The sequence below is a fragment of the Bradyrhizobium sp. BR13661 genome (genome assembly GCF_029892425.1).
Taxonomy (GTDB): domain Bacteria; phylum Pseudomonadota; class Alphaproteobacteria; order Rhizobiales; family Xanthobacteraceae; genus Bradyrhizobium.
Window position 1 is genome coordinate 54690 of the sequence record NZ_JARXWB010000015.1, and the last position, 164928, is coordinate 219617.

A 164928-nucleotide genomic window follows, 5' to 3' on the forward strand; every position below is an offset into this window, starting at 1 on the left:
TGAACTCCTTTGCCATCATGGCATAGGAGCGGCGCCAGAAGCCGAAGCGGTCGCGGATCTCCCGTACGAGGACGGTTGTCCTGACGGTGCTCATTGGAAATTGTCCTTGGAGCGGCCCATCAGCTCGATGAAGACGTCTTCCAGCGACGGCGCCGATTTCTGCCAGTGCATGTCACCCTTCTCGCGCCACGGCGCGATGCTGGCTTCGAGGGCCGCGACCTCGCGGCCCGAGACGTGCAGCGAGGTGCCGAACGGCGCCACCATGTCGATCCCGGGCTTGCCGGCGAGCTGGGCCGCGAGGCCATTCAACTCGCCGGTGACGGTGTAAGTCGTCAGCGCCGATTTCGCGATCACCTCATCGACGCTGCCGCGCGCCAGGAGATGGCCGTAGGCGATGTAGGCGATCTCGTGACAGCGCTCCGCCTCGTCCATGTAATGGGTCGAGACCAGCACGGTGAGACCATCGGCGGCGAGGGCGTGGATCTCGTTCCAGAAATCGCGCCGCGCCTTGGGATCGACGCCGGCGGTCGGCTCGTCCAAGAGCAGCAATTCCGGATTGGGCAACGTGCAGGCCCCCAATGCAAGGCGCTGCTTCCAGCCGCCGGAGAGCTCGCCCGCGAGCTGCTGCTCGCGGCCCGAGAGGCCGAGCCGCTCGATCATGTCGCGCGCAGCCCCGCGCGCGTCGGCAAGGCCATAGAGCCGCGCAACGAATTCGAGGTTCTCGCGCACGGAGAGATCCTGGTAGAGGCTGAAGCGCTGTGTCATGTAGCCGACCTTGCGCTTGATCTTTTCAGCGTCCTTCAGGATGTCGTAGCCGAGGCAAGTGCCCTCGCCACTGTCGGGCGTCAGCAGGCCGCAGAGGATGCGGATGGTTGTGGTCTTGCCCGAGCCGTTCGGCCCGAGGAAGCCGTAGATCGAGCCGCGCTTCACCTGCATCGACAGATCGTGCACGACCTCGCGGCCGCCGAACGATTTGGTCAGGCCCTTGACGTCGATCGCGATGTCGTTCGCACCGTTCATCGCTTGTCCGCCACCGGAGTCTTTGGGTTGAGATAGACGTTGATCGGCTGGCCCACCCGCAAGGCATCGGGCCGCGACGGCCGCGCCTGGATCAGATAGACGAGCTTGTTGCGCTCTTCGAGGCTGTAGATCACAGGCGGGGTGTATTCGGCCGAGGTCGCGATGAAATAGATCTTCGCGGTGAGGTCGGCCGCGCAATTGTCGCAGGCGACCCGCACCTCGTCACCAACAGACAGCTTCGGCAACTCGGTCTCCGGCACGAAGAAGCGAAGCTTCATGTTGCCGGGCGGCATGATCGAGAGCACCGGCCGCTGCGCCGCCACCATTTCGCCTTCGCGGAAATAGATCTGCTGGATGGTTCCGGCGACAGGCGCAGAGCCCTTGCGCCGCGCGAGCCGCGTCTCCGAGGTCACCACCCGCGCCTGCGCGACCCGCAGGTCAGAGACAGCGGAGTCCAGTGTGGCTTGCGTGCCGGAACCGGTCTTGCGCAGGGATTCCGCGCGATCGAACACCTGCTGCGCATTCGCCAGTGTCGCCTTGGTCTGGTTGAGATCGGCAAGCTGGAGATCGTCGTCGACCGAATACAGGGCATCGCCGACCTTCACCACATCGCCTTCGCGGATATCGAGCCTGGTCACCCGGCCCGCCTCGTCCGGACTGACATAAATCATGTCGGCCTCGACCCAGCCCTGGAAGCCGGGATCGCGCTTCTCCTTGCAGCCGGCAAGCACGGTTGCGAGCAGGCCGGCCAATGCGATTGCTAGAACCCTTTGCGACGACCTCATGTCGTCCTCCGTTCGCCAAAAATCAAATCAAGATGGACACGCAGCATGTCCTGCGCATCGAGCGGCGCGTGCCGCGCAAACAGGCTCTGCCAGATCACCGCGATCATCGCGGGCGCGACCAGGATCTGCGGATAGCGCGCGAGATTCTTCTGATGGATCTCGCCGCGGGCAATGCCGAGCTCGATCAGCGCGCGCATGCCGGCGATCCCGCGCGAGACGACTTCGCGATAGTAGAAATCCGCGACAGACGGAAAGCGCGGGCCCTCTGCCACGATCAGGCGGACGAGATCGCCGCGCCTTGTTCCCATCACCTCTTTGAGAAAGTTGCCGGCAAAGGTCTCGATCAGATCGCGCACCGAGCCCGCTGGCGGCGGCAATGCGTTGAGCCGCGCCACCACTGGCACGATCACGGTGCGCACCAGTTCCTCGAACATCGATTCCTTGTCCTTGAAGTGCAGGTAGATCGTGCCTTTCGCGACACCTGCGCGCTTGGCGATGTCGTCGAGCCGCGTCGCGGCAAAGCCCCGGGCGATAAACTCATCCATGGCCGCTTCGACGATTGCTGCGCGTCGCTCTGCAGCGCGCATGGCACGGCTCGAAGCCGGAGCGGCTTCCCCGCCGGCTTCGGGCCTGTGACTCGCAGCCTTGGATTTTTCCTTGGCCGCAGCCGCTTTGGCAGGCTTCCTTGTCATTTCTTATTTATGACTGACTGGTCAGTCAATGTCAATTGGCCCTCGTCACCGCCAGCGCGCGAATGAATTAGTATTGACTAATGCATTAGCTATCGCTAATTGATCGGCATGATTGAAGCCGGCCCAAACCCCGTTACCGCCGTGATGCGCGCCCTCGCCGATCCGACCCGTCGCGCGGTGTTCGAGCGCGTGTTCGACAGCAAGGAGATCAGCGTCGCCGAACTGACGCGCGGCAGCGGCGTGACCCAGGGCGCGATCTCGCAGCATTTGAAATCGTTGAAGCAGGCGGGCCTCGTCGCCGAGCGCGCCGAGGGCCGCAACGTCTATTACCGTGCCGCCCCCCAAGGACTCGAACCGTTGGTGACCTGGATGGATCATTACGGCGTCTTCTGGCGCGAGCGCTTCGAGAACCTGCGTGACCTCTTGAAGGAGATTGACCCGTGAATGCAGCCGCGTTGAAAAACGAAACCAGAGGCATCGTCCTCGACGAGATGCTCCCTCATGCGCCCGAGACGGTCTGGAAGGTGCTGACCAGTGCAGAGCTGATCGCACGCTGGCTGATGCCGACGACGGATTTCGAAGCCGTTGAGGGCAAAAATTTCACCCACCAGACCAAACCGGGTGGCCACTGGGATGGCGTCATCCATTGCTGCGTGCTCGAGGTCGTTCCGTTCAGGCGCCTCGCCTACGCCTGGAAGGGCGGCGATGAGCGCAACGTCGGCTACGGCGCGCCGCTCGACACTGTCGTGACGTGGTCCCTCACCCCGGTGGAAGCCGGCACACGAATCCAGCTGGTTCATGCCGGATTCGTCCTGCCTAGGAACGAGAGCGCCTTCACCGTCATGAGCGGCGGCTGGAAGAAGGTCGTTCGTCAGCTCGACGAAATCAGCGGCGAAGACAAGTAACGAGACAGGTGAGGAGTGATCACGATGGACAAGCCCTATACCGGCGGCTGCGCCTGCGGCGCGATCCGCTATTCGATCACCGGCGAGCCTTTGTTCGCCAATCACTGCCAGTGCCGGGATTGCCAGCGTGAAAGCGGCACCGGCCATGGCTCTTACGCCACCTTCCCGCGCGCCGGCGTCACGGTGACGGGCCATGCGAAGACATGGGACATGACCGGCGACAGCGGCAACGTGAAGACGCGCGCGTTCTGCCCCGAATGCGGCGTGGCCGTTTACATGACCTTCAAGGCCATGCCCGACATTTTCACCATCCGCGCCGCGAGCCTCGACGAGCCGGCCCGCTACAAGCCGCAGGCGGTCACCTACGCGGTGCGCGCCTACGACTGGGATCCTCTTGATTCCAGCCTGATGAAATTCCAGACGATGCCGTCCGGCTGAGGCGGAGGATTCTTGTTTTGACGCGTCTTCTTGACGCAAACCGGCATCCACTTCGCTCGAAAACGCTTTAGCCAAAATCGAGTACCACGCGGCCGTCGATCTTGCCGGCCTTCATCCGCTCGAACACGTCGTTGATTTGCGCGAGCGGCACCTTCGTCACCTCGGCCTTCACCTTGCCGTCCGCGGCGAACGCGATGGCCTCGTCGAGATCCCTGCGGGTCCCGACGATGGAGCCGCGCACGGTGATGCGCTTGAGCACCACATCGAAGATCGGCGTCGGGAATTCGCCCGGCGGCAGGCCGACGAGGCTGACGGTGCCCTTCCGGCGCACCATCTTCAGCGCCTGGGCAAACGCGGCGGTCGAAACCGCCGTCACCAGCACGCCGTGAGCCCCGCCGCCGGTCGCTGCCAGAACCTTGTCGACGGCATCGTTTGCGAGTGCGTTGACCGCAAGATCAGCACCGGTCTGGCGCGCGAGCTTGAGCTTGTCCTCGGCAATATCGATCGCCGCGACCTTGAATCCCATCGCCTTGGCGTACTGGATCGCAACATGACCAAGGCCGCCAACGCCTGAGATGGCAACCCACTCGCCGGGCCGCGCGTCGGTCTCCTTCAATCCCTTGTATGTGGTGACGCCAGCGCACAGGATCGGTGCCACCGCGGCGAAGTCGATCGTCGGCGGCAGCTTCGCCGCGAAGGTCGCCGAGGCGATGACATATTCGGCAAAGCCACCGTTCACGCTGTAACCGGTGTTATGCTGGTGCTCGCACAACGTCTCCCAGCCGGTCTCGCAATATTCGCACGACATGCAGGCATCGTGCAGCCAAGCCACGCCAACGGCGTCTCCGACTTTCAGATTTTTCACGCCAGCTCCGAGCGCAGCGACGATGCCGGCGGCTTCATGGCCAGGAATGAAGGGCGGCACCGGCTTCACGGGCCAGTCACCGGAGGCGGCATGCAGATCGGTGTGACAGACGCCGCAGGCCTTCACCTTGACCAAAACTTCACCAGGACCGGGCTGCGGCACCGGCACGTCCTCAATCACCAGCGGCTTGCCGAATTGCTTGACGACAGCGGCTTTCATGGTCGGCATCAGTCTACTCCGTTGCATTACACAAGCAGACTAGCGATGCCCCGCGGCTCTCCCTTGATCGGAGTCAAACAACGCAAGCTTATTGATCGCAAATGCGACAATGTCAGCTATGGAACTTCAATCCGTCGACGATCTTGTCGATCACCTTGCGCTCGGCGCGCATCGCGATGCCGACAAGATTGAGATCTGCGCGCGCAACCGCCCTCACCGCCTCGCGATTGGCGGCATCATGCGTCGTCGTGAACATGTCCTCGGTATAGATCGCCGGCGTGACGTTGCGCGCGAGTGCGCGATCGAGTGCGCGCGACAGCGCCGGACCATCGGCACCGTAGATCAGGATCGGTTGGCCGATCAGCGCAAGATATTTCGTGCTTGAGGCGTCCTCATAGGCATCGCCGATGCACTCCGGAAAGGCAGCAGCGACGCCGCTCGTCAGGAATGACGCAACATTGAGCTTCTGCCAGGCTTGGAGGTCGTTGCGAATGACAACGGCAATCTTGGTATCGAACTGCATGAACTCTCCCGCACACATCCAAGCGTCTGGAAAGAAAAGAAAATTCCGAGCGCTGCGACTGTGTAGGCAAATGTAGTGCGGATTGTCCCGGCGATCACAGCGCGAAAATTTCAACCCGCGATGCGATCGGCCACGCTTCTCTCCGCAGACCAAGTCGGATATACATCGTTGCCTTGTCATTGAACTGTCACAAAGCTACGAATGTCCGAAATCGACGCCATCAAGCAAGCTCTCGAACCGGGGCGTCTCGCCAGGTCAAACAATCAACACGCCGCTATCAAGAATGCCGCTGCGCCCGGCACGGAACCTGGTTCCAAAGTCTCCGACACTGAACCTCCGCGCAGCGAGTGTTCTTCCGCCGACGACATCCGCGCCGAGGCGACGGCGCCGGAGACCGCTTCGTCCCGCGATGTCGCGCCTCACGCCACGGAAATCGAACTCAAGCTGCTCGTGGCTTCCGATCGTCTGACCGATTTCAACGACGCACCGATCATCGCGGCGAATGCGCGGAACAAGGGCACGCGCAAGCATCTCAAGGCCGTCTATTACGATACGCCCAAGCGTGCGCTGCGGCGTAGCGGATTGAGCTTTCGGGTTCGTCAGAGCGGCGCGCGGTTCACGCAAACAGTGAAAACTGAATCCGCCAGCGATCCGCTTCGGCGCGGCGAATGGGAGGCCAGCGTGGCTTCCATGACGCCCGATGTCGCGCTGGCACTCCCCTTCCTCCCGGAGAAGCTGCGCGACGGTCTCGCGCATCATCCGCTCGAAGCCGTCTTCACCACCGACATCCATCGACATCAACGCATGGTGGACTTGCCGTCGGGCACGATCGAGATCGCCTTCGATCAGGGCCATCTGATCTCCGGCGATCGCTCGCTGCCGGTCAGAGAGATCGAGCTGGAGCTCAAGAGCGGCAGCCCGTCCGCAATCTGGGAACTTGCGCTGCGGCTCGCCGAACATGGTTCGGTGAAGCCGTCGATCCGGACCAAATCGGCACGTGGATTTGACCTGGCGGCCGATACCCCGCCGTCGGCACCGAAGCCGCCAAAGCTTCGTCTCGATCCATCGACCTCGCTCGACGAGGCGTTTTCCGAGATCCTGCGGTCGTGCCTTCTGCATCTGTTGCAGTCGTTGCCCGCGGCCGAGGACGGTCGCGATCCCGAAGGGATGCATCAGCTTCGCGTCGCGCTGCGGCGTCTGCGCTCCGCGCTCGACCTGATGCGGTCGGTGGTACCGCTGAACAAGCTCGACCTGATGCGCACTGAAGCGAAATGGCTCGCGGGATGTCTCTCTGGTGCCCGTGACTGGGACGTGTTCCGGCAAGAGACGCTGCGCACCGTCGCGGATGGCTGTCCGTCGGTCGCCGGTTTCGACACATTGGGTGAACTCGCCGACGAACGTCGCGCGACCTGCTATGACAAGGCCCGCCTCGCCCTCGCTGACCGGCGCTGCCAGTATTTCGTGATCGGGCTCGGTGCCTGGATCGAAGCGCGCGGCTGGCGCAGCGAGGTTGCTCCCGAAGGCCTGGCGCAGCTCGCGGAGCCCGCGATCAATTTCGCCCGCAACATCCTGTCGGCACAGCATGCGAAGGTGCTGAAGCGCGGCCGCAAGTTCAAATCGCTGCCGACGGAGGAGCGGCACCGTGTACGTCTCGCCGCGAAGAAGTTGCGCTACGTCGCCGACTTCCTGCTCCCGCTCTGCGGGCAGAGCAAATCGGCGCGGCGCTTCTCGCGCAAGCTCGCGAATCTCCAGCAGGAGCTCGGGATCTACAACGACATGGCGGTGACGACGTCACTGCTTGCCGATGTCGGCGCTGGTTCGATCGGCAGCGGCATGGCGGCGGCGGCGATCGCCGGCTGGCAGGCCCACGCCACGGTCGGCGTCGAAGCGCGCCTGCTCGAGACCTGGTCGGAATTCACCGAGGTCAAGGTGCCCTGGGCGATCGACGCGCCGGAGCAACCGACAAGACTGGTGTCAACCAACGCCGGATGGCTGCGCTAGCTTTCGGCCAGCCTTGGTCAGCCCTTGATCAACCCTTGGCGTCGCAGGCCCAGGCGCGGATCACGCATTCCTTGCCGCCATATTTGTAGCATTCGCGCGTGGCGGCATTGAGCGTGGCCGAGATCCTGGGCTTCACGGCGTAGCCATAGGCGCCGCAGGGGTTGGTCATGTCGACCGACATCGCCGCGCAGGCGCGCTTCATCGTCACAGTCGTGCAGTCGCCCTTGCACTGCTTTTGGGCCGCGGCACGCGCCTCGTGCTCGGCACCATAATCATAAGCCTGGCCGTAGGCACCGCACTTGCCCACGGCAAACGCGCCGGCCGCATGGGCTTCGGTCATATGTCGGGCGCCGGCGACGCAAACCGACAGCGCGAAGAAAAACATCGCGCAACGGCGCGCGACGACGTTCGAAATCATGGAAAAGCCCCTCACCCCCAAGGCAGGTGGAGGGAACTCTAAGCGCCGGTCGTTTCCACTTGGTGAATGAGTGGTTGAAAGCCATGACGGAATAGTGATGCCGCTTAACACACTTTATAGTTGTAATTTTCAATCTCATTATTTAAGGTCGTATAACGTCAAGCAGAGCCGGAGGAGACGTTCATGCGTCCCATCAATTCAATGCTGTTCGGAGTCGTTGCGGCGGCCTGTCTGATCGGGCCCCTGCCTGCGCGTGCGCAGTCGGTGAACTGGACCTGGACCAACCAATATGGCTCGACCCTGGCCATCACCAGCTTCAACCAGAACACGGGCGCGATCGCGGGGACCTACACCAACAATGCGGCAAGCAGTTGCGATGAAGGCAAGCCGCAGGGCGTGACGGGCTGGCTGGCCTACGGCAATACGGGCACAGCGATCAGCTTCTCGGTGAATTTCCTCGGCTGCGGGTCGACCACCGTCTGGACCGGACAGCTCAATAACTCGTCTGGATTCCAGGGATTGTGGTATCTGTCGCTCGGCGAGGCCGTGGCATGGAACGGCATCAGCGCGGGCGCCGACACCTTCACGTTCTCGAACGGCGACAAGGCCCTACTGACGAAGAGCGGCGTAAGTCTGAAGGCCGCCAGCGAGAAGCTGTCGAACACCAAGAAATAGATGAGCAGCTTGTAGGGTGGCAGGCAAAGCGAAGCGTGCCCACCATCAGTCAGAGATCACGATGTGACGAGAGGGTGGGCACGGCGCTACGCGCCTTTGCCCACCCCTGTCTCAGCGCACTACCCTCGTCTCGCCGCTTCCAACGCCTGCGGCGTGTCGATGTCGAGGAACGCGCCCTCACCGTCGACGGGCACTTCCGCGACGGCTTCGGTGTGCTTGGCGATTAAATGCCGCGCGCCGACGTCGCCGTCGAGCGTCATCAACTCCTTGAAGAAGCGGCGCGACCACAGCACGGGATTGCCGCGGCGGCCTTCGCTGACGGGCACGACAATGAGATTGCCACGGTCCGGCGCAAAGCTGTCGATGAGCCGGCCGATCAGGCCGGCATCGATCAGCGGCATGTCACCGAGGCAAACCACGGCGCCGTCGCAACTCTCGGGGACAGCTGCAATGCCTGATTTCACCGAGCTCGCGATGCCACCCGCGAAATCCGGGTTCTTGACGAAGCGCACCTTCAGGCCTTGCAACGCCTGCTCGACCAGCTCGCTCTGATGGCCGGTGACGACGATCACCTCGGATGCTTTCGACGCCAGCGCCTGCTCGGTCGCGATCCGCACCAGCTTTTTGCCGTCGAGCTCGGCGAGCAGCTTGTTCGGCCCGCCCATGCGGGTCGAGCGGCCCGCCGCGAGCACGATGGCGGCGACCTGGCTGTTGCCCTCGATCTCCGGCTTGGCGCGCGGTTGCGGCCGCGTCACGATTTCCATCAAGAGGCCGCCGACGCCCATGCCCATCAGCTCGGACCGTGTCACCTTGATGCCGGCCAAGAGCCGCATCAGGACCCAGTCAAAGCCATTCTCGACCGGCGAGCGCGCACACCCGGGCGCACCCAGCACCGGCACGCTGCCGGCGCGCGCGATCAGCAGCAGATTGCCGGGATCGACCGGCATGCCGAAATGCTCGATCTCGCCGCCGATTCCCGTGACCGCGGCCGGGATCACGTCGCGCCGGTCGGCAATGGCCGATGCGCCGAACACGATCACGAGCTCGGCGCCGAGCGCGAGCAAATCCTTGATCGCGGCCGACAGCGCATGCTCGTCATGCTGCACGCGACGCTCCGCGATGATGGCAGCGCCGGCCGGCGCGAGGCGTTCGGCGGTGACCCGCAGCGTCTTGTCGACCACCTTGGCGGACAGGCCCGGCAGCAGCGTCGAGACAACGCCGACACGCTTGATGACGTAAGGCGCGATCTTCAGCACGTCCTTGCCGGCGGCCTTCACCGCGGCATCGCGCAAGACGCCTTCAACGCCGAACGGGATGATCTTGACCGTGCCGACCATCTCACCTTCGACCACCGGCTTGTAAGCGGCGAGCGTGGCGAATGTGATGGCCTCGTCGACATTGTTGATCCGGTCGACCGCGGCGCGGTCGATCACCAGCAGGCCCGGGCGCGCAGCGAACAGATTGGCGCGGCCAGTGAAGGCGCGCTCGACATGAATGCCCTCACCGCCGATCGCAAGCGCAATGCTGGCGGCCGCGACGTCCTCGGAGACGTCGCCCTCCTCCATCCGCACCACGACGATGTCCTTGATGCCGGCGCGCTCGAGCTGCTCGACCTCGGCAGGCCCGATCGTCGTGCCTTTCTTCAGCACCAGCGGTCCCTGGCGCAGGGTGTGGACGGTCACCCCGCCGATCGCATCCCTGGGGCTCGCCGGGCCGAACTTCATGCCGCTTCTTCTTTTTCTTTGGGCGGCAGGCGCAGCACGGCCGTGATCTCGGCCATGATCGCCACCGCGATCTCGGACGGTGAGACCGCGCCGATCGCAAGCCCAATGGGCGCGTGGATGCGCGCGATGTCGCTCTCCCTCGCGCCCTGCGCCCGTAGCCGGTCGCCGCGCTTGGCATGCGTCTTCCGCGAACCGAGTGCACCGATATAGAAGCAGTTGCGCGCGAAGGCGTGCAGCAGCGCGGGGTCGTCGATCTTGGGATCATGCGTTACCGCGACGAAGGCCGTGTAGGCGTCGACATTGAGCGGCGGCAGCGCGGTATCCGGCCATTCGGCAATCAGCGGAATATCCGGGAAGCGCTCCGGGCTCGCAAAGGCCGTGCGGGGATCGACCACGGTGACGTCATAGCCGAGCGAGCGCGCCAGCGGCGCCAGCGCCTGGCTGATATGGACCGCGCCGATGATGACGAGCTTTGCGGTCGGCGCGTAGACGTTGAGGAAGAGCTTTTTGCCGCCGACTTCGACATTGGCGCTCTTGCCCATACGAAGCTGTTTTTCCAGTTCGGCCCGCAGGGGATCCTTGGCAAAATCGCCGGCCTTCACAAGGCGCTGTTCGCCGCTCTCGGTGTCGGTGACGAGAATGACCGGGCGGCGCGCGGCGCGCTCGGCATTGAGTTTGTGCAGGAGCTCCAGCTTCACGGCTAGCCAACCTTCTCGACGAAGACGCGGATGGTGCCGCCGCAGGAGAGGCCGACATTCCAGGCGGTCTCGTCGGCGACGCCGAACTCCAGCATCTTGGGCTTGCCGCTCTCGATCACGTCCATGGCCTCGGTGACCACGGCACCCTCGACGCAGCCGCCGGAGACCGAGCCCAGGAACGTACCCTGGTCGTTGATGACGAGGCTCGAGCCCGCAGGGCGCGGGGCCGAGCCCCAGGTCTCCACGACGGTTGCCAGCGCGACGCCACGGCCGGCCTTCTGCCAGTCCTCCGCCGCCTTCAGAATGTCCTCGTCGCGATCGAGCATGGCTTTGCCTCTCAGGCTGCGGAACGGATCAGGCTGCGGTGATGCGGCGGCAGCGGCCGGGAGAGCGTCGTGATCAGCTCCTGGATCGAACTCAAATTATGCACCGGGCGAAATTCGTCAACGTGGGGGAGCATCATTTTGATGCCCTGGGCCTTGGCCTCGAAGCCGCCGAACCGGAGCAGCGGGTTGAGCCAGATCAGCCGCCGGCAGGACCGGTGCAGCCGGTCCATCTCGAAGGCGAGCCTGGAATCGGCCTCCCGCTCCAGCCCGTCGGAGATCAGCAGCACGATGGCGCCCTGGCTCAGCACCCGCCGCGCCCACAATTTGTTGAAGTTGTGCAGCGAGGCCGAGATCCTTGTGCCGCCGGCCCAGTCCTCGACCGCCGCCGAGCAGCTCGCCAGCGCCTCGTCCGGATCGCGCTGGCGTAACGCGCGTGTCACATTGGTCAGCCGGGTGCCGAACAGAAACACCGAGACGCGCTTGCGCGCATCGCCGATGGCATGGAGGAAATGCAGGAACAGGCGGGTGTACTCGCTCATCGACCCCGAGATATCGAGCAGCGCCACGATCGGGGCCGGCTTCTCGATCCGCCCGAGACGATGGATGTCGATGATGTCGCCGCCGGTGCGCAGGGACGCCCGCAGCGTGCGGCGCATGTCGAGCCGCAGGCCGCGCGGATCGGGCAGGTAGCGGCGCGTCAGCAGCTCTGCCTGTGGCAGCCGCATCATCTCGATGGCACGGAGCGCTTCAGTGATCTCGGCGGCGCTCATCTGCGCAAAATCCTTTTTCTGAAGGATCTCCTTGTCGGAGACCGACAGGCGCAGGTCCTGCTCCTGGTGCTGCGGCGTCTCCGTCATCCGCGGCTGCGACATCGCTTCCTGAACGCGGCGTGCGGCGGCCGGCGGCTTCTTCTTGGCGCTATCGGGCAGCGGCACCGAATCCAGCATGTGCTTCCACTCTTCCGAGGCCCGGAAGAACAGGTTGAAGGCCTGCTTGAAGATCAGCGCATGCTCGTGGCGCTTGACGAAGATCGCCTCGAGCGTCGTGAAGACGTCGGCGCGGCTGCCGATGTCGATCACCTGCAGCGCGTTCATGGCATCGATCACCGCGCCCGGACCGACCGGCATGCCGGTCGCACGCAGCGCGCGCGCAAAGCCGACGATATTGTCGGCGAACTGCTCGGTCTTTTCAGGCGCGAGGTGGTTGATGGCCATGGTCTACTGTCTCTGCCGTCATTCCGGGGCACGCGAAGCGTGAACCCGAAATCCATTTGTCCGCAACACCTGCCGCCTGATGGATTCCGGGCTCGCGACTTCCTCGCGCCCCGGAATGACGAACTAGTCGCTCGTCGCTTCCTTCAGCACCTTCTGCAGAGTGTCGCCCTGCATCCGGGTGATGTCGTCCTGGTATTTGAGCAGCGCGCCCAGCGTATCGCCGACCACTTGGGGGGTCAGCGCGCGGGCATCGAGCTCGGACAGAGCGGTGGCCCAGTCGATGGTCTCGGCAACACCAGGCGACTTATAGAAGTCCTGGTTGCGCAGCGCCTGCACGAAGCGCACGACCTGCTGCGACAGTTTTGCGGAGATCCCCGGCACGCGCGTCTTGACGATCGCGAGCTCGCGCTCGGCCGCGGGATAGTCGACCCAGTGATAGAGGCAGCGCCGCTTCAGCGCGTCGTGGATCTCGCGGGTGCGGTTGGAGGTGATGATCACGATCGGCGGATGCGGCGCCTTCACGGTGCCGAACTCGGGGATCGTCACCTGGAAGTCGCTGAGGATTTCCAGGAGATACGCCTCGAACGCCTCATCGGCGCGGTCGAGCTCGTCGATCAGCAGCACCGGCGGTCCTGCGACGTCAGGCTCCAGCGCCTGTAGCAACGGCCGCTTGATCATGTAGCGGTCAGCGAAAATGTCGCTCGAAAGCTGGTCGCGATCGGTGTCGCCGGCAGCTTCCGCCATCCGGATCGCGATCATCTGCGCGGCGCTGTTCCACTCATAGACGGCGGAGGAGACATCGAGGCCTTCGTAGCACTGCAGGCGGATCAGCTTCCGGCCGAGCGCCGCCGACAGCACCTTCGCGATCTCGGTCTTGCCGACGCCGGCCTCGCCTTCCAGGAACAACGGCCGGCCCATGCGCAGCGACAGATACGTCACCGTCGCCAGCGACCGCTCGGCCAGATAGCCGCGCGAGGTCAAGAGTTCGAGCATCGCATCGACCGATGCCGGCAGTGTCGCTGTAGTCATGAAACAGCCAGTCTTGCTACGCCCTCACCGGGACAGGTTTGGCCGAGGCGTGAGGTTCACTCACCCCTTGGCATTGGCGGCATCGAGGGCGCGCCGCGTCAGCACGCCGATGAGATGCGCGCGATATTCGGCGCTGCCGTGGATGTCGCTGTTGAGCCCCTCCGCCGGCACCTCGATGCCTTCGATGGCCTTCGAGGCGAAACGCTTCTTCAGTGCTTCCTCGAACGCCTCCACGCGGAACACGCCGTCCGAGCCCGCGCCGGTGACCGCGACCCGCACATCCGAAGGACGCCGCGCCACGAACACGCCGACCAGCGCATAGCGCGAGGCCTGGTTGCGGAACTTGATATAGGCGGCCTTCTTCGGCAGCGGGAACATCACCTTGGTGATGATCTCGTCGGCTTCCAGCGCCGTCGAGAACAGACCCTGGAAATACTCTTCAGCCTTGAGGCGGCGCTTGTTGGTGACGATGGTCGCCCCTAACGCGAGCACCGCGGCCGGATAATCGGCCGTCGGGTCATTGTTGGCGAGTGAGCCGCCGATGGTGCCCTTGTGGCGTACGGCGGGATCACCGATCTGGCTGGCGAGACTGGCCAGTGCCGGAATGGCTTCACCGACGATGGCGGAGCTCGCGACCTCGGCATGCTTGGCGGTGGCGCCGATCACCAGCGAACGGCCCTTCATCTCGATCGTGTTGAGCCCCTCGATATGGGAGAGGTCGACCAGATGCGGCGGGCTGGCGAGCCGCTGCTTCATGACGGGAATCAGCGTGTGGCCGCCGGCGATCACCTTGGCGTCTTCGTTCTTCACCAGGAGGTTGGCCGCCTGGCGCACGGTCCCAGGGCGATGGTATTTGAATTCGTACATTGGGGGTGTCCTGAGGGCGCGCGGTTACGCGAGATCGGATTTGGCCATCGCCTTCGCGCCGGCGGCGATCGAGGCGACGATGTTCTGGTAGCCGGTGCAGCGGCAGAGATTGCCTTCCAGCTCTTCCCGGATGGTATGGTCGTCGAGCTCGTGGCCCTTGCGATGGACGATGTCGATCGCGGTCATGATCATGCCGGGCGTGCAGAAGCCGCACTGCAGACCGTGGTGCTCACGGAAGGCCTCCTGCATCGGATGCAGCGGCGCGCCGTCGGCGGCCAGCCCCTCGATGGTCCTGACCTCGTGGCCATCGGCCATCACGGCAAGCGTGGTGCAGGACTTCACGGCCTTGCCGTCGAGATGCACGACGCAGGCGCCGCACTGCGAGGTGTCGCAGCCGACATGGGTGCCGGTGAGCCGCAGATTCTCGCGCAGGAACTGCACCAGAAGCGTGCGTGGGTCGACATTGCCGGTAACAGGATTGCCGTTCACGATGAGGGAGATTTTTGCCATAAGCACTCTCTATCAGCGCCCCGACGGGTCCCGTCGAAGCGGTTCTTTCTTATAATTATTCCAACCCATCATATGGGCCATTATGGCCGGGGGCAACATCGCCCCGGGCGCAAGGTGCCATGACGAAAAGCGAGGGTGTTCAGCCCTGTACCGCCTTGGCGAAATTCGCGAAAAACTCATCGGCCAACTTCTTGGCGGTGCCGTTGATCAGGCGCTGGCCGAGCTGCGCCAACTTGCCGCCGATCTGCGCCTCGACATCATACGAAAGCAGTGTGCCGCCGTCCTTCTCGGCGAGCTTCACCGCGGCGCCGCCCTTGGCGAAGCCGGCCACCCCGCCCTCGCCTTCGCCTGAGATCTTGTAGCCGTTCGGCGGATCGAGATCGGACAGAGTCACCTTGCCCTTGAAGCGCGCCGAGACCGGGCCGACCTTCATTTTCGCGGTAGCGCGAAAGCCGCCATCGTCGGTCTTCTCCAGCTCCTCGCAGCCAGGGATGCAGGCCTTCAGAACCGCGGGGTCGTTGAGCTTCTCCCACACGGCCTCGCGCGGCGCCGCAAGCTGGACTTCGCCGTTCATCGTCATGGCCATGGGGACCTCCGGGGATCGCAAAAGGTAGGGATGCTCAAGTAACGCACGGAGGCCGCAAAGAAAAGGGTGCCCCCCGGTCACGAGCAATGCATATTCGCAAGCGCAAAAAGTCTTGTACGGTCAGTCAGGGATTGGCAGAGCCCGATCATGGTGATTAGGTCCCGCGCAACATGAGCACAGCCCTCTCTCCCCTGCTTGCGCCAATGCTGTCGAGCGCGGCCATGCGTGCCGTCTGCGACGACCGGACCACGCTCCAGAACATGCTCGATTTCGAAGCAGCCCTGGCCCGTGCCGAGGCCGCTACGGCCGTAATTCCAGCCAGCGCGGTGGCCCCGATCGAAGCTGCCTGCAAGGCCGACACTTTCGACTTGGCCGCGCTGGCCGAGGCCGCGACCCGGTCAGGCAATCTCGCGATCCCCCTGGTCAAGATGCTGACCGCCAATGTTGGCAAGGCCGATGCCGCGGCCGCGCGCTACGTGCATTGGGGCGCGACCAGCCAGGACGTCATCGACACCGCGACCATACTGGGCTTGCGCGCTGCAATCGACGCGCTGGACGTCGATCTCAGCCGTGCCATCAAGGGCTTTGCCGCGCTCGCGCGCAGCCATCGCAACACCGCGATGGTGGCGCGGACCTGGCTCCAGCACGCGTTGCCGATGCCGTTCGGGTTGAAGGCTGCCGAATATGCCGCGAGCCTCGCCCGCGCCCGTTGCCGCCTGCGTCGACTCCGCCGCGAAGGCCTCGCCCTGCAATTCGGGGGCGCCGCCGGCACGCTCGCCGCCCTCGGGGACAAGGGGCTGGCGGTCTCCGAGCGCCTCGCACAGGAGCTGAACCTACCGCTGCCGGAAGCGCCCTGGCACACCCATCGCGACCGCATCGCCGAGGCGGCTTCGAGTTTTGCGATTCTCGCCGGAAGCTGCGGCAAGATCGCGCGCGACGTCTCGCTGATGATGCAGACCGATGTCGGCGAAGCTTTCGAGCCCGCCGGAGAAGGCCGCGGCGGCTCCTCGACCATGCCGCACAAGCGCAATCCTGTCGCGGCCGCAAGCGCGCTCGGCTGTGCGACCATGGCGCCCCAGCTCGCCGCCACGATTCTCGCCGCCCAGGTGCAGGACCACGAGCGCAGCGCCGGGCCCTGGCATGCGGAATGGCCGACACTGCCGCAATTGATGCTGGTCACCTCGGGCGCACTTGCTGCCGTCGTCGACATCGCCGAAGGCCTCGACGTCGATGCGGCGCGGATGCGCAGCAATCTCGATGCCACGCATGGGCTGATCATGGCGGAAGCCGTCACCTTTGCGCTCGCCGACAAGATCGGCAAGAGCGACGCGCATCACCTGATCGAGGCCGCGAGCAAGCGCGCGGTTGCCGAGAAGAAGCATCTGCGCGAAATTCTCGCCGCCGATTCGCAGGTCACTGCGCATCTGACGCCGGAGAAAATAGCGGCATTGTTCGAGCCGATGGCCTATCAAGGGGCCTCTCAAGTACTGATCGACCGGCTGCTCGACAGCCTCGACCGCGAATAGAGCAGCCCTGAGCGAGAATAAACGGAGACGCCGCATGCCCATGATCGATGCCGACGGTTGCCTGATCAACGTCTCCGTCGAGGGCCGTGACGGCGGGCCGACCTTGATGCTCTCCAATTCGCTCGGCTGCACACTGCAGATGTGGGAGCCGCAGATGAAAGCGCTGACGCAGGTATTCCGCGTCATCCGCTACGACCGTCGCGGCCATGGCAAGTCCAGCGTTCCGCCCGCGCCCTACACGATGGAGCGTTTTGGGCGCGACGTGCTCGCGATCCTCGATGATCTCAACATCGAGAAGGTGCATTGGTGCGGCCTGTCGATGGGCGGCATGGTCGGGCAATGGCTCGGCGCCAACGCACCCGAGCGCTTCGGCAAGCTGATCCTCGCCAACACCTCCTGCTACTACGCCGAGCCGACCAAATGGCTGGAGCGCATCGACGCCGTGAAGAAGGGCGGCATCGCCGCGGTCGCGGATGGCGTCATCGCGGGATGGCTGACGCAGGACTTCCGCGAACGCGAGCCCGATATCACCGCCAGGATGAAGGCGATGCTGCTCGCCACGCCGGTCGAAGGCTATCTCGCCTGCTGCGAAGCGCTGTCGACGCTCGACCAGCGCGCGCTGCTGTCGAAGATCAAAAGCCCGACGCTGGTGATCGCCGGCCGCCATGACGTGGCAACGCCGATCTCGGCGGGTGAATTGATCCGCTCGAACATTCCCGGCGCCAGCATGACCATCATCGACGCCGCCCACATTTCCAATGTCGAACAGCCGCACGCTTTCACAGATGCGGTGGTGGGATTCTTGACGCAGCGCTAGCCGCTATCCGGAGAAACAAGATGGACGACCAGAAGCGCCGCGATGCCGGTATGACCGTTCGCCGAAAAGTGCTGGGCAATGCCTGGGTCGACAAGTCGATCGCCAACCGCAATGCGTTCAACACCGACTTCCAGGACATGATCACACGCTATGCCTGGGGCGAGATCTGGACGCGGCCGCATTTCGACGAGCGCACGCGCCGCGTGCTCGTGATCGGCACCATGGTCGCGCTCGGGCAATGGGATGAATTCCGCCTGCATGTGCGCGCAGCGCTCGCCGAGGGCGGCTTCTCCCCCGACGACATCAAGGAAATCCTGTTGCAGCAGGCGATCTATTGCGGCGTTCCGGCGGCGAACCACGCCGTCAAGGAAGCCTCAGCGATTGTGCAGGAGCTCGGCCTGCTCAAGTCCTAGCGGCGCGGTATCCGCGAGGTCGACGGTCTTCGGCGCGGTCGCAGGCCGCTCGATCACCAGCACGATCGCCGCGCCGAGCAGGAGCAGAAGCTCGGTTGCATGCAGCCGAAGCGCGGCCAGCTCGCCGACCTTCGAGGCCATCACCATGCTGGCGAACGAGATCAGGCTGCCGATCGCGAGCGCGACACCGAGGGCCTCGTCGCTCGCCCCGCTCCTACGGGTCCGCGGAATGGCGAGCAACGCCAGGTAGATCGCGAAGAACGTCACCACGGTCAGGCGTCCGAGCGCCAGCAGCCAGGCGGCGCGCACCGTGCTCATGCCGGACATCTGAAGCTGATCGCTGAGGAACAGCGCCACGGCGACGCTCGGCCGCTCATAGAGGCCGTGCACCGGCGCCACGAAGATGTTGAAGGCGACCATCGCCCAGGCCGGAATGAAATAGGCCGCCAGCAACGCGCCGTTGATCGAGCCGATCCGCCAGTTCCTGAACATGCCGCTTTCCGCTTCGTCTGCTACCCGGGCCTTCGATGGAAGGCCGTGCCGGGAGCTAACTCGCATCGGACTGTGGCGGCAATTTAAACCCTTTGTTTACCTTAACTGGCGGCCAGCCAGTCCGCCCGACAAAAAGAGCCCCGCCCTTCGGCGGGGCCCTCCTCACGACCTCAGGTTTTCGGGCTCCTAACGCTCTTTGGCTCCGAAATTACCTGCGCTCCTGACCGTGCTGGCCGCCCTGCTGCTGGCCGGGCTTGTCGCCCTGGCGCTGCGGGTCCTGCTGCTGCTGGCCAGGCTTGTGACCACCACCCTGCTGTTGCCCGGGGTTCTGCTGCCCAGGGCTCTGGTTCTGCTGGCCCGGATTCTGGTTCTGCTGCTTCGTCATTGGGGGAACTCCCTGGTTGGACGTCAGTCAGGAGACAACTGCCAGCGGGGGTTTTGGTTGCTTTGCGGAACCCCGGTTCCTCGCAAGTGCGGAGCCGGAAGTTGACGTCCGAAACCAAAATCACCTGTACAAGCCTTTATGCCGAGGCATCCCCAGTTGCAGCCGCCAGTTCCCTCCTGTTACAAAACGAAGAACCCAAGGGCTGCCGGGCCCGAGAAGAAACGTAAGCTCTCTCTCGCACAAATCCCTTGAACCCGCGTCAGGTTTGGTAACGGCAGCCTATGGATTATTTCGCCCAGCAGCTCATCAACGGCCTCGTGCTCGGCTCCATCTACGGTCTGATCGCGATCGGCTACACGATGGTCTACGGCATCGTCGGCATGATCAATTTCGCCCATGGCGACGTCTTCATGATCGGCGGCTTCATAGCCCTCATCACCTTCCTGATCCTGATCTCGCTGGGCCTCACCGCGATTCCGGTGATCCTGCTGGTGGTGCTGCTGGTTGCGATGGCGATCACCGCGCTCTACGGCTGGACCATCGAACGCATCGCGTACCGTCCGCTGCGCCATTCCTTTCGCCTCGCGCCGATGCTGTCGGCAATCGGCATGTCCTTCGTGCTGACCAATTACTCGCAGGTGGCGCAAGGCGCGCGCGTCAAGCCGATCCCGCCCTTCATCACCGGCGGCTACACGCTGCATGAGAGCGCGGACGGCTTCGTGATCCAGCTCTCCAACATCCAGATCATGGTGGTTCTCACCACCATCGTGCTGCTTGCGATCTTCACCTGGCTGGTCTCGCGCACGCGGCTCGGGCGCGACATGCGCGCCTGCGAGCAGGACCAGACCATGGCGGCGCTTCTCGGCGTCGACGTCGACCGCACCATTTCCATGACCTTCGTGATCGGGGCTGCGCTCGCTGCCGTCGCCGGCCTGATGTACCTGCTCTATTACGGCCTGGTCGATTTCTTCATGGGCTTCGTCGCCGGCATCAAGGCCTTTACCGCGGCCGTGCTCGGCGGCATCGGCTCGCTGCCCGGCGCCATGCTGGGGGGCCTTGCGATTGGCCTGATCGAGACGTTCTGGTCGGCCTATTTCTCGGTCGAGTACAAGGACGTTGCCGCATTCTCGATCCTGATCGTCGTGCTGATCTTCATGCCGACCGGCCTGCTCGGCCGTCCCGAAGTCGAAAAAGTCTGACGGACCGCCCCGCGTGACAGCCACTCCGCACAACACCACCAACGCAAGTCGCACCGCCGGCATCCCCTTCCTTCTGAAGACAGCTTTCATCAACGCCGTGATCGCGCTGGTGCTGTTCTCGCTGATGGTCGGCATCCGCACCGAGGCCGGCTCAGACGGCCAGCTCACCTATTGGACGCGCTTCGGCGACCTCGCCTGGATCGTCGCCGCCGTGTTCGGCGGCTCGATCGTGATCGAGCTGCTCAGGCAATGGATCGGCCCGACCGGCGCCGAGAAGCTGGTGCCGGCTTCGGTCCAGAGCGGGGTGTCGTTCATCGGCCGCTACCTTGCGCCCGCGCTCCTGATTTTCGCGCTGCTGGTGCCCGTCATCTTCTATAACCAGCGCTACATCCTCGACCTCGCGATCCTCGTGCTCACCTATGTGATGCTGGGATGGGGCCTCAACGTGGTGGTCGGCCTCGCCGGCCTGCTCGATCTCGGCTATGTCGCCTTCTATGCGGTGGGCGCCTATTCCTACGCGCTGCTCGCCACCAATTTCGGCTGGTCGTTTTGGGTCTGCCTCCCGCTCGCCGGCATCCTCGCCGCCTTCTGGGGAATGCTGCTGGGCTTCCCGGTGCTGCGGCTACGCGGCGATTACCTCGCCATCGTGACGCTTGCCTTTGGCGAGATCATCCGACTCGTCATCCTCAACTGGCAGAGCCTGACAGGCGGGCCGAACGGCGTTTCCAGCATTCCGCGTCCCACCCTGTTCGGAATCCCGCTCGACAACAGCGACGACGGGCTCGCCGCAAAGCTCGGCATCGAGTATTCGCCGACCCACCGCATCGTCTTCCTGTTCTATCTGATCCTGGCGCTGGCGCTGCTGACCAACTGGGTGACAATCCGCCTGCGCCGCCTGCCGATCGGACGCGCCTGGGAAGCGCTGCGCGAGGACGAGGTCGCCTGCCGTGCGCTCGGCATCAACACCACGACCACCAAGCTCACGGCGTTTGCCACCGGCGCCATGTTCGGCGGCTTTGCCGGTGCGTTCTTCGCGACCCGCCAGGGCTTCATCAGCCCGGAATCCTTTACCTTCCAGGAATCTGCATTGGTGCTCGCCATCGTCGTGCTCGGCGGCATGGGCTCGCAGCTCGGCGTCGCGCTTGCCGCACTCACCATGATCGGCGGGTTCGAGCTGTTCCGCGGCCTCGAGACCTACCGCATGCTAGTGTTCGGCTGGGCCATGGTGCTGATCATGATCTGGCGGCCGCGCGGCATTATCGGCCATCGCGCACCGACCGTCTATCTGAAGAAGGCGCAGGCCATCTCCTCCGACCTCGTCAAGGAAGGCCACGGATGAGCGACGAACGTATCCTCAGCGTCGATCAGCTCAGCATGCGTTTCGGCGGCATCATTGCCGTGCAGGGCCTGTCGTTCGCGGCGGACCGGCGCAAGATCACGGCACTGATCGGACCGAACGGTGCCGGCAAGACCACCGTCTTCAACTGTATCACCGGCTTCTACAAGCCGACCGGCGGCGCCATCCGCCTCACCCATGACGACGGCAGGGAAATCGCGCTCGAGCGGCTCAACGACTTCCGCATCGCCAAGCAGGCCAAGGTCGCGCGCACCTTCCAGAATATCCGCCTGTTTCCGGGGATGACCGTGCTGGAAAACCTGATGGTGGCGCAGCACAACATGTTGATGCTCGCCTCCGGCTTCACCTTCCTCGGCCTGATAGGGGCACCGAACTACCGCAGTGCGGAAGCGCAGGCGATCGATCGCGCCACCGATTGGCTGAAGCGGGTCAGCCTGCTCGATCGTGCCGACGATGCGGCCGGCAATCTCGCCTATGGCGACCAGCGAAGGCTCGAGATCGCCCGCGCGATGTGCACCGAGCCCGCGCTGCTCTGCCTGGACGAGCCCGCCGCCGGCTTGAATGCGCGCGAGAGCGCCGCGCTCAGCGAGCTCTTGCTGTCGATCCGCAACGAGCTCGGAACATCGATCCTCCTGATCGAGCATGACATGTCCGTCGTGATGGAGATCTCGGACCACATCGTGGTGATGGACCACGGCGTGAAGATCGCGCAAGGCACGCCGCAGGAGGTGCGCGACGATCCCAAGGTGATCGCCGCCTATCTTGGTACCGACGAGGACGAAGCTGCGGCGGTGATGGAGAGCGGGTCGTGACATCTGCCACTCCTCTGCTCGCGATCCGCGGCTTGCGCGCGGCCTACGGCAAGATCGAGGCCTTGAAGGGCGTCGACATCGAGATCAATGCCGGCGAGATCGTTGCGATGATCGGAGCGAACGGCGCCGGCAAGTCGACGCTGATGATGACGATCTTCGGCAAGCCGCGGGCCCGTGCCGGACAGATCCTGTACGAGGGCAAGGACATCACTGAGGTCCCGACCCACGAGATCGCCCATTTGCGCATCGCGCAGTCGCCGGAAGGCCGCCGCATCTTCCCGCGGATGAGCGTCGCCGAGAACCTCCAGATGGGGGCCGACGTCACCGAGAGCACGCCGGCGGAGCGAGAGAGCACGCTGGAGCGCGTGTTCGCCCTGTTTCCCCGCCTGAAGGAACGTTTCAGCCAGCGCGGCGGAACCCTGTCCGGCGGCGAGCAGCAGATGCTGGCGATCGGCCGTGCCTTGATGAGCCGACCTCGCCTGCTCCTGCTCGATGAACCCTCGCTCGGGCTCGCCCCGCTGATCGCGCGGCAGATTTTCGACGCGATCCGCACGCTGAACAGGCAGGACGGCTTGACCGTGCTGATCGTCGAGCAGAACGCCAACCACGCCCTGAAGCTCGCCCATCGCGGCTATGTCATGGTCAATGGCCTGATCACGCTCGCAGGCAGCGGCACCGAATTGCTGCAGCGCCCGGAAATCCGCGCCGCTTATCTGGAAGGTGGCCGGCACGCCTGACCGGGCCCACCCCTGCGCGAGAATGCGGCTACATATCTTTGCCTATGCCCGTATTTTGCCGGTGACTTCTCCGTAAATTCATTCAAGAATGGGGCCGGTTTGAACCGGGCCTACGCCTGGCAACTCCCAGCAGACGATCACCCGCGAGGTATCTCATGAAATCACTGAAGCTCATCGGTCTGGCATTTGGCGCGTCCGTCGCACTGTCGACGGCAGCGTTTGCGCAGGATATCACCATCGCAGTTGCGGGCCCGATGACCGGCACCGAGTCCGCCTTCGGCCGCCAGATGAAGAACGGCGCCGACCTGGCGGTGGCGGATATCAACGCCGCCGGCGGCGTCAACGGCAAGAAGCTCGCGCTCAATGCCGAAGACGACGCCTGCGATCCGAAGCAGGCGCGCTCGGTGGCGGAAAAGATCGCCGGCGCCAAGATCCCGTTCGTCGCCGGCCATTTCTGCTCGTCGTCCTCGATCCCGGCCTCAGAAGCCTATGCGGATGGCAACGTCCTGCAGATCACCCCGGCTTCGACCAACCCGCTCTTCACCGAGCGCAAGCTGTGGAACGTGGCCCGGGTTTGCGGCCGCGACGACCAGCAGGGCCTGATCGCCGCGCAGTACATCGCCAAGAACTACAAGGGCAAGAACATCGCGATCCTCAACGACAAGACCACCTACGGCAAGGGTCTTGCCGACGAGACCAAGAAGGCGCTCAACAAGGCCGGCATCACCGAGAAGCTCTACGAGAGCTACAACAAGGGCGACAAGGACTTCAACGCGATCGTCTCGCGTCTGAAGAAGGAGAATATCGACCTCGTCTATGTCGGCGGCTACCATCAGGAAGCCGGCCTCATCCTGCGCCAGATGCGCGACCAGGGCCTCAAGACGGTGCTGATGTCGGGCGATGCGCTCGCCGACAAGGAGTATGCCTCCATCACCGGCCCCGCCGGCGAAGGCACGCTGTTCACTTTCGGTCCCGATCCGCGCAACAAGCCGACCGCCAAGAAGATCGTCGATGCCTTCAAGGCCAAGGGCATCGATCCGGAAGGCTATACGCTCTATACCTACGCTGCGCTGCAGGTCTGGACGCAGGCGGTCAAGAAGGCCGGCACCACCGACGCCAAGAAGGTCATGGAAACCATCAAGGCCGGCAAGTGGGATACGGTGCTCGGGCCGATCGAAATTGACGCCAAGGGCGACCTCAAGCAGATCGACTATGTCGTCTACAAGTGGGACGCCAAGGGCAATTACGCCGAACTCGGCGCCAAGGGCTCTTAGTCAAGCGGGGCTCCCTCGTCAGGGATCGATCAGACGATCCGAACGCCCTGCCATCGCGATCACGCCCCGGTTCGCCGGGGCGTTTTCTTTTGCCACGCCGTCAGACGGCCGCGGACAGTTCGCCGCCCGCGGCCTGCGCCCTGCGGAGCGCCTGCAGCAGGTCGTTCGGCCGAAACGGCTTTTGCAGGCCGACCACGCCATCGAGGCCGGGTGCCTCGCCCATGAAATCCAGTGTCGTCATGCCGGAGACGGCAACGATCGGAAAACCGGGAATTCGCTCGCGGATGGCGGCCATGACCTCAACGCCGCTGGTATCGGCCAGGAAAATGTCGACAATCGCTGCATCGAAAACACTCTCGCTGAAGGCCTTCAGCCCGGCAGAGCCGCTCTCCGCTTCAACCACGTCAATATGGTTGACCCGAAGGACAATCGAGACCATCGCGCGTACGTCCTTTTGGTCATCGATAACGAGGACACGGGGCATGGGAACAACTCCCGGATTCTTATCATTAACAACTTCAATTCAACGAGGCATGCGCAGGCAGTATGGGATCGTCCAGTAAAGCCAACCTTACCGATTCCCTATTCCGATACCCTGTCCGAGTTAAGTAAGCTGTAACCCTCGGTTGAGTCGCGGACGGATCCCCTCAAGACACGCGCCCGGAGCCGGCTACCATAGACGCCAAGGCCGAAATGCCATGCCGCCGGCCAACGAAATCACGTGGACTACCCCATGACGACCCAGCGAGAGGTCAACGTGCACGCAAAGAACGACCGAAGCACTTTCCTCTCGACCTTGCCAGCCATGCAGAGCGACCGCACGGCAGCATTAGCAATTGTCGGCGTCTCCGCGGTCCTGTTCACGCTAGCCGTCCCTTTCGCGGGGACGCCGCTGATCCAAGTCCCGGCCTTCGTGTCGAGTTATCAATCGGCACTCGCCGTCTGCGACATCATCACCGCGGTTCTGCTGTTATCACAATTCGCCGTCCTGCGCAGCCGCGCGCTGCTGTTGCTGTCGACCGGGTATCTGTTCACCGCCGCGGCGGCAGTGACCCATTCCCTCACCTTCCCCGGGCTGTTCGCCCCCAACGGGCTGCTGGGCGCGGGCACGCAGACCACGGCCTGGCTCTACATGGTCTGGCACGGCGGGTTTCCTTTGTTCGTGCTGGCTTATGGCTGGCTGAAGGACGGCAACGGCGGCAACAGGATCGATGGGCCGACCGGGCGTACGATCATGCTCGCTGTCCTAGGTGTGATCGTGGCGATGATCGCGATCGGCTGGGTCGTCACCGCGCAGCACGATCTGCTGCCAGTACTCCTGAAGGACGGCCGCTACACCACCACGATGATCGGCGTGGTGTCGTTCGTCTGGTCCTTGAGCTTCGCGGCGTTGATCACGCTATGGTTCCGCAGGCCGCATACCGTGATCGACATCTGGTTGATGGTCACGATGTGCGCCTGGCTGTTCGACATCGCGCTGTCGGCGATCGTCAATGTCGCCCGCTACGATCTCGGCTTCTACGCCGGCCGCCTCTACGGCCTCTGCGCCGCGGGCTTCGTGCTCGCCGTGCTCCTGGTCGAGAATGTCCGCCTCCAGGCGAGCACGATGGGGCTCGTGGGCCGCTTGCGCGAACAATCGGCGTCCGATCGCGACTATTACGCCAAGCGCCTCGCGCTCTACGGCGCGGTGGTCGAGTCCTCCAATGATGCCATCATCACCGAATCGCTCGACGGCCTCATCACGGGTTGGAACCGGGCCGCCGAACGCCTGTTCGGCTATTCGGCCACGGAGGCCGTCGGCCAGTCGATCGACCTCGTGGTGCCGGAAGACCGGAGGGCCGAAGCCAGGGGCATTATCAACCGCATCAGCAGCAACGAGTCGATCGCCCAGCACGAGACGGTCCGCATCGGCAAGGACGGACGCCGGATCGACGTCGTTCTGAACGTCTCGCCGCTGCGAGCGGACAATGGCGAGATCATCGGCGCATCCAAGATCGCCCACGACATCACCGAGGAGAAGCAATCGCGAGAGAAGCTGCGCCGCGAGATCGAAGAACGCGAGCGCATCTTCGAGACCTCACAGGATCTGATCCTGGTCACCGACGGATATGGCAATTTCGTCCAGGTCAGCCCCAGCGTGAAGAGCATTCTCGGCTTCAGCCCGGAGGATTTCATCGGCCACAGCGCGACGGAGTTCATCCACCCCGACGACCTCGAAAGGACGCGGAGCGAAATGCGCACGGCACGGCGCGGTCAAACCAAGCGTAGCTTCGAAGCGCGCTATTACCACTATGACGGCCACGAGGTTTCGCTGAACTGGGTCGGAAACTGGTCAGAACCGGTCAAGCGCCATTTCTTCATCGGCCGCGACCTGACCGAGAAGCAGGCCGCGGAAGCCCAGTTCCGGCAAGCGCAGAAGATGGATTCGATCGGGCAATTGACCGGCGGCGTCGCCCACGATTTCAACAACGTGCTCACGGTCATCACCGGCACGATCGGCATCCTGGCGGATGCGGTCGCCGACCGGCCCGAGCTTGCCGCCATCACCAAGCTGATCGACGATGCCGCCGAGCGCGGCGCGCAGCTCACGAAGCACCTCCTCGCCTTCGCCCGCAAGCAGCCGCTGCAGCCTCGGGAAATCGACGTCAACGCGCTGACGCTCGAGGCTGCCAAGCTGTTGCACCCGACACTCGGCGAGCAGATCAACATCCTGCCGCAGCTCACCGAGGACGCCTGGCCTGCTCTGGTCGATCCGGGCCAGCTCTCCACCGCGATCCTCAATCTCGCGCTGAATGCGCGAGATGCCATGCCCGACGGCGGCACGTTGGTGCTCGAGACCCGCAACATCTTCCTCGACGACGGCTACGCGAGCATGAACCCGGACGTCGTCGCCGGTAATTACGTGATGATCGCGGTCAGCGACACCGGCACTGGAATTCCGGCGGCCCTGATCGAGCGCGTGTTCGATCCCTTCTTCACCACCAAGGAAGTCGGCAAAGGCACGGGCCTTGGGCTGAGCATGGTGTTCGGCTTCGTCAAGCAGTCCGGCGGACACATCAAGATCTACAGCGAGGAAAGCCACGGCACGAGCGTGAAGATCTACCTGCCCCGATCCACGGGCGTGCAGGAGACCGAATACGAGGCACTGCAGAACGTACCCATCACCGGCGGCGACGAGAAGATCCTGATCGTCGAGGACGACGCGCTGGTGCGGCAGTATGTCGTGACCCAGGTCAAAAGCCTCGGCTACGCGGCGCTCGAAGCGGCCAATGCCGCCGAAGCGCTCGTCATCATCGATGCCGACAAGGACATCGACCTGCTCTTCACCGACATCATCATGCCCGGCGACATGAACGGCCGCCAGCTCGCCGACGAGGCGGCGCGGCGACGGCCGGAGCTGAAGACGCTATTCACCTCGGGCTACACGGAAAACGCCATCGTCCATCACGGCCGGCTCGATTCCGGCGTGCTATTGCTGGCCAAGCCCTACCGCAAGTCCGAACTCGCCAGGATGCTCAGGACGGCGCTGGCGAGTTGAGCCTGCCGCTCGCGTACGCTATCGCTGAGCGATGCTAGCCGCATGGAGTGCCGTCCTTGAAAAACCTCCTCACCGATATCGCCGGCGTTCGCGTCGGCCATGCCCATGACGCCAAGCTCGCCTCTGGCGCGACGGCGATCGTGTTCGACCAGCCGGCGGTAGCGGCGATCGACATCCGCGGCGGCGGCCCGGGCACGCGCGAGGACGCGTTGCTCGGCCTTGCCAACACGGTCGAGCGCGTTGACGCGATCGCGCTGTCGGGAGGCTCGGCGTTCGGGATCGAGACCGGCGGCGGCGTGCAGGCCTGGCTCGCCGAGCAGGGCCGCGGCTTCCGCGTCCGCGAGGCTCTGATCCCGATCGTGCCGGGTGCGATCCTGTTCGATCTGCTCAACGGCGGCGACAAGGCGTGGGGCCGCTTTCCGCCCTATCGCGAGCTCGGCTACGCCGCAGCGGCCGCCGCAGGGGCGGAGTTTGCACTCGGCAGCGTCGGCGCAGGGCTCGGTGCCACCACCGCAACATTCAAAGGCGGACTCGGCTCGGCATCCGCCGTCACCAGCAGCGGCGTCAAGGTCGCGGCGATCATCGCCGTGAATGCGGTGGGCAGCACCACCGTCGGCGACGGACCGTGGTTTTGGGCGGCGCCGTTCGAGATCGACGGCGAATTCGGCGGCCGCGGACTGCCCGACAAATTCACCGAGGACATGCTCAGGATGCGCATCAAGGGTGGCCCTGCTGCGACCGAGCGCGAGAACACCACGATCGGCGTCGTCGTCACCGATGCGGTGCTGACCAAGCCCCAGGCCAAGCGGCTGGCGATGATCGCACACACTGGCTTTGCGCGCGCGATCTATCCAGTGCACGCCCCGACCGACGGCGACGTGCTGTTCGCCGCAGCGACATGCGAAAAGCCGATCGATCCGATCGTCGGCCTCACCGAGCTCGGCATGGTCGCCGCCAACGTGGTCGCACGCGCGATCGCCCGCGGCATCTACGGCGCAACCGCGCTGCCGTTTGCCGGCGCGCAGCCGGCGTGGAAGGATCGGTTCGGCGCGTAAGGAATGCGCGCCTCTCTCCCGCGCACGCGTCATCGCCCGGCGAAGGCCGGACGACGGTTGCAGGACATCACTTCTTCGGCCGCGGCGCAGATGGAGCTGGCGGCGAGGCCTGCGGTCCACAGTCCTTGTTTGATGACTGGTCGACCAGCACTTGAACCGTCCCGGTGTCGGACTCGACCCGTGAGACGCCCGTGGTCATGTCGACTAGCAGGCGCGAACCGCGGATCACGCTCTTGCATTGACTGAGCACCACGCCGCCGGCCAGGGTGATCAGATTGGTCCTGGTGTCGAAAATGGCGCTCTCGCCCGTTGCGATCTGATCCTTTTGGACCACCACGACGTTGCCCCTCGCCTCCAGCCGGCGGATCGACGAACTTCCATCAGGTCCCGGCGTTGCTGATTGTAGCGGCGCAGCGCTGGCCTTTCCGTTTGTCGGGGTCGAGCTCGAATCGTAGAACACGACAAGCCTCCTGGACGTCATCGTGGTGTCGCCCTGCACCACCTTCACCTTGCCTGAAAAGGTTGCTTCGCCCTTTTTATGGCGCAGCTCAAGCGATGCCGCCTCGATGCTGATGCGCTGGTCCCGGTTCTGCGCAAATCCCTGCATGGCATTGGGGACATTCGTGGCCGGCCCCTGCGTAGCAGCCTCGCAATAGACGATGGAAGCGATGAGCGCGAAAAGCGTCAACATCGAGAGATGCGCGAAGCGGCGGCGAAAATTGGTGGGCAGATCGGCCAAATTCCCGGACATGCTCCATCATTACGAAGAATTCGTTCAGATGGGAATGGAATTGGTTGCTTTCGCCCTTGTAGACCACTTCTGGCTGGTGTCGGCGTGCGTGATCGCATGCCGACAGATTGAGTCCACGACGCCCCGGTAAGACTGCTTACACGCTCATCGACATCGTGGAAGCCGCGGATCCCGACGATCCTTGCGTCTGGTTCTGCATCATCTGTGCGAACCAGTCATAGGGCGTGTTGCCAGCGCCGGAACCATTCGAAGAGCTGGAAGCGCCCGGCACGGTCGTCGACATCTTGAAGCCGTCGGCATAGGTGACGGTGGTGGTAGTCGACCCGTCGGCGCCGGTCGTGGTGGTCGAGGTCGATCCGCCGCTCGACGATGACGACGAGGAATCCGAGCCGCTGCCGGATGCATCACCGGAGCCGCTCGCGGCCTCGGCGTGGTGGTGGCCGCCATGATGACCGCCGGCACCCTTCAGCGCCTTCGACATCTCATCGAGACTGACGCTGCCGTCCGAATTGGTATCGAGCTTGGAGAACACGTCGTCGGCCTTCGCCAGATTGGTGCCGCCGGCGCCCAGTGCGTTCTCGAATTCCGACTTGGTGACCTTGCCGTCGCCATTCGCGTCGATCTGTGAGAACAGATCTTTCAGAGCAGCGTCGCGGCTCGTCGAAGTCGTGGAACTGGTCGCGCTGCCGCTCGAGTCCGACGACTTGCTCTGCGCCGCGAACAGCGCATTCATCGTCTCCGGCGAGATCTGCGGATAATAGCCCGCATTCGCCCACGCGGTCGCACTGCTGTTCGTGCTGCTGTTGCTGGTGTTGCTGCTGTCGATCGCAAATGGATTGGTCGTCGCGCTTTGCGACGATCCTGTCTGCTGCGTCGAGGACGATTTCGAGCTCGTCAGCGATTGAATGGCATCAAGCGCACTCGAGACGGCGCCAAGCGCAAACAACATTGCACAACTCCAACCCTTGCGGCATGCCGCGGCCAATGTTCTGGCTGTTAAGGTCAGCAAGCGTCGTGCCAGCGCGAAAAGCTCAATGAAATCCGCATCTGCCGTGCTTTGCAGGGTGCGGGAACAGCGGCAATTCATGCCGCCGGCGGCAGAAATTTCCGCCCACAGGAAGCTGCTCCTCCCTGCATTGCCCGGCCGGAAGGCCCATGTTAGGCGAGGCCATTCGCCCCTCGGCCGCCACGGGAAACCGCGTCATGACCCAAACCTTCGCCCCCCGCCCCCTGGCAATCGCGCCCTCGATCCTGGCCTCGGATTTCTCCAAGCTCGGCGAGGAGGTTCGCGCGGTGGATGCGGCTGGTGCCGACTGGATCCATCTCGACGTGATGGACGGGCATTTCGTTCCGAACATCTCCTACGGCCCCGATGTCATCAAGGCCATGCGTCCGCACACCAGGAAAGTGTTCGACGCGCATCTGATGATCTCGCCCTGCGATCCCTACCTCGAGGCCTTCGCCAAGGCCGGCTGCGACCACATCACCGTGCATGCCGAGGCCGGCCCGCATTTGCACCGCTCACTGCAGGCGATCCGCGCGCTCGGCAAGAAAGCCGGCGTCTCGCTCAATCCGGGCACGCCGATCAGCGTGCTCGAATATGTGCTCGACCTGGTCGATCTCGTGCTGGTGATGTCGGTCAATCCCGGCTTCGGCGGCCAGGCCTTCATCCCGTCCGCGATCGGCAAGATCCGCGACATCCGCGCGATGACGGCGGGACGGCCAATCGACATCGAGGTTGACGGCGGCGTCGGTCCCGACGTTGCTGGCGCGCTTGCGGCAGCCGGCGCCAATGCTTTCGTCGCCGGCACCTCCGTGTTCAAGGGCGGCACGCAGGACGCCTACAAGAACAATATAGCAGCGATCCGCAACGCGGCGCTCGGGGCGCGCGGCGAAGCGATCTGAAGCGCAAATTCGCCCGCAAATCTGCGGTTCTTACGGGGATTGCGGCGCGCAATGCCTAAAATTGCAACCACGATCCGTACTCCTCCGGGCTTCCCTGATTCGCGCAAATCACCGCTAGTGATTCCTGCCTGATTTGACAGGAGCACATCATGACGACGACCCTGGTTTGGACTGGCGTGGCGTTGTGGATTGGTTTTTGTGCGTTCGTTGTGTTCGGCCCTTCGGCCGGACCGGTAAAGGTCCCGGCGCGTTCGACCCGCATGATCGGTCGCAACCGCTATCAGGGCTGACACCATGCAGATTGCCCTCGTGAAACGTCAGCCGAAACGCAGGTGTCGCATCCCGCGCCGTCCGCATCCGAACCTCGACTATTTCTTCGGTCGGCTCGAGCTCGCCGAAGGTGAGATGCGCGACGATCCCGGCGCCGACACGGCCGACAAGGATCATCCGTTCCGGTCACCACGCCGGCATTGAAATCATTTTCCGGACTCATCAGATGAAACCGCACTGCCCGACCTGCCTGAAGGAAATGACCAAGGCGTCCGCATCGCGTAATCTCTTCAACTGCGAGCCCTGCCGCGAGATCATCCAGTACTTCGGCGGCAGTGCGGATCACGGCGAGCCCGGCCCCCAGTTCTCCTGGCCGATCCGCCGCAAGCGTGCCTTCCACACCGCCCACGCGGCCTGACCTTTCCTAACCCCACACGACGCCGGCGCCAGGTTTCGCCGCAGCCATCCGCTGCGGCCGAACCACGGTGACGGTACAGGTCGCTTCCGCCGCCACCTTGGCCGAGACACTGCCGAGCAGCGTGCGCCTGAACGAACTCTGCCGCGCGCCGATGATGAGATGGTCGACCTGGTTGACCTCGGCAAATTCGAGCACCGCCGCAGCGGGATCTACCGCTTCCAGCACGTGAACCGACAACCGGCTCTCGTCGAGCTTCAGCGGCGTGGCCCAATGCCGCAATGCGACCAGGCGGTCGATATGCTTGTTGGAGCCCTGCTCGTCCAGCGTCTTGTCGATAGCGATGCGGTTGAGCTTCAGCACGTTGACGCAGGCGAGCCGCGCTGACGGCAGGGTCGCGAGAATGCGCTCGGTGGTCACACGCAACGCCTCGTTCAGCTCCGGCTCACCTTCGACCGTGTCGAGCGCCACTGCGAGGATCGGGCTCGTTGCGATCTGCTCGGCAACATCCGACTTCGCCCGCGACGGCTTGACGTCCTGGTTGAAACGGCGCCGCCACGCGACGCTGAGGGGATCGCGCTTCATTCGTTCCGAACGCGCGGTCAGCTTGACCTGGTTCGGATGAGCGAGATCGAAGGCGAGCTGAGTCGCGGTCGGATAGCGCCAGACCGGTTCGATCTCCAGGCACCGCAGCACCACTTCCTGGAGCCAGGGCGGGTAGTCGGCGCGCAAGCTTCGTGGCGGGTACGGGTCACGCCACAGCCTCCGCCGCATCGCGCGCAGCGTCTCGCCCTCGCCGAAGGGACGTTCGCCGGTCGTGAAGAAATAGAGCAGCACGCCGAGCGAAAACAAATCGCTGCGCGGATCGTCGCGCACGCCGAGCAGCCGCTCCGGCGCCATATAGGGCGCGGTGCCGTAAGGCAGGCGGAACTCCTCCTGCAACAGATCGGGCAGATGGTCGTGATGCGAGAGGCCGTAATCGATCAGCACGGCATCACCGTTGTCGCGGAACATGATGCTGCTGGGCTTGATGTCGTGATGGATGACGTTCTGGCGGTGCAGATCGGCGAGCGCGGCCGCGATCCTCGCAACCAGCAGCCGCGCCTCCTCGTAAGGCAGCGGCAGATCGGGCAACCGCTTGTACAGCGTGGTGCCGGGAATGCACTCGATCACGGCATAGGCCTGGTGCGCGAAATCGCCGGTGCCATAGCAGTGCGGGACGTGCGGACCGGTGAGCCGCGGCAGGATCATCATCTCCATCTCGAAGGAGACGATCGCGGCGGGGTCCTCGCCTTCCGAGGCGCGCGGGACCTTCATCAGCAGCGGCACGTCGATGCCGGGATGAGTGGCAGTCCACAGCGTCGCCATGCCGCCGGCATGGACGCATTCGCCGATGGTGTAGCCGTCGATCTCCGCGCCTGATTTGACCAGGGATTTGGGCATCTAGCGCCCCTGCGAGAGGCGGTCGGCGAGCCAGGGTGGCAGGCCGTTCTCGCGGATCTTGTTCGCCGCGCTCGCGATGTCATAGGGCACGCGGCAATAGGTGATCTGGCACGAGACGGTGTCGAACAGCACAAAGGATGCCGCGGGATCGCCGTCGCGCGGCTGGCCGACCGAGCCGAGCACCGCGAGCCATTGCCGGCCGCGAAGCAGCTGCACCGGCACATCGGTCTTGGGCACGAAGCTCGTCATCTTCGCCGTCACGGACATCGAGTAGAGCGCGGGCCGATGGACGTGGCCGCAGAAAGTGACGTGGGACGGCGTCGAGATCAAGCTCTTGGCGGCATCCGCCGTCGAGCGGACGTAATGCCAGCGCTTCGGGCTCGAAGCCTCCGAATGCACGTATAGACGATCGCTGTCCTCAACGAGCATCGGCAGCTCCGCCAGGAACCGCCGCTGTGCCGCGTCGAGCCGCCCGCGGGTCCACTCAATCGCGATCTGGGCCTCGTTATTCATGCTTTCCGTCGTGGAGCTGACAGCTTCGTCATGGTTGCCGCGCACCGCCACAGCGCCATGGGCAACCAGATCCATGGCCGTCTCCACGACCCATTCCGGGTCGGCGCCATAGCCGACGAAATCGCCGAGCAGAATGAACCGCTCCGCGCCCTTCGCGCGGGCCACCTTCAGGCACGCTTCGAACGCCTGCCGGTTGCCGTGGATATCCGAGAAGACAGCGAGAAGCACACACCCTCCACCCTCACATTCTTAATTGACGCCGATAAAGCCAATTTGAGGGACGTCAACAAGATGCGCCAGCGCGGGGCAGTTGACCAGCGCCCCACGGGTGCGATGGTGAAGAGGCTATTGCTCGTCCTTATTGCTCGTCCTTGGGCGGCATCCGGGGCGGCGGCAGCGGCGTAAAGACAGCGCCTTGGGCGCCGGCCGGCGGGGCATTGAACTCTCCGGTCGAGGAATCGCCGCCGCTGGTCTCAAGAATGGCCTTGGGCGTCACATATTCCCGGACCATGTCGATCAGGCTGCCCTCGCCGCCGCCAAAGTCGGCCGCGCGCCCGCCTTGCGGATGCCCGGCCGCGATCTCGTTCTCGGCGGCATGGGTCTTGTCGGCGAGAGCGTCGTTGTAGGGGACGCGGAAGGCCCGCGGGATGCCGCTCGGACGATGGTCCTCGTCGAGTTCCTCGACCCACAGATAGATCGCGCCGGGATCGCCCTCCAGCGAATGCGGCTCGACGATACGCGCCTTCAGCAGCTTGAAGGCGACCGGCAGCCGGTCGCTGCTGGCCCAGCCGAGCAGTCCGCGCATTTCGCCGAAGCTGACGACGTAGAAGGCGCTGGTCACGACCACCGCGACCGCCTTCAGCGACCAGTGCAGCCGCGCATAGACCAGCACGACCAGCAGCAGCGCGCCGATCACGGCATAGGCCACCGACAGTGAAAGGATGACCGTTTGCAGATTAGTCACGGCGCACCCTCGCGGTGTTCCTGCTCACACCGGTGCTCGGGTCGAGATCAGCCCCGTTGCGCCAGGTGCTGCGGAACGTCTCCATCAGCGATTTCGGCCGCTGACTCACATCGATGACCTTGCCTTCGGCATCGAGCCGGAACCGCACCGCGGTCTTCTCGTCGCCGGTATGGTCCAGGGTGAACTTGTTGTCGAAGATGACCTGCGCGGTCGGGTTGAGCTTCTGCACTTTCACATTGGCCGTCACGGGCTCGCCGGTCGTCGCGACGAAATGCGAGACGTTGACGGTGTATTCGCCGGGGACGATGCCGCGCAGCGTGACGATCTCCTCGCGGATCGGCGAGGCGATCTTCTTGCCGTTGACCATGATGAAGTCGTTGGCGCCGCCCCGGTCGTCGCGATCGAGCGTGAGGAAGCCGGCCTCGCGGTGGCGATACCAGGCGATGTTGCCGGCGGGATCCTGCACGAACAGGTCGAGATCATCCGGGTGGTTGTCCGGCCAGTCCAGCGTGATCATGAACTCGGCCTTGGAGTCGATCTTGCCGTCCTTGGCATCGGGCGAGACCGCGAGGAGCGCGAGGAAGAACAGGAAGGCGACCACCTGCAGTGCCTTGAACAGCATCACGCCCAGCGGATCGAACGGCTCCTCGCGCGGATAGAGACCGAAATCATCCATCATGACGGCGTTCCAGCGCCTTTACGCTCGAGTACCGGCGTCACATAGGTCTCGGTCAGCACCACCGCATCCGAGAACACCCGCTGGGTCGCGGCATCGAGCATGTAATACTGGATGCGGACCAGGATGGACCCGACGAGGCCCGCCAGCGTGGTGTACATCGCGACCGCCATGCCATCGCTCATCAGCCCCATCGAGGAGCGCATCGCGACCTTATCGGCGGCGTCCAGTCCCGCGATCGGTGCCAGCATGATGATGAAGCCGATGATGGTGCCGAGCAGGCCGAGCTTCATCAGCGTATCCGAGACGAAAGCACCAAAGCCATTGGAGCCGCGCAGACGGTCGGCAAGCGTCCGCAGCAACAGCGTCTGGTCGACCGGCCGGTAGTCCTGCGCGGCGGCCTTCGTGACGAGGCTCTCGATATGATCCCGCACCAGCCCGCGCGGCAGCGCGGTCGCGCGCGCATCGAGCACCTTGCTGCCATCGGGCGCCGCCAGCACCGCGCGGCAGCGCCGTGCGGCCGCACCCTCACGTGCAATCGCCCGCGTTCGCAGGAAGCAATGGCCGCAGGTGACGAGATAGAGCGCCGCGATGACGCTCGAAATGTAGGTCCGGTCCGAGGTCAGCATCAGATGGATCAGGCCGAACCGCCACAGCAGCACGACGGCAAAGATCGATAGCCCCGTAAAAATCATCCAGAACAGCAGCGCGCTGCGCTCGGACGGGTCGGCAGACGAGCCCGCGATCGGTCCAATCGTCATCGAACTCATGCTGCACCGCTCCTCACCTGCAGGGATTGGCCTGCAACGATTCCACCCGATTAGATCAAAGCTGCCGTCCGGGGTCCAAAGAGACATGCCCAATCCGGCTTGGGAAATTTTCCCGAACTGCTCTCCGCACTGTTCCCTGCAATTGGCAAGGCGCGGCGGCGTTGTTAGGCTGAGCTTATCAAACTTTGGGGTGATCGCATGCGCCTCGTGCTTCAGCTTGTCGCCCGCCTGCTTCTCATCGTTGCGCTGTGCCTTGGTGCCGCGACATTGTGGGCTACCTTCGATGCCTATCGCAGTGTCGACCGGGCAACGGCCGCATCCGCGCAGCGGGTGGCGCAGGCGCTTCAGGGCCTGTATTGGCACGAGCTCTTGTTGCGCAGCAGCAGAATGCGCGAGCATCTGGTGCCGGTTCCGGAGTGGCGGACGCTGGAAACGATGAAGCTGATCTCGCCCGGCGTCTGCGTCGAGTTCCAGCCGGCCACCGCATTCGAGAGGCCGCTGTGCGGCCAGAGCCAGGGAATCGGCCGAACGCCGCCACACTGGTTCGCCGCCATCATTCCGACCTTCCTCGGCAGCCACGCCGAGGTGGTGAGGCCCGTCAGCCCGCGCGCCGCCGCGGCGGGAACGGTGGTCGCAACGCCGGATGAAGCAGCCTCGATCTCGCTCGCCTGGGACTACATCCTCAACGTGATCGACGTCGCGCTGCTGATGGCGGCGGCGATCGCGCTGCTGGCTTCGCTTGCGATCGCGCACACGCTGGCGCCGGCGCGCGCCATCGTGACTGCCCTGCAACGCATGGCACGCGGCCAGTATCGCACAAGACTGCCGCGCTTCCGCTCCATGGAGCTGGCCATGATCGGCGGGGCCGTCGATGCGCTCGGCAGCCGGCTGGAAGAGGCCACGCAACAGCGCGCGACGCTGACGCAGCGCCTGATCGAGATCCGCGACGACGAACGGCGCGCGCTCGCCCGCGAGCTGCATGACGAATTCGGGCAAAATCTCTCCGCCATCCTCGCCTTCGCCAACACGATCGAGACGGCGAGCGCGCAACAGAAGGACGGCGGCATCGCGCAGGATGCGCGCATGATCTCGCAGGCCACGCACCACCTGATGGCTTCGCTGCGCGATGCGCTGAAGCGCCTGCGTAATCCCCTGCCCGAGGAGTTCGGCCTCGAGGCCAGCCTGGTCAACCTCGTCGACAGCTGGCGTTCGCAGAGCGCGACGCAGCCGACGATCCAGCTCGACCTCAAGGGCGACCTGACCGACATCAGCGGCCCCGCCGCCACCACCGCCTATCGGGTCGCGCAGGAATGCCTGACCAATGCGCTGCGCCACGGCGCTGCGCGCGAGATCTCGCTGCACGTCGAACGTCGCGTGGGCGAGGACGATGCGCTGCTGATCCGCGTCGAGGACGATGGCGGCGGCGATGCGGCGCGCGTCGAGCGGTCGGCCGGCTTCGGACTCACCGGCATTCGCGAGCGGGTCACCGCCGCCGGCGGCTCGCTGTCGATCCTGCCCGCAAGGCGCGGGCTGAGCGTCGCCGCAACGATTCCGCTCGCCGCGTGACGCCGCCATGAACGAGGTCATAGCAACAGGTATCTCGGTGCTGCTGGTCGACGACCACCCGATCGTCCGCCAGGGTTACCGGCGCGTGCTGGAGAGCCAGGGCGATCTCCATGTCGTTGCCGAAGCCGACAACGCCGCAGATGCCTACTCCGCCTTCAAGACGCATGACCCCGACGTGATCGTGATGGACATCTCGATGCCGGGCGCCTCAGGGTTGGAGGCGATCCGCAACATCCGCGCGCGCAATCCGCGAGCACGCATTCTCGTCTTCACCATGCATAACGAAGCCGTGCTGGCGAAAGCCGCATTCAATGCCGGTGCTTCCGGCTTCGTCACCAAGAGCAGCGCGCCCTCAGTTGTCGTGCATGCGATCCGCAGCGTCGCGCGCGGCGAGCGCGCCATGAGCGACGACATCGCGCATGTCCTGGCCGAGGCCAGTCTGTCGACAGGTTCAGTGCTGGATCAACTGGGCGAGCGCGAAATCGAGATCTTGCGCCAGTTCGCGAGCGGTGCCACCACCGAGCAGATCGCGACGCAGCTCAATCTCAGCGTCAAGACCGTCCAGAACTATCACTATCTGATCAAGACCAAGACCGGCGCACGCACGGATGCACAGTTGGTGCGGCTGGCAGCGGCTTGCGGGCTGACGAAGATCTAGATTGGAGTCCTACGCCCTCAACCCGCGCAACAGCAGCGCAAGCGTCGCATCGAGGCGCGCGGGCAGTTCGGCATCCTTCCATTCGTCGGCATGGGCCGGATGATGGAAGCGGCAGGTCGCATCGAACAGCGCGCGTGCCGTCGTCTTGGCGTCGGTCGGCGCGAACTCGCCCTGCTTCACCCCGTCCGAGATGATCGCCGCCATCTGGTCGATCATCGTATCCTTGTGGCACTTCACCGCCGCGCAGGCCTCGCGCGCCAGCGTCAGATAGGTCTCGAACATTTCGGGGTCGTCGAGCACGCGCGAACGCTTGGCCGCGAACAGCGTGCGCAGCCAGCGATCGAGCCTGTCAGGTGCAGGGCCCTGTTCCCTGGCGATTGCGAGGAGCGGCGCGTCGATACGATCGAGCCAGCGTTTGGCGACGGCCTCGCGCAGCGAGGCCTTGCTCGGGAAATGGCGATAGACGCTGCCGTGGCTCACATCGAGCGCACGGGCAACATCGACCACGGTGGCCTTGGCAAGTCCGTAGCGCCGCAAGACGTCCTCGGTGACTTCGAGGATCCGCTCCGGCGTCAAAACAACGGCTTCGTTCATGCCAGCACCATGTTCCCGTTCAGGGTCCAGTTTTCGGGCGGCGGGGCTGCTTCCGAAGCGCCCCTGCCGGTCGTTCGGAAAGCTCAGCTCTTAATGAGGCAGTTTTGCAGCCTGCGCAGCAATCTGGCGCGCCACAAAGAGGTTGAGCCAGTGCCCGATCGTTCCGGTGAGATTGATGATTTCGGTCGTCATTGTCTTAAGTCTCCATTCGTCCGCGATCCCCCTAAGAAGGCGATCACCACGGGACACCCAATCGGAGCGTCCGGGAACGGATATACACGTCTCGCTGACAGATTTCAATATCTGTCAGTCAATGATCCGTGACTGACAGTTAATTTTTGCTCGTACCGCCGCTGACCCATGGCCCGGGGATTGGCGACCCCACGCTCGCCGCGCCAGCGGACAATAATACCGGTTCAGCCCGGTCGTCCCCCGCCGCCTTGCCACGCCGTCTGTTTCGCCCTCCCCCTCCGCCGAATGACGGCGTAATAAGCATTTCGGCTGGCGCGTCCCACTGGTCCGCCTTCCCATCCCCCGGGCGGCGCGGCCGGTTACGCTACGCTCACCCGGCTCACGAAGAAAAAACGGATCATCCCTATGCCCATCGTCAACCGCATCGCCGCCCTCTCCGATGAAATGGCCGCCTGGCGCCATGACTTCCACGAGAACCCGGAGCTGCTTTACGAAGTCCATCGCACTGCCGGCATCGTCGCCGACAAGCTGCGGGAGTTCGGCTGTGACGAGGTGGTGACGGGCATCGGTCGCACCGGCGTGGTCGGCGTGATCCGCGGCCGCAAATCCGGCTCCGGCAAGGCGATCGGCCTGCGCGCCGACATGGACGCGCTGCCGATCGTGGAAACCTCAGGCGTGCCCTACGCCTCGAAGGTCCCGGGCAAGATGCACGCCTGCGGCCATGACGGCCACACCGCGATGCTGCTGGGTGCCGCAAAGTACCTCGCCGAGACGCGCAATTTCGACGGCACCGCGGTCCTGATCTTCCAACCCGCCGAGGAAGGTGGTGGCGGCGGCAAGGCCATGGTCGAGGACGGGTTGATGACCCGCTGGAACATCGAGCAGGTCTACGGCATGCACAATATGCCCGGTCTGCCCGAAGGCCATTTCGCCACGACGCCCGGCCCGATGCTCGCCTCCTCCGACAACATCCAGATCACCGTTCGCGGCAAGGGCGGCCATGCCGGCGCAACCCCGCACCAGGCAATTGACAGCGTGCTGATCGGCTCGCAGATCGTCAACGCACTGCAATCGATCGTTGCGCGCAACGTCGATCCGCTGAAGTCGGCGGTGATCTCGGTCACCCAGTTCCACGCCGGTACCGCCTTCAACATCATCCCCGAGACCGCCGAGCTCAGCGGCACCGTGCGCACGCTCGATCCTGAGGTGCGCGATCTCGTCGAGCGCCGCATCGGCGAAGTCGCCGAGAGCGTTGCCCGCGCCTATGGCGGCTCTGCCGAGACGAAATACTCGCGCATGTATCCGGTGACGATGAACCATGCGCGCGAAGCCGGCGTGGCCGCCGACGTCGCCCGCGACATCGTCGGCTCCGAGCGCGTCAACGACCGCATCATCCCGATGATGGGCGCGGAAGATTTCTCGTTCATGCTGGAGGCGCGCCCCGGTGCCATGGTGCTGGTCGGCATGGGCGACAGCCCGGCGTGCCACCACCCGGCCTACGTCTTCAACGACAACATCCTCGGCCACGGCGCCTCGTTCTGGGTGCGCCTGATCGAAACGGCGATGCCGGCGGGCTAGGAGCCACACAGGGCGGGCGCGGCGATTTGCGCCTTTGCCCATCCTATGAGTGGTCTTCGACTACGCCTGCACCACCTCGTGCCGCATGACGAACGGCGCGAGCAACGTGTGCACCTCGCCGGCGACGACCTCTCGCTGGTCAGGCGGCAGGCCCGCAAGCGTCACGGTGGCAATCGAACCGTGGCTGCCGTGGGCGCCGACCTTCACCTTGCAATCGATGCCGCGCTCGACGAGTGGCGTCAGCACCTTGGTGAACACGCGTTGCGCCGCGTCCCAGCGCAGCTGCGGCTTGAACACCTTGCCGACGCCCGTTACCGGCATCGGATCGATCGGAATCACCTGCACCGGCACCGCCGCACGCTCCGGAGTGCGCTCGCGCACCCACGTCTCGAGCTCGCCCGGCTCGACCTTTGCGCCCGGCTTCAGCTGCACATATCCGACCGGCAACTCGCCCGCGTAAGCATCGGGCTGGCCAACCACCGCGGCAAAGCCGACGGCGGGATGGCGGAACATGATCTCCTCGATCGGCGCCGGATCGATGTTGTGTCCGCCGCGGATCACGAGGTCCTTGGCGCGGCCGGTGATCCAGAGATAGCCATCGGCGTCCAACCGGCCGAGATCGCCGGAATTGACCCAGACCTTGTCGACGAAAGCGCCCTTGTTGTGGGCGTCGTTGAGATAGCCACCGAACACGCCGGGCCCGGCCATGATGACGACGCCGATCTCGTCCGGCTTGCAGTCGCGGATCAAATTGCCGTCAGCGTCCAACTGCACGATGCGCACGCGTGCGTAAGGCATGGGAAGGCCGACCGAGCCAAGCCGGATCGGCCGTGACGGATAAGCCAGCGTATGCACGCTCGAGGTCTCGGTCATGCCGTAGACTTCGACGACCGGCAGCTTGAGCTTCTCCTGGATCGCTGAGCCCACTGCAACGGGAATCGCCGAACCGCCACCGGCGGCGTATTTCAGGCTGGAGATGTCGGCATTGCCCGGCGGCACCGCGAGCGTCGCGGCAAGCACCGTCGGCACGCTCGACAGCGCCTCGACCTTGAAGCGCTCGACCAGGCCCCAGATGTTCTTCACGGCGTTCGGATTGCGCCAGCCGCTCGGCGACAGCACGACGAGCGAACCGCCGGCCGACAGTGTCGCCAGGACCTGCGTCAGTGATCCGCCGACATGAAACAGCGGCATGCCGAACAGCATGTTCCCGCCGGGCTTCGCCTTCAGCAACAAGTTGAGTGCCCAGGCCTGATAGACTTGGTTGGTGTGGGTGTGCCGCACCAGCTTCGGCGTGCCTGTCGTGCCGCCGGTGTGGAAATAGGCGGCGATGTCGCTGCCGTGAATCTTGCGCCCACTGATAAGCCGGTCCGCCGGCTGCTGCTTGATCAGATCGTTGAACGCATAGACGCCGTTGGCGGGATCGCCGCCGCCACCGACCTGCACGATCGCCTTGAGGTGCTTGAGCTGCGGGCGGATCTGCTCGACCTTCTGCCAGATATCGGTGCCCGGCATCGGCCCGAGCGCCACCAGGATTTTCGTGTTCGCCGCTTCCAGGATTTCCGCGATCTGGTGCGGCTCGAGCAGCGGGTTGACGGGATTGGCGATGCCGGCGGCCTCGGCGCCGAACAGCGTCACGAAGGCATCGGGCAGCAGCGGCAGCATGAAGGAGATGACATCGCCCTTCTCCGCACCGAGCGCGTGAAACATGTTGGCGGCCTGCGTCACGCGCGCGATGAGGTCGCGGTAGGTAACCACCAGCGGCGTGTCGGCGGGATCGGCATTTTGCAAGAACTGGATCGCCGCGCCGTCAGGATTTCGCGCAGCACCGAGCCTGATGGCATCATAGGTGCTCTCGGCCGCAACCCTATCGGCGTACGGGATCTGCTCGAAGGCGCGGACCTCCTCGTCCGTCAAGAGCTCCGGATAATCGTTGCCAATAAAGCGATCGAGCGCGTGGATGCCCGCCATGGAATTCCGTCCTCCCTCAGGTGTCGTCCCCTCGCCGCCTGTCTTTTTGACATTTGGTGCGGCGGGGCCTCGGCCGATGAGCCGACCGAGCAGGACCACAATGATGCATGATTTGGCGTTCGTCCATTGCCCGATGCAATTGGCCGCACGCAACGAACCGCCGAGAAGCTACGGGCGATCTGGCGTCCAGCCCACCGCGTTGAAATCGGCCGGCGCGGGCATCACTTCCGGCTCTGCGGTCGGCCTTCGCAGCATCGCATCCGCACGATTTGAATCGGAAACCTCCATCGGGACACCCGCCTTGCCGACGGCAAGGATCCCGATCAGCTCCGGCGGCGCCGACATCACATAACGGTCTGCCGCTTCGATCAAGCGGAGCAGCTCGTCGCGAATGAAGGCGGCTGACCATTCGGCCGGCAGGCCCTTCACTGCGGCGAACTCGTCCGCCGGAATCGACAATGCATGCCGGCGGATTTCGTCGATGGTTCGGCGCGGAGAGAAATTGGGCGGCTTGCCGGCTGCAGCAAGCACGAGTGGTCCAAGCGGACAATAATCGCGGCCGATTGCAACGAGATCGGCGATATCGCGCGCCTTCGAGCGACCTGCCGCGGCGAGGATCTTATTGATGGCAAGGTCTGCCTGATGCAGGCGGGCGCCCCATTCTTCGTCCCTCACGAGAGGAAAGAAGCGAAGCTTCGTCTCGGCGAACCACTGGATGATGGTGGATTCGTCCGCGCGCGAAACGGTAGCATCAACGCAGCCATAGATGATGAAATCGCGGTGCGTCTCGAAGCGGGCGGCCTCTAGCAGTGCCAGGTCGGACTTGGCAGTTTCGGTGACCTCTTCGTCGGTGTCGTGGAAGATGTCGATGTCGTCCGATCGCCTCTGCCAATCCTTGTTGAGCATCAGGCCCCCGGCGAGATAGCTGGTCTCGGACCGGTTCTTGGCAAGGAGGCGGAGGATGTCGCTCTGCAATTTGGTGAGAGCCATATCAATCCTCGCGCTCGCTGACGCGATCCAGCATCTTCCTGCCCATCGCAAACGCCCGGGCGTCGCCGCGATCGATCATCGCGCGCGCGGCAACTGCCGCACGCGATCGGAGATCGGGGAGCCGGCCGAGATCGACATTGTCGAGTATCCGCGACCCATAAAGGTGCAGCGCGTTGTCGAGGAGCAACTGGAGCTCCTTGTTCTGGCGATGTTCGGCCCGCATGCGCGAGGCCATTGCCAGCACTTCGTTTCGGGCGTTCGGCGGAACGAGGACCTCGACGCGCACCAGATCTGCCGCGCCGCCCTCTTTTCGGTACTTTCGAATCCGCTTCTTCGCTGGGGTCACGGCTGTTTGCTCCAATAGCAAAACCTAACACGCATATCCCGGTTACGCTAGTCTGTATCCCGGTTACGGACCTAAACTATTATCATTGCTATATTTTGTGGAAATAATGGTGAGAGCAATGAACCTGATTGCGCGATCGGCGGACCAACGGGGCAGCAGCCATGCCGCGAGACGCGAGGACACCATGACGACGCCCCTGCGAAACCGCATCACACCGCGGGTTGTACTCGCTCTGACGTCGGCGATCATGGCGATCGCTTTGCCGCGTGCCGCGCTCGCCGATAGCCAGCTTGACAAGATGCGGGCCAGGATCACGGCCTTCGTCGGTGACAAGATGCAGACGCAGGGCGGCTCACGCATCATCTACAAGGTGGACAGCGACGGGTTGCGCGATAGCGTCGTCACGGATCTGCGCGACGACGTCTACAAGATCTTGCACGACGGCCACATCGCCTACTCCGGCCTCGCGATCCGCGACGGCGGTGTCGATGTCAAGATCGCGGACCCCAAAGGTCGCGACCAGCTCGCGCGCAAGCTCGCTGCCGCCGCGGAGGGATTGCCGTCGCATGCGACGTCCTTGACCGACGGCAGTGACGGAGCGGCCAGGCTCGCGCCGACGGACGCGGCAGCCGCGGCGCGGCTGCACGACCTCGTCGAAAATTCCATCGCCATGATCGAGCAACGCCTCAAGGACGCCGACGTCAAGCTTGTCAGCGTCGGCCCTGACGGGACGGACCGGATTCGCATCTTCCTGCCCGGCGTGACCGATCCCGAGCGCATCACCGCAATCTTCGCCCGGAGGGTCAAGGTCAGCCTCCGCCAGGTCGATGACTCGATGCCGCCGGAGCAGGCGCTATCAGGCACACCGCCTGAAGGCTCCGAGGTCCTGCTCGGCTTCAAGGACAAGAAGCCCTATCTGGTCGCCAAGGAGAGCGCGCTGGACGGCGAGGACATCAGCGACGCCGCGCCCAGCTTTGCCCCCGGCACCAAGGATCCGGTTGTCTCCTTCCACTTCAACGGACGCGGCACGCGGCGTTTCGCCCACCTCACCGAAGCGAATATCGGCAAGCCCATCGCCATCGCACTCGACGACACCGTGATCTCAGACCCCGTGATCCGCGAACCCATCACCGGCGGATCGGTTCAGATCTCGGGCAATTTCACCCTGGAGGAGGCCAACAGCGTGGCCATGCAGCTGCGCGCCGGTTCGCTGCCCGGGCATCTGGCCCTCGTCGAGCAGCAGGTCGTCCAGCCCGGCGCCAAGCCGTAAGGCGCAACCGGCCTTTTTTGACGCCCGGCGCCTCTTCGGACGCCGAAATCCACCTGCAGCGCCAGCCCGAATCACGGGGCCGCCCGGATCACGCGCGCAACGAACGGGCAATTGCCGAAACCGCAGTTCGGGCTAAAATTTGCCTATTGCGGAGGGGCGACCGAAAGTTTCATTCAAGCGGTCGTCATTCGAATTCGGCTATACGTGTCGAGCATACAGACCAGGACTGAAGGCCTTACGCAGGGATAGTACCATGCCGTCCGGCAGCGCAGACGTTTCCTCGATCCTCGACCGCATTCTCGATGCGGCCACGGACAATCTCAGGATCGCGAAGATCCTGGTCCAGATGGGGCTCGACCCCAACAACGTCACTTACGACGCGATCTTCAACCGGCTGCTCGAGATCTTCGTCCACAACATCACGCTGGCCAATCTGTTCGCGACCATCGGCGCCGGCTTCTTCGTCGCCACCCTCCTGATGCGGACGATGGTGCCCTTGCGCGTTGCCAACATGATCGGCTGCGCGTTCTTCGCCATTTTCGGCGCGCTCTCCGCCAACGTCTCGACGTTCCTGCTGTATCTGCTGATGGTTCCGATCAACGCAGTTCGGCTGCGGCAGATGCTCAAGCTGGTCAAGAAGGCGCGGCACGCGGCCGAAGGCGACATGTCCATCGAATGGCTGAAGCCGTTCATGACCGAACGCAAATATCGCCGCGGCGACACGCTGTTCAAGCTGGGCGATCCGGCCAATGACATGCTGCTTACCGTGACCGGCAAATTCCTGGTCAAGGAGATCGGCGTCGAGATCGGGCCCGGCGCGCTGATGGGCGAGCTCGGCTTTCTCACCCCGGACAACCGGCGCACCGGAACGATCGAATGCATTGAAGACGGGCAGGTGCTGACGATCACCTATGACCGCCTGCTCGAGATCTACTTCCAGGACCCGCAGTTCGGCTATTACTTCCTGGTGCTGACCAGCCAGCGCCTGCTGCAGAATATCGACCGCCTGCAGAAGCAGCTGACCGCGGCGCGGTCGGCGACCACGAACAAGATCGCGTGACGACGGCTCAACTGAGCAGCAGCGCCATGCCGGGATCGCCCTTCTCCATCGCGCGACGGTAGGCCGGACGCGCACTGACGCGGCCGAGATATTTGACCACGTTCGGACAGCGCGTGAGATCATAGGGCTGGAAATAGCGCATCGTGGTGAGCGTGAAGCCCGTCATGATATCGGCCGTGGTGAAGCTGCTGCCTGCCAGATATTCGGCATCGCGCACGCGCTCATCGACAAGGTCGAAGGCACGGTCGACACGCGCTTTGATCGCGACCAGCATCGGATTGTCGTCAGCGAGCTTGAGCCGGTTGAGCAGCATCAGCCGGCCCATGCCGGCCTGCAAAGTGCCGTTGGCGAAGTGAAACCAGTAGAGGAATTGCGGGAAATCGGGATCGTCGGCGCGGAGCACGAGACGGCCGTTGCCATGTTTGGCGATGACGTAGTCGACAACGGCGCCGGACTCGGCCAGCACCAGATCGCCGTCGGTGATGACGGGCGCGGCACCGATCGGATGCAGCGCCTTGTAGTCGGGCGGCGCCAGCATGGTGACGGAATCGCGCGCATAGCGCTTCAGCTCATAGGGAATCCCGAGCTCCTCGCACAGCCAGACGATGCGTTCGGATTGCGATTTGCCGAGATGATGGACGGTGAGCATTGAGTCTCCTTGCGACTGTGGGAGTGGATGAGCCGGGATGCCACATCCTACTCATTGCCCGCACCGCGTGTCACTCTCGTGCCCTACCCCACCTCGTCCGTCACCATGCGCGCCACGACGCGGTCGCGGCGAATGAACTGGTGCCAGAGGGCCGCGACGAAGTGGACCGCGATCAAGGCCAGCAGCACATAGGCAAAGAAGATATGCCGATCCTCATAGGCGTCCGCCGCGGCTTTGTCCGGGGACGTGAACTGCGGCACGTGAAACAGGCCGAAGAAATCCGAATAGTTGGTCGCGCGCGCACCGGAATGCGCCCAGCCCAGCATCGCGACCAGGATGACCACGAGATAGAGCGCGCCATGGCTGAGACGGGCCGCGATCTTCTGCCAGCGCAACGACTCGGCCGGCAGCGCCGGTGTCGGGTTGATGGCGCGCCAGGCCAGGCGCAGCACCGTGAGCAGCAGGATCACATAGCCGATATCGGCATGGATCGAACGGTAGAAGAACTTGTCGGCACGCGCCGGGATATGATTCATCCACCAGCCGAACCCGATCATGCCGATGATCGCCAGCGCCAGGCCCCAGTGAAACCACCGGGCAACGCTGCCCCAGCCTGTCGTCGTGTTTCTGATCATGTCAGCCCCCGAAAATTTGCGGATATCCCGACCGCAGCGCAACACGGCTGATAGCGGCAACAGGCGGCAGACGTGAAATTGAATCGTTCCAAACTGGGCTTTGGCGGCCCCCGCCGCAAAATCGCCCAAAAAACCGAATGGTAACCATGGCGGGCTAGGGTAGCGACGTGACCAATTCCCCGACGATTCTGGTATTCGATTCCGGTCTTGGCGGCCTCACCGTGCTGCGTGAAGTCGTGGCCGCGCGCCCGGATGCTCATTATACCTACGTCGCCGACGACGCCTTCTTCCCCTATGGGCATCACAGCGAGGACGAGATCATCGCCCGCGTCGTGCCGCTGATGGGGGAGTTGATCGGCACCCATGATCCTGACCTCGTCGTCATCGCCTGCAACACGGCGTCCACCCTGGTCCTATCGCATCTGCGGGCCGCTTATTCCGTGCCCTTCGTCGGCACGGTGCCGGCGATCAAGCCGGCCTGCGCCCGCTCGAAGACCCGCCGCGTCTCGGTGCTCGGCACCAAGGGCACCGTGAAGCGCGAATACACCAGGGCGCTGATCCGCGATTTCGCGCTGGGATGCGAGGTGACGCTGGTCGGCTCGCCGGAGCTGGCCTCACTTGCAGAGCGCGAGCTCGGTGGCCAGGCGATCAGCGATAACGACATTCTCGCGGAGCTGACCCCCTGCTTCGTCGGCGACGCGGAAGACGCAAGCGCGCGCACCGATATTGTGGTGCTCGCCTGCACGCATTATCCGCTGCTGCTCGGCCGGATGGAAAAGCTCGCGCCCTGGCCGGTCGAATGGATCGACCCGGCACCGGCTATTGCTCGCCGCGTCTCCGATCTGCTCGTCCCTTACAGTGGCAGCATCGCGCAGACCGGCGCCGAGATGATCTTCACCTCGAACCGCGTGCATGGCCTCGGCGCCACGCTGACGCCGTTCTTCGGCGGCCGCGCGGTCGCCTGACTTTTCGCAGACACGGAGCGCTGCTAGGCTTGGCGCATCGTCATCACGCGAAAGTCGTCCCATGCCGGTCCCCGCAACGCCGCTCAACCGCCTCCGCCAAATGTGGAGCGAGGGCCGCCCCGCCTTCGGCGCGATCGCGACCATTCCGAGCGTGCAGATGGTGCAGATCATGGCCCGCTCACTCGACTGGATCATCGTCGATCTCGAGCACGGGCCGATCGGGCTCACCGAAGCGCATGCGATGATCGCGGCGACAACAGGCACGCCCTGCACGCCCCTGGTGCGGATCGCGGCGAATGAGCCGTGGCTTGCGAAGGCGCCGATGGATATCGGCGCATTCGGCATCAACTTCCCGATGATCACCAACTCTGCGGAAGCGCAAAAAGCGGTGCGCAGCGTGCGCTACCCGCCGCGCGGCGACCGGCTCTGGGGTCCCTTCCACGCGCCCTTCCGCTGGGGCCAGTCAATGCCTGATTACATGGCTTCAGCCGACGACGAGATGATCTGCATGATCACCATCGAACATGTCGATGCCGTCAACCGCATCGACGAAATCATGGCCACATCAGGCATCGACGTCGCCGTCATCGGCCCCGGAGATCTCGCGACCTCCATCAACAAGCGCGGCCAGATGGACGATCCGGAATTGCTCGCACTAATCGCGCGGGCCGAGGCCGGCATCCTCAAAAGCGGCGTGCCGATCGGCGGCGTGGCGCGCACCGCCGACCAGGCCAACCAGCTGATCGACCGTGGTTACCGCGCGATCGCGCTCGGCTTCGACTGGTCGCTGTTCCAGCGCGGCATCATGGCTGCGTTCGACGGGATCAAGCGCTGAACACAGGCCTCAGCTCTTGAGACTTGCCGGGACCGGCAGTGCTGCTAGGGTCGGCGACCTTTTGCCGTCCCTCATGTCAGCCTGCTGGAACCGAAAGAACGATGCGCGGTCAACCCAAGAACATTTCGCTGCCGCGCCGCCTGATCATTGACCTCATGCACGCCTCGATGGGTGTGCCGTTCGTCTCGCTATCTCGCTCGCTCAACATCCGCCCCCTGCTGGAGGCCCGGGCTGGCGCCCTGACACCGGCAGGCTGGGCGGCGATGTTCGTCAAGGCGTTCGCCCTGGTGGCGAGGGACGAGCCAGTCCTGCGCACAGTCTATGCCAAATGGCCCTGGCCATCGCTCTACGAGCTGCCCTGCAGCGTGGCGTCAGTGGCGATCGCCCGGGTCGAGAATGGCGAGGAATGCGTCCTGCCGCAGCGGATCGCCGCCCCGGAGGCCATGGCACTGGGAGCGGTCGATGCCGAGATCCGGCGCGCCAAGACGGCCCCGATCGATGATATCCCGATGTTCCGCAAGATCATGCGGGTCACCCGGCTGCCGCTGCCGCTGCGGCGCCTGTCCTGGGCGGTGGGGTTGAATTTCGGCCGGCAGCGCGGCAATTGGTTCGGCAGCTTCGCGGTGAGCTCGGTTGCCGCCTATGGCGGCGGCGAGCTCCACCCGATCACGCCAGGCCCGTTCATCGTCAGCTATGGCCTGGTCGAGCCGGACCAGACCATCCATGTCGTGATCCGCTGGGACCACCGGGTGACGGACGCGGCCCCGATCGCGCGGGTCCTGACCCGGCTGGAACAGGCCCTGAACACTGAAATTGCTGCCGAATTACGCTCAGCCGGCCCCAAGCCGATTCGGGCTGTCGGGACCTGACCGCGTAGCGGTCATCTCGGGGCGGTGCAGAGCACCAAACCCGGGATCTCGAGATTCCGGGTTCGCTCTTCGAGCGCCCCGGAATGACGGCTAAAGAATTGACAGCGGACCCCAAACTCCCCTAAAAGCCGCCTGCTCGCGGGCCGTTTTCGGCCCGCGAAGCGTTTCGCGACCCGTGGTCGGCTCCCTCTAGCTTTGGGGATCGGACCTGTCGGTGCCGGGATCATCCCGTCACACAGGAGGGCGCGTTTCCTCAAACCATGCAACCGAAGAGGACGCGATGACTAAGCGCAGTGAGGCGAAGTACAAGATCGATCGCCGTATGGGCCAGAACATCTGGGGCCGCCCGAAGAGCCCCGTGAACCGCAGGGAATACGGCCCCGGCCAGCACGGCCAGCGCCGCAAGGGCAAGCTCTCGGACTTCGGCGTGCAGCTACGCGCCAAGCAGAAGCTGAAGGGCTATTACGCCAACATCAGCGAGCGCCAGTTCCACGGCATCTATGTCGAGGCCAGCCGCCTCAAGGGTGATACCGGCGAGAACCTGATCGGCCTGCTCGAGCGTCGTCTCGACGCGGTCGTGTACCGCGCCAAGTTCGTCTCGACGATCTTCGCCGCGCGCCAGTTCATCAACCACGGCCACGTCAAGGTGAACGGCCGCAAGGTCAACATCTCGAGCTACCAGGTCAAGGTCGGCGACGTCGTCGAGGTCAAGGAAGCCTCCAAGCAACTCGCCCACGTTCTCGAAGCCAGCCAGCTCCCCGAGCGCGACACTCCCGACTATCTCGAAGTCGACCACGGCAAGATGACCGCGAAATACGTGCGCATCCCCGGCCTCTCCGACGTGCCGTTCCCGGTGCAGATGGAGCCCCATCTGGTCGTCGAATTCTATTCGCGCTAAGATTTGAACATCGAAAGGCCCCGGTTCGCCGGGGCCTTTTTGCTTAAGAGCCACATTTCAGTGGCCGCACTGCTTTAGGAGCCGTCGCATGCTCTACACCCCTCCTCCTGTTGATCCCAAGGCGCCACCGGTGCGCATCAATCTGCTGTCGGACACGCAGACCAAGCCGACGGCTGCGATGCGCGAGGCGATGGCGCGGGCCGAAGTCGGCGACGAGCAGGTCGGCGACGATCCGACCGTGAATGCGCTATGCGAGCGCGTCGCCGCGCTGATGGGCAAGGAGGCTGCCGTCTACATGCCCTCGGGGACGATGTGCAACGTCACCGCGACACTGGTGCATTGCCGCCCTGGCGACGAAATCCTCGCGCATGAGACCGCGCACATCATCGCCCGCGAAGGCGGCGCGCATGCTGCGATCGGCGGCTTCCAGGTGACGCAGCTCAAGGGCGGCGACGGCCAGTTCACGCCGGAGACGTTCCGGAAAGCGCTGCATCCGCGCACCCGCTACCAGCCGACACAGAGGGTCGTCAGCGTCGAGCAGACCGCCAATATCGGCGGCGGCACGATCTGGAAGAAAGCCGCGCTCGACGAGATCGTCGCGATCGCGAAACAACATGGCCTCGTCACGCACATGGACGGCGCGCGCCTGCTCAATGCGACCGTTGCGACCGGCATCTCGGCGCGCGACATGACTGCGGGCTGGGATTCGGCCTGGATCGACTTCTCCAAGGGCCTGGGTGCACCGATCGGCGGCGTACTCGCGGGCACGCGCGACTTCATCGACGCGGTCTGGCAGTGGAAGCAGCGCCTCGGCGGCTCGATGCGGCAGGCCGGAATCTGTGCGGCCGCCTGCATCTACGCGCTCGACCATCACGTCGACCGCCTCGCCGACGATCACGCCAATGCGCGCGCGCTCGCCCGCGGGCTGTCGCAGATCGCAGGCATCGAGGTGCAGGAGCCCGAGACCAATCTCGTGTTCTTCAAGCCCGACGGCGCCGGCATTCCCGGCGACAAGATGGTCGCGGCACTGCGTCAGCGCGGCGTGACGCTCGCGATGATGGACGGCCGCATCCGCGCCTGCACCCATCTCGACGTCAATGCCAGCCAGGTCGAGGAAACGATCGGCTATGTCAGAGAGATCGTGCGCGGGGCGTAGCCAAGGCGTTTTCAAGCGAAATGGATGCCGGTTCGCGTAAGGAAAACGCGTCGAGACGAGAGACTACCGCCCCATCGCCTGATAGATCAGCGTCTTCAGCTCGAGCTGAATCCGGCCGCGCTGCGACGGTGTCTGCACCATGAAGACCCCGAACAAATCGTCTTCGGGATCGATGAAGAAAGAGGTCCCGCCGACGCCGTCCCAGCGATACTCGCCAAGCGGCCAGAGCGCCGCGAGGAGCGCGCGGCGCCCGAACATGTCAGTTCTCCATGGCTTCATAGACCAGTTGCTTCAATGTCCGCTGGACGCGCTGGCGCTCGGTCGGGGTCTGCTCCAGCAGCACGAAGAACATGTCCTGCTTACGATCGATCACCAAATAGCAACCGCTGGCGCCGTCCCACTTCAATTCCCCGAGATCACCGGGCGGCGGCGGTTTGGCATTACCGGGATCGGTGCGCACGGCAAACCCAAGTCCCATGCCAAAACCGTCACCGGGAAAATAGAAGTAGTCCCGCTCAACGCCGGAGTCCTTGCCGGCATGGTCCGATGCCATCAGCTCGAACGTCTTCGGGCTGAGATAGGTCTTGCCCTCGAACGTTCCTCCATCGACCAGCATCTGCGCAAAGCGCGAAAAGTCCGCCATGGTCGAAACCATGCCGCCGCTGGCGGATTCCCACTTCTGGCGAACCTCAGTCCTGTACTCGCGGCCGACCCGGAAATTGCTGTCGTTCGGCAGCGGCTGGGCGAGCCGTTGCAGCCTCTCCGGTTCGGTGACGAAGAAGCCTGTATCGGTCATACCGAGCGGATCGAGCAGCTTTTCCTTCTCGAGTTCGAACAATGTCTTTCCGGACACGATCTCCATGATCCGCGCCAGAATGTCGGTGGAATGGCCGTACTGCCAGAGCGCGCCGGGCTGATTATGCAGCGGCAGCTTGGCGATCCGCTCGGCGAACTCGGCGAGATCGAATTCGCCCGCGTAGATGTTGGCGTCGCGATAGGCCTTGCGAACCAGACTGTCGCCGTAGAAGCCGTAGGTGATCCCGGAGGTATGGCGCATCAGGTCGAGAATGGTCATGGGCCGGGCCGGTGGTACCAGCTCGAGCGTCTTGGTGCCGTCCTCGGCCTTCTTCTCCTCACCGACCTTCACATTTGCAAAGGAGGGAATGTATTTCGAGACGGGATCGTCGAGCTTGATCTTTCCGTCCTGGATCAGTTGCATCGCCACAACGGAGGTGATCACCTTGGTTAACGACGACAGGCGGAAGATCGTCTTGTCGGTGATCGGCGCCTTGCTGACCACGTCCTGCACGCCGAAGGCTTCGTGATAAACAGGCTTGCCGTGCTGCCTGATCAGCACGGTCGCGCCGGCGATCTTGCCAGTCGCAACCTCGTTCTTGAAGAACTCGCTGATCTTGCCGAGCTTGTCCGGATTGAAATGCGCACCGGCTGGAATCTCGTAGGTGCCTTCCGCGCGCGCGAGCGACATCGTCCCGAACGAGACGAGCGCGGCGCAGGCCAAGGCAAATCGTCCAAAACGTGAAATCATATCCCCTCCACGGAACATGGCGGGGCGGAGTGTACCGATGACACTGTCAGGCACAAGGGCTGCCGAACCGTGCCAAAACGTCCGTGTGCAGGGCGGCGCTTGCCTCCGAGAAGCAGCAGAATATGACGTGACCGACCGACGGCGCGGCCGGCAGGGCGTCAATGGTCGTATCAATCGCGATCTTCGCGGCCCGGTCGGCAGGAAAGCGGAAAATACCGGTTGAAATCGCGGGGAATGCCACCGAGGACAGCTCGTGCTTGCCGCAGAGCTCCATCGAACGGCGATAGCAGGAGGCGAGCAGGTCGTCCTCGCCGAGAGTGCCTGCATTCCAGACCGGCCCGACGGTGTGGATCACGTGCGCGGCCTTGAGCCGGTAGCCTTTGGTGATCTTGGCGTCGCCCGTCTTGCAGCCGTGAAGCATGCGGCACTCGGCAACCAGGTCGGGCCCGGCCGCCCGATGGATCGCGCCATCGACGCCGCCTCCCCCAAGAAGCGACGAATTTGCGGCGTTGACGATGGCGTCAACGCCGAGGGTCGTGATGTCGGCAACGATGACGTCAAGCTGGACGCCACCGATCCGGCGCGTCAGCAGCGTCACGGATCAGGCCGCGACGACGACGCCCTTCTCGGAGAAGAGCTGCTGCAATTCGCCGGCCTGGAACATCTCGCGCACGATGTCGCAACCGCCGACGAATTCGCCCTTCACATAGAGCTGGGGAATGGTCGGCCAGTTCGAATATTCCTTGATGCCGTTGCGCAGTTCGGCGGATTCGAGCACGTTGAGGCCCTTATAGCCGACGCCGACGTGGTCGAGGATCTGCACGACCTGGCCGGAGAAGCCGCACTGCGGAAATTGCGGCGTACCCTTCATGAACAGAACCACGTCGTTCGACTTCACTTCGTTGTCGATGAATTCCGCGATGCTCATATCCGTGTCCTTCTGGGGCTTGAGCCCTCACCTATCAATCCGGGCCGGCTCAGCCGGTCTAACCCGATACCTGCCTATATATGTAGCCCAAACCGTTGTGCATCCAAAGTAAAATGGCGGCGAACGGTCCCTGGATGGTCGGCGGGGCTGCCCCTGCGCCATTGCATGATGACACGAATATCATCGCCGGGGAGGACTTTCATACCGTAACGGAGCGCCTATCTAGGACGAACCTTGGTTTTGGAACCGGGTCGCGCCAACAACGTTCTCTTGTCCTGTCTGGAGAAAAACGTGACGAAACAAGCATCCGCAACGGCCAGTCCGCCGCTTTCGTCACCGTCGGCCGCCCCTGATGGACTCGCTCAGGGGCTGGAGACTGCCTTTCTCGCCGTCCGCAGCGAGACCGAACGCCGGGCTGCGCCGCTGTCTCCCGAGGACCAGCAGATCCAATCCATGCCGGATGCGAGTCCGGCGAAGTGGCACCGGGCCCATACCACCTGGTTCTGGGAGCAGTTTCTGCTCGGTGAGCACGCGCCGGGCTATCGGCCGTTCCACCCCGACTTCGCCTTCCTGTTCAATTCCTATTACGTCAGCGCCGGCCCGCGTCACGCCCGCAATCATCGCGGCGACATCACGCGCCCCAGCGCCAGCGAGGTCGGCGCCTACCGTCGCCATGTCGATGCGGCCGTCGTCAAATTCTTCCGCGAGGCCGGCGAGGACAAGCTTCGCGAGATCGCGCCGCTGGTTGAGGTTGGGCTCAACCATGAGCAGCAGCATCAGGAACTGATGTTCACCGATATCCTGCATGCCTTCGCGCAGAACCCGGTCTATCCGGCTTACGACACGGACTGGCGCTTTCCGTCCGCAACGCGCGCCGGCGACGATTGGATGACCCTCAACGAGGGCATCCACACCGTCGGCCATGTCGACGACAGCTTCCATTTCGACAACGAGAAGCCCGCGCATCGCGCGCTCGTCGGCCCCGTCAAGATCGCGCGCCATCTCGTCACCAATGGCGAATGGCTCGCCTTCATGCGCGACGGAGGCTACCGGCGTGCGACGCTGTGGCTGATGGATGGCTTCGCCGCGGCCAGCAAGGAAGACTGGCAGGCCCCGGGCCATTGGCGCGAGGCCGATGGTGGGTGGCAGGTGATGACACTCGCCGGTCTCAAGCCGGTCGAGCCCGACGCCCCGGTCTGTCACATCAGCTATTACGAGGCCGATGCGTTCGCGCGCTGGGCCGGCAAGCACCTGCCGACCGAGATGGAGTGGGAGGTTGCAGCCCGCGCAGGCCAGCTCAACGACGCCTTCGGCATCGTCTGGCAGTGGACGCGCTCGTCGTATTCGCCGTACCCCGGCTACCGCGCCATCGACGGCGCGCTCGGCGAGTACAACGGCAAGTTCATGGTCAACCAGCTGGTGTTGCGCGGTTCCTCGCTGGCGACGCCTGACGGTCATAGCCGTGTCACATATCGCAACTTCTTCTATCCGCACCACCGTTGGCAGTTCACGGGGTTGCGGCTCGCTGACTATTTCTAGTTCTCATCCGACGATAAATGCGCGCCGGACAGCGCGTTCAGGAGAGTATCATGAATGTGCACGCCAGCGCTTTGGCCGAAGCCCATCTTCCCGACGAACAGACCACCGCCTTTGCCCGCGAGGCCATCGAGGACCTCTCGCAGCAGCCAAAAAAACTGTCGCCGAAATATTTCTACGACGCGACCGGGTCGGAGCTGTTCGAGGCGATCACGCGCCTGCCGGAATATTATCCGACGCGCACCGAGCTTGCGATCCTGAGGGAACGTGGCAGCGAGATCGCAAAGATCATTCCCGAGAATGCCGCGCTGGTGGAATTCGGCGCCGGCGCGACCACGAAGGTCCGTCTGCTGCTGAACCAGTCGAGGTTCGCGGCCTATGTCCCGGTCGATATCTCCGGCGATTTCCTGCAGGCGCAGGCCAATGGCCTGAAGCGCGACTTCCCTTCGCTCGGCATCTATCCGGTGGCCGCCGACTTCACGACGCCGTTCGAGCTGCCCAAGGCGGTCGCATCAATGCCGAAGGTCGGCTTCTTCCCGGGCTCGACCATCGGCAATTTCGAGCCTGAAGAGGCGCAGGCTTTCCTGAAGAGTGCCCGCCAAATCCTCGGCAAGGGCGCGCAGATGATCATCGGCGCCGACCTCGAGAAGGAAGAGCGCCTGCTCCATGCCGCCTATAACGATGCGGCCGGCGTCACCGCGCGGTTCAATCTCAATGTGCTGGTGCGGATCAACCGCGAGCTCGGCGGCAATTTCGACCTCTCCGCCTTCACTCATGGTGCGATCTACAATCACGAGCGACACCGGATCGAGATGCATCTGATCAGCCGGAAGAGCCAGACCGTACGCATGCTCGGCACCAGCTTCTCGTTCCGGCCGGGCGAAAGCATCCACACCGAGAACAGCTACAAATACAGTATCGAGCGTTTTGCAGCGCTGGCGCAGAGCGCCGGCTGGCGCGTGCGCGAGAGCTGGACGGACGCTGCGAAGATGTTCTCGGTGCATGCGCTGGAGGCGGCGGAGTAAGACTCCGGCGCCTCAGCGCTCTTCGGCCTCCTCCACCTTCGAGCCCAGCGACACCGACTCCCACACCGCGACGACGATCATGATCACGCTTGTCGCGACCGAGAGCCAGAGCGGCGAGAGATCAGCGGCGAACCACCACAGCGCCGCGAGCGCGATGATGCCGATGCCGTGGGAGAGCTGGAGGAAACCGCGGATCGAGTGCTTGAACAGGATGGTGCCGACCAGGAACACCAGCGGACCACCGATCGTGCTGACGATGGTGCGGACGTCGGAATGTCCGGTCGGGTGCTTCAGCACCAGCTCGTCCGAGACCGCGGTGAGAATGATGCCGGCGACGATCGGCATGTGCAGATAGGTGTAGGCCAGCCGCGCCACCCGGCCGGATTCGGCCGCTTTCGAGATCACCTCGGAGCCGGCTTCAGCGCCCTTGTGGAAATAGACCCACCACATCGCGATGCTCCCGACAAGGCACGCGAGGAACGCCAGAATGTTGTCCGCGGTCCAGTTCAGCTCGGCGAAGGTCGCGCCGTTGACCACGACGGCCTCGCCGAGTGCGATGATGATGAAACCGGCGCAGCGCTCGGCCATGTGGCCGCCTTCAACCGCCCAGGCCTCGACCGATGAGAAACCCAGCTTGGGCACCCAGAAGCGCACGGCGGGCGAGACATATTCGATCGCAAGCGCAGCGATCCAGAACCACAGCCGCTCCTCGCCGTGCGCGAGGCCGCCTGATATCCACAACACCGCGGAGCAGGACAGCCAGACCAGGATGCGGATCGCATTGTGCCGCACGGCGGTGCGATGGCGCGGGGTCGCAAGCAGCCAGAACGCGGTGCGTCCGACCTGCATGGCCGCGTAGGCGATGGCGAACCAGAGGCCGCGGCCATCGAAGGCCGTCGGGATTGTCGTCGACAGCACGAGGCCGCCCAGCATCATCAGGAAGATCAGGATGCGGACCGGCGTCAGGTCGGGGTTGAGCCAGTTGGTGACCCAGGCGGTGTAGACCCACACCCACCACACCGCCAGGAACAGCAGCGTGACCTCGATCGCACCTGGGGGCGTGAAGTGGTTGAGCAGCGTGTGCGAGATCTGGGTGACGGCGAAGACGAAGACAAGGTCGAAGAACAGCTCGGCATTGGTGACGCGGCTGGGCTGGTTCGGCACGATGACGCGAAACATCGCGCCGCGTGGATTGTCCGCGGCCATTATCGTCCCCGTCGCGCGATCAGGTCACGTGCAATCGATCAAGTACCGGGCACGCCGGTTTGCAGCGCCAGCGCATGCAGGACGCCGCCCATCTGGCCCTGCAGGGACCGATAGACGATCTGATGCTGCTGGACGCGGGACTTGCCGCGGAAGGATTCCGAGATCACGGTCGCGGCATAGTGGTCGCCATCGCCGGCGAGGTCACGGATGGTCACCTCGGCATCGGGGATTGCTGCCTTGATCATCGCCTCGATATCGTGGGCGTCCATGGGCATTCGGGTCTTGCTCCTTGTGTCGGCTTAAAGCGTGTCGGTTTGCAGCCTCGGCGTCGAATCGCTTGCCGGGGTCCGGATCCGTAAGGCCAAACGCGCCGGCAGGGCCAAACTTAGCGTGAACGGCCTTCTACGTCACGTCTTCAGGCACTATATCCCTGATCCCATCAGGATAAAGGCACGACAAAGTGCCGCGCGCGGCAGGCTGATCGAAAAGGCGTGAAATCATGAAGCTTCCAGGCCCCGACCACCCCATCACCATCACCCAAAATCCCCGTCGCGTCCGCGTCACGGCGGGCGATATCGTGATCGCCGAGAGCACCAAGGCGCTGACGCTGAAAGAGGCCAGGTATCCGGCGGTGCAATATCTGCCGCGGGAAGACGCCAACATGGCGCTGCTGGAGCGCACCGGGCGCACCACCCACTGCCCCTACAAGGGCGACGCCAGCTATTTCAGCGTCAAGGCCGACGGCAAGACGCTCGATAACGCCATCTGGACCTACGAGACGCCCTTCCCCGCGATGACGGAAATATCAGGCCATCTCGCCTTCTATCCGGACAAGGTCAAGATCGAGGAAGTGGGCTGAGCTCGCTGGCGCTGTGACGCCGGGGCGATCATGAGGTCGCCTTCCTCCAATCGACACAAGGCACAAGATGCCGCGCAAGGCCGCAAGACTGATTGGGGTCTCGTTGCTGGGATTGGTCGGCGTCCTCCTCTTGGTGGCCGCAGCCGGACTGGGCTTTCGTGCCTATCGCCAACATCTTGCTGCCGAAATTCTTGCAATCCGTTCACCGAAGGCGATTCAGGAGGGCGCGTTCGTCGAAATCGGCGGCATCAGGCAATGGATTCAAATCCGCGGCGAGGATCGAGATAACCCGGTCCTGCTGTTTGTCCATGGCGGGCCTGGAGGATCCACTTTGGCGATCTCTTCGGGCTGGCGTCCCTGGGAAAAGCATTTCACCGTCGTGCAGTGGGACCAGCGCGGCGCCGGCCGTACTTATGGCGCGGCTGGAGAGACGCTCGCTCCAACCATGACGCTCGAGCGCATGACGCAGGATGGCGTCGAGCTGGCCGAATACCTGCGAAGCCATCTGCACAAGGACAAGATTGTCCTGGTCGGGCATTCCTGGGGATCGTTCCTGGGCATTCACATCGTCAAGCAGCGCCCCGATCTGTTTTATGCCTATGTCGGCACGGGACAGGTGGTCGGCAGGCTGACGTTCGAGAAGCAATTCGAGATCACGATCGCGCATCTGCAAGCGTTGGCGCAGTCGGCTGGCAACAGCGAGGCCCATGCGGAATTGGCGCCAATCGTCGCGCGGCCTCTGATCAGTCCGCAAAATCGACTGGTAGCGGACAAGTGGAGCAAAGCGCTGGGGCTACCCTCCATCGAGAGCGTCCAGTTGACGGGTCCCATCCCGCCCCCGTTCATGCCGGATTTCTCGCTGCTGGACTGGTACAACTGGCGCAAAGGCATGGCCTTCTCCGCAAAATATCTGCGCGGACGAGAGGGCCCCATGTTCAAGCGCGACGTCGCCTCACTGGGACTCGCGTTTTCGATTCCGGTGATTTTCATCGAGGGAGATACGGACTACAACACACCGGCCGGGCCGGCCGAAGAACTGTTCAATCAGATCACGGCTCCTCATAAGGAATTTGTCTGGGTGCGCGGCGGGAGCCATTTCATTCCGTTCGAGCGTCCGGACGAGTTTCTGGCGGAACTGGTCACCCATGTGAGACCGCTCGCGGGGAATTGAGGCCGGCGCGGTGTCCGGCTACGCCCTGAAGATCGTGAGCCCGAGGATAAGTAACACCAGGAAGATCACGACGAAGACATAGAACAGGAAGCGGGCGATGTCGGCGGAAGCGGCCGAAATGCCGGTGAAGCCGAGCACACCGGCCACGATCGAGATCAGCAGGAATATCAGGGCCCATTTCAAGATCGTCATTGCCAGCTCCGCAACATTGGCCATTGCAAGCGATGGCCTCTCAGCCGTATCGGAAACCCTAACCGCGTTGTGCGGAACTGGTTCCTAAAGGCACGACGGAAGCTTGTTGCGGCACAAACTGCGCTTGCTGAATCGGGTTCCCGGCGGCAAGGTCCGCGAGGAGAGAAAGGCGACTGGGGCTGCCATGACGACGATGTCACATTCTGCGACGATGGGCGCAGAGACGCATGCCGAGCCAAAGGTCAAGACGCGCAATTTATCGCTCGACCGCGCCCGCACCTTCCTGACACTGGTGGTGCTGCTGCATCACGCTGTCATTCCCTATACCTATTTCGGCCACACCGACCCGAAGTTCTTCTTCGGCTTCGACATGATCGTGCTGGCAACCGACAGCTTCTTCATGGCGATGTTCTTCTTCCTGTCGGGGCTGTTCGCGTGGTCGGGAATCGCTCGCAAGGGGCCGGCGAGCTATTTGGCAGACCGCGTCCGTCGGCTCGGCATCCCGTTCGTGATCTGCGCATTCACAGTCATTCCCCTCGCGTACTACGCCATCTCGTTGCGGAATAATCCCGAGATCGGCTTTTCAGAGTTCTGGTGGACCACGATCATTAAAGGGCCGTGGCCATCAGGGCCGATCTGGTTCTTGTGGGTTTTGTTCGCGTTCGACCTGGTCGCATGCCTGCTGTACCGGCTGTCGCCCAACCTGCTCGACCCGATTAACCGCCTCTCGGTGCGCGGACGGCGCCGGCCCGCCGAATTCTTCGCGGTCATGCTGGCCGTCAGCGCCGCGTTCTATGTCCCCGGGCTGATGTATTTCGGACCAAGCAACTGGTTCGAGTTCGGGCCGTTTTCGGTCCAGCATGGGCGCGTCATGCTGTATGCGACCTACTTCTTTTTCGGCGCCGGCATCGGCGTTGCCAGTATGGATCGCGGCCTGCTCTCGGCTGAGGGCAGAATGGCGAAGGTCAGCTGGGAGTGGTTGATCCTGGCCATCGTGCCGTATTGCATGCTGTGGGTGCTGATTTTCATCAAGCGGGAGATCTTGGGGAATCCGTCGCCGCTGCCGAACTGGTATGAAGGAACTTACGCTGTCTTCGTGACCATCTTCAGCGTGGCCATCATGTTTCTGATCCTGGCCTTCTTTCAGCGGTTCAGGCAGTCAGGTTCGGCCAGGCTGCTCGATCCGATGCAGTCTGCCGCCTTCGGCATGTTTTTGGTGCACTATCCGATCACGCTGTGGCTGCAATACTGGCTGTTCGACTACGATTTGCCTGCAATCGTGAAGGCTCTCACAGTGTTCGTGCTGACGGTGATTTTCAGCTGGGCCGTGACCGCAGCGTTGCGGACAATTCCCGGCGCGAAGCAGGTATTGTAGGGCATGCCCTCTTTACTCGTCATTGCGGGCCAGCGGGCTGGCTTGCAATGACGGAGAACTCGGGAGCGGCTCAGGCGGCCTTGCCGCCCATATACTCCGGCAGAAAACGTTCGTGCGACGTGCGCAAGCTCTCGATCGACACAAGCGCCTCGCCAACGATCGCGATGGCATCGCCGCCGGTGGTGCCGATCCGCACACAGGGCACCTCGCAGCCGCGCATCTTGGCGAGGACGCGGCCAGCTTCGGTTTCCGGCACGGTGACGAGATAGCGCGCCTGGTCCTCGCCGAACCAATAGGCCTGTGACACGAGCGAAGTCGGTGCAGCCAGAAGCTTCGCACCAATGCCGCTCGCCATCGCCATCTCGGCGAGCGCGATCAAGAGGCCGCCATCGGAGAGATCGTGCACAGCGGTTGCCGTACCCGCATGGATCATGCCGCGCACGCAGTCGCCGTTGCGCTTCTCGGCCGCGAGATCGACCGGTGGCGGTGCGCCCTCCTCGCGACCGCAGATGTCGCGCAGGTACACCGACTGGCCGAGCCATCCATGGGTCTCGCCGATCAGGAGGATCGCCTCACCCTCGGCCTTGAAGGCGAGCGAGGCAGACTTGGTGAAGTCGTCGAGCAGTCCGACGCCGCCGATCGACGGTGTCGGCAGGATCGCGCGGCCGTTGGTCTCGTTGTAGAGCGAGACGTTGCCCGATACGACCGGGAAGTCCAGCGTGCGGCAGGCTTCCGAGATGCCCTGCAGGCAGCCGACGAACTGGCCCATGATCTCGGGCCGCTCAGGGTTGCCGAAATTGAGATTGTCGGTAATCGCGAGCGGTTTGCCGCCGACCGCGGTGATATTGCGCCAGGCCTCCGCCACCGCCTGCTTGCCGCCCTCGAACGGATCAGCCTCGCAATAGCGCGGCGTGACGTCGACGGTCAGCGCCAGGCCCTTCGGCCCATCCTGCACGCGCACGACAGCGGCATCGCCGCCGGGGCGCTGCAGGGTGTTGCCGAGAATGACGTGGTCGTACTGCTCCCAGACCCAGCGCTTGCTGCACATGTCGGGCGTGCCGATCAGCTTCTCCAGCGCGGCCCCGAGCGCCATCGGCGCAGGCACCTCGCGCGCATGCACGACCGGCAGCGCGGCGGACGGGACATGCGGACGGTCATAGAGCGGCGCCTCGTCGCCGAGCTCCTTGATCGGCAGATCGGCCATGACATCGCCGCCATGCTTGACCACGAAGCGCTTGCTCGGCGTGGTGTAGCCGACCACCGCAAAGTCGAGGCCCCATTTCTTGAAGATCGCCTCGGCTTCCTTTTCCTTCTCCGGCTTGAGCACCATGAGCATGCGCTCCTGGCTCTCCGACAGCATCATCTCGTAGGCGCTCATGCCGATCTCGCGGGTCGGCACCGCATCGAGATCGAGGTCGACGCCGAGGTCGCCCTTGGCGCCCATCTCGACCGCCGAGCAGGTCAGGCCCGCCGCGCCCATGTCCTGGATCGCGATCACGCAGCCGTTCTCCATGATCTCGAGGCAGGCCTCGAGCAACAGTTTCTCGGCGAAGGGATCGCCGACCTGCACGGTCGGGCGCTTCTCCTCGGACTTGTCGTCGAACTCGGCCGACGCCATCGAGGCGCCGTGAATGCCGTCACGGCCTGTCTTGGAGCCCAAATAGACGATCGGCATGTTCACGCCGGAGGCCGCCGCATAGAAAATCTTGTCGGCATCGGCGAGGCCCACGGCCATCGCGTTGACGAGGATGTTGCCGTCATAGCGGGTGTGGAAACGCACCTGGCCGCCGACCGTCGGCACGCCGAAGGAATTGCCGTAACCGCCGACACCGGCGACCACGCCGGAGACGAGATGCCGGGTCTTGGCATGCTCGGGCGCACCGAAGCTCAGCGCGTTCAGGCAGGCGATCGGGCGCGCGCCCATGGTGAAGACGTCGCGCAAGATGCCGCCGACGCCGGTGGTCGCGCCCTGATACGGCTCGATGTAGCTCGGGTGGTTGTGGCTCTCCATCTTGAAGACCACCGCCTGGCCGTCGCCGATATCGATCACGCCGGCATTCTCACCGGGACCCTGGATCACCCAGGGCGCCTTGGTCGGCAGGCCCTTCAGATGGATGCGCGAGGATTTGTACGAGCAGTGCTCGTTCCACATCGCCGAGAAGATGCCGAGCTCGGTGAAGGTCGGCTCCCGCCCGATCAGCTTCAGGATGCGCTCGTATTCGTCGGGCTTGAGCCCGTGGGCGGCAACCAGTTCGGGGGTGATCTTGGGTTCGTTCTTCATGGCTTCAGGGGCTTTCGGCGGGCGTTTGGCCGTTCTTAGGAAGATCGGGGGCTCACGAAAAGCCCTTTATGGCGCATTTTCCCGCTGTCCCACGTTTTGCAAGGTGGGTCGGCGGGAACGGGAATTGCAAGGCGCTGACGGATCGGATTTAAGGGCTAAAGACCCGTAATTGAAGGCCCATTTCCTTGCACGAATTGACCAAAGTCCCCGCAACCCGCCGCCCCGACCTGCATGTCGCCACCGAGGGCGAGTTCACGGGCTGGCGGACCTGGATTCGCGACAGTTTTGAGAGCCATATCGGCCCGTTCTGGCACAAGATCGAGGACGACGGCAGCGTCCACTGCGCCTTCCGGGTCGAGAAAAAGCACCTCAATGGCTCCGCCAACGTCCATGGCGGCTGCTTCATGGCCTTCGCGGATTATTGCCTGTTTGCGATTGCCACCCACGAGCTGGACGGCCCGGCCGTGACCACCAATTTCGCCTGCGATTTCCTCGACGCGGCCCGCGAGGGCGAGCTGGTCGAATGCACCGGCGAAGTCTCCCGCGCCGGCGGCTCGCTGATCTTCCTGCGCGGCAGGCTGACCTCGGCCGGCCGGCCGCTATTCACCTTCTCCGGCACGATCAAGCGGGTGAAGCGGAAGCCGGCCCTGAAGGCAAACGCATAGCGCTTCCCTTTTCGCGCCCCCTCGCCCAGACTTGTCGACAGCGCGGGGAGCAGTAACAAGGTGCCGCAGAGCACGTCGCCAGGCCGCACGGCGGCCATAACGCCATCATCGCCGTCCATGCCCTCCACCGGCGCGCGCAACTGGCGCGATTACGCGCTGCTATTCGCGCTCGCCTGCTGCTGGAGCTCGACCTACCCCCTGGCGAAGCTCGCGCTTCCCACGATCCCGCCCATCACCTTCATCTCGGTGCGCTCGCTGATTGCGGCCGCCTTCCTGTTCGCCATCCTGTGGATGCGCGGCGTCAAGGTTCCGACCGACCTCAAGGCCTGGAAGCTGTTCGCGACCCAGCAGCTGATCAACTCCACGGTCCCGTTCCTGGTCATCACCTGGTCGCAGCAATATGTGCCGGCGTCCAACACGGTGGTGCTGGCCTCGACGACGCCGATCTTCGCCTTCCTGATCACCTCGTTGATCACCCGGCACGAGCCGGCGACGCTGCTCAAGCTCGTGGGCGCGATCCTCGGCTTCGCCGGCACCACCGCCATCATCGGGCTCGACGCGCTGCACGGCTTCGGCAGCGACATCATCGCGGAGATCGCGATCCTGCTCGCCACCATCTCCTTTGCCTGCGCGACGATCTTCGGTCTCAGGCTCTCCGACTACGATCCGATGGTGGTCGCGGCCGGCTCGCTGCTGTTCGGCGGCCTCGTGCTGCTGCCGCCGTCCTTGATCATCGACCAGCCCTGGACGCTGCATCCGACACCTCAGGCGATTATCTCCACCATCGTCATGGGCATCGTCTCCAGCGCGCTCGGCTTGATGCTGTTCTACATGTGCCTCGGCCGGCTCGGCACGCTGACGACCAATGCGCAGGGATATTTGCGCATTCCGATCGGCGTCGCGCTGTCGGTGCTGCTGCTCGGCGAAAGCGTGCCGTCGAACCTGGTGCTGGGCTTGCTGCTGGTGATGGCCGGCGTCGCGGCGATGACGGTGCCGGCGGAACGGCTGAAGCTGCGCTAGCCTGCGCTGAGCTGCTTCTCCGCGATCGAGAGCCATTCAGCCTGCGCCTCGCGCAGATATTTTGGCGCGCGGCGCATCTGGATCAGCAGCTCGTTGAAGACCAAGCGCGCCTCGGCGGTGCGGCCGACCATCTGCAGCAGCATGCCGTAGCGCACCCGCGCTTCGGCACCGGGGAAGTAGCCGGCGACGGCGTGAAATTCCTCCAGCGCCTCATCGAGGCGGCCGACCTCGGCGAGCGCGCGGGCATAGAGCAGATGCGCGTCGGCGGAATCGAAGTCCGGCCATTGCTTCTGGAGATCGTCGAGCGTCGCAAGCGCATCGGCCGGGCGTTTGGCGGCAAACACGGCCTGCGCCTTTCGAAGCGCGTAGACGGGATCGTGCCCCATCGGCAGCTTCAGGATGTGATCGTAATGCTGCTCGGCTTCAGCGAACCGGCCAATATTCGCGCACTCTTCGGCAAGCGCCGCGCGGTTGGTGATGGTGTCCGTGCCCGCCAACCGGTCGGACAGCTCGCGATAGCGCTTCTCCGGATCGAGCCTGTTGGCGACGCGCCGGCGCGCCTGACGTGCGCCCGGGCTGGAGAACCATTCCGGGACAAGTTCGACCGCGATATAGGCCAGCGCGCCGACCATCGGGACCATCAGGATGATGAAGGCCCAGGGCTGCAGCCGCCCGGTGCGCGAAGCGTGATAGATCAGCGTGATATCGAGCAGCAGAACGACCAAAGCGACGGGCATGTGACATCCACGAGCACAACGACAGCGCAGGCTTCCTGATATCGCAACTGATGCGATGAGACAACTTTGAGTTGCTCATATCCGCAGGATGCAGCGACGCAGAAGGCGCGCCTTGATGGCGACGAGGAGTCAGTCGTCTCAAACGCGATGGAGGTTCACTAGGCCCAACGCCTCTAAGGCTTGGGCCGCTATGGCTTGGCGTCGTCCGCCAGCAATTTCCGGTACTTCTCGACGTCGCGCGTCACCAGCTGCTGGAGCAGCTCCGGCGTATGCTCATTGTCGTTGGGGGCAACCGTCGACAGGTCAGCAAAACGCTTCTTCACCGCGTCGGTTTCCACGGCCGTGCGCGCGGCCGCATTCAGCTTGGCGATGATATCAGGCGGTGTGCCCTTGGGCGCGAACAGGCCGTTCCAGCCCTGTGCCTCGAATTCGGGCAATCCGGCCTCCGTGGACGTCGGCAGGTCAGGCAGTGTCGCAAGCCGCACCGTCGAACCGACCACGAGCCCCTTCACCAGCTTCTCGTTGATCGACTGCGACACCGACGCTGCCGCGTCACAGACGCCGTCAATCTGGCTGCCGATCGCATCCGTCAACGCAGGCGATGCGCCACGATAACCGACCAAGGTCGCGTCGATCCCGGCGGCCGTCACAAAACTCTTGCAGATGAGGTAGTTCGAGGAACCGACGCCGGCATGGCCGAGATTGATCTTGCCCGGATTGGCCTTGGCATAGGCGATGAACTCTTTGAGATCCTTCGCCGGGAAATCCTTGCGCAGCGCGATGATGCCGAACGTCTTCGCAACCATCGCGATCGGCGCGAAGGAATCGGGCGTGAACGGCAGCTTCGGATAGATCGTGTAGGTCGCGGCGTTGGTGCCGGCATTGCCGATCGCAATGGTGTAGCCGTCAGGCTCGGACCGGGAGGCGCGCGCCAGCGCGGTCGAGCCGCCGGCACCCGCGACATTCTCGATCACGATGGATTGGCCGAGCGCGATGCCCATCTGCTCGGCGACCGTGCGCGCGATCACGTCCGACGTGCCGCCGGCCGCGAACGGCACGATCATGGTGATCGGACGCTTGGGGAAGTCCTGCGCGAACGCAGCCGTCGCAAACGACATCGCCGCGAGCGCGACGAGCGCACGCTTCACCACGGCAGAAATCACGCGGCCTTTTCCAGATGCGCGGTCAGGCCCGCGAACAGGCCGCGGCCGTCGGTGCAGCCCATGATGTCTTCGACGTGGTTTTCCGGATGCGGCATCATGCCGAGCACGTTGCCCTTGTCGTTGACGAGGCCCGCGATCGAATGCGCCGCGCCATTGATGTTGCTGATATCGTCGACCATGCCATCGGCCGAACAGTAGCGATAGAGCACGCGCCCCTCGCCTTCGATGCGCTTGATGGTCTCTTCATCCGCCTCGTAATTGCCCTCGCCATGGGCGACGGGCACGCGGATCACCTGGCCAGCATTGTAGCCGCGGGTGAACGGCGTGTCGGAGCGCTCGACGCGCAGATGCACGTCCTTGCAGATGAATTTCAGCCGCGCATTGCGCATCAGCACGCCGGGCAGCAGGCCGGATTCGCAGAGGATCTGGAAACCGTTGCAGACGCCGAGGACGAGGCCACCCTTGGCCGCATAGTCGCGCACCGCATCCATCACCGGCGCCCGCGCCGCAATCGCACCACAGCGCAGATAATCGCCGTAGGAGAAGCCGCCGGGCACGACGACGAGGTCGGTGCCAGCAGGCAGCGACGTCTCGGCGTGCCACACCATCGCAGGCTCGTGGCCGGAGATCAGCTTCAGCGCGCGCGCCATGTCGCGCTCGCGATTGATACCGGGGAAGACGAGGATGGCGGCTTTCATCAGAGCAGCTCGACCCGATAATTCTCGATCACGGTGTTGGCGAGCAGCTTGTCGGCGGCGTCCTTCAGCGCGGCTTCGGCCTTGGCCTTGTCGGCGCCGGCGAGCTCGATGTCGAACACCTTGCCCTGGCGCACGCTGGCGACGCCGTCGACGCCGAGCGACTTCAGCGCGCCTTCGATGGCCTTGCCTTGCGGATCGAGGATACCCGTCTTCAGGGTAACGGTCACACGTGCCTTCACGTCGATAATCCTCTTAGCTCTTCACCAGCACGGGACCGGTGCCCTGCGGGCGCTCGTTCTCCATGAGGATGCCGAGGCGCTTGGCGACTTCGGTATAGGCCTCGAGCAGGCCACCGAGGTCACGGCGGAAACGATCCTTGTCGAGCTTCTCGTTCGACTTGATGTCCCACAGACGGCAAGAGTCCGGCGAGATCTCGTCGGCAACGATGATGCGCATCATCTCGTTCTCGAACAGACGCCCGCACTCCATCTTGAAGTCGACGAGGCGGATGCCGATGCCGAGGAACAGGCCGGTGAGGAAGTCGTTGACGCGGATGGCGAGCGCCATGATGTCGTCGATCTCCTGGGGCGTGGCCCAGCCGAACGCGGTGATGTGCTCTTCCGACACCATGGGGTCGTTGAGCTGGTCGTTCTTGTAGTAGAATTCGATGATCGACCGGGGCAGCTGGGTGCCCTCCTCGATGCCGAGGCGCTGCGACAGCGAGCCGGCGGCAACGTTCCGCACCACCACCTCGAGCGGCACGATCTCGACCTCGCGAATCAACTGCTCGCGCATGTTGAGGCGGCGGATGAAATGGGTCGGCACCCCGATGTCGTTGAGGTGCTGAAACAGGTACTCCGAGATCCGGTTGTTGAGGACACCCTTGCCCTCGATCACCTGATGCTTTTTGGCATTGAACGCGGTGGCATCGTCCTTGAAGTGCTGGATCAGGGTACCGGGCTCCGGACCTTCATACAGAACCTTTGCCTTGCCTTCATAAATGCGACGCCGACGGCTCATTGGGATGTACCGTGTTTTGTTGAAATCCATGTATTTGGTGTGCTCCGGTTACCAGGTTACGACCCACAGCGGAGCTGCCGTGAACGACCTGGAACCCCACCTGAATCCAAGGAAACCCCCAAGGAAACAGAACGGGAACCAAGCCTCCAGGCAACCTATCCGATTGGCTGTCCAAGCACAATCGATCCGGCCCATCCGACGCTGACTTATACCGCCTTGCCTGCGGCTTTACGGCTCGTTGTTTCGCCGATCGTGCTGTTTATGTAGGCATGCGCAGGGGCCCTCGCAACGAGGGCCGCCAGGTCCAGCGACCTCAAGGGATCGGAAGACGCATGAGTGAATTCGACAAGCGCGAAGAAGGCTTTGAGAAGAAGTTTGCCCTCGACGAGGAGCAGAAATTCAGGGCGGAGGCCCGCCGCAACCGGCTGCTCGGACTGTGGGCGGCCGATAAGCTCGGGATTACCGGCGAAGACGCCGCGGCCTATGCCAAGGAGGTCGTCGCGGCCGAATTCGAGGAGGCCGGCGATGGCGTCCTGCACAAGGTCATGGCCGATTTCGCCGCCAGGAACGTGGCAGTCACGGAACAGGCGATTCGGGCCAAGATGAGCGAGCTGATCGCGGTCGCAGCCGCCGAGCTGAAGGCCGGCAAATAGCCTAACCAAAGTAGGCTTCACCAAAGTAGGCTTCAGCGGGTGACGGATGGCCATCCGCCGCCCTCTCTCCCGGGCTTGCGGCCGGCTCCGGGCAATGCCAAATGGGCGGCATGTCACAGGATCACATTTCGAACGTCCTCGCCCAACGCTATGCCTCGCCCGCGATGCGCGCCATCTGGAGTGGCGAGGGCAAGGTCCGCCTCGAACGCGACTACTGGATCGCCGTGCTGAAGGGCCAGCGCGATCTCGGTATCCCCGTGCCCGATGGCGTGATCGAGGCTTATGAGCGCGTGAAGGACCAGGTCGACCTCGCCTCCATCATGCGGCGCGAGCGCATCACCCGCCACGACGTCAAAGCTCGAATCGAGGAGTTCTGCGATCTCGCCGGTCACGAGCACCTGCACAAGGGCATGACCAGCCGCGACCTTACCGAGAACGTCGAGCAGCTGCAGGTCTATCGCGGGCTCCAGCTGATCGAGACCAAGAGCATCGCCGCGCTCATTCGCTTTGCGAAGCACGCCAGGCAATTCCGCGACATGCCGTTCACGGCGCGCACGCACAATGTCGCCGCGCAAGTGACGACGCTCGGCAAGCGCATCGCCATGTTCGGCGAGGAGATGCTGGTGTCGCATCAGAGCCTGGTCAGCGTGCTCGACAGCTATCCCGCGCGCGGCCTGAAGGGCGCGGTCGGCACGCGGCTCGACCAGATCACTCTGTTCAATGGCGATGCCGGCAAGGCCCGCGCGCTCGAGCAGCAAATTCTCAAGCACCTCGGCCTGCCCAGGAGCTTCGATGCCGTCGGCCAGGTCTATCCGCGCAGCCTCGACTTCCGCGCGGTCAGCGTGCTGACCGAGCTCGCCAGCGGTCCCGGCAATTTCGCCAAGACGCTGCGCCTGATGGCCGGCCATGAACTTGCCAGCGAAGGTTTTGCCAAGGGCCAGGTCGGCTCGTCCGCGATGCCGCACAAGATGAACAGCCGCTCCTGCGAGCGCATCAACGGCCTGCATGTCGTCTTGAAGGGTTATCTCGCAATGGCCGCGGGCCTTGCCGGCGATCAGTGGAACGAAGGCGACGTCTCCTGCTCCGTCGTTCGCCGCGTCATGCTGCCCGATGCCTTCCTCGCCATGGACGGCCTGCTCGAGACCCTGCTCTCGGTGCTCGACCAGATGGAAATCTTCGACGCCGTCGTCGCGACCGAGCTGAATCGGTACCTGCCCTTCCTGCTCACCACCACGGTGATGATGGAAGCGGTGAAGAAGGGCGCGGGCCGCGAAGGCGCCCATGAGGCGATCAAGGAGCATGCGGTCGCTGCCATCAGAGACCTGCGCACCGGCAAGATCGTGCAGAACGATTTGCTCAAGCGTCTCGCCGCTGACCAGCGTCTCGGCCTCAGCGAAGCCGAGCTGAGCCAGGTGCTCGAGCACGGCCGCGCCAATTCCGGCGACGCCGGCGCCCAGGTCGATTACTTCGCCGAGCAGGTCGATGCGCTGGCGAAGGCGAAGCCCGAAGCGGCGAAGTACACGCCGGGCGCAATTCTCTAGCTAGCCAACAGCGATGCTCTCTCTGTTCCCTCCCCCCTTGCGGGGGAGGGTCAGGGAGGGGGGTGCCACACCGGAATTCTTTCCGCTGCGCGCCCGCGATGCGTCGTTAGTAACAGGCAGTCTTTGCTGGGCTACCCCTCTCCCTAGCCCTCCCCCATAAGGAGGGAGGGAACGCACCTTTTCTGGGGCGCCAGGCGAATGTCACTCCGTCCGGCCTCATTCTTCCTTAAACCCATACTCCGGCACGTTGCCGCTGGCGCCGTAATATTTGTACGGCAGGAATTTGCCTGACATGGTGATCTTGACGCGGTCTCCCTTCGGGTTGGCGACGCGCTCTATTCCCATGTCGAAATCGATCGCCGACATGATGCCGTCGCCGAATTCCTCCTCGATCAGCGCCTTCCAGGCCGGACCGTTCACCATCACCATCTCGTAGAAGCGGTAGATCAAGGGATCGGTCGGCGGCATCGGCGTGCCGGTGCCGCGCATTGGCACCTCGTTGAGCATTGCGGTCTCGGCCTTGGTCAGACCGAACAGCTCGGCCGCGTTGGCGGCTTGCGGCTTGGTCAGCTTCATCTGGCCCATGATCGCGCCGACGATCAGCACCTCGGAATAGCCGCCGATTTTTTCGCAGATGTGTTTCCAGCTCCAGCCCTTCTCGCGCTTGATGTCGAGCAGCTTCTCGGTGAGGTCTTCGCGTTTCATGTCGGTCTCCTTTGGCGAGGCATGGGCCTGCCGCTTTCGGAGGCACGAAACGTGCCAATAAATGAGGCTTATGGCTTCAGAGTTTTGATAAACCGCCCGATCGCCGCCAGCACCGGCTGCTGATCACCGGCAAAGAACCAGTGATCTTGGCCCTCGACCTCGACGAATTGCGCACCGGGAATCCGGCTTGCCACGTCGCGGCCGGCGGCGATGCGCACAGCCTTGTCGCGTTGCCGGTGCATGACCAATGTCGGCACCGCGATTTGCGGCAGCAGGTGCCGCACATCGGCATCGCGAAACGCGTCCAGCACGGCCGAGATGCCGCCCGGGCTGGACGCCGCGCGCAATAGCCCTGCCCACCAGGCGCGCGCCTGCGGATCGTCGGCAAGGCTCGGCGCGAAAGCCTCGATCCCGGCCGGGCCGCCCCATTGCGCAACAAGGTGCTGGCGCCAGGCATCATACTGGCTGGCGCGCAGCGCGTGCGGATAGTCCTCCGCCCAACAGCCCTTTGCGAGTGCGCCGAACAGGATGAGCCCGGCGACGCGGCTGTCATCATCGACCGCAAATTTGACGCAGGCCGGGCCGCATTCGGATGCGCCGAACAGCACGACGCGGCGCGACTCCGCTGCCCGCAGCACCGTGCCGATATCCTCCGCAGTGACATCGATATTCGGGGCTGAGCCGACCCGGTCGGACAACCCGATGCCGCGGCGATCGAACACGATCAGGCGGCCGAGCTTCATCAGTGACGCCAGAAATGACCGGCTCGCAGGATGCTCCCAGGCTCGCTCCACATGCGAGACGAAGCCCGGCATCACCAGGATATCCAGCGGGCCGCTGCCATGGGTCTGATACGCCAGATGCACGCCTGAGCCCTTGACGTAGCGTGTCGTCGGTACAGCCTGGGGCGCCGAAGCGGGACTCATCAGCGCCTCGGTCTCGGCTTCCGGCGCGACACCGAGCTCGTCGCGCAGCCGCTGCGTCAGCGCGGCGTGATGCCGTTCGGCCGCACCGCGATCGCCCGATAGCAGCAGGCTGCGGATCAGATGCCGGCCATAGACTTCACTGAGCGGATCGAGCTCGACCAGCCGGCCCGCATGCGCGCTTGCGGCAGAATGATCGCCGGCGGCGTTCTTGTCCTGCACCAGCCGTTCCAGCGCGTGCACGAGCCGTCCCCGCAGCGCCTCGCGGCGAAAGAAGGCCCAATCGTCGAAATCAGGCGTGTCCTCCGGAGAGAAGCCGGCGAGGAAGTCGCCGCGATAGATCTGGCAGGCCTCTTCAAACGCGCCGCGGTCGCAGGCGCTCTCGAACAGATGCGTATCGACCTCCAGTGCGACGGCCGCAGACCAGCGCACGCTGGTGCGGTCGGTCTCGAAAACCGGCTCGCCGAGCGCGAGCTCGATGCGATGAAGCAGGCGCCGCAAACGCGCGAGCCCGGTCTCGCGGTCAGCCTCGGGCCACAACTGCGTTGCCATCACATCCCGTGCGATCGCCCCCCTGGCCTCAGCGAGATAGACCAGCAGCGCAAGCCCTTTGCGCAAGGCCAGCTTGATCGGACGGTCGTCGGCGTGGACCTCGGGGAACCCGAACGTCCCGAGCGAGAAAGTCGTCATGGAATGCTTGCTCCGCTCGGGGGACGCACAGGGGACGGTCGAGCGGTAGTCATCGGCCCGGATCGAGTCCCCTCGCCTGCGAGCGATTCAGGCTCCGGCATGCGGCACCGCCATATCAGTCACATTGGAAAAAAACATGGTTTTGCGCCTTCTGATCCTGCTCTACGCCCTCGTGAGCTACGCCATTTTCACGGTCTCGTTTCTCTATGCGCCCGGTTTCGTCGGCAATTATGTCGTGCCCAAGTCAATCGACAAGTCGATCGACATCAGCAACCTCTCGAATTTGAACGAAGCCATCGGCGTCAATCTGCTGCTGATGGGCCTGTTCGCCATCCAGCACAGCGTCATGGCGCGCCCGGCGTTCAAGCGATGGTCGGCCGAATTCCTTCCCGCAGCCTGCCAGCGCAGCACCTATGTACTGCTCTCCAGCCTGATCCTCCTGTTGCTGTTCTGTCAGTGGCGTCCGATTCCGACCGTGATCTGGCAGACGGACGGACCGGCGGCCTGGGTACTGATATCGGTGCATTGGCTCGGCTGGCTGATCGCGTTCGCCTCGACCCACATGATCGATCATTTCGACCTGTTCGGCCTGCGCCAGGCTTTCTCCGCGTGGCGCGGAGCCAGGATATCAGGTCAATCGTTCCGAACACCCCTGCTCTACAAGATCATACGGCATCCGATTATGCTCGGCTTCCTGCTCGCGTTCTGGGCCACGCCCGAGATGACTGCTGGCCATCTGCTGTTCGCACTCGCCAACACCGCCTACATCCTGATCGCGCTCCAGTTCGAGGAACGGGATCTCATCGCCGAGTTCGGTGAGACCTATCAGGACTATCGCCGGCGCGTGCCTATGCTGCTGCCGCGCCTGTTCGGGCGCCGCCAGACGGAAGGAGCACCGCAATGAGAGCCATGCTGTGCAATTCGTTCACCGGACCGCAGGATTTGCGGCTTGGTGAGATCGCCGAGCCTAAGCCGGCCGCCGACGAGATCCTCATCGACGTCCATGCAGCCTCGGTCAGCTTCATGGACCAGTTGCTGGTCTCGGGCCTCTATCAGATGCGCCCACCCCTGCCCTTCGTGCCGGGCACGGAGGCTTCTGGTGTCGTCGCCGCAATCGGCGATAACGTCACACAATTCGTTCCCGGTGATCGCGTGGCGTGCAGCAGCTGGACCGGCGGCTACGCCGAACGGATGATCGCCAAGGAATCCAAGGGTGTGCACCTGCCTGATGGCGTCCCGTTCGAAGCGGCCGCAACGGTGCTGCATGTCTACGGCACGGCCTATTATGCGCTGGTCGAGCGCGCGCAGGCGCAAGCCGGTGAGACCGTTTTCATCACCGGCGCGGCCGGCGGGGTCGGGCTCGCCGCTGTCGATCTCGGCCGGCATCTGGACTTGCGCGTCATCGCCGGTGTCGGCTCCGACGACAAGGCCGCCCTGGTGCGCCGCTACGGCGCCAGCGAGGTCATCAACTATCGCAGCGAGGATTTGCGCGACCGGATCAAGTCAATCACCTCAGGCCAAGGCATCGATATCGGCTTCGACAATGTCGGAGGTACGATCCTCGAGCAGATGGCACGGCTGATGAACTGGGGCGGTCGGCTGATGCCGATCGGCTTCACCAGCGGCGCCATTCCATCCATCCCGATGAACCTGCCGCTTCTGAAGAACTATGCCATCATCGGCGTCTTCGTCGGTGCCTGGGCGGAAAGATTTTCCGCCGAGGCCGCGCGCATGAACGACACGCTGATGCAATTGCTCGCTGACGGAAAGATTCGCCCGCACATCGACCGCGTCGTCCCTTTGGAGGACGCCGGCGAAGCCATGCGCGCCGTGGCCAACCGGACAGTTCAGGGAAGAATTGTGCTCAAGATCCGATAGAGTGCGCGTGCACCGGCAAGACGAGAAGGCAAGCTTTGACCCAGATCATCATCGACAAGCGCTATTGCGGTCCGCCGAACTCCGGCAACGGCGGCTATGTCTGCGGCCGGCTGGCTCAGCACATTCCACGCGGAGCCGAAGTGACGCTGCGCGCGCCGCCTCCCCTGGACACGCCGCTCGGTGCAATCGCGACCGACGACGGTACCTGGGAGCTTCGCGACGGCGCCAAACTCATCGCGACAGGACGCGCGACAAGCGTCGAGCTTGCGCGGCTGGAGACAGCCAGCTTCGAGGAGGCCTGCGCCGCCGAATTGCTGACGCTAGTCAAACCGCACGAGCACCCGCTGCCGACCTGCTTCGTCTGCGGACCCGCAAGAGCTCAGGGCGACGGCCTGCGCATTTTCGCCGGACCGCTCGGGCGTCATGCGCAGGCTCCCGTTCTCGCAGCGAGCTGGACGCCGGATCGGAACCTGGCTGCCGAGGATGGCCTGGTCGCTCCCGAATTTCTCTGGTCCGCGCTCGATTGCCCGACCGGCTTTGCCTGCAATTGCGATCCGCAGGGAAATGCGTTCGACCGCACACCGCTTCTGCTGGGACGCATGTCCGCACGGATCGAGGCCCGTCCGCGCCCCGGCGACCGCTGCGTCATCACCGCCTGGCCGACCGGCCGCGACGGCCGCAAGCGCACCGCCGAGGCCGCGCTGCATGATGAAATCGGCAGGTTGCTGGCTGTCGCCCGCACGACATGGATTGCCGTCGAACGCGAGGTCCAGCTGGGGCGATAAGCGACGATCTCGTAAGGTGGGCAAAGGCGCGCTGCGCCGCGCCCACCACTTCGGCGAACCTTCAACGAATTTACCTTCCGTCAAGCACGGCTCGCGATCAGGCGAGATCTGTAAAGACGGCCTTAGCATCCTCTCGTCATTGGTCATCCGCAAGAGAAGGGATGCTCTGGAATGCTGTCCGACGGCGGACGATACAGCTTGCCGCGCTGGCGCGCGATGCGATGGTTGACCGACGTCGGCCCCGACGTGCCGGCCGACATTCGCGCAGCCCTCATCGCCCAACTCTTCGGTGCGTTTCCGATCTTTGCGGGCGGCGCCATCAATTCCGTCGCGATCGCGGCCATCATCGCCTATCGTCTGCAGACGGGGCCGCTTGTCGCCTGGTTCGTGCTCGAACTCGCGATTTGCCTTACGCGCCTTGCGATCCTGGTCGCGGCGCATCGTGCGACCCGGCTGCACCGGCCCACCCCGACCGACCTTCATCTCCTGTTCTCGATGGCCTGGAGCCTGAGCCTCGGACTGGGCGCGGTGGCCAGCATCGCGAGCGGCGACTGGCTCGTCGCGATGCTTGCCTCGATGTCCACCGCAGCCATGATCGGCGGCATCTGTTTCCGCAATTTCGGCGCGCCGCGATTTGCCGGAGTCATGATGCTGATCTGCCTCGGCCCCATCGTCATTTACATCGCCTTTCTCAGCGAGCCGATGCTCTACATCATGATCTATCAGATCCCGATGTATCTCGCGGCGATGGCGGGCGCGGGCTTCCGGCTCAACAGGATGCTGATCACGACCATGCGGGCCGAGCGCGAAAACAACCGCCGTGCGCACCATGACGCACTCACAGGGCTGCTCAACCGCGCCGGATTGATCGATGCGCTGGAAACGAGGCTCGCGCAATCCCGTCGTGGGGGCCGCCCTATCGCCCTGTTCTTCGCAGATCTCGACGAGTTCAAGCCGATCAACGACACGTTCGGGCATGCTGCCGGCGACAAGGTGCTCGAGGGCGTCGCGGAGCGATTGCGCAGCGTGGTGCCCGAAGGCGCGGCCATCGCGCGGATGGGCGGTGACGAATTCGTCGCCTTGGTGGATGGCGTCACGGCCGAGCAGGCGCTGGCCATGGGACAACGCTTCGTCGGAGAGATCGCGGCGCCCTATCAGGTCGATGGCGAGACCCGCGTCGTGATCGGTGCCAGCGTTGGCATCGCGCTGTCACCTGACCATGGGTCCCGAGTGGACGAGTTGCTTGCGGTCGCAGATGCGGCACTCTACGAGGCCAAATCGAGCGGCAAGTCCCGTTGCTGCCTGGCTGCGATTGATGTGAACCTGGCTGCGCTGCGCCGGCTTCAGCGCGGCAGCATGTGCGCCACGCCTGGGAGCAGCGTAGCAGCCTGAGGGCGATCGTTCCTCGCTAGACCTGGCGTGCCGGGCTATCGGAACGCGCGATCCAGATACGAATCCAGTCTTGCTTGCGACACGGCATCGAGCGCGCTCTGTTCCGTTGGAGAGCGAACGCCTCCCCTCTGCAAAGCCGATCTCCCCAGCCCCCCGGGGACAACAGCCGCAACTGCTCGCCCGGAGGTTCCTTTTGGCGTATCCAGAGACAGACCGATAATCAGTGCGTGTTTGTCGAGGCGCGATCCGCCAGCTGTGATACTTGCCGGACTGAGGAGACCCCATCCGTTCCCGGCGGGCGCGACAATGACATGAGGGGATACCGACCCGGACAGGGTCGTTGTGAACGTCAGCTGATCGGCGAACACCGTTGAATTGGACTTGTCGATTGAGAGATTTCTGATCTCGTTCAGGTCAAAGAACGTCGAGATCAGCTCATCAATTCCGATCTTGCCCGCAATCGGATAGGCATAGTTCGGAGATCTGTAGTCCGAGCCGCAACCGCGTCGACCGTCTTCCATCGGATAACCGATATCCCAGTTTTCCAGCAAATCCTTAGCCGTCTCGCTGACGATGAAGTGTCGGATATTCTGGCGTTTGAAGTCCCCGCCCGCCGACAAACCGATGCCGGCCGATCCATTCGTCATGAATTTGACAGGGTCGGCGACGCCGGACGCGCCGTTGTCCTCCGTGATATCGAATGAAAAATCGTAGGCGATGCCAGTCTGGATATATTTGTCGTAGATGGCACGCTCGTGAGCGTTCATTCGCGTCCTCATTCGCGGATCCCAAGGCATCCCGCGCAGTCGCGTAAGGTACTCGATGATAGCAGGGTTGGGAGGATCTTCCTTATTCAGAAGCTCGATCGCCTTGTCCTGAATGGCAAGCCGCGTTTCGCAACGAATGTACTGCACGAGGATCGGTGTCGGAACGCCCGTGGCCTCTTGCTGAACCGGATGGATTGAACATCCGGCAAGTGCAACGGCGACAAGCAACGCGAGATATCGCGCTGCCCTCCCGGGCAAAACGCTTTTGCTGCCGCCTAGAATACGACCCCGAATTCCCTCCAAGGCTGGATGCATGCTGTCCCCCCAACAAATTGGGCAGGGCAACACACGCGCAAGCAAAGGGGTCTCATGCCCCGGTCAGAAAATTCAAAAAAATGCGACCCCAAAAGACAGCGCGCGAGCTGCCTCAACTCAAGATAAGTATGCGGGGGATGCTATACCTTGAGTAAGCCGAGTCAAAAGGAAAATTGACGGCTGCCCGTTGATCCATCCGAACTGATGCGGACCGATCACTCAACGCAGCCGCAAGGCGACCCCACCCCACACCGGAGCGATCAGCGCCCCGCTCGCAGCGAGCCAATTTCAACGTCAGCAGCTTGCTTCTCGATAAATGTCTTCGGGCAGTCGGCAGCGGCTTGGTCGAACCGCCTCAACGCCTCTTCCTTCGTGCCGCTTTGCAGCGCGCGCTCCGCAATATAGAAATTCGCCTCGCAGACCTGCGCCTTCTTCTTCGCCGGGTTGGAATCATCCGCCGCGCCGAGCACTTGCTCCGGCGCCATCGTGCCGAGAAAGAGATTGACGATAGGCGCGGGCCATTTCGTCGCGTCCAACTGCCTTGCTGCCTCGCTCAGCTGGCTCGGTTGGCCACTGCGCCTTGCAACAATTTCGCGCCATACGACCGGATAGACATCCTTTGGATTGAGCTGGATCGACTGATCGAGATCGGCCAACGATTTTTCGAGTGAGCCAATCTGCCAATAGAACCTTGCACGATGAAAGTAGGCGCGCGCATTCTTCGCATCGAGTTGCAGGAGTTGATCGTAGTCCGCTATCGCGCGTTCGAAATCCCCCTTGGTTCTGTACGCGTTGCCACGATCCGATATGGCCTCCTTATCCTTGGGATTAAGGCGGATCGCGTTATCAAAGTCTGCGATCGCCCGGTCAAGGTCCCCTTTCGCGACGTAGGCCACTCCCCGAGCGCGGAGCAAAGGACCATCTCCCAAAGCGAGTACAATTGATTCACCAGCAACGAACGCGGAAATGGGCTCAGCGTCCTGACCTTGAGCCTGAGTTTGCCGATCACCGGGGTTTGGTTGGTCCTGATGGGCCAGCAGGATCGCCTGATTGAAATCGGCAATGGCGCGATCGTAGTCGCCTTTTCGAGCATAGGCGACCCCGCGGCAGCCGTAGACAGATCGGCTTCTCGGGTTCAGCTCGATGATCCGGTCATAGTCGGCGATAGCGCGGTCGAATTCGCCCAGCTGAGAAAAGGATTCGGCTCGGAAGTAGTAGAAATATTCGTGTCTTGGCTTGATCGACATTGTTTGATCGAGCTCGGCCAATGCGCGCTCTCGGTTACCCTTGGCGAAGTAAACCCGGCCACGGCACAATTGGCCGCCGCCGGTTTGCGGGCTGATCTCGACCGCCCGATCACAGTCGACCATGGCCCGATCCACGTCGCCGGTGCGGATGTATGCGAGGCCTCGATCGACATGCACTATGACATTGTCAGGATGGACCAGAAGGGCTTGATCATAATCAGCGATGGCGTGGATAAAGTCGCGCCTCGTCCCGTGGATTCGGGCGCGTCCTAGATATGCATATGTATTCTTGGGATCGAGCTCGATCACCTTGGCGTAGTCAGACAGCGCGGCATCGGGCTCTTGCTTTTGGAGATGCGCAGACGCCCTCGCAAGTCGAGCGCTCAGATTGTCTGGATAGCGCTCGATGATCTGGTCATAGTCTGCGATCGCACCGTCGATGTCGCCCTTTTGGCGGTAGAACATGGCGCGGCGGATATGCGCCATGACCGTACCTTGCAGCATAGGCGCCGCCTCGATCAGAGCGGTGCAGCCTGCGATCCGGTCATCGACACTGAAATTTCCGACCGCGTTGCACTTGGCGGACAAGGACATTTCGGCGCGGCCGCTTGATATTTCGAGCAGGGTCGCCAGCACCAACGCACTCACGCATGCTGCCACGCAAATCAGGGCGCGGCCTGTCATTCCCAACATGCAGTCCCCAGTTCAATTCCCAGGAACTGTCATAGCAACCCATCGAGCGTCTGCACAGCCCTTGGTTGCGGCCCTCGTAAGCGCGACGGCCTATCCTACGCGCGCTGCTCCATCATCCCCTGCAGCCGCACCAGTTCCACCTCGAGATCCCGCTCCACATCCGCCGCGCGGATCTCCAGCACGCGATAGTCCCGCGCCTCGAGCCAAGCCCGCCTTGACGCGCGATCGGCGGCAATCGTCTCGCCCTCGCCCGGGTTCACCAGCTCGATCGCGATCCGATGCGGGAAGGAGACGAAGTCCGGGATGTGGCGGCCGACCGGGGTCTGGCGCTTGAACTGACCTGCGAACCGGCGGTCGCGCGTCAGTGCCTGCCAGAGCAGGCGCTCGGCATCGGTCGGATTGCGGCGGAGCAGGCGGGCAAGGCCGCGCACGGTCGAGCCGCTGTCGGACACGCCGCCGCCCTGCCCGTGCTCGGCCAAGAGCGCGCGCAGGCGCGTCGCCTGCTCGCCGTCGAGCACGCCGCCCTTGGCCGGGCCCTTGCGCCCCTCCGCAATCGCCATGACGACCCCATGCAGCGTGTGCATGTCCTGCTTGGTCGGCTCCATCCGGCTGAAGATGTTGCGCAGGTTCACCAGCATGGTGTCGCGTTTCTCGGCCGGGCGCAGGAATTCGACGCGGTCGAGCTCGCGGATGAGATTGTCGAAGAAGGCCTGCATCTGGTGCTGCGAGGCGCGCTCGGACCGCTCCGGCATGGCGTGCGGGAGCTCGCCGGAGGTGGCCCGCTTGAACCATTCATAGCCGACCAGCAGCACGGCCTGGGCAAGGTTCAGCGAGGCAAAGCCCGGATTGACCGGGAAGGTGATGATGCGGTTGGAGAGCCCGACCTCCTCATTGGTCAGCCCCCAGCGCTCCCGGCCGAACAGAATGCCGGCTTTGCCGCCGGCCGCAACGTGCCCGGAAATCTCCGCCGCAGCCGCCTCCGGCCCGACCACCGGTTTGGCCTGGTCGTGGGGACGGGCCGTGGTGGCGAACAGCAGGTCGAGGTCAGCGACGGCCTCACCGACCGTGTCGAACAATTCGACCTTTTCCAGAATGTGGTCGGCGCCGGCGGCGGCGCGCTGGGCGGCGATATTCGGCCAGCCGTCGCGGGGGTTGACGATGCGCAAGGCACTGAGGGCAAAGTTGCCCATGGCGCGCGCGGCCATGCCGATGTTTTCCCCGAGCTGCGGCTCGACCAGGATCACGATGGGACCGTCGAGGGCGAGGCCCGCCTTGCTCTTGTCAGTCCCCGACATCTCGTTTCGCTTTCATACTGTCTCTCCAAGGCCTTGGAGAGGCGCTCTTAGGAATTGATTCAAAGCCGGCCGCCGGCCGGCCCGCATGTCTGCCTGTCGTTTGCCTGTCCTGACAGAATTCTCAAGGGAAATAACGACTTGGAATCGGCTTTTGAATCTCGCCTGAAACTTCACCCCGGCCCGGCCGCGGCGGCAGGCTCCGTCCCCCATCTGTGGAAGCTGGATGAGCTAAAAGTGCATAATCCCTCGGCTTTCGCCCGCTGCTATCAGGTGCTAAGAGGCGACGGATATTCCCGTGGCGCGCCAAGAGCGCCGTTCCGAAGAGGCTTCCCCGATCATGGCAAAAATCAAGGTATCCAATCCCGTCGTCGAGCTCGATGGCGACGAGATGACCCGGATCATCTGGCAGTACATCAAGGACAAGCTGATCACCCCGTTCCTTGACGTCGAGCTGCTCTACTTCGACCTGGGCATGGAGTACCGCGACGAAACCAACGATCAGGTGACCATCGACGCCGCCGAGGCGATCAAGAAGGTCGGCGTCGGCGTCAAGTGCGCCACCATCACCCCGGACGAGGCCCGGGTGAAGGAGTTCAACCTCAAGCAGATGTGGAAGTCGCCGAACGGCACCATCCGCAACATCCTCGGCGGCGTGATCTTCCGCGAGCCGATCATCTGCAAGAACGTACCGCGCCTGGTTCCCGGCTGGACCAAGCCAATCATCATCGGCCGCCACGCCTATGGCGACCAGTACCGCGCCACCGACATCAAGTTCCCGGGCAAGGGCACCCTGTCGATGAAGTTCGTCGGCGAGGACGGCACCGTGATCGAGAAGGAAGTGTTCAAGGCTCCGGGCGCCGGCGTCGCCATGGAGATGTACAATCTCGACGACAGCATCATCGACTTCGCCCGCGCCTCGCTCAACTACGGCCTGCTGCGCAACTACCCGGTCTATCTCTCGACCAAGAACACGATTCTCAAGGTCTATGACGGCCGCTTCAAGGACATCTTCCAGGACATCTACGACCGCGAGTTCAAGAAAGAATTCGAGGCCAAGGGCCTGACCTACGAGCACCGCCTGATCGACGACATGGTGGCCTCGGCGCTGAAATGGTCCGGCGGCTATGTCTGGGCCTGCAAGAACTACGACGGCGACGTGCAGTCCGACACGGTCGCGCAGGGCTACGGCTCGCTCGGCCTGATGACCTCGGTGCTGCTCACCCCGGACGGCAAGACTGTCGAAGCCGAAGCCGCCCACGGCACCGTGACCCGCCATTACCGCGAGCACCAGAAGGGCAAGGAGACCTCGACCAACTCGATCGCGTCGATCTTCGCCTGGACCCGTGGCCTCGCCCACCGCGCCAAGCTCGACAACAATGCCGAGCTCGCCAAGTTCGCGAACACGCTGGAGAAGGTCTGCGTCGACACCGTCGAGGAAGGCTACATGACCAAGGACCTCGCGCTCCTGGTCGGCGCCGACCAGCGCTGGCTCTCGACCACCGGCTTCCTCGACAAGGTCGCTGACAACCTGGTGAAGGCGCTGGCGGCGTAATTCGCCCGCGCATTATTTTCGCCCGATCGGGGTTAAACATCATGATGGGCCGCGCTCAGGTGCGGCCCATTCGTTTTATGAGAGCCCTTCGCGGAGACCCACCATGTTCGTCAAGTTCGCTGCCCCCTGCCTGTTGTCACTTGCAGCCATGATTGGACCTGCAGCGGCTGCGGAGCTTCCGGACGCCATCGCCGCATCAGGCGAGAGCGTCGTGCTCAGCGTCCACGCCGAGGGCGCGCAGGTCTATGAATGCAAGGCTGGCGCCGACGGCAAGCTCACCTGGGCTTTCCTCGAGCCGATTGCGACGCTGCTCTCCGAGGGCAAGACCATCGGCCGCCACTATGCGGGGCCGAACTGGGAGCACGCCGACGGCAGCGCGGTGGTCGGCAAGGCCATCGGCAACGCGCCGGGCGCCACGTCTGCCGATATCCCCTGGCTGAAGCTGGAGGTCGCCTCCCGCCGCGGCAGCGGCGTGCTGACGCCTGTGACCACCGTCCAGCGCATCAACACCCATGGCGGCAAGCTCGACGGCGCCTGCGACAAGGCCGGCGACTTCAAGAGCGCGCCCTACTCGGCCGACTACATTTTCCTCCGGAAAGGCTGACGCTCAGCGGTCGGTGCCCTCAGGCTCCGCCTGCGCAAGCTCTGCCGCCGCGAGATCGCCGGTGTCGGCGAGCCGCGCCTTGGCGGTGGTATGGACGTGCTCGGCGAGCGTCGGCATGCGCGCGATCAGGGCGTGAAAATCCTGGACGTCGAGAACGAGCAGCCGGGTCTTGCGCATCGCCGTCACCGTGCCGCTGCGCTTCGTCTTATGTAGCAGCGCGATCTCGCCGAAGAAGGTGCCGTCGCCGAGCCGCACATGCTGGCTCGGCAGCATGATCTCGACCTCGCCCGCGGTGATGAAATACATCGATGACGCCGCATCGCCTCGCCGTACCAGCACTTCGCCCTGCTCGATGGTGCGCGCCCGCAGGAGCCGCATGATGTCGGCGATCTCACCTGCCGACAGATGCGCGAACAGCGGCACGCGGGCCAGCATGCCCCAGGTCACGACGAAGTCGCGCCGCTTCACTTCTTCCGCGAACGCCGAGGAGATGATCGCGACCGGCAGCGCGATCATGGCGAAGCCGCTGATGATGGCAAACACCGAAATGAATTTTCCAAGCGGCGTCACCGGCACGACGTCGCCATAGCCGACGGTGCCGAGCGTCACGATCGCCCACCACATCGCATCCGGAATGGTGCCGAGCTTGTCCGGCTGCACGTCGCGCTCGATCGCGTAGAGCAGCGAGGCGAAGGTCAGCACCGCGCCGGTGAGGATGACGAGGCAGCCGATCAGCGCGCGCCGCTCGGCATGGACGGCGGCCAGCAGCGAGCGCATCGCCGGCGAATATCGTATCAGCTTGAAGAACGGCAGCACGCCGAGCGCGGCGAGCGTCGCATGCCGCCCCGTGACCAGCACGATCGCCGCCGGCAGGAACGCCATCAGGTCGATGATGCCGAGCGCCGAGAAGACGTAGCCGAGCCGGTCTGACAGCGCCGAGCCCTTGCGCGGCGTGTGGCCCGCCACCGTCCAGAGCCGCGCGGCATATTCCAGCGCGAACACGATGACGGCCAGGATCTTGATCGCCGAGAACAACGTGCCGAACTGCGCGTCCAGCTCCGGCACCGAGGCGAGCGTCATCGCGACCACGTCGAGCACGATGACGCTGACGACCAGCTGGATGAACCGCGACCCGATCGAGTAGGCCAGCGGATCGTGCTCCAGCAATTCGTAGAGCCGATCCCTCAGATTGGGATCGGATGAGCCACGTCCTTGCGGAACGGGGCGCATGGCGACTTACGCGCCCGCCGCTTTTTGTTCGAGGATGGCTTGTTCGATCGCCGCCAGCGCTTCGGACGCCTTGGCGCCGTCGGGGCCGCCGGCCTGCGCCATGTCGGGCCGGCCGCCGCCGCCCTTGCCGCCGAGGGCTTCGGAGGCGACGCGCACCAAATTCACCGCATTGAAGCGCGCGGTGAGATCGGCGGTGACGCCGACCACGACACCGGCCTTGCCGTCCTCGGTGACGCCGATGATGGCGACGACGCCGGAGCCGATCTGCTTCTTGGCCTCGTCGGCGAGGCTCTTGAGATCCTTCATCTCGATGCCTTCGACCGCGCGCGCCATCAGCTTGACGCCGCCGACCTCGCGCACGCCGCTCGCTGAGCCATCGCCGGCAGCAGAGCCGCCGCCCATCGCGAGCTTCTTGCGGGCGTCGGAGAGCTCGCGCTCGAGCTTCTTGCGCTCCTCCATCAGCGCGGTGATGCGCGCCGGGACGTCGTCGATGGAGGTGCGCAATTCGGCGGCCGCAGTCTTCGCCAGCGCCATGGTCTCGTTGGCATGCCGGCGCGCGTAGTTGCCGGTGAGCGCCTCGATGCGGCGCACGCCGGAAGCGACCGCGCTCTCGCCGGTCAGCGTGATCAGGCCGATATCGCCGGTGCGCCGCACATGCGTGCCGCCGCAGAGCTCGACCGACCAGCCGAGCGCGTTGGCGCCGCGCTCGCGCGCGGTCTTGCCCATCGAGACGACGCGAACCTCGTCGCCATATTTCTCGCCGAACAGCGCGCGCGCACCGGCCTCACGGGCCTCGTCAACGCCCATCACGCGGGTGGTGACCTCGTCGTTTTCCAGCACCACGTCGTTGGCGATGTCCTCGACGCGGGCGAGCTCCTCCGCCGTGATCGGCTTCGGATGCACGAAGTCGAAGCGCAGCCGGTCCGGCGCCACCATCGAGCCGCGCTGGGCGATGTGATCGCCGAGCACCTGGCGCAACGCCTCGTGAATGAGATGCGTCGCCGAGTGATGCGCGCGGATCGACGAGCGCCTGGAATGATCGACCTCGAGCTGCAGCGCGGTGCCGACCTTCAATTCGCCGCTCTCGACGGTGCCGACATGCACGAAGAAATCGCCGAGCTTCTTCTGCGTATCGGTGACACGGAATTTTATCCCGCCCTCGCCCGTCAACACGCCGGTGTCGCCGACCTGGCCGCCTGACTCCGCGTAGAACGGCGTCTGGTTCAGCAGGATCGCGCCGGTGTCGCCGGCCTTGAGGTGAGCTACTTCCGCGCCGTCCTTCACCAGCGCGGAGACCACGCCTTCCGCGCTCTCGGTCTCGTAGCCCAAAAATTCCGTCGCCCCGAGCTTCTCGCGCAGCGGGAACCAGATCGCCTCAGAGGCCGCCTCGCCAGATCCCTTCCAGGACTCGCGCGCCTTGGCCTTCTGCCGCTCCATCGCGTCGGTGAACGAGGCCTGGTCGACGCCGATGCCGCGCGACTTCAGCGCGTCCTGCGTCAGGTCCAGCGGGAAACCGTAAGTGTCGTACAGCGTGAAGGCGACGTCGCCGTCGAACATGTCGCCCTTCTTCAAGGACGCCGACTTCTCGTCGAGAATGGCGAGGCCACGCACCAGAGTCTTGCGGAAGCGGGTCTCTTCCAGCCGCAGCGTTTCCTCGATCAGGTTTTCCGCGCGCATCAAATCAGGATAGGCTTGGCCCATCTCGCGGACCAGCGCCCAGACCAGGCGATGCATCAGCGGCTCTTTCGCGCCCAAGAGCTGCGCATGGCGCATCGCGCGGCGCATGATCCGGCGCAGCACATAGCCGCGGCCCTCGTTCGAGGGCAGCACGCCGTCGGCGACCAGGAAGGCGGACGAACGCAAATGGTCGGCGATGACGCGGAACGAGGCGACGGTCTGCTCGGTCGGCCCGTGGCCTAGCGCGGACGACGTCGCGTCGATCAGGTGACGGAACAGGTCGGTCTCGAACACGCTGTCGACGCCCTGCATGATGCAGGCCATGCGCTCGAGGCCCATGCCGGTGTCGATCGAGGGACGCGGCAGATCCACGCGCTCCTCCTTCGTCACCTGCTCATATTGCATGAACACGAGATTCCAGAATTCGAGGAAGCGGTCGCCGTCCTCTTCCGGCGAGCCCGGAGGGCCGCCCCAGATGTGATCGCCGCGGTCGATGAAGATTTCCGAGCACGGGCCGCACGGACCGGTATCGCCCATCGCCCAGAAATTGTCCGATGTCGGGATGCGGATGATGCGGTCTTCGGAGAAGCCGGCGATCTTCTTCCAGAGCCCGGCCGCCTCGTCGTCGGTGTGGTAGACGGTGACGAGCAGCTTGTCCTTCTTCAGCCCGAAATCCTTGGTGATGAGCTTCCAGGCAAGCTCGATCGCGCGCTCCTTGAAATAGTCGCCGAACGAGAAGTTGCCGAGCATCTCGAAGAAGGTGAGATGGCGCGCGGTGTAGCCGACATTGTCGAGGTCGTTGTGCTTGCCGCCGGCGCGCACGCATTTCTGCGACGTGGTGGCGCGCTGATAGGTCCGCTTCTCGACGCCGGTGAAGACGTTCTTGAACTGCACCATGCCGGCATTGGTGAACATCAACGTCGGGTCGTTGCGCGGCACCAATGGAGAGGACGACACGATCTCGTGGCCGTTCTCGGCAAAGAAGTTCAGAAAGGTCGACCTGATCTCGTTGACGCCGCTCATGTTCATCCAATCGGGTGTGCTAGAGCATGATCCGGAAAAGTGTGAAGCGGTTTTCCGGAAAGATCATGCTCAAACAAAGAGCTAAAGCGCGATGACTTATCGCGCTTTAGGACCCGCTAATTTGCCAGCCAAACCGGTGATTTGGGCTGATATCTGCGGGCCAAAGCGCTTTTAGACAAGGCCAGTCTCGCTGTCCAGAAACTGTGCAAGAAGATCAAAGCGTTGCCGCAGCCGCGCAATCCCTTTGGAAAGCCGAAAAGGGCGCGTTGACAGGCTTGGCCGGCCTGTGGTCTTTACCCATCTGTATCGTACGGCCACGTCGGGAGAGACCGGCTTCATTGCCGGCGCCGAAGGAGCAACCGCCCCGGAAACTCTCAGGCAAAAGGACCGCGTGGCTTTGACGACATCTGGAAAGAGGCGCCGACGGGCTTAAGGCCCGGACTGCGTCCGCCGACGGGATAATACTCTCAGGCACAGCGACAGATGGGGCTTCGATGGGTTACTTCCGGGGAATCATCCCCGGGAACCGCCGAGGGCCCCTGTAATGTCCGTGCGTGACGATAAAGATTCCCTGAAACGTACCCCTCTCTACGACCTGCACGTGTCGCTTGGCGGCAAGATGGTGCCGTTCGCGGGCTACGACATGCCCGTGCAGTACCCTGCGGGCGTGCTGAAAGAGCATCTTCATACTCGCATCCAAGCCGGCCTGTTCGACGTCTCCCATATGGGCCAGCTCGCGCTCCGGCCGAAGTCGGGGAGGATCGAGGACGCCGCCCGCGCGCTGGAGCGGCTGGTGCCGCAGGATATCGTGGCGATCGCGCCGGGACGGCAGCGCTACGCCCAGTTCACCAATGAAGATGGCGGGATCCTCGATGATCTCATGGTCGCCAATTTCGGCGATCACCTGTTTCTCGTGGTCAATGCCGCCTGCAAGGCTGAGGACGAAGCGCATCTGCGCGCACATCTCTCCGACACCTGCGTCATCGATTCGCTCGCTGATCGCGCGCTGATCGCATTACAGGGCCCGAAGGCCGAGGCAGCACTGGCGAAATTATGTGCAGAAGCGCCGTCCATGAAGTTCATGGATGCCGGCCCGCACAGGGTTGCCGGCCTCGCCTGCTTCGTCTCGCGCTCGGGCTACACCGGCGAGGACGGTTTTGAAATCTCTGTTCCCGCTGCGGACACCGAGCGTCTTTCGAAGACGCTGCTCGAAAACCCCGACGTCATGCCGATCGGTCTTGGCGCCCGCGACAGTTTGCGGCTGGAAGCGGGCCTCTGTCTCTACGGCCACGACATCGACACCGGGACCACGCCGGTCGAGGCCGCGCTGGAATGGTCGGTGCAGAAGAGCCGCCGCACCGGCGGCGCCCGCGCCGGCGGTTTTCCCGGTGCCGAAAAAATTCTCGCTCACTTCGATCACGGCGCATCCCGCCGCCGCGTCGGCCTGCGCGCTGAAGGCCGCGCACCGGTGCGCGAGGGCGCGCTGCTGTTTGCGGACGCGACGGCTGGCGAGCCGATCGGAAAGGTCACCTCGGGCGGCTTCGGCCCGAGCCTGAATGCGCCTGTCGCGATGGGCTACGTGCCCACTGCCTTGAGCGCGCTCGACACAAAACTGTTTGCGGAAGTGCGCGGGCAACGCCTGCCCCTCACCGTCGCCGCCATGCCCTTCGTGAAGAACACCTACAAACGCTGAGGACTGAGACAATGACCACGACGCTGTACACCTCCGACCATGAATGGCTCGCGATCGACGGCGATGTCGCCACGGTCGGCATCACCGATTACGCGCAGTCGCAGCTCGGCGACGTCGTGTTCGTCGAACTGCCGAAGGTCGGCCGCACCCTGAAGAAGGCGGAAGCTGCCGCCGTCGTGGAATCGGTGAAGGCCGCCTCCGACGTCTACGCGCCGATCTCCGGCGAAGTGCTCGAGACCAACGATGCGCTTGCCGCCGAGCCTGCACTGGTGAACTCGGACGCGCAAGCCGCGGCCTGGTTCTTCAAGATGAAAATTGCCGACAAGAGCGAGCTTGGCGGCCTCATGGATGAAGCCGCCTACAAGGCACATACGGCGTGAAGACGATGGAGCAAGCGATGACTGCGCACCGTAAATCCAGCGGCGAGGCCGCCGCCAGTTTCGTTCGCCGCCACATCGGCCCCTCGGCGCGCGATGTCACCGCAATGCTCGAGACCGTCGGCGCCAAGAGCGTCGACGCCCTGATGGCGGAAACGCTGCCCGCCTCGATCCGGCAGGCAGCCCCGCTCGATCTCGGCAAGCCCCTGAGCGAGACCGAGGCCATCGCGCACATGGCCGAGCTCGCGCGTCAAAACCAGGTCTTCACCTCGCTGATCGGCCAAGGCTATTCCGGCACGATTTTGCCGGCGGTGATCCAGCGCAACATCCTGGAGAACCCGGCCTGGTACACGGCGTATACGCCGTATCAGCCCGAGATCAGCCAAGGGCGTCTGGAAGCGCTGTTCAACTTCCAGACCATGATCTGCGATCTCACCGGGCTCGACGTCGCCAACGCCTCGCTGCTCGATGAGGCCACCGCTGCGGCCGAAGCCATGGCGCTCGCCGAGCGGCATTCGAAGGTCGAGGCCAAGGCCTTCTTCGTCGACAAGGACGTGCATCCGCAGACGCTGGCCGTGATGCGCACCCGCGCCGAGCCGCTCGGCTGGAATCTGGTCGTCGGCGATCCCCTCACCGATCTCGACAAGGCGGACGTGCTCGGCGCGCTGCTGCAATATCCGGGCACTTCCGGTGCGGTGCGTGACCTCAGGCCTGCGATCGCGTCGCTGAAGGCCAAGGGTGCGCTCGCGATCGTTGCCGCGGACCTGCTGGCCCTGACGCTGCTCGCCTCGCCTGGCGAGCTCGGCGCCGACATCGCTGTTGGATCCGCGCAGCGCTTCGGCGTGCCGATGGGCTATGGCGGGCCGCATGCTGCCTACATGGCGGTGCGCGATGCGCTGAAGCGCTCGCTGCCCGGCCGCATCGTTGGCCTCAGCGTCGACTCCCGCGGCGCGCCTGCCTATCGCCTCGCGCTGCAGACCCGCGAGCAGCACATCCGCCGCGAGAAGGCGACCTCCAACATCTGCACCGCGCAGGTGCTGCTCGCCGTGATCGCGGCGATGTATGCAGTCTATCACGGCCCCGAGGGCCTCGCGCAGATCGCGCGCAATGTGCATCGCCGCGCCGCCGTGCTTGCCGCGGGCCTGCGCAAGCTCGGCTTCGCGCCGCAATCTGAAGCCTTCTTCGACACGATCAGCGTCGATGCCGGCACTGAGCGAGCCGAGATCATCGCCCGCGCGACTGCCGAGAGGATCAATCTCGGTGTCGGCGAAACGAGCTTGCGCATCGCGCTCGACGAAGCCACGACGTCAGCGACGGTCGAAGCCGTCTGGCGCGCCTTCGGCGGCCAGCTTTCCTACGCCGAGATCGACGCCACCACGCGCGAGGCGCTGCCGGAGGCGCTGAAACGCACGACCGCGTACCTGACTCACCCGGTGTTCCACGCGCATCGCTCGGAGACCGAGATGCTGCGCTACATGCGCAAGCTCTCAGACCGCGACCTCGCGCTCGATCGCGCGATGATTCCGCTCGGCTCCTGCACCATGAAGCTGAACGCGACCACGGAGATGATGCCGCTGACCTGGCCGGAGTTCGGCAGTCTGCATCCGTTCGCCCCGCGCGAGCAGGCCGCCGGCTATCACGCGCTGTTCGCGCGGCTGGAAAAATGGCTGTGCGACATCACCGGCTATGACGCGATCTCGCTGCAGCCGAATTCGGGTGCGCAGGGCGAATATGCCGGGCTTCTTGCCATTCGTGGCTACCATGCGGCGCGCGGCGAGACCCACCGAAAAATCTGCCTGATCCCCTCCTCCGCCCACGGCACCAACCCGGCCTCGGCCGCGATGGTCGGCATGGACGTGGTGGTGGTCGCCTGCGAAGCCAACGGCGACGTCGACGTCAATGATCTCCGCGACAAGGCGGAAAAGCATTCGAACGACCTTGCCGCGGTCATGATCACCTATCCCTCGACCCATGGCGTGTTCGAGGAGCATATCCGCGAGATCTGCGACATCGTGCATGGCCATCGCGGCCAGGTCTATCTCGACGGCGCCAACCTCAACGCGCAGGTCGGCCTCAGCAGGCCCGGCGATTACGGCGCCGATGTCAGCCATCTCAATCTGCACAAGACCTTCTGCATTCCGCATGGCGGCGGCGGCCCCGGCATGGGCCCGATCGGCGTCAAGGCGCATCTCGCGCCGTTCCTGCCCGGACATCCCGCAACGAAGGCGGATGCTCCGGTTGGCCCGGTCTCGGCCGCGCCGTTCGGCTCGGCATCGATCCTCACCATCTCCTACATCTACATCCTGATGATGGGCGGCGAAGGCTTGAAGCGCGCCACCGAGATCGCGATCCTCAATGCCAATTACATCGCAGCAAAGCTCGACGCGCACTTCCCGGTGCTCTACAGGAACGAGAAGGGCCGCGTCGCGCATGAGTGCATCGTCGATCCCCGTCCGCTGAAGGCGACGTCGGGTGTGACGGTGGACGACATCGCAAAACGCCTGATCGATTACGGCTTCCACGCCCCGACCATGAGTTTTCCGGTGCCGGGCACGCTGATGATCGAGCCGACCGAGTCGGAATCCAAGGCGGAGCTGGATCGTTTTTGTGATGCCATGATCGCGATCCGGAAGGAGATCGCCGAGGTCGAGGCCGGCCGCTTCAAGATCGAGGCATCGCCGCTGCGTCACGCCCCGCACACCGTGCACGACATCGCCGACGACGACTGGAAACGCGCCTACGCCCGCAGCGAAGGCTGCTTCCCATCAGGCGTCTCGCGCACCGACAAATATTGGTGCCCGGTCGGCCGCGTCGACAACGTCTATGGCGATCGCAATTTGGTGTGCTCGTGCCCGCCGGTGAGCGATTACGCGCAAGCCGCGGAGTAAGACGCGGCGGGGGCTTCGTAGGGTGGGTTAGCGGGCAGCCGCGCGAAGCGCAGTCCGCTCGCGTAACCCACCACTTCTGCTTCGACGGAGACGAACAGAGGTGGGTTACGCCCGGGCGAACTGCGCTTTGAGCGGTCGCAGGGCTAACCCACCCTACGGTCTTGTTCGCGGCATGTGAGGACTACCATGGGTATCCCCTCCCTCGAACACACGCCGCGATGTAGAAATCAAAAATCAAGCCGGCCATAGAGCTCGTCGAAAGGTACGCACACGTGCTCACGGTAGGCGGACCTCGATTGCAGCCGCTCATACCAGCGCTCGACATTCGGCAAGTTGGGGCGCGGAAGGTCGAGATTGAGGTAGCGGTAGAGATGGGTCCCGATCGGAATATCGGCGAGTGACAGGCGGTCTCCCAGCATGAAAGACCTGCCTTTCAACTGATGGTCGACGTGCTTCAGATAACGACTGGTTTGTTCCAGAGCTTTGTCGACCGCAGCCAGATTGCGCTGCGCTTCGGGCGTCCTGTACCAGCCCCAAAATACGCCAACGAGGAATGCTGGCTGCAACGCGGTTTGCGACCAGTCCATCCATTGATCCGCCTTCGCGCGCTCAGCCTGATTCGTCGGCCAGAACGACGTTTCGGAAGAATATTTGGCCGCAAGATACCTCAAGATGGCGTACGACTCCCAGACGACGACGCCAGAGTCATCAATCACGGGAACGCGGCCATGCGGGTTCATGGCCAGGAATTCGGCCGTATCGAGACCCCCGAACGAGCCGCCCAGTTCGACATGCTTGTGCGCGATGCCGAGTTCACCGACCAGCCACATAACCTTCTGCAAGTTGAATGACGATTTACGTCCGTAAACGGTGAGCATTTGGCGTAGACATCAGTGGAGACATCGCCCTAGAGAGCGGAAGTAAGCAGAAATGAATTGACGCCACAAGTTGCAACAGCTCCGTGGTCTCCTTTGCCCGATGGCCGCCTCGACAACGTCCATGGCGATCGCAATCTCGTGTGCTCCTGCCCGCCGGTGAGCGATTACACGCAAGCCGCGGAGTAAGCCGCGGGCGGCGGTCGCGTAGGGGTTAGCAGGCGGCCGCGCAAAGCGCAGTCCGCTCGCGTAACCCACCGCTTCTATTTCCGCGGTGACGAACAGAGGTGGGTTACGCCGAGCGGTTTTGCGCTTCGCGCCAGAGCAAAAGCAAATGCGCATTTGGCTCTTGCTTGATCCACAATTCGATCGAGTCGTATTCCACGGAAAATTCGATCAAGCCGCGGTCCTTCACATCAGATTTTTCGAGTCGCCAGGGCGGCGTATCGTCGAGCCAGTGAAGGCCTCGAGGCTGCGTCGTACGCGGCGCGAAGAACGCGTCGAGCTCCGCATCCGATGGCAATTGTCCCCAAACGAGCCGGCGCTCGATCGCAATCACGAGGTCGGCGATGCCCGCTCGTTGAATGGCGCCGGCGATGGACGAGTCTGTCGTGACAATGAGCCGTGTCATGCCCGAGGTCTCAAGGTTTCGTCAAAGCAGCGCCGTAGCACCACAGCCGGTCGTTGGTCAGATGCGTGCCGCCCCACCAGCGATCGATCGGATTGTGGCGACTGAAATCTTCCTGATGAGCCAGGACAGCCTTGCCGAACTCCGTCAACGACAGCCGGCTGCGGAGATAGACCTCGTGCCGGGCTCCCAGATTCTTGGGGTCGATTGTGCGTAGTTCCTCGCCCAAACCCGCCACTGCTGGCCTGGGGCCGAGTGCGAGCCCCTCCAGCAGCGAACCCAAATCGAATTCGCCAAACACAAACGTGCACCGCAGCGAGCGCAGATGAAACAGAGAGTTCGTATTTGCGAATCCTCTGGAAAGTAGCTCGAGGAGTCGCATCTCGGTCGCACCAAGACCCGTCGAGGGTGACGGTAGCTCTGCCAGCAGCTCTTGCCATGCCGGTCGCAGCATCAACAAGGCGCTCAGATCGCTGTGAAGTAGATTGACGCAGGCCTCTGGCGTGGGCGCGCGATACGCCCGCCACGCCATTCTGGCGGTCTCGAGTTCACCGGCCTGAACATCCACCATACGAATATGCGACGTCGAGCCTTTGGAGACTTTGTCTCTCACATCAAATAAATCGAATGCGAGCAAGCGCAGCCTGAGTTTTTTCAGCAGCTGGGGGCATGAGGCGAGATAGTCGCGTAGCCAGATCAGCTGCAGTTGATCGCCTGGGCTCGGGTCGAACCAAAGCTCGATCTCGTCATAGCGCTCGCAAAAATCGGCGAAGGGCAGTTTCCTGAGTTCCTTGAACTTGGGGGGCCAGATCGTACCCCAGTCCGACCAGTGATCGCCCGGCCTGAGCATCCCCTGCGCCCCGAAATAGGCTGCGAGATAGTCGGGCGAAGGCAACGGCCCGGACGTGAAACGAAAAAAGAAGAGAACGACAATCTCGGCAAGCTTCGATTTGGCGAGATCGGCGCCGGCCGCACTGGTCAAGATCAGACGCTTCATCACGCCACCCGATCACCACAACGCGCAAAAAGAAACGGGCACTGACGACGTCGGCAACTCAACGTCATCAGCGCCCGCTCCTCGCGAAAATCTTTACTCGAGGCCTACTCGTCCGCGGGCTCTTCGCCGTCGGCGTCGCGCTCGGGGGCGCCGGCCAAAATCTGCTCGGCGATCAGGCCGGAGTTCTGGCGAATCGAGGTCTCGATCTTGGCGGTGATGTCGGGGTTGGCCTTCAGGAACGCCTTCGAGTTCTCGCGGCCCTGGCCGAGACGCTGGCTGTCATAGGAGAACCAGGCGCCGGATTTTTCCACGATGCCGGCCTTGACGCCGAGATCGAGGATCTCGCCCATCTTGGAGACGCCCTCGCCGTACATGATGTCGAACTCGACCTGCTTGAAGGGCGGCGCCAGCTTGTTCTTCACCACCTTCACACGCGTGGTGTTGCCGACCACTTCGTCGCGCTCCTTGATCGCGCCGATGCGGCGGATGTCGAGGCGGACGGAGGCGTAGAATTTCAGAGCGTTACCGCCGGTCGTGGTTTCCGGCGAGCCATACATCACACCGATCTTCATGCGGATCTGGTTGATGAAGATCACCATGGTGTTGGACTTGTTGATGGAGGCCGTCAGCTTGCGCAGCGCCTGGCTCATCAGACGGGCCTGGAGACCCGGCAGCGCATCGCCCATCTCGCCCTCGAGCTCGGCCTTCGGCACCAGCGCCGCAACCGAATCGACCACCAGAACGTCGACCGCACCCGAGCGCACCAGCGTGTCGCAGATTTCCAGCGCCTGCTCGCCGGTGTCCGGCTGAGAGATCAGGAGCTCGTCGATATTCACGCCGAGCTTGCGGGCATAGACCGGGTCGAGCGCGTGTTCGGCGTCGATGAAGGCGCAGATGCCGCCCTTCTTCTGCCCTTCCGCGACCGTGTGCAGCGCCAGCGTGGTCTTGCCCGAGGATTCCGGCCCGTAGATTTCGACGACACGTCCCTTCGGCAGACCGCCGATGCCGAGCGCGATATCGAGCCCGAGCGAACCGGAGGAGACCGCCTCGACATCCATCGAACGGTCGTTCTTGCCGAGCCTCATCACCGAGCCCTTGCCGAACTGGCGCTCGATCTGGGAGAGCGCGGCGGCGAGAGCTTTACTCTTGTCCATGGAAGATCCTTCGACGATACGCAGGGCAGTAGTGGACATTGGGTCGTGCTCCTTATGGCGAGGATTCGGGTGCGGGACAAACGATTGCGCGGCGGGTCGTCGATAAAAACAATGTACACTATTTGTTCTCAGTTCGCAATATGTTCTTTTGTGGAATTTGGCGCTGTCGGGCAATCCCTTCCCTGAAATTGGCTCTGCCCTTGGCGACCAGAGCGTGTATCTTTGAGAGATGATTATTATTCAGACAGGGCGCGCCAGGCGGTTCCGCGAGTACACGATCACACTGGCGATTCTCGACGCCCTGTCAGGGGCGATCGGAGTCCTTCTGACACTGCATTGGTACGTGACGCCACCCAAGAAGTGAGACGCCTCAATTGGCGGAGGCCGGCCTCTTCGCATCCCCGAGAATCAGCAGCGCCACAGGCGCCAGCGGACCGACCGCGGCGGCGATCCACAACCACCTCCCCGGCGACCTGTTGCGCTCGCGCGCCATCGCGCCTGCGAGCGGGATCGATCCAATCGAGACGATGACGAACAGCCAGAAACCCATGGCCATCTCCCGTGCGACACAGGACGATAGCATGGGACGCAGCCGCCTCGCCTTCCCTCCGCACATCGTGAGGCGCGCTTTTTCCGCTGCAGCCGATGCGCATCAAGGACGCGCGACCATCGTTCGCCGATGCATGGTTCCCCGATGCTTGCCGGACGAGATCCGGGCGCCTCAGGCGGCCCCAGGGAAAATAAAATGCAAAACAAGCACTTGCCTACTGTGCATGGGGTTGTTTTCGCGTTTGGGCGTGCCGCTACATCAGCGCCAGCAGCACGACCCCGATCACCAACACCACGAAGCCAGCCGCCGTCGCGGCGGCAAATGACCGCTCTACCTTGTCCATGATGCCACCCCGCGATCGGCGCGCCTTGTATCCCCCAAGGCTTCTATCCCGAAGGCTTCTGTCCCCAAGGCTTCGCCGTGCCCGCAAAGTGTCGCCAAGTGTTGTGTCTGAAGTTGTGCGGGGGGATGTCTGAATTGGGACGGCAGCGCGGTTCTCGATGTTGCCGCAAGCCTCGCACAAGTTCGCGTAAGGCGCCTGTAAGCCGGATGCTCTAGCGTCGCGCCTGCCTGGTGGACCAACACCGGGCCTCCATACCCAGTCAACCCCGCTCTGCCCGAGCGGGGTTTTCTGTTTTCGGCCGCGGCCCGGGCCGGATCTCCACACGATCCGATCCCGACCGATCCGTCGTGTCAGGTTGTCGTAAGCCGAGGGGGCTACGGTCATCCCGCTATGGTGTTGCAGCCCAGCACCTCAGCCTCCAATAACCTCTTGCCCCGCCCGGCTCTCCCCTGGCGGGGTTTTTCTTTCCGCGACGCGGATGCGCACATCGTCAGTGCCGCAAGTTCGCCAGCCGTGCCGCAGTGTTCGCAGGCTCCGTGGTTCTCCCGTCATGAACGGAGTTCCTGGCCAGGGCAGCCACCCGGCACGCACATCCACTTTCGGAATCGGATTTCGCTTGTTTCGAACTGCGCGCGATTGCTGAATTCCGATGAACTATCCTCGACTTAACAGCAATTTTTGCTTGTCGATGGAATAATACGACGCCCAACATGTTTCCGGACATGGCAAGGTGAATCGTGGAGGTCACCATGAATCACAGGGGCGTTGAGTTCACGGTTGCAAAGACGTCGATCCCCGGCATCTGGCAGTGGCAGTTCCGGATCGGCGACGAAACCAAGACCGGCAAGACCGAGACGAAGATCGACCTTCTGGCGATCCGTCGCGTGCAATTGCGCATCGATCGGGAATTGAAGGCCATCGGGCGCAAGACGGCCTGACACAACGGCCTAACAAGGCCGCCTGACTCGGGCCCGCTCGAGACGCCGGACCGAGAGCTAGTCGGCGGTGGGCAACCGCCGCATGGTGAATTCGATGTCGCCATCCGGCAATTCGCGCCAGGTCTCGACTTCGCTCATGTAGCCGGCCTTCGGATAGCGCGCGAAAAAGGCTTGGGCCCTTGCCCGGGCCGCGGCCCGCGGCAGGGTGAAGCTCTCGCGCAGATAGCCGTCGGCGGCCCTGGCGCCGGATCCAGCGGCCGGCTTGCGCCGGCGCGCCATCCGCTCGGCGAGGTCCCGCGGGCGATCCGCCATATCCTGCCTCCTCAACGCAACACTGCGAGGGAATGTAGGATCCATATCCGGCGAAGGGGAGTCCTGTCGGAGGCATCACGCACCTCCGGACCAGGCGTCAATTGGCGGCGGTACCGGCCGTGCCAGCCGTGCCAGCCCTGGGCTTCTTGGGCGCGCCGGAGGCGGCCGCGGCTTTCGGCGCGGGCTGCTTGGGCGGGTCGGCGCGCAATCCGCCCCAGGGATCGTTGGCCGCCTTGGCGTCCGGAATCTTCTTCAACGTATCCTTGTAGGCCTTTTCGCGCGCGGCATCGGCGGCCTTCTCGTCTTCGGTCTTGGAAGGCCCATCCGCCATCAGATTGATATGGGGCGATTCCTGCGCGAAGGCCGGTCCGGCCAGCACCGTCAGCACCGCGGCCATACGAAAAAGCTTCATCACTCACTCCTCGATTTCATCGATAGCCGCGCCGGGCGCAGCTTCGGCCCGCTAGAGCCGATCCGATCTGCACGATTTCGGCCCTTGCAACCAGTCGTCCCAGATCGGGCCGCACCTGGTGCAACCGCCCAGCGCCAGACCGAGCGCGGCCAGGCAAAAGACCAGGACACATCGACGCAACATCATCCACCCGTTCCCAAGCGTGGCATCATATCGGGCCAAGTCAGGCATTTTCAAGCCGACGGCCCAGTGACTTTGCCGCCCCCAAGCCGGCAGAATGGGTGACACATCCGGCAACACGGGAGGGAACGACAGCAATGCCATCGCAGCCAGACGCCGAGTTCGGCATCGCAGACGCCAGACGCATCCTCGGCGAGGTCTTCGCGCCCTGGGTCCAGGATCTCAGCCTGTCCGTCGAGCGCATCGAGCACATGCCGCCTGCGGATGCGCCGGACTGGCAGCCGGGCGCGCTGCTTCGCATGCCGTTCTCGGAGCGGCTGTGCCGCAATGGCGGCGTTGTCTGCGGCCAGGCCCTGATGGCACTGGCCGACACCGCAATGGTGATCGCGAACCTTGCCGCCAACAGGGGCTATCGCCCGATGACGACGGTCGACCAGACCACGCATTTCATGCGCGCGGTGTCCTCGTCGGACGTGCTGGCGGATGCGCGCGTGGTGCGGCTTGGACGCACCATGAGCTTTGGCCGTGTCACCCTGCTCTCCGCCAGCGACAACAAGCAGGTCGCGATGGTGTCGAGCGCTTTCGCGATGCTGCCCGGCTGAGCATCATCCGAAACGAAGAGAGCCGCGTGCGCGCAAAGCGCACCGCGGCTCCCGACGATGATCATGCCGGAGTGAAAGCCCGAGGCGGGATCGCGATCGCGCCTCGATCAGCCTGCTTTTCGAATTTACTCGTTCCGAATTTACTTGTTCCGAATTTACTTGCCGAGGACTTCGTCGGCCGCGGTGACGATGCTGACGTTCGGGTTGGTGCCGCAATAGGTGCCGAACTTCTTGGCGTTCTCGACGAACACCTCGGTGTCGATGATCGCGTTGTCCTCGTCGCCCTTGTACCAGCCGTCCATCCAGGTCAGCACCATCTTGATGGTGTCGTCGCCGCTCTCGAGGAACTGCTTGCAGCTCATGGTCGCGAGATCGAGCTTGGTGGCATGGGCGGGCACGGACGACAGCGAAAGCGCTGCGGCGAACAGAAGCGAAAGCTTGGTCTTCATCGGAATCTCCATCGGCGCGGAACGCCATAAAGGAAGGGCTTGCGGGCTAAACTTTAGTGACTCGCCGCATCAACGTCGTAAACGAAGTCTGAAGCGCAGTGCAAGTAGCGCCAGTATTGAGTTTAGATCAATGCAATTTCTATGCGCTATTTTCACAATCATCAGATGGATTAACGCGGATGATCGAAAAGCGTGCAGCGCAGCGTCACCGGGTTTTCAAAGGCGGCACGATCACCTTTGAAAACAGGGGAATCGCGTGCACCGTGCGAAACATGTCGGATGGCGGCGCGGCCGTCGATCTCGACACATCAGTCACACTGCCGCAATCGTTCAAGCTTTCGATCACGCGTGACAATTTTGTACGCAATTGTCGCGCGGTCTGGCGCAGCGACAAGCGCATCGGCCTTGCATTCGTGCAGTAATGCGCGCGATGTGAACGATCATTCGTATCGCATCCACAACACGATTATAATTGTGTGATACGACGCCGTCGACGCCATCGAAGCGCCGCGACCACCAGCGCGACGATGACAAGCGCGATCGCCGACGCTGTTGCAAAAAATCGTCCGCCGGGGCGATCGATCGTGCGCGACCACAATGACGGCGCCTCGCCCGGACGCGCCAGACGAAACGCCACGAGACTGTCGCCGATCGAGGTGCCGGCTTCGGAATGCCCGCCGGCGCCGATCGCGACATATTGCTCGCCCTTCCAGACATAGGTCATGGGATTGGCGACGCCGGGCACCGGCAATCGTCCCTGCCACAGCTCTTGTCCGCTGCGCGCATCGAAGGCGCGCAGATAAGCGTCCAGCGCACCGGTGAAGACGACACCGCCCGCGGTCACGGCGAGCCCGTTGACCAGCGGCGCGCCAAAGGGAAACGGCACGCCGAGCGGCGCCACATCCTCGGTCGTGCCGACGATCGAACGCCAGAGCACCTTGCCGGCCTTGAGATCGACCGCGACCATTTCGCCCCAGGGCGGCTTGTTGCAGAGCAGCCCGAGTGGCGACTTCATCACCGAACGCGACATCGCAAACGGCGCACCTTTCTGCTGGCCGAAATCATGACCCGGCGGCGGATTGAATCGGGCGGCATCGGCGCGCGGGATCAGCTTGATGAGATGAACGGCGCGGCTGGTGTTGGCGTAGAGGATCTGGTGGACCGGATCGAATGCCGCACTGCCCCAGTTGACGCCACCGCCAGTGAACGGAAACTCGAGCGTGCCTTGCGTCGATGGCGGCGTGAACAGCCCTTCGTTGCGAGCTTCCGCGAATTGCCGTTCACAGGACGAGTGGCGCAAGAAAGGCAGCAGCGAGAACGCATCGTCGGTCGATATCGTCTGCGATGTCAGCGCCGGCACATGAGTCGGGAATGGCTGCGTCGGCGAAAGTCGTTCGCCCTCGGCGCCACCTTGCGGAACGCTACGCTCCTCGACCGGCCAAACCGGCTTGCCGGTGTCGCGATCGAGCACGAAGACAAAACCGTGTTTGGTCGGCTGGATCACGACGTCGCGCTGGCCCTCACCGGTGTCGATACGCGCGAGCGTCGGCTGCGCCGGCAGATCGTAATCCCAGACGTCGTGATGCACGGTCTGGAAAGCCCAGACGAGCTCGCCGGTCTCGATCCGCAGCGCGACGACGGAATTGGCGTGCTCGTTGTTGCCGGGCCGCTTGCCACCCCAGAAATCCGGCGATGGCGATGATGTCGGCAGAAACACCAGACCTCGCGCCTCGTCCACCGACATCGCTGCCCAGACATTGCCGTGTCCGGCTTCGATGCCCTCGTGCTTGAGCGGCTCGAAGGTCCAGCGCGGCGCACCACTGCGCGCGTCGAACGCGCGCACGACGCCGCTTGGCGCGTCGACACGACGGTTGTCGCCGATCGACGAACCGACAACGATGACACCGCGGCCAACCACCGGTGGCGAGGTGATCTGGAATTCGCCCGGCCATTCCAGCGGCATCCCGATATCGAGCTTGATTTCGCCGCCTTTGCCGAAGTCCGCGCAGGGAAGGCCTGTCTTCGCATCAAGCGCGATCAGGCGGACATCGTTGGTCCCCATGAAGATCCGCGAGCGGCAAGCGGCTCCCTGTGGCGCAGAATTGTCGACCCAGTGCGTGACACCACGGCAGACATAGCGATTTGCCGGACGCTGGTTGGTCGCGATCTTCGGATCGTAGCGCCACTTTTGCGCGCCCGTGCCGGGGTCGAGTGCGATCACTTCGTTGAAGGGCGAGCAAAAGATCAGGCTGTCCTCGACAAACAACGGCGTCGCCTCGAACTTGGTTCGCCGCATCACGTCCGGCGGCCGCGCCGTGAGATCGCCGGTGTGGAATTCGAACGCACGAATGAGCTGACTGACAGTGTCGGGCGTGATAGCGTGCAAAGGCGAAAAGCGCGAACCGCCGGGATCGCCGCCCCAGCTCTCCCAGGCGAGGCATGGCCGCGCCGCGAGCAGCAGGACGAGACCGAGCAGACATCGCAGCCGCGCCGCCATCCGCCTTGCTCTATTTCTGCTTCTTGGCCGGCTCGCTCGGACGCGCCCCACTCCACGGATCATACTTTTCCTTGGACTCGGGAATGCGCTCAAGCGCGGCCTTGTAGGCCTTCTCGTCGACCTTTGGCTTGCTGTCCGGCTTCTGGCCGCTTTCGTTGGGCTGGCGCCGGCCGCCTCCACCCATCTGCGCTTGCGCTGAAGTGACCGTCAGCACCAGCACCGCAGCTGCTATGACAAAAATCCGCATCGGTGCGATCCCCCCTCGTCCCGGGGCACAAATTAGCCTGCCGTCCGATAATAGCAAAGGTGGCGACCTCCAGCCCTTCAGCAAAGTTTGATCGGGCAGGACTTCGTGCCGCCGAATTCGCGCCTATCTGTTGGCCCGCAAGGGGACCTTCACGAATGTTGCGGATTGTTGCTCATGTGGCACTGGTTGCCTGCGCCCTCGCGCTTGGCGCGTGCGGCTTTGCCGACAGCCGCGCGCCGGTGCCCGAGTTCATGCGCATCAAGGAGGTCGAACAGCCACCGCCCGAACCGCCGCCGGATGTGAGGCGCGTGGTCCGCGAGCAGATCGATGTGGTCTTCCTCAACACATCCTATCCGCGCGAAGTGGTGGTCGCCCTGCCTCATCACGAGGCCCGCGGACCGGGCTGGACGGCTTGCGTCCGCGCGCAACTCACCTCCGCCACGGGCTCGGCGCTGGGCACCCAGACCTACATCGTGACGATCAACGACGGAAAGGTCATCGACCGACGGCGCGCGGAAGCCGATGACATCTGCGGCTCGGAAGCTTACGAGCCGATCTGAAGATGGATCGCGCCATACGATGATCCGGTTCCGGGAAAAACCTGTCATTTTTCCGGAACGATCGTCGCCTCCCATTCTTGTTACCGCCGAGGGCAGTTTCGGAGGAGGAGAGGATGAGGACACTCACGATTGCACTGCTGGCCGGTGTCGGAACTCTCGCTGCGGCGAGCAGCGCGAAGGCCGCGGATCTCTACACAACCAGCGAATACACCAGCCCCGATCTCGTTCAGCAGGTCCGGCTCGTCTGCGATGACGCCGGCAATTGCTATCGCACCCATGGCGGCGCGCGCGTGATCGTGCGCGACTCCTATGCAGCCTGGCCGCGCGATCGCTATTACGAACGCCGCACCTATCGCGACTGGGACGATGGTCCACGCGCCGGCGTCGGCATTCGGGCGCCCGGCGTCAGCGTGGGCGTCGGTGTGGGCGACCGCTGGTAAGCGGCACAATTGAAGCATGGGACCGGACGAGACTACTCGCCGGTCCCGTTCGCCCGCGTCAGGCAGCAACCGCCTGCTGCTGGAACTGCTCGTAGGCCGCGATCGCGTCCGCGGCGTACATCAGCGATGGGCCGCCACCCATGTAGACAGCCATACCAAGCGCTTCCTCGACCTCTTCACGCGTCGCAGAGAGCTTGACGAGTGCCTCGGTGTGAAAGCCGATGCAACCGTCGCAATGCGCGGCAACGCCGAGCGCGAGCGCAATCAGCTCCTTGGTCTTCTTGTCCAGCGCACCGTCGCGCGTGGCAGCTTGGGCAAGCGCGGTAAATCCCTTCATCGTATCGGGGATGTCATTGCGCAGCTTCATCAGGTTGGCTGAGATATTCCTGGTGATATCGACGTAGTCTTTGTCCATCGGACCCTCGCTAGCTGGGTTTGGCTGTGGTCGGAGTCGCCTCGCGCGGCGCGCGCAAGGCCATATAAATTGCGGGAATCACCAGAACGGTGAGCAGCGTTGACGAGGCGAGCCCGAACAGGAGCGAGATCGCCAATCCCTGAAAGATCGGATCGAGCAGGATCGTCGCGGCGCCGATCATGGCCGCAAGGGCCGTGAGCAGGATTGGCTTGAAACGAACTGCGCCGGCCTCCAGCACCACCTCGCGGATCGACTTGCCGTCTCCGGCGCTGTGCCTGATGAAGTCGACCAGCAGGATCGAGTTGCGCACAATGATTCCCGCCAGCGCGATGAATCCGATCATCGAAGTCGCGGTGAACGGCGCACCCAACAACCAATGTCCGATCAGGATGCCGATCAGCGTCAACGGGATCGGTGTCAGGATCACGAGCGGCAGTCGAAAACTCCTGAACTGGGCAACAACCAGCACGTAGATGCCCAGGATCGCCGCGCCGAACGCTGCCCCCATGTCGCGGAAGGTCACCCAGGTGATTTCCCATTCGCCGTCCCAGAGCAGCGTCGGCCGCGACTCGTCGGACGGCTGACCGTGCAGGGCGATCGCCGGTTTCGGCAGCGAGCCCCAGTCATGGGCATCCACGCGATCGGCGACCGCGAGCATGCCGTAGAGCGGGGCCTCGAAGCGCCCGGCAAGCTCGGCCATCACCATGTCGGCGAAGCGGCCATCGCGGCGGAAGATCGTCGGTGAGCCCTCTTCCATGGTCGCCTTCACGACCTGGCCGAGTTCGACCACTGTCTTGCTGCCGGGCAGTGTATTGGCCGGCACGGGCGTTGAGGCCAACGCCTCGTCCCAGACCAGGTTGCTCTTGCCGAGACGCACCGCAATCTCGATCGGGTTGCGGTCCTCGCCGCGATGCGAATAGCCTATCGAAATGCCGCCGAACAGCGCCTGGATGGTGTCGTAGACGTCACGCTGCTCGACGCCGAAGAATTCGAGCCGGTCCTGGTCGATCGAGAGTCGCAGCCGCGGCCGCCTCTCACCGATGGAATCGTCGACATCGACGATGAACGGAACTTCCGCGAAGACCTTCCTGAGCTCGGCATTAACCGCGCGGCGCGTGGCCGCATCGGGACCGTAGACCTCAGCAAGCAGGGTCGAAAGCACTGGCGGCCCGGGCGGCACTTCGACCACCTTGATACTGGTGCCCCTGGGCGGATCGAGTGCCTTCAGTTTCTCGCGCAACTCGAGCGCAATCTCGTGGCTCGCGCGCTTACGCTCGCCGCGCGCTGTCAGGTTGACCTGCACTTCCCCGAGTTCGGGTCTTTCCCTCAGGTAATAGTGCCGTACCAAACCGTTGAAATTGAAGGGAGCCGGTGTGCCGGCGTAGGATTGCAGCGAGGTGACCTCCGGCAGTTGTCGCGCGATCTCGGCTGCACCGAACAACGTGCGCTCCGTCGCCTCCAGGCTCGCTCCTTCCGGCAGGTCGACGACCACCGCGATTTCGGATTTGTTGTCGAACGGCAGAAGCTTGACCGTCACGGACTTGGTCGCAAACAGCGTCATCGACAATAGCGTCGCAATGCCGACGCCGAGCAGGAATATCCAGGCGGATCGCTTGCTCCTCACGATTGGCGTTGCGAAGCGTCGGTAGATCCGACCGACCCGGCCCTCATCGTGCGCCGCATGGGCCGGCGCAACCTCGCCATTTGGCGCGAGCTTGAGCATCAGCCAAGGAGCCACCACCATCGCGACAAAGAACGAGAACAGCATAGCTGCCGACGCATTGGCCGGAATCGGCGCCATATAAGGACCCATCAGGCCCGACACGAACAGCATCGGCAACAGTGCGGCGACGACCGTCAACGTGGCGACGATGGTTGGATTGCCGACTTCCGCCACCGCCTCGATGGTCGCCTGCAAACGCGGCCGGCCATCGCGCATTCCCCAATGCCGCGCGATATTCTCGACCACGACGATAGCGTCATCGACGAGAATGCCGATCGAGAAGATCAGCGCGAACAGGCTGACGCGGTTGATGGTGTAACCCATCAGGTTGGCGGCGAACATCGTCAGCAGGATCGTCGTCGGGATCACGACGAGGGTTACCAGAGCCTCGCGCCAGCCGATCGCGATCGCGATCAGGACGACGATCGAGACCGTCGCCAGCCCCAGATGAAACAACAACTCGTTGGCTTTCTCGTTCGCCGTCTCGCCATAGTCGCGCGTCACCGTCACCTGGACATCTTCGGGGATCAGGCGCGACTTCAATCCGTCGAGGCGCTTGGCGATATTCTCGGACACGACAACCGCATTGGCACCGGCGCGCTTGGCCAGCGCCAGGCTGACCGCAGGCGTACGCGCCCACTGCCCGCCGGCGTCCCGCGAGTCCGTCCACACGCGATGCTCAATGGTGCTCGGACCGACGACAACAGAGGCAACGTCCTTGACGTAGACCGGCCGACCGTCACGAGTCGTGATGAGCAGCAATCCGATGTCGGGCACGCCGGACAGCGTCTGGCCGGCCGCGACGCTCCGCACCGTGCCGGCATCTCTCACCTGCCCGGCCAGGAAAGAGCGGTTGGCATCCTTCACCTTGGCAACGAGCTGCTGCAGCGTGACCCCAAACAGCGATAGCTTCTCGGGATCGGGCTCGACCCGGATCTGTTGCGCCGCGCCGCCGGAGATGTAAGTCAAGCCGATATCGTCGACCTTCATCAGCTCCGCGCGCAGCTTGTCGGCGAGCTCGTAAAGATCCTTCTCGGTCCAGCGACTGGCCGCTTCCGGCTTGGGCGATAGCGTCAGTACAGTCACTGCAACGTCGTTGATGCCCCTGCCAACGATCAGTGGTTCGGAAATGCCGACCGGAATCCGATCGAGATTGGCGCGGATCTTCTCATGCACCCGCAGGATAGCGTCCTCGAACTTGGTGCCGACCAGGAAGCGCGCGGTGACCATCACGCGGTCGTCCTCGGTCTGGCTATAGACGTGCTCGACGCCGTCGATGCCCTTGACAATCGATTCCAGCGGCTTTGTCACCAACTCCACTGCATCCGGTCCGCGTAAGCCGTCCGCGTTGATCCGGATATCCACCATGGGAACGCTGATCTGAGGTTCCTCCTCGCGCGGGATCACCACGACGGCGATCAGCCCCACGATGAGCGAAGCGAGCAGGAACAAGGGCGTCAGCGGCGATGCGATCGTCGACCTGGTCAACCGTCCCGAAAGTCCGAGATTCACGGCTGCACCAACTGGTCGCCGGCCCGAATGCCGGACAGGATCTCTAACCCATCGGGAAGCGCCGGCGTCGGCACGTCGCGGCCGCGTTGCACCGGCACGTCGATCGTGTCGTTACCTTTCCGAAGCCGAACGTAGTCGATACCAAAACGGGTCGTGACATAGCTCGATGGGACGACGAAAGCCGGCCGCGTGCCGCCAGAAATCCATACCCGCAGGCGGTCGCCGACGAAATACTCGCCCAAGCCCTCGACGGTCGCGTCCGCGATGACGCGCCCCTCCTCGATCTGCGGATAGACGAGGTCGATCACGCCCCATTTCGAAGCCTCGCCAGCGAGCTCGGCACCGTCGACGCGCACCTTGTCGCCAGCCTTCAGCAAGCGCGCGTGTCGCTCCGGCACACGCAGCCGCAGCTTGAAGTTCTGCTGGGCCACGGTCACGATCGGATCGCCGGCGAGCACGACCGACCCCACGGTGATCAGCCGCTTCAACACCCGCCCATCCGCCGGCGCGAGCACCTGGCCCTGATTGAGCTGCTCGTTGATGACGGCACGCTCCGCGGTCTTGGCGCGCAAGCCGTTGTCGGCGACGTTGAGCGCCGTGCGCTGCTCGTCGAGCTTGACGCGCGGCAGGATGCCACGTTCGACCAACCCTTCCGTCCGGGTGAAGTCGAGCTGTGCCTGGTTCGCCTGCGCTTGGACCGCCTCGATCTGTGCATCGAGCGATTTCATCTGCAGGACGAGCTTTTCGTCGCCGATGGTGGCAATGGCCTGGCCGGCGGTGACGCGATCACCTTCGCGCACTGCGAGCTGGACGACGGTTCCGCCGATGCGACCGCGTGCGGGGACCACGCTGATGCTTTCGACGGTGGCGAAGACAGCCTTCTCGTCGGTAACTGGCTGCTGTGCCACGGTGAGCGTTCCCGCGGCCGTGGCGTATCCCGGCGCAACGTCAATCACCACCAGCGCAACCAGGAACCCAAGAAATCGCGCTGCATGTTGCACGGGACGTATCTCTATCGTCATCGGCTTGCTCACAACCGCATCGCGGTGTTTTTTCATTTCATCAACATCGAAAGCAGGCGCGTTGATCTTGCGCAAGGCGCGCCCGCACGCCGTTTCCTAGACTTCATTTTGTCCTTGCGGACTTGGGTGCGCAGAACACCTGATAAAGCGTCTTCAGAATTTCGCGCGCCGGCTCGCTGGCTATCGAATAGAAGATTGTCTGCGCATCCCGCCTCGATGACACCAAGCCATCCTTGCGAAGGAGCGCAAGATGCTGCGAGACCGTGGAGTCCCGCAGACTCAGGAACTCTGCCAACTCGCCGACCGATCGCTCGCCGTCGATCAGCTGGCAGATGATCAGAAGACGGTGACGGTTGGAGAGCGCCTTCAGCAATTCGCTCGCCTGATCGGCAGCGCGCTCCATGACTTCGCTGTCTATTTTCATACTTGCGTATATACGATATTATGAATATATAGTCAAGCGGCACACGACGGCCGGAGTTCAACCGGCGGAGCTGCCTGAACCAACGGAGGAACCCATGGCGGAAGTTGTCGTAGTCGGAGCCGGCCTGAGCGGAACACTGATGGCCTATGAATTGCTGCCGCAGTTGAGAAGCGGTGATCGCCTGACCTTGGTCGCACAAGGCACGACCTATCATTTCGTGCCCTCCAATCCGTGGGTGGCGGTCGGCTGGCGCAAGCGCGACGAGATCGAGATCGATCTCGGGGAGATCATGTCGCGCAAAGGCGTCCGCCTGCTGACGCAAGGCGCCAAGCGCGTCCATCCCGCCGAAAACCGGATCGAGCTCGGCGATGGAACGTCCATCGACTACGACTATCTCGTCGTCGCAACCGGCCCCGAACTCGCCTTCGACGAAATCCCGGGGCTTGGACCTCAGGGCTACACGCAGTCCATCTGCCATGTCGATCATGCGGCGCTTGCAAAGGAAGCGTTCGAGATCCTTGCTGCAAACCCCGGCCCCGTCGTGATCGGCGCGGTCCAGGGCGCCTCTTGTTTCGGGCCCGCCTACGAATTCCTATTCATCCTCGAGACCGAATTGCGCCGGCGAAAGCTGCGCGACCGGGTGCCGATGACGTTCGTCACCTCGGAGCCCTATATCGGCCATCTCGGTCTCGATGGCGTCGGCGACACCAAGGGTCTTCTCGAAAGCGAGATGCGCGAGAAGCACATCAAATGGATAACGAACGCCCGTATCGACAGCGTTAGTCCCGGCTTGATGTCGGTGGAGGAACTTGCAGATAACGGCACGGCGCACAAGGCGCACGACCTGCCTTTTGCCTATTCGATGATGCTGCCGGCCTTTCGCGGCGTCGAGGCGGTCCGCGGCATCGAGAAGCTGACCAACCCGCGCGGCTTCGTCATCGTCGACAAACATCAGCAGAACCCGACCTTTCCCAATGTTTTCGCGGTCGGCGTCTGCGTCGCAATTGCGCCCGTCGGCGCGACACCGGTGCCGGTCGGCGTCCCCAAGACCGGCTTCATGATCGAATCCATGGTGACGGCGACAGCGATGAACATCGGCGCTCTGCTCCGCGGCAAGACGCCGACCGCGCAACCGACCTGGAACGCGATCTGCCTCGCTGATTTCGGCGATTCCGGCGTCGCCTTCCTCGCGCAGCCGCAAATTCCGCCGCGCAACGTCAATTGGTCGTCCAAGGGCGAGTGGGTTCATTACGCCAAGGTCGCCTTCGAGAAGTACTTCCTCCGCAAGATGCGGCGCGGCGAGAGCGAGCCGTTCTACGAGCGCTTCCTGCTCGACAGGCTGAACATCGCCAAGATCAAGGAGGTTCGAACGGGTACATGAGCGCGACACGCCAGATCGTCTGCGGACATTGCGGGCGCATCAACCGCCTGCCCGCTGAGCGCGCGCCGGAAGCAGCTTGCTGCGGCGCTTGTCATCAGCCGATCTTCACCGGCCACCCGATCGAAGTGAATGAAGAGGCCTTTGGCCGCCACGTCACCAGCAGCGACATTCCTGTGCTGGTCGACGTCTGGGCGCCATGGTGCGGACCGTGCCGCGCCATGGCCCCGATGTTCGAGCGCGCGGCGCAAACGCTCGAGCCCGGCGTCCGTCTGTTGAAGCTGAATTCAGACAGCGCGCCGGCGTTGTCGTCGCGGCTCAACATCAGCAGCATTCCAACGCTGCTGCTGATGCATGGCGGCCGCGAGATCGCCCGTCATTCCGGAGCCATGGATACACGCGGCATCGTCGCGTGGACCGAAGCTTATCTGACCCGTTCATAAAGAGGAGCATGCCATGAATGTCGATAAAGCCGTTCTTGCCTTCGCGGGATGTGTCGTCCTGCTCGGACTCGCACTGGGGACCTATGTGAATGCGTACTGGTACCTGCTGACGGCCTTCGCCGGTCTCAACATGATCCAAGCCTCATTCACCGGCTTCTGCCCGGCCGCGATCGTCTTCAAGAAGCTCGGACTAAGGGGCGGCTGCGCGTTCTCGTAGTACGCACCGATGCAGCCTGTGATGCGGGGGAATATGCCATGACCGACGACACCTTCATCGAGGGACCGCTCTATGAAAAGCGCAGGAAGGTGTATCCGCAGTCGGTGCACGGCCCTTTCCGCCGCATCAAATGGGCGATCCTCTGCATCACGCTGGGAACCTATTATCTTTTGCCATTCGTGCGCTGGAATCGTGGACCCGGTTTGCCCGATCAGGCCGTCCTGATCGATCTTCCGCATCGCCGCTTCTATTTCTTCTTCATCGAGCTGTGGCCGCAGGAGGTCTATTATTTTACGGGCCTCCTCATTATCGCGGCGATGACGCTGTTCCTGATGAACGCGGTCGCCGGCCGGCTGTGGTGCGGCTACATGTGCCCGCAGACGGTGTGGACCGACCTGTTCTACGCCGTTGAACGTTGGGTCGAGGGCGACCGGCGTGAGCGCATGCAGGGCGACAAGCGCTACTGGACGTTCGATCACGTCCGCAAGGTCGCGCTGAAGCACTTTCTCTGGATCATGATCGCCTGGTGGACTGGCGGCGCATGGGTATTGTATTTTGCCGATGCACCGACGCTGGTGAAGGAACTCGCTACTTTTCAAGCGCCGTTCATCGCTTACCTGTGGATCGGCATCCTGACCGGCACGACTTATCTCTTCGCCGGGCACGCCCGCGAGCAGACCTGCATCTACATGTGCCCCTGGCCGCGCATCCAGGCGGCGCTGACCGACGAGTGGGCGCTCAACGTCACATATCGTCGCGACCGCGGCGAGCCGCGCATGTCAGTGAAGAAGGCGGACGCCGCCCGCGCCCATGGCGATCTCGCCGGTGATTGCGTCGACTGCCACCAATGCATCAATGTCTGCCCGACCGGTGTCGACATCCGCCACGGAATCCAGCTCGGCTGCATCCAGTGCGGTCTCTGCATCGACGCTTGCGACAACATCATGCGCGAGATCGGCCGGCCCCCCGGTCTGATCGGTTACGACACCGACATCAACATGCAGCGCCGCCGTGACGGCAAGGCACCGGTCTATCGCCTGGTCCGCGCACGAACGCTGATCTATGCCGCGTCCATCGCCGTCGTTGGCAGCATCATGCTCTATGCTCTCGCCACGCGCGCGACGATGGACGTCAACGTGCTGCATGAACGCAATCCGCTGTTCGTCCAGCTTTCCGATGGCGGCGTGCGCAACGACTACACCGTGCGCATCCTCAACAAGGGCGTCGGGCGATCGTTCGCGCTCGAAGTCTCCGGCCTGCCAGGCGCGACCGCTCGCGTCGCCGGCATCGCAGCCGGCCCCGACGACAAGCCGGTCGTCGAGGTCGGGCAGGATCAGACCCGCGAGATCCGCCTCTCGGTGCAGGTCGGCGCGGCCCATGTGCCACAGACATCTCGGGACATCGAGATCGCTATCACCGACACCGCCGGTGGCGGACACGCAAGCGCCCGCGATCACTTCATACCGGGCGACCAGTGACGTTCAACATCCGGCGGCGTACCGGCCTGATGCTCAATGAGACGTTAACAATACCACTCGAATTGAAGCGGCGTCCCAACGGTATTTTCCAATCTTTGCGCTAATCATGACCTGATAACGCCGGCTCTTGCCCAGCGGGAACGGGGACGACGGGACGTGGTCGACATCGCGCACCAGGCTGCGATCAATCCGGCATCGAAGAAGGATGCAACGCCCGCGCTCGTCCCGCTCACGGCAATCGAGCCCGGTCAATGGCGCGCACTGGCGCAGCGCGCGGTCGAGCCGAACGGCTATTATTTGCCTGCCTGGGAACTCGCCGTCAGCGCAACCGCTCGCGGCCGTATTGGGGCCTCGGCCCTGTCTGTAGGCGCCGGCTCCTCGACCCGGCTGATCGGCTTGATGCCGGTCGTATCGCTCTGGCAGGCCTGGAAGATACCCCTGCCCGCGCTGGTGAGCGCACATCCCTATGGCACGCTGTGCAGCCCCTTGATCGACCGCGACACATCAGTCGAGGCGGCGACGCGCCTGCTGCAGCGGGCACGCGAGGCCGGCGCGCACGCGCTGATCCTGCGCGACGTTGCGCTGGATGGCGCCGCGATGGGATCGTTCAGCGACGCGCTGGGCCGGGCCGGCCTGAAACCGCGCATGCTCGGCTCCCATGTCCGCGCCAGCCTCGATGCGACGCAGGATGGCGACAGGCTGCTGCACGACGCCCTCGGCGCCAAGAAGCTCAAGGAGCTGCGTCGCCAACGTCATCGCCTGGAGGCACACGGCGCGATCAGCTTCGACGTCGCGCGCAAGCCGGAGGAAATCAAGTCCGCGCTCGAAACGTTCCTGCAACTCGAAGCCAGCGGCTGGAAAGGCAGGCGCGGCACCGCGCTGGTTCAGGATGCAGGCGATGCGACCTTTATTCGCCGCGCCGTGCCGGCCCTCGCCGAGACCGCGCAGTGCGAGATCGTCAGCTTGCACGCCGGCGCGACGCCGGTGGCCGCGGGTATCGTGCTGCGCCACCAGGATCGTGCCTTCTTCTTCAAGCTCGGCATCGACGAGCGCTTCGCAAAATATTCACCGGGCGTGCAGCTCACACTCGATCTGACGCGCCATCTCTGCGCCGACCCCACTATTGCGAGCGCGGATTCCACCGCGAGCGCCGACCATCCCATGATCAACCCGATCTGGCGCGGCCGCCTCGCGATTGGGGACGTGCTGATTCCGCTGCGGCGACACGATCCGGTGGTGGCTCTGATTCACGGGGCGCTGATCGCGCGTGCCCATGCACGCGAGGTCGCGCGCCGCGCGATCCACCGGTTCCGCAAACAGCGCGACGCTACTCCGCCGCTTGCGCGTTGATCTCCGCCGACACCTGGCGGATGGCGCGGGCGAGCAGGTTCGGATCCTGCGCGCCTGATACCGCATATTTCTGGGCGAAGACATAGGTCGGCACGCCGGAGATACCCTTCTCGGCGGCCTCCTGCGCATCGGCCGACACGCGCGCGACGTCCTCGTCGGTGACGAGGCGCTTGCGCACGTCGTCGGCATCGAGGCCGACATCGGCGGCCGCCTGGACCAGCACATTCACATCGGTGAGATCGCCGCCGTCGCGGAAGTAGAGCTCCATCAGGCGCTGCTTCATCTCGGGCGCCTTGCCGATCGCTTCGGCCCACAGGATCAGACGATGGCAGTCGGTGGTGTTGGGTTGGCGCGCGACCAGCTCAGGCTTGTAGACGAGGCCCTCTTCGCTTGCCGCCGCGACCACGCGGCCTGCGATGCCCTTGTAGGCCTCCACAGAGCCGAACTTGGTGGTGAGGTAGTCCTCGCGGCTGATGCCCTCGCGCGGCACCCAGGGATTGAGGAAGAACGGACGGAAGTTCAGCTTGACCGGAACGTCGGGCACGAGCGCGAGCGCACTCTCGATCCGGTGCTTGCCGATGTAGCACCAGGGGCACACCACGTCGGAGACGACATCGATCTGGAGCGGTTTGAGGGTGCTCATGGGGCGCCTCCTTCGGGCGAAGCGGGTTTGGCCCAAGATAAGCCGAACCAGCACCGAGGCAAGGGTACTAGTTCATGGCTGCGGCCATCTGCCTGAGCCGCTCGGCGGTGCGTTCGTCGGCGGGAAAGAACGTCTCCAGCGCCAGTTCGGACAGCGTAATGTCGACCGGCGTACCGAACACCATGGTGGTGGAGAAGAAACTGAGTATCTCCCCGTCCTGGCGCAGCTTGAAGGGGATCGCGACATTGTCGCCCGACAGCGGCCCCGAGCGCGCCGGAATGGGATAGCTCTTGAGGTCGTGATAGAGCTTGATCAGCTCCGGATCGGCCGTCGCCTCGCATTGCCGGTGCAAGCGCTCGAGCAGATGCGCGCACCACTCCCCCAGATTGACCGTGCGCGGCGCCAGTCCCTCCGGATGAAAGGCGAGCCGCAGAATGTTGAAGGGCTGTCCGAGCAGCCGTTCGGGAACGCCGGCGAGTAGTGGCGCCACCATGCGGTTGGCGGAGACCAGGTTCCAGTGCCGGTCATAGGCCAGCGCCGGATTGGGCTCGTGGGCTCTGAGGACGAGGTCGATCGCCTGACGAGCTGACTTCAAGGCGGGATCCTCCAGCGGACGCTGCGGAAACGCGGGCGCAAAGCCAGCGGCGACCAGCAGCACGTTGCGTTCACGCAAGGGCACATCAAGGCGCTCGGCGAGCCGCAGCACCATGTCGCGCGACGGCGCGGCGCGGCCGGTCTCGACGAAGCTCAGGTGCCGCGCGGAAATCTCCGCCTCGCCCGCGAGATCGAGCTGGCTCTTGCGGCGGCGCTGCCGCCATTCGCGCAAATGATCGCCGATATGGACCGGCTGACTGCGTTCGGCCTGGGCCGTGGATGCATGTGCGTTCATGGCCAAAACCTACCACGCACGTTTCAGCCCATCCATTACCCCCGAGGTAATCGAATTGGGCCCTGCAGCAGCGCATCTTCGGTCACGACAGGAGATGACCATGATCGCGTTGCTGCTCTACCGGACCGTCGCCGACCACATCCTGCCCTGGGCCGTGACCTTCGCGACCCGGATGCTGGCGCGCGGGCTCAACATGCCCGAGCCGCTGGTGCATTCGAGCGGCGACTATGTCGTCGCGCAGGTGACGGCCTTCGAGCACAGCGTCGGCAGAAGCCTCGGCCTGTTCCGCCTCGCCCGCCTGCTCCGCGCCTGGAGGCGTGGACTGCATTGAGTTTACCCGCGTCCAACCAACCATGGAGAATGACGATGATCGACGCATCCACCTTCCTGCGCCGCGCCCTGCTCGCGGACGCCGTCTTCAGCGGTGTTGCCGCACTCGGCTTCACCTTCGGCGCCGGCGCGTTCGCGACAATGTTCAACCTGCCCGAGGCGCTGTTGCGCGAAACCGGTCTGTTCCTGATCGCCTACACCGCACTGGTCGGCTGGCTCGCCTCGCGCACGGTCATGCCGAAGCCGCTCGTGCTGCTGGTCGTGGTCGGTAACGCCGCCTGGACGGTGGGCAGCATCGCGCTGCTGTTCTCGGGCGCGGTATCGCCGAACCTTGCCGGCGAGCTCATGGTCGTGGCGCAGGCGATCGCGACCGGCGTGTTCGCCGAGCTGCAATATGTGGGCTTGCGGAAGAGCGGGAGCGTGGTGGCTGCGTGACCGCCCCACGCCTGCATGCACCGCGTTCAGGGCACGATTACGGAGCCAAAGGCGCGCGGGTTACGCCCGCGCGCGACTTTTCTTGCCAACGGCATGGCCGTTGAATTTCTTTTTGGCGGCCTTTGTGCCCTTGGTGCCCGCCTTCTCGGCCTTACGCTCTGCGCGTGCTTTCACCTTGGCACGTTCGGCACGGGCCTCGGCGCGCTGCTTCTTACGCTTGGCTTCGCAGGAGGGGCACTTGCAGCCGATCGGCTTCAGATAGGCTTTGAAATAGTCGGTGCCGTAATCGTAGTTGATCTCGTCGCCCGGCTCGATGTTCTTGATCGCGCGGATGAACACCTTGCGCTCGCGCGGGCGCACGTCGGATTCGGCGTTCGGCCGGCAGGAGTGGTTGATGTAGCGGGCGAGGTTCTTGCGCACCGAGCCGTCAATGGTCCAGCGGTTGTTGAGCTCAAACAGATATTTGTTCTCGATCTCGTCGTGCGCGGGGATCCGCGAATCCAGGATCGGTCCGAAATAACGGATGATCCTTGTGCCCTTCTTGATCGGCATGGTGGCGAAAAGGCCAAGTCCGGTCTTGGACTTGCCGACGCGATAGGCTTTGCGGGGAGCTATATCTGGCATGATCGAGAGAAATGAGGACGCGAACTGGGCCTTATGCCCAAGCGAAGCCGCTCTTCTAGAACGATTCCGCGCCGCTGTCAGGCCTATCCGAACTGCGTTTTGTGCTTGCCCACAGTGAAGATGGCGATTGATCGAGTTCCGCAGGTTGCAGGCGACGTCATGGTGCCTGTCACATTAGGTTGGAAACTTCGCCGCCACCGTCGACTTCAGGATCGCTTCCAGAAGCTGCTCGGCCGTTGTACCTGCCGGCAACCGCTCCAGAATATCCTCGAGCCGCCCGTCGAGCAGCAGCATGGTGAAGCCGTGCACCATCGACCAGGCCCGTGCGATCGCGGCGCCCTGCTCGATTGTCAGCGCGTCGCCGCTGATCGGCTCCTGCCGCAGCGCGCCGATGGCATTGGCAAGCCCGGCAAAGGAGGATTCTGCGGCCTCGTGCAGCGAGGGCCTGGAATAGTCGAGCCGCTCGGTGCGGAACATCAGGCCGTACATGCCGGGATGCGCCTGGGCATAGGCGACATAGGCCTTGGGCCGGGCCAAGGCGCGCTCCAGCGGCGAGGTAGCCTCATCGCAGGCCGAGGCCATTGCGGCGTTGAATTGGCGGAAGCCGATCGCCGCCAGTTCGCTGACGAGGCCGGTGAGATCACCGAAATGATGGGTCGGCGCGGCATGCGAGACGCCCGCCTCGCGCGCCACCGCGCGCAGCGTCAAGCCGGCGAGCCCGTCGCGCTCCAGCACCCGCTCGGCCGCCTGAAGCAGCGCCTCGCGCAAGGCGCCGTGGTGATAGGGCGTCTCGGTCTTCGCAGCTGCCGGGCGGCGCGCGGGACGAGATGCCTGTGATGTCTTTTTGGGGCTGCGCGGGCTACGCGCCGTTTCGCCCTTGGTGTTGATCTTGGCCATTTACAAGCTATATGACGCAATATTGACAGTGTAAAGATTTCACTTGACGGAAGTCGCGCTTGGCCCTATGGCATCTTTACGATGTAAAGATAAGGAGGGATACGCCGTGCAGCAGGACGCCATCGCCGAGCGCCGCAACAATATCGCGCCGATTCCGTTCGAGGCGGACGCGCCTTTCCTCAAGATCATCGGCGAATTGCCGCGCGAGTTGAACGGCACGCTCTACCGCAACGGTCCCAATCCGCAGTTCGATTCGCCCGGCGCGCACTGGTTCGTCGGCGACGGCATGTTGCACGCCTTCCACCTGGAGAACGGCCGCGCCTCCTACCGCAACCGCTGGGTCCGCACGCCGAAATGGCTCGCCGAGCACGATGCCGGCCGCGCACTGTTCGGCGGCTTCGGCCGCAAGCTGCCGGATGCGCCGCAAAACCTCACCGACGGCGGCGTCGCCAACACCAACATCGTCTTCCATGCCGGCAAGCTGCTAGCGCTCGAAGAGGGGCATCTGCCAACCGAGATCGAGCCCGGCACGCTGGCAACACGCGGATATTGCAATTATCAGAGCCGCATCGCCGGCGCCTTCACCGCGCACCCGAAGGTCGATCCTGTGACAGGCGAGCTGGTGTTCTTCGGCTACAATGCGGCGGGCCCGCTGACACCTGCCCTCTCCTACGGATCGATTGACGCGGGCGGAAAGGTGACGCGCTTCGAACGTTTCGAGACGCCCTATGCCAGCATGGTGCACGACTTCATCGTCACCGAAAACTATGTGCTGTTTCCGATCCTGCCGATCACCGGCAGCATGGAGCGCGCGATGAGCGGCAAGCCGCCCTATGCCTGGGAGCCCGAGAAAGGCGCCTATGTCGGCGTGATGGAGCGCAACGGCACAACGAAGGAGATCGTCTGGTTTCGTGCTGAAGCCTGCTACGTCTTCCATGTCATGAACGCCTGGGAGGACGAGGGCCGCATCATCGCCGACGTCATGCAATTCGAGGAAGCGCCGCTGTTTCCGCATCCGGACGGCCGGCCCTCGGATCCGGAGAAATCGCGCGCCCGGCACTGTCGCTGGACTTTCGATCTCTCCGGCAATACCGACCGCTTCCAGCAGACTTATCTCGACGATCTCACCGGAGAGTTCCCGCGCATCGACGATCGCCGCGCCGGCTTGAAGAGCCGTCACGGCTGGTACGCCTGCGCCAATCCGAAGGCACCGATGTTCGGCGCGCTGTCCGGCATCGTCCATGTCGACGGCACCGGCAAGCGGCTCGGCCAATATCTGCTGCCGACGGGCGACACCATCTCCGAGCCTGTGTTCGTCGAGCGATCGAAGGGCGCGGCGGAAGGCGACGGCTGGCTGCTGGCGGTGGTCTGGCGCGCGCGGGAGAACCGCAGCGACCTTGCCGTGTTCAACGCCACCGACATCGAAGCCGGCCCTGCGGCGCTGGTGCAGCTCGGCCATCGCGTGCCCGACGGCTTTCACGGCAATTGGGTGGGAGCAGCCTAGCTCCCACCTCCGCAGTCCGTGGTGCGTTGCAAGGGAGATCTCGCATGCACATGCCTTCGATCACCGCGAATTATCTCGCCGTCCTGGCGCTGATCTACGCCGCGCTCGCGCTCGAGGTCATCCGGCTGCGACGGAGCAGCAACGCGCCGTTCAGCGATGGCGGCAACGAAAACCTGCGCCGCGCGATCCGCGCCCATGGCAACTTCATGGAATACGTCCCCATCATCGCGCTCATGGTCGCGCTGCTCGAAATGTCCGGCGCGTCCAGCTCACGCGTTCATGTGCTGATGGGAGCGCTCGTGTTGTCGCGGCTGCTGCATCCGATCGGGATGTACGCAACACCGGGCTCGCTGCGGTTCGTCATCGGCCGCGGCGGCAGCATCTTCCTCACCATCGGCCTCCTGATCACCTGTGCGCTGACCATCCTGTCGCGCCTGCCCTGGGCCACATTCGCCGATGAAATCGCCGACCAAGCCATTGCAACCATTCAATTTTTAGAAGTCATTCACGTCATTTTGACACTGTAAAGATTTTGCTTGACCCTGTCGCCGCCCCGACCTATTGATCTTTACATCGTAAAGATTGAATGCGACCGAGGCGACCATGACGATCTTCCTGATCCTTGCCCCCTACGGCGTCTACACCTTCCTGATGTTCATGACCTCGGCCATGGTCGCCGTGTTCGCGGGATCCGTAATCTGTCTCGCCACGATCGCGATCGATGTTGCGCGTGGCCGCTCGGTGAAGGTCCTGGCCGCGGGCTCCGCGATCCTGTTCGCAGGCATCGGCCTCTATCTCGCATTCTTCGACCCGACACTCAGCCCGCTCGCCGTCAAGCTCTCGGTCGATATCGGCATCTTCGTGATTTCGCTCGGCTCGATGCTGGCGCGCCGCCCCTTCACGCTGCAATATGGGATCGAGAACGTTCCGGCCGAGACCGCGGCGATGCCCGGTTTCCTCACCGCCAATTACATGATCACCGCTGCATGGACCGTAGCCGCCCTGCTGATGATGGCCGCCAACATCGTGCTGCTCTATTTCCCGGGCCTGCCGGTCTGGTCGGGCCTTGCGGTCGCCTTCGCCGCCCGCAACAGCGCGATCTATTTCACCAAATGGTATCCCGAATATCGCCAGATCAAGTATGGTGCGCCCGCCGGCGCGCTGCCCGAAGCCAAGTGAGACAGGACCGATCATGAAGGACGTATTCGCCCGCCTCGCCTCCGACTTCCTGTCGGCCATCGTCTTCCTGGCGATCTATCTGATCACCGACAACGTCATCCTGGCGACGTCGGTGGCCATTGCCGGAGCGATCGCGCAGGTGATCTACGCCCGCGTCAAGGGGCGCGAGCTCGGCTACATGGCCTATGCGAGCCTGGCGCTTGTCATCGTGCTCGGGTCGGTCACCCTGCTGACCAACGATCCGCGCTTCATGCTGGCAAAGCCTGCGGTCGCGCATTTCGCGATCGGCGCGATCATGCTCAAGCGCGGCTGGATGCTGCGCTACATGCCGCCGATGGTGGTCGAGACCGCGCCGGAATATGTCACCGCTGCGGGCTACGCCTGGGCCGTGCTGATGTTCGCGCTCGGCGCCGGCACGATCGCGGTCGCTGCCACCGGCGATCTGAAGCTGTGGGCGTTCTACATCTCGGCGGTCGCGGGCGGCGCCAAGGTTTTGGCCTTTGCCGTTCAATACGTGGTGTTTCGGCTGGTCGTGACCAGCCGCCGGCGCGCCGCTGCCCGCGCTTGATGGCCGCTCACGTCGGGTTAGGCAGCGGCTTCGAGTTGCGCTATAGGCTCGGCCCAGGATGGGTTGCGGATCGTCGCAATCCGCCGGGACAGTGTTCGGGAGACGCGAATGGCCGTGGACGGCAATTGGAATCTGACCATGACGACGCCGATGGGCGAACGCCAGGCGACGCTGAGCCTGAAGGCCGAAGGTGGCACGCTTACGGGCACGCAGGGCGCGGAAGGCAACAGCGCCGAGATCTTTGACGGCACCGTCAACGGCGACAGCGTGGCCTGGAAAGTCTCGATCACCAACCCGATGCCGCTGACGCTCGAGTTCACCGGCACCGTCTCCGGCAACAACATCAACGGCGAAATGGGCATCGGCCCCATGGGCAGCTTCCCGTTCACCGGGGCGCGGGCGTAAGGCTACTCCACCTCAATGTCATTCCGGGATGCATGCGCAGCATGCAGGCCCGGAATCCATTCTTCCACCACGTTGAAGCCCGATGGATTCCGGGCTCGCGCTACGCGCGCCCCGGAATGACTACATCGGAACAGCCTCAGCCCAGATTGAGCTCCTTGAAGAAGTCGTTGCCCTTGTCATCGATGATGATGAACGCCGGGAAGTCGACGACTTCGATGCGCCAGATCGCTTCCATGCCAAGCTCGGGATATTCGAGCACCTCGACCTTCTTGATGCAGTGCTCGGCGAGGTTCGCCGCCGCACCACCGATCGAGCCGAGATAGAAGCCGCCATATTTCTTGCAGGCTTCGCGTACGGCCGGCGCGCGGTTACCCTTCGCCACCATCACCATCGAGCCGCCGGCGGCCTGGAACTGGTCGACGAAGGAATCCATGCGGCCCGCGGTGGTCGGGCCGAACGCGCCGGAGGCGTAGCCTTCGGGCGTCTTGGCCGGACCGGCGTAGTAGACCGGATGGTTCTTGAAATAATCGGGCAGCGGCTCGCCCTTCTCCAGCCGCTCGCGCAGCTTGGCATGCGCGCTGTCGCGCGCGACGATCATGGTACCGGTCATCGAGACGCGGGTCTTGATCGGGTGCTTCGAGAACGTCGCCAGAATGTCTTTCATCGGCTGGTTGAGGTCGATCTTGACGACCTCGCCGCCGAGCGACTGCTCGACCTGCGGCAGATATTGCGCGGGATTGTGCTCGAGCTCCTCGAGATAGACGCCATCCTTGGTGATCTTGCCGAGCACCTGGCGGTCGGCCGAGCAGGACACGCCAAGCCCGATCGGCAGCGAAGCACCGTGACGCGGCATGCGGATGACGCGGACGTCGTGGCAAAAATATTTGCCTCCGAACTGCGCGCCTACTCCCAAGCTTTGCGTCATCTTGTGGATTTCCTTCTCCATCTCGACGTCGCGGAAGGCGTTGCCGTCAGGCGAGCCGTGGGTCGGCAGCGCATCGAGATAGCGGGCCGAGGCCAGCTTCACGGTCTTCATGCAGAGCTCGGCCGAGGTGCCGCCGATGACGATGGCGAGGTGATAGGGCGGGCACGCGGCGGTGCCGAGGGTGAGGATCTTCTCCTTCAGGAACGCGAGCAGCCGGTCCTTGGTCAGGACGGAAGGCGTCGCCTGGAACAAGAAGCTCTTGTTGGCGCTGCCGCCGCCCTTGGCCATGAACATGAACTTGTAGGCGTCATCGCCCTCGGCGTAGATCTCGCACTGCGCCGGCATGTTGTTGGCGGTGTTCTTCTCCTCGTACATCGAGAGCGGCGCCACTTGCGAGTAGCGGAGATTGCGGCGGAGATAAGCGTCGCGGGCGCCTTCCGACAGCGCCGCCTCGTCGTCACCATCGGTGATGACGTTGCAGCCCTTCTTGCCCATGATGATCGCGGTGCCGGTGTCCTGGCACATCGGCAGCACGCCGCCCGCGGCGATGTTGGCGTTCTTCAAAAAATCCAGCGCCACGAATTTGTCGTTCGGGCTCGCCTCGTCGTCTTCCAGGATCGCGCGGAGCTGCTTCAGATGGCCTGGGCGCAGATAGTGATTGATGTCGCCGAAAGCCGCTTCGGACAGCGCGCGAAGTGCCTCGCGCGACACCACCAACATGTCCTTGCCCAGAACCTTCTCGACCCGCACGCCCTCGGACGTGATCTTCTTGTAGGGCGTCTCGTCCTTGCCCAGCGGGAACAGCGGGGTGTGCTTGTAGGGCGGAACGGGCTTGGACTGGTCGGGGAATGCGGTGGGAGCGTTCATGGGGCGATCTCGGGTTTTGCAGCCCTCGCGGGCCTCTAAGCATAGAAGCGTTCTAAGCTTTTTTGCCGCAAAGGGAAGGCGTTCCGGCGGGGCCGGGGCATCCCGATTTGGCTGCCCGGCGGCCATTTTGCGGTCCCCTCCTTCGATCAGCCGGTGGTCGCGGCTGTACCCAATGAAGCAAGGTTGCACCCCTTGCGCTTCGCGCGCGGCGACGGTTGAATGCACGCCCTCAAGGGGCTTTCATCATGATTTCTAGACTGCACCTCCGCGGCGCGATTGTTGTCGCCGCCGCAATCATCGGCCTTGTGACGCTGCCTGCGCCTGCGCGCGCGGATCAGTGCGACGACATCGCCAAGCAGCTCGCCGGCGGCATCGACGGGCTGAAGGTCAACTTCAAGGCCGCCAACATCATCTACCTCACCCACCCGGCGGCGAAAGAGCTGTCGCTCGGCTGCCGCGCGCAAGGCGCGGCCTATTCGAACGAGCTCTACGCCAAGGGCGACCGCAAGCCGGCGCCGCAGTTCTATGATCTCGTGGCCTCCGCAGCTGCGATCATCTTCACGGTGACGAAGGACGACACCACGACCGGGGCCTCGCGCTGCCTGAAGCGCATGGGCCTGTTGCGCGGCGACAAGATCACGATGCGCTACAAACGCCTCAACATGGAATGCACGCGAACCAAGACCGAAGCCGCGATTACGGTCACGCGGCCGAAGGACGAGTAGGCCGGGCTGCCCGCCACACATTCCGTCCTTGCGTCGCTGCGCTCGCAGTGACGAGGAAACGACCATATCCCTCGCATTTTAACGATTGGCTTGACGGACCTTTCGTCCCCTCCGGGGCAAGGTCAATTGTTTCAATCTGTGAGGATTTGTGGATGAGCGTTTCAAGTGTTGCGCCGCCGCCTGTGACGGTCGTGGTTCCGAGCTACGACACGAGCAAGCAGGACGACCGGACCAAGACCAAAGACACCGACCCGACCTATAAGCCGACGCCGCCCGCGCCACTGCCGCCGGGCCAGGGCACGCGGATCGATCAGCTCGCCTGACCGCGCTTGCCTGCGATGGATCGCCCGGTCTTGACGACCGGGCCTTTCGCGCGTCCGGCCGCATCTTTGCCGGATAGCCCGGCCAGACTCGTGCGAGACCGGCCTTAGGCGTCCAGCTCGCGATAGTGTCGAAAAATGCCCTGCTCGTTGAACGGAATGCGACGTTCGCTTGCGAGATAGGCCTTGATGTTCGGCCGTGCGGCAACGCGATCGTGCAGACCGGCGAGACCTGGTATTTTCCTCTCGAACGCCTTCATGCGCTTCGGGAAGGCGTAGCGCAGGCCGTCGACGATCTGGAATAGCGAGAGATCGACGTAAGTCAGACGCCGACCTGTGACATAGGCACCACTGACGTCGTCGAGAAGCTGCTCGAAATAGCCGAGATATTTCGGCACGCGCTCATCCCAGAATTCAGCCGTACGCTTCTTCGCCGGCGCCTTCTGGTCTTCGTAGTACAGCGAAGGCCCGAGCGGATGGTGGGTGTCGTGAATCTCGAGCACGAAATCGGCGATGGTGAGCTGCAGCTGGTGCACCCAGAGCTGTCCTGCTTCCGTCTTGGGCGCCAGTCCATGACGGGCGCCGAGATAGAGCAGGATGTTGGCGGTCTGGCCGATCACAAGCTTGCCCGCCTTCAGGAACGGCGGCGCAAAGGGCGGCGTGCCTTTGTGGGCCTCCATCATCTTCATCATGGCGCCGCTGCCGCGCGGGCCGCGTGCAACGTCGACATAGGCCGCCCCCGCCTCCTCCAGCGCCAACCGCACATATTCGCCGCGGCCCTGGATCTCGGGCCAGTAGTAGAGCTCGTATGTCATGGGATAGTCCTTTGAGACGCGCGCATGACAAATCTAGCACGCGCCGCAAGTTCCGTCGTCGTGCAGCGGAGCAAATAGAAAAAGGGCGCCGTGCCGAAGCACGACGCCCTCGTCTTTTGCGGTGACCGGCGATCAGTTGGTCTGCTGGATCGCCGACAATTCCCAAGGGCTGCCCGAGCGGCGCGCGAAGGTCCAGACTTCGGTGACCTCGCTCGGCTGCTCGCCGCCGGCGACGATCGCACCGGTGTTGCGATCGACCGTCTTGTCGGTGAGCGCGAAGCGCATCGCCACCGTCGCATAGTCGGTCCCGCCTTCGCGCCAGGCTTCGGCGAGGTCGCCCTGCAACAGCTTGACGTTGGTCACCTTGTTGACCGCATTGCGCGCGCGGTTCTGGGCAAGGTCCTGCTCGAAATAAGAGACCATTTCCGGCGTCGCGAGCGTGTGCAATTTTGCAACGTCCTCGTTCGACCAGGCGGCCTGGATGTCGCCGAGCAGACGCTCGAACGCCTCGTAGTCAGCAGGCTTGATCTCGAGCGGCGCGTTGTTGGCGCCGAAGCCGAAGCCGCCGCCAAGACCCGAACCGAGACCACTGCGATAGCTCGTCTGCTGACCGCCACCGGCATCCGCACCGGCATAGGCCGCCTGCGGCGAATTGCGGCGCTGCCACCAGGACATCGCCAGCCGCACCACGAACACGACGAGCACGATCTGGATGATCAGGCCCAGGATCGACGACAGACCGCCGAGGCCGCCGAACAGGCCGCCACCGAACAGCATGCCCAGCAGGCCTGCGCCAAGGAAGCCGGCCGCAAGACCACCGAGGAAGCCACCACCGCGACCGAACAGACCGCCGCGCGCGGGCGCAGCCGTGTTCATGCCGGCGCCAGGCTGGCTAAAGGTACGGTTGAATTGCGAGGTCGAGCCCGGCGCGGTCGTGGTTGACGGCGGGGCCGAGAAGGTCCGTGAACCGCGCGAACCCGACGAGAACCCACCGCCGACGCGGGCGTCAGCGGACGAGATCGCCAGCGCCGTCGGCACCGCGAGCGCCAGAACGACGGCAATCGTCTTCACGAGAGTGCGGGACCATTGCGAGAAATTCATGTGCGTTTCCCAAAATCCCCGGCATGGGGATGCGCTGCTAAGATGGGCAGACTTCACCAAAAAGGAAGCCGGTTTCGGCCCCCCCTGCTGCGGCCCTCGGTCGCGGGGATATGGCAAAAGCCCGTATTTGTCGGGGGTTAGGCGGGGATGCGGGGGAACTGCGGTCGCCGGTTACCGGCGGCGCTCTCTCCTCGTCATTGCAATGACGGAGGGGCCAGCGCGCCATCCCTTACCTCACCCCTGCTTCGTCATCGTCTCCTTCACAGCCGCCACGAGCTGGCTGAGGGTGAACGGCTTTGGCAGGAAGTCGAACTGCTGGCCCTCGGGCAGGCTCTTCTCGAAGGCGTCTTCGGCATAGCCGGAGACGAAGATGAAGCGGATGTCGGGGTTCTTCTCCCGCATCGCCTTGAGCAGCGTCGGTCCGTCCATCTCCGGCATCACGACGTCGGAGACGACGAGATCGATCGCGCCGCTCTGCTCTTCCAGCACCTCCATCGCGTCGACGCCGTTTTCGGCCTCGACGACGGTGTAGCCGCGCGAGCGCAGGCCGCGGGCGTTGAGCGCACGCAGGCCTTCTTCGTCCTCGACCAGCAGGATGGTGCCCTGACCGGTGAGATCGGTGCGCGGCTTCGCTTCCACGGCGGCAGCCGCGGCTTCCTTCGTGGCGCCGTCCGTCGCAGGGGCCGCAGCCGCGGGCTGCTCGACCTGCACCTCCGGCTCGGCGTGATGGCGCGGCAGGAAGATGTGGAACGAAGTGCCCTGCCCCGGCTCGGAATCGACGTAGATGAAGCCGCCGGTCTGCTTGACGATGCCGTAGACGGTCGAGAGGCCGAGGCCAGTGCCCTTGCCGACCTCCTTGGTCGAGAAGAACGGCTCGAAAATCTTGTCGCGGATGTCCGCGGGAATGCCGGTGCCGGTGTCGGCGACCTCGATCCGCACATAATCCGCCGCCGGCATGCCCTTATAGGCGAGCTTGCCCGCCTCTTCGCTTCCGACATTGGCGGTGCGGATGATCAGCTTGCCGCCATCAGGCATGGCGTCACGCGCGTTCACCGCGAGATTGACGATCACCTGCTCGAACTGGGAGACGTCGACCTTGACCGGCCAGAGGTCGCGGCCGTGGACCAGGTCGAGCTTGACCTTCTCGCCGATCAACCGGCGCAACAGCATGGTGAGATCGGAGAGCGCATCGCCGAGATCGAGCACCTGCGGCCGCAACGTCTGCCGCCGCGAGAACGCCAGCAGTTGCCGCACCAGCGTCGCAGCCCGCGTCGCGTTCTGCTTGATCTGCATGATGTCCTGGAACGACGGATCGGTCGGCTTGTGCGCGTTCAGCAGGAAGTCGTTCGCCATCATGATGGCGGAAAGAACGTTATTGAAGTCGTGGGCGATGCCGCCGGCGAGCTGGCCGACCGTCTCCATCTTCTGCGACTGGTTGATCTGATTCTCCAGCGCGCGCCGTTCGGTGGTCTCGAGCATGTGCACGATGGCGGCTTCAGCGTCGTTCTCGGCCGCATCGACGGGCGTGACGAAGAACTGGCCCCAGCGTTCCCTGGTGCCTTCCAGGGCCACTTCGACCGGGGCGATATCGGCCTGGTTTTCCGCGGCCTGGTTGATGGCGGCGATCAGCAGATTCCGGTCGCGCGCATTGACCGCGCGGAAGATCGACTTGCTGGCGCTGTCGAGCCCGAGACCCTGCGCGAGCTTGGCGTACCGCGCGTTCGCCCGCACCACGTTGCCGCCGCGATCGACGGTCGCGATCGCCATCGGCGTGTGATCGAAGAAGCGCATGAAGCGCACTTCGGCGGCGCGATCGGGATCGCTGCGTTCGTCGCGGGCGCGGCTGATGACCAGCGTGCGCGAGGGCCCTGGCGCGCCGTCGGCGCCGAAGGCGAGCTTGTGATAGAGCCGGACCGGCATGGTCTTGCCGTTGCGCATGCGCAGATCGATGTCGAAGACTTCGGTCTTCACCTCGCCCGGCACCGCCACGATCGAGCTCAGCAGCGAGGCGCCGTCGCCGGAGACGATGTCGGCGAGCTTCAGCCCGCCCGAGCCGATCTCGGCGAGGTCGTAGTCGAGCCAGTTCGCCAGCGTCGCGTTGACGTAAGCGAGCTCGCCGGCAGGATTGACCGAGAAGAAACCGCACGGCGCGTGATCGAGATATTCGATCGCGTGCTGAAGCTCCTGGAACACGTCCTCCTGGCGCTCGCGGTCGCGGGTGATGTCGGCGATCGACCACACCGCATATTTGGCCTCGCGCTTGCCGGTGCCGAGCGGGCGCACCCGCATGCGCAGCCATCGCCCGTGGCTGCCGTCCTGACCGGAAATGCGGACCTCTTCCTGCTGCCGCTTGCCCTCGCGCGCCGCCTTGAGCAGGCGGAACACCGCTTCGGAAACATCCGGGTTGCCGATGAAGACGCGCTCCACGGGGCGCACGTCCTGGGGGCCGGCAGCGCCGGTCAGCGTCAGATAGGCCGCGTTGGAATAGACGACATGGCCGCGCGGATCGGTGACCGCCAGGCCGTCGAAGGCGTGATCGGCGATCCGCCCCATCACGGGATCATCGAGATTGCGGTCGACGAAGCGGATGATGCCGGCGGCGAAGGCGAACAGGTTGAACAGGCCGATCATCGCCAGCACGGCGAGGATTCCGAGGATATATGGTTGCGCCTGCGCGCGCCCGAGCGTCATCAGCCCGATGGCCACCGCGACCAGGCCGGTCGCCACCAGCAGCACCAGCGCAATGCTGCCCGAGCGCGGCGACGGCTCATGCGCCGCAACGGGCTCGCGTGACAGGTCGTGGTCGGTCTCGGCGGTCATTTCACGCTAGGGCAGCCTGTCAGCAGAGAATCAACGCGCCATGGGGCACGTGGGGTCCTCCCTGCCTGAATCGGACCCGCAGACGCAAGGGCGGCAGGAGCGAAAGGTACGCTGATTCCCAGCTTACGGCCATTTCCGGTACTTTTCGGGGGTTTTATTGCCGCGCGGCACTGAAACCGCGCTTCAGCCGGATGACGTAGCCGATGACTTCGGCGACCGCATGGTAGTGCTCGACAGGGATTTCCTTGTCGATGTCCGCGGTCGCATAGAGCGCGCGGGCCAGCGGTACGTTCTCGACGATCGGAATGTCGTGCTCGCGCGCGATCTCCCGGATCTTGAAAGCGAGGTTGTCGACACCCTTGGCGACGCAGATCGGCGCCGACATGCCGCGCTCGTAGGACAGGGCCACCGAATAGTGGGTCGGGTTGGTGATGATCACCGAGGCCTTGGGAACCGCTGCCATCATGCGCTTCTTGGAGCGCTGCTGGCGCAATTGCCTGATCTTGCCCTTGATGTGCGGGTCACCTTCGGACTGCTTGAACTCTTCCTTGATCTCCTGGAGCGACATCTTCTGCCGCTGGAACCAGCTGCGATATTGGAAGAAATAGTCGCCGATCGCGATGATCGCGAGCGCTGCGACCACAGCGCCGAGCAGATGGACGGTCATGCCGGTGCTGGCGCTCAGCATCGCCATCGGATCGAGCTTGACCATCGCCTCCATGCGGTGCCGCTCCGGCCACAGGACCGTGGTCATGACCACGCCGAGCACGACGAGCTTGCCGATTCCCTTGAGAAAATTCGCGCCCGCCTGCTTGCCGAAGATGCGCTTGAAGCCGGCCGCCGGCGACAGCTTGCTGAATTTGGGCGTGAGGGATTCGGCTGACCAGACCAGCCGATGCTGGAGCATGTTGCCGGCGATCGCCGCGATCACCAGCATCAGGAGCGGCACGCCGACCGCAGCCAACACCGCGACCTCGATCTTCTGCATCAACGCGAGCAGATTCCCGGGATCGGTTTTGATCATCCAGGAATTGGCGAGCAGATTGCGCATCGGTGTCAGCAGCCCGCTGCCGACCGAGCCGGAGAAGGTCGAAATCACGAGCGTGCCGCCAGCAATCATGAACCAGGTGTTGATCTCCTGGCTTTTGGCAACGTCACCGCGTTCGAGCGCCTGTTCCAGGCGCTTTTGTGTCGGGTCTTCTGTTTGACTCTCTGGATCGTTGTCTTCCGCCATCGATCTCTCTTATTTGAGCGGCAGCATCTGGTGCATGACACCGATGAAGTAGTCGAGATAAGTGCCCATCATCGCGGTAAGCACCACGGCCAGCACCATGAAGCCCACGAAGATGGACAGCGGCACGCCGACGAAATAGACCTGCATCTGCGGCATCAGCCGGGCCAGCACACCGAGCCCGATGTTGAAGACGAGCCCGAACACCAGGAACGGCCCCGACAGCTGCAGGCCGAGCAGGAATGCCGCGGAAAACGCTCGCGTGGCCAGCGAGGCGACGTCGCCGCTCGAGACGGTCTCGCCCGGCGAGAAGATCGCGTAGCTGTCGTTCAGCGCCGCGATCACCAAATGGTGGCTGTCGGTGGCGAACAGCAACGTCACACCCAGCATGGTCAGGAAGTTGCCGACCAGCACGCCCTGCTGCCCCTGTGTCGGATCGACCGAAGTAACGAAGCCGAGCCCCATCTGCTGCGCGATCACGGCGCCTGCGACCTGGAGGGCTGCGAGCGTCACGCGCGCGGTGGCGCCAAGCACGATGCCGATCACGATCTCGTGCAGCATCAACACCAGCATCGGCGCGAGCGAGCCCATGTCGACGTGATAGGCGTTGCGATGCAGCGGCAGGATGATCAGCGTCAGAAGCAGCGCGATCGACAGCTTCACCCGCGTCGGGATGTTGGTCTCGCCGAGGCCCGGCAGCAGCATCACCATCGCGCCGACCCGGGCGAAGGCGAGCATGAAGGCTGCGGCAAGCGCCGGCAGCAGCGAGACGTCGATGCGCATGGTGGGCGCATAGTGCCTCAGCCGCCGATGATTCGCGACGAGATCCGCAGCATGTGGGAATGGAGCGCGTCGGCCATGAACGGTAGCGCCAGCAGCATTGTGGCAAAAATGGCCAGGATCTTCGGCACATAGACCAGCGTCTGCTCCTGGATCTGCGTCAGCGCCTGGAACAGCGACACGATCACGCCGACCACGAGCCCGACCACCATCAGCGGTGAGGACACGATCACGATCGTCCAGATCGCATCGCGGGCGACGTCGAGGGTCTCGGGTCCGGTCATGTTGATTCTCGCTTTCAGTTACTTCGTCTTTCCGGGGCTCGCGACGTCGTCGCGCCCCGGAATGACAATCAGATCGGCATCTTCATGATGTCTTCATACGCCGCGATCACGCGGTCGCGGACCGAGACCAGCGTGGACACCGCGACGTCGGTGTCGGCCACGGCCGTCACCACGTCCATCACGTTGGCCTTGCCGTTGGCCATCGCCACGGTCTGCGCGTCCGATTTGCGGCCGGATTCCATGACGCTGCCGACAGCGTCTTTCAGCAGCGAAGCAAAGGACTGGCCGTTCGCTTCGCTGCCCTTGCCGGCGCCGCTGTTCTCCAGCACGCGGGCAAGGTTGGCGTAGGCATTGGCCGCGATTGTCGGTGTTGCCATGGCTTAAGGGTTCCTGTTCAGGCCTTGAGGATGTCGAGCGTGCGCTGGATCATCCGGCGCGTTGCACTGATGATGTTGACATTGGCCTCGTAGGACCGCTGCGCATCGCGCATGTCGGTCATCTCGACCACCGAGTTCACATTGGGATATTTGACGTTGCCGGAGGCATCCGCCGCCGGATTGCTCGGCTCGTATTTGACGCGAAAATTGGACTGGTCGGGCTTGATCTTGCCGAGCGTGACGACCTGCGCGTCGAGCGTGCGGTCGAGTGCCGAGGAGAACGTCGGCACCTTGCGGCGGTAGGGATCGCCGCCTGCGCTCGCCGAGGTCGAGTCCGCGTTCGCGATGTTTTCGGAGATCACCCGCATGCGCCCGGCCTGCGCCCGCAGGCCGGAGGTTGCGATCGCCATCGAGCGGGCAAAGTCACTGCTGTCATTCGCCATTGTCTGCGTCCTCTAGCCCTAGCCCTTGCCGATCGCGGTCTTGAGAAGATGCAGGCTCTTCGAATAGAGCGAAGTCACCGCCGCATAATCCATCTGGTTGTTGGCGGACTTCATCATCTCTTCTTCGAGATTGACGGCATTGCCCGCGGGACGCGTCTCGAAACCTGCGTTCTTGTTCTGGTCGAAGCTCGAGGCCCCCCCCGGCGGCGTCATGTGGGAAGCGCTGGTCACGGTCATGGCCAGGGTCCCCATCGAGCCGGTGGTCGCACCGGTCTTGTCGAACTTCGGCTCGACCAGCTCGCGCGGCCGGAAATTGGGGGTGTCGGAATTGGAGACGTTCTCGGACAGGACGCGCTGGCGTTCCTGGTGCCACTGCATCTTGGTGCGAAGCGCCGACAGCACCGGAAGATCGTTGATGGACATCGTTGCGGCTCCTTCCGCCCCTTGCGGACCCTCAAGGCCCGAAGCTAGGCAGAATTTGCCGCGTGTATGGTTAACAGGTGGTTAAGGTGGGGCGGATGCATGTTTCCGATTGAGACATGCGATCCTCCGCCCGTGATTCTACGCATCCCAAAAGCCGCATTAACCCAACCGCTTGGCGGTGCGTGCACAAGCCAAGAAGTCGTTTTGGATCGGGCGATTCATAGGTTATTAGGAGTTGGGGACGGCAAAACTTGCCGCGGGACGTTAAGAGATCGCAGTTTTGGGGCATCGCAAGCCGGTGGTCGACGTCTGACCGCAGGCACGGAAGAAGCGCCATTTACCGGGGACAGGTATGAACGGTAGCCCTATCACCTTCATCGTCGCGTTCATCGTCGTTCTGGCGTTGATCGGCGCCGTCTTCTGGCTGCTCCGCCGATTCGCCAACACCCGGCTCGGTGCCAACACCCAGCGCGGCAGGATGCCCCGGCTGGCGGTGATCGACGCGGCTGCGGTCGATGGCCGCCGACGCCTGGTGCTGGTCCGCCGTGACAATGTCGAACATCTCCTGATGATCGGCGGCCCGACCGACATCGTCGTCGAACCGAACATCGTCCGCGCCGCCGCCGGCCGTGACCAGATTCCGCAACGTTCCAGCGCCGCCGAGCCGCCGCGCCTCGCCCCGATGCCCGATGCCGGCAGCTGGGCCGACGAAGCGCCGCGTCCCGAAGTGCTCGACCATCCCGAGCAGATGCCCGAGCCGCCGCCACGGCCGACGCGTCCGTCTTTCGCCGACGAGGTCCGCAGGCCGGCCCCTGCTCTCGCCGAGCGCCGCAGCGAGCCGCAGCTTGGCGGCTTCTCGCCCGAACCGATGCCGCCGCGCCCCGAGCGTGAGCCCCGTCCCGAGCCGATGCCGCGCGTTGCGCGCAGCGAGCCGCCGCTGATGCCGCGGCCGCCGCGCCAGAGCGAGCCGGCGAAGGTGCCGCCGGTGCGTGCCGAGCGTTCGCCCGCGCCGCCGCCTCCGCCCGTACCACAGGCTCCGCCTGTTCCGCCGCCCGCCGCCGCGCCGTCGAGCGCCGAACAGAATCTTGCCGAAATGGCCCAGCGCCTCGAGGCGGCCCTGCGCCGTCCCGCCGGCGAGACCCTCGCGCCCCCGGTTGCGCCGGATCCGCCTGCACCTCCGCCGCGCGCCGCGCGCGTCGAGCCTCCGGCGCCGCCGGCCAGGCCGGCTGCGGAGAAGACCAGCTTTGAAAATCTCGAAGACGAGATGGCCTCGCTGCTCGGCCGTCCAAAGCCGTCTTCGTGAGGCTGCCGTCCTTCCCGCGTAGAGTTCTTGTCCCCTCTGTTCTGATCACCGCGGCCTTGCTCGCCACGGTGTTGCTCGTCACGGCTTTGCTCGTCACCCCTGCGCAAGCGCAGGACATCAGCATCAATCTCGGCGGCCAGGGCGGTGGCGGTGTCACCGAGCGCGCGATCCAGCTGATCGCATTGCTCACGGTGCTGTCGATCGCGCCGTCGATCCTGATCATGATGACGTCTTTCACGCGCATCGTGGTCGTGCTGTCGCTGCTGCGCACCGCGATGGGCACGGCGACCGCGCCGCCGAACTCGGTGATCCTGGCGCTGGCGATGTTCCTCACCTTCTTCGTGATGGGACCGGTGCTGCAGAAATCCTACGACGATGGCATCCGTCCGCTGGTCGCCAACCAGATCGGCGTTGAGGACGCGCTGCAGCGCGCATCCGTCCCGTTGCGCGGCTTCATGCAGAAGAACGTGCGCGAGAAGGATCTGAAGCTGTTTCTCGATCTCTCCGGCGAACCGCCGCCGGCGACGCCTGACGAGCTCGCGCTGCGCATCCTCGTCCCGGCCTTCATGATCTCCGAGCTGAAGCGCGCCTTCGAGATCGGCTTCCTGCTGTTCCTGCCCTTCCTGATCATCGACCTCGTCGTCGCCTCGGTGCTGATGTCGATGGGCATGATGATGCTGCCGCCCGCGACGATCTCGCTGCCGTTCAAGCTGATCTTCTTCGTGCTGGTCGACGGCTGGTCGCTGGTGGCGGGTAGCCTGGTGCAGAGTTACGGGGGGTAGTTGGCCTCCGGCCCTACCCCTTCACGTCATACTGCTTGCTGAGGTGATCGCCGATCTGCACCAGCATGGCGACGCTTTCGGGGAAGCCGGGCTTGTCCCGCGTCGCCTGGTCGGCGTCGGCGCGGAACTCCCAGCTGTCGCCGTCGCGAACAATCGATATGACGAGGCTGTCAGGCCCATCGGTATGGACCTTCAACTCGGCCCGCGCCATCGCGATGAGTTCGGCTTCGGTCTTGGCAGGCTTGCTCATATCGTCGCTCTCCCGGCATGAAGGGCGACAGGTTGCCGTCTCATCCGGCACCTGTCGAGAGGCCAGAAGTAGCAGGGTTGTTACCGCGTCATCTTGATCTGCCGCACGACGGGGATCGTCGGCAGTGAGCCGGTGTGATCGGTCTCGTCCTTGGCCTGCGGCGAGGCCGGGGCGCGTGCGGTGGCGTCGGGGAAGCGCTGCTTCATCTCGCGAAGGAATCCATCGAGCGTGTCGACGCTGGCGGCCAGCTTGGCGATCTCAGCGAATTCGGCGCTGGAGGCGCCGGCCGGCTTGCTGGCGATGTCGAAGGCGAGCCTGTCAGCGCTCTCGCTCATCAGGGGGGCGTATTTCTCGCGGAAGCGCGACAGACCGATGGAGTCGTCGGCGAGCGCATAGCCGACTGCGGCGCGGATGATGTCGCTCTTCTCGACCGCATTGAGCGGCTTGAAGTCGCGGAAGCGTTCGCCGTAGTACAGCTCGACCTGCTCGGCGGACTCGCGCCAGCGTCGCGCCGCCCAGAAGATGTCGGACCGCAGCCGCAGCACCTCCCGTCCCGAGACGTTGGAAACGATATCGAGCGCGAGATCATGACGGCCGACATCGCTCTGTGCGCGCGCTTCCAGCAGCAGGCGCTGCTGGCGCAACTCGCCGGAGAGGTCGCTGATGCGGCTCGCGCGCAACGCCGTGATCGCCATGTCGGGCTTGCGATTGGCAAGATAGATCATGGCGAGGCGCGCGGCGACCTGCGCACGCGCAGCGCCTTCGAGGCGGTGGTCGACCTGGTATTGCAGCAGCTCGGCGGCCTGGTCGAGCAGGTCGATCGAGGCGAGACGATCGGCGAGGCGCCGGATCAGCTCGTCGCCGCGGCGGCCGATCGGCGTCAGCTCGCGAAACTCGTAGAACATCCCGAGCGCCTCGACCGGCGGCAGCTCGTCGCCCTTGGGGCCCAGGAAGATCTGCGTGAAGAGATCGGACGCCAGATCCTGCGCCTGACGTGAGGCTTCCGCGTTCGGCTGCAGCCTGGTCGCGGTGCGAGCGGCGGTCAACGCGTCGCGATAGCGGCCGGCCTCGGCATACATCTGCGACAGCATCTGCAGCGTCTTGACCTCGATCGAATCGCCGCGCCAGGTCATCGACAGCGTCTCGAGCTCGCGCAGGGCATCTTCCTTGCTGATCTCGTCACGCTTCTGCCGCAGCGCGACCTCGAGCTGCTTGGCTTCGGCGGCGGCCTGCCGGTCGTTCGAGGCGACCGCTAATTTGTAGTCGTCGAGCGCATCCTTGTCGTGGCCGAGTGCTTCGGCGAGACGGCCGCGCAGCACCGCAAAGCCCGGCGCCGCCTCCGGCGACACCCCGACCACCTCGATCTCGCCGCGGCGCTTGGAGGCACCGGCATAGTCCTTCACCTCGAGCGAGGCGCGCATCGCGTCCATCGTCACGATGCGCTGGATGTCGAGCGGCAGCGAGGCGATGGCGAATTCGACGTTCTTGAATTTTTCGCGGGCGTCGGCCCATTTGCCCTGCCGCGCATAGGCGAGCGCCTTCCAGAGCTGGGAATCGTGGCTGTTGCCGATCACGGGATTGGCGAGATCCTTCAGGCCCTGTGCCGGCCGGCCGATCAGGATGCTGGCGATCGCATGGATGATCAGCGCGTTGCTCTCCTCCTTGTTGAGAGGATCGGCCAGCATCACCTCGGTCACGGATTTGGCCTCGTGATACATCGCGCGCGACATGTAGAACTGGGCGAGGTCGAGCCGCGGCAGCGAGCGCTGACCCGGCTCGACCGCCGAGATCGCCGTGATCAGATCGCTCTGGCGCGTCCAGAAATCTTCCGACTGGCCCTTGCGCCAGTTCTCGGGGCTGAAGATCGGCCGCACCGCAGTCGGCGCCCGCTCGGCCGAGACGTCGACCGGTGACAGCGTCAGGCCGCCCTTCTTGCCGAGAATGACCTTGTCGGCTCCAACCTCGACACCGACCTCGTCGGAGTTCGGTCGGATCGCGATGCCGTGCGCGGATTCCAGCAGCGAGAGATCGACGAGATCCTGCCGCTTGATGAAGCCGCGGACCGGTCGCTGTGCGGTGACGACATACAGCATGTCGCCGGCGTCGGGATCGGTGAGCTTGTGCAGCTGGCCGGGATTGGCGAAGGGGATGGCGATGTTGGCAAGCGCAGGATCGGTGATGTTGCGCGACATCATCAGCGGCAGCGGCGTCGCCTGGATCTTGTCGGCGAGCGTGAGCAGCCAATTGGTCTCCTTGCCGATCTCCTCGCTGGTCAGCGAATAGACCAGCGGACGGGTGAGACGGATCCGCACCGCCTGCCCTTTCTCGAGCGGCATGCGGCTGACATCGCCGATCATCGCACCGCCCCTGGTGCGGATCGCCTCGACGTCGATTGGCTTCGGTGAGTCGAACACCAGCCACACGGTGTCGCCACGGCGGAACGCGGCGGCCGGCGTTGCGACAGCAAGCGGGAACGTCACGCGCAGGCCGTCGCTATCGCGCCGCGCATCGACGCTGGCGACGGGAGACGGCGGCGCTGCCTGAGCTTCGACCGGCGCAGGCTTGGGCGCTTCTTTCGGCGCGTCCTTGACCGCTTCCTTGATCGTCTCCTTGGGCTCTTCCTTGACCGGCTCCTTCGCGGCCTCTTTGGGCGCTTCGGCAACCGTCGACTTGGCGGGCGCGGCGGCCTCCATTGCCGGCAGCGCAGGCTTGGGCGCTTCCGTGACGTGTGGAGCTTCGGTCGAAGTCATCGCCGGCTTTGGCGCTTCGGCGGCCGGCATCGGGGCGGGTGCTTCCGGCTTCGCTTCGGACTTCGCTTCCGACTTGGCTTCCGACTTGGCTTCCGGCTTCACCTCGATCTTGGCTTCGCGCGCGATCGCCTCCGAAGTCGGCGGCTTGATCTCACCATGGGCGTCGTTCGGCTTCGCCGCTGCCGGCTTTTCAGCGGCGGGCGCTCCGTGACCACCGGCTTCGGCCTTCGCGATCGCGGCTTCAGGCGTCGCGGCCATCTTGCCCTTGTCGGGCTGGAAGGCGATGTCGACGACGTAGTTCTTGTCGTCGCGGAAAGAGTGCACATCGGAATCGCCGATCAGCGCGATCTCGACGCTGGTCGTATCGATGTCGGCCTTCTGCTTGATCGAAGCGACGTTCGGAGGCGCCGCAACGACGGCGTCCGCAAGGTCGAAATTGAGATTGGCGTTGAAGGCGAGCGTCAGCTTCTGCTCGTTGAGCACGGAGGAGACGCCGACGCCGTCGGGCATCTCGAACACGAAGCGTACGAAGGTCGGCTGCACCGAGGCGCGCACGCGGATCGGCGGACGTTTCTTGGTCTCGGCCGCGGCACGCTGGGCGCGCAGCGCACGTTCGGCGGCGCGCGCACGCTCGGCGAGCTCCTTCACCACGTCCATCGGCAGGCTCGGCGGCGGGCCCTTCCAGCCTTCCGGCAGCAAATCGATGAAGGTGCGCTCGCCGGCATTCATGGTGTTGACCGTGACGCGCCGCGCCAGCGACAGCCTGATCGCGACGCCGTCGGGATCGCGACGCGCGGAATTGACGTAGTCGGGCGCCCCCTCCGGTACGCGATCGACGGGGACGTCGACGGGACGATCGAACCGGATGATGAGAATGGAGCCGGCCGTCGTCACCTCGGAGGGAACGTCCTCGCCGAGCTTGATCACGAGACGGGCAAAGCCGCCCGCGGCCGAGAAGCTCGCCTCCCCCCGGATCGGATCAGCCGCATGAGCAACGGTATTAAGGCCGACCAGCGCGCAGGCACCGAGCAGGACGGCCTTGCGGACATGGCGCGACAGCTCCAGCGCCAAAGCGCGGGCTCGCGACACAAATCCAGCGGCAGCCTCTCGCGCCATTGGCGGCATTTCTTCCGGTCCGACAAGGTCCACGCCGGCACTGGTGCCGGCCCATGCCCTCGAATGTAGGTTTTCGCAATTAAGGACTTCTTAAGTATGAGCCCTCAATTCGGCTTTTGCGTCGGCTTGCCGTCGATCTTGGGGAGATCCCCGGCGGAAGCAGCCTGATCGCCGCCCCCATTGGCACGGCGTGCCATCTCGACGGTGAGCCGCTCGGCAGCTTCCGACGACATCAGCCCGAGGATGTCGGACATCTTCCGGGGGGCGATCGCCGAGGCGATCTCGATCAGCACGCCCATCTCGAGCCGGTCGAACACCCGCGCGGCGTCCTTGGGCTTCATGCCCTCATACATGGTCACGAGGCCCTTCAAGCGCTGAGCCTCCGCGGCCTTCTGCTCGGCCTGGGTCGCGCTGATGCGGGATTCCACCGCCTTCATCTCCTCGACCTTGCCTTCGATACGCTTCTCCGCCGACTTCAACAGGCTCTCGCGGATGTCGATCTCGCGCTGGCGGGCCTCGATCTCCTGGCGGCGCGATTGCAGCCGTTCCAGAATCGCACGCTCCGAGGCCGAGACCTGCGGCTGGGACTCGTCCATCTTGACCGGCGTGCCCTCGGGCTTGCTCTCGGGAGCAGCCGGCTTCGGCGCTTCCTTCGGCTCGCCATGGGTCGAGCCGGTGATGTCGGGGTCCTCTCGCCCGGTCGGGAAATTCAGATTCTCCTGTGCCCAGGACTTCTTCGCGCTGTTCGGCTGGTAGTCGAACACATAGCCGCCATTGATCACGAGCCCCGCCACTTTCAGCGTGGCGAGACCTGCGACCGCAACCAGAACGACCGGAATGACGCGGATGTTACGAAAGGACTTCATACCCTGACTTTATGCGGCGAGACCGTTGGACCGTCGGCGTTCGGAGAAGGCTTCGGCGGCGGCGGCCACCGCCTTCGCAGGCGACGGCTTGGCGACCGGGGCAGCGGCAGCTTCCGGATTCGTCACCGGACGCGCCGCAATCGCGATCTTGGAGAGCCGACGCACCACGTTGTCGGCTTCGCCGAGCTGCTTGTAGAGCTGATCGGACATCTGCGTGGCGGCCGCGAGCTGGCTGCCGAGGTTCTCGTTGACGTCGCGGACCGCGAGCTTGAGCCCGCCGATCGCGCGCTCGGCGATCTCGGTTGCGGTGATCAGCTCGCCGATCACGGCCTTCAGCGAATGCTCGTCCGCCTTGAGCCGCGTCAGCCGCTTGTTGAGCAGGATGCAGTAGCCGATCGTGAGCATCAGCAGAATGGCCACCAGCGTCTCGATCGCCATTCCTAGGGAGTGGTTCATGGGGCCTCCATCAGCTTGTTCTGTTCGTCCACCTTCTCGAACATCGCAAGTGTCGTACTTGGCTTGCGCAAGGGTTTCGTCACGCGGATCGCGACGCGGTCGCCGACCCGGCCCATCCGGCCTTCGCTTATCGTGACGTCGCCGCAACGCACGGTGACGTTGGCATCCGCGCGCATATCGAGCGGCAGGGTGTCGCCGACCTTGAGCCGCATCAGCTGCTTGAGCGGAATGTCGGCCTCGTAGAGCACGGCATCGACGGAAATCTCGGCCTGCACGATCTCGGTGGCGAAATGGCCTTCCCAGATCGGATCACGGCCGAACTTTTCGCCCATGAACATCTGGAGCAGAACGGGCCGGATCGGCTCGATCGTCGCGTAGGGAAGCAGCAGCTCGATATTGCCGCCGCGGTCTTCCATGTCGATGCGCAGGCGCACCAGGATCGCGGCGTTGGCGGGACGGCTGATCGCGGCGAAGCGCGGATTGGTTTCGAGCCGGTCGATCGTGAAGGTCACCGGCGACAGCGGCCGGAATGCCTGCTCGGCATCGGCCATGACCACTTCGACCAGGCGCTTGACCAGCTCGGTCTCGATCGTGGTATAGGGCCGGCCCTCGATGCGCAGCTGGCTGGAGCCGCGGCGGCCGCCGAGCAGCACGTCGATCATCGAGTAGATCAGGCTGGAATCCACCACCGCCATGCCGAAATTGTCCCACTCTTCGGCCTTGAAGACGGTGAGGACGGCGGGCAGCGGGATCGAGTTCATGTAATCGCCGAAGCGCACCGAGGTGATGCGATCGAGCGAGACTTCGACGTTGTCGGACGTGAAATTGCGCAAGGAGGTCGTCAACAACCGCACCAGGCGGTCGAAGACGATTTCGAGCATCGGCAGGCGCTCGTAGGAGACCATCGCCGAATCGATGATCGCGCGGATGCCGCTGTGGTCGTCGAGCGTGACGTCGCCGACGGTAAAGCCGAGGAGATTGTCGATCTCCTCTTGCGACAGCACCCGCTCGCCGGAGTTCTTGCCGGTGCCGAGATCGCGGCTCCCGTCCTCGACCATGGCCGCCCATTGCAGGGCCATGGTCTCCGAGAGTTCGTTTTCGGCAGCGGCCTTCGCGGCCTCCGCGGGATCCTCGGAATCGAGCGACGCCTCCCATTGGGCGGCAATCGCATCCTGGTCCATTTGCTCGTTGCCGGCCATGACGCTAGCCCGTTGCCTTCCGCAGCATCCTCACTGGAGCACGACTTCCTTGAACAGCACCGCGCTGACCTGGATCGGCGCGACCGCGGCGTTGACGCGCTTGGTCAGCTCTTCCTTGAGGCGGAAGATGCCGGCGGAGCCGTTGAGGTCCGAGGAGCGGAGCTCGCGCACATAGGTCTGGAAGATGTCGGTGACGCGCGGCATCGACGGCTTGATCGCCTCGATCTGCTTCTCTTCCTTCAGCTCGAGCACGATCTTGAGCTTGAGATATTGCACGCGCTCGCCGGGTGCACCGGCGAGGTTGACCATCATGTCGGGCACGTCGACGAAGGCCGGCGGCTTCGGCGGGGGCGCCGCTTCGGCATGATGCTCTTCGTCGCCATGACGGAAGAACAGGAACCAGGTCGCGGCACCGCCGCCGAGCAGGACCAGCGCGCCGACGACGATCAGGATCAGCTTGAACTTGCTCTTGGGGGCAGCGGCTTCCGCGCCTGCGCCGCCTTCCGCTTCATTCTCTGCCATGATCGTCCGGGCTCGCTCGTCTCATAAAGGGTCGAAAGAGCGCAGCCTTCTGGCAGACAGTGACGCGATACAAATGCCCCAGCGCAAAGCGCTCCTCTTCACTGCAAACGCTACGGTAATAATGGTTAACGGAACCTTTCGATTGGGCTTCCACTAGGAAAAATCTGCCGGGCAAACATGGCTAACAGAACCTTTCTGCCCCCAGCTTTTGCCTCCGCAAAATCCATAACCGACTGTAATCACAAATCTTTCCGAGTTGGCACGGCTTTCGCTAAGAGAGGGTCGAGACCGAACGGTTTGGGAGAACCTGACGGCCTCTTTCACGGGATCGGCCAAGGCGCTTGGGAGAGCGAAATGGCTGAGCTCACTCGAGGGGAGATTGACCGATGCAGAATGCGCTTCTGATCGGATTGTCACGGCAGATGACGTTGGAGCGGCAGATGGATGTCATCGCCAACAACGTCGCCAATGCCAACACCAACGGCTTCAAGGCCGACCATTCGCTGTTCGAGGAATATCTGAACTCGAACGCGCATGAGGACAATTTCGTCGGCTCCGATCGCCGGGTCTCCTATGTGCAGGACCGCGGCACCTACCGCGACGTCGGCCAGGGGCCGATGGAGGCGACCAACAACCCGCTCGACATGGCGATCAGCGGCAACGCGTTCTTCGCCGTGCAGGCCAACGGCGCCGAGCGTTACACCCGCGACGGTAAGTTCGCCCTCAGCAGCACCGGACAGCTGATGACCTCCGACGGCAATCTCGTGCTCGGCACCGGCGGCCCGATCGTGTTCCAGCCGACCGACCATGACGTCAATGTCGCTCCCGACGGCACCGTGACCGTGCTCGAGGGCACGGCCAAGACCGACTCGATCCGCGGCAAGATCAAGATGGTGACGTTCGACGATCCGGCCAAGCTGACCAAGCTCGGCGCCAATCTCTACGCCGCCGGCTCCGCCAACCAGCAGACCGACAGCAAGTCCACGCTGCAGCAGGGCTACGTCGAGAAGTCGAACGTGAACTCGGTCGGCGAGATGAGCCGCATGGTCGAGGTGATGCGCAGCTACACCGCGATCGCCAACCTGCTGCAGCAGCAGAGCGACATGCACAAATCGGCGATCGAAAAGCTCGCCGACGTTCCGGCCTGATTGAGGGAGAACTGACATGCAGGCGCTTCACACCGCAGCGACCGGAATGGCGGCACAGGAACTGAACGTTCAGGTGATCTCCAACAACATCGCCAACCTGCGCACCACCGGCTTCAAGAAGCAGACGGCGGCGTTCCAGGACCTGATCTACGAGCACATCCGCCGCGTCGGCGCGCAAGCCTCGGACCAGGGCACCATCCTGCCGGTCGGCGTCGACATCGGCGGCGGCGTCAAGACCGTCGGCACGCCGCGCAGCATGACGCAGGGCACGCTGTCGCAGACCGGCAACGACCTCGACCTCGCGATCTCGGGTGAAGGCTTCTTCAAGATCCTGATGCCCGACGGCACCTACCAGTACACCCGTGACGGCACCTTCCAGATGGACAATCAGGGCCGCGTCGTCACCGCGGGCGGCAACCCGGTGCAGCCGACCATCACGATCCCGAACAACGCCTCGGGCATCACCGTCAACGAGCAGGGCCAGGTGACCGTGACGCTGCCGGGCTCGTCGAGCAACACCGTTCTCGGCCAGATCGGCGTGACCCGTTTCATCAACAAGGCGGGCCTGCAGCCGGTCGGCAGCAACCAGTTCGTCGAGACGACGTCGTCGGGCACGCCGCAGGACGGCACCGCGAACTCCGAAGGCTACGGCAAGATCACGCAAGGCAGCCTCGAACAGGCCAATGTCGACGTCGTGTCGGAAATGAGCGACCTGATCGCGGCGCAGCGCGCCTACGAGATGAACGCCAAGGTCATCAGCGCCGCCGACCAGATGATGCAATCGACCACGGCGCTGTTCCGCTGAGATAATGATCATGATCCGCACCGCGCTGCTCGCCCTCTCCGCCCTGCTCGCGCTGGCCCTGCCGGCGCAGGCCGCCGACGACGGCATCGCTGCGCCGACGCTGCGCGCGAACGTCACCGTCACGTCGGACGTGGTTCGGGTCGGCGACCTCATCGACAATGCCGGCTCCGCCGCGCTGATCCCGGTCTATCGTTCACCCGATCTCGGCACGACAGGCACTCTGACCGTCGCCCAGGTCCTGGGCGTGCTCCGCGCGAAGCAGGTGATCGGCGTGATGACCGGCGACATCAAGGAAGTCCAGGTCTCCCGCCTTGCCCGCACGCTCGCCAACAAGGATCTCGAAAACGCGGTCGCCTCCGCGCTCGAGCGCCGCTTTGGACTTGGCGATGCCGCCAACATCATGGTCACCTTCGACCGCGGCATCGCCGACATGCGGCTGGATGCCTCCAACACCGGCGCGCTGCAGGCGGTTGCCACCCGCTACGACGCCCGCGGCGGCCGCTTCGACATCGCTTTCGAGATCAACAACGACAGCAACCCCGCGCCGACCAAGCTGCGCCTGACCGGCACGGCGATCGAGACCGTCGAGGTCGCGGTCCTGACCCGCGACATCGACCGCAGCGACATGCTGAAATCCTCCGACGTGGCCCAGGAGCGCCGGCCGAAGGCGGAAGTGGCGGGCGAGCCCGCGCCGCGCGAGCGCGCGGTCGGCATGCAGCTGCGCCGGCCCATGCGCGCCGGCACGCCGATCCGCGTCGCCGACATCGCCAGGCCAGAATTCGTATCGCGCGACCAGAGCGTCACCGTCATCTACCAGGTCCCCGGGATCTACCTCACCACCCGCGGCAAGGCGATCGAGGGCGGTGCCGAGGGCGACACCGTGAGTGTCATCAATCTGCAGACCAAGCGCACGCTGACCGGTGTCGTCACCGGCCGCGGCCAGGTCACCGTGCAGGGCTCCAGCCAGTCGGCGCCGATGCCGGCGGCGGTCGAGCAGACCTCCTCGCTCAAGCGCGACGAAGCGCCCGCCCCTGTCGACACCGACGCCCTCGTCCGGAACCTGGTCCAGGCTCCCGCGTCGCCGGCCCAGGCCACTCAAGGTCAAGTCGCTCAAGGTCTGGCCACTCAAAGTCAAGCTCAAGTCGCACAAGCCCAGATCCCGCAAGCTCGCGTCTCGCAAGCCCAGGCAAAGTAAGAGTTAGTCATGTCCGCTTTCAGTTCGGCCTCTCGTTTTCGTCGCAGCGCGATTTCTGCCCTGCTGCTGTCAGCCAGCGCGCTGGGCGGTTGCTCCTCGATCGACCGCCTGTCGCAGATCGGCGAGCAACCGAAACTGTCGGCGATCGACAACCCGACGACGCAGCCCGGCTACAAGCCGGTGCAGATGCCGATGCCGAAGCCGGAAGTCGCCTCCTACAGTCCGAACTCGCTGTGGCGCAGCGGCAGCCGCGCCTTCTTCAAGGACCAGCGCGCCACCCATGTCGGCGACCTGCTCACCGTGACCGTGAACATCACCGACAAGGCCAATATCGAGAACGAGACCCAGCGCAGCCGCACCAACAAGGAAGACTCTGGGATCACCGACTTCATCGGCAGCAAGACGATCACCCAGGCCAACAAGATTCTGCCCGGCCGCATCCTCACCGCCGACTCCACCGCCTCCAGCGACGGCAAGGGCTCGGTCAACCGCACGGAAGCCTTGCAGACCAACGTCGCCGCCGTCGTCACCCAGGTGCTGCCGAACGGCAACCTCGTGGTCGAAGGCAAGCAGGAGATCCGCGTCAACTACGAGATCCGCGAGCTCGTGGTTGCCGGCATCGTCCGCCCCGAGGACATCCAGAGCGACAACACCATCGATTCCAGCAAGATCGCGCAGGCCCGCATCGCCTATGGCGGCCGTGGCCAGATCACGGACGTGCAGCAGCCGCGCTACGGCCAGCAAGTCATGGACGTGCTGCTGCCCTTCTAAGCTTCTCAACGAGCTCCCACATCGTGCTCGCGAACCTAGGCGCGAACGACGATGTACTACGCGGCCCTTGCTAGCTCCCCTGGCAAGGGCCGCATGTATTTTTGGGCGGTGGTGTTGCCTTCCACTCCGTCATTGCGAGCGCAGCGAAGCAATGCAGAGTCCATCCGCGGATAGATTCTGGATTGCTTCGCTCCGTTCGCAATGACGGCGGAGGGAGTTCAGCTAAACTCCGCCTCCACCACGCCCAGCCCGTCCAGCTCCATCCGCACCTTGTCGCCGGCTTTCAGCCACAGCGTCTTCACGAGACTCCCCGTCAGCACGAGCTGTCCCGCATGCAGGCCCTTGCCTTCGGCGGCGAGGTGGTTGGCGAGCCAGGCGAGTGCGTTGTGGGGATGGCCGAGCACGTCGGCGCCGGTGCCGTGGCTGACCTCCTCGCCGTTGACGATGGCGCGGCCTTTGACGGCTTTCAGGTCCGGAACCGACGAGCGCGGAACGGAGGCGCCCAGCACGCAGCCGGCGGCGAAGAAATCGTCCGCGATCAGCGTGGGCGCCCCCATCGTCTCCCACTTCACGTAGCGGTCGTCGACGATCTCGATCGCGGGATGATAGGCCTCGACGGCCTCACCGACCCATTCGGCGGTGAATGGCGCTTCGCCGGCGGCAAGATTGCGCTTGAGCCGCACCGCGATCTCGCATTCGACGCCGACACGGACATAGTCGGAGGCCGCGAGCTTGACGCCGCTGTCGTGCACGCCCTTCTGGAACACGCCGCCGCCGCAGGGATGCGGGATGCCGATGTAGTCCTGCATCACCTGGCTGGTGCAGCCGATCTTGTAGCCGACCAGCGGACCGACATGCGGCAGCAGCAGATCATGCAGCGCGCGCTGGACCTGATAGCCTTCGGCCTCGTCGCCAGGCGGAACCTCGAGCGCGGCGAGCGGCGCGTGGTTGCGTCGCGCCAGCGCGACCGCCTTTGCGGCTTCGAGAATCTTGTCCATCGGCGCCGCCTCCCACGCTACGCAATCAAGGGGGTGGCACTTGAGCATCCCCGCCCGGGCCTGACAAGCACGGGCGGCGGGTCGTCAGCTCTTGACGAGGCCGAGCCTGATCAGGCTCTCGGCGGTGGCGAGGATCGCCTCATCGTTGGAGCGCGGCTGCCAGCCCAGCACCGACCTCGCCTTGGCGCTGGTGGAGCGCCTGACACGTCCGAGCATCGGCAGGACCGCCTGCAGCAAGGGAATCCGGCGCGCGGCGAGACGCACCAGCCAATCGGGCGCCTGGAGCCGCGGAACCCGGCGCGCCTGCGGCCCGAGTTCCCGCCGCAACACCTTGCCGATGTCGAGGATCGACAGCGTCTCGCCGGAGACCGCGATGAAGCGCTCGCCTTTGGCTTCCGGCGCAGTCATCGCCCGCAGATGCAAATCGGCAACATCGCGCACGTCGACCACGCCGAAATAGACCCTGGGCACCGCCGGCATGGCGCCGTCGAGCAGCGATTTGATGATCTCGATCGAGCCGGAGAAATCCGGTCCCAGAACGGGGCCGAAAACGCCGGCGGGGTTGATCACCGACATCTCGAGCCCGCCGCCCTCGCGCGCGATGAAATCCCAGGCTGCCCGCTCGGCCAGTGTCTTGGACTTGATATAGGGCTGCACGTCCGCGCCGCCGAGATTGGTCCACTCGGTCTCGTCGAACGGCTTCTCCCGCGGCGGATGGCCGTAGCCGATCGCGCCCAGCGACGAAGTGACCACGACCCGTCTGACGCCGGCATCCCGCGCGGCGCGCAGCACCCGCAGCGTGCCGTCGCGGGCCGGGATGATCATCTCGTTCTCGTCCGCAGGCACACTGGTCGACAGGGGCGAAGCGACATGGAGCACGTAGTCGCAGCCCGCGACTGCCTCGCGCCAGCCCTCATCCGCCGTGAGGTCGGCGGTAAAAAAGGACAGGCTTTCAGGCGAGGCCGCTCCGCCCTCGCGCAGCATCGCCAGCACGTCGGCCTGCCGGTCCGGCCGGCGCACCGTCGTTCGTACGGCATGGCCTGCGGCCAGAAGCTGCAGAATGACATGAATGCCGATGAAGCCCGACCCGCCGGTGACCAGAACGATGCTCATTGCCCAATGTCCCTTGTTGCGCCGGCCAACCAATTGGTTCCGCGACCCTGCTCAAGGCCGCATCTGGTCACTATCTCCAAGGGGAACAAGTAGAATGGATTTCGAGACCGGTATGGAAAACCTGACCAGCCTTTGCGACGGCGACTGCGATTGCAGCCCGGACCCCGCCCTGCTTACCGACTTCAAGCGCGCCATCCATGCGCTCGGCGGCAAATGGAAGCTGGAGATCCTGTTCGCGCTGATGAACGGGGCTATCAGGTTCGGCGCATTGCGCCGGTCCATCGACGGCATCACCCAGCACATGCTGACCACGCAACTGCGCGAGCTCGAGCAGGATGGGCTGGTGTCACGCACCGCCTTCGCGGAAAAGCCGCTTCGCGTGGAATACGAGCTGACGGACGCGGCTTACGGCCTGCTGCCGGCGTTTAAGGAAATATTGAGCTGGTCCAGGCTTTATGGAGATGCGCGCCTTGCGGCGTCGCATGAAGCCTGATTGCAGCGAAACATGATGCTGCTTGATCAGACTGTCAGCATCCGGGCAGATCTCGTTGATGCGACTCGCAAAACCTCCCGCACCTGAAGTGAAGGCTGTTTCTGATGTGAACTCACGTGAGCTCGCAGCAATGGACTCTAGCCCATTGATCGCGATTCACTTTTCGCGATTGCGCGCATGCGTCGAAGCGCACGGGCGGCAAGCGACAGACAAAATGCCGATCGCGGCGCGAAACCGCGCCTTGAGCCCAAAAACAAAGAGCCGCATCTCTGCGGCTCGGACTCTATTCGTCGCGATAGACCTTCTCGCGTTTCTCGTGGCGCTCCTGCGCTTCCACCGAGAGCGTCGCGATGGGCCGGGCTTCGAGCCGCTTCAACGAGATCGGCTCGCCGGTATCCTCGCAATAGCCGTAGGTGTTGTCCTCGATGCGCTGGAGCGCGGCGTCGATCTTGGCGATCAACTTGCGCTGGCGGTCGCGGGCGCGGAGTTCGATGGCGCGGTCAGTTTCGGACGATGCCCGATCGGCAAGATCGGGGTGGTTCACGTTCTCCTCCTGCAGAGCCTGCAGGGTGAGCTTGGACTCTTTGAGGATCTCATCCTTCCAGGCGAGGAGCTTCATACGGAAGTACTCCTTCTGCCGGTCGTTCATGAAAGGCTCTTTTTCGGTCGGTCGGTAGTTTTTCAACTTTTCCAAGGGCGGCCTATCTTCTTAAGCAACGACTCGCGAACGGAACGGGGTCCGTTGAGCCGGGGCTTATATAGCTACCCCTTGTGACAGACAATATTTCCTTAATGGCGCAGTTACCGCCCCCAAACCCTTGCACAGGAAGGTTTATCCGGCAGAAGCCCGGGGGCGGCCAACGGCCTAGTAGCCGACCGTGAAACGCTGCCTTAAGTGGGCCGGTTTCTCGATCTCATCGGCCAGCGCGATGGCGTAGTCGGCGAAGCTGATCCAGCTCTTGCCGTTCGCATCTGCGAGAAGCTGGTCGGTCCCGAGCCGGAACTTGCCCGTCCGCGCCTCCTCGACGAACAGCGCCGAGGGCGAGATGAAGGTCCAGTTCAGGTCCTTCTCCTGCTGCAGCAGGTCCAGGAACACCCCACCGGCCTCCGCCTCGGCCTTGTATTGGGCCGGGAAACCGGGGGTCGTGACCAGTTTGACGCCGGGAGCGACCTCCAGGCTGCCGGCGCCGCCGACGACCAGGTAGCGCCCGACCTTCGAATCCTTGGCCGCGCCGATCAGCTTGTGCGGATCGCTCGCCAGGAAGTGGACGGAGCTGATGGCCACGTCATGCCCGGTCCAGAGCTTGGTGAGACCGGCCTGGTCGAGCACGTCTCCCTTGGTCGGCGTGACGTTCGGCAGGCCTGCGATCTTCTCGGGGTTCCGGGCGATGGCGGTAACCGCGTGTCCACGGCGGGACAGCTCCTTGGTGATCTCCGACCCGGCCCGGCCCGAGGCGCCGGCAACTGCGATTTTCATGGAAGGCTCCTTCGCTTCTGTGGTAACCAATAGTTACTAGATAACGCAATGAACGCTGGTGTTAAGAGCGCACTTTGTGCTTACCTGATTACGCAGGAGTAACCGGAACGAAGCTAGACGAACCCAGCAAGCGCGAGGAACTGAGATGAAGCCCAATGTCTACGCCGCCGAGTGCCCGACACGCCAGATCCTCGATCGCGTCGGCGACAAATGGGCCGTGCTGATCCTGTTGCTGCTGCGCGAGGAGCCGATGCGCTTCAATCAGTTGCGCCGCACGATTGAAGGGATCTCGCAGAAGATGCTGAGCCAGGTTCTCAAGTCGCTCGAACGCGACGGCCTGCTCAAGCGCCGCGCCATCGCAACCGTGCCGGTGACGGTGGAGTATTCGATCACGCAGCTTGGCGTAACGCTCGCAGCCGCAGTCGATCCGCTGCGCGATTGGGCCGAGGAAAATCTGAAAGACGTGCTCGCTGCCCAACGCCGCTACGATTCGCAGCAGAAAGAGGAAGCGGCGTAAGGCAGTTCCACACGAGCTTCACGTTGCCGGATGATCGTTAGCCCTGCCCGGCTTTCGCCAGCTCGACCTCGACGCGCAGCTCGATCTCGGAGAGCACGGAGTCCAGACCGGGATCGCCGGAAGACGATTTCAGGTTTGCCGCCGCATCGCGCAGCCGCAACACCGTCGACTTGTCGAGGTTGCCGGACAAGAGCCCCATCTTGAGATCGTCAAGCACATCGAGCGCGGTCTTGCCGCGGGCAACCGAGCGCTTGCGGCGCTCGGCCGGATCTTCCTCGATGCCTTGCAGCGCGAGCAGCCCGTCGATGTTGGTGGTGGCCTTCGGTGCGGAGGCGCTGCGCGTCTCCTGCGTCGACGAGGTGTCGGGCAGCACGAAGGTGCCAGAACTCGTTCGCCTGGCCTGGCTGGCCGGCGTTCCAAGCGTGGTGCCATTCGGTCCGTAGATGCGCATCGAGGCAATCCGGGTGATCGATGCGCCACATTCGCCGCTTTATGGTTAACGGGACGTAAACGGCCCGGCAAAATCTGCCGACACACGGCAGTTTCGCTCCCTAGCGGCAACACCCGCTGACACCAGAGAAAACAAATTTACTCAACCTATTCAATCGCCTAACCCCTCTGCCCCGCGTTGGCACAGCGCTCGCAAGGAAAGCGTCGGACCAGCTCGTCATGGGAGTGTCGCAGTCGGTCCGAGATGTGAGGAGGCTTTTCGGGAGCCTTGGGGAGCAGAGGATGCCAGGCGTTCGTTGGGTGAAGAATCTGAGTGGGGTGCTTGCAGTGGCCTGTGCCGCGCTGTCTGCGCTGGCGCTCTCGGCCGCCTCTGCAAACGCAACCTCGCGCATCAAGGATCTCGCCAATATCGAGGGCGTGCGGCAGAACCAGCTCATCGGCTACGGCCTCGTCGTCGGCCTCAACGGAACCGGCGACACCCTCAACAACATTCCGTTCACCAAGCAGTCGCTGCAAGCGATGCTCGAGCGCATGGGCGTCAACATTCGCGGCGCCACAATCCGTACCGGCAACGTCGCTGCCGTAATGGTGACCGGCAATCTGCCCGCCTTCGCCACGCAAGGCACGCGCATGGACGTCACGGTCTCTGCACTTGGCGATGCCAAGGATTTGCGCGGCGGCACCCTGCTCGTCACCCCGCTGCTCGGCGCCGACGGCAACGTCTACTCTGTCGCCCAGGGCTCGCTCGCGATCTCGGGCTTCCAGGCGGAGGGCGAAGCGGCCAAGATCGTGCGCGGCGTTCCGACCGTGGGCCGCATTGCCAACGGCGCCATCATCGAGCGCGAGATTGAGTTCGCGCTCAATCGCCTGCCGAACGTGCGGCTCGCGCTGCGCAACGCCGACTTCACCACCGCCAAGCGCATTGCGGCTGCGATCAACGACTATCTCGGTGTCAAGAGCGCCGAGCCGATCGATCCCTCGACGGTGCAGCTGACGATCCCGCCGGAGTTCAAGGGCAACGTCGTCGCTTTCCTGACCGAGATCGAACAGCTTCAGGTCGATCCGGATCTCGCCGCCAAGATCATCATCGACGAACGAAGCGGCATCATCGTGATGGGCCGCGACGTGCGCGTCGCCACCGTCGCGGTCGCGCAGGGCAATCTCACGGTCACGATTTCCGAGAGCCCGCAGGTGAGCCAACCCAATCCGCTGTCGCGGGGCCGCACCGTGGTTACGCCGCGCTCCAGCGTCGGCGTCACCGAGGACGGCAAGAAGTTCGCCGTCGTCAAGGACGGCGTCTCGCTCCAGCAACTCGTCGACGGCCTCAACGGCCTCGGCATCGGCCCGCGCGACCTCATCAGCATCCTCCAGGCGATCAAGGCCGCCGGCGCGATCGAAGCCGACATCGAGGTGATGTGATGCAGACCGGCATGCTCAACACCGCGCGCGTCACCGCCGCCGCTCTCTCCTCGAACCCCGCATTCTCCGTGGAAAGCCGCAACGGCCGGCCCGACTTCGAGCTCGCCGCCGCGCTTCAGAAGGTCTCGCCGCAGCAGCAAGCCAAGGCGCAGAAGACCTCTACCGACTTCGAAGCCATGTTCCTCAACAGCATGTTCGCACAGATGACCTCGGGCCTGAAGGGCGAAGGCCCGTTCGGCGACACGCCGGGTACCGGCGTGTGGCGTTCGATGCTGACCGAGCAATATTCCAAGAACTTCGCCAGCGCCGGCGGCGTCGGCGTCGCCCGTGACGTCTACCGTACCCTGATCATGCAGCAGGCGAAAACCACTCTTCGTACGGCATAAGGTCAAACGAGATGAACCACTTCAACGCGTCACGTCAGCCAATGCCCGCGCAGCGAGCGAACAACACGCCTGGCAGCGCCGAGGCGCGCAAGCTTGCCGAGGACCTGATGGACGCGATGAGCGCCCTTCTCAGCCTGATCGAGCGCGAGACCGAACTGGTCCGCGCCGGCAAGGTCCGTGAGGCGATGACGATGGAAGGCAAGAAGCAGGAGCTGTCGAAGCGCTACGTTGCCGCCGTCAGCCAGTTGAAGGCGAACCAGGACAAGCTGGCGAAATCCGCGCCCGAGCTGCTCTCGACGCTGCACCGGCACCATGACGCCTTCCGCGCCATGCTTCAGGTCAACCTCACCGTGCTCGCGACCGCGCATGCGGTTTCCGAAAGTGTCGTGCGTGGCGTCAACGCCGAGATCCAGAAGCGCAACGTGCCGAACACCTATACGGCCGCTGGACGCCGCGCGGCACCGGGCCCGCGTCACATCACGCCCCTCGCGGTCAGCCGCACGCTCTGAGCACACGCGAAAACTGTCTCCAATTTTACGAAAAACCGCGCGGCAAAAGCGTTGCGCGGTTAGGCACGTTTCCTTACCGGGTATTCAATCCTCGTGTTCCATGGTTGCCTATTGAGAGGGGTTGGGATTTGACTCACGCAAGGCAACCAGGAGGCTGCCATGAGTACAGATTTCAGCATCAGGCCGGTGGGGATACCGGTCCCGGTACAGATCGTAACGACGTCGAATTCGGCGGCGAACGATGCCGTACAAACCGATTTGCCGGTGAGCCAGACGGTCGCCGCGAGCGATACGACTGCGGCTGCGAGCAATGGTGACCCGCAGGGCAATGCAAACATCTCGCGCCAGGTCGTGTTCGACCAGGCGTCCGCATCCATGGTCTTCCAGGTCGTCAACGACAAGACCGATGCGGTCGTGAACCAGTTCCCGGACGAGGCGATGCTGCGCCGGCGGGCCTATTTCCACGCACTGGATTTGAAGTCGGAGCCCTCGCGTCCGCTCAACACGGACCTCAGCGCCTAAGACACCGGCCGATAAGCCCGCCGATCAGCTATCGAGCTTGGCCTGCGCGGTGTCGAGGTAGCTCGAGCCTGTCGCAGGATCCGTGACGACGTTCTTGATCTGCGCCACGCCGGTGTTCGTCAACGTGAACTTCGTGTTGCCGAAGCGGAACGAGGAGTCCTTGATCAGCACCTGCTGATACTGCGAGGTCCCATCGCTCTGATAGTGGACCTGCGCGCGGAAGCCGTTGACCTGCGAGATGTCGAGCGAGAATTTCTTGCCGTTGGCGTAGGTGCCGGTCCAGTTGCCCTGGTACAGCGACGAGTCGACAGGAACGTATTTGGACGAACCCTGGGTGCTCGACAGCGTGTTCGACTTATACGCGGACGACAAGATGCTCATGATGTCGGACATCACGAGTCTCCATCACGGGCGGCCGGACAGACCGGCCGCGATGTTGCGATTGATCTCGATCAGCGGACGGAAGTGATCGAACTGCGGGCTCATCTGCAGCGCCGCGGTCTGGCTCAGCACGAACACGCTGATATTGGCGATCTTCTGGCGCACGTCGAGCGGCTGCGGGTTATTCTCGCGCATCGCTTCGCTGAGGAAAATGGTCCAGAGCTTGCGATTGAACATCAGCGCCTGGGTGGTCTGCTCGCTGAACGGATCGGCGGCGTTGATCGCGTCCTGGAGCTTGTTGGCAGCCTTCAGCAAAGTCTGCGCCTCAACGTCGCGAGGAGATGCGGTGGTCGTTGCAACACGCGCGTAGGCCGAGGCAGCGGAATTCGACATCAATCACACCTTGGAAGCTTCCTAGCCCGTTGAACGGACTTAAGGATTTCTTTCCCAACCCTATGCATCACCGCTTAAGATTTGCTTACATGTCCGCCTGGAAGCTCTCCGGATTATTACGGGTCACTTCGTGAGCGCGAGGATAGATGCGCAAGACGCAAGCTGTAAACTTGCACTGCATCATGCACATCGATCGCAGCTAATCTTGTCTTAGCGAACTCCCTCAAGACAACGGCGGGGCTAAGCCCCGCCGTAACTGGTCGGCCGGCGATCTCGCGGCGAAATTACTTGAGCAGCTGCAGCACGCTCTGCTGCGACTGGTTGGCCAGCGACAGCGCGGACACCGCGATCGACTGGCGGGTCGACAGCGCCTGGCTGTTCGCCGCTTCCTCGTTGGTATCGGCGAGCGTCAGGTTGGACGAGCCGGTCTGCAGCACGTTGATCAGGTTCTTGGAGAAGTCCTGCCGCACCTGCACGATCGACAGATTCGAACCGAGCGCGGAACCTTCCGAGCGCAGCGTGCTCGAGGCCGCGTTCAGGCTCTGCAGAACCTTGTTGGTCGCGCCGTTGTCGATGAAGTCCGTGCCGGGGACGAGATTGCTCAGCCCGAGACCGGCCGCGTTGAACACGACGCCGTTGATGCCGAGCGTGGAGCTGCCGGTCTCGTTGAACACCAGCTTCAGCGTGTCGCCGTTCAGCAGGTTGACGCCGTTGAAGGAGGAGTCCTGCGAGGTCGTGTCGATCTGCGCGAGGATGTTGTTGAACTGGCTGACGAGACTGGAACGCGCGGTCTGCGCCACGGGATCCTGGACCGGCGGCTGAGCCGTGGTGAAGGCGAGCACGCTGGTCAGTGTGCCGCCGACCGTGCCACCCGCAGTGGACGAGCCAAGCGTCGAGGATGCGTATTCGTTGACGGTGGTCACCGTCAGCACGCCGTTTGCGTCGATCGTCGCGGTCAGGTGATTGGCCTGAAGCTGAACGTTGAGCTGATCGAGCGTCTTGACCGTGCCGTTGGTGCCGTCGCCGAATTTGACGTTGACCGGCGTACCGCCGTTGAAGGACGTGAAGGTCAAGGTCTTGCCGCTGACACCGCCGACACCGGAGGTGCGCGCCGCGCTGAACGCCGTCGCCGTTCCGGTATTGCCGCTGAGGCCGAACGCGTTGAGCGCATTGCCGGTGCCGGTGATCGAGAGGTCGGCGTTGATGCCGGTCGAGATCGCGAGCTGGCCGCTCGAATTCACCGACGACGGGATCTGGCCGGAGGTGGTGTTGAGGGTTGCAGTGCCGTTGAACAGGCTCGCGGTCTTCACACCGGTGGCCAGGTCGATCGAATTGAGCAGATCGGTCAGCGTCGCGCTCTGGATATAGACCGTCGAGTTGCCGTTGCCGTCGGTGACGACGTTGCCGTTGACGCCATAACCGTTGGCGACGCTGGCTGCGGACTGCGGCGTTTGCGCGTTCTTGAAGGTGATGGTGTGGCCGTCGACGTTCAGGGTCGAGCCATCCTGGACCAGCGACCCCAGCGAGCCCGCGGTGGTCGAGCGGTTCGCGGTGATGCTGGCATTGCCGGCGCCCGTCGCCGCCGTCAGGCCGAGGGCATGGAGGAAGTCGGCCTTGCCGGAGACGGACAGGTCGGCGCCGGTCGAGCTCTTCAGCGTAATGGCGCCACCACCACTGATGGAGGATGGCGTCTGGATCGTACCGACGGTCGCGCCGCTGGTCGCGATCGTGGCCGCGCCGGCGCTGATCGTCGCCGTCTTGACGCCGCTGGCGAGGTCGATCGCACTGAGCACGTCGTTGACCGTTGCCTTGGGCGCGGCCGCCGTTCCCTCATAGACGATCGAATTGCCGTTGCCGTCGGTCGCAATGGTTCCGGTGGCATTGAGGCCCCAGCCGGTCGGCTGCGCCGCAGGCGCGGGGCCGGTGCGGAAGGTGACGGTCTTGCCGTTCACAGTGATGGTGTCGCCATCCGCGGGCGGCGTGCTGAACTGGGTGGATGTCGTGGTGCCGAGCAGCGTGTCGGTGCCTGCGAGCGCAGTGCTGCCGTCGGCCGCGGTTACCGTACCGCCGACCAGGGTGCCGGCGGTGGAACCGAGCGAGGCGCCGAGCGCGGCAGCCGCCGTCACCGGCGTGACGCCGCCGGTGGCGCCGGTATAGAGCACGTTGCTGTTGGCGGTCGCGCTCGCATAAGACGTCGTGCCGCGCAGATCGGCCGGTGTCGCACCCGGGATCGTGGTCGAGACGTTGGACTTGGTGGAGTAGCCGACCGTGGTCTGGAGCGCCTGGTTGGCGATCGATTTTGCGGAGTCGATCAGCTTCTGCAGCGAGGTGATGCCGGTATTGGCCGCCTGGAGCACCTGCACACCGTTATTGATGCCGTCCAGCAAGTTGCCGATGTCGCTCGCCCGGTTGTCCAGTCCCTGCGCCGTGAAGAAGTTGGTGGGATTATCGAGCGCCGTGTTGACCTTCTTGCCGGTCGACAGCCGTTCCTGCGTCGTGGCCAGCAAGTCGGCCGTCGACTGCAGCGACAACAGGTTCTGGCGAACTGACGCCGAGAGAACGATGTTGGACATTGGCTAGTCTTCCTCTTGAACCGGATACGAATCGGCCGCGCGGGTCTGGAAGCGGGCTTTTGTCCAGTTTTAGGACCTGTCCTTTAAAGTATGGTTAACGCCGGTTTAAGGGATAGGGTTAATGGCCGGTGAACGCCTTATCCCTGCTCCCAAGCGCAAAAAGAGCGGCGGGGCAAAAGCCCCGCCGCCCGGTTTTATTGAGTAATCTCAGCCGCTTATTAGCGGAGAAGCTGGAGCACGCTCTGCTGCGAGGTGTTGGCCAGCGACAGCGCGGAGACCGCGATCGACTGGCGGGTCGACAGTGCCTGGCTGTTCGCCGCTTCGACGTTGGTGTCGGCCAGGGTCAGGTTCGACGAGCCGGTCTGCAGCACGTTGATCAGGTTCTTGTTGAAGTCCTGACGGATCTGCACAACCGAGAGGTTCGAACCGAGAGCCGAGGCTTCCGAGCGCAGCGTGCTCGACGCGGCGTTCAGGTTGGTCAGCACGCGGTTGGACGCCGCGTTGTCGATGAAGTCGACGCCGACCGTCAGCGAGGCAAGGCCCAGACCCTTGGAGTTGTAGGTCACGCCGGTGATGTTCAGGCTCGACTTGCCGGTCTCGTCGAACACCAGCTTGAGCTGGTCGCCGTTCAAGAGGTTCACACCGTTGAACGAAGAGTCCTGCGAGGTCGTGTCGATCTGGTTCAGGATGTTGTTGTACTGAGACACCAGGTTGGCACGGGCCGTCTGGGCAACTGCGTCCTGGACCGGGCTGGAAGCCGTCGAGAACGTCAGCGCCGAAGTCAGCGTGCCGCCGATCGCGCCGCCAGCAACGGTGGATCCGATTGTCGAGGACGCGTAGTCGTTGGAGGCGGTGATGGTCAGCAGGCCGTTCGCGTCGATCGTGGCGGCGAGGTTGTTGGCCTGAAGCTTCGAGTTGAGCTGATCGAGCGTCTTGACCGAGCCATTGGTGCCATCGCCGAAGGTGACATTGACCGCCGTGCCGCCGTTGAAGGAGGTGAAAGTCAAGGTCTTGCCGGCGATGCCGCCGATGCCGGAGGTGCGGGCCGCGGTGAACGCTGTTGCCGTGCCGGTGTTACCCGCAAGACCGAGCGCCGCCAGTGCGTTGCCGGTGCCGGTGATCGCCAGGTCGGCATTGACGCCGGTGGACAGCTTGAGCTGGCCGGAGATGTTGATCGTCGACGGAGCCTGACCGACCGCAGTGGCAAGCGTACCACCGCCGCTGCCGTTCAGGGTGAACGTCTGCACGCCGGTCGCGAAGTCGATCGCCTTCAGCAGATCGTTGATCGAACCGCCCTGCAGGTAGACTGTCGAGTTGCCGTTGCCGTCGGTCTGAACGTTACCGCTGACGCCGAAGCCTGACGCAACTGCCGGAGCGTTGGACGAGCCCGGGACCGGCGCATTCTTGAAGGTGATGACGTGACCATCGACGTTCAGCGACGAACCGTCCTGAAGCAGCGATCCGAGGGTGGTTGAGCTGGTCGTACGGGTCGCAGTGACCGTCGCATTGCCGCCGCCCGTTGCGGTCGTCAGACCGAGTTCTTTCAGGAAGTCGGCCTTGCCCGTGACGGACAGGTCCGCACCGGTCGAGCTCTCGAGGGTCACGACACCGGCGGCCGCAGACGATGGCGTCGCAGCGGAGGCCGCGCCGATCGTCGCCGCACCGTTGGTGATCGTCGAGGTCTTGACGCCGCTGGCGAGGTCGATCGCGGTCAGGACGTCGCCGACGGTCGCAGCCGGAGCCGCGTTGGTGCCGATATAGACGGTGGTGTTGCCGTTGCCGTCGGTGACGAGGTTGCCGCTCACGCCCGAGCCGGTCGGAACGGCCGCCTGGGCCGGAGCCGCACCAGCGCGGAAGGTGACGGTCTTGCCGTTCACCGTCAGCGTGTCGCCGTCGGCGGGCGCCGTGGCGAGCTTGGAGGCGGCGGTGGTGCCGAGCAGCGTAATCGCGCCGGTCAAGGCCGTCGAACCGTCGGCTGCGTACACCGTGCTACCGGCGCCCGAGACCGAACCCTGCGGTGCGCCGAGGGTCGTCGCGCCGCTCGCAGCGTGGGCGCCGCCCGCGGTGCCGTCATACAGCACGTTGCTGGCAGCCGTCGCGCTGGCGAAGGAGGTCGTGCCACGCAGGTCGGCCGCCGTGGCACCGGAGATCGTGGTGGAGACGTTGGATTTGGTGGAGTAACCGACGGTGGTCTGCAGCGCCTGGTTGGCAATCGACTTCGCGCTGTCGATCAGCTTCTGCAGCGAGGTCAAGCCGGTGTTGGCAGCCTGCAGCACCTGCACGCCGTTGGCGATGCCATCGAGCAGGTTGTTGATGTCGCTGGCGCGGTTGTCGAGCGACTGGGCAGTGAAGAAGTTGGTGGGATTGTCCAGAGCCGAGTTGACGCTCTTGCCGGTCGACAGACGGTTCTGTGTGGTGGCGAGGAGGTCGGCGGTGGACTGGAGAGAGAGCAGGTTCTGACGAACCGACGCAGAGAGAACAATACCGGACATGACTCTTACCCTTCTGGCTTACGCGTCTTCGTTCGATCGCTTCTGGATCGAGTGACGGCCACAGGGTGCGCCGACATGGCTAACAAAGGGTGAAAGATGGCTCGCTGTCATAAGCGCCGGTTCACCATAAACCATTGTGGCGCACCGGCATGCGTTGCAATCAGGCTGAAATCGCTTGCGATTTTCTTCGCTTACTCCCCGTTAACCATAACCGCTGGTTACTTTTACGATCCCTCCCCGCTTCCTCGAGCACCTGATGGCGAACAAAAAAGCGGCGGGGCCGAAGCCCCGCCGCCTCTATCTTGCTTGCGATGTCGTCCGCGACTTAGCGGAGCAGCTGCAGCACGCTCTGCTGCGACTGGTTGGCCAGCGACAGCGCGGAGACCGCGATCGACTGGCGGGTCGACAGCGCCTGGCTGTTCGCCGCTTCGACGTTGGTGTCGGCCAGCGTCAGGTTGGACGAACCGGTCTGCAGCACGTTGATCAGGTTCTTGTTGAAGTCCTGACGAACCTGCACGATCGTCAGGTTCGAGCCCAGAGCCGAAGCTTCCGAGCGCAGCGTGCTCGACGCGGTGTTGAGGTTGGTCAGCACCTTGTTGGTGGCAGCGTTGTCGATGAAGTCGACACCGCTGGTCAGCGAGGCGAGGCCCAGACCCTTGGAGTTGTAGGTCACGCCGGTGATGTTCAGGCTCGACTTGCCGGTCTCGTCGAACACCAGCTTGAGCTGGTCGCCGTTCAAGAGGTTCACACCGTTGAACGAGGAGTCCTGCGAGGTCGAGTCGATCTGCTGGAGGATGTTGTTGTACTGGTTGACCAGGTTGGCGCGCGCCGTCTGGGCAGTGTTATCCTGCACTGGCGTGGACGCCGTCGAGAACGTCAAGGCTGACGTCAGCGTACCGCCGATGGTGCCACCCGCCGCCGCGGAGCCAAGCGTCGAGGATGCGTAGTCGTTGGTCGCGCTCACCGTGAGCAGACCGTTGGCATCGATCGTCGCCGTCAGGTTGTTGGCCTGAAGCTGCGTGTTGAGCTGATCGAGCGTCTTTACAGTCCCATTGGTGCCGTCGCCGAAAGTCACGTTGACCGGCGCACCGTCATTAAAAGACGTGAAAGTCAGCGTCTTTCCGCTGATGCCGCCGATGCCGGAGATGCGTGCTGCGGCGAAGGCCGAGGACGTGCCGGTGTTGCCCGCAAAACCGAACACGGACAAGGCATTGCCCGTTCCCGTGATCGACAGGTCGGCATTGACGCCGGTCGAGATCTTGAGCTGCCCCGAGCTGTTGATCGACGAAGCCGTCTGGCCCGCGGCCGTCGCAAGTGTACCGCCACCGCTGCCGTTGAGCGCAAAGGTCTGAACGCCCGTTGCGAAGTCGATGGCTTTCAGGAGATCGGCGACCGTCGCGCTCTGCAGATAGACCGTCGAGTTGCCGTTTCCGTCGGTGACGACATTGCCGGAGACGCCCTGGGTCGACCCCAGTGAGGCCGCGGCCGGTGTCGACGCATCCTTGAAGGTGATGACATGGCCATCGACATTGAGCGTGGATCCGGCCTGCACGAGCGAACTCGTCGTGGCCGAACTGGTCGAGCGCGCAACGTGGATCGTCGCGTTGCCCGAGCCGGTAGCGCTCGTGAGCCCGAGTGCCGCGAGATCATCGGCCTTTCCAGTGATGTTGAGGTCAGCGCCCGTCGTGCTGCGCAGGACGATCGTTCCGGGCGGTATGCCCGACGGCGTTACGCCAGGCGGGTTTGTCACGCCTGCGGTGCCATTGGTGTTGGTCGTGATCGCGACGCCGCTTGCGAGGTCGAACGCCGTCACGAAGTCGTAAGCGGTGGTGCCGGCATTGAGATAGACGATCGAATTGCCGTTACCGTCGTTGACGACGTTATGGTAGACGCCGCTCGCGGTGCCCGCGAGACTGGCCGCGGCCGGCGTGGCTCCTGCCTTGACCGTGACTGTCTTGCCATTCACCTCGAACGTATCGCCGTCGGCGAATTTGCTCGCAGCCTGCAACGTCAACGCACCGGACGCGCCGTAGATCAGCGTGCTCGAGCTGATGGCGGCGGCCGAGTTGTCGGTCAGATGGGCGCCGGTCAGGACTCCCTGCGAACCGCCCAGCGTGGTTGTCGACGTCGCCGCCGTTGTGCCGCCCGCAGCCCCCGAGTAGAGCACGTTGCTGTCGGCGGAGGCACTTGCGTAGGACGTCGTGCCGCGCAGGTCGGCCGCCGTCGCGCCCGAGATCGTCGTGGAGACGTTGGATTTGGTCGAAAAGCCGACCGTGGTCTGGAGCGCCTGGTTGGCGATCGACTTCGCAGAGTCGATCAGCTTCTGCAGCGATGTCAGGCCGGTGTTGGCCGCCTGCAGGACCTGCACGCCATTGCCGATACCATCGAGCAAATTCCCGATGTCGCCGGCGCGATTGTCGAGCGACTGCGCCGTGAAAAAATTGGTCGGATTGTCGAGCGCCGAGTTGACGCTCTTGCCGGTCGACAGACGGCTCTGAGTGGTGGCGAGAAGATCGGCAGTCGATTGAAGCGATAATAGATTTTGGCGCACCGACGCCGAGAGAACAATACCGGACATACTCACCCTTCTGGGAACGCGTCTACGGCCACGATTGCAATTGATCGCATTGGCCGGACCACCATCGGACCTGAGTTTTTAAGAAACCATTGAAAGGAGAATCGGAAAGCCAAAAAGAAAGCGGCGGGGCCGAAGCCCCGCCGCCCTTATCTTGCTTGCGATGTCGTCCGCGACTTAGCGGAGCAGCTGCAGCACGCTCTGCTGCGACTGGTTGGCCAGCGACAGCGCGGAGACCGCGATCGACTGGCGGGTCGACAGCGCCTGGCTGTTCGCCGCTTCGACGTTGGTGTCGGCCAGCGTCAGGTTCGACGAGCCGGTCTGCAGCACGTTGATCAGGTTCTTGTTGAAGTCCTGACGAACCTGCACGATCGTCAGGTTCGAGCCCAGAGCCGAAGCTTCCGAGCGCAGCGTGCTCGACGCGGTGTTGAGGTTGGTCAGCACCTTGTTGGTGGCAGCGTTGTCGATGAAGTCGACACCACTGGTCAGCGAGGCGAGGCCCAGACCCTTCGAGTTGTAGGTCACGCCGGTGATGCTGAGGCTCGACTTGGCGGTCTCGTCGAACACCAGCTTGAGCTGATCGCCGTTCAGCAGGTTCACACCGTTGAACGAGGAGTCCTGCGAGGTCGAGTCGATCTGCTGGAGGATGTTGTTGTACTGGTTGACCAGGTTGGCGCGGGATGTCTGCGCAACCGTGTCCTGGACGGGGCTGGAAGCCGTCGAGAAGGTCAGAGCCGTGGTCAGCGTGCCGCCGATCGAACCACCTGCGGCGCTCGAACCGATGGTCGAGGACGCATAGTCGTTGGTGGTCGAGACCGTCAGCAGGCCGTTGGCGTCGATCGTCGCGGTCAGGTTGTTGGCCTGAAGCTTCGAGTTGAGCTGATCGAGCGTCTTGACCGTACCGTTGGTGCCGTCGCCGAAGGTGACGTTGACCGCCGTGCCGCCGTTGAAGGAGGAGAAGGTCAAGGTCTTGCCGGTGAGGCCACCAACGCCGGAGGTACGGGCCGCAGTGAACGCGGTCGCCGTGCCGGTGTTGCCGGCGAGGCCGAGCACGTTCAGCGCGTTGCCGGTGCCCGTGACCGACAGGTCGGCATTGACGCCGGTGGACAGCTTGAGCTGGCCGGAGGCGTTGATCGACGAGTTGGTCTGGCCGGAGGCAGTGCTCAGCGTCGCCGCACCGGCGGCGCTGATCGAAGCGGTCTGCGTGCCGGTGGCAAGGTCGATCGCGTTCAGCACGTCGGTGACCGAGCCGCCTTGGAGATAGACGGTCGAATTGCCGGCGCCGTCGGTCTGGATGTGGCCGTTGACACCGAAGCCGGTCGCAATCGCCGGAGCGTTGGACGAGCCGGG

Annotated in this window: 173 protein-coding genes, 1 pseudogene and 1 riboswitch (1 of these 175 cut by a window edge); of the genes and pseudogenes, 78 read left to right on the forward strand and 96 right to left on the reverse strand. The window is 64.0% G+C overall.

The window, feature by feature from the left end:
- The 4 genes in view from M2427_RS23720 to M2427_RS23735 are tightly spaced (each overlapping or abutting the next) and all read right to left on the reverse strand, a layout consistent with a single transcriptional unit that may run on beyond the window.
- Window positions 1-94 carry the beginning of an ABC transporter permease gene (locus M2427_RS23720; protein WP_280709145.1) on the reverse strand. 1070 nt of this gene lie to the left of the window's left edge, so the window shows 94 of its 1164 coding nt (coding positions 1-94); its start codon is at window positions 92-94; the stop codon falls past the left edge of the window.
- The gene (locus tag M2427_RS23725; protein ID WP_280709146.1) at window positions 91-1020 is read right to left on the reverse strand and encodes an ABC transporter ATP-binding protein; all 930 of its coding nucleotides are present in this window, start codon (window positions 1018-1020) and stop codon (window positions 91-93) included. The genes M2427_RS23720 and M2427_RS23725 overlap by 4 nt, the downstream gene beginning before the upstream one ends.
- Window positions 1017-1805, reverse strand: a complete 789-nt coding sequence (locus tag M2427_RS23730; RefSeq protein WP_280709147.1) for an efflux RND transporter periplasmic adaptor subunit — start codon at window positions 1803-1805, stop codon at window positions 1017-1019. Before M2427_RS23730 ends, M2427_RS23725 begins: the two co-directional genes overlap by 4 nt.
- Window positions 1802-2497, reverse strand: a complete 696-nt coding sequence (locus M2427_RS23735) for a TetR/AcrR family transcriptional regulator (RefSeq protein WP_280709149.1) — start codon at window positions 2495-2497, stop codon at window positions 1802-1804. The genes M2427_RS23730 and M2427_RS23735 overlap by 4 nt, the downstream gene beginning before the upstream one ends.
- A gap of 108 nt (window positions 2498-2605) precedes the next feature.
- Between M2427_RS23735 and M2427_RS23740 the strand changes: the two genes are divergently transcribed.
- From M2427_RS23740 to M2427_RS23750, 3 genes are read left to right on the forward strand one after another with little or no spacing between them, the layout of a single operon-like run.
- Window positions 2606-2941, forward strand: a complete 336-nt coding sequence (locus tag M2427_RS23740) for a metalloregulator ArsR/SmtB family transcription factor (protein ID WP_280709150.1) — start codon at window positions 2606-2608, stop codon at window positions 2939-2941.
- Window positions 2938-3402 (forward strand): SRPBCC domain-containing protein, encoded by a 465-nt coding sequence (locus tag M2427_RS23745; protein WP_280709151.1) that lies wholly within the window; start codon window positions 2938-2940, stop codon window positions 3400-3402. The genes M2427_RS23740 and M2427_RS23745 overlap by 4 nt, the downstream gene beginning before the upstream one ends.
- A 24-nt stretch (window positions 3403-3426) precedes the next feature.
- Complete coding sequence (locus M2427_RS23750) at window positions 3427-3840, forward strand: GFA family protein (protein ID WP_280709152.1); 414 nt, start codon at window positions 3427-3429, stop codon at window positions 3838-3840.
- A gap of 67 nt (window positions 3841-3907) precedes the next feature.
- Here M2427_RS23750 and adhP read toward each other — a convergent pair whose 3' ends face one another.
- Both adhP and M2427_RS23760 read right to left on the reverse strand, forming a co-directional pair.
- Complete coding sequence (adhP, locus tag M2427_RS23755; protein ID WP_280709154.1) at window positions 3908-4933, reverse strand: alcohol dehydrogenase AdhP; 1026 nt, start codon at window positions 4931-4933, stop codon at window positions 3908-3910.
- A 103-nt stretch (window positions 4934-5036) separates the two neighbouring features.
- Entirely contained in the window at window positions 5037-5447 is a 411-nt protein-coding gene (locus M2427_RS23760) for a DUF2000 family protein (protein ID WP_280709155.1), read from the reverse strand.
- A 201-nt stretch (window positions 5448-5648) separates the two neighbouring features.
- On the opposite strand from M2427_RS23760, the gene M2427_RS23765 reads away from it, so the two are divergent.
- Window positions 5649-7448, forward strand: a complete 1800-nt coding sequence (locus M2427_RS23765) for a CYTH and CHAD domain-containing protein (RefSeq protein WP_280709157.1) — start codon at window positions 5649-5651, stop codon at window positions 7446-7448.
- Between the two features lie 28 nt (window positions 7449-7476).
- On the opposite strand, the gene M2427_RS23770 is transcribed toward M2427_RS23765, so the two are convergent.
- Complete coding sequence (locus M2427_RS23770) at window positions 7477-7866, reverse strand: DUF4189 domain-containing protein (protein ID WP_280709158.1); 390 nt, start codon at window positions 7864-7866, stop codon at window positions 7477-7479.
- A 183-nt stretch (window positions 7867-8049) separates the two neighbouring features.
- Here M2427_RS23770 and M2427_RS23775 point away from each other — a divergent pair, with 183 nt between their 5' ends.
- Entirely contained in the window at window positions 8050-8541 is a 492-nt protein-coding gene (locus M2427_RS23775; RefSeq protein ID WP_280709159.1) for an avidin/streptavidin family protein, read from the forward strand.
- A gap of 119 nt (window positions 8542-8660) precedes the next feature.
- Here M2427_RS23775 and M2427_RS23780 read toward each other — a convergent pair whose 3' ends face one another.
- The 8 genes from M2427_RS23780 to M2427_RS23815 form a co-directional block, all read right to left on the reverse strand.
- A complete protein-coding gene (locus tag M2427_RS23780; RefSeq protein WP_280709160.1) occupies window positions 8661-10265 on the reverse strand; it encodes a molybdopterin-binding/glycosyltransferase family 2 protein in 1605 nt (534 codons plus the stop codon).
- Window positions 10262-10963 carry an XdhC family protein gene (locus M2427_RS23785; protein WP_280709161.1) on the reverse strand — a complete coding sequence of 234 codons (702 nt, stop codon included), beginning with the start codon at window positions 10961-10963 and terminating at the stop codon, window positions 10262-10264. Before M2427_RS23785 ends, M2427_RS23780 begins: the two co-directional genes overlap by 4 nt.
- 2 nt (window positions 10964-10965) lie before the next feature.
- Window positions 10966-11289, reverse strand: a complete 324-nt coding sequence (locus M2427_RS23790) for an XdhC family protein (RefSeq protein WP_008137521.1) — start codon at window positions 11287-11289, stop codon at window positions 10966-10968.
- 11 nt (window positions 11290-11300) lie between these two features.
- The gene (locus M2427_RS23795) at window positions 11301-12503 is read right to left on the reverse strand and encodes a VWA domain-containing protein (RefSeq protein WP_280709162.1); all 1203 of its coding nucleotides are present in this window, start codon (window positions 12501-12503) and stop codon (window positions 11301-11303) included.
- A gap of 123 nt (window positions 12504-12626) precedes the next feature.
- Window positions 12627-13532 (reverse strand): MoxR family ATPase, encoded by a 906-nt coding sequence (locus tag M2427_RS23800; protein ID WP_280709163.1) that lies wholly within the window; start codon window positions 13530-13532, stop codon window positions 12627-12629.
- Window positions 13533-13592: 60 nt separating this feature from the next.
- Window positions 13593-14399, reverse strand: coding sequence for a xanthine dehydrogenase family protein subunit M (locus M2427_RS23805; RefSeq protein WP_280709164.1), 807 nt, complete (start codon window positions 14397-14399; stop codon window positions 13593-13595).
- A 24-nt stretch (window positions 14400-14423) separates the two neighbouring features.
- On the reverse strand, window positions 14424-14909 hold the full coding sequence (locus tag M2427_RS23810; RefSeq protein ID WP_194481977.1) for a (2Fe-2S)-binding protein: 486 nt from the start codon (window positions 14907-14909) through the stop codon (window positions 14424-14426).
- 139 nt (window positions 14910-15048) lie between these two features.
- Window positions 15049-15495 (reverse strand): carbon monoxide dehydrogenase subunit G, encoded by a 447-nt coding sequence (locus M2427_RS23815; protein WP_280709166.1) that lies wholly within the window; start codon window positions 15493-15495, stop codon window positions 15049-15051.
- A gap of 170 nt (window positions 15496-15665) precedes the next feature.
- Here M2427_RS23815 and M2427_RS23820 point away from each other — a divergent pair, with 170 nt between their 5' ends.
- From M2427_RS23820 to M2427_RS23830, 3 genes are read left to right on the forward strand one after another with little or no spacing between them, the layout of a single operon-like run.
- The gene (locus tag M2427_RS23820) at window positions 15666-17021 is read left to right on the forward strand and encodes a 3-carboxy-cis,cis-muconate cycloisomerase (protein ID WP_280709167.1); all 1356 of its coding nucleotides are present in this window, start codon (window positions 15666-15668) and stop codon (window positions 17019-17021) included.
- A 34-nt stretch (window positions 17022-17055) separates the two neighbouring features.
- Window positions 17056-17838 carry a 3-oxoadipate enol-lactonase gene (pcaD, locus tag M2427_RS23825; RefSeq protein WP_280709169.1) on the forward strand — a complete coding sequence of 261 codons (783 nt, stop codon included), beginning with the start codon at window positions 17056-17058 and terminating at the stop codon, window positions 17836-17838.
- Between the two features lie 20 nt (window positions 17839-17858).
- Window positions 17859-18251: a carboxymuconolactone decarboxylase family protein gene (locus M2427_RS23830; RefSeq protein ID WP_280709170.1), complete on the forward strand. Its 393-nt coding sequence runs from the start codon at window positions 17859-17861 to the stop codon at window positions 18249-18251.
- Here the strand turns inward: M2427_RS23830 and M2427_RS23835 are convergent.
- On the reverse strand, window positions 18213-18743 hold the full coding sequence (locus tag M2427_RS23835; protein ID WP_280709171.1) for a hypothetical protein: 531 nt from the start codon (window positions 18741-18743) through the stop codon (window positions 18213-18215). The two genes, M2427_RS23830 and M2427_RS23835, sit on opposite strands and share 39 nt — an antisense overlap.
- A gap of 208 nt (window positions 18744-18951) precedes the next feature.
- Window positions 18952-19128, reverse strand: a complete 177-nt coding sequence (locus tag M2427_RS23840; protein WP_280709172.1) for a hypothetical protein — start codon at window positions 19126-19128, stop codon at window positions 18952-18954.
- Window positions 19129-19409: 281 nt separating this feature from the next.
- Here M2427_RS23840 and M2427_RS23845 point away from each other — a divergent pair, with 281 nt between their 5' ends.
- From M2427_RS23845 to M2427_RS23865, 5 genes are all read left to right on the forward strand, one after another.
- Window positions 19410-20327: a branched-chain amino acid ABC transporter permease LivH gene (locus M2427_RS23845; protein WP_280709173.1), complete on the forward strand. Its 918-nt coding sequence runs from the start codon at window positions 19410-19412 to the stop codon at window positions 20325-20327.
- Window positions 20328-20340: 13 nt separating this feature from the next.
- Complete coding sequence (gene livM, locus M2427_RS23850; protein WP_280709174.1) at window positions 20341-21666, forward strand: high-affinity branched-chain amino acid ABC transporter permease LivM; 1326 nt, start codon at window positions 20341-20343, stop codon at window positions 21664-21666.
- On the forward strand, window positions 21663-22496 hold the full coding sequence (locus M2427_RS23855) for an ATP-binding cassette domain-containing protein (RefSeq protein WP_280709175.1): 834 nt from the start codon (window positions 21663-21665) through the stop codon (window positions 22494-22496). Before livM ends, M2427_RS23855 begins: the two co-directional genes overlap by 4 nt.
- Complete coding sequence (locus tag M2427_RS23860) at window positions 22493-23233, forward strand: ABC transporter ATP-binding protein (protein WP_280709176.1); 741 nt, start codon at window positions 22493-22495, stop codon at window positions 23231-23233. The genes M2427_RS23855 and M2427_RS23860 overlap by 4 nt, the downstream gene beginning before the upstream one ends.
- Window positions 23234-23388: 155 nt before the next feature.
- Window positions 23389-24507, forward strand: a complete 1119-nt coding sequence (locus tag M2427_RS23865) for a branched-chain amino acid ABC transporter substrate-binding protein (RefSeq protein ID WP_280709177.1) — start codon at window positions 23389-23391, stop codon at window positions 24505-24507.
- Window positions 24508-24607: 100 nt separating this feature from the next.
- On the opposite strand, the gene M2427_RS23870 is transcribed toward M2427_RS23865, so the two are convergent.
- The gene (locus M2427_RS23870) at window positions 24608-24991 is read right to left on the reverse strand and encodes a response regulator (protein ID WP_280709178.1); all 384 of its coding nucleotides are present in this window, start codon (window positions 24989-24991) and stop codon (window positions 24608-24610) included.
- A gap of 249 nt (window positions 24992-25240) precedes the next feature.
- On the opposite strand from M2427_RS23870, the gene M2427_RS23875 reads away from it, so the two are divergent.
- On the forward strand, window positions 25241-28045 hold the full coding sequence (locus M2427_RS23875; RefSeq protein WP_280709180.1) for a PAS domain S-box protein: 2805 nt from the start codon (window positions 25241-25243) through the stop codon (window positions 28043-28045).
- Between the two features lie 56 nt (window positions 28046-28101).
- Window positions 28102-29100 carry a P1 family peptidase gene (locus M2427_RS23880; RefSeq protein ID WP_280709182.1) on the forward strand — a complete coding sequence of 333 codons (999 nt, stop codon included), beginning with the start codon at window positions 28102-28104 and terminating at the stop codon, window positions 29098-29100.
- 67 nt (window positions 29101-29167) lie between these two features.
- Here the strand turns inward: M2427_RS23880 and M2427_RS23885 are convergent, their stop codons facing one another.
- Entirely contained in the window at window positions 29168-29851 is a 684-nt protein-coding gene (locus tag M2427_RS23885; RefSeq protein ID WP_280709183.1) for an LptA/OstA family protein, read from the reverse strand.
- A 136-nt stretch (window positions 29852-29987) separates the two neighbouring features.
- Window positions 29988-30800, reverse strand: a complete 813-nt coding sequence (locus M2427_RS23890; protein ID WP_280709184.1) for an EF-hand domain-containing protein — start codon at window positions 30798-30800, stop codon at window positions 29988-29990.
- A gap of 254 nt (window positions 30801-31054) precedes the next feature.
- Between M2427_RS23890 and rpe the strand changes: the two genes are divergently transcribed.
- The 4 genes from rpe (at window position 31055) to M2427_RS23910 (ending at window position 32444) form a co-directional block, all read left to right on the forward strand.
- Window positions 31055-31756 carry a ribulose-phosphate 3-epimerase gene (rpe, locus tag M2427_RS23895; protein ID WP_280709185.1) on the forward strand — a complete coding sequence of 234 codons (702 nt, stop codon included), beginning with the start codon at window positions 31055-31057 and terminating at the stop codon, window positions 31754-31756.
- A gap of 149 nt (window positions 31757-31905) precedes the next feature.
- On the forward strand, window positions 31906-32046 hold the full coding sequence (locus tag M2427_RS23900; protein WP_280709186.1) for a hypothetical protein: 141 nt from the start codon (window positions 31906-31908) through the stop codon (window positions 32044-32046).
- 4 nt (window positions 32047-32050) lie between these two features.
- Window positions 32051-32230, forward strand: coding sequence for a hypothetical protein (locus M2427_RS23905; RefSeq protein WP_280709191.1), 180 nt, complete (start codon window positions 32051-32053; stop codon window positions 32228-32230).
- A gap of 22 nt (window positions 32231-32252) precedes the next feature.
- Window positions 32253-32444: a hypothetical protein gene (locus M2427_RS23910; RefSeq protein WP_280709192.1), complete on the forward strand. Its 192-nt coding sequence runs from the start codon at window positions 32253-32255 to the stop codon at window positions 32442-32444.
- Window positions 32445-32450: 6 nt separating this feature from the next.
- Here the strand turns inward: M2427_RS23910 and M2427_RS23915 are convergent, their stop codons facing one another.
- The 5 genes from M2427_RS23915 to M2427_RS23935 all read right to left on the reverse strand — a co-directional run bounded on the left by M2427_RS23915 (window position 32451) and on the right by M2427_RS23935 (window position 36807).
- Window positions 32451-33884: a bifunctional serine/threonine-protein kinase/universal stress protein gene (locus M2427_RS23915; protein WP_280709193.1), complete on the reverse strand. Its 1434-nt coding sequence runs from the start codon at window positions 33882-33884 to the stop codon at window positions 32451-32453.
- Complete coding sequence (locus M2427_RS23920) at window positions 33885-34625, reverse strand: metallophosphoesterase family protein (protein ID WP_280709194.1); 741 nt, start codon at window positions 34623-34625, stop codon at window positions 33885-33887.
- A gap of 130 nt (window positions 34626-34755) precedes the next feature.
- The gene (locus M2427_RS23925) at window positions 34756-35361 is read right to left on the reverse strand and encodes a hypothetical protein (protein ID WP_280709196.1); all 606 of its coding nucleotides are present in this window, start codon (window positions 35359-35361) and stop codon (window positions 34756-34758) included.
- Window positions 35354-36040, reverse strand: coding sequence for a hypothetical protein (locus tag M2427_RS23930; protein ID WP_280709197.1), 687 nt, complete (start codon window positions 36038-36040; stop codon window positions 35354-35356). The genes M2427_RS23925 and M2427_RS23930 overlap by 8 nt, the downstream gene beginning before the upstream one ends.
- Window positions 36037-36807 carry a MotA/TolQ/ExbB proton channel family protein gene (locus tag M2427_RS23935; RefSeq protein ID WP_280709199.1) on the reverse strand — a complete coding sequence of 257 codons (771 nt, stop codon included), beginning with the start codon at window positions 36805-36807 and terminating at the stop codon, window positions 36037-36039. The genes M2427_RS23930 and M2427_RS23935 overlap by 4 nt, the downstream gene beginning before the upstream one ends.
- Window positions 36808-37005: 198 nt before the next feature.
- On the opposite strand from M2427_RS23935, the gene M2427_RS23940 reads away from it, so the two are divergent.
- Together M2427_RS23940 and M2427_RS23945 are read left to right on the forward strand one after the other, a co-directional pair.
- Complete coding sequence (locus M2427_RS23940) at window positions 37006-38373, forward strand: histidine kinase (RefSeq protein WP_280709200.1); 1368 nt, start codon at window positions 37006-37008, stop codon at window positions 38371-38373.
- Between the two features lie 7 nt (window positions 38374-38380).
- Window positions 38381-39031, forward strand: coding sequence for a response regulator transcription factor (locus M2427_RS23945; protein WP_280709201.1), 651 nt, complete (start codon window positions 38381-38383; stop codon window positions 39029-39031).
- A 9-nt stretch (window positions 39032-39040) separates the two neighbouring features.
- On the opposite strand, the gene M2427_RS23950 is transcribed toward M2427_RS23945, so the two are convergent.
- Window positions 39041-39625: a TetR family transcriptional regulator gene (locus M2427_RS23950; RefSeq protein ID WP_280709203.1), complete on the reverse strand. Its 585-nt coding sequence runs from the start codon at window positions 39623-39625 to the stop codon at window positions 39041-39043.
- Between the two features lie 597 nt (window positions 39626-40222).
- Between M2427_RS23950 and M2427_RS23955 the strand changes: the two genes are divergently transcribed.
- On the forward strand, window positions 40223-41395 hold the full coding sequence (locus M2427_RS23955) for a M20 aminoacylase family protein (RefSeq protein WP_280709204.1): 1173 nt from the start codon (window positions 40223-40225) through the stop codon (window positions 41393-41395).
- A 60-nt stretch (window positions 41396-41455) separates the two neighbouring features.
- Here the strand turns inward: M2427_RS23955 and M2427_RS23960 are convergent, their stop codons facing one another.
- The 3 genes from M2427_RS23960 to M2427_RS23970 form a co-directional block, all read right to left on the reverse strand.
- Window positions 41456-43363, reverse strand: coding sequence for an acyl-CoA synthetase (locus M2427_RS23960; protein ID WP_280709205.1), 1908 nt, complete (start codon window positions 43361-43363; stop codon window positions 41456-41458).
- Window positions 43364-43531: 168 nt separating this feature from the next.
- Window positions 43532-44353 carry a hypothetical protein gene (locus M2427_RS23965; RefSeq protein WP_280709206.1) on the reverse strand — a complete coding sequence of 274 codons (822 nt, stop codon included), beginning with the start codon at window positions 44351-44353 and terminating at the stop codon, window positions 43532-43534.
- 1 nt (window position 44354) lies between these two features.
- Window positions 44355-44699 carry a hypothetical protein gene (locus tag M2427_RS23970; RefSeq protein ID WP_280709207.1) on the reverse strand — a complete coding sequence of 115 codons (345 nt, stop codon included), beginning with the start codon at window positions 44697-44699 and terminating at the stop codon, window positions 44355-44357.
- 184 nt (window positions 44700-44883) lie between these two features.
- Between M2427_RS23970 and M2427_RS23975 the strand changes: the two genes are divergently transcribed.
- Complete coding sequence (locus M2427_RS23975) at window positions 44884-45969, forward strand: preprotein translocase subunit SecD (protein ID WP_280709208.1); 1086 nt, start codon at window positions 44884-44886, stop codon at window positions 45967-45969.
- 253 nt (window positions 45970-46222) lie between these two features.
- Window positions 46223-47029, forward strand: coding sequence for a cyclic nucleotide-binding domain-containing protein (locus tag M2427_RS23980; protein ID WP_280709209.1), 807 nt, complete (start codon window positions 46223-46225; stop codon window positions 47027-47029).
- 7 nt (window positions 47030-47036) lie between these two features.
- Here the strand turns inward: M2427_RS23980 and M2427_RS23985 are convergent, their stop codons facing one another.
- Window positions 47037-47678, reverse strand: coding sequence for a glutathione S-transferase (locus tag M2427_RS23985; protein WP_280709210.1), 642 nt, complete (start codon window positions 47676-47678; stop codon window positions 47037-47039).
- Between the two features lie 83 nt (window positions 47679-47761).
- Window positions 47762-48313 (reverse strand): cytochrome b, encoded by a 552-nt coding sequence (locus M2427_RS23990; protein WP_280709211.1) that lies wholly within the window; start codon window positions 48311-48313, stop codon window positions 47762-47764.
- A 167-nt stretch (window positions 48314-48480) separates the two neighbouring features.
- Here M2427_RS23990 and murI point away from each other — a divergent pair, with 167 nt between their 5' ends.
- From murI to M2427_RS24015, 5 genes are all read left to right on the forward strand, one after another.
- On the forward strand, window positions 48481-49278 hold the full coding sequence (murI, locus tag M2427_RS23995) for a glutamate racemase (RefSeq protein WP_280709212.1): 798 nt from the start codon (window positions 48481-48483) through the stop codon (window positions 49276-49278).
- Window positions 49279-49339: 61 nt separating this feature from the next.
- Window positions 49340-50113, forward strand: coding sequence for an aldolase/citrate lyase family protein (locus tag M2427_RS24000; RefSeq protein WP_280709213.1), 774 nt, complete (start codon window positions 49340-49342; stop codon window positions 50111-50113).
- A 101-nt stretch (window positions 50114-50214) separates the two neighbouring features.
- Window positions 50215-50982 (forward strand): acyltransferase, encoded by a 768-nt coding sequence (locus M2427_RS24005; RefSeq protein WP_280709214.1) that lies wholly within the window; start codon window positions 50215-50217, stop codon window positions 50980-50982.
- Window positions 50983-51262: 280 nt separating this feature from the next.
- Window positions 51263-51880, forward strand: a complete 618-nt coding sequence (gene rpsD / locus M2427_RS24010) for a 30S ribosomal protein S4 (protein WP_237865706.1) — start codon at window positions 51263-51265, stop codon at window positions 51878-51880.
- 88 nt (window positions 51881-51968) lie between these two features.
- Complete coding sequence (locus M2427_RS24015; RefSeq protein ID WP_280709215.1) at window positions 51969-53036, forward strand: threonine aldolase family protein; 1068 nt, start codon at window positions 51969-51971, stop codon at window positions 53034-53036.
- A gap of 63 nt (window positions 53037-53099) precedes the next feature.
- Here the strand turns inward: M2427_RS24015 and M2427_RS24020 are convergent.
- The 4 genes and pseudogenes from M2427_RS24020 to grxD form a co-directional block, all read right to left on the reverse strand.
- Window positions 53100-53261: pseudogene (locus M2427_RS24020) on the reverse strand (serine hydrolase); the annotation flags it as partial.
- Window positions 53262-53295: 34 nt separating this feature from the next.
- Window positions 53296-54582, reverse strand: a complete 1287-nt coding sequence (locus M2427_RS24025; RefSeq protein WP_280709216.1) for a serine hydrolase domain-containing protein — start codon at window positions 54580-54582, stop codon at window positions 53296-53298.
- 46 nt (window positions 54583-54628) lie between these two features.
- Window positions 54629-55180 carry an O-acetyl-ADP-ribose deacetylase gene (locus M2427_RS24030; RefSeq protein ID WP_280709218.1) on the reverse strand — a complete coding sequence of 184 codons (552 nt, stop codon included), beginning with the start codon at window positions 55178-55180 and terminating at the stop codon, window positions 54629-54631.
- A gap of 3 nt (window positions 55181-55183) precedes the next feature.
- Window positions 55184-55510: a Grx4 family monothiol glutaredoxin gene (gene grxD, locus M2427_RS24035; RefSeq protein ID WP_280709219.1), complete on the reverse strand. Its 327-nt coding sequence runs from the start codon at window positions 55508-55510 to the stop codon at window positions 55184-55186.
- A 240-nt stretch (window positions 55511-55750) separates the two neighbouring features.
- On the opposite strand from grxD, the gene egtB reads away from it, so the two are divergent.
- Both egtB and egtD read left to right on the forward strand, forming a co-directional pair.
- Entirely contained in the window at window positions 55751-57049 is a 1299-nt protein-coding gene (gene egtB / locus M2427_RS24040) for an ergothioneine biosynthesis protein EgtB (RefSeq protein WP_280709339.1), read from the forward strand.
- Window positions 57050-57099: 50 nt separating this feature from the next.
- Window positions 57100-58071 carry an L-histidine N(alpha)-methyltransferase gene (gene egtD, locus M2427_RS24045; protein WP_280709220.1) on the forward strand — a complete coding sequence of 324 codons (972 nt, stop codon included), beginning with the start codon at window positions 57100-57102 and terminating at the stop codon, window positions 58069-58071.
- Between the two features lie 12 nt (window positions 58072-58083).
- On the opposite strand, the gene M2427_RS24050 is transcribed toward egtD, so the two are convergent.
- Together M2427_RS24050 and M2427_RS24055 are read right to left on the reverse strand one after the other, a co-directional pair.
- The gene (locus M2427_RS24050; protein ID WP_280709221.1) at window positions 58084-59277 is read right to left on the reverse strand and encodes a low temperature requirement protein A; all 1194 of its coding nucleotides are present in this window, start codon (window positions 59275-59277) and stop codon (window positions 58084-58086) included.
- A 38-nt stretch (window positions 59278-59315) separates the two neighbouring features.
- The gene (locus M2427_RS24055; RefSeq protein WP_015685068.1) at window positions 59316-59552 is read right to left on the reverse strand and encodes a BolA family transcriptional regulator; all 237 of its coding nucleotides are present in this window, start codon (window positions 59550-59552) and stop codon (window positions 59316-59318) included.
- A 224-nt stretch (window positions 59553-59776) separates the two neighbouring features.
- Between M2427_RS24055 and M2427_RS24060 the strand changes: the two genes are divergently transcribed.
- Complete coding sequence (locus M2427_RS24060; RefSeq protein WP_280709222.1) at window positions 59777-60136, forward strand: DUF427 domain-containing protein; 360 nt, start codon at window positions 59777-59779, stop codon at window positions 60134-60136.
- Window positions 60137-60203: 67 nt separating this feature from the next.
- The gene (locus M2427_RS24065) at window positions 60204-61307 is read left to right on the forward strand and encodes an alpha/beta hydrolase (protein WP_280709223.1); all 1104 of its coding nucleotides are present in this window, start codon (window positions 60204-60206) and stop codon (window positions 61305-61307) included.
- Between the two features lie 18 nt (window positions 61308-61325).
- On the opposite strand, the gene M2427_RS24070 is transcribed toward M2427_RS24065, so the two are convergent.
- Window positions 61326-61499: a DUF1328 domain-containing protein gene (locus M2427_RS24070; protein WP_027548646.1), complete on the reverse strand. Its 174-nt coding sequence runs from the start codon at window positions 61497-61499 to the stop codon at window positions 61326-61328.
- A 184-nt stretch (window positions 61500-61683) separates the two neighbouring features.
- On the opposite strand from M2427_RS24070, the gene M2427_RS24075 reads away from it, so the two are divergent.
- Window positions 61684-62874 carry an acyltransferase gene (locus M2427_RS24075; RefSeq protein WP_280709224.1) on the forward strand — a complete coding sequence of 397 codons (1191 nt, stop codon included), beginning with the start codon at window positions 61684-61686 and terminating at the stop codon, window positions 62872-62874.
- 70 nt (window positions 62875-62944) lie between these two features.
- On the opposite strand, the gene purL is transcribed toward M2427_RS24075, so the two are convergent.
- Window positions 62945-65155 (reverse strand): phosphoribosylformylglycinamidine synthase subunit PurL, encoded by a 2211-nt coding sequence (purL, locus tag M2427_RS24080; RefSeq protein ID WP_280709225.1) that lies wholly within the window; start codon window positions 65153-65155, stop codon window positions 62945-62947.
- 185 nt (window positions 65156-65340) lie between these two features.
- Here purL and M2427_RS24085 point away from each other — a divergent pair, with 185 nt between their 5' ends.
- Together M2427_RS24085 and M2427_RS24090 are read left to right on the forward strand one after the other, a co-directional pair.
- Window positions 65341-65820, forward strand: coding sequence for a PaaI family thioesterase (locus M2427_RS24085; RefSeq protein WP_280709226.1), 480 nt, complete (start codon window positions 65341-65343; stop codon window positions 65818-65820).
- A gap of 60 nt (window positions 65821-65880) precedes the next feature.
- Window positions 65881-66840 (forward strand): DMT family transporter, encoded by a 960-nt coding sequence (locus M2427_RS24090; RefSeq protein WP_280709228.1) that lies wholly within the window; start codon window positions 65881-65883, stop codon window positions 66838-66840.
- Here the strand turns inward: M2427_RS24090 and M2427_RS24095 are convergent.
- From M2427_RS24095 to purC, 5 genes are all read right to left on the reverse strand, one after another.
- Window positions 66837-67577: a tetratricopeptide repeat protein gene (locus tag M2427_RS24095; protein WP_280709229.1), complete on the reverse strand. Its 741-nt coding sequence runs from the start codon at window positions 67575-67577 to the stop codon at window positions 66837-66839. The two genes, M2427_RS24090 and M2427_RS24095, sit on opposite strands and share 4 nt — an antisense overlap.
- A gap of 188 nt (window positions 67578-67765) precedes the next feature.
- The gene (locus M2427_RS24100; protein WP_280709230.1) at window positions 67766-68740 is read right to left on the reverse strand and encodes a tripartite tricarboxylate transporter substrate binding protein BugD; all 975 of its coding nucleotides are present in this window, start codon (window positions 68738-68740) and stop codon (window positions 67766-67768) included.
- Window positions 68737-69438 (reverse strand): phosphoribosylformylglycinamidine synthase subunit PurQ, encoded by a 702-nt coding sequence (gene purQ, locus M2427_RS24105; protein WP_280709231.1) that lies wholly within the window; start codon window positions 69436-69438, stop codon window positions 68737-68739. Before purQ ends, M2427_RS24100 begins: the two co-directional genes overlap by 4 nt.
- Window positions 69438-69677 (reverse strand): phosphoribosylformylglycinamidine synthase subunit PurS, encoded by a 240-nt coding sequence (gene purS / locus M2427_RS24110; protein ID WP_015685059.1) that lies wholly within the window; start codon window positions 69675-69677, stop codon window positions 69438-69440. Before purS ends, purQ begins: the two co-directional genes overlap by 1 nt.
- Window positions 69678-69690: 13 nt before the next feature.
- On the reverse strand, window positions 69691-70458 hold the full coding sequence (gene purC, locus M2427_RS24115) for a phosphoribosylaminoimidazolesuccinocarboxamide synthase (protein WP_172782948.1): 768 nt from the start codon (window positions 70456-70458) through the stop codon (window positions 69691-69693).
- Window positions 70459-70790: 332 nt separating this feature from the next.
- Here purC and M2427_RS24120 point away from each other — a divergent pair, with 332 nt between their 5' ends.
- Window positions 70791-71111, forward strand: coding sequence for a DUF1476 domain-containing protein (locus tag M2427_RS24120; RefSeq protein WP_280709234.1), 321 nt, complete (start codon window positions 70791-70793; stop codon window positions 71109-71111).
- Window positions 71112-71221: 110 nt separating this feature from the next.
- Complete coding sequence (purB, locus tag M2427_RS24125; RefSeq protein WP_348521945.1) at window positions 71222-72652, forward strand: adenylosuccinate lyase; 1431 nt, start codon at window positions 71222-71224, stop codon at window positions 72650-72652.
- Between the two features lie 216 nt (window positions 72653-72868).
- On the opposite strand, the gene cynS is transcribed toward purB, so the two are convergent.
- Window positions 72869-73357 carry a cyanase gene (gene cynS, locus M2427_RS24130; protein ID WP_280709236.1) on the reverse strand — a complete coding sequence of 163 codons (489 nt, stop codon included), beginning with the start codon at window positions 73355-73357 and terminating at the stop codon, window positions 72869-72871.
- A gap of 68 nt (window positions 73358-73425) precedes the next feature.
- Window positions 73426-74970 carry an alpha/beta fold hydrolase gene (locus M2427_RS24135; protein WP_280709237.1) on the reverse strand — a complete coding sequence of 515 codons (1545 nt, stop codon included), beginning with the start codon at window positions 74968-74970 and terminating at the stop codon, window positions 73426-73428.
- A gap of 136 nt (window positions 74971-75106) precedes the next feature.
- On the opposite strand from M2427_RS24135, the gene mddA reads away from it, so the two are divergent.
- The 4 genes from mddA to M2427_RS24155 all read left to right on the forward strand — a co-directional run bounded on the left by mddA (window position 75107) and on the right by M2427_RS24155 (window position 79025).
- On the forward strand, window positions 75107-75874 hold the full coding sequence (gene mddA, locus M2427_RS24140; RefSeq protein ID WP_280709238.1) for a methanethiol S-methyltransferase: 768 nt from the start codon (window positions 75107-75109) through the stop codon (window positions 75872-75874).
- Window positions 75871-76848: an NADPH:quinone oxidoreductase family protein gene (locus M2427_RS24145; RefSeq protein ID WP_280709239.1), complete on the forward strand. Its 978-nt coding sequence runs from the start codon at window positions 75871-75873 to the stop codon at window positions 76846-76848. The genes mddA and M2427_RS24145 overlap by 4 nt, the downstream gene beginning before the upstream one ends.
- 35 nt (window positions 76849-76883) lie before the next feature.
- Entirely contained in the window at window positions 76884-77633 is a 750-nt protein-coding gene (locus tag M2427_RS24150) for a hypothetical protein (protein WP_280709240.1), read from the forward strand.
- A 171-nt stretch (window positions 77634-77804) separates the two neighbouring features.
- Window positions 77805-79025 carry a GGDEF domain-containing protein gene (locus M2427_RS24155; protein WP_280709241.1) on the forward strand — a complete coding sequence of 407 codons (1221 nt, stop codon included), beginning with the start codon at window positions 77805-77807 and terminating at the stop codon, window positions 79023-79025.
- Window positions 79026-79060: 35 nt separating this feature from the next.
- Here the strand turns inward: M2427_RS24155 and M2427_RS24160 are convergent, their stop codons facing one another.
- The 3 genes from M2427_RS24160 to M2427_RS24170 all read right to left on the reverse strand — a co-directional run bounded on the left by M2427_RS24160 (window position 79061) and on the right by M2427_RS24170 (window position 83342).
- The gene (locus tag M2427_RS24160; RefSeq protein WP_280709242.1) at window positions 79061-80020 is read right to left on the reverse strand and encodes a hypothetical protein; all 960 of its coding nucleotides are present in this window, start codon (window positions 80018-80020) and stop codon (window positions 79061-79063) included.
- Between the two features lie 347 nt (window positions 80021-80367).
- Entirely contained in the window at window positions 80368-82047 is a 1680-nt protein-coding gene (locus M2427_RS24165) for a tetratricopeptide repeat protein (RefSeq protein ID WP_280709243.1), read from the reverse strand.
- A 95-nt stretch (window positions 82048-82142) separates the two neighbouring features.
- Window positions 82143-83342, reverse strand: coding sequence for a TrmJ/YjtD family RNA methyltransferase (locus tag M2427_RS24170; RefSeq protein WP_280709244.1), 1200 nt, complete (start codon window positions 83340-83342; stop codon window positions 82143-82145).
- A gap of 337 nt (window positions 83343-83679) precedes the next feature.
- Between M2427_RS24170 and M2427_RS24175 the strand changes: the two genes are divergently transcribed.
- Complete coding sequence (locus M2427_RS24175; RefSeq protein ID WP_280709245.1) at window positions 83680-84894, forward strand: NADP-dependent isocitrate dehydrogenase; 1215 nt, start codon at window positions 83680-83682, stop codon at window positions 84892-84894.
- Between the two features lie 103 nt (window positions 84895-84997).
- On the forward strand, window positions 84998-85498 hold the full coding sequence (locus tag M2427_RS24180; RefSeq protein ID WP_280709246.1) for a DUF3455 domain-containing protein: 501 nt from the start codon (window positions 84998-85000) through the stop codon (window positions 85496-85498).
- 3 nt (window positions 85499-85501) lie between these two features.
- Here M2427_RS24180 and M2427_RS24185 read toward each other — a convergent pair whose 3' ends face one another.
- Together M2427_RS24185 and alaS are read right to left on the reverse strand one after the other, a co-directional pair.
- Complete coding sequence (locus M2427_RS24185; protein ID WP_280709247.1) at window positions 85502-86728, reverse strand: cyclic nucleotide-gated ion channel; 1227 nt, start codon at window positions 86726-86728, stop codon at window positions 85502-85504.
- A 6-nt stretch (window positions 86729-86734) separates the two neighbouring features.
- Window positions 86735-89428 (reverse strand): alanine--tRNA ligase, encoded by a 2694-nt coding sequence (alaS, locus tag M2427_RS24190; protein WP_280709248.1) that lies wholly within the window; start codon window positions 89426-89428, stop codon window positions 86735-86737.
- A 310-nt stretch (window positions 89429-89738) separates the two neighbouring features.
- A riboswitch (glycine riboswitch) is annotated at window positions 89739-89827 on the forward strand.
- A 145-nt stretch (window positions 89828-89972) separates the two neighbouring features.
- Between alaS and gcvT the strand changes: the two genes are divergently transcribed.
- From gcvT to gcvP, 3 genes are read left to right on the forward strand one after another with little or no spacing between them, the layout of a single operon-like run.
- Window positions 89973-91121, forward strand: coding sequence for a glycine cleavage system aminomethyltransferase GcvT (gene gcvT, locus M2427_RS24195; protein WP_280709249.1), 1149 nt, complete (start codon window positions 89973-89975; stop codon window positions 91119-91121).
- 11 nt (window positions 91122-91132) lie between these two features.
- Window positions 91133-91501: a glycine cleavage system protein GcvH gene (gene gcvH / locus M2427_RS24200; RefSeq protein ID WP_280709250.1), complete on the forward strand. Its 369-nt coding sequence runs from the start codon at window positions 91133-91135 to the stop codon at window positions 91499-91501.
- Between the two features lie 17 nt (window positions 91502-91518).
- Window positions 91519-94386, forward strand: a complete 2868-nt coding sequence (gene gcvP / locus M2427_RS24205) for an aminomethyl-transferring glycine dehydrogenase (RefSeq protein ID WP_280709252.1) — start codon at window positions 91519-91521, stop codon at window positions 94384-94386.
- A 227-nt stretch (window positions 94387-94613) separates the two neighbouring features.
- Here the strand turns inward: gcvP and M2427_RS24210 are convergent, their stop codons facing one another.
- The 5 genes from M2427_RS24210 to M2427_RS24230 all read right to left on the reverse strand — a co-directional run bounded on the left by M2427_RS24210 (window position 94614) and on the right by M2427_RS24230 (window position 98590).
- Entirely contained in the window at window positions 94614-95264 is a 651-nt protein-coding gene (locus M2427_RS24210; RefSeq protein ID WP_280709253.1) for a glutathione S-transferase, read from the reverse strand.
- Between the two features lie 289 nt (window positions 95265-95553).
- A complete protein-coding gene (locus M2427_RS24215) occupies window positions 95554-95820 on the reverse strand; it encodes a hypothetical protein (protein ID WP_280709254.1) in 267 nt (88 codons plus the stop codon).
- Between the two features lie 82 nt (window positions 95821-95902).
- Complete coding sequence (locus M2427_RS24220; protein ID WP_280709256.1) at window positions 95903-96886, reverse strand: hypothetical protein; 984 nt, start codon at window positions 96884-96886, stop codon at window positions 95903-95905.
- A 104-nt stretch (window positions 96887-96990) separates the two neighbouring features.
- Window positions 96991-98079 (reverse strand): recombinase RecA, encoded by a 1089-nt coding sequence (recA, locus tag M2427_RS24225; protein ID WP_280709258.1) that lies wholly within the window; start codon window positions 98077-98079, stop codon window positions 96991-96993.
- A 331-nt stretch (window positions 98080-98410) separates the two neighbouring features.
- The gene (locus M2427_RS24230) at window positions 98411-98590 is read right to left on the reverse strand and encodes a hypothetical protein (RefSeq protein ID WP_280709259.1); all 180 of its coding nucleotides are present in this window, start codon (window positions 98588-98590) and stop codon (window positions 98411-98413) included.
- Window positions 98591-99682: 1092 nt separating this feature from the next.
- Between M2427_RS24230 and M2427_RS24235 the strand changes: the two genes are divergently transcribed.
- A complete protein-coding gene (locus M2427_RS24235) occupies window positions 99683-99871 on the forward strand; it encodes a hypothetical protein (protein ID WP_280709260.1) in 189 nt (62 codons plus the stop codon).
- 57 nt (window positions 99872-99928) lie between these two features.
- Here the strand turns inward: M2427_RS24235 and M2427_RS24240 are convergent, their stop codons facing one another.
- Both M2427_RS24240 and M2427_RS24245 read right to left on the reverse strand, forming a co-directional pair.
- A complete protein-coding gene (locus tag M2427_RS24240; protein ID WP_280709261.1) occupies window positions 99929-100183 on the reverse strand; it encodes a hypothetical protein in 255 nt (84 codons plus the stop codon).
- A 97-nt stretch (window positions 100184-100280) separates the two neighbouring features.
- Window positions 100281-100595, reverse strand: coding sequence for a hypothetical protein (locus tag M2427_RS24245; RefSeq protein WP_280709262.1), 315 nt, complete (start codon window positions 100593-100595; stop codon window positions 100281-100283).
- A gap of 317 nt (window positions 100596-100912) precedes the next feature.
- On the opposite strand from M2427_RS24245, the gene M2427_RS24250 reads away from it, so the two are divergent.
- Window positions 100913-101377 (forward strand): PaaI family thioesterase, encoded by a 465-nt coding sequence (locus M2427_RS24250; RefSeq protein WP_212241079.1) that lies wholly within the window; start codon window positions 100913-100915, stop codon window positions 101375-101377.
- Window positions 101378-101532: 155 nt separating this feature from the next.
- Here the strand turns inward: M2427_RS24250 and M2427_RS24255 are convergent, their stop codons facing one another.
- Complete coding sequence (locus M2427_RS24255) at window positions 101533-101826, reverse strand: HdeA/HdeB family chaperone (RefSeq protein ID WP_280709264.1); 294 nt, start codon at window positions 101824-101826, stop codon at window positions 101533-101535.
- Between the two features lie 98 nt (window positions 101827-101924).
- Between M2427_RS24255 and M2427_RS24260 the strand changes: the two genes are divergently transcribed.
- Window positions 101925-102248, forward strand: a complete 324-nt coding sequence (locus M2427_RS24260) for a PilZ domain-containing protein (RefSeq protein ID WP_280709266.1) — start codon at window positions 101925-101927, stop codon at window positions 102246-102248.
- A 44-nt stretch (window positions 102249-102292) separates the two neighbouring features.
- On the opposite strand, the gene M2427_RS24265 is transcribed toward M2427_RS24260, so the two are convergent.
- Window positions 102293-104323 carry a pyrroloquinoline quinone-dependent dehydrogenase gene (locus tag M2427_RS24265; RefSeq protein ID WP_280709267.1) on the reverse strand — a complete coding sequence of 677 codons (2031 nt, stop codon included), beginning with the start codon at window positions 104321-104323 and terminating at the stop codon, window positions 102293-102295.
- 10 nt (window positions 104324-104333) lie between these two features.
- Window positions 104334-104570, reverse strand: coding sequence for a hypothetical protein (locus M2427_RS24270; protein ID WP_280709268.1), 237 nt, complete (start codon window positions 104568-104570; stop codon window positions 104334-104336).
- Between the two features lie 155 nt (window positions 104571-104725).
- Here M2427_RS24270 and M2427_RS24275 point away from each other — a divergent pair, with 155 nt between their 5' ends.
- Both M2427_RS24275 and M2427_RS24280 read left to right on the forward strand, forming a co-directional pair.
- Entirely contained in the window at window positions 104726-105130 is a 405-nt protein-coding gene (locus M2427_RS24275; protein ID WP_280709269.1) for a hypothetical protein, read from the forward strand.
- Window positions 105131-105243: 113 nt separating this feature from the next.
- Window positions 105244-105570 carry a hypothetical protein gene (locus tag M2427_RS24280; protein WP_280709270.1) on the forward strand — a complete coding sequence of 109 codons (327 nt, stop codon included), beginning with the start codon at window positions 105244-105246 and terminating at the stop codon, window positions 105568-105570.
- A gap of 58 nt (window positions 105571-105628) precedes the next feature.
- On the opposite strand, the gene M2427_RS24285 is transcribed toward M2427_RS24280, so the two are convergent.
- The 4 genes from M2427_RS24285 to M2427_RS24300 all read right to left on the reverse strand — a co-directional run bounded on the left by M2427_RS24285 (window position 105629) and on the right by M2427_RS24300 (window position 110645).
- The gene (locus tag M2427_RS24285; protein ID WP_280709271.1) at window positions 105629-105985 is read right to left on the reverse strand and encodes a carboxymuconolactone decarboxylase family protein; all 357 of its coding nucleotides are present in this window, start codon (window positions 105983-105985) and stop codon (window positions 105629-105631) included.
- A gap of 10 nt (window positions 105986-105995) precedes the next feature.
- Window positions 105996-109220 carry an efflux RND transporter permease subunit gene (locus M2427_RS24290; protein WP_280709272.1) on the reverse strand — a complete coding sequence of 1075 codons (3225 nt, stop codon included), beginning with the start codon at window positions 109218-109220 and terminating at the stop codon, window positions 105996-105998.
- The gene (locus M2427_RS24295) at window positions 109217-110242 is read right to left on the reverse strand and encodes an efflux RND transporter periplasmic adaptor subunit (RefSeq protein ID WP_280709340.1); all 1026 of its coding nucleotides are present in this window, start codon (window positions 110240-110242) and stop codon (window positions 109217-109219) included. The genes M2427_RS24290 and M2427_RS24295 overlap by 4 nt, the downstream gene beginning before the upstream one ends.
- A gap of 103 nt (window positions 110243-110345) precedes the next feature.
- On the reverse strand, window positions 110346-110645 hold the full coding sequence (locus M2427_RS24300) for a metalloregulator ArsR/SmtB family transcription factor (RefSeq protein ID WP_280709273.1): 300 nt from the start codon (window positions 110643-110645) through the stop codon (window positions 110346-110348).
- Window positions 110646-110760: 115 nt separating this feature from the next.
- Here M2427_RS24300 and M2427_RS24305 point away from each other — a divergent pair, with 115 nt between their 5' ends.
- The 5 genes from M2427_RS24305 to M2427_RS24325 all read left to right on the forward strand — a co-directional run bounded on the left by M2427_RS24305 (window position 110761) and on the right by M2427_RS24325 (window position 115532).
- Window positions 110761-112047 carry an FAD-dependent oxidoreductase gene (locus M2427_RS24305; RefSeq protein WP_280709275.1) on the forward strand — a complete coding sequence of 429 codons (1287 nt, stop codon included), beginning with the start codon at window positions 110761-110763 and terminating at the stop codon, window positions 112045-112047.
- On the forward strand, window positions 112044-112487 hold the full coding sequence (gene trxC, locus M2427_RS24310; protein WP_280709276.1) for a thioredoxin TrxC: 444 nt from the start codon (window positions 112044-112046) through the stop codon (window positions 112485-112487). Before M2427_RS24305 ends, trxC begins: the two co-directional genes overlap by 4 nt.
- A 13-nt stretch (window positions 112488-112500) precedes the next feature.
- Window positions 112501-112704 carry a DUF2892 domain-containing protein gene (locus M2427_RS24315; RefSeq protein ID WP_280709277.1) on the forward strand — a complete coding sequence of 68 codons (204 nt, stop codon included), beginning with the start codon at window positions 112501-112503 and terminating at the stop codon, window positions 112702-112704.
- A gap of 38 nt (window positions 112705-112742) precedes the next feature.
- Window positions 112743-114182, forward strand: coding sequence for a cytochrome c oxidase accessory protein CcoG (gene ccoG, locus M2427_RS24320; protein ID WP_280709279.1), 1440 nt, complete (start codon window positions 112743-112745; stop codon window positions 114180-114182).
- 156 nt (window positions 114183-114338) lie between these two features.
- The gene (locus M2427_RS24325; RefSeq protein WP_280709280.1) at window positions 114339-115532 is read left to right on the forward strand and encodes a GNAT family N-acetyltransferase; all 1194 of its coding nucleotides are present in this window, start codon (window positions 114339-114341) and stop codon (window positions 115530-115532) included.
- Here the strand turns inward: M2427_RS24325 and M2427_RS24330 are convergent.
- Window positions 115510-116175 carry a DsbA family oxidoreductase gene (locus tag M2427_RS24330; protein WP_280709281.1) on the reverse strand — a complete coding sequence of 222 codons (666 nt, stop codon included), beginning with the start codon at window positions 116173-116175 and terminating at the stop codon, window positions 115510-115512. The two genes, M2427_RS24325 and M2427_RS24330, sit on opposite strands and share 23 nt — an antisense overlap.
- A gap of 67 nt (window positions 116176-116242) precedes the next feature.
- A complete protein-coding gene (locus M2427_RS24335) occupies window positions 116243-117064 on the reverse strand; it encodes a helix-turn-helix transcriptional regulator (protein ID WP_280709282.1) in 822 nt (273 codons plus the stop codon).
- 100 nt (window positions 117065-117164) lie between these two features.
- Here M2427_RS24335 and M2427_RS24340 point away from each other — a divergent pair, with 100 nt between their 5' ends.
- Window positions 117165-117395, forward strand: a complete 231-nt coding sequence (locus M2427_RS24340; RefSeq protein ID WP_280709283.1) for a hypothetical protein — start codon at window positions 117165-117167, stop codon at window positions 117393-117395.
- Between the two features lie 35 nt (window positions 117396-117430).
- Window positions 117431-117829, forward strand: coding sequence for a hypothetical protein (locus M2427_RS24345; protein WP_280709284.1), 399 nt, complete (start codon window positions 117431-117433; stop codon window positions 117827-117829).
- A gap of 60 nt (window positions 117830-117889) precedes the next feature.
- Here M2427_RS24345 and M2427_RS24350 read toward each other — a convergent pair whose 3' ends face one another.
- Both M2427_RS24350 and M2427_RS24355 read right to left on the reverse strand, forming a co-directional pair.
- On the reverse strand, window positions 117890-118453 hold the full coding sequence (locus M2427_RS24350) for an SET domain-containing protein (RefSeq protein WP_280709285.1): 564 nt from the start codon (window positions 118451-118453) through the stop codon (window positions 117890-117892).
- 174 nt (window positions 118454-118627) lie between these two features.
- Window positions 118628-119350 (reverse strand): WHG domain-containing protein, encoded by a 723-nt coding sequence (locus M2427_RS24355; RefSeq protein WP_280709287.1) that lies wholly within the window; start codon window positions 119348-119350, stop codon window positions 118628-118630.
- A 106-nt stretch (window positions 119351-119456) separates the two neighbouring features.
- Between M2427_RS24355 and M2427_RS24360 the strand changes: the two genes are divergently transcribed.
- From M2427_RS24360 to M2427_RS24380, 5 genes are all read left to right on the forward strand, one after another.
- A complete protein-coding gene (locus tag M2427_RS24360) occupies window positions 119457-120854 on the forward strand; it encodes a carotenoid oxygenase family protein (protein ID WP_280709288.1) in 1398 nt (465 codons plus the stop codon).
- Window positions 120855-120898: 44 nt separating this feature from the next.
- Complete coding sequence (locus M2427_RS24365; protein ID WP_280709289.1) at window positions 120899-121381, forward strand: MAPEG family protein; 483 nt, start codon at window positions 120899-120901, stop codon at window positions 121379-121381.
- Window positions 121382-121457: 76 nt separating this feature from the next.
- Window positions 121458-122033, forward strand: coding sequence for a hypothetical protein (locus M2427_RS24370; RefSeq protein WP_280709290.1), 576 nt, complete (start codon window positions 121458-121460; stop codon window positions 122031-122033).
- Between the two features lie 13 nt (window positions 122034-122046).
- Window positions 122047-122601 (forward strand): septation protein IspZ, encoded by a 555-nt coding sequence (locus M2427_RS24375; protein WP_280709291.1) that lies wholly within the window; start codon window positions 122047-122049, stop codon window positions 122599-122601.
- Window positions 122602-122709: 108 nt separating this feature from the next.
- Window positions 122710-123006 carry a hypothetical protein gene (locus M2427_RS24380; protein WP_280709292.1) on the forward strand — a complete coding sequence of 99 codons (297 nt, stop codon included), beginning with the start codon at window positions 122710-122712 and terminating at the stop codon, window positions 123004-123006.
- A 136-nt stretch (window positions 123007-123142) separates the two neighbouring features.
- On the opposite strand, the gene M2427_RS24385 is transcribed toward M2427_RS24380, so the two are convergent.
- Window positions 123143-124798 carry a fumarate hydratase gene (locus M2427_RS24385; protein WP_280709293.1) on the reverse strand — a complete coding sequence of 552 codons (1656 nt, stop codon included), beginning with the start codon at window positions 124796-124798 and terminating at the stop codon, window positions 123143-123145.
- A 245-nt stretch (window positions 124799-125043) separates the two neighbouring features.
- On the opposite strand from M2427_RS24385, the gene M2427_RS24390 reads away from it, so the two are divergent.
- Complete coding sequence (locus M2427_RS24390) at window positions 125044-125523, forward strand: hypothetical protein (RefSeq protein WP_280709294.1); 480 nt, start codon at window positions 125044-125046, stop codon at window positions 125521-125523.
- A 152-nt stretch (window positions 125524-125675) separates the two neighbouring features.
- On the forward strand, window positions 125676-125846 hold the full coding sequence (locus tag M2427_RS24395) for a hypothetical protein (RefSeq protein ID WP_280709295.1): 171 nt from the start codon (window positions 125676-125678) through the stop codon (window positions 125844-125846).
- Between the two features lie 104 nt (window positions 125847-125950).
- On the opposite strand, the gene M2427_RS24400 is transcribed toward M2427_RS24395, so the two are convergent.
- The 9 genes from M2427_RS24400 to flgB form a co-directional block, all read right to left on the reverse strand.
- Window positions 125951-126658, reverse strand: a complete 708-nt coding sequence (locus tag M2427_RS24400) for a glutathione S-transferase (RefSeq protein ID WP_280709296.1) — start codon at window positions 126656-126658, stop codon at window positions 125951-125953.
- Between the two features lie 132 nt (window positions 126659-126790).
- Window positions 126791-127759: a Tim44 domain-containing protein gene (locus M2427_RS24405; RefSeq protein ID WP_280709297.1), complete on the reverse strand. Its 969-nt coding sequence runs from the start codon at window positions 127757-127759 to the stop codon at window positions 126791-126793.
- Between the two features lie 234 nt (window positions 127760-127993).
- Window positions 127994-130579 (reverse strand): PAS domain-containing protein, encoded by a 2586-nt coding sequence (locus M2427_RS24410; RefSeq protein ID WP_280709299.1) that lies wholly within the window; start codon window positions 130577-130579, stop codon window positions 127994-127996.
- Window positions 130580-130733: 154 nt separating this feature from the next.
- Complete coding sequence (flhB, locus tag M2427_RS24415) at window positions 130734-131813, reverse strand: flagellar biosynthesis protein FlhB (RefSeq protein WP_280709301.1); 1080 nt, start codon at window positions 131811-131813, stop codon at window positions 130734-130736.
- A 9-nt stretch (window positions 131814-131822) separates the two neighbouring features.
- Entirely contained in the window at window positions 131823-132593 is a 771-nt protein-coding gene (gene fliR / locus M2427_RS24420; RefSeq protein ID WP_280709302.1) for a flagellar biosynthetic protein FliR, read from the reverse strand.
- Between the two features lie 17 nt (window positions 132594-132610).
- Entirely contained in the window at window positions 132611-132874 is a 264-nt protein-coding gene (gene fliQ / locus M2427_RS24425; protein WP_027534765.1) for a flagellar biosynthesis protein FliQ, read from the reverse strand.
- A 68-nt stretch (window positions 132875-132942) separates the two neighbouring features.
- Window positions 132943-133251 carry a flagellar hook-basal body complex protein FliE gene (gene fliE, locus M2427_RS24430; RefSeq protein WP_280709303.1) on the reverse strand — a complete coding sequence of 103 codons (309 nt, stop codon included), beginning with the start codon at window positions 133249-133251 and terminating at the stop codon, window positions 132943-132945.
- A gap of 17 nt (window positions 133252-133268) precedes the next feature.
- Window positions 133269-133694: a flagellar basal body rod protein FlgC gene (gene flgC / locus M2427_RS24435; protein ID WP_280709304.1), complete on the reverse strand. Its 426-nt coding sequence runs from the start codon at window positions 133692-133694 to the stop codon at window positions 133269-133271.
- Between the two features lie 18 nt (window positions 133695-133712).
- Window positions 133713-134117 (reverse strand): flagellar basal body rod protein FlgB, encoded by a 405-nt coding sequence (gene flgB, locus M2427_RS24440; protein ID WP_280709305.1) that lies wholly within the window; start codon window positions 134115-134117, stop codon window positions 133713-133715.
- Window positions 134118-134469: 352 nt separating this feature from the next.
- Here flgB and M2427_RS24445 point away from each other — a divergent pair, with 352 nt between their 5' ends.
- Both M2427_RS24445 and fliP read left to right on the forward strand, forming a co-directional pair.
- A complete protein-coding gene (locus tag M2427_RS24445) occupies window positions 134470-135420 on the forward strand; it encodes a flagellar biosynthetic protein FliO (RefSeq protein ID WP_280709306.1) in 951 nt (316 codons plus the stop codon).
- Entirely contained in the window at window positions 135417-136202 is a 786-nt protein-coding gene (fliP, locus tag M2427_RS24450) for a flagellar type III secretion system pore protein FliP (RefSeq protein ID WP_280709307.1), read from the forward strand. Before M2427_RS24445 ends, fliP begins: the two co-directional genes overlap by 4 nt.
- A 13-nt stretch (window positions 136203-136215) precedes the next feature.
- Here the strand turns inward: fliP and M2427_RS24455 are convergent, their stop codons facing one another.
- The 6 genes from M2427_RS24455 to fliL all read right to left on the reverse strand — a co-directional run bounded on the left by M2427_RS24455 (window position 136216) and on the right by fliL (window position 143361).
- Window positions 136216-136452 (reverse strand): hypothetical protein, encoded by a 237-nt coding sequence (locus M2427_RS24455; RefSeq protein ID WP_280709308.1) that lies wholly within the window; start codon window positions 136450-136452, stop codon window positions 136216-136218.
- Between the two features lie 80 nt (window positions 136453-136532).
- Window positions 136533-140318, reverse strand: coding sequence for a tetratricopeptide repeat protein (locus M2427_RS24460; RefSeq protein ID WP_280709309.1), 3786 nt, complete (start codon window positions 140316-140318; stop codon window positions 136533-136535).
- A gap of 104 nt (window positions 140319-140422) precedes the next feature.
- Window positions 140423-141184, reverse strand: a complete 762-nt coding sequence (locus M2427_RS24465) for a flagellar protein FlbB (RefSeq protein WP_280709311.1) — start codon at window positions 141182-141184, stop codon at window positions 140423-140425.
- 9 nt (window positions 141185-141193) lie between these two features.
- Window positions 141194-141640, reverse strand: coding sequence for a DUF6468 domain-containing protein (locus tag M2427_RS24470; protein ID WP_212241013.1), 447 nt, complete (start codon window positions 141638-141640; stop codon window positions 141194-141196).
- Entirely contained in the window at window positions 141637-142839 is a 1203-nt protein-coding gene (fliM, locus tag M2427_RS24475) for a flagellar motor switch protein FliM (protein ID WP_280709313.1), read from the reverse strand. Before fliM ends, M2427_RS24470 begins: the two co-directional genes overlap by 4 nt.
- A 30-nt stretch (window positions 142840-142869) precedes the next feature.
- On the reverse strand, window positions 142870-143361 hold the full coding sequence (gene fliL / locus M2427_RS24480) for a flagellar basal body-associated protein FliL (RefSeq protein ID WP_280709314.1): 492 nt from the start codon (window positions 143359-143361) through the stop codon (window positions 142870-142872).
- 386 nt (window positions 143362-143747) lie between these two features.
- Between fliL and flgF the strand changes: the two genes are divergently transcribed.
- The 4 genes from flgF to flgH are packed head-to-tail and all read left to right on the forward strand — an operon-like array spanning window position 143748 to window position 147280.
- A complete protein-coding gene (gene flgF / locus M2427_RS24485; RefSeq protein WP_280709315.1) occupies window positions 143748-144509 on the forward strand; it encodes a flagellar basal-body rod protein FlgF in 762 nt (253 codons plus the stop codon).
- A 16-nt stretch (window positions 144510-144525) separates the two neighbouring features.
- On the forward strand, window positions 144526-145314 hold the full coding sequence (flgG, locus tag M2427_RS24490) for a flagellar basal-body rod protein FlgG (RefSeq protein ID WP_212241008.1): 789 nt from the start codon (window positions 144526-144528) through the stop codon (window positions 145312-145314).
- Window positions 145315-145324: 10 nt separating this feature from the next.
- Complete coding sequence (gene flgA / locus M2427_RS24495) at window positions 145325-146509, forward strand: flagellar basal body P-ring formation chaperone FlgA (RefSeq protein WP_280709316.1); 1185 nt, start codon at window positions 145325-145327, stop codon at window positions 146507-146509.
- Between the two features lie 9 nt (window positions 146510-146518).
- On the forward strand, window positions 146519-147280 hold the full coding sequence (gene flgH, locus M2427_RS24500) for a flagellar basal body L-ring protein FlgH (protein WP_280709317.1): 762 nt from the start codon (window positions 146519-146521) through the stop codon (window positions 147278-147280).
- Between the two features lie 218 nt (window positions 147281-147498).
- On the opposite strand, the gene M2427_RS24505 is transcribed toward flgH, so the two are convergent.
- Together M2427_RS24505 and M2427_RS24510 are read right to left on the reverse strand one after the other, a co-directional pair.
- Entirely contained in the window at window positions 147499-148278 is a 780-nt protein-coding gene (locus M2427_RS24505) for a fumarylacetoacetate hydrolase family protein (protein ID WP_280709318.1), read from the reverse strand.
- 84 nt (window positions 148279-148362) lie between these two features.
- Window positions 148363-149391 (reverse strand): aldehyde reductase, encoded by a 1029-nt coding sequence (locus M2427_RS24510; protein WP_280709320.1) that lies wholly within the window; start codon window positions 149389-149391, stop codon window positions 148363-148365.
- Between the two features lie 94 nt (window positions 149392-149485).
- On the opposite strand from M2427_RS24510, the gene M2427_RS24515 reads away from it, so the two are divergent.
- Window positions 149486-149884, forward strand: a complete 399-nt coding sequence (locus M2427_RS24515) for a helix-turn-helix domain-containing protein (protein ID WP_280709321.1) — start codon at window positions 149486-149488, stop codon at window positions 149882-149884.
- 283 nt (window positions 149885-150167) lie between these two features.
- Here M2427_RS24515 and dksA read toward each other — a convergent pair whose 3' ends face one another.
- Window positions 150168-150533, reverse strand: coding sequence for an RNA polymerase-binding protein DksA (dksA, locus tag M2427_RS24520; protein WP_008142458.1), 366 nt, complete (start codon window positions 150531-150533; stop codon window positions 150168-150170).
- A gap of 216 nt (window positions 150534-150749) precedes the next feature.
- Window positions 150750-151361 (reverse strand): NAD(P)-dependent oxidoreductase, encoded by a 612-nt coding sequence (locus tag M2427_RS24525; protein ID WP_280709324.1) that lies wholly within the window; start codon window positions 151359-151361, stop codon window positions 150750-150752.
- Between the two features lie 145 nt (window positions 151362-151506).
- On the opposite strand from M2427_RS24525, the gene M2427_RS24530 reads away from it, so the two are divergent.
- Window positions 151507-151878, forward strand: a complete 372-nt coding sequence (locus M2427_RS24530) for a helix-turn-helix domain-containing protein (protein ID WP_280709325.1) — start codon at window positions 151507-151509, stop codon at window positions 151876-151878.
- Window positions 151879-151915: 37 nt separating this feature from the next.
- On the opposite strand, the gene M2427_RS24535 is transcribed toward M2427_RS24530, so the two are convergent.
- Window positions 151916-152329: a flagellar assembly protein FliX gene (locus M2427_RS24535; RefSeq protein ID WP_280709327.1), complete on the reverse strand. Its 414-nt coding sequence runs from the start codon at window positions 152327-152329 to the stop codon at window positions 151916-151918.
- A 281-nt stretch (window positions 152330-152610) separates the two neighbouring features.
- On the opposite strand from M2427_RS24535, the gene M2427_RS24540 reads away from it, so the two are divergent.
- The 4 genes from M2427_RS24540 (at window position 152611) to M2427_RS24555 (ending at window position 155164) form a co-directional block, all read left to right on the forward strand.
- Window positions 152611-153747: a flagellar basal body P-ring protein FlgI gene (locus M2427_RS24540; RefSeq protein ID WP_280709328.1), complete on the forward strand. Its 1137-nt coding sequence runs from the start codon at window positions 152611-152613 to the stop codon at window positions 153745-153747.
- Complete coding sequence (gene flgJ, locus M2427_RS24545; protein WP_280709329.1) at window positions 153747-154133, forward strand: flagellar assembly peptidoglycan hydrolase FlgJ; 387 nt, start codon at window positions 153747-153749, stop codon at window positions 154131-154133. Before M2427_RS24540 ends, flgJ begins: the two co-directional genes overlap by 1 nt.
- Before the next feature lie 11 nt (window positions 154134-154144).
- Window positions 154145-154642 carry a hypothetical protein gene (locus tag M2427_RS24550; RefSeq protein WP_280709330.1) on the forward strand — a complete coding sequence of 166 codons (498 nt, stop codon included), beginning with the start codon at window positions 154145-154147 and terminating at the stop codon, window positions 154640-154642.
- A 159-nt stretch (window positions 154643-154801) separates the two neighbouring features.
- Window positions 154802-155164 (forward strand): hypothetical protein, encoded by a 363-nt coding sequence (locus M2427_RS24555; RefSeq protein WP_280709332.1) that lies wholly within the window; start codon window positions 154802-154804, stop codon window positions 155162-155164.
- A gap of 24 nt (window positions 155165-155188) precedes the next feature.
- Here the strand turns inward: M2427_RS24555 and M2427_RS24560 are convergent, their stop codons facing one another.
- The 6 genes from M2427_RS24560 to M2427_RS24585 all read right to left on the reverse strand — a co-directional run.
- Complete coding sequence (locus M2427_RS24560) at window positions 155189-155557, reverse strand: hypothetical protein (protein ID WP_280709333.1); 369 nt, start codon at window positions 155555-155557, stop codon at window positions 155189-155191.
- Between the two features lie 12 nt (window positions 155558-155569).
- Complete coding sequence (gene flaF / locus M2427_RS24565) at window positions 155570-155938, reverse strand: flagellar biosynthesis regulator FlaF (RefSeq protein WP_027534793.1); 369 nt, start codon at window positions 155936-155938, stop codon at window positions 155570-155572.
- A 284-nt stretch (window positions 155939-156222) separates the two neighbouring features.
- The gene (locus tag M2427_RS24570; protein WP_280709334.1) at window positions 156223-158511 is read right to left on the reverse strand and encodes a DUF1522 domain-containing protein; all 2289 of its coding nucleotides are present in this window, start codon (window positions 158509-158511) and stop codon (window positions 156223-156225) included.
- Between the two features lie 218 nt (window positions 158512-158729).
- On the reverse strand, window positions 158730-161003 hold the full coding sequence (locus M2427_RS24575; protein ID WP_280709335.1) for a DUF1522 domain-containing protein: 2274 nt from the start codon (window positions 161001-161003) through the stop codon (window positions 158730-158732).
- A gap of 325 nt (window positions 161004-161328) precedes the next feature.
- Complete coding sequence (locus tag M2427_RS24580) at window positions 161329-163581, reverse strand: DUF1522 domain-containing protein (protein ID WP_280709336.1); 2253 nt, start codon at window positions 163579-163581, stop codon at window positions 161329-161331.
- A gap of 174 nt (window positions 163582-163755) precedes the next feature.
- The coding region (locus M2427_RS24585) for a DUF1522 domain-containing protein (protein ID WP_280709337.1) at window positions 163756-164928 on the reverse strand (1173 nt) is incomplete at its 5' end.

What these genes read in the sequence shown, in the direction of transcription:
- M2427_RS24380 (WP_280709292.1), top strand. Translation starts at nt 122,710, where the DNA reads ATGGCCGTGGACGGCAATTGGAATCTGACCATGACGACGCCGATGGGC.
- M2427_RS24540 (WP_280709328.1), top strand. Translation starts at nt 152,611, where the DNA reads ATGCCAGGCGTTCGTTGGGTGAAGAATCTGAGTGGGGTGCTTGCAGTG.
- M2427_RS23955 (WP_280709204.1), top strand. Translation starts at nt 40,223, where the DNA reads ATGCCCATCGTCAACCGCATCGCCGCCCTCTCCGATGAAATGGCCGCC.
- M2427_RS23875 (WP_280709180.1), top strand. Translation starts at nt 25,241, where the DNA reads ATGACGACCCAGCGAGAGGTCAACGTGCACGCAAAGAACGACCGAAGC.
- M2427_RS23810 (WP_194481977.1), bottom strand. Translation starts at nt 14,909, where the DNA reads ATGGCAAAAATCTCCCTCATCGTGAACGGCAATCCTGTTACCGGCAAT.
- M2427_RS24210 (WP_280709253.1), bottom strand. Translation starts at nt 95,264, where the DNA reads ATGCTCACCGTTTACGGACGTAAATCGTCATTCAACTTGCAGAAGGTT.
- M2427_RS24525 (WP_280709324.1), bottom strand. Translation starts at nt 151,361, where the DNA reads ATGAAAATCGCAGTTGCCGGCGCCTCGGGCCGGGCCGGGTCGGAGATC.
- M2427_RS24400 (WP_280709296.1), bottom strand. Translation starts at nt 126,658, where the DNA reads ATGACATACGAGCTCTACTACTGGCCCGAGATCCAGGGCCGCGGCGAA.
- M2427_RS24280 (WP_280709270.1), top strand. Translation starts at nt 105,244, where the DNA reads ATGAGGACACTCACGATTGCACTGCTGGCCGGTGTCGGAACTCTCGCT.
- M2427_RS23915 (WP_280709193.1), bottom strand. Translation starts at nt 33,884, where the DNA reads ATGCCCAAATCCCTGGTCAAATCAGGCGCGGAGATCGACGGCTACACC.
- alaS (WP_280709248.1), bottom strand. Translation starts at nt 89,428, where the DNA reads ATGAGCGGCGTCAACGAGATCAGGTCGACCTTTCTGAACTTCTTTGCC.
- flgA (WP_280709316.1), top strand. Translation starts at nt 145,325, where the DNA reads ATGATCCGCACCGCGCTGCTCGCCCTCTCCGCCCTGCTCGCGCTGGCC.
- M2427_RS24335 (WP_280709282.1), bottom strand. Translation starts at nt 117,064, where the DNA reads ATGAACGCACATGCATCCACGGCCCAGGCCGAACGCAGTCAGCCGGTC.
- recA (WP_280709258.1), bottom strand. Translation starts at nt 98,079, where the DNA reads ATGTCCACTACTGCCCTGCGTATCGTCGAAGGATCTTCCATGGACAAG.
- M2427_RS24245 (WP_280709262.1), bottom strand. Translation starts at nt 100,595, where the DNA reads ATGAAGCTTTTTCGTATGGCCGCGGTGCTGACGGTGCTGGCCGGACCG.
- M2427_RS23815 (WP_280709166.1), bottom strand. Translation starts at nt 15,495, where the DNA reads ATGGCCATGACGATGAACGGCGAAGTCCAGCTTGCGGCGCCGCGCGAG.
- M2427_RS23765 (WP_280709157.1), top strand. Translation starts at nt 5,649, where the DNA reads ATGTCCGAAATCGACGCCATCAAGCAAGCTCTCGAACCGGGGCGTCTC.
- M2427_RS24000 (WP_280709213.1), top strand. Translation starts at nt 49,340, where the DNA reads ATGCCGGTCCCCGCAACGCCGCTCAACCGCCTCCGCCAAATGTGGAGC.
- gcvH (WP_280709250.1), top strand. Translation starts at nt 91,133, where the DNA reads ATGACCACGACGCTGTACACCTCCGACCATGAATGGCTCGCGATCGAC.
- M2427_RS23975 (WP_280709208.1), top strand. Translation starts at nt 44,884, where the DNA reads ATGACGACGCCCCTGCGAAACCGCATCACACCGCGGGTTGTACTCGCT.
- M2427_RS24455 (WP_280709308.1), bottom strand. Translation starts at nt 136,452, where the DNA reads ATGAGCAAGCCTGCCAAGACCGAAGCCGAACTCATCGCGATGGCGCGG.
- M2427_RS24005 (WP_280709214.1), top strand. Translation starts at nt 50,215, where the DNA reads ATGCGCGGTCAACCCAAGAACATTTCGCTGCCGCGCCGCCTGATCATT.
- fliM (WP_280709313.1), bottom strand. Translation starts at nt 142,839, where the DNA reads ATGGCCGGCAACGAGCAAATGGACCAGGATGCGATTGCCGCCCAATGG.
- M2427_RS24315 (WP_280709277.1), top strand. Translation starts at nt 112,501, where the DNA reads ATGAATGTCGATAAAGCCGTTCTTGCCTTCGCGGGATGTGTCGTCCTG.
- M2427_RS24410 (WP_280709299.1), bottom strand. Translation starts at nt 130,579, where the DNA reads ATGACCGCCGAGACCGACCACGACCTGTCACGCGAGCCCGTTGCGGCG.
- M2427_RS24055 (WP_015685068.1), bottom strand. Translation starts at nt 59,552, where the DNA reads ATGCCCATGGACGCCCACGATATCGAGGCGATGATCAAGGCAGCAATC.
- M2427_RS24220 (WP_280709256.1), bottom strand. Translation starts at nt 96,886, where the DNA reads ATGAAGCGTCTGATCTTGACCAGTGCGGCCGGCGCCGATCTCGCCAAA.
- M2427_RS24145 (WP_280709239.1), top strand. Translation starts at nt 75,871, where the DNA reads ATGAGAGCCATGCTGTGCAATTCGTTCACCGGACCGCAGGATTTGCGG.
- M2427_RS23940 (WP_280709200.1), top strand. Translation starts at nt 37,006, where the DNA reads ATGCGCCTCGTGCTTCAGCTTGTCGCCCGCCTGCTTCTCATCGTTGCG.
- M2427_RS23980 (WP_280709209.1), top strand. Translation starts at nt 46,223, where the DNA reads ATGCCGTCCGGCAGCGCAGACGTTTCCTCGATCCTCGACCGCATTCTC.
- M2427_RS24385 (WP_280709293.1), bottom strand. Translation starts at nt 124,798, where the DNA reads ATGAACGCTCCCACCGCATTCCCCGACCAGTCCAAGCCCGTTCCGCCC.
- M2427_RS23750 (WP_280709152.1), top strand. Translation starts at nt 3,427, where the DNA reads ATGGACAAGCCCTATACCGGCGGCTGCGCCTGCGGCGCGATCCGCTAT.
- M2427_RS24165 (WP_280709243.1), bottom strand. Translation starts at nt 82,047, where the DNA reads ATGTTGGGAATGACAGGCCGCGCCCTGATTTGCGTGGCAGCATGCGTG.
- M2427_RS24155 (WP_280709241.1), top strand. Translation starts at nt 77,805, where the DNA reads ATGCTGTCCGACGGCGGACGATACAGCTTGCCGCGCTGGCGCGCGATG.
- M2427_RS24515 (WP_280709321.1), top strand. Translation starts at nt 149,486, where the DNA reads ATGGATTTCGAGACCGGTATGGAAAACCTGACCAGCCTTTGCGACGGC.
- M2427_RS24270 (WP_280709268.1), bottom strand. Translation starts at nt 104,570, where the DNA reads ATGCGGATTTTTGTCATAGCAGCTGCGGTGCTGGTGCTGACGGTCACT.
- M2427_RS24015 (WP_280709215.1), top strand. Translation starts at nt 51,969, where the DNA reads ATGCTCTACACCCCTCCTCCTGTTGATCCCAAGGCGCCACCGGTGCGC.
- M2427_RS23780 (WP_280709160.1), bottom strand. Translation starts at nt 10,265, where the DNA reads ATGAAGTTCGGCCCGGCGAGCCCCAGGGATGCGATCGGCGGGGTGACC.
- flgJ (WP_280709329.1), top strand. Translation starts at nt 153,747, where the DNA reads ATGCAGACCGGCATGCTCAACACCGCGCGCGTCACCGCCGCCGCTCTC.
- flgH (WP_280709317.1), top strand. Translation starts at nt 146,519, where the DNA reads ATGTCCGCTTTCAGTTCGGCCTCTCGTTTTCGTCGCAGCGCGATTTCT.
- M2427_RS24365 (WP_280709289.1), top strand. Translation starts at nt 120,899, where the DNA reads ATGCACATGCCTTCGATCACCGCGAATTATCTCGCCGTCCTGGCGCTG.
- M2427_RS23965 (WP_280709206.1), bottom strand. Translation starts at nt 44,353, where the DNA reads ATGGCTCTCACCAAATTGCAGAGCGACATCCTCCGCCTCCTTGCCAAG.
- fliR (WP_280709302.1), bottom strand. Translation starts at nt 132,593, where the DNA reads ATGCGCATCGACGTCTCGCTGCTGCCGGCGCTTGCCGCAGCCTTCATG.
- M2427_RS24275 (WP_280709269.1), top strand. Translation starts at nt 104,726, where the DNA reads ATGTTGCGGATTGTTGCTCATGTGGCACTGGTTGCCTGCGCCCTCGCG.
- adhP (WP_280709154.1), bottom strand. Translation starts at nt 4,933, where the DNA reads ATGCCGACCATGAAAGCCGCTGTCGTCAAGCAATTCGGCAAGCCGCTG.
- M2427_RS24470 (WP_212241013.1), bottom strand. Translation starts at nt 141,640, where the DNA reads ATGAACCACTCCCTAGGAATGGCGATCGAGACGCTGGTGGCCATTCTG.
- M2427_RS23830 (WP_280709170.1), top strand. Translation starts at nt 17,859, where the DNA reads ATGGACGACCAGAAGCGCCGCGATGCCGGTATGACCGTTCGCCGAAAA.
- flgC (WP_280709304.1), bottom strand. Translation starts at nt 133,694, where the DNA reads ATGGCGAATGACAGCAGTGACTTTGCCCGCTCGATGGCGATCGCAACC.
- M2427_RS24550 (WP_280709330.1), top strand. Translation starts at nt 154,145, where the DNA reads ATGAACCACTTCAACGCGTCACGTCAGCCAATGCCCGCGCAGCGAGCG.
- M2427_RS23840 (WP_280709172.1), bottom strand. Translation starts at nt 19,128, where the DNA reads ATGACGAAGCAGCAGAACCAGAATCCGGGCCAGCAGAACCAGAGCCCT.
- ccoG (WP_280709279.1), top strand. Translation starts at nt 112,743, where the DNA reads ATGACCGACGACACCTTCATCGAGGGACCGCTCTATGAAAAGCGCAGG.
- fliL (WP_280709314.1), bottom strand. Translation starts at nt 143,361, where the DNA reads ATGGCAGAGAATGAAGCGGAAGGCGGCGCAGGCGCGGAAGCCGCTGCC.
- M2427_RS24235 (WP_280709260.1), top strand. Translation starts at nt 99,683, where the DNA reads ATGAATCACAGGGGCGTTGAGTTCACGGTTGCAAAGACGTCGATCCCC.
- pcaD (WP_280709169.1), top strand. Translation starts at nt 17,056, where the DNA reads ATGCCCATGATCGATGCCGACGGTTGCCTGATCAACGTCTCCGTCGAG.
- flgF (WP_280709315.1), top strand. Translation starts at nt 143,748, where the DNA reads ATGCAGAATGCGCTTCTGATCGGATTGTCACGGCAGATGACGTTGGAG.
- M2427_RS24460 (WP_280709309.1), bottom strand. Translation starts at nt 140,318, where the DNA reads ATGGCGCGAGAGGCTGCCGCTGGATTTGTGTCGCGAGCCCGCGCTTTG.
- flgB (WP_280709305.1), bottom strand. Translation starts at nt 134,117, where the DNA reads ATGTCCATCAACGATCTTCCGGTGCTGTCGGCGCTTCGCACCAAGATG.
- M2427_RS23950 (WP_280709203.1), bottom strand. Translation starts at nt 39,625, where the DNA reads ATGAACGAAGCCGTTGTTTTGACGCCGGAGCGGATCCTCGAAGTCACC.
- M2427_RS24285 (WP_280709271.1), bottom strand. Translation starts at nt 105,985, where the DNA reads ATGGACAAAGACTACGTCGATATCACCAGGAATATCTCAGCCAACCTG.
- M2427_RS23740 (WP_280709150.1), top strand. Translation starts at nt 2,606, where the DNA reads ATGATTGAAGCCGGCCCAAACCCCGTTACCGCCGTGATGCGCGCCCTC.
- M2427_RS24170 (WP_280709244.1), bottom strand. Translation starts at nt 83,342, where the DNA reads ATGTCGGGGACTGACAAGAGCAAGGCGGGCCTCGCCCTCGACGGTCCC.
- dksA (WP_008142458.1), bottom strand. Translation starts at nt 150,533, where the DNA reads ATGAACGACCGGCAGAAGGAGTACTTCCGTATGAAGCTCCTCGCCTGG.
- grxD (WP_280709219.1), bottom strand. Translation starts at nt 55,510, where the DNA reads ATGAGCATCGCGGAATTCATCGACAACGAAGTGAAGTCGAACGACGTG.
- flgG (WP_212241008.1), top strand. Translation starts at nt 144,526, where the DNA reads ATGCAGGCGCTTCACACCGCAGCGACCGGAATGGCGGCACAGGAACTG.
- purL (WP_280709225.1), bottom strand. Translation starts at nt 65,155, where the DNA reads ATGAAGAACGAACCCAAGATCACCCCCGAACTGGTTGCCGCCCACGGG.
- M2427_RS24230 (WP_280709259.1), bottom strand. Translation starts at nt 98,590, where the DNA reads ATGGGTTTCTGGCTGTTCGTCATCGTCTCGATTGGATCGATCCCGCTC.
- M2427_RS24135 (WP_280709237.1), bottom strand. Translation starts at nt 74,970, where the DNA reads ATGACGACTTTCTCGCTCGGGACGTTCGGGTTCCCCGAGGTCCACGCC.
- M2427_RS23890 (WP_280709184.1), bottom strand. Translation starts at nt 30,800, where the DNA reads ATGTTGTTTGCGCTTGGCGCCGTCTCGAGTGCGCTTGATGCCATTCAA.
- M2427_RS24240 (WP_280709261.1), bottom strand. Translation starts at nt 100,183, where the DNA reads ATGGCGGATCGCCCGCGGGACCTCGCCGAGCGGATGGCGCGCCGGCGC.
- M2427_RS24295 (WP_280709340.1), bottom strand. Translation starts at nt 110,242, where the DNA reads ATGACGATAGAGATACGTCCCGTGCAACATGCAGCGCGATTTCTTGGG.
- fliQ (WP_027534765.1), bottom strand. Translation starts at nt 132,874, where the DNA reads ATGACCGGACCCGAGACCCTCGACGTCGCCCGCGATGCGATCTGGACG.
- M2427_RS23930 (WP_280709197.1), bottom strand. Translation starts at nt 36,040, where the DNA reads ATGATGGATGATTTCGGTCTCTATCCGCGCGAGGAGCCGTTCGATCCG.
- M2427_RS23795 (WP_280709162.1), bottom strand. Translation starts at nt 12,503, where the DNA reads ATGGCCATCAACCACCTCGCGCCTGAAAAGACCGAGCAGTTCGCCGAC.
- flhB (WP_280709301.1), bottom strand. Translation starts at nt 131,813, where the DNA reads ATGGCGGAAGACAACGATCCAGAGAGTCAAACAGAAGACCCGACACAA.
- M2427_RS24180 (WP_280709246.1), top strand. Translation starts at nt 84,998, where the DNA reads ATGTTCGTCAAGTTCGCTGCCCCCTGCCTGTTGTCACTTGCAGCCATG.
- M2427_RS24510 (WP_280709320.1), bottom strand. Translation starts at nt 149,391, where the DNA reads ATGAGCATCGTTCTGGTCACCGGCGGGTCGGGCTTCATCGGCATTCAT.
- M2427_RS24025 (WP_280709216.1), bottom strand. Translation starts at nt 54,582, where the DNA reads ATGATTTCACGTTTTGGACGATTTGCCTTGGCCTGCGCCGCGCTCGTC.
- mddA (WP_280709238.1), top strand. Translation starts at nt 75,107, where the DNA reads ATGGTTTTGCGCCTTCTGATCCTGCTCTACGCCCTCGTGAGCTACGCC.
- M2427_RS23725 (WP_280709146.1), bottom strand. Translation starts at nt 1,020, where the DNA reads ATGAACGGTGCGAACGACATCGCGATCGACGTCAAGGGCCTGACCAAA.
- gcvP (WP_280709252.1), top strand. Translation starts at nt 91,519, where the DNA reads ATGACTGCGCACCGTAAATCCAGCGGCGAGGCCGCCGCCAGTTTCGTT.
- purB (WP_348521945.1), top strand. Translation starts at nt 71,222, where the DNA reads ATGTCACAGGATCACATTTCGAACGTCCTCGCCCAACGCTATGCCTCG.
- M2427_RS23900 (WP_280709186.1), top strand. Translation starts at nt 31,906, where the DNA reads ATGACGACGACCCTGGTTTGGACTGGCGTGGCGTTGTGGATTGGTTTT.
- M2427_RS23910 (WP_280709192.1), top strand. Translation starts at nt 32,253, where the DNA reads ATGAAACCGCACTGCCCGACCTGCCTGAAGGAAATGACCAAGGCGTCC.
- M2427_RS24300 (WP_280709273.1), bottom strand. Translation starts at nt 110,645, where the DNA reads ATGGAGCGCGCTGCCGATCAGGCGAGCGAATTGCTGAAGGCGCTCTCC.
- M2427_RS24555 (WP_280709332.1), top strand. Translation starts at nt 154,802, where the DNA reads ATGAGTACAGATTTCAGCATCAGGCCGGTGGGGATACCGGTCCCGGTA.
- egtD (WP_280709220.1), top strand. Translation starts at nt 57,100, where the DNA reads ATGAATGTGCACGCCAGCGCTTTGGCCGAAGCCCATCTTCCCGACGAA.
- M2427_RS23775 (WP_280709159.1), top strand. Translation starts at nt 8,050, where the DNA reads ATGCGTCCCATCAATTCAATGCTGTTCGGAGTCGTTGCGGCGGCCTGT.
- M2427_RS23760 (WP_280709155.1), bottom strand. Translation starts at nt 5,447, where the DNA reads ATGCAGTTCGATACCAAGATTGCCGTTGTCATTCGCAACGACCTCCAA.
- M2427_RS23985 (WP_280709210.1), bottom strand. Translation starts at nt 47,678, where the DNA reads ATGCTCACCGTCCATCATCTCGGCAAATCGCAATCCGAACGCATCGTC.
- M2427_RS24350 (WP_280709285.1), bottom strand. Translation starts at nt 118,453, where the DNA reads ATGCCAGATATAGCTCCCCGCAAAGCCTATCGCGTCGGCAAGTCCAAG.
- M2427_RS24530 (WP_280709325.1), top strand. Translation starts at nt 151,507, where the DNA reads ATGAAGCCCAATGTCTACGCCGCCGAGTGCCCGACACGCCAGATCCTC.
- M2427_RS24075 (WP_280709224.1), top strand. Translation starts at nt 61,684, where the DNA reads ATGACGACGATGTCACATTCTGCGACGATGGGCGCAGAGACGCATGCC.
- M2427_RS24070 (WP_027548646.1), bottom strand. Translation starts at nt 61,499, where the DNA reads ATGACGATCTTGAAATGGGCCCTGATATTCCTGCTGATCTCGATCGTG.
- fliE (WP_280709303.1), bottom strand. Translation starts at nt 133,251, where the DNA reads ATGGCAACACCGACAATCGCGGCCAATGCCTACGCCAACCTTGCCCGC.
- M2427_RS24570 (WP_280709334.1), bottom strand. Translation starts at nt 158,511, where the DNA reads ATGTCCAACATCGTTCTCTCGGCGTCAGTTCGCCAGAACCTGTTGTCG.
- M2427_RS24535 (WP_280709327.1), bottom strand. Translation starts at nt 152,329, where the DNA reads ATGCGCATCTACGGACCGAATGGCACCACGCTTGGAACGCCGGCCAGC.
- M2427_RS24065 (WP_280709223.1), top strand. Translation starts at nt 60,204, where the DNA reads ATGCCGCGCAAGGCCGCAAGACTGATTGGGGTCTCGTTGCTGGGATTG.
- M2427_RS24175 (WP_280709245.1), top strand. Translation starts at nt 83,680, where the DNA reads ATGGCAAAAATCAAGGTATCCAATCCCGTCGTCGAGCTCGATGGCGAC.
- M2427_RS24505 (WP_280709318.1), bottom strand. Translation starts at nt 148,278, where the DNA reads ATGGACAAGATTCTCGAAGCCGCAAAGGCGGTCGCGCTGGCGCGACGC.
- M2427_RS23855 (WP_280709175.1), top strand. Translation starts at nt 21,663, where the DNA reads ATGAGCGACGAACGTATCCTCAGCGTCGATCAGCTCAGCATGCGTTTC.
- M2427_RS23805 (WP_280709164.1), bottom strand. Translation starts at nt 14,399, where the DNA reads ATGTACGAATTCAAATACCATCGCCCTGGGACCGTGCGCCAGGCGGCC.
- M2427_RS23800 (WP_280709163.1), bottom strand. Translation starts at nt 13,532, where the DNA reads ATGACTACAGCGACACTGCCGGCATCGGTCGATGCGATGCTCGAACTC.
- M2427_RS24390 (WP_280709294.1), top strand. Translation starts at nt 125,044, where the DNA reads ATGATTTCTAGACTGCACCTCCGCGGCGCGATTGTTGTCGCCGCCGCA.
- M2427_RS23790 (WP_008137521.1), bottom strand. Translation starts at nt 11,289, where the DNA reads ATGCTCGATCGCGACGAGGACATTCTGAAGGCGGCGGAGGACTGGCAG.
- M2427_RS24250 (WP_212241079.1), top strand. Translation starts at nt 100,913, where the DNA reads ATGCCATCGCAGCCAGACGCCGAGTTCGGCATCGCAGACGCCAGACGC.
- M2427_RS23735 (WP_280709149.1), bottom strand. Translation starts at nt 2,497, where the DNA reads ATGACAAGGAAGCCTGCCAAAGCGGCTGCGGCCAAGGAAAAATCCAAG.
- M2427_RS23905 (WP_280709191.1), top strand. Translation starts at nt 32,051, where the DNA reads ATGCAGATTGCCCTCGTGAAACGTCAGCCGAAACGCAGGTGTCGCATC.
- M2427_RS24465 (WP_280709311.1), bottom strand. Translation starts at nt 141,184, where the DNA reads ATGAAGTCCTTTCGTAACATCCGCGTCATTCCGGTCGTTCTGGTTGCG.
- M2427_RS23835 (WP_280709171.1), bottom strand. Translation starts at nt 18,743, where the DNA reads ATGTTCAGGAACTGGCGGATCGGCTCGATCAACGGCGCGTTGCTGGCG.
- M2427_RS23935 (WP_280709199.1), bottom strand. Translation starts at nt 36,807, where the DNA reads ATGAGTTCGATGACGATTGGACCGATCGCGGGCTCGTCTGCCGACCCG.
- purC (WP_172782948.1), bottom strand. Translation starts at nt 70,458, where the DNA reads ATGAGCCGTCGGCGTCGCATTTATGAAGGCAAGGCAAAGGTTCTGTAT.
- M2427_RS24405 (WP_280709297.1), bottom strand. Translation starts at nt 127,759, where the DNA reads ATGAATTTCTCGCAATGGTCCCGCACTCTCGTGAAGACGATTGCCGTC.
- M2427_RS24185 (WP_280709247.1), bottom strand. Translation starts at nt 86,728, where the DNA reads ATGCGCCCCGTTCCGCAAGGACGTGGCTCATCCGATCCCAATCTGAGG.
- M2427_RS23885 (WP_280709183.1), bottom strand. Translation starts at nt 29,851, where the DNA reads ATGTCCGGGAATTTGGCCGATCTGCCCACCAATTTTCGCCGCCGCTTC.
- M2427_RS24060 (WP_280709222.1), top strand. Translation starts at nt 59,777, where the DNA reads ATGAAGCTTCCAGGCCCCGACCACCCCATCACCATCACCCAAAATCCC.
- M2427_RS23870 (WP_280709178.1), bottom strand. Translation starts at nt 24,991, where the DNA reads ATGCCCCGTGTCCTCGTTATCGATGACCAAAAGGACGTACGCGCGATG.
- M2427_RS24370 (WP_280709290.1), top strand. Translation starts at nt 121,458, where the DNA reads ATGACGATCTTCCTGATCCTTGCCCCCTACGGCGTCTACACCTTCCTG.
- M2427_RS24340 (WP_280709283.1), top strand. Translation starts at nt 117,165, where the DNA reads ATGATCGCGTTGCTGCTCTACCGGACCGTCGCCGACCACATCCTGCCC.
- M2427_RS24330 (WP_280709281.1), bottom strand. Translation starts at nt 116,175, where the DNA reads ATGAGCACCCTCAAACCGCTCCAGATCGATGTCGTCTCCGACGTGGTG.
- M2427_RS23990 (WP_280709211.1), bottom strand. Translation starts at nt 48,313, where the DNA reads ATGATCAGAAACACGACGACAGGCTGGGGCAGCGTTGCCCGGTGGTTT.
- trxC (WP_280709276.1), top strand. Translation starts at nt 112,044, where the DNA reads ATGAGCGCGACACGCCAGATCGTCTGCGGACATTGCGGGCGCATCAAC.
- M2427_RS24050 (WP_280709221.1), bottom strand. Translation starts at nt 59,277, where the DNA reads ATGGCCGCGGACAATCCACGCGGCGCGATGTTTCGCGTCATCGTGCCG.
- M2427_RS23770 (WP_280709158.1), bottom strand. Translation starts at nt 7,866, where the DNA reads ATGATTTCGAACGTCGTCGCGCGCCGTTGCGCGATGTTTTTCTTCGCG.
- rpsD (WP_237865706.1), top strand. Translation starts at nt 51,263, where the DNA reads ATGACTAAGCGCAGTGAGGCGAAGTACAAGATCGATCGCCGTATGGGC.
- M2427_RS23865 (WP_280709177.1), top strand. Translation starts at nt 23,389, where the DNA reads ATGAAATCACTGAAGCTCATCGGTCTGGCATTTGGCGCGTCCGTCGCA.
- M2427_RS24120 (WP_280709234.1), top strand. Translation starts at nt 70,791, where the DNA reads ATGAGTGAATTCGACAAGCGCGAAGAAGGCTTTGAGAAGAAGTTTGCC.
- M2427_RS24265 (WP_280709267.1), bottom strand. Translation starts at nt 104,323, where the DNA reads ATGGCGGCGCGGCTGCGATGTCTGCTCGGTCTCGTCCTGCTGCTCGCG.
- M2427_RS24575 (WP_280709335.1), bottom strand. Translation starts at nt 161,003, where the DNA reads ATGTCCGGTATTGTTCTCTCTGCGTCGGTTCGTCAGAACCTGCTCTCT.
- purQ (WP_280709231.1), bottom strand. Translation starts at nt 69,438, where the DNA reads ATGAAAGCCGCCATCCTCGTCTTCCCCGGTATCAATCGCGAGCGCGAC.
- M2427_RS24445 (WP_280709306.1), top strand. Translation starts at nt 134,470, where the DNA reads ATGAACGGTAGCCCTATCACCTTCATCGTCGCGTTCATCGTCGTTCTG.
- gcvT (WP_280709249.1), top strand. Translation starts at nt 89,973, where the DNA reads ATGTCCGTGCGTGACGATAAAGATTCCCTGAAACGTACCCCTCTCTAC.
- M2427_RS24255 (WP_280709264.1), bottom strand. Translation starts at nt 101,826, where the DNA reads ATGAAGACCAAGCTTTCGCTTCTGTTCGCCGCAGCGCTTTCGCTGTCG.
- M2427_RS24375 (WP_280709291.1), top strand. Translation starts at nt 122,047, where the DNA reads ATGAAGGACGTATTCGCCCGCCTCGCCTCCGACTTCCTGTCGGCCATC.
- M2427_RS24355 (WP_280709287.1), bottom strand. Translation starts at nt 119,350, where the DNA reads ATGGCCAAGATCAACACCAAGGGCGAAACGGCGCGTAGCCCGCGCAGC.
- M2427_RS23960 (WP_280709205.1), bottom strand. Translation starts at nt 43,363, where the DNA reads ATGGCGGGCATCCACGCGCTCGATCGCTTTATTGGCAACGATTATCCG.
- M2427_RS24580 (WP_280709336.1), bottom strand. Translation starts at nt 163,581, where the DNA reads ATGTCCGGTATTGTTCTCTCGGCGTCGGTGCGCCAAAATCTATTATCG.
- M2427_RS23845 (WP_280709173.1), top strand. Translation starts at nt 19,410, where the DNA reads ATGGATTATTTCGCCCAGCAGCTCATCAACGGCCTCGTGCTCGGCTCC.
- M2427_RS23730 (WP_280709147.1), bottom strand. Translation starts at nt 1,805, where the DNA reads ATGAGGTCGTCGCAAAGGGTTCTAGCAATCGCATTGGCCGGCCTGCTC.
- M2427_RS24305 (WP_280709275.1), top strand. Translation starts at nt 110,761, where the DNA reads ATGGCGGAAGTTGTCGTAGTCGGAGCCGGCCTGAGCGGAACACTGATG.
- rpe (WP_280709185.1), top strand. Translation starts at nt 31,055, where the DNA reads ATGACCCAAACCTTCGCCCCCCGCCCCCTGGCAATCGCGCCCTCGATC.
- M2427_RS24095 (WP_280709229.1), bottom strand. Translation starts at nt 67,577, where the DNA reads ATGCCCGTCGCTTTGGTCGTTCTGCTGCTCGATATCACGCTGATCTAT.
- M2427_RS23820 (WP_280709167.1), top strand. Translation starts at nt 15,666, where the DNA reads ATGAGCACAGCCCTCTCTCCCCTGCTTGCGCCAATGCTGTCGAGCGCG.
- flaF (WP_027534793.1), bottom strand. Translation starts at nt 155,938, where the DNA reads ATGTCGAATTCCGCTGCCTCGGCCTACGCGCGTGTTGCAACGACCACC.
- M2427_RS24560 (WP_280709333.1), bottom strand. Translation starts at nt 155,557, where the DNA reads ATGTCCGACATCATGAGCATCTTGTCGTCCGCGTATAAGTCGAACACG.
- M2427_RS24395 (WP_280709295.1), top strand. Translation starts at nt 125,676, where the DNA reads ATGAGCGTTTCAAGTGTTGCGCCGCCGCCTGTGACGGTCGTGGTTCCG.
- M2427_RS24345 (WP_280709284.1), top strand. Translation starts at nt 117,431, where the DNA reads ATGATCGACGCATCCACCTTCCTGCGCCGCGCCCTGCTCGCGGACGCC.
- cynS (WP_280709236.1), bottom strand. Translation starts at nt 73,357, where the DNA reads ATGAAACGCGAAGACCTCACCGAGAAGCTGCTCGACATCAAGCGCGAG.
- M2427_RS23945 (WP_280709201.1), top strand. Translation starts at nt 38,381, where the DNA reads ATGAACGAGGTCATAGCAACAGGTATCTCGGTGCTGCTGGTCGACGAC.